Below are 230,686 nucleotides of genomic sequence, written 5' to 3' on the forward strand. Positions count from 1 at the left end.
ACCTCGCGGGCGGCCGTGGTCTTCCCGCTGCCGGAGTTGCCGCGAATGATCACCAGCGTTGGCGCGAGGCCGTTAGCGTGCGGACTGTTCATCTGGTGGTCCTTCAGGCGGAGGCGGGTTGGCGGGGCAAGGCGGGAGTGTGCGCGGTGGTGGTGTCGTAGCCGGCGGCTTGGAGGGTGAACAGTTCGGCGTACCGCCCGTCGGCGTCCATGAGCTGGTCGTGGGTGCCGGTTTCGACGAGGCGGCCGTGGTGCAGGACGTGGATGCGGTCGGCGTGGCGGACGTTGGCGAGCCGGTGGGTGATCAGGATGGTGATGCCAGTGCCCTGCCGGTCGCGGATGGCCTGGAAGAGGGCGTCCTCGGCGCGGGGGTCGAGGGCGGAGGACGGCTCGTCCATGATGAGCACGTCGGCGTCTCTCAGGAAACCGCGAGCCGCGGTAATGCGTTGCCACTGACCGCCGGAGAGGTCCTGGCCACCGGCGAAGGTCCGGTCGAGCAGCGTCTCGTACCCGTGCGGCAGATCGGTGATCATGTCGTGGGCGACGGCGCGGGCGGCGGCGGCCTCGATGTGGTCCTGCTCGGTCGTGGTGGTGATGTCGCCGATGGCAATGTTGGTGGCGGCGGTGAACGGCCACTTGTGGTACTCCTGCGTGACGACGCCGATCCGGGCCCGGAGGGCGTCGGTGCCCCAGTCCTCGCCGGGCCGCCCGTTGTAGGCGATGATGCCGCTGGTGGGGGTGCGGAGGGTGGCGATCATGGCGGCGAGGGTGGACTTGCCGGAGCCGTTCTCCCCGACGAACGCCACGGTCTGCCCGGCGGAGATGGTGAGGGTGACCTGGTCGACGGCCGGGGTGTCGCGGTCGGGGTAGCGCAGGCTCACCGCGTCGACGGTGACCTCGCGTAGCCGCTCCGGTGCCGACGCTCCGGTGGGCCCGCTGGTCGGCGGCGGCGGCAGGTAGTCGGCGGCGCGGGCCATGAAGCCGGTGTAGTCGCGGAAGTGCTGCCCCTCGGTGTAGACGCGGTCGACCTGGAACGTCACCACGGCAAGCGAGCGTTGCGCGGACTGGACGGCGATCACGCAGGTAGCGGCGGCGGCGAGCGGGATCTGACCGTCGACGAGCAGCAGGCCGAGCAGGACGTAGACCACGGCGGTGGCGATCCCGCCGATCATCGCGCCGACGGTGGTGGTCGTGGTGACCCGGCGGGCCAGGGCGAGTTGGATCCGGGTCTCGACGTTCATGACCCGGTCGTACTGGTCGAGCAGGAAGTCGCGCAGCCCGTAGGAGCGCAGTTCGGGGGCGGAGTCGCGCTCGGCCATCAGCCGGTGCAGCAGCCACAACCGGCGGCGGCGCACCGACCCGGCGGCGTACGTCTGGTAGCGCAGGTGCCCGGCCCGCAGCGCCGCCCACCCGTTCGGCACGGTCGCCACCAGCAGGGCGATCAGCAGCAGCGGGTGGACCACCACCACGGCGACCGCGACGGCGATGACGCCGGCCAGGCCGGCGAGCAGGTTCATCGAGGACTGGACCAGGGAGGTGGTGGAGTTGGCGCCGCGCGAGGCGCGTTCCATGTCGTCGGCGAAGGCGTCGGCGTCGAACGCCTCCAACCGTACGGCGGTGGTCACCTCGAACAGGCCCCGTTCGACCTCCCGGTCGACCTTCGGGGTGAGGCCGTTCTGCGCGTACCCCATGGCGGTGGCCATGCCGGCGCGCAGCGCGGTGGCCGCCGCGAGCGCGGCCAGGGCGGGCAGCGCCGCGACCACCTTGTCGGCGGTCGGCCCGCCGGCGAAGAGCTCCACCAGCACCCGCTGCGCCGCGAGGAGCCCGAACGCGGACATCACCCCCGCAACCACCGTCGTCGCCGCCACCACCGACGTGCGCGCCCGGTCGGCGCGCCAACTCACGACGAGCGCGGCCCAGACCAGGCGGGGCAGTTCGGAGAAGACGGCGAACAGGCCGGCTTGCGCTCGCGCCCGCACGCCGGTCTCCCACCACACCTCCCGCAGCTCCGGCAGCACCAAATCCCGCTGCGGTGGTGCGGCAGGGGCGGGCGTGCGGTCGGGGTGGTCGGTTTTCGGCATGGCGGTACCTCCCGAAGGTGAGCACGGTGGGCGGCGGTGGTGTCTCGATGCGAACGGCGGAAGCGGAGGTGTCCCGTTGGCGTTCCCGGCTGGCGCACCCGACGCTTCGCCCTTCCGGGAGGCGTCCCGGTCGGTGGGCCTACGGTCAGGTGACTCGGACGCCGTCTTCGAGGTAGTAGCTGCACCCGTCCGCACGGGCGTTCAGCGCCTCGGTGATCCGGCGGGTCAGCAACGGCGGTAGCCGCTGGGCGGCCTCTGGCGGGTCGGAGAAGGCCCAGCCCTTCAACTCGCCGGGCGGCACCACGATCCGTTCGTGCACGCGGGGTTCGAGGGTGCCGCCGTCGAAGACGACCATGACACCCTCGGCGCGCCCGGCGCGGGCCGGCACCCAGTCCACCACCAGCAACCGACCCGGTGCCAGGTCAAGGCCGAGTTCCTCCCGGCACTCCCGGATCGCAGCCTGGTACGGCGACTCGTCAGCCTCAACGCACCCGCCAGGAATCTCCCAGCTCGCCTTGTAGACCGGCTCGACCAGCAAAACCCGCTCATCAGCGTCGGTGATCAACAGTCCGGCGGCCATCCGCTTGCGGGGCATGCCAGCGGTGACGTCGCGGCGTTCGGAGGGCATGCAGGGACCGTAGGACGCCGGCCGGCCGACACGCCCGCAGCGCCGTGCGCCGACATTGTCGGCAGATGCCGACACAACTCCGACACCACATCCACCCCGTCCGCGCCACGGCCCCCGCCGTGGCAGCCAGCGCCGTGATCTGGACATTCATCACCCGCAGGCAACCGCAGAAGGGAGTTTCCAGGGTGCAAAAGTGTCACCGGGAGCAGCTACGGTGTCGGCTCATCGTGACTGCGGCACCGGGGGTGGCAGCGATGGTCGACCACGACGAGATTGCCGCCGCTCGCCGCGCGCTCGGCCGCCACCTCGCCCACCTGCGGAAGGACGCCGGCCACACCCAGCACGGGTTGGCCCGGCTCGTGCAGTACGGGCGCAGTTCGGTGGCGAACACCGAGACCGGACGCCAACATCCCGAGCGGTCCTTCTGGTCCCGCTGCGACGCGGTGTTGCGCACCGGTGGCGTGCTGACCGCCGAGTACGACCGCATCGCCGACCTGGACCACCAACACCGCCACCGCCCGGCGCCCGGACCCGCTGGCCCCGGCTCTGCCACCGACGCGGGAGCCGTGTGGTGGGAGCACGAGGAGCGCATCACCGCCCGCCGGTCCGCGCTGACCGTGACGTCCGATGACGACGCACGGCTGACGCACCTGGAGCACGAAGTACGGCAGGCGATCGGTGACAACGAACGGCTCCCGCCGGCCACGCTCGTGGCCCGGCTGCGTCCGCTGCGGGTCAGCGTCGACCAGCTGATGGCGGCCCGGCAGCACCCGCCGCAACGCGCCCGGCTCTACTCCGCCGCCACCCACCTGTCCGGGCTCCTCGCCGCCCTCGCCCTGGACCTGCGAGCCTTCCCGGTCGCGCACGCCTACGCCGCCGAAGCCTTCGACCTCGCCCACGCCGCTGAGCAACCCGACACGCAGGCCTGGGCCCGCGCCACCCAAAGCCTGGTCGCCTACTACACCGGCAAGCACCGCGACGCGCTCGCCTACGCCGAAGACGGCTTACGCCACGCTGGCGCCGGCCCGCACCTCATCCGCCTCACGATCAACGGGCAGGCCCGGGCGCTCGCCCACCTCGGCGACCGCCGGGGTGTCCGCCAGGCCGTGGACCGTACGTTCGCCCTGCTGCCCGAACAGCCGGCGGACGGGCAGGTCAGCACCAGCCTCACCCTCGGCCCGTACTGCCCGACCCGGGCCGCCGCCAACGCGGCGACGGCCTACCTGGTCCTCGGCGACACCACCGGCGTCGTCGACCAGCTCACCGCCGCTGTCGCGGCGTTCGACGCGGCGCAGCTGCGCGGTCCGCAGGCGCTCAGCCGCCTCGATCTGGCCACGGCCCACGCGCGGGCGGGCGACCTCGACCACGCCGCTGGGCTGGCGCTGGAAGCACTCAGCCTCACCGCCGAGTACCGCTTCGAATCGGTCTACCAACGCACTCGTCAATTCCTTGCCGCCGCCCACCCCTTCGGCCGTCACTCGCGACTACAGGATGTCGCGGACCTGTTCACCGAATTGACGCGTCCCGGCAGCCCGCCGCCACCGGGCCTACGATCGCCGACATGAGCAGCCGGGAATTGGCCAGCTTGCGGCAGCGGTGGACCGCCTACCGGGACTTGGCCGCATTCACCGAGCACTGGTACTGGCGTCCCGGCTGGCGCGCCGGCCGACACTTCTACACCTGGCACCTCACCTTCCAGGAACAGCCCGACCTCCACCGCCTCGTCACCGACCTTCAACACGAGCTCCAGTTCCCCGGACTGGACCTGGTGCCGATCGACGGCCTGCACCTGACCATGCAGGGCCTCGGCTTCACCGACGAGGTGCCCGACGGCGACATCGAAGCGATCGTCACCGAAGCCCGGCAACGGTGCGCTGGCCTGCCGCCGCTGGACCTGTCCCTCGGCCCAGTCGACCCCGACGCCGAAGGCATCGGCCTGCTCGTCCGACCCTGGAGCCCCGTCGAACGGGTCCGCGCCGCGATCCGGGCCGCGATCGCCGCCGTGTGGCCAACCGTCCCCGAACCAGCTGACGGGTTCCGGCCCCACGTCACGATCGCCTACAGCGGCGCGCCCGCACCCACCGCCCCCATCCGCGCCCGGCTGGCCGAGCTGCGGAACCTGCCGGCAGTGACAGCGACGATCAGCGAGGTGTCACTGATCGCCCTGCACCGGGAACACCGCACCTACCGATGGTCGACGCAGGCAACAGCGCCCCTGAGCGGACGAGGCCCCCGACATGCTGAAGCGCAGGCAGCTCGTGGCGATCAGTGATTTGGACATCTCAAGGGAGCTTTTGGCCTACCTCGAGTGCTATTCGGACGACGCCGTGTCGCTGTCCGAGCCCGTGAAGCTGCTGGCTGAGGAAGAGGGTTTCGCTTCCCGGCGAAACTTCTCGATGCATGTAACTGTCGGTGCTCTCCTGGTCCGCGGCGGCACCGAAGTGCTGCTCGTCGATCACCTGGCCTACGAGATCCCCCTGCAGCCGGGAGGACACCTTGAGCCGACCGACTCCACGTTGATCAGCGCGGCGGTGCGTGAGCTGGTAGAGGAAACCGGTGTTGATCCCAGCGGACTCGTCCCAGCATCGCAGATGCCGGTCTACGTCGAATACGGCAGAGTTCCGGCGCGGCCGGCGAAGGACGAGCCGGAACACTTCCATCTCGACTTCGGCTACTCGTTCTTGACGACGCAGGCGGACGTGGGGCGTATCCAAGAATCGGAGGTGGGAGGTGCGACGTGGTATCCCCTCTCCGTGGCTGAGCGGCTTGTCGGCCCTCGCATCGGTCGGGCGATGACCGCATTGACATGAAGCGGATGACGGCCCAGCGGCCGTCACGTTTACTCATCGCCGCTCATGCTGAGGCCGGCGGTTGCCCGACCGCGACAGGCAGACCGCCGGCAGAGTCGTACTCCGTCAACTTTGCCAATAGGCCAGGACAATCAGGTCTGGGAGCGCGGGGGGATGGCGGGTGCGGTCATGGTCAGGTATCGGTAGCCGATTTCGGTGAGCCTGTCGGCGTCGAGGCAGTGTCGCCCGTCGAGGACCAGCGGTGAGCGCATGGTGGGGGCGAACTTGGCCCAGTCGAGGTCGCGGTAGTGCGACCACTCGGTGGCGACCACGATGGCGTCGGCGTCGTCGAACACGTCTTCGACGCGATCGGCGAGGTGCTCGGCCAGGGTGGGCTGTTCGCGGCGGAAGCGATCAGCGGCGACGGGGTCGTGCAGGGTGATCCGGGCACCGCGCTCGAGGAGCAGATTCGCGATGTCGATAGCTGGTGAGTCACGCAGGTCGTCGGTGTCCGGCTTGAACGCGAGGCCGAGGATGCCGATCTTGCGGCCCTTGATGATGTGGAGTTCGTCGAGGAGCCGGTCGACGACCTTGGTGCGCTGACGGTGGTTGACGTCGCGGGCGGCGGTGACGATCGGCATGGCGAGGTGGTACTCGCTGGCGGTGGCGATGAGCGCTGCGGTGTCCTTGCCGAAGCAGGATCCGCCCCAGCCGATGCCGGGGTTCAGGAAGCGGGGGCCGATGCGGGCGTCCAGGCCGGTGCCGCGGGCGACTTCGCGGACGTCGGCGCCGACCTTGCCGGCGATCGCGGCGATCTCGTTGATATAGCTGATCTTGAGGGCGAGGAAGGCGTTGGCCGCGTACTTGATCAGCTCGGCCGAGGCCAGGTCGGTGGAGACCAGCGGCACGGCGCTCATGCCGGCGGGGCGGGGCAGCACGGTGGGCGGGGTGAAGGACTGGTTGAGAATGGGTCGGTAGAGCTGGTTGAGGAGATCCAGGCTCTTCTGGTTGTCGGAGCCGATGACGATGCGGTCCGGGTAGAGGGTGTCGGCGAGCGCGGTGCCCTCGCGGAGGAACTCGGGGTTCGAGGCGACGGCGAATCGACCGTCGGGGCGGTGGCCGTGGTGGCGTTCGTAGGCCTCGCGCAGGATCGCGTCGACCCAGTTGCCGGAGCCGATCGGGACGGTGCTCTTGTTGACCACGACGGTGAAGTCGCCACGCAGGTGTTGGGCGACGCTCTCGGCGGCGGATCGCAGGTACTGCAGGTCGGGGTTGCCGTTGTCGAGTTGCGGGGTCTGCACGGCGATGAACACGACGTCGGCGTCGGGTACGCCGACGGCGTATTCGGTGGTGAAGGTCAGGTGGGAGGACGCCTGCTCGAGGAGCGCTTCCAGATGTGGCTCGTAGATCGGGCAGTGGCCGCCGCGAAGGGTGTCGATCTTCTGCTTGTCGAGGTCGATGCAGGTGGTGTCGTGGCCCAGGAAGGCCAGGCTGACGCTGGTGGTGAGACCGACGTATCCGGTGCCGACAACACAGACCTTCATTGAGCGTTTCCTCTCGCCATGAACGATACCGACGCGTGGTGATCCGGATCCAAAAGTGTCGCTGACCAGCGATTCTTTGCTGCGGCGGTCGGCCGGCTTGAAGGCCGTGGCCCGCCTGCTGCCCGCCGGAATGATACCGACCGGAGGCGGGCGGCGGGTCGTGTCGGACTGGACATTCGAGTCAAGAAGCGGCGGCGGCTCCGCTGCTGTTCAGATGTCCGAGCAGGGTGTCCTTCTGCCCGAGATAGTCCCGGTTATCGGGGGTGACGAAACCGGAGAGTGGGACACGGTCGACGGTGATCCCGGCAGTACGGAGGGCGTCGATCTTGCGAGGATTGTTGGTGGCGAGTCGGGCTGAAGTGACGCCGAGCCAGGCCAGGACGCTCGCGGCGGGTCGGTAGTCGCGGGCATCGGTGGGTGCGCCAACGGCGGCATTTGCGGCAACGGTGTCGTAGCCCTGGTCCATGAAGGTGTAAGCGCGGATCTTGGTAGCAAGCCCGATGCCGCGGCCTTCGTGGCACAGCATGTAGAGCAGGATCCCGTAGTCGGATGCGCCGATCATGCGCAGGGATGTGGCCAGCTGAGGGCCGCAGTCACATTTCAGGGATCCGAGCAGGTCACCCGTGGCGCAGGCGCTGTGAATCCGTACCAGCGGACTCTGTTGGGCGGCGGGCTGAGGGCGGTGGACGGCGGCGAGGACCTCCTCACGGCCGATCTCGGGGCCGAAGGCATGCAGTTGGAATTGTCCGTACGCGGTGGGGAGGTCACAGCCGGCGAGCCGAACCGTAGTGGTCATCTCGTCTCCTTCGCAGCGGTGCTGTCGGGTGTGGGCTTGTGGGCGATGAGCAGGACGTGTTCGGACATGCCGAGGAGGGAGGGTTCTGCCTCGACCCGGCGGATCGCCCGCATAAGAAGGTCGCGACGGTGTGGGTCGCGGAGGCGGTCCGCGAGGTCGGGCAGCAGTTTGGCGGCGCCTTCGACCGCGAGCAGGGCATGCGGGCGCAGGCCCACGGCGGTGGCTTCTACGGCGAGGTCACTCGGGTTATGGAAGTAGCCGGTGGTGAACAGCCGTCGATCACCGGTCGGGTTGCGGTGTTGCCCGTCGCGAAGATGCCGGATCAGGATTGCCTCCACCGCCGGGTCGTCGTAGAGGTTCTTGGCGAGGTACTCCCAGGTGGTGTAGTAGCGGGACGTTGCTGCTGCGGCGACCACGCCGCCTGGGACGAGTACGCGACACGCCTCGTCCCAGGCGCGGGCGCGGTCAGCGGCGCTGGTGAGGTGATACAGCGGGCCGAGCAGGAGAACGGCGTCGCAGCTGGCGGAGCCGAGCGGCACTTGGCGCGCGTCCCCGCGCGAGATCGAGGCCAGCGGCGACTCGGCGCGGGCTGACGTGGTGGCGGCTTGCTCCAGGTGCAGCGGGACAGGGTCCACGAGGTGGACGCGGTAGCCGTCCGCGGCCAGCTGAAAGGCGTACGCGCCGGGTCCTCCGCCGACGTCGGCAATCGTTCCGGCTGGGGGAAGGTGGCGGGCCAGGATGTCGCGGGTGCGCAGGTACTCGATGTAGCGGCGCGGGTCGCTCAGGCGTCCCTGCTCGGCCCCGTGGGCGTAGAAGGCGAGGACCTCCGGAGTGATGCTGGGCGCTACGGTCACGTCGGGAGGGTGCAGATTCACGCTGCTGCCTCCGGTGCGCCATGCTCCAGGTCCGCGAGGAAGCCGTCCTGGAACTGTCGACGCAGGCGGGTCTGCTGTGCCGACATGACCGGACCGCGGAAGCGGTCGAGGATCGAGGCGACGCTGCCGCCGATCGCCGGGCTGCTGCCGATGGCGCTGAGCAGCTTGAACTGCATCACGAGGTAGACCGGCGGACATTCACGCGAGTTGCCGAGTTGCGCTGGGGACCAGAATCCGAGGTGGTAGTCCAAGCCTGCCAAGGTCAGGCACCGGTTCGCGAGATCCATGTTGGTTCGCAACAGGGCCATCTCGTGGGCGGTGATGTCCCGGAGTAACGCCCTCAGCATGACGAGGCCTTGCCGGCCGGGTTCGGATAGCCAGGTGAGGTTGTTCAGGTTCGCCGCAACCTGGCCGGGCGGCAGCAGTCCCGGCCGAGTCCACGGGGGCGACGCCGCCGGGCTGCCGGTGAAGCACTCCCGCAGCTGCGCGTACGCGCCGGTGGCCACCTCATGAAGTTGGACGAGAAGGCACGCGCAGGCGGTATCGAGGAGGAAGTCCCAGTCCGGAAGAGCGATCTTGAATCCGACTGGGCCACCAACAGCGGACAGATCTGCGTCGCCCGCCAGATGGCAGCCGGCAGGCAGCGGCTGCGTACGGTATGCGTCACGCATGACCTGGGCGGCCAGGTGCGCGATGGGGTCCACCAGCGCCCGTCGTCGGTTGAGGTCGTCTACCTCGCCCAGCGGCACGATCGAGGCGTCGCGGTAGGCGGCGGCGGGCCAGCAGTTGAGGTGCCAGTGCATCCGCTTGTCCCACCACTGCCCGTTGTCGCGGTCGACCGTGTACGGGTCGTGGTTCGTGCCGATCATGAGCTGCGCCCCGTCGAGGTCGAACCGGCGCCGAGTCGAGGAGGCGTCGACGTAGCCGACGAACTGCCTACAGAGCTTGAGCAGCGCCGTCAGCATGACCTCGGGGACATCGCTGACCGACGACGCGATGACTCTGTCGTCGCCGACTGTGGCAAGCAGCATCATGTCGTAGACGCTGTGCGGGAATGCCTTGTCGATGAACGCGAGCCGGTCCCCGGATCGTCCGGCGGGATATTCGCGCAGGATGTTGGCGCCGTAATGGTCGCGGTAGTGCGGGCTGAGGTTGCGCACGTCCGGTGGCGGCGCGGCGAATCTCGGCATGGGAAGGCTGGGAATGACCGGCAACGTCATCGCCGACGCCGGGTAGAGCGGACCGAACCGGTCCGCGACCGGGCGGCGAGTCGTGGCGGCGGTCATGCCGGCATACCGGTCGCGATGGCGTCGCCGGCGGCAACGCCCATCATGGCGGCCTGCACGATGCCTTGGGCGATCCCTGCGGCGTCTCCGACCACGTAGATCGGTAGGCCCCGTACCTTGCAGTCCTCGTCGACCGGGACCCGGTCCCACAAGAACTCGATCTCAGGCCCGATCACGAGAACATCGTCGACAAGGTCATCCATGGACAAGCCTGCGCCGGCGTGGTCCAGGATCGAGCCCATGACCCGGCGGAGGCTCTCGATAAGGCTGACGTGCTCGGCGCCGGTGAACAAGCTGTCAAGCCGGGCGGTAGTCAAGTCCTTGACGGACGGCTCGAACGTCACTGCCGCAGCCAACTCCGGCCAACTACGCGGCTCGGTCGTTTTGTTCATGAATGCGCGCAGACTCTGCGCCACCGGCCGGCCTCCGCTGAGCCGCCAGTAATCGGACAGGATCTCGTCCCGGACTTCGGTGCTGGTGCCGGGTCTGGCGAGCTGGCACAGCAGCCCGAAGTTGGCTGCCAGTGGACGTCCCCCGGGAAGGCGTTCAGTGGTTTCGTGCCCGTCGAGAGTGATCACCTCTCGCCCGAAGGAGCGCTGGTAGTTGGTGAACTTGATCCGACCACCGTTCGGGCCGCCGCAGAAACAGAACGTCTTCGTCTTACGGTCCACTCGCTCTAACTGGGTGATCTTCAGATCGGGGTGCTCGACGCCGATCGCGGCCAGCACCTCGGCCTTGGTCTCGAGACGCACGCCGAGCGACATGTCCGGCGCGATCGTCTGCACCCCGAACGCCGTCAGGAGGTTGTGAGTGCTGGTCACCCCGTGTCGGCCCGTGGCCAGCACCAGACGTGCCGTCTCGGCGGTGACGAGGCCACCGTGGGTCGCTACCGCCAGCGTCAGGCGGTCCCCCTCCAAGGCGGCGGTGACAAGTTCCGATTTCTCCCAGACGGTCAGAGCGTCGTTGCGGTAGCCGTGCAGCGCCGTGAGCATGTCCCGAACCTGCGTCTCCCCCAAGACCGCGACCGGGTACTCCCGGATGGCCAAGCCGTTCCCGGCGAACGCCTTGATGACTGGCGCGCCAAGTCTCGTGCCACTCAGAATGGGCGGCTCTGGCAGTGGAGCGGTCAGGAACTGGAACGCGCGCTCGCACAGTTCGTCCGCGCGGTCCTCACCGAAGTGATCGATCAGGCGGCGGCCGGACGGCAGCAAGCTCAACTTGACCCCGTCTCCGTAGTGCACACAGCCGCCAAAGCCACTGATCACGTTGCAGATCCCGGCGCACCCCGTGCAACGCAGCCCTCGGTCGACCGGGCACGGCCGATTCCGCATCCCCCGCCCGGCCTCCAACAGCAGCACCCGTAGGCCCTGGGCTTGGCGCACGACCTCGTGGGCACAAGCCAGACCACCCGGGCCGGCGCCGACGACGACGACATCGAAGAACATGGCAGACATTCCTTCCAACAGTCGCAGGCGATCGGAAGCGAACAGCCATCCCCGCCACCGGACGCGCTGCATATCTGCGGCTGGCCCAGCAAATCGGCAGCAGCCGCGGCCAGCGCGATGATCACCACGTAGGGCAGCGAAGGTGCCGTCCGGACAGCTATGCCCGGACGATCCGCCCGGACCTTTCGGGGAAGGCTCACTCACAGTCGCCGACGTCGGGTGTTGTCGGACAGGCATGTCATCGGACTATGACAATCCACCGACACCCGCTGCCGCGACCGCATCCCCGCTTGGCCTTTCGGTCCGACCGCGAACCCGGAGTGCTCGGCAGGGTTAGCTGCTCGTGCCCGTGCGACGATGAATCTATGAACCACAGCAGCGCCGGCTTGGTCATCTGGGACGTTGACGGGACGCTCATCCCCGCGGACTTGCGTTGGCTGACGCGCGCGATCGCTCGCGCGTACGGCATCGCGCAGTCCGAGGTTGTCTTCCCTGACAAGAAGGTGCATGGGTACACGGACGAGTCGATCGCCGTGGACACGGCGATCGCTTCGGGCGTGGACCCGTCAGCCGCGGAGGCGGGCATACCCGCCTTCCGTCAGGCCATCGCCGCGGTCATGCAGGAGGGTCGGCAGGAGTTGGCTGAGGTCCAGCCGCCGTATTCAGGTGCTGCGGCGAGCATCGCGGAGCTGCACGAACGTGGCTTCGTTCAGACCGTGCTGACCGGCAACCTGCGTTCGGCCGCCGAGGTGAAGCTGGACGTGGCGGGCTTGGATGAGCTTCTTGATCTTCGCATCGGCGGGTTCGGGTCGGACGCGCGGGATCGCTTTCAGCTTCCGGCGGTCGTAGCTCAGCGCTACTCCGCGATCTACGGTGAACCGCTGGATTCCGCTCGGGCGATCGTCATCGGGGATGCGCCCAACGATATCGCTTGCGCACGTCACGCCGATTTTCGCGTTGCTGTCGTCGCTCACCGGATTGGGCGCCAAGAGCTTGCATCCTACGAACCTGACCTGGTACTTGACAGTCTCGACCCGACGACCGTGGTAGCCGCCGTCAGTTCGCTGTTGGACTCGGGCGGGTCGCCGGCTGCCCGCTAGGCGGCCATCTGCTCCTCGAGTTCGAGGACAACCGGCTCGTCGCGCCATCGGGCCAACCGCTGCCGGGCTCGTTGAGCTCGAGCGATGCCTCGATGGTTTCCACCTGCTTTCAGCTGATCGTACGTGTTGCCAAGCAGGGTGCAGGACTGTTCGAGTTCGCCAGCCTCGGCGTAGGCGCTGGCGAGGTCTACGGCTGCCGCCAAGGCGACGTTGACGTTGGCATGGTCGTGTTCCAGCATCTGTACCGCACTTTCGAGCACGGTCACAGCCTGGTGGGGCTGGCCGAGAAGAAGATGGCATGTGCCCGCATAGACGAGGAGGCGGGCGCTGCTCCAGTCGCTGTAGAGGCCGACACAGTCACCGGGTGACAAGTCGTTGACCGCTTCTTCCGCCCGCTTCAGGGCCGCCGTGGCCTCGTGTGGAAGTCGCAGGGCAGCGTAGGCCTGGGCCTGCTCGGCAGCTACCCGGGCTCGTGCGGCGGGACTGAGATCGGTGGACGCGCGGGCGGCCTCATCGAGGAGCCGCAGGCCGATCATGACGTCGCCGTCTGCGTCGATCAGTGTGGCGGCCTCCGAGTGGAGGTTGCTCTCGAAGATGCGTGCTGTCGCGCTGATCCGGCGGCTGCCGAGCCTGTCGCCGAGCTGGCGAGCGTAGGCACAGTGAGCGAGCGCGAGGCCACGGTTGCCCTGTGCGCTCCACAGCCGGCTAGCGACGATCGAGGCTTCGGCGAGCATCGCTCCGATATCAGCGCGGATGGGCGCACGGCCGGCTTTGCGGTACAGCGTCGACAGGCAATCACGGTGGGCCTCGATTAGACCCAGTAGTGCGTCGGGTGACACGGCCTGGCGCTGCTGAGCCAGCATGCTGGTGAGCGTGGAGAAGCTGTTCCACTCGCCCATCAGGTAGTCGGTTCCGGGCGTGCGAGCGACCGTCTCCACAGCGGTGGAGGACGATGGATCCGCTGCGGCCTGAAACGTCTGAGTGGCTGCCATGCCGCTGGGCATGTGCCGGGTGCTGGCGAGCCGGATGCGGTCGTATTCCTGGGACAGTCTGCCGCCGGTCCCCAACAGTTCGTCGCTTCGGGTCCAGAAGTCGCGCCCCACGCGCTGCCGGCCGGTCTCGACGTTCGCGATCGTGCTCCGTCCATAGCTCACCCGAGGCGCATACGTCTCTTGCGTGTAACCAGCGGCTTTACGGCTGCGGGCCAGCATCTGACCAAGGGCGATCCATGCCTTGGCCACATCTTGTGGTGGCACGCTCGACATCAGCAGCTCCCGATGGATACGAACGCTCGCGCGGGGCGAGACACGGTGGCGTGGGAGCACTGTAGTGCAGGTCTGTGATGCGTCGGCTACTCAGCGGCTTCTTCCAACATTTTTCCGACAAAGCTCCGACATTGCCCGCGGGCGTTCGGAACTCACGTGACCTGCAATTCTCGTATGCTCCCTGCTCGTGACCCACGAGCCGGCCAACGATGATCATGAAGTTGAAGCCAAGTACCGCGTCAACGACCTGCAAAAGTTGATCACGGAGCTCGCCCGGCGACAGGTGGTGTTGACGGAGCCGTCGTTGCAGGACGACCAGGCGTACGCACCAGCCGACTGGTCGTACGGGATGTCGAAGGTCGGTGTGCCGTTCGCGCGTCTGCGCACGCAGAAGGGTCGCCATGTGTTCACCGTGAAGAAGCCGATCGATAACGAGATGGCATGCCTGGAGCACGAATGCGTGATTCTCGACCGTCACGCAATGCACGCTGCTCTAGTCGCGATGGGTTGGGTGCCAACCGTGCGGATCGTCAAGCAGCGTCGAACCGGCGATTGGGACGGCGCGACGGTATGCGTGGACGTCGTCGACGGGCTCGGCGCGTTCGTTGAGGTGGAGCGGGTGGTCAGCTCCCAGCACTCGGGTGAGCAGGTGCAGCACGGACTCGATTCGATGGTTCGCTCACTGGGTGTGCCGGTGCTGAGGGTCGTGGACACCTACGACACATTGATCTGGAATCTGACGAGCGCGGCTGTTAGAACGTCGGCGCCGGCCTGAGATGGTCGAGTCCGCGGCTGCTGTCGCCCCGGCTGTAAACCTGAGCCGCCGCGCTCGGCTGTCTTCAAGGGAACTGCAGAAGTGGCACGTCGTACAGGTCGGTTTGGCGGACGCGCCTCATTGATGGCTCGGTGATCTCCACGATGACCATTTCGGTGAGGAACTGGACGGTCGCGGCGAGCAGGTGGCTGGTGTGGGCGGTGGCGCTCTGCGCTTTCAAGCCGACGGTGAGATGGATGTGCGGCTGGATGGTGTCGGTGTCGGGGTCGTAGGCGAGGGTTCCGCCGCCGAGGGCCTCGATGTTGGTCAGATGAACTTTGGACCAGACGGGGGCGTCAGGGTTGTCGAGGCGTTCGCAGGTGCCGACGATGTCCGCGGTGGCGAGGCCGGCGATGAAGGTGGGGATGTAGCCCTGGCGGATGTCGTGGGCGCGGCAGGTGCGGTCGAGGGCGTCGTAGAAGTCTTCCCCATGCTCGAATACGGCGACGACGGTGCGGCCGGGGACGACTTCGCGGCTCCGCAATGTGGGCTCCTTTGAGTTTTGGCCGGCGGGCAGTGAGTGGTAGGTGCCGCCGGGACGATTGCGTCGATGTCGGCACTGTGCGCGCAGTGGTCGGTGAAGCCTGCCAGGCGAGGTTGATTCAGGTAGGCGGCGGCTGCCAGATGGGGTAGTAGCCCGGGACCGGCGTGGAGGTAGTCGAAGCGATAGCCGTTGCCGGCTCGGCCGATCCAGCTATGTGCCTGCACTTTAGGGTGCAGAGTCCGGTGGACGTCGGAGAGCCCGAGTGCGGTGAGGGCGTCGAGGAAGTCGTACTCGAAGGGTCGGAAGCCGGGGTAGCGGGGTTGGTGGTCGCGGCTGATGACGTTGTAGTCGCCGCCGACCACCAGATGTGCGCGGTCGGTGGCGGGTAGTCGGCCCAGGGTGTCGGTGACGGTGGCGAGGAAGGTCCGCTTCTTGGCGAGCTTGGCTGGTGCCCGGTCGCTGGAGGGGACGTAGAGGCCGAGGATCGTGACGGCAGGGTCGGTGCCGAGGATGACGGCGGGGGCCCGGCCGGGCAGGCTGATGCCCGCGGTGAGGTGCGGGGCTGGGCGGGTGGGGATGCGGCTGGCGATGGCGCAGCCGCGGTCGCCGTCAGTCGAGGGCTGGTGGGCGATGGACATCCCGGCTGCGTGCAGGCCGGTGAGCAGGTGCGAGGTGCCGGGTCCGTTGCTGGTTTCGGTCAGGATGATCACGTGGTCGTCGCGTTGCAGCAGCCAGGTCAGGAGCTTCTGCGCGCGGGCGAGCGCGGCGGCCTGCACGTTGATCGTCAGGATGGACAGCACGGTGAGCCTCGCTGGTCAGGGGCCGTCGGCGGGTAGCAGGGCGAGAATAGTGTCCACGACCTGTTCGGGGGTGAGGCCGTGGCAGGCGACGACGTGTTGGCGCCACTGCTGTCGGTGCAGGTGGGTGGCGGCGTCGCGGTAGAGGGCGAGTTCTTTCTCGGGTGAGCCGGCCAGTTCCAGCCTGGTCCGGTGTGGTCTAGCTGCCAGTCGGGTGCGGATGACCTCTGGGTGGTCTTCGAGGTAGATGACGGTGGCGGGCAGGACGTAGCGGTTGTAGGACCAGATCTCTCCGAGGTCGAGGCCGTCGATGCGTTGCAGCACCAGCGAGGAGGCGACGTACCGGTCGGTGACGACATGCAGTCCGTCGTCGAGCCGGGGGATGATCTCCGTTTCGATGTGCGCGGCGCGGTCGGCGGCCAGAGCGAGGGCTAGTGCTTTGCCGTGCAGGAAGGATTCCTGGCGGCGCAGGAGCTGGCCCAGGGGCGTGCGGGTGGGCTCGCCGGTCAGGTGGACCCCTGCCGGTCCGAGTTCGGCGAGGCGGTCGGCCAGAAGGCGGGCGACGGTGCTCTTGCCGACTCCGTTCGGGCCCTCGACGGCGATGAACAGACTGCTCACCCCTTGACCGGGTACAGCGGGAGTAGTCGACGGCCGGAGTGTGCAGCGATGGGGCACTGCTCGGTGTCGACGTCGCCGATGCGCCCACCGGCGGCGACGACCGCGGCGGGGCAGCCCTTGCCGCACTGTCCGGCCAGCGCGCAGGAGCCGCAGGTCGGGTTGGCGCCGAGCCGGTAGCGGCCGTGGAAGTCGTAGGCGTCAAGGCCGGTGACAACCTCGCCGCCGAGGATGTTGCCGGTGAGGAACTCGGTGTCGTGGTGTGCGGAGGCGGGCGTGCGGGCGGCGAAGACTAGGTAGGGGCAAACGGCGACCTGCCCGCCGACGAAGACGTAGATCAGTTTTCCCGCGTCGCATCCGCCCAGCGGCAGGTCGTCGTTGGGGAACCGAATGCGCACGAGGTCGACCTGGCCGGCGAAGCGGTCGGTCACGGCCGTGATGGCGTCCATCGCCGCCGTGGTGGCGGCGAGCTTACTGCGGCTCTTCACCCCTCGTCCGAAGGAGGACAGCGGGTTCATCAGCACGTACTCGGCGCCGACGTCGACGGCGAAGGCGCACAGGTCGGCGAACTCCTGCGGCACGGTCAGCGCGTTGGGCGTGGACAGCAGGCCCTTGAGGAGGCCGGCCTCGGCGAACTTGCGGGTGGCGGCGACGGTGGTGGTGAACGACGACCGGTCGCCGCGGAACTTGCCGTGGCTGTCGGGCCGGAACCCGTCAAAGGACACGTTGACGTGAACGTTGCCCAAGGCGGCCAAGGCGGCTATATCGGCGTCGCGGGCCAGCGTCGCGTTGGTGCAGATGCCCACCGGCAGTCCCTGATCGGCCACCGCCTGGCACATGGCGATCAGGTCGGGGTGGACGAAGGGCTCGCCCCCGGTGAGCGTGAGGCGTTCGACTCGGGCGTCGAGCAGCCGGGGCAACACTCGGGTGGTGAAGTCGCCCAGGGACAGGTCGGACCCGACCGCGGTCGAGGAGACGAAGCAGTGGGCGCAGTGCAGGTTGCACCGTTCGGTGATCTGCACCAACGCCTTGCGTCCATCCCCGCCGACGGAGGTGCGGAAGTAGCAGGACGAGGCGTGGGTGTCCACGATGAGGCGCTTCATAAGGATCTTCCCGCGGTAGTGAGATGAACTCCGGACGCGCCAAACGGGGCGGCGTCGAGCAGTTGCGCGGCAGCGTGCAGTTGGCGGTGCACGACCTGGGCGTGAGAGCCATCGGTGTGGGGCTGGTGGTGGCCTGCGGCGGCCGTGGTCAGAAACCACCAGGCTGCCCACACGCGGTGCCATCCCAGCGCCCACTGAGCCGCTGGCAAGCCGCCGCGGTCCGAGTGAGCGTCGGTGCTGCCGCCAGCCGCGACGTAGGCGCGGATCAGGCGGGTAAGTTGGGCGGGGTCTGCGGCGTTGCGGGTGCCGAACCAGGTGGCGAGGTCGAGCAGGCCGGGTCCGGTGAATGCTTTCGCCCAGTCGACGAGACGGCATCCCGTGCGGCTGACATGCAGCGAGCTGCGGTGGAACTCGCCGTGGCACAGCCCGAAGGGTTCTCGCTCGGCGCCGTCGGCGCGTCTGCCCGCCACGGCTGCCAGCCGCCGCAGCAGATCCTCGGCCGCGCCGGAGTCGACGAAGCGGCCCTGGCGGTGCAGCTCGTCGAGCGCGGCGAGCGCCTGCTCGGGCAGGCGCGCCAGGGTCCGCTGTTCGAACACGGGCAGCGCAGGCACCGCCGGGATGGCGTGGATTGCGCTGGCGACGGCTGCGGCCTCGGCGATAGTTGCTGGACGGAGGGGGTCGCCGAGGTCGTCCATCAGCATGCCCAGTGCGTGCGGCCGTAGCGTGTAACCGTGCAGGTGGGGCACGGCGGCGCCATGTTGATTGAGGTGCCGCAGCACAGCGGCTTCGCCGGTGAACGGCGACGTGGCGAGCTTGCAGATCACACTGCTGCCGTCGCCTAGGTGCAGCCGCTGCACTGTCGACAGCTCCCACTCCTGGATGACCTGCCAGCCGGCCTGTTCGTGGCCGGCGGCGGTGAGCAGGTCACGGCGCAGCTGGTCCGCGAATGCGGCACTAATGGCGATCATGGTTTGCTCGCCGCCTGAATGCCGGTGGCGGCTCTCTCGAGCAGCGCCAGCGCGGTGTCGAGGCGTGCCGACATCGCGGCCGGCACTCGGGGATGGGCTGCCTGTTGAAAGGCCCGGAAGTGCGGCAGCAACGTGAGCAGCGCCGGGCGCCTGCGGAGGAAGTCGGTGACGTCGCCGCTGGTATGCGCCCGTCGCAGCAGCGATGTCAGCGCGACGATCTTGTCGGCGGTCGAGGCGAGTAGTACCGGCAGGTCGTTGACGCGGATGGGCGGGTCCGGCATGTCGAGGGCCTGGTGCTCGGCGTGCAGGGCGGCGATGATCCGCGGTACCTGCGGGCCGTAGGCGGTGGCGAGGACCTGGTAGATGTCCGGCGTGCGGGGCGCGAAGTCGGGGATGTCGTGCAGCAGCGCTGCCGCTATCAGATCCGGGTCCGGGTGTAGTACATGTTCGCCGATGGTCACTGCGACCCGGACCGCGTGGGCCAGTGCGGGGCGGTCGTCGATGGTGTGTCCGGTGCACCATCGTTGGGCGTCGCGTAGGGCGCGGTCGACGGTGGCGGCTCGGGGAGGGGATAAGACGGTCATGGCCTGATACCTCCTGGTTGCCGTAGCATCGGCGCCATGTCCGGGCCGCTACCGCAGTGGTGTGAGCAGACGTGCGTGGTGTGTCCCGCCCAGCAGCTCGGGCCGGGCCAGTTCGACGTGGTCGACCGGCCCGGACCCGAGTTCGCCTACAACCCGGACATTGGATGGCGGGTCACCGTCGAGGGTGTCGCGGTGTGTGTGCACCCGTACCGGGTCGGACTGCCACCAGGCCACTACGCCTCGCGCGGCGAACCGATCCCCGCCCGGGCGTCACGACCGGCGCCGACGCCTGCCTCCCTGGTACTGCCTGCCGACTTGGTGGATCTGGAAGGCTGGCTCGTCGCCGTGCTGCGCGACGCCCCGGCGGAGCAGATCTTCGGTGCCGTCGCCCGCGCCGAACGCCTCGCTGCCGAGAGGTTCGACCCGAAGCAGGTGGTGGCGGCCATGCGGCGGGTGCTGTCGGTTGAGCTGGCTAACCGCTGACCCCGACCGGCGCGGTCGCCTGGTCTGGCGGGTCGAAGGCGAAGTCGTGGCTGCGTCCGTCGCGTCCCAGGCCTGCGGCCTGGTAGTGGGCGTTGAGCTGGTCCAGCCGGCGGGTCACCTCAGCGGAGTCCAGCCAGTACCGCAGCGGCTGCGGCCCCCAGCCGGCGGCGGCGTAGTACGCGTCGGTCAGGCAGCCGCGGGTGTAGGTGAACTCCTCCAACTCCGTGGCGTGCGGGAACGTGACCCCGAGGTCGCGCTGCATCCGGGACATGAGGGTGAACTGGGCCAGCACGGCGTGGATCATCTCGTCGACCGGCGCCGGCACCAGCAGCTCCGCGGCTTGCTCGTCGCCGCCGGAGAGCTCGAACACCGCGGCCTTGAGCGCCAGGACCCGCATCGCCTCGGTCAGCAACGGGCCCGCGTCCCGGTCGAGGGACCACTGGCTGATCGCTGGGTACCCGGTGAACGTCGCCCAGCAGCTGGAGTACTTCATTGACGAGCTGCGTAGCCGCTCGGACGACGGGTGCTGCGTGATCAGGTCCAGGATCTCGGCGGCTCGGCGACCGACCTCAGCGGGTTCGGGCATGGTTCGTGGGGCCATGGCACATTCCTCCTACGGGAGCGTTGGGCACAGGCAGGCGAACCCAGCCGGCGGCCGGATCGCCCGTCACCGCTGTCCGCGCCGTTGGCGCTCACGGTGATGCCCCCATTAACGGCTGGGTGCACGGATGTCGATAACCCATTGCTTTGACCTCTGACAAAGCTCCGACATTGACCGGCCCGGACCATTGAGCGGCCCCGACGGCCGCAAGCCGCGGTGCAGCGTGTCAGTACGCGATGCGCGCCGCCCGCCCCAGGCGTGGTAGCCGCCATCGGGAAAGAGCGGATTGTCGGCGGATTGTCAGACGTGGACGGCGAGCCTTACCGACATCGACGGTCTTCGCCTTTAGTCACTCTCGTCGCCGTGGACGCGTGTGCCGTATCCCGGCCCGTCGCAGACCGCAGCGCGGACGACCGCGCCAATTCGCCGGATTGTGGGAAGGACTGTTGTGCCTGTTGCTCGGAGGCTTGCGCTTCTGCTGCTGATCCCGTTGGCGGCGACTCTGGTCTTCGCCTCGTGGGGCGTGGCATCGACGAGCCGTCAGGCGCGCAGTGCCGACCGCCTGCAGTCGCTGGTGGCGGTGTCGGCCTCGGTGGGTGAGGTGCTGCACGAACTCGACTGGGAGCGGCAGGTCGCCGGCGGGCTGGTCGGTGATTCGGCGGGTGGCCTCAACGGTTATCTCGAGCAGGTCGCAGCATCCGACCGGGCGGTGGACGCCTACCGGCAGCGCCGCGGCGAGCTCGATGCCTCGGATTCGGTCAGTCGGCTGGTGGGGCCGTTCGACGAGCAGCTGCGGTTACTTCCGGTGTTTCGGGAGCAGGTCAAGGCGCGGTCGGCTTCGCTGACGGCGGTGCTGGTGCGGTATCGGGCGGTGATCGCGCAGGGGCTGGCGGTGCGGGAGACCGTAGGTCAGGTCGGCGGTGCGGACGGTGCGGTGGCCGACCAGTTGCGGGTGGCGGCGGCGTTGTCGCAGGCCGGGCAGTACGCGGGTCTCCAACAGGCAGCTGTAGCTGCCAACAACGGCGCCGTGGTGTCGCAGGCGGTACAGCGGGAGCTGGCCGCGACCCGTGCTGGGTATGACGAGGCGTTGCTGGCGGTGTCGCAGCGGTCGCCGGCGCGGTGGCGGTCGTGGCTGGACCAGGCGCTGTCCGGCCCGCAGGTCCTCGCGGCGCAGCGTCTCGACGACGAGGTCGCCCGCACTGAGGTGGGTCAGCGCTTGCGGGTGAACTCGTCCCGGTGGGCTGCGGCCAGCAATGAGCGGCGCGACCGGCTGCACGAGGTGCAGACCCGCGTCGACGCGGACATCGCCGCCGAGGTGGGGCAGCAACGCCGACAGCAATGGTTCACCACGGGTGTGCTGTCGACGGTCGCCGTGGCGCTGACCGTGGCCGCCGCGGCGCTGGCGTGGCGGCAAGGTCGGGCGTTGGCTCGGCGGCTGCGGCGGGTCCGTGACGCGGTCACCCGTGTCGCTGAGCGGGACCTGCCGGACCTGGTCCGCCGCGTCGACGCGGCGGATCCCGCCGACCCGACGTCGGTTCCGCCGCCGCCTGCCGCGCTGGCACCTGCAGCGGCGCGGGACGAGGTGGACGAGGTGGCCGCCGCGTTCGACACGCTGGCGTTGAACACGTACCGGATCTCGACGGATCTGGCGCGGCAGCGGCGGGTGGCCGCCGGTGCGGTGGAGGCGGTGGGGCGGCGGTGTCAGGGGATGACGCACCGGCTGCTACGCGAGTTGGACATGGCCGAGCGGGACGAGAAGGACGCCTCGACCCTGGCGACGTTCTTCGCGGTGGACAGTCTCGCCGCGCAGTTGCTGCACGCCACACAGAGCCTGTTGGTGCTGTCGGGACGGTCGTTGGGGGCGGTGCACCCGCAGCCGGCGGAGCTGGTGACGGTGGCGCAGGCGGCGCAAGGCCGGATCCAGGAGTATCGGCGGGTGCGGCTCGGGGTGATCGACGAGCGGGCTCTGGTGCCGCCACCGATGATCGACGACCTGGTGCACCTGTTGGCGTCGCTGCTGGACAACGCGACCCGCTACAGCCCAGGCGACGCGGTGGTCACCGGGCATCTTCTGGGCAACCGGGCGATCATCCAGGTCACCGACACCGGGCCCGGCATCAAGCCGGACCTGCTGGCTCGGCTCAACGCCGAACTGGCCGAGCCCGCGCCGATGATCGAGGTGGAGCACATCCGGCGCCAAGGCCTGGCCACCGTCGCGCTGCTGGCCGCGGAACACGGGCTGCGCGTGCGGCTGCTGCCGGGACAGCCGCACGGCACGGTCGCGGAAGTCGAGATCCCCGCCGACAAGCTCCTGATCAGCATTCCCGAGCCGGCCGCGCTGCCCACCGGCCCGATCGCCGGCCGGCGTGCTCCCGGCGGCACGCCCGCGTCCACCCTCACCCTGCCCACGGCGGCGCCGGCCCGCCGCGGCGGCTCGGCCGCGCTGCCCACCCGACGCCGGTCGTCCACCCCGAGCGCGACGGACGGCCCTACCCAGGCGCTGCCGGTGATTCCAGTGCCCCGCCAGGCGCCTGAGTCGGAGTCGACGCCGGCCTACGACGAGACAGCCCGACACCTGCCGCCACCGGCGTGGTTCGTCGAGGGAGCCACGGTGCACATGCCCTCCACCCCTGCGCGCGGGCTGCCCGGACAGGACACCACCACGGCCAACGGCCTGCCGAAGCGACAGCCCAAGGCCACATTCACACCCCCGCCCGCTGCCGACGCGCCGGTCCGCTCGATGGATGGCCTGGCCCGTACCGCGGGGGCCTACCAGCGCGGCCTCGACCGCCGCTTTCCCCAGTCGAAGGGCCAGTCATGAGCGATCTGAGTTACCTGCTGAACGCCAACCTCGTCGCCCGGGTGCCCGGGATCAGCCAGGCCGTGGCGGTGTCGGCCGACGGGCTGCTGCTGGCCTGGACCGACGGGCTCAACCGGGACGCCGCCGAGCGCCTCGCCGCAGTGGCGGCCGGAATGAACAGCCTGCTCAACGGCGCCGCCCGTGACCTGTCCGCGGGCGGGGTGCGGGGCAACCTGACCGAGCTGGCGCACGGGTTTCTGATTCTAGTGGCGGTGAGCACCGGCGCTTCGCTGCTGACCCTAGCCACCCGCGACGCCGACCTCGCGTTCGTCACCGAGGAACTCGGCCGTTTCGCCGAGCAGGTCGGCGACCAGCTCACCCCCGCCTTCGCCGGCACACTCACCACCGCGGCGGCCGGCCGGCGATGACCGCACCCGCCCTCACCGTCCGGCGACCCGCCGGTGGGCCGCCGAGCCTGAAGATCGTGCTCACCGGGCCGTTCGGCGTCGGGAAGACCACCCTCGTCGGCGCGGTCTCCGACATCGCACCGGTCACCACCGAGGCCCGCATGTCCGCCGGCAACGCCGACGACGACACGTCCCACACGCCGGCCAAGACGACCACCACGGTGGCGATGGACTTCGGCCGCCTCGACGTCGACGGCGTCACCGTCTACGTCTACGGCACCCCGGGCCAGCACCGCTTCTGGTTCATGTGGGACGCCATCGTCCGGGGCGCCGCCGGCTCCGTGGTCCTGGTCGACACCCGCCGCCTGCAGGACTCGTTCCGGCACCTCGACTACGTCGACCACGTCCGGCTGCCCTACGTCGTCGCGGTCAACCAGTTCCCCGGTGCCCGCTCCTACCCCGCATCGGCCATCCGTGAAGCCCTCGCCCTGGCCGCGGACGTGCCGATCGTCGACATCGACGCCCGCGACCGCGACAGCGTCCGCCGGCTGCTCATCGCCCTCATCGAGCACGTCATCACCCAGACCACGCCCCGCTCGGCGGTCGCGCAGCCCTGAGCACCCGCGAACCCACCCTCACCCCTGACGAAGGAGCATCTTCGATGTCTGATCCCCGGCCACACCCGCGACGTCGGCTCGCCGCCCTGACCGCAGCCGGTCTCCTACTGACCGGCACCGCGTGCAGCAGCACCGCCACCGACTCCAGCACCGTCCGGGTGGGGCTGCTGGTCTCCCTGTCGGGCACATACGTCACCGTCGGCGAGGACATGCAGCGCGGCTTCCGCCTCTACCTCGACACCCACGACGGCAAACTCGGCGGCCGGATGGTCGACCTGGTCGTGGCCGACGAGGGCGACGGCCCCGCCACCGCCGTCCCCGCCGCACAGAAGCTCCTCGAACGCGACCAGGTGGTCGCCCTGACCGGGCTGGTCGGCGGCGCGACGGTCGACAAGGTGCAGACCCTCACCACGCAGCGGAAGATCCCCCTGCTCGGTGCGAACGCGCGACCGGCGTTCGCGCCCGTCGGCGGCAAGCCCCGCGACCTGGCCTACACCTGGCACACCTCCTACAACTCCGACGAGCCGGGCATCGCCATCGCCGAGTACGTCAGGGCGCAGGTCGGCGACGGTCAGGTGTACGCGATCGGCCCGGACTACCAGGGCGGCTACGACGAACTGCGGGGCTTCACTGACACCTTCACCCGCCTCGGGGGGAAACTCGCCAACCCCGACGGGAAGACGCTGTTCACGCCGTTCCCGGCGACGGAGAACTTCCTGCCGTACCTGAACAAGGCCGCCGAGACCAAACCGAAGGCCGTCTACACCTTCTACGCCGGGGCCGCGGCGGTGGCGTTCGTCAAGCAGTACGCCCAGTCCGACCTTGCCGACGTCCCGCTCTACGCCGCCGGCTTCCTGACCGAAGGGTCCGTGCTCACCGCGCAGGGACCGGCGGCCACCGGCATCCGCAACGTCCTCAACTACAGCCCCACCCTCGCCAACCAGGCTAACCAGGACTTCGTCGCCGCCTGGTCCGCCGCCGGCCACCCGGGCCAGCCGACGACCTTCGCGATGGCCTCCTACGACGCCGCCGCCGTCCTCGACCGGGCGCTGGCCGCCGTCGACGGCGAGGTGAGCGGGGAGAAGCTCAACGCCGCTATCGGGCAGGTCGGGCGGGTCGTCTCCCCGCGTGGGGACTGGCAGTTCCACCCCACCGAGCACCGCCCGGTGCAGCGCTGGTACCTGCGCGAGGTCCGCAACGACGGCCCGGTGCTGTCCAACGTCCTGGTGCAGGACCTCACCACCCTGCCCGCCAGCTGATCAGACCAAGCACACGAGAAGGGGTGCGGTGCGCGTGGACGCCTACCTGATACCCGCGGTCGACGGCGTCGCCTACGGGCTGCTCCTGGCCATCGCCGCCGCGGGGTTAACCGTCGCGTTCGGCGCCGGGGGTGTGCTCAACCTCGCGCACGGCACCCTGATCGCCGCCGGAGGCTACGTCGCCGCCGCCACCAGCTCGGGGACCTGGCCAAGCCTCGCCGCCGCGGTCGCACTGGCGGCCGGTGTGGGAGCCGCCGGCGGCGGGGTGCTCGCCGCCGCAACTGCCGCACTGCAGGGTCGGGGGCACCTCGACCAGGCGCTGCTCACCTTCGGTGTCGCGCTCATCGGCGCCGACCTGCTCACCACCGCCTACGGCCCCGACACCCTGCGACCTCGCCTGCCTGAGGTGTTGGAGGCGACCGTCCGAGTCGCCGGGCACCGGTATCCGGCCGACCGGCTCGCCGTGCTCAGCGTCGCTGTCGCTGTCGTCGCGGGAGGCTACGTGGTGCTGCACCGCACCCGCGCCGGACGGCTGATCCGCGCCACGGTCGACGACCGGGCGATGGTTGCCGGCATCGGGGTGAACCCCCGCCTGGTGGACGCGGCAGTCCTGGTCGCCGCCGGGGCTCTCGCCGGCCTGGCCGGGGCGTTGACCACGCCGATCCTCGGCGTCGGCCCGCACACCGCCGACACCGCGCTGCTCCTGTCGCTGATCATCGTGGTCTGCGGTGGCCTCGGCTCCGTGCCCGGCGCGCTCGCCGCCGCCCTCGCAGTGGGCGTCGTGCAGACCGTCGGCGTGACGTCGTTCCCGGCGCTCGCCCCGTACCTGCTGATCGGCGCCATGGCCGTGGTGCTGCTGGCCCGCCGGACCAGCCTCCCCACCGGGGCGTCGGCGTGAGCGGTCCACGACACGACATGGCGGCGACGGTGGTGCGCGCGCTGGCACGACGCGCGCACCCGTGGTCGGCGCTTGGCCTGGCAGCGGCGGTGGTGGGCGCGGTGGCGGTGTCACCGGATCCGTACCTGCACGCCACCGCCGCGCGGATGCTGCCGCTGGCGGTGCTGGCGGTCAGCGTCGCGGTGGTCACCGGCCACGCGGGACTGCCCACCCTCGGCCAGGTCGCCCCGTACGCGGCTGGCGCCTATACCACCGCCCGGCTCGCCCTCGCCGGCACCGACCTCGCGCCGCTGCACCTGCTGGCGGCGGCCGGGGCGGGAGCCGTGACCGCCGGGGCGGTCGGCGCGGTGCTGGTCCGCTACCGCGCCACGGTGTTCCTCATGCTCAGCCTCGCCGTCGCGGAACTGACCGCGATCACCGCCGCCCAGTGGCGCACTGTCAGCGGCGGCACCGACGGGCTCGCTGGGATCCCCGCCCCCCGCCTGCTGCCCGGCCTGCCGCCGCTGCTGGCCGACCGCACGGTGCTGCTCTACGCCATGCTCGTGGCGATCGCCGCGACCGCCGCCGCCATCGCACTGCTCGGCGGCGACCAGCGGACGCTGCTGGCGGCCGTGCGCGGCAACGAGGCCCGCGCGAGCGCCAGCGGCCACCAGGTCACCGCCTACCTGTGGACGGCGCACACCGGCGCGGGCGCGCTCGCCGGGATCGGCGGGGCCCTGCTCATCCACACCCACCGGTGGATCACTCCGGCCGATGTTGGCTTCACCACCGCCGCCCTCGCGCTGCTCGCCGTGGTCATCGGCGGCGCCACGTCGCTGCCCGGCGCCGCCGCCGCCACGATCGCGGTCCTCACCGTGCGCGACGTCGTGGGTGCATGGCTGCCCGGCCACGCGCCCCTACTCCTCGGCACCCTGTTCGTCACCGCGGTGTACCTGCTGCCCGGCGGCCTGACCGCTCTTCCCGCGCGACTGGCCAGCCTGCCCCTTCCTCGTCACGGTCGGCGCCGTCCCGCTCTTCACATGCCCGACGGCCCGGCCCAGCCCGTCACCAGGAGCACCCCGTGAGGACAGTCCACCGCATCGACCCCGACGGCGTGCCGTCACAGCGCCAGCCGGGTGACATCGACCGCGCCCACGGCAACGGCCTCGTCGCGACCGGCCTGCGCCACGCCTACGGACAGCTGACCGTCCTCGACCTGGACACGTTCACCGTCGCCCCCGGCGACCGCCACGCCGTCATCGGCCCCAACGGCGCCGGCAAGTCCACCCTGCTGAACATCCTGGCCGGCACCACCCGCACGCAGGCCGGCACCATCACCTACAACGGACAAGTCGTCACCCGGCGTGGCCCGGCCTGGCGGGCCCGCGCCGGCATCGGCCGTACCTTCCAACACCCCCGCGTCTACCCGAACCTGACCCTGCTGGACTGCGTGCGCATGGGCGGCTGGCACCACCGCCACCAACCCGAACACACGCCTCTGGAAGCCCTCGACCTCGTCGGCCTGCTCGGGTACGCCGACTACCCGGCCGCCGCGCTGTCGCACGGGCACCGCCGCATGCTCGACCTCGCCGTCGCCCTAGCCGGGCAACCCCGCGTGCTGCTACTCGACGAGCCCGCCGCCGGCCTCACCGACACCGACACCACCCGCCTGCTCGACATCCTCGGGCGTCTACCCGGCTGGATGGCGGTCGTGCTCGTCGAGCACCACATGGACGTCGTCGCTGCCCTCGCCGACTGGACCACCGTCCTGCACCACGGCCGCCGCCACACCGACGGCCCCACCGACACCGTGCGCGCCGACCCTGCCGTCACCGCCCTCTACCTCGGCACCGGGGGTGACGATGCTGCGCATCGGTGACCTCGCCGCCGGCTACCGCCCCGCCACCCCCGTCCTGCAACACATCACCGTCGATCTGGCGGCCGTCGCCGTGCACACCGTGGCCGGGCCCAACGGCGCCGGGAAGACCACCCTGCTGCACACCCTCGCCGGGCACCTGCGACCCACCACCGGGTGGGTCCTGCTCGACGGCCGCGACGTGACCGGCTGGACGCCCGTCCGCGCCGCCCGCGCCGGGGTCGCCCTCGCCCCGCAGGGACGACGGCTGTGGCCGTCGCTGACCGTTGCCGAGCACCTCACAGTCGCCCGCCCGACCGCTCGCCGCCCGGACAGCCGGGCCTGGGCGGTGGACGAACTGCTAGAGATGTTCCCGGCCCTGGCGGCCCGGCTGCGTCACCGTGGCCACGAGCTCTCCGGCGGGGAGCAGCAGATGCTCACCATCGCCCGCGCCCTGCGCACCGCGCCCCGCCTGCTGCTGTGCGACGAACCCACCGAAGGACTCGCCCCCACCGTGGCCGCACACGTCACTCACGCGCTGCGGGACCTGCCCCGCCACGGCGTCACCGTCCTCGCCGCCGTGCCGCACGCCCGCGCCGCCGCCACCCTCAGCGACACCGTCCACGTCCTCGCCGGGGGGCGCCTCACCGGACCCGTCACCACCAGCGACGGACAGGCCGAGCAGGCGCTGCGCGACCACCTCGCCCTGGTCTCACCCGCCCTGCACAACGGTGGGCAGGCACACCGGTGACCCCCGCCAGCTCCGCAATGGCGGCCCTGGCGCTGCTCGCCGCCACCGCCATACCCGCCGCGACGACGCCAGCACCGATCCCCGCCCAGCCCAGAGCAGCGCACTGTCCCACCTCAGCGGACCCGCAGCCGAAGCTTGCAGCGACGCATCGAAGCACCAGCCACCAGGGCACCCGGGTGGCGTACCCGCAGCCGGTGCGCGCCCCGCTGCGGGCGCTGGCGGCACGTCTGCGGGCCAGCGCGTGCGACACCGCTGCGGGCCGGTATGACCTCGTGTACTACCGGCAGTGGAACAACCCCGCCCGCTCCGGGGCGGCGGTGCGGGAGGTGGTCCGCTGGCGCGGCGATGACCGCTCGGGCGGCCAACTCGCCACCCAGCACCCCACCGGCGTCGTTCCGGTCACCCACGACTGGTGGCAACCCGGCGACCTGTACCACGTTGGGCTGATCGACCCCTTCACCCACACCGACGTGCTGCGGGAGGACCTCGGCATCAGCGAGTCCTCACCAGTCGACCTCACCGAGGTGTTGGCGAGCCTGGCGTACCTGTCGACCTGGTACAGCCCGCGCCGTGATGGCCGCGCCGCTGCCCTCAATGTGCTGGCTGACCTGAGCCCGCTCACCTACTACCCGCGCGTGGCCGACCGTTCCGGCCGTCCCGGCATCGGCGTCGCCGCCACCAGCGGGGGCCGACGCGTCCTGCTCGTATTGCACCCAGACACCGGGGAAGTCCTCGCCTACGAGTCCGCGCGCCTGGGTCCCTTCGGCTGGCGCGTGCAGACCTACCTCCTTTACCTCGTTCACAGCCACGCCACCCGCCGCTGGTGGGAACCCACCGCCCGTCTCCGGCCTGCCACGCCGTCTCCACCGCTGTACCCGCGGCCGCAACAGCACTGGCTGCTGGCCACGCTCCCGCCCTGCCACACCACGACCCAAGGAGTCACTCCATGACGGCCACCGCACCCACGCAGCGCTACCAGTTCCGCAACAGCCCCTACCAGCTCCACCCCCTGCAGGAGATGCTCGACCCGGTCACCCTCGACGACCTGACCCGCCTGGGAGTCAACCCCGGGCACACCGCCCTCGACGTTGGCGCCGGCGCCGGCTCCATCGCCCAGCACCTGTGCGAACTGGTCGGCCGCTCCGGGAAGGTCGTCGCCGTCGACATCGACACCAGCATGCTCAACCCCACCGGGGTGCTCGACGTCTACCAGCGCGACCTGCGCACCCAGCCGCTGCCGGTCGAACCCGGCACCATCGACATCGCCACCGCCCGCTGCGTCCTGGAACACCTACCGAACCGGCACCTGCTGCTGCACCAAATGATCAACGCGCTGCGCCCCGGCGGGCACCTCGTCCTCGGAGAGATCGTCTACGCGCCCGTGTCCGCGCACGCCCCCGCCGACAGCGACAACGAACTCATCACCCGCGTCGTGCACACCATCCTCGACGTCCTCGCCGGCCGCGGGGTCGACCTGCACTGGGGAGACAAGGTTCCCTCCTTCCTGCTCGCCAACGGCTTCGAGCAGGTCCACACCCGCTGGGTCGCCGAGACCTGGGCCGGAGGCAGCGCCGGCTGCCGCCTGTACGCCGACAACGCCACCCAGCTACGCGACCGGCTCCTCGCCGAGGACCTGTCCCACGAGGAGCTGGACCGGTTCGCCGAGCTGATGGCCGACCCGGCGGTGCTGGTGCGCGGCTACCAGTTCGCCTCCACTACCGGCCGCAAGCCCCGCTGAACCTGACAGGTGGGCGGCCGAGGTCGACGGGGCCGAGGCCCGGCAGGATGATCGCTAGTCGTCATTCGGCAGGTACCAGCCGTGTTCGCGGCGCCTTGTCGTTGCGTCCGGGTTGTCGCGCTTGTAGGCCTCGTTGGCGCGGCGCGTCATCTCTTTGTCGTAGCGGTGCAGCTCGTTGTAGAGGTTCGACGCCTCGCCGACATTGTTGCTGGACACGTAGCGCTGTCGTAGCGCTTCGCGCTCGCCTTCGAGTTCCTCGTCGGACAGCGGGCGGAGGCTACCCATGCCGCGTGCGACGGAGTCGAAGATGCCCATGCGCAGATGCTGTCACGCCGGGGGATGGCGGGCAAGGAAACGGCATAGGCCCCTCAACCGGGCGATTTCGCGGTGCGTCGGTGTACTGCACGGTGCGTCTCGCACGCTATGCGGCCGTGTCGCTGCGCGGGATGAGGTCGGCGACGGCATCCGCACCACTGCGTTCGAGTTCGAGGATGACGGTGGTGTAGGTGTCGGAGGTCAGGCCGATGGTGGAGTGGCCGAGGGTTTCCTGGACCTCTTTCATGTCGGCGCCGCCGTGGCGCAGGTAGGTGGCGGCGCAGTGCCGGAGGTCGTGTAGCCGCACGGGTGGTAGGCCTGCGGTGGCGACGAGGTGGTCGAAGCGGTCGCTGATTGTCTGGGGGTGCCAGGCCTTGCCGTCGGGGCGGACGAAGAATCGGCCGCTGTCGGGCCATCCGGTGTCGTTGACCTGTTGCCAGCGGCGGCGCATGTCGAGGTAGGAGCGCAGGGCGGCGATCGTTTTCGGGCCGAGAGGAATGACCCGGTCACCGGCGTCGCTTTTCACCGGCCGGACGATGGGGGTGTAGCCGACGGTGGTGATCTGCTCTACGACGGTGAGGTAACCGGCGTCGAGGTCGACGTCGTGGTCGCGGAGACCGCAGGCCTCGCCGCGGCGTAGGCCTCGGTACAGGATGAGCAGGAACATCGCGTAGAGGACGATGTCGTGGCGTTGCGCGTGGTCGAGGAACTGTCCGGCCTGCTGCGGCATCCACACCATGACTGGGCTGGGACGCCTGCCGGTGGACTGCCAGTGCTCGACCGCCTTGGCGGTCCAGACCCGCGCCTTGGGTCGTTTCGCGGAGGGCAACTCGACGCCGAGGGCGGGGTTAGTGGGGATCAGCTTCGCTCGGACGACGGCGTCGTTGAGTGCCTTGCGCACCGTGGCGTACAGCCGGTGTGTGCTCGATGCGCCCATCGGCCGGACGCCCTTCACATTCGCCCGCATCTCGGGGTCGCTGCTCGCGCGGGCGGCGCGGATCTCGTCCTGCTTGACCGCGATGGCGGTGAACATGCCCTCAATGTGGGCCGTCCGTAGGCTCTGGATCGGGATTGCACCGAGGTGGGGGATCAGGTAGAGGCGAATATGGTCGGAGTAGCCGCGCACCGTCTTCTCCGCCAGTCCCCGCCGTCCGTCCAGCCACGCGTTTAGGTACTCGCCGGTGGTGGTCGGCACGGAGGCGGGCACGCCGGCGCGGACACGGGCGGCAACCGCGTCGCGGTCAGGCAGCGGGGTGCCGGGCTGGCAGGAGTGCAGCAGGTCCCCGATCTGCGCCGCGACGTGGGTGTCGCCGTCGGCGACATCGAGCAGCGCGCGGGCGTGCCGCAACTCGGCGGCGGCGGTGTCGCGGCTGTCGAAGCCAGAACGGCGTAACTGCCGGCGGGGCCGCCCGGGTCGGACAGGCAGTTCGATTTGGTAGCCCCACACCCCGTGGGTGGGGTGCCAGCCGCCGCCCGGCCGACGCAGTCTCGGGCACCGGCTGCCCAGCCTCTTGCCGGTGTCGGGGTCGGTGCAGGTGCAGCGTTTGGTGAGGGCCCCTTCGGGACCACGGGCACGGGTCACGGTTCCTTCTTCCTATCGACGCCAGTGTGCGGCGGGTCGATGCTGCTGATTTCGTCGTGGTGATCGACGCTTCGCGTCCCGCCCGGGGTCAAGTCGCCGGGTGTCGGCTGCAAGCCCAGAGCGGCGAGGATCCCGGCGACTGGCACCTTGTAGCGGGCGCCGACCCTCAGGACCGGCACCGGAAAGTCGCCCGTGCGTGCGAGGTCATAGGACAGGGCGCGTCCCAGGCCGAAGACACGTCCGGCGGTGGGCAGGTCGGTGATCGCGCCGAGCGCGCGGATGCGCTCTTCGGTCCATACCCCGCCACCGCTGGCGGGGGTTCTGGGATTGATGTCGTGGGTGGTCACGGTGATTGCTCCCGAGTCTCGAAAGGGGAATGGAGAGTGAGGCCAGGTCCGACAGGTGCGAGCCTCGTTCGTAGCGGACCATCACCCGTACTGCCTGAAGGCAGTACGGGTGATGGCGTCCTTGCTCAACGTTGGTAGGTTGCGCTCGTGAGTCACGTTCGGGCGGCGCTCTACCTCGACTTCGACAACGTGTTCAGCGGTCTCTACAAGTTGGACCCGGACGTGGCGGTTCACTTCGCCGAGGATCCTGGAGGATGGCTGCGCCAGCTGGCGACGACAGCCACGACGGATGGCGCGCGGCGCTGGCTGGTCCTGCGCTGCTACCTCAACCCCGCAGGCTGGGTGTACCGCCCAGACCCGGGTGGGGAGCAAACGCGGTTGTACTTCTCGAAGTTCCGGCCCTCGTTCGTCCGAGCCGGCTTCGACGTGATCGACTGCCCTCGCTACAGCAGCACAAAGAATGCGGCCGACATCAGGATCGTCGTCGACGCTGTGGACGCGCTGTCCGCCGACACCCGGTACGAAGAGTTCGTCATCGCCTCCGGCGACTCCGACATGACCCCTCTGCTGCAACGCCTACGCCGCTCCGACCGGCGAACCATGATCGTGTCACCGGGAGACGCGGCCGAGGCCTTCACCGCAATCGCCGACCAGGTTCTCGACAGCCAGCAACTGCTGGCACTGGTGCAGGGCGAGTCGGTCGACCTCGACGACGAAGCCGACAGCGAGGTGGACACCGGGTTCGACGATCCTGTCGTCGCTGTCGAGGGTGACGCCCCTGCCTCTGGTCAGAGCGAGGCGTATGAGGCCTTCCGGTCGATCGTGACCCAGGAGTACACCGCGGCGACCGAGCCGTTGAACATGGCTTCGCTGGCTTCCCGGCTGCGGACGCAGCTCGGTCCGTCGGTCAGCGACAGCAACTGGTTCGGCTTCGGCAGCTTCGCCCGAGCCGTGGCGAGCCTGACGTTGCCGAACCTACGGATGTCGCAGCACCTGCTCTGGGACACCAGCCGCCACCCGGCTCCGAAGGCCGGCACCGCGACGCCGCCACGCGTCGCCCTGCCGGATCCCGTCGAGCGCTTGGGCGACCAGCTCGATCTGCCGCGAATACCGCAACCCTGGTGGCCGGCGATCTACCGGACACTCGCCGAGTACGCCCAGTCCCAGCGGTTCAACTGGACCCAGTGCACCAGCTGGGCCCGTGACCATCTCCGCGAGCAGGGGTTGCCGGTCAGCCGCAATGCCGTCGGGTTCGTCGTGCGGGGTACGTCGTTCGGCGGTTGCCCGTTGCACCGCCAACCCCCGCCGACAGCCGACGAGATCGCAGCAGCGTTCGTCGGCAACGTTCTCAGCCGCGCCGACGCTGCCGAAATCACGTTCTCCAACGAGGAGATCGCGACGGTCCACACCTGGCTGGGGGCACCATCTGACAACAGCCCCGAGCAGGTAGGCAAGACGGAGAACCCTTCGTAGTTTGTTCCACCTGCGGCGACCGCTGGTCATGCGGACACCTCCCACCGAATCGGGCATAGCAGGAGCCGCAACGCTGCGGCAGCCTGTTGGGGGACGACGCCGTTGCCGAGGACCCGCAGCGCGCGCGTGCGCGGCAGCCCCAGGTCGGGGTCGGTGACATGGCCTGGGTCGAGGCCCATGAGCCACTCCACGAACCGGGGCGCGAGGACGGGCTTGCCATGCCGGCCGGTCTGCGTGGGTGCCGGTGCGGGCCGGCCGAGCAACAGCTCCCAGCGGGCAACTGCGTCGGCGTAGCCGCCCCACCGCTGCTCGTCGGGCTGCCCGAGCCCAGCAACGGTAGTGCGTAGGTCCGCGCCACCGTCGCCATGCCGCCCGGGACCGCACCCGTCGGACACGCGCGGGGTGGGCAGGAGCCGGGTCGGGACCCGCACCGCCGCGGAAGGGAGAGTCAGGTCGCCGTGTGAGCCGCGCTGCCCAGGGCAACCTTTCTCGCCGTCGGTGGCCCGCGGGGTGGGCAGCAGCACCTGGGACAGCGGGGGCCGGAACCCGGCCCCCGCGCGTCGTCCGGGCGTCCCGGTGTCACTCGCCCTAGGGGTGGGCAGCAGACGCGCGCCGTCGGCCCGCGTATGCCCGTGCTCAACGTCGCGTGCGCTGCGCCCCGCGGTGGAGGTGGATAGGAGGCCGTGGGTCGAGCCTGACGGTTCGATGAGGTCGGGCAGCCCGTACGGAAGGCCGGGTCCTTTGCCGTCACGGGCGCACGGCGTTGGCAGCGTCCGCACCTCCTCCCACTCGTCCGGTGGGTGCGGCCAGCAGGAACAGCCGGTCGCGGCGGTGGGCGGCGCCGATGTCGGACGCGCGTAGGCACGTCCAGTTCGTGTCGTACCCGATCGCGGCCAGGTCGGCGGCGACGACGTCGAATCCCCGCCGTAGGAGGGCGGCGACGTTCTCCACGAACACGAGCGGCGGTCGAAGGACGCGAACGGCGTCGGCGACGGCACTCCACAGGCTGGAGTGCTGTCCGGTGATGCCGGCGCGTTTGCCGGCGTTGGAGATGTCCTGACAGGGGAACCCGGCGGTGAGGACGTCGATGGGCTCGACGCGGGTCCAGTCGACGGTGCGGATGTCGCCGAGGTTGGGTGCGCCGGGCCAGTGGTGGGCGCAGACGGTGGCGGCGTGCCGGTCGGTTTCGGCGTACCAGGTGAGCTGGCCGCCGAGCACCAGCTCGACGGCCATGTCGAGGCCGCCGTAGCCGGTGCACAGCGATCCGATGCGCGGTGCGGGTCGGTGGTCAATCACGCACCTCCGCCGCGTCGAGCGTCGGAGTCTCACCGCGTGCGGCCAACAGCAGAAGGCAGCAGCTGTGCAGTCCCGCCGCGCGACTCGGGTGGCGGTGGGCAGGCGCACTCACGCGACCACCCCTCCCCCGAGGGTGTCCTTTGGGCTTCCCGCATCCGAGTCGGTCTGGCTCTTGATGAACACGAGGACGTCCTCGTGGGCGATCAGATGCATGGGGGTGCCGGCGGCCCGTGCCTTTCGGACTGCCTGGAGTTGGAAGAACGACGGCCGCGCGACGAGCCCGCCGTCGCGGACGGCGGCGAGTAGCGCCACGCACCGGTCGACGGGGGTGAGGCCGGCCCGGATGCCGGCGCCGATGACGGCCGACGGGAGGTCGACCAGTTCGCCGTGCTTGCGCCACGGTCGGGCGGTCACGACGACGACGCCACCGGGGCGTAGGAGGGTGTGGCAGCCGGCGAGGATCTGGGCGAACCCGTCGGCGAGTCCGGTGAGGTCGCGGTAGGCGAGGTTCCCGCGGTCGGTGCCGTCGTTGTAGGCGTTGTCGAACTTCGCCACGCCGTCGGCGCCGGGCCGGACCAGGCCGTGCACGGTCGGCCCGTACGGCGGGGAGGTCACCATGAGGGCGACCTGCCCGGTCAGGGCCGCCGGCACCAACGACAGGATGCTGGTGGCGTCGCCGCGGATCACCCCGGCCCGTCCGGTCGCACCCTGGGTGTGGGCGTGCTTGATGTTGGCGTCGGCGATGTCGGACCAGCGTGACTCGTACTCCACCCCGATCGCGTCGCGGCCGGCGTGGATCGCCTCTACCAGGGTGGTGCCGATCCCGCACATCGGGTCGAGCACCAGGTCCCCGGGTGTGGTGTAGGCGGCGACGGCGTGTGCGGCGATCGCCGGGAGCATCCGCGCCGGGTGCTGCACGGACTCACGGACGTACCGGCCTCGGCGCTGGACCGGTCCGGTGGCCTGGGCGGTCGCCCACACCGACAGCCGCTCCGCCGGAACGGCCAAGTGCCGTCCTCCGCTGACAGCGTCCGCGGCACGGGTCGCGGTGGTCGGCTCGTCGGGCTCGGCCATTGCGGCATCTCTGCGGTGCTTAGGCACGGCGACCACCGCCCTCACGCCCGCCCCGTCGAGGCGGGGCGTGGCGCTGGCTCTGGGCCTGGCTGAACACCATCAGGTCCGCGTGGACTCGTAGGTGCGCCACCTGCCACCGCTGGTTGATGGCGGTGGTGAGGGTGAGCAGTTCCTCGTCGGTGACGTGGTAGACGAACGCGTCCCCGTCGGTGTCGGCGGTGACGGCGACGAGGTGCTGCAGGTAGCCCAGTCCGACGCCGGCGGCGGCCTGGACCACGCCGGAGAAGTCCTCCGGGCCGGCGGTGGTGCCGGCCGGGACGGTGACGACGAGGATCAGGCAGCCGCCCGGTTGCAGCAACGCGGCGCAGCCGGTCAGCAGCCACGCCAGCCGCACCCGGTTGGCAGCGGCGCTGCCGTGCAGGGGCCAGCAGGCGACCACGAGACTGGTCGCTGCCTGCAGGGAGCCGCCGGGTGGCAGGTCGGCCACCGTGTCGGCCGGTGCGTGCAGTTCCGGGTCGGTGAGATCGTCACCGAACCAGGCGCCCATCTCGGGCAGGTCGTCCTCCTCGTCCAGTTCCGCGCCGCCGGTGATGCCGGCGGGCGGGACCGCAGTGGCCGGGCCGATGATCAGGCTGGACGCGTCGGTGAACCACGCCGGGTGGTGACGGCGCGCCCCGGCCGTGCAGGCCTGGATGAGAGCGTGGTCGGTGGTGAGGTCGACGACCGCCTCGCCGGGGCGGCTGTAGGCGCTGATGAGGCGGCCGGCCAGTCGGGTGCCGATGCTGCGTCCGGCGTCGCCCGGGGTGCGGGCGGTGCGCCAGACGGTGAGCGGTACCGGCGGGTCGCCGGCGACCAGGTCGGTCGGTGTCGGGTCGACCTCGGCGTCAGGGCCGGTGTCGACGGTGGGATCGGGATGCGGGTCGTGGTGCTGCGGCGTGTGCTCGCTCATGTGGTGTCGGCTCCGCGCCGCGCCGTGGTGCGCTGACACCCTCAAACCGGTGTTTGTGAGCTGTGGCGAACACCTGCCGATCTCACGGTGATCTCACGGATGTCTGACAGCGGTTCCTGCCCGCTTGGCTGTCCTGGCCGCCCGGGACGCTTTCGCGGACGCCGGCTCCACCGGGCGGGATCAGCGTCAGGAGATTGTCGGAGCCCACGATCAACCCAGCTCTGTCAGACACCCAGGGTTACGACCGCCTCGACCATGACAGCGACGTACGCCGATGACACGGGGGTGCTGGCCGGCATTGTCAGGCCGCTGTCCGGCTTACCGGACGGCAGCGGCGTCACCGAGGACACCGGCGCCGGGTCTGTCATTCGGACGGCGGCTCGTCAGAGCGTCGAGGCCCGCCGGACGGACGCTGTCAGCCGGCACGCCGACGCGGCGGCGCCCGGTGGACGCCGACAGTGGGCGGGGTGTCCAGCCGGGCGCGGTCTTACACCGTTGCGCCGTGAGGGGCTGTCAGGAGCTGTGAGACCGGCCGGGACGCGTCGTCAGGCCCGCGCGGCGGTGCCGCGTCCTCACCGGCCGGCCGCCGCTGCGGATCGTGTCCGCCGTCAGTGGTGGTGTCAGTGCGCAGGTCAACGTGGCTTTGTCAGAACGATGACGCACGTCGACGTCGATCGTCAGTGAGCGGTGGCCGCGGGGCGGCTGACGCCGTCGACCCGATCTCCATGCCTACGCAGCCTGCGCTGTCAGGGGTCCGTGAGACCGGGGTGGCGCAATGGCGGTCAGGCGCGCCGGCTGCACAGCTCCGGCCCGTCATCGACATTCGCCTCTGACATGGGAGCTCGTGACATGACCGCCTCCGCCACCGACTGGCCCGACTCGCCTCTGGACGCCGTGGACACCGCGTTCGCCGACCTGACATGCGACCCCGACCCGTTGTCACTGGACCTCGATCCGCTGGCCGGCCAGCTCGGCGATGACACCGGCCTGCCCGGCGGTGTCATCGCGCTGCCGGCGTTGCGGCAGTGGCTGCTGGAACATCCCCGCGCCTACACGGCGCGTGACGTTGTGTGGCGGGAGCTGGTCCGCCGCGCCCGCCTCGACGGGCCCGCCTGGGTCATCGCCGCGGTCGCCCTGGCGATGCCCGCGCTGCGCCGCTACGCCGGCCGGCTGCACACCGGCTGGGCCGGCGATGCCCACGACCTGGACGCCGAGATCCTCACCGGCTTCCTGACCGCCCTGCGTGACCGGGTCGACCTGGCCAAGCCGGCGCCGTACGCGGCGCTGTGCATGGCGGCCTGGCGAGCCGGCCACGAACTGCGGCAACGTGATGGCGCCGAGGCCATGCCAGTGGACAACCTCGAACACGTCACCGGCCCCCGCACCCCGAAGCGGCCCTACGGGCATCCAGACCTCCTCGTACGCCGGGCCGTCGAGTTGGGCATCGTCGACGCCTGCGACGAGCAGCCCTACATCGACGTGCGGCTGGGCCACCGGGCCATCGAACCCATCGCGGCCCGCCTCGGCGTGGAGGTCGACACACTGCGGCGACGTGTCGAGCGCATCGACATCCGCATCGCCGACGCGCTGGCCGCCGGGATGCTCACCGAGGTGACCTCACCGAGGGTGCGGGAAGACCTCGCCGCGGCGGCCGAGCGACGGCAGCACATCCGGGCCGCCCGCGGCCGCACCGCACGACCAGCGGCGGCGCAGGTGACGCTGGCAGCCGCCTGACCGCCGACCATCCCGCCGGCTGTCCCGACGCGGGCCCGACCATCTGGTCGGGCCCGCGACGGCGTGCGACGAACCCGCCACTTCTCACCGCTGCGACCGGCCCAACGCCGGTACGGGGAGACCCGCCGTGGCCGCTGCCAAGCGGGCCTAACGGATCTCCCACGGATCTGACAGCGGCGCCGACGGGGTGTTGATCCGGCAGCTGTGAGATTCCGCGCCGACGCCGACGGCGAGGTCCGCCACCAGCGGCATGATCGTCGGACAGGCCGCTGACCAGGGCTGTCAGAGGCCTGTGAGGTCGTGTCGGAGCGCCGTGGGATCGGCAGGTGTTCGCCACAGCTCACAAACGCCGGTTTGAGGGTGCGGAACTACTCCGACGCCACCACGGCGTCACGCAAGGGGTTGATTCCGCCCGCCGCCGGGCCGGGAGGCCGGGTCGGCACGGGACCGGGTGCCTCGGGTGCCGCGCCACGTTGATGCGCTGACACCTCATCGATCATCGCCAACCCGAACGGGAGGACGAGCTCCTCCCGAGGTTCACCCCGGTTCCCGGCCGACGTGTGTCTCCCGAGCCCGGCGGCGGCTATCCGCCCACCGTTTCGACGAATCGCCCCGGCGCGAGCCGGGGCGGGAGGTGCAGCCATCATGTTCCGCCCGCTGTTGGCACGTTCCCGTGCCCTGACCACCGCCCTCTCCCACGCACCGATGACGACCCGCGCGCTTCGCCTCGTCGCCCGGGTCGCCGCGCCCGCAGCGGCGGCGGCTGTGGTGACGCTGGCCGTGCCGGCCGTCGCTTACGCCGACCCCGGCGGCCCGGTCGTCCTGGCCGCCAACGACCTGCCCACCGTCATCGCCAACCTGCAGACCTGGGTGATGGGCATCCTGGCCGCCGTCGCCACCCTGTTCCTGGTCCTGGCCGGGGTGTACTGGGCCACCGCCGGCGGCGACCCGGCCCAGGTCGACAAGGCCAAGGGCGCACTAAAGAACGCCCTGATCGGCTACGGCCTGGCCGTACTCGCGCCCATCCTGCTGGAGGTCGTCCAGGGAATCGTCGGAGGCTGACGATGGCCTGGGCGCTCAACCAGATCCTCGACTGGTTCGCCGGCCTGCTGCTGGACTGCCTGAACGGGCTCATCACCGCGATCACCCACGCGCTGCTGATCACCCCGGACGTCACCGCCCTGCCGCAGGTGCAGGCCCTCACTGGACGGTCGATCTGGGTCGTCGACACCGTGTTCGTCCTGGCGTTCGTCGCCGCTGGCGTCCTCACCATGGTCGCTGGCGGCGACGAACGCGCCCGCTACACCGCCAAGGATCTCCTGCCGCGGTGCGTCGTCGGGTTCGTCACCGCCCACTTCTCCCAACTGATCGCCGGCAAGCTCATCGAGTTCGCCAACGCGTTCACCACCGCACTGACCGCGCAGGACTTCAACGGCGACGGGGCCCTCGACGCCGTCAAGACCCACCTGGTAGCCGCGCGTGACCAGACCGCCGGTCTGCTGTTCGTCGTCTGCCTGGCGATCATCGTCTTCCTGCTCGCCACCACGGCCTGCAGTGTGATCGTCCGCTTCGCGGTCGCGTTGGTGCTCACCGCGGTCGCACCGATCGCGCTGGCGTGTCACGCCCTGCCGCAGACCGACGGTGTGGCCCGCATGTGGTGGCGGTCGTACGTCGCCATGCTGGCCATCCCGGTGGTGCAGGCATTCGTGCTGTTCGCCGGCCAGTGGATGCTGCTGGACACCAGCACCATGCTGCCGCTGCTCGGCCTGCCGGTCGAACCGGGTGGCGTGCTCAACCTGTTCGTCGTGATGGTCCTGCTGTGGACCACGGTCAAGGTGCCGGGGCTAATGCGCCGCTACGCCACCAGCGGCACAGGCGGGCGTGGCGGCAACGCGTTCGGCGCGGTCGTGCGGGTCGTCGTGGTGCAGCAACTCACCCGCGGGCTGCGCATCCCCGGCCTTGGGGCGGTGCGACGATGAGCCGCGCCCGCCGGGACGAACAGGCCGTCACCGCCCGCATGCCCGCCGACGTGGACGCGCCGGACAAGGTGCTTTACGGGCTGACGTTCCGGCAACTGGCGATCTTGGCGGTGGCCGCCGTCGTCTTCTACGGCGGCTGGAAGGCCCTGCACACCGTGGTGCCCGCACCCGTTCTGCTCGGCGCGGCCGTCGTGCTCGGCGGCTTGGTGTTCGGCCTTGCTGTCGGCCGCCGCGACGGACTGCCCATGGACGTGTGGTTGGCCTCCGCGGTGCGCCACTCTCGGGCGCCTCGCGCGTTGTCCACCACTGACACCACCGCCAAGACACCCGACTGGGTGCAGGCCCCGGCGTCGAAGGTGATGCTGCCGGCGCCGCTGAAGTTGCCCGCCGACGCCATCGACGACCACGGCGAGATCAGCCTCGGAGCGGTGAAGGCGGCGATGGTCGCGGCGACCAGCGTCAACCTGGCGCTACGTACCGCCGACGAGCAGGCCGCCTTGGTCGACACGTTCGGCCGCTGGCTCAACAGCCTGTCCACGCCGACGCAGATCGTGGTGTCGGCGCAGCCGGTCGACCTGCACTCCGCCGCCCGCACCCTCGCCCAGGCGGCAGACGCGATGCCGCACCCGGCTCTCGCGGACGCGGCGGCCGACCACGCCCGTTTCCTCGACGACCTCGCCGAGCGGCGGGATCCGCTGCGCCGGCAGGTCCTCATCGTCACCCGCACCACCAGCGGTGAGCGTGGCGAACACGCCGCCCGGCGCCGCGCCGACCAGACGGTCCGGTCGCTGTCCGGGCTGGGCGTCACGACTCGCGCCTTGGACGGCCACGCCACAACCACGGCCTTGGCCGCCGCGGCCGACCCTTACCGGCCGCCTCGCCCCGGCGGACTGGCCGCCCCGCACACCATCATCACCGCGCCTCCGGCGAGGAGGCCGCGCACGAGGAGGACATCGTGATCTCCGCCAGGCGCCGACGCGCCCCGCACGACGACAATCCGGGTGCCAGCCTGCCGTCGGCAGGACTGGCGGCGACGGTGGCGCCAGCCTCGGTGGAGGTGACGCCGCGGTTCCTGCGGGTCGGCGACGGCTACGCCGCCACCCTGGTGGTGACCGGCTACCCGGCCGAGGTCGGGCCGGCGTGGCTGGAGCCGCTGCTGTCCTGGCCGGGCCGGCTGGACCTGGCCCTGCACATCGACCCGATCCCCGCGCCGGTGGCCGCATCGCGGCTGCGTAACCAGCGGGCCCGGTTCGAGTCGTCCCGGCGGGCGGACGAGCAGAGGGGCAAGCTGGCCGACCCGTACGTGGAGGCCGCCGCCGACGACGCGGCCGACCTCGCCGAACGCCTCGCCCGCGGGGCGGCGAAGCTGTTCCGCGTCGGCCTGTACCTGACCGTGCACGCCCGCACCGAGGCCGAACTCCTCGACGCGTGCGCGCAGGTGAAGGCCGCCGCTGCCTCCACCCTGATCGAGGTGCAGCCCGCGACGTGGCGGCACCTTCCCGGCTGGACCACAACCCTGCCCTTGGCCACCGACAGCCTGCAGATGCGCCGCACCATGGACACCCAGGCATTGGCCGCCGCGTTTCCTCTCGCGTCGGCGGACCTGCCCGCACCGCTGCCCGGCGACCCGGCCACCACCGGCGGGGTGCTGTACGGGGTCAACCCGGACTCCCAGGGCATCGTCTGGTGGGACCGGTGGACGCAGGAGAACCACAACAGCGTCGTCCTCGCCCGCTCCGGCGCCGGCAAGTCCTACTTCGTCAAACTCGACGTGCTCCGCAACCTGTACCAGGGAGTGCAGGTCGCCGTCGTCGACCCCGAGGACGAGTACCTCCGGTTGGCCGACGCGGTCGGCGGCACCATCGTGCGACTCGGCGCACCCGGCGTGAAGATCAACCCCCTGGATCTGCCGGCCGGGGACACCCGCCCGGACGTGCTCACCCGCCGCGGGCTGTTCCTGCACACCCTCATCTCGGTGCTGCTGGGGCAGCTGCCGCCGCCCGCCGAACGCGCCGCCCTCGACCGGGCGATCCTCGCCGTCTACCGGCAGGCGGGCATCACCGCCGACCCGGCCACCCACCACCGGCCCGCGCCACTGCTGAAGGATCTGGTCGCGACACTGCGGGCCGACGACAACCCGGCCGCCCACGAGTTGGCCGCCCGGCTGGCACCGTGGGTGGCCGGCTCGTTCTCCGACCTGTTCGACTCACCGACCACGACCCGCCCGGACGGGCATCTGGTCGTCTGGAGCCTGCGGCACCTGCCGGACGAACTGCGCACCGTCGGCACGCTGCTCGCACTCGACTCGATCTGGCGGTCAGTAGACGCACCCGGTCGGGCCCATCTGACCACCCGCCGCCTCGTCGTGGTGGACGAGGCGTGGCTGCTGATGCGCGACGGTGAAGGCGCCCGGTTCCTGTTCAAGATGTCCAAGGCCGGCCGGAAGCGCAACGCCGGCCTGTCTGTCATCACCCAGGACGTCGCCGACGTGCTCGGCACCGACCTCGGCCACGCCGTCGTGTCGAACGCGGCCACGCAGGTGCTGCTCAAGCAGGCCCCGCAGGCCATCGACCAAGTCGCCGACGCGTTCGGCCTGACCGCCGGCGAACGGCGGATGCTGCTGTCGGCCCGAGTCGGGCACGGCCTGCTCATCTCCGGCACGAACCGGACCGCGTTCGAGTCGATCTCCTCGCAGACCGAACACCTTCTCGCGACCACGAAGCCGTCCGACCTCGCCGACCTCGACCCCGACGACGCGGAGGAGGATCTGTGACACCCCTGCCTGCCCTATCGCCGACCCCGGCGTCCGGCCCTTCCGGGCCGGGCGCCGGGGTCATTCCCCCGCCGAGCGCGCCCACGCGCTGGGTTCTGCACGCCGCGCAGTGGGCGGTGGACCGGCCGTGGCTACTCGGCGTCGCCGCCGCCCTGCTCGTCGCCTACGTCGCCGGGCGCAACCTGCTCGACGGGTGGCGGCACCGCCGCCACACCGACGGCGCCCGCCTCGTCACCGTCGCCCCACCACCGGAAGTCGACCCGCACAGCGCCGCCGCGCTGTGGGCGAACCTGCACGGCACCCTCACCCCGTCCCGCCGACGCCGGCTGCTCTACGGCAGCCCGCACGTGGTGTGGCAGTACACCTGGACCGGCCGCCAGCTCCTCATCTCTATCTGGGTACCCGGCAGCGTGCCGGCCGGGGCGGTCGAGGCCGCCGTGCGGGCCGCCTGGCCCGGCGCCGCCTGCACCACCGACCCGGCGCCGCCGCCGATCCCACTCGACGTACCGGCCGCCGTCGGCGGGCACCTGCTGCCGACGGCCGCCGAGTGGCTACCGATCAACACCGACCACGACAACGACCCGCTGCGGGCGCTGATGTCCGCCGGGTCGCAGCTCAAGCCGGACGAGTACGCCTGCGTACAGGTCCTCGCCCGCCCCACTACCCCCCGCCGCGCCGCACGAGCCCGCCGCGCGGCGGGCAGGCTGCGCGACGGCAAGACCGCCGTACCGGCCATCAACCCCGCCGCGCCGCTGCTGTGGCTGATCGAGGCGTTCCTTCCCGGCCGCACCGTAACCACCCGCGGCAGCGGCCAGCCGGCCAGCCGCCGGGACCCCGGCGTGGAGCGGGACGTGCGCGCGATCCTCGACAAGACCGCCCACCCGCTGTGGACGATCGGCATCCGCTACTCGGTCGCCAAGAACACGCACCGCGCCGGCAGCGACCCCTACCCGAGGCTCCGGGGCATCGCGGACGCGGTCGCCTCGTCGTTCGCCGTGTACGCCGGCCGCAATCGCCTCGCGCACCGGGCTCGGATGGCGCAACCGGTAGCCGTGCTGGCCACACGACGGCTCGGAGCCGGGTTCCTGGCCTCCACCCCCGAACTGGCCGTCCTCGCCGCCCTGCCGCGGGATCTGGCCGTACCGGGCTTGGATCGGGCGCGGGCGAAGTCCATGCCCGCCCCGGTGGCGGTGCCGACCGGCGGCCGCGGGATGAAGGTCCTCGGTGACGCCGAAGTCGGTGGCCACGCGGTGGCCCTGTCCGTCGCCGATGCGAGGTATCACATGCATGTGGTCGGATCGACGGGCTCCGGGAAGACGACCCTGCTGGTCAACATGGCCGTCGAGGACATCACCGCCGGCCGGGGCACCGTGGTCATCGACCCACACGGCGACATGGTCCTCGACATCCTCGACCGGCTCCCCGCGAGCGTCGCGGGCCGGGTAGTGCTGTTCGACCCCGACCAGCCCAACCCGCCCACCCTCAACCCGCTGTCCGGCAACGACCCGGACCTCGTCGTCGACAACCTCGTGTCGATCTTCGGGAACATCTTCGCCAAGGCGTGGGGGCCGCGGATGGACGACGTCATGCGGGTGGCCTGCCTGACCCTGCTGCGGCACGCCAACGTCACCCTCCAGCACATCCCGCCCCTGCTCAACTCCGCGCAGTTCAGAAGCGCGATGACCGTCGGCCTGGACGACCCGGCCGGCCTGTCCGGGTTCTGGCAGTGGTACGACCAGCTCAACCCGGCCCTGCGCTCCCAGGTCATCGGCCCCGTCCTGGCCCGGCTGCGGGCGTTCCTGCTGCGGGACTTCGTCAAGCGCACCATGCGCTACCCCCGGTCCAGCTTCGACATGGGCAAGGTCCTCGACGGTGGGGCGCTGCTGGTGCGCATCCCGAAGGGCCAGCTGGGCGAGGACACCAGCAAGCTGCTCGGCTCCCTTGTCCTGGCGCAGGTGTGGCAGGCCGCGACGGCCCGCGCGGCCGTGCCGGCGGACAAGCGCCGCGACGCCACGTTGATCATCGACGAGTGTCAGAACTTTCTGACCCTCGCCAACTCCCTCGACTCGATGTTGGCGGAGGCGCGGAAGTACCGGCTGTCGATGGTCCTCGCGCACCAGGACCTGGCCCAGTTCCCGAAGGACCTCCTGGCAGCGGCGTCGGCGAACGCCCGTAACAAGCTGTACTTCTCCGTCGCCCCGGAGGACGCCCGTGTCCTCGCCCGGCACACGCTGCCCGAACTCGACGAGCATGACCTGACCCACCTCGACGCCTACACCGCCGTCGGGCGCCTCGTCGTCGTTGGGCGGCAGACACCGGCGTTCACCCTCAAGACCCGGCCGCCGAAGCCAGTCGTGGGCGAGGCGACGGCAATCCGGCAGGCCGCCGCGCAGGCGGTGCCGGCGCAGGACACCAGCGCGATCGACGACCTCGTCGACCGGTTCTCGGCCCGCCCCGACGACAACCGCCGCCCCTGGGCCAAGAGCGGCCCCAAGGCGAACACCTGAACGCCGCAGGGCGGCAAAAGCGAGATCGACAGACCGGTCGACCGGAGTCGCCCGCGTCCCGGTCACCCCTTCCGTGAGGGCTTCACCAGCCCTTCACCACCGATCACCACACCGCACTGACAGATCCGGCCGTCCGGGTCTGTCAGTGCCGCTCACCGGCCGTCACCAGCTCTCGGTGACCACCTCACCGAACTCAGACACCCTCCCTCGGAGGGAACTCCTCTTCCGCTTGGAGCATTCACCGTGCCCGCGAACAGCTCCGCTTCTCGCTCGTCATCCGCTTCTTCTTCGCCCTCGCGTTCCTCGTCTCGTCTGGCTCGTCTTGACCGGCTTCGTCGTCTGACCGTCCGCGACCATCAGCTGCTGCGGTGGCTCGCTGAGCATTACGTGCTGTCCACCGACCAGGTCGCGGCGGCCCTGTTCCCCTCGCTTCGCGCAGCCCGGCTGCGCCTCGCCCAGTTGCACCAGGTGGAGGCGGTCAGCCGGTTCGTCGACGTCACCACCGGCAGCGGCCAGTACCTCTACACCCTCGGACCGCTCGGCGCCGTGGTCCACCCCACCCAGTTCAACGACCCGAACCACGCCGGCGCCCGCGCCCCACGGACCAGCATCGACCGCACCGAACGCATCATCGGCAGCCGCCGCCTGGCCCACCTGCTCGGCACCAACCAGCTGTTCATCGACCTCATCGGTTACGCCCGCACCGATGAGCACGCTCGGCTGGCGCGCTGGTGGTCCGAGCAGCACACCACCGCCGCTTTCGCCGCCGCTTCCTACGCCGCCGGCAGCGGCACCGGTGTCCAGCCCGACGGGCACGGCGTCTGGCACGCCGGAGGGCGCACCGTCGGGTTCTTCCTCGAACACGACAACGGGACCGAACCCCTCGGCACCGTGCTGCGCAAGCTGCGCGGCTACGAGCAGCTCGCCGCCTACGGGCCGCGGTACCCGGTGCTGCTGCGCGTCCCCGGCCGCCGCCGCGAACAGCACCTCCTCGACGCCCTCGCCGGGGTGCCCACCGCCATGCCCGTCGCCACCGGCCTCCACGGCGAGCACCCCGCCGGGCCTGCCTGGACGCTGACCACCGACCCCGGGCCGCGCCGCTCGCTGCACGAACTGCCCTCCGACCACGGCCCGGACAACCCGGCCACCAACCCGCACCGCTTCCCCGACACCGACCCCAGCGGCCCCGACCCGGAGCCCTGACATCCACCCGCACCGCACCGGAGGGGGCCGTCCACCGTCGTGGGCGGCTGTGAGACCGACCGGATCTCACAGTCCCGCCATCCCTCACCCGCGGCATCGAGCGGTCGTCTGACAGTGCAGGTCAACCGCACTACTGACGATTATGACGGCGGCCGGCGCTGACAGATCCGACCGCTACCTTCATCGGCACCACCTTCACCCACATATCGCTCCACCCGGTCCGGTCCCACCTCGGGAACCACCGCCGCACCCCACGGTGCGCTCCGCCCACCCGCCTCTTCGGCCGGTCGGCGCCCGCGCCGCGCGGCGACCCCAGGTCGCACCGAACCACCCGCACCACCCCGCACCACCAGCAGCACCCTGCTGCACCCATCCCCTGTTCGTCCCGTGAGTCGACCCATGTACCCGGTGGGCCGGCCGCTTCCGCGCGCCCAACAGCGCGCCCCTACCGAAGGAGGAACCCCAGATGACCGCAACCAACGGTGCCGCGACCCCGCTGAGCCGCTACGGCACCCGCGTGCCGACGGTGACGCCCCGCCCGGGCCACAAGCCCGCCCCCGCGGCCACCACCGCCGCCACCACGGCGCCCACCAGCCCGGTGGTCACGCCGACCGCGACGATCAACACCATGATCGTCTGCCTGCCCGACGGACTGCCGTCGCAGGCCCTGACCGCCACCCAGCTCGACCGGCACTTCGGCGTGTCCGGCACCCTGCAGCCCCGTTTCTGGGCCATCCCGGACATGTGGCTGTGGCAGCGCGGCCAGCTGGTCGCGCCGCGCAAGGGACGTCCGGTGTACTGCGCCGGCGGACCGGTCAAGCTGCTCGACCTCGCCGCCATGCGCCACGCCGCCGGCGTCGGCGCCGGCATCCGCCACCAACTGTGGCAGCAGGTCGTGCACGGCACCCGGCCGGCCACCCCGTGGCCGACCCTGCTGGCCCGCCACCTGGCGGACCCCGCCCGCTACCCGCGCGAGCGGGCCGAGGCGGACTTCCACCAGCAGGCCCGCGTCAACGCGATGCGGATGCACAACGCGGCCAGCTACGGCGCCGCCCACCTCGCCGTGGGGGAGCTGGAGATGTTCCAGGCAGGCCCGATGGCCTACCAGCACTACAGCGCCACCACCGCCGTGTGCGGCGACGCCCTGCTCACCCCGGACGGGCACAAGCTCGCACCCGCGAGCGACGCCCTCACCCACCGGGTGACCTACCTCGAGCAGGCGATGCGGTACCTCGACACCGTCGAGACCGACCAGCGGCTGCTCGCCGTCGCCCTGTAAAGCACCACCGGATCCGGATCCGGTCGGGCACCGCCACCCATCCCCCTCTTCCCTGGGGATCGGCGGCGGCCCGACCGGCTCCCACCCCTTCCCAACCGCACCGCGCCAGCCCTGGCAGCAGACGGCGAGCTCTACCAGCCGCACCCATGAGCCCCGCCGGCCTGCGACGCACACCCCTAACCCGGCCAGCGCGGCGATACCGCCATGGCAGGTCACTGCCTGTCGGGGTACTCGCCGACACCGCCACCCGCACCTCAGCTCCACCTGGCACTCGCGCTCGATCCGGATTTCCGGGTCCGACGCCGTACGTCGCCGCGGCGGGTGTGAGCACACCGCCGCCCGCGCACGGCCCGGCGCCCCGGGCTGGGGCGCCCCGCAAGCCCGGCCGGCGAACGGCCGACCTTTCCCTCTTCCTTCATCAGGAGGTTTCTTCGCCATGTCCGACCGACTGTGGTTCCGCGTCGAGGACGTCCTTCCCCTCGCCGAACACGCCGCCGCCACCCGCGCGCACCTGAAGACCCGACAGCAGTACCGGGCCGGTGTCCCGGACCAGGCCGCCCTCATCTGGTCCCACTACACCGACGGTGACTGGTTGTCCTCCAACGGCGTCCCCCGCTGGTACGACGCCGACGGCACCGACCACCGGGTCCTCGCCGAAACCTGGACCCACACCGCCACCGGCGCCACCGGCAACCCGGCCCCCACCGACGACGGGCACGGATTCCTGCCCCTGCGCACCGACCACCGTGACGGCCGGCGGGACCTGCTCGACCTGCTCCGCCACGCCCGCCACCACGGGGTGCACTGGTTCGGGTTGCACCCGGACCCGGCCCGCGACGACACCAACGACCGCTACCGCATCTCCCGCCACCGCGGCGACATCACCCCGCCGCTGTCCACCTGGACCCCGGCGACCGTCACCTGCGACGTGGTCGGCGGCGGCACCTACCGCGCCATGGTCGCCACCGGCTACACCACCCTCACCCGCACCGGGCTGCTGTGCCGCTTCCCCCTGTTCGCGGTGCAGCGCATGGCCGCCCACCTCGACTCCCTCTACCCCGGCGACATGCCGGGCGAGCACCCCCGGCTGCGGTTCGACGGCGACGAGGTCGCCGTCGAGTGGGAGCACGACGACGGCCTGGACAGTCGCTGGGTCGAGGACGACCGGGTCACCCCGGACGCCAACCGCTGCTACGCCATCGGCGCCTACCAGTGGCCATGGACCCTCGCCGCCTCCGAAGCGACCTCCCGCGCCGCCGACCCGACGGACCGATCGCAGTGATCGTCGACGAGGTGTTCCACCAGGGCGGCCCCGGCAGCTACGAGCTGACCCGGGTGCACCACACCGACGGGTACGTCATCCGGGTCCGGGTCTACCGCGACAGCTACGCCAAGCAGAGCACGGCGGTCGCCGAGGTCCTCACCCCGCTGCTCACCTGGACGATCATCGCCAGCAACCCCGGTCACGGCTGGCACCGCACCACCCCGACCACCTCACCCGACGCGACGCCACTGATCCCGGTCGCCGACGAGGTGCTACAGCGGGCACGGCGGATCCTTCCCGTGCCGCCGCCGCTCACCACGCCCGGCCCGTAACCCGCCAAGGCCACGCCCTCCCGCGCCGCACTGCCCGCCCGGTCGCACCTCACGCACCAGCGGACCCAGCCCAGCGCCGGATCTTCCGAACCTCATCCGCCCGCCGCACCACGGCGGACTGATCAGCGCGTCCACGGCCCACCGCCGCTGACGCGCTTTCGCACTGGCACGACCTGGCCGATGCCCGGCCACCCGCGCACTCGCGCACACCCGGGCACGGCCGTGCCCGGGTTCCCACCCTCCGTAGAAGGGAACCCTGATGACATCCACCAGCAGGCCCCGCATCGCCGTCGTCGGCGGAAGCCTCACCGGCCCCGTCACCGCGCTGCTGTTGCTGCACGCCGGATTCGACGACGTCACCGTCTTTGAGGCCGCGCCGGCGTCCGCGCCCCTGGGCGGCGGCCTCATCGGTCTGGAACACCCCGCCCTCGACGTGCTCGACCGCCTTGACATCGGCCAGCACGAGTTCGTCGCCCACGACTCCGAGGCCATCGTCCAGATGACCATCCGCGACCGCCACCCCGCCGAGACGATCAGGCGTACCTACCCGGGCCGCAACACCACCTGGACCCTGCTGCACCACGCCCTGACCCGCCGGCTGCCCACCGGTGTACTGCACTCCGGCATGAAGGTCACCGCCCTGGCCGAGCAGGCCGGTCAGCCGGTGCTGCGGTTCCGCGACGGCCAGACCGCATCCGCCGACCTGGTCGTGTTCGCCGATGGCCGGTCCTCCACCGGTCGCCGCCTCCTCGACCCTGATCGGACCCTGCGGTACGCCGGCTACGTCGCCCACCGCGGCATCGCCGGCATCACCCCCCAGCCCGGGCTGCGGGACTTCCTGCGGCTGCAGCCCTGCCCCGGTGCGCAGTTCAACCTCGCCCCGGTACCCGGCGGCTGCGACTGGACCTTCTACCTCAACTGCACCAGCAGTGAGTACGCGCAGCGGTTCGGCGCTGACCCCACCCGCCGGGTCTTCGCCCTAGCCGGGCACGTCAGCCCCGCCGCCCGCACCCACGTCGACACCCACGCCGACCTGCTCCTCCCGGCAGACCACGCCGCTGTCGTCCACGCCACCACCACCCGCTTGGCGGTGCCAGTCCTCGACATCACCGCACCGGAGCGCATGGTCTGGCCCGTCGGCGGCGGTCACGCCGTCCTGCTCGGCGACGCCCTCGCCCCCGTCCGCCCGCACACCGCCCGCGGCGCCAACAACGGCATCGAACAGGCTGCCGGCCTCGCCGCCGCTCTCACCCAGCACCGCAAGTACCGAGCTGACCTCACCGCCGCCCTGCACGGCTGGCAACGCCGGCACCTGCCCGCCGCCGTCGCCGCCGTGCACCGCGGGCCCGCCATCGGCCGCCAGCTCGGCCTCGGCACCCACTAACCCGCCCAGTAACCCACCTCGAGCGAAAGGAGGTGGCCCCCTCGTGGCCACCAAGACCACCGCGATCCTCGTCGACGACCTCGACGGCTCCACCGACGACGTCGCCACCTACCAGTTCGCCTTCAACGGCGTCACCTACGAGATCGACCTGTCCGCCGGCAACTTCGACCGGATGGCCGCGGCGTTCGGCCCGTTCATCACGGCCGGGCGGCGCCTGCCGAAACAGCCCCGGGCACCACGGCGGCGGGGCGCCGCGACCGGCCGCACCCAGAGCCAGGAGATCCGCACCTGGTGGTGGACCGCGAACTGGCAGGAGCTGCACCTGCCCCGACCACGAACCGGGGGCGTCATCCCCGCCGCGGTGCGCGACGCCTACCACGCCGCGCACTGACCCCGATCCCCGATGCCGCCCAGCGAGCGATCGCCGGGCGGCACACCTGCGCGCGTCGCCGGAGTCCCGCACTCCGGGCAGACGACTTGATCAATGCCCGATCCGAAGCGTGCATCAGTGCACGCGCCTCACTCACCGACCCCTGCCGACGGCAGGAGAAAGGGGGCCACGGTCCCATGACCAGCACCCCAGCCAACACGACCACCGATACGGCCGTAACAGCGCCACTGGCGCCCAGCGTCGCGAAGGTTCTCGCCGCGCTGCACCGGCTCGGCGAGGCCACCGCTGCCGCCATCGCCACCGAAGCCGGCCTCGGCTACTCCACCACCACCCCGAAATTGCGCACCTTGGAGACCGGGGGACTGGCCGAGCCCACCCGAAGCGACACCGGACGCAGCCTGTGGCGGCTGACCGACACCGGCCGCTCTCACGCCGAACAGTGCGGCGGTAACGGCCAGCCCGCACCGGAGCCCGCCACCCGCGACACCGACACACCCGACACCGCCGCAGAACACGGGCCGCACGGCGACGACACGCAGGACAGCGAAGAGGCCGCCGGGCAGGACCACGACCAGCGGCCAGCCGCCGAGGTTCCCGCCGACGGGCAGCCGAAGGCCGCCCAGGAGGCAGGATCGCCGGCTCCTGATGATGTCGAGGCGGCACCCGACGAGGCCGCTGAAGCAGAGGACGCCGAAACCGACGACGGCGACGACAGCGCCCGCTCGACTGCCGAACCCGAGGCACCGGTCACGACCGACGACACCGACCCGGCCACCGGAACGTCGATCGCGGCGCACGAAGCGGACGCCGGACCGGCCACACCGGATATTCCCCCTGCTGGCGGGGCCATCGACAGCACCACGGGTGGACCCGCCACGGAAGTACCCGCCGCACCGCCGGCCACGGAGGCGGCGGGCGAGGCGGCGCAGGCCCGTACCCGGCGGGCGTCGGGCACCCTGCGCGGCGCGATCCTCGACATCCTCGAGGCCAACCCCGGCCAGCAGTACAGGGTCAGCGAGCTGTGCAAGCTGGTCGACCGGGCCAACGAGGGAACCGGCGCGAAGAAGGCCAGCGCGGGCGCGGTCCACAACGCCGCCGTGAAGCTCGTCGGGACCGGGCGGGCAGTGCTGGCCGTCGAGAAGCCCGCCACCTTCGCCCTCGCCGACACCACCGCCTGAACGACCCCGCCAGCCAATAGCCCGGAGGCGGGCGTCGAACTTCCCGGAACCACGCCCGCCCCCGGTGCTCCTTACTGCAGAAGGAGCTCTCGAAGTGTCTCCCATCCTGACCTCGATCGTCACCGCCGCCGGGGGAATCCTCGCCGGTCTCGCCCTTGCCACAGCTCTGCTGTGGCGCCAGCAGCAGGCGCTGACCCGCGCCCGCTACGCCGCCGACCACGACGACACCACCGGTCTGCCCAACCGGCGCGCCCTGCTCGCCGCCCTCACCCGCGCCACCCGCACCGATGCCCCGTTCGGGCTCGTCCTGCTCGACCTCGACGGCTTCAAAGCCGTCAACGACACCTTCGGCCACGAAGCCGGCAACGACGTCCTCACCGAGGTCGGCCGGCGGCTGTCCGCCCTACGAGGGCCGGTACGGCTCGCCGCGCGGTTGTCGGGCGACGAGTTCGCCCTGCTGGTCGACGGCGGCCCCGACGACGTCGCCGCCGTCGCCCGCGCCGCCTGGCGGGCGGTCGGCCGCCACCCCGTCGACCTCGGCGCGCACACCGTGGCCGTGCGCGCCAGCGTCGGGCACACCAGCGCCGCCCTCGGCGTCGGCCCGCGCACCCTGCTGCACCAGGCCGACACCGCCATGTACCAGGCCAAACAAACCGGAGCCGGGGTCCACGGCGCCACCGCCACCACCGGCCACACCGCACCGCCGCCGGGTCCCCGCCTGCGGGACCTGCGCCGCCGCTGACCGCTCACGGACACACCAAGAGGACCTCGCGCCCGCCGACGTGCGTGAGGTCCTCACCGTGTCCGCTTCCATCCGCCCAGCCCTGCTTTCCCCGTCCTCGGCGACGGTCGCCGAGACCCAGATTAGGAGCGCATCCGCCATGAGCAGCCCCCACACGTACTCCATCGGCGACCGGGTGACCATCGACCCGGCGGTGGCCCGCGCCAGCACCCGGGGCGTCACCTACCGCGTCACCCGGCTGCTGCCGGTCAACGTCGTCGTCGAACCCGTCGACGGCGGCCGACCGGTGAAGGTCAACCCCGCCTACCTGCGGCCCGCCTCCGCGGCGGACACCACCACCGGCCGTGAGCTGACCATGGTCCACGAGGCGCCGCTGCATCCGGGCACCCTCGTCACCGTCGCCGGCGCGGGCTGGAAGCAGCCTCCTGGCGAGCTGTACGTGGTGCTGCGCGACACCGGGACCGGCCGCGTCTCCCTCGTCCCGCTCGGCGGCAACAACGGCCGCTACTGGCGCGGCGTCTCCCGCCACCTGCTCACCACCGTCGACCCCACCCGCGTACGCCTCGACCCCGAGCAGACCACCTGAGCAGCGACCCCACGCTGCCATGTCGGGCGGGCAACGTCCTGCCCGCCCGACACGACTTGACCTTCACCAAGAGATGAGCGTCGATCAGCGCTGGTCGTCGTCCGTCGTCCGGACATCAGCATTCCCAAAGGGCCCCGACGCGAGTCGGGCGGCGACCGCGCATGCCCGCGATCCGCCGACCGAAGGGCCACCCGCCATGGCGCACCCCGCACACCCCGCACACCCCGAGGGCCGCAGCCGGCGTCCCAGCGACCGCACCGCAGTACCGGGCGACGTCACCGACAGGCTTCTGTGGGCGCTCGCGGTCGACGTCGCCGCCGCCCACCAACCCGGACCCGACGGCGCCTGCACGAACCTGCAGTGCCGCAGGCAGCAGGGCCCCTGCTGGGCTCTGCGCACCGCCCGCCGCGCCGAACAACACGCCCGCCGCGCCCCTGCCACCCTCGCCCCGGCACCTTCACCGCCGTCGCCGCGCCCGGTCGGGGTCGTACGGGGACGCGCCCCCGTGCCCGCCTCGCCACGCCGCTTCACCGGCTGGTTCACCCCTGCCCGCCCGCCGGCACCCCTGACGCGGCCCGCGCCCGTACCGGACGCGGTGCCGCCGGAATCCCGCGTCTACCGGCGTCCACCCGTGGCGGCGCTGGCCGCCTGAGCATGCACCTGGAGGCAACCAGTGAACTTCCTACCGAACGACACACTCGCCGGCTACGCCCGCACCGCCGTCGACCTGCGCACCCGCATGGTCGACTACCACCGCAGCCCGCTCGCGGCGCAGTACCTGCAGGCGTTCTTCGGCAGCCGCCTCACCGACCACCCCAGCCCCAGCCCAGCGGGCATGGCGAAGGTCCTCGACGCGGTCCGCGCCATCACCGCCAACCCGTGGCGATTCGGCGAGCCGTACGTCATCGCCCCCGCAATGACCGCGATCATCGCCGCCGCCGCGGCGGCCCTCGACCTGACCGGCGAGGTACTCCCCGCCGACATCGCCCCCGACGACGGCGGGGTGCTCTTCCTCCCCGAACCGATCTACCACCGCAGCCTCAACGGCGAGGTGTCCTCGATCGGTGCGATCACCTGGGCCCGCACCACCAACACCAGCAGCGGCCGGTCCTTCTGGGCCATCGCCGGCTGGGCCGACCACCGCGACCCGCACGACCCGGCGGCCGTCCGCCGCCGGGCGCAACTCGCTGACCGGCCCGACCTCGCCCGCCAGTTCGGCCCCTACGTGCTGACCGACTTCACCGAGATCCCCATCGGCCAGCCCGTCGACCCCCGCCCAGACCTGCCAGTCCTCGACGGGGACGACCGCGACTGGGAACCGGCACCCGACGGCCGGTTCTGCATCGACGAGACCACCACCCCGATGCGCGCCTGCGCCGCCGTCGCCTACGCCTTCTGGCGCATCCAGGCCCAACCCCTCGCGACCGTCGCCGCCGCCCCCCTGGACCGCGCGGCGCGCCGCCGCGCCGTACGGGCCAGCATCCGCCACGACACCCGCGTCGTCATGCTGCGCCGCACCAGCCCCCTCGCCGAACCGACCGACGGCGAGGCCAAGTGGCACTACCGGGTGCGGTTCGTCGTCCGCGGCCACTGGCGACGCCTCATCGACCGCGACGGCCACCCGTACCGCATCTGGATCAACGCCCACATCAAAGGCCCCGACGGGGCGCCCCTGCTGCACGGCGAGAAAGTCGCCGTCCTCGCCCGCTGATTCCCGCACCCGCCCGAAGGCCGCGCGACGCCTCTCCAGGCCCGCGCGGCCTTCGCCGTCCCCGCGCCTCACCCGCCCGCTGCCCGCCCTGCCTTGAAGGAGTGACCCGTCATGACCATCCGCGTGCTGTCCTGGATCGCCATCGCGGTCGCCGGCGTCCTGCTGCTGTGCTCCGGGCTGGCCACCACCCTGATCTTCAGCGGCGGCGCCGGTGCCTGCGGTATGCCCGCCAGCGTCACGGCCACCGCGTCGGCGGCGGCGCTCAGCCCCGCTCCGGACGGAATCGCTCCGATCGGTGACTGGAACGCCGAGCAGGTGGACAACGCCGCCACCATCACCGCCGTCGGCATGCGCCTCGGCGTCCCGCCCCGCGGCTGGGTCATCGCCGTGGCCACCGCGATGCAGGAATCCTCCCTGATCAACACCCCGGGTGGGGACCGCGACTCGGTCGGCCTTTTCCAACAGCGACCCTCCCAAGGGTGGGGCACACCCGAACAGTTGCACGATCCCCAGTACGCGGCGACGAAGTTCTACCAGAGGCTGCAGGCCGTTGACGGCTGGCAGGCGATGCCGCTCACCGAGGCCGCCCAGGCCGTGCAGGTCAGCGCCTTCCCCGACGCCTACGCGAAATGGGAAGGACCGGCCACCCAGCTGGTCACCGCGATCGCCGACACCGCCGGCCTACCCACCGACGGCCTGGCCGGGTGCGGGGCCACCGGCCCGTGGACGCAGCCGGTCCTCGCCCCTGTCGGGTCGGGGTTCCGTACCAGTGACCGGCCGGGCCACGACGGCGTCGACCTCAGCGCCCCGCGCGGCACCATCATCCGCGCGGCGTCCGCCGGGACCGTCCGCACCGTCCGCTGCAACGCCCTCCACGCCGATACCGGCGCTGAATGGGGCTGCGACCGCGACGGCGACCCCGTTCTCACGCGCGGCTGCGGCTGGTACGTCGACATCGACCACGCCGGCGGCCTGCTCACCCGCTACTGCCACATGGACCAGCCGCCGATGGTGACAGTTGGGCAGCCGGTCGCCGCTGGCCAGCCCATCGGCGTCGTCGGCTCCACCGGCCACAGCTCCGGCCCGCACCTGCACTACGAGGTGCACCACAACGGCGATGGCAGCCCGAACGGCGCGATCGACCCGGTGCCCTTCATGGCGGCTCAGAACGCCCCGCTCGGCACAAGGCCCTAGAGGCGATGCCGGCGGATCCATGGCACCCAAGCTCGGCTGCCGTCCCGCCCGGAACGACCGCCGCAACCCCATCCACACATCACTGAGGAGGAAAGGCACGTGAGCACACCCACGCTGATCGGCGTTGCCGCGTTCCGCGGCAGGTACACCGCCCGCTTGATCCAGTTCGGCGAGGATCCGGAGGTTCTGGTGCCGCTGCTGCGCCGGATCTGGACCGACACGTTCGGCCGTGACACCGACGCCATGGCCGCCGCGCTGCTGGCCCGCGACTGGTGGTCCCTTGCCATCAACCCCAAGCCCCGGCGCTGGGACCGGCAGCCGCCCGTGCCCGGGCTGGGCTACCCGGTCGTCACCGAGGACGACACGATCCGGCAGGGCTCGCTGCGGGAGAACGTCGGCGGGGCCCTCGAATGGCTGTACCTGCTGCACCTCGACCAGCGGCGGCTGGTGGTGTACGAGGCGACGGTCCACGGCCGCTGGCTGCGGCACAGCGCGCACCACCTCGACCCGGTCGAGGACCTGTTCGTCACCGCACCCGCCGACGACGACGGCGGCCCGGAGATGACGGTGTGCACCGTCTGCGGCGCGGTCGACGAGATCGACCACGTCGAGGTGCCGTCCATGGCCGGCTACGGCTACGACACCGCCACCAGCTGCACCCGCTGCGGCTCCTCGGTCGCCACCGACCCGATGTTCGGCGACCACCTCGTCCGCAAGCCCTGGCCGCCGCAGCAGCCCGCCACCGGTGACCCGACGGGCAGCGCCAGGTGAACACCGACCGCATGCCGTCGCCGGCCGCCGATGACGGCGGCCCTTCCACCGACCCCGACGACCGATCGGAGACCACCATGACCAGCTACGAGACCGGCCAGCGTATCGCCCTGGTCCACACCAGCGACCCGCACACCCTGCTGCGCCCCGGAGACACCGGCACCGTCCGCCGCCACGACCAGCGGCACAACATCGTCGAGGTCACCTGGGACAGCGGCTCGACGCTGTCGATGTGCCTCGACGCCGGCGACCGCATCGCACCGGTCACCACCACCCCGCCTCGCACTGGCGGCCTGGTCGGCGAGGCCACCGGATGGGCCGCCGCGCTGCAGCGGATGCGCGCCGCCGGCACCGAGGCCGGACGCACCGCCGCCGAGTGGTGGGCGCAGGACACCATTGGGGCCCGCGTCGGCGGCGACACCCGCCTGGCCGCGCGCCGGATCCTGGCCGGCGTCGAGGACGGCGATCCCGCCGTCCTCGACGCCCTGCCCCACTTTTCCTCGGCGGGAGAGTCGGTCGACATCGCCGGGTGGGAGCTGTTCGCCGACGCCACCGGCGACACCACGGGCTGGTTCGGGCTGCGCATCCAGCAGCGCGACGAGGCGATGACCGTCTACCGCGACGCCTACGACACCGCCGCCACCGACCGCGTCGCGGAGCTGTGTCACCTCGCGGCCAGCCCCACCGGCCGCGACGTGTCCCACCTGCACCCCGACCGGGTCCGTATCGGCGACCTCGGCGTGTTCTCCGGCGACTGGGCGCGCACCACGGGCCCCGACGGCGACGACCGGATCGAGGTCGGGTTCGTCGGCACCCTGATCGACCACTGGAACGGGTGGGCGGTGTTCTCCTGCACCCGCCCGGTGGCCGAGGCGATCATCGCCGACCAGCAGCGCCACCGCGACCAGCACCGCCAGAGCCTCCGGGACGAGGGCGTGCCGGAGGGCGACCTGAACCGGCGGGTCGACGCCGCGCTGGCCGGCCTGTCCTTCGACGGCGACGTCATCGTCGCCGACCAGCGTGCCCTGTCCGACGACCCGGACGCCATCGACCGCATCGCCCCGGACGGTGACGGCCGGTACGTGGTGATGGGCCGCAGCTGGTGCTGGGAGGCCGTCGACCCGTACGCCTGCGACCGGATCGTCGGCGACCTGCCCGACTCGAACCAGGCATAGGCCGGGCCCCCGACCAAGGTCGCGCCACGTCACCCGAAGCCGAGCCGTCTCCGGCAGCGGCACACACCACGACAGGTAGGACCAACAGGAAGGAAAACCACGTGACCATCCGTACCCAAGAGGAGATCGTCACCCGGGTCTGGGCTCTCCGGGCCAACCACGGGGACATCCTCGGCTTCCGGGAGGACGTGCTCGTAGAGGCACTCGACCTCGACCATGCCCGCCAGGTCATCACCCCCCGCCACCCGGTTGAGTGGACCCAGCGGGTCGACCACGAGACCTACGCCCGGGACTACCTCGAGTTCGCCATCGGGAAGATCCTCGACCACCGGGGCAACTCGGCGAGCCGGTCGGTGGACAAGCTCAGCGAACTCGCCTGGCTCCTCGGCCGCGACGACATCGTGGCGGCGATGGACCACGCCGGCTACCCGATGTACGGGGCGCCCAAGGTCAAGGCGTTCGCCGACGGGTTCGGCTGGCCGTTCCTCGACGGCGACGACGGGCTGGCCCTGGCCCGGATGGCTGACGGTCAGCAGTGCGACCCACAGGGCTGCGAACGGGGCTGCGCCGACTGACCACGACCTGGCCACCGGCCCAGCTCCCGACCCTCGACGTGCCCGCGTAGACAGCCGGCACGTCAGCGATCCCGCGCCCCGCACCAATTCGACTTGATCGATTGGGCTGTGGGGCGTTCCATCGTCGGCGCAGACACCGCCCGCGCGGCGTCGACACCGACCAGCACGCACCGGCGGCGACCCACGTGTCGCCGTAATTCTTCAGCACTACCGGGGTGTGGTCGCCCACCTGCCCGGCCCGACCAGGCCGGCACGGGGTTGGCCCCACCCGTCTCCGCTGTGCGGTACCCACCGCCCGCGCACCCGGAGACGGGTGCGCGGGCTCGACCTTGGAATCGAGGCATCACCATGACCACACCAACCCCACCGGCCCTCCAGGCCGGCGCACCGCAGAACAACCCGGCCGCGACCGACACGCCCACCGCTGAGGCCGCATCCGGCCGGTCCGGCTACCTGTACCGGAAGGTGGCCCTGCACCTGGCCGACCACCCCGACCAGATTCTCAAGGTCGGCGAGATCACCCGGGCCATCGGCGCACCGTCGTCCGGGGCGGTGTTCGAGGCGCTGAAGAAGATGGCCGCTGCCGGGCACGCCACCCACCACCGCGACCCGCACCACCGCTTCCAGATCACCCAGGCCGGCATAGACGCCGCCGGCACCCTCCCACCCGCAGCGCCCCGCACCCGCTCCAGCAGCAGCGGTGGTGGACGGCAGGGACGGCCCGCACCCGTACCGCGACCGAACGGCACGCTGTACCACCCGCGCCGGCTCGGAAAGGGCTGGGACGTCGAGGAACTACGGCGCCTACGCACCCAGCAGGTGCCCGTGCTGCTGTACGGGCCGCCCGGCACAGGGAAGACCGCCATGGTCGAGGCCGCGTTCCCCGACCTGCTCACCGTCGCCGGCACCGGTGACACCGTCGTCGACGACTTCCTCGGCTCCTACAACCCGATGCCCGGCGGCGGCTACGAGTTCGTCCACGGACCCCTCGTCACCGCGATGCGGGAGGGGCGGGTGCTGCTGGTCGACGACGCCACCCTCATCCCGCCCCGCGTCCTGGCCGTGCTGTACCCGGCCATGGACGGCCGCGGAGTGATCACCATCCCGGCGAACGGCAACGAGACCGTGCAGGCCGTCGACGGGTTCTACATCGTCGCCGGCCACAACCCGGGCGTGCACGGCGCGGTCCTCACCGAGGCCCTGGCCTCCCGGTTCACCGTTCACCTGCACGTCACCACCGACTGGGACCTCGCCCGCCAACTCGGCGTCCCCAAGCAGGTCGTGGCCGCGGCGATCGACCTCAACGCCGACCTCGCTGCCGGCAAGACGGTGTGGGCGCCGCAGCTGCGCGAGCTGCTCGGCTTCGTCAAGGTCCGCGACCACCTTGGCATGACCGCCGCCCTGGCCAACCTGGCCGGCATCGCCCCCGAGGACGCCCGCGACGACGTCACCGCCGCCCTGTCCCGACACACCGGCACACCCATCACCGCGCTCGCCCTCGGCAAGCGCTGAACCCCTCCACCTCAGATTTCTGGAAGGAGCCAATCCGTGCCACACCCCAGCACCCACCTACAGCAGGGCGCACCGCCGACGCCGGCCGGCGCCAGCGACTGGCATGACTGGTCCGCGGCGTGGACCAAGCACGTCCCGCTGCTGACCGGCCGTACCGACCTCACCGTCCTCGTCGCCCCCGGCGCCGCCGGGGACGCACCCGAGTGCTTCTACCCCGACCTCAACCGGATCGAGGTCGACGCCACCTACATCGCCGAGCGCCCCGACGTCACCGACCCGGCCAAGGCCCGGCACAAGCGCCTCGTGCCCACCGGCTACGGGCTGCTCGTACACGGCGCCGCGCACGCCGCGCACAGCCGCTGGACCACCCCGCCCGGCACCCCGCCGATCCTCGCCGCTGTCGCCGACATGCTGGAGGAATCCCGGGCCGAAGGACGCCAACGCACCCGCCGCCGGGGCGACCGCCGCTGGCTGCGCCACGTCGTGACAACCCTCCTCGACCCCGACGACGCGGCCGTCGACGACGCGTGGCACGCCGGGCAACTCGCCGCCCTGCTCCTTGCCCGCGTCGACGCCCGCATCGTCACCAGCAAAGACGTCCGCCCCGTACGCGCCGCCGTCACCGGCATCCTCGGACGCAAACGCCTGCGGCACCTGCGGGACATCTGGCGGGAGGCCCACGGCTGCGACGATACCGACGCCGACACCATGATCTGCCTGGCCCGGCGGTGGTGTCAGGTCCTCGGCATCGACCCCGACCAGCAGTACGACACGCCCGTACCGGACGCCGGCCTGTTCCCCGGCCGCCTCGCCGCGGCCCTCGTCGACTACCTCGCCGTCGCCGCTGGTGTCACCCCGGCCGAGTACGCCGCGGCGCTGCTGGCCCACCGGCACAGCCCACCAGCGGAGTGGGACCGCACCGACCCGACCGAGCAGGAACACCGCGCGGCCCGCGACCTCGCCAACCGGCTGCGGCAGGCCCGCACCCGTCACCCCGAACCCGGCCGGCGCCCCTCGGCGATCCCACCCGGCCGGCTGCGGACCCGGCAGGCCATCACCGCCGAAGCACAGACCGCCGCCGGGCAAATGCCGACCGCCGCCCCGTGGCAGCAACGCGCCCAACTGCCGCCCGAGAAACCCCGCCTGCACCTGGCGACCCTGGTCGACCTGTCCGGGTCGATGGCCCGCTACACCGAGGCGATGTCCTCCGCCGCGTGGATCTTCGCCAACGCGGCACGCCGCGCCGAGGCGACGACCACCACCATCGGGTTCGGCGACCGCACCACCGTCCTGGTGCCCCCACGCACCTACCCCAGGCAGGTGATGCACATGCGCACCGGGCTGGCCACCGCCACCTTCCCGGAAGCGGTCAAGGTCGCCGACCAACTCCTCGACCTGCGCCACGGCCGCACCCTGCGGATGCTCGCCGTCGTCTCCGACGGCTACCTCGACGACATCCCCGCCGGCCAACAACTCGTCACCACCCTGCACCGCGCCGGCTGCGCCGTCCTGTGGCTCCACCCCGCCGACCCACCCACCGACGGCGATCCCACCGACCCAGACCAGAGCTGGGGGCACACCTTCACCCACGCCACCACCCTGACCGTCACCGACCCGACCGAGGCCATCGCGGCGATCGCCGACGCCGCCGTCACCGCACTCGCCCAGGCCTGAATCCCGGCCGTGCGGCCCCCCGAACCGGTGGCCAACCAATCCCACTCCGCGCCGCGGCGCTGCGCCGGCTGCGGCCCGCGCAGCGCCGCACGCCGGGATCCACGACATACCAGGGCCTGGAATGCGGCCTGCCACAGGCGGTCCCAATCGCATCTCGCGGAGGGCCGATGCCGAACGGCCTCGCTGCTGCCCCGCGACTTGACCATCCCGCGCCATCGAAGCGTGCATGCATCGCGTCCTGACCGACCCCGGGTCCGGACGCGGTACGACGCTGCCCATCAAGGAGTTCCTCATGCGTTACGGCACCGACAACGAACACCCCTTCGACACCGACAACCGTGCCTGGCGGCGCCTGCGCGACGTCACCCGCGAACACTTCGACGCCATCACCTGGAACCGGGACCCGGACGGACGGCCGGTCCTGCTCACCCTGCGCGACATGCGCACCGGAGACACGGTCACCCTCGCCGTCCTCGACTCCCTGGAGATCCGCGACCCGCACGCCCTGCTCGCGGTCCACACCAACGGCGAACTCGGCGCCCACGGCCCCACCAGCGGCGCCGAAGCAGCCCACTCCCACGCCGCCACGCTCGCGCTCAACAGCACCACCCTCGCCGTGACCAGGCCCGTACCGCTACATGACCCCGCCGTCACGGATCTACCCGCCACCAGTTGGGTCGACCTACCACCCGACCTCGCCCACATCCTGTGCCCGGCCCTCGACGACGCCCGCACCGCCGTTCTCGTGCTGCTCGACCGCACCGAGGGCTGGCTCGCCGCCATCGGCCCGTTCCCCAACCACGCCGCCGCCGACACGTGGCAACCCGCCGACGGACCCGGCCGCACCGCCGACCGGCTCACCGTGCCCCTGCACCCGATCACCATCGAGCAGGACCAGCCATGACCAGCACCCGACCGCTGGCACACCCCGGCTCCTCACCCATCGTGGCCATCGACGTCGACGGCGTCCTCAACCCCGCCAACCCCGCCCACGCCGAGACCCTCGGCTACCGGCCACACCGCTACGACGGGCCCGGCCCGGACGGTCGGCGCGTCACAGGCACCGTCTGGCTGAACCCCGGCCACGGGCCGTGGCTGCGGGAACTGGCCGAGCGCGCCCAACCTGTGTGGTGCACCAGCTGGAACCAGCTGGCCGCCGCATGGATCGCGCCACGGCTCGGCCTACCGACCGCCTGGCCGCATGTCCCCGTCCACGCCGGCGGGGTCCGCTTCGGCCACCAGAGCAAACTCACCGACCTGTATGCCTGGGCCGCGCGACGGCCAATCGCCGTCCTCGACGACGAGCTCGGCGGCAAGGACCCCACCACCGCCGACCAGCGCACCGCCGACGGCGCACCCACCCTGCTCCACCCGGTCGACCCGTACGACGGGCTGCGCCGCGCCGACGTCGACACGGTGCTGACCTGGCTGCGCCAGCTCTGACCAGGCCTTACCGGTGCCGAGGCACTCCGTTCACCCGGATTCGCGGGGCCCGCATCCACGGATGCGGGCCCCGCGCCGCAACGACAAGGAGTTGACTATGGACAGCATGTTCGATCCCGCCGACGATCCGGGTAGCGACCGGTCACCCCGACTCAGCGTCGGCGACCCGGAACTGCGCAAGACCCGACGGCTCGCCCGCGAGTGCGCCACCTGCATCTTCAAGCCCGGCAACCCGATGCACCTCGACCCCGGCCGGCTCAAGCAGATGGTGACCGAGGCGCGCGGCGACGCGGGATACATCATCTGCCACTCGACGCTGCCCTACGCCGGCAGTCCGGTCCCGCCCGCGGTCTGCCGTGGCTTCGCCGATCGCTACCGCACCTGGCAACTCCAGGTCATGGAACGACTCTGGGGCTTCGTCGACATCGAGCCACCCGACCTGAACCCCGCCCCTACCCCCGAATGTCCAGGAGACACCCACCATGCGTGACATCAACGACTTCCTCCGACGCCAAGACCAGATCATCGACACCACCGGCTGGGCCGTCACCCACGTCCTGCCCACCGACGACGACCCCGACACCACCGCCCCACTCGCCTACACCGTCGGACTCACCGCCCACGACTACCCCGAACTGATCACCGCCGGACTGCCACCCGAGGTCGCCCACAGCCTCCTCAACGACCTCGCCCGCCGGGTCTACGACAAGGCCGAACGGTTCGCCCACGGCCAGCGCATCAGCGATCTCATCGCCGGCTACGACGCGATCATCATCGACGGGCCACCCACCGAAGAGCTGCTGCCCGCGATGGCTATCAACCGCTACGGCCGCGACCACATCCGCCTCCAGCAGCTCGTGTGGCCCGACCAAGAGGGCCGGTTCCCCTGGGACGACGGGTACAACTTCGACCCGCACGCACAGCCGCTGATCGCGCAGCTGTAACAGAGCAGGCCAACTGCGGTTCACCGGGATCCGGGCGCCCCTACCGGCGCTCGGATCCCGGCCACGACCGGGTGCGCTGGCCCACGTCGGCTCGTGCGGTGTCGCCACCGATGTCAACGCCGTCACTGGGATCAACACACCGTTAGTTAGGCAGTCACTTCAGGGGCGTTAGCCAAGGGTCTGCTCGGCTTTCCCGGCGGTTCGCCGGGCATGGAGTGAGAAGACGGCTCTATTTTTGTTGGTGGCAAGGTACGGCTGGGCAACACCTGATGCCTGTACCGGGCGGAACCGCGGGCCATCTCGACGGACCGCGCTGCGGGGGCCGAGGCACGGCACGCCGCGACAAGATCTACCGTTGCTTCTGACCACCGAGCTGGTAGAGAGCAAGGTCAACCTGACGCGCCGACCATTCGTAACCTTGGCCGGCTAATTCGGCGCGACATCGCTCCACCAACGCCAGGTAGCGACCATAACGACCGGGCCGGTTGTCGAGCACAAGGCCCAACTGCTGCAGGCCTGAATGCGCTCGACTGTCGTATACGGCGAGCCGCGTCGGTGCCGCTACAAAGCACACGACCGACGCCAGGGCATCTCCGTTGCTGAAGCCTGGCAGTGGTGTGAGAGCGGAGCGGGCGGCCACAGCTGCCTCCGCAACCGTTCGTGACTCGTCCTGTGCCGCGGTGACGGCCCGCTCGGTATGCTGCCGGATCTCCTGCTCAGGACGGCTCATCAGACGCGCCATCCAAGGGGTGTCCGCGCGTAATCGCTTCCAGGCGCTCAAAGCCCCCAGGTCGAGCTTGCCCAGACTCCCGGCATCAGCCACCCGGGCGATGACCTGCTCGACGACCTCGTCGTATGCCGTACTCACCTCGATGGCGTACAGCTCGGCGGCCATGACTAGCCGTTGAACCCGCTCTCTCGGTCCCACCCCGGAAGCGTGGCACAGCCACTGGGCCGGCAGAAAGATCATTTTCGCGCGCTTGTCAGGGCCTCTCCGGCTGGCTCAGCGGGCTTACGAGGCTCTAACCTCCTCGGTGACGCGGCTGGTTCCGTGTCCGTTCGCGGTTCGCGGCACGGGTGGCCAGTACCGGCGGACGGTGCGCTCGGACCGGCCGATTCTGGTGGCGATGTCGGCGGGGTGCAGGGACGGGTCCTGGCGGTACCAGTAGGCCACGGCCCCGGCGGTGTCGAGCGGCACCTCTGCGCTGCTTGTGCCTTCGTCTGGTTCGGTGTCATGTCCCTGGCCCCCGATGGGGTCCGGTTCAATTTCTTGGGCAGCGCCCGGAGTATCGACTCTGTCCTGCTCGTCGGAGTTCTCGACCGGCGTGACTGAAGAGCCGACGGGGCGGGACCTGTTGCTTCCAGACCGGTCAGTGTCGTGGTGCGAGAGGTCAGTGCCCCGCAACGGCGCCGTGTGCGGGGACGCCGAGGCGTCGCTACCGGTCCGAACGAGGTGAGCGTCCTCGTGGTTCCCTGCATTGTCCCGCGAGGGCTCAGGTGCAACTTCCTCGGTGTCGCGCGCATCGGTCGGCGAGTACCCGGTGGCGTCTGCATTCGAATGCTCGCCCTCGCCGCCGCGGATCGCAGCCTCCGGCCTGTCCGTCGGCGATACGTCGAAGCCCCGGGCCTGCTGCGCTGTATGGGGCGGCCCTGATGCGAGGGCAGGCGCCGTCAGGCTCGGGGGTTCGGCCGTCGGGAACGGCGTCTCCGTTGGCGTGGTGGCGGGTTGCTGGCCGTCGGCCCGGCTGGCGGAGGGGGTGCGGATCCGGCCCGCGATCTCGACCAGGCTGATGCTGGCCACGACGACCAGCCCATCAACAGAGATCGGTAGCAGGTAGGAGGCGGCGGCGTCGGTTTCGCCATACCGGGCGGCGACGCCGACCATGTGCCAGTAACTCACCCAGGCGGCGATGCCGGCGATGACAGCGGCGGCGATCAGCCGGGCGGCGGCCAGGCCGCGGCGGTCCGCGGGTACGCGGGAGATGAGTTCGACGGTCAGCAGCAGTGCCAGCGGCGGCCACGCGGCGATGACCTGGCTGATGAGGTTCGGCCGGGCGTGTAGGACGTTCGCCGCGATCGACGCGGCGACGCCGAGGGCGAGCACCGCCCGCACGGCCCACCGCAGGCGGGTCAGGTGCCGGAGGTCGGCCTCTGTTATCTCCGGGGTACGGGCGGAGGTGTGCCGGGGTAGCAGTGTGGCGGTCACGCGGCGGCTCCGTCACCGGGCCGGAGCGCCGGCCGCAGGTCGGGTCGGCGGGTGGGGCGCTGCACCTGGGCGACCAACTCGTCGGCCAGGGCAATGGTGTCATCGCTGGGTTCGGCGTCGATCTCGCCGAGGGCGCGGGTGAGAGAACGGCGCAGGCTGCGGATCGCGTCGAGGTGCCCGAGCGCGGCGCGGGCCCGCATCGCCTGCTGGTACAGCTCTTCGGCGTACGGGTTGTGGCCGATCGCGGCGTCGAGGACGGTGAGCTGCTCGGCGGGGTTGTCGGCGAGAGCGTCGGCGAGGGCGAGGTAGGCGTCGAGTGCCTGCTGCCGGGTGGCTTCGCGGTAGGGCTCGATCCATTCGTAGTCGGCGCCGTCGGCCAGGTGCCCGCGGTAGGTGTCGACCGCGCGGCGCAGCGCGGCGAGGCGCTCGGCCGGGTCGGTGGCCTGGTTAGCGTCGCGGATCGCGGCGCGCATGCGCCACAGGTCCACGTCGACGGCGTCGCGGTTGAGGACGTACCGCTGGTGGGGGTGGGTGAGGTAGGTGCCGCGTCCTGCAGTGCGGCGCATGATGGTGCGCAGGTCGGACACGTAGGTGTAGAGCCGGCCGGGTGCCTTGTTGGCGGGGGCGTCGGGGAGCAGGTCGTCGAGGATCGCCTCGGCGGAGGCGTCGCCGTCATGCACGGCCAGGTAGACGAGCACTTCGAGGGATTTCTTGCGCAGCGTCGGCCCGGGCGGCACGTCGACGATGGCGGCGGTGCCCAGGACGGTGACCTGCACCCTCCCGTGGCTGGTCACCTGGCTGTTCTCGGCCGCGCCGTCGGTGTCCGGTCCCTCCACGGCGGGCTGGGGCGCACCGTCCCGGGGAGTCTCCGTGCCGCGGGCATGGGCGCCGGTGGGCGGAGTTGTCGCCGCTGCCTGGGTGCCCGGGGTGGTCTGACTGTCGGCGCTGCCTGGTGTTGTTGTCGGGGCGGCGGGCACGGGCTCCGGGCCGGATGCCGGTAGGTGTTCACCCTCGCGGAAGGGGACGTCAGGTGGCGCTGGTTCGGTGTCGGGAGAAGGTTGCGCATCGGGTGCGGCGGTCGTGGCCCGGGCGGTGGTGACGGGTTCGGCCGGGGCGGGAGCCTGCGGCTGGCCGGTGTGGGACTCGGCGAGGGTAACGAGCAGGTCACTGGTCTCGGACGGGGTGAGGACGGCCAGTCGGCCGATGTCGGCCGGGTGTCCACCGTGGCGGGAGCCTTCCCCCTGGGCGCGGCTGGTGGTGCCGTCTGCGGCGACGACGACGGTGTCGCCGTCGGGCCAGGCGCCCAGCAGCACGCCGTGGATGTCCAGGCGCTGGCCCTGGGCGAGGAGCGCGGCGATGCGGGTGCGCTGGTGGCGGGTGTCGGCGTCGGCCAGCAGCAGGACTGGCGGTATCGGCTCCCCGGTCGGGTCCGCCGCGCGGGCCTCGGTGACGGTGTCGACCTCGTGGGCGTAGGCAATGCGGCTGCGGTGCAGGGTCTGCGCCTCGAGCAGGTCGAGTGCCTCGTCCAGGCCACCGGTGACGGTCAACCGCGGGGTGCGGGGCAGTGCGACGGCACCGGCGCCGAGCAGCGTCGCCGCGGTCGCTGATGGCATGACCAGCCAGGTGCGGTCCTCTGGTGCGTCGAGGCCTCCGGCGGCCAGGGCGGCGGCCATGAACCCGCGGGCGGCGGCCTCCGCGCCGGGACCGGTGAGCCCCAGGCCGGCGGGCGGCCAGACCGCGGCGAGCGGGTGCGCCAGCGACGGCACCACCGGGCGGAGCGCAGTGTTGTCTTCTGCGCTCGGGTTCGCGACAGGCGTCGGCTTCTCGTGGTCGTCCTCGTCGTTGAGACCGGCGTCGTCGAGGGTGCCGTTCTGGTCGTGCCGCCCGGCGATCTCCGGACGGTCGTCGTCGAGCAGGTCGGCGTCCTGGTCGGGGGTGTCAGGGCCGTCCGGTACGGAGGTGTTGTCGTCTGCTTCGGTGAAGAGCCCGAGGTCGTCGTCCGGACCTTCGTGGCCGGCCGGGTCGGTGGGGGCCGTGGTGGCGTGGCGCAGGCGGCGGCGGATCTGGTTCACCACGGGCGGCATGGGCGACACGTCGGGGTCGTCCAGTCGCAGGTCGGCCGACACGGGCCGGCGGGTGTAGCGGCGGCGGCGGTGGGCCCAGACGAGGGCGACGGCCGCGAGGATGGCGGCGACGAGCCCGGCGTCGAGCCAGCTGCCGGTGCCGAGTGAGACACCGGGGGACGCCTCCGTTCGCGGCCCGGGTGTCTGCTGCCCGTCGACCGCGGGGCGGGGCGTCGTCGAGGCTCCGGAGGCCGACGGCTGCTCAGCGGGCGCGGTGGAGACCGGCGGTGAAGGGACGTGGACCACGCCGTCGTCACCGTCGTGCGGTGCCGGGGTGGTGGAGCCTGGCGACGGGCTCGCGGACGGCGTGTCGGGTGGCGGCGGAGTGGTTTGGCTCGGTGGTGTCGGCGCGGGCGTTGCGGTGCCGTGTGTCGGCTGTTCGGGGCCTGTCGCCGGGGGGTCGGCGGGTGGTGGGGTCCGGGGTGTGCCGGCGGGTGGTGTGGCGTCGTCGGGCAGTTCCAGGGTCCAGCCGGGGTAGATCAGGTTTGGGTTGGTGAGGGTGCCGCCAGTGTCGCGGAAGTGGGTGCCCCGGTTGAGGGCGAAGATCTCCGGCCACCGGTTGGCGTCGCCGAGCCACTGCTGGGCGATCTTCGACAGGGTGTCCCCGCGCCGCACCTCGCAGGTGTAGGTCTGCCCGGATGACACGAGCGTCACGTGGCCAGCTACCAGCCGGGCCGGCGCCGGATCTCCCATGCCCGGCAGGGCGGACGCCGACGCGGCTGTCTGCCAGGGCTGCGTGTGGTGCCCATCCGTGCTCACCAGCCGCACGGTGCTGCTGGGCACGGTGGTTGCCGGGGCCGTCGCGGTGGCGCTGGTGTGGGCGGTTGTCGCCTGGGCTGGCTGGGTGAGGGTCGGTGCGGCCTGGGCGGCGGTGGCGAGGACGCCGCCGGTGATGGCGGCCACCAGGATGGCGGCGAGCCCGCGGGCCGGCGCGATGGCTCGGGGTTGCGGCAGGCGGATGCCCGTGACGGTTTCGGCGACCTCGGCGATCAGCGACCAGATGAACGCCGCCCACACCGCCCAGAGCAGGCACACGACGGCGTTGCCGAGCATGGCGTCGGTCAGCGGTGAGGTGAGGGCCGTGGCGATGTTCTGCCAGGTGGGGACCTCGTGGGGTAGTGGCCAGCCGACGTATCGGATGAGCGCGTACGGCACGCCGGCGGTGAGCAGCACCAGGATCCCGAGTCCGGCCAGCCGGCGGGCGGTGGCGGCGAGGAACGCGAACACTGGGGCTCCCGGTCGTTGGGGTGGCGGTCTTGGTCAGTTCGGTGCGGTGACGCCGGTCAGAGGGCTGGCGGTCGCGGTCGCGGACACCGGCAGGGCGCTGATCCCGACGAGGTGCAGCAGCTGCGTGGGCCGGGTGCCGTTGATGGTGACGGTGACGGCGGTGGGGGTGGCGGACGCGGTGACCTGCCCGTCGACACCGGCCTGTTGGGCGAAGCTCCGCGCGGCTGCGGCGGCCTGGGCGGGCTGGAGCTGGACTGCGCCGGTGGCCCGGTAGGTGGCGAGGTCGATTTCGCGGGCGCCGGCCCGGGCGGCGCCCTGCGCGACGTCGAGCAGCCGCACCTTGTCCGACATGCCCAGGCCCAGGTCGAGGACCAGGCCGGCGAGGACGAGGACGAGGACGACGCCGAAGATCGTCCACGGGGTGATCTGGCCTCGGTCGTCGTGGCGGGCCTGCCGCAGGCGGGTACGCAGCCGGTTCATGGCGCTGTTGTCCCGCGGTAGGTGTCGAGGGGCTGGTGTGAGGTGCCGCGGATGGTGATCGTGCCGGGCAGGCCGAGGCCGTAGAGGTCTTCGAGGCGGACGGTGCACGCCACGGTGGCGCTGACCTGCCCGCCGGGGACGAACGCGCCGGGGTCGACGGTGACGGTGGACGGCTGGCAGGTGTAGGGCCGCCCGGCCAGGGTGGCGGAGGCGCCGTCGGCGCCTGCGGCGCGGGCCTCGCCGGGGGTGCGGGCGAGGGACGCCTGGCGGGCCGCGGCGGCGGCGGCGGCGTTGACGTCGATGGCGGCCGAGGTCAGGCGCAGGCACGCCACCACCGCGAGGGCGGCCAGGACCATCAGCGGTACGTAGCTCAGCGCCATCTCGACGCTGACCGAACCCCGGTCTCCGCGCAGCCGAGGCGCCCGGCGGCGTGGATGTCGGCTGCGGCGCTGCTCGCGGGTCACGTCGAGTCTCCTTCCACTCCAGGCGGCGAGGGGGCCAGCGACAGGGTCGAGGGGCGGAAACGCTCGACCGGGGCGCTGGCCTGGGTGCTGACCTGCAGGCGCAGGAACGGCACGACGGCGGGCACCCGGCCGGCCACGGCCACCGTGGCGGTGTCGGCGGTGCGGGTGACCGACACGCGCGGGTCGACGACGACCTGCCCGGCGACCTGGTCGAGGACGGTTGCGGCGTCGGCGCGGCCGGCGGCGGCGGTGCCGCCGGACACCCTGGTGGTTTGCAGGGCGTGGTTCGCGGCGTGCTGGACGCCGAGTTGGGCCAGGGCCCACAGGGCGAACTGCACGCCGACGAGGACGAGTAGGAACAGCAGGGGCGCGTAGAGGACCACCTCGGTGGTGACCGACCCGCGGTCACCACCGAGCCGGCGTCGCCTGCCTCGTCGCGTGCGGTTCATGGCTAGAGGTTGATTCCGGTGATCTTGGTGATGATCTTGCCTTGGAAGATGGCGTAGACGGCTAGGACGAGGGTGACGAGCAGGGCGATCCACATGACCTTCTCGGTGGTCTCGCTGCCCCGGTCGCCGGAGTCGCGCAGCCGGCGGGCCCGGTCGGTGAGGGTGAGGTGTGCCAGGGTCAGCAGGGCCATCAGCTTGCTGGGGTGCACGGCGTTTCTCCTTCTGGTGTGTCGGGGTCAGAAGCTGTCGACGGCGGTGACAGCCGGGTAGAGGAGGAACAGCATGTAGGCGGCGGCCAGGAGCATGACCGGCATGGACATGCGTTCGGTGGCGGAGTTGGCCCTGGCCTCCAGGGCGGCGGCTTGGTGGGCGCGCAGGGTGGCGGCGCGGATGGTGAGGGAGTCGCGGATGCGGGCGCCTTCGGTGCCGGCGAGGCTCATCGTCGCGGCGAGTTCCTGCAGTTCGACGACGCCGGTGTCCTCGCCGAGTTGGCCGAGGGCCTGCCAGGGCGGCATGCGCAGCAGCCGGGCGGTGGCCACGGCACGGTTCAGGCGTCCGGCGGCCCAGCCGTGGGTGTCGGCGCAGGCGTCGTCGAGGGCTTGTTCGAGTCCGGCGCCGCCGGCGAGGGAGATGACGACGAGGTCGAGCACGGCGGACAGGGCGTAGCGCAGCTCGTCGCGGCGCCGCTGGGCCTCGGCGTGCACGGTGGTCTCGGCCAGCCACCAGCCGCCGGCCGCGCCGGCAAGCGACGCCCACAGCGGCATACCGGCGGCGAAGCTGACCCCGCCGGAGGCGAGGACGGCCATCGCGACCGGGGGCAGCAGCAGGCCGGCGAGGACCGCGAGGGCCTGGTCGGCCAGGTGGGTGGCGGTCGGCCGTTGCAGTACGGCGAGGTCGGCGCGCATCCGCTGCCGGGGCAGGCCGAGGGCACGCAGGGGCGCGGCGAGCAGCCGGGTCCTGGCCCCCACTGGTTCTTCCGGGGCAGTCGGGGTGCGGCGCAGGGCGTCGAGGGCTTGGGCGAGGCTGGGCCGGGCGGGATGAAGGCCGGTGCCGGCCAGAACCAGGCCGAGCCCGGCCACGACGCCGCACGCCACCACGAAAGCGGCCATCACGCCACCTGCCCGAGCTGGTCGGCCGAGAGCACCCGTGGTGGTTGCGGGACGCGGGAGGCGCGGGCCAGCCACCAGAACCCGCCGGCGAACACCGCTCCGACGACAAGGAGCACGAGCTGTCCGGTGACGCTGCGGTAGGGGGCGAGGAACCCGCGGTTGAGCAGGATCAGCCCGGCGACCATCGCCACCGACGTGCCGGTGATGACCCGGGCGGCCGTGCGGGTCGCGGCCCGTTTGGTGGCCACCCGCATCCGGATGCCGGCGAGCTCGCGGGCGGTGGCGGCGAGGCTGGTCAGGCACTGGGAAAGTTGCCCGCCGTGGTAGCCGGCGGCCTGCGTCAGGGCGCGCACGACGAGGTCGGCGGTGGGGTCGGCGAGGTCGGCGGCGAACGCGCGCAGCGCGTCGGGTAGCCGTGCTCCGCCGCGCACCGCCCCCGCGAGGGCCTGCACCTGGGGGCGGATGGGCTGGGGGGTGACAGGGGCGGTGGCGGTGATGGCCTGCTCCAGGCCGGCGGCCGAGGACAGGGTGTCGCGCAGCAGCTCGGCCCAGGTCGCGATCGCCTCGATCCGGGCGATCGCGCGGGTGTGTTCCCGGTCGGGGCCCAGGACGCGGGGCAGCGCCCACACCGCGGCGGCGGTCAGCAGCGCCGCGACCGGCCAACGGGTCACTGCTGCCGCACCGAGGCCCGCCGCGACGGCCGAGAGGAGCCGGGTACGGTCGGCCGCCGTCCACCGTTGCCGTGTCCGGGTGGTCGGGGTGCCAGGTGGGCGGCGGCGTAGCCCGTCGGCGACGAGGATCAGGCCGGCGGCGCAGCCCAGGCCGAGCAGGATCGGCAGCAGGTTCATGCTCACCACCGGTCCCGGACGAGGAGGTTCGGGTTGAGGCCGGCGGCGGTGAGCTCGTCGAGGGTGTCGGCGCGGATCGGTGCGGCGGGGATGGCGCGCCGGTCGGGGCCGGGGCGGTAGATCTCGTTGGAGGGGACCTGGGTGCCGTCGGTTTCCAGGACCTGGCGGATGGAGGACACCACGCGGGTGCCGTCGGTGGCGACGTCCAGGTGGACGACGAAGTCGACGGCCTGGCCGATGAGCACGTTCGCCGCGTCGAAGGTCAGCTTCTCCGGCGCCTGCATGACGTACATGGCCAGCCGGGTCAGCGCCTGCTTACTGGAGGAGGCATGCAGGGTGCACATGCTGCCGTCGTTGCCCTGCGACATGGCCAGGAGCATGGGTACGGCCTCCGCGCCGCGAGTCTCACCGACGATGACCCGGTCCGGGCGCATCCGCAGGCCCCAGCGCACCATCGTGGACATGTCGATGCCGCCGACGCCTTCGAGGTTCGGCTCCCGCTGCTGCAGGGCTGTGGTGTTCGGGTGAGCGTCGGTGTCCTCGTCGAGGCCGAGTTCGTAGGCGTCCTCGACGGTGACGATCCGCTCGTGCGGGCTGATCGCGCCGGCGGCGGCGCGCAGCATAGTGGTCTTGCCGACGCCGACGCCTCCGCAGATCACGATGTTCTTGCGCGCCCGCACCAGCGCCCGGATGAGCTCCCGCAACCCCACCGTGATCTCCCCGCGGTGCAGCAGGTCGTCCAGGGTCACCCGGTGCAGCGTGTTGCGGCGGATCGACAGCGAGGGCCGTTTCGCTACCGCCATCACGGCGAACAGGCGTTGCCCGCCGGGCAGCCGCAGCGACAGGCCGGGCGAACCGCGGTCGAAGCGGCGCTCCTCCTGCCCGCTGCGCGCCGCCGCGACCCGCACGAGGTCGATCAGGTCGTCGTCGGAGGCGGCGACCGGCGGCACTCGCTGCACCCGCCCGTCGGTGGTGCGGATCCACACGTTGTCGCAGCCGTTGGCGAAGATGTCCTCCACCCGCGGGTCGTCGATCAACCTCTGCAGGCCGCCCAGCCCGGTGAAGCTGTCCCGCAGAGCTCGCGCCAGGGCCGCCTCGGCCTGCGGAGTGAGCGGCACACGGCCGGCGGAGATGTCCTCGCGGGCGTGGGCGAGGAGCTCCTCGGCGATGTACCCGGCGATCACCGCGTGGCGCTCGCCGTCGGGAAGCTGCGCGCCGTGCGCGGCCAGGCGGTCACTGACCCGGGCCCGCAGCCGCGCCACCACCTCCGGCGGCGCCGCGGTCGTGCCGCCGTTCAGGGTCGGGGCGGTCACCGCACGACCTCCAGCGCCGCACCGGCGGGCTGCCCGCCAGCCGCGACGGACGCGGCGAGGGCGCGCAACGCTTGGGCGAGGCGGGTACGTGTCCACGCCCGCCCCGTCATCCGCCCGGCGAGGACGCCAGCGCCCCACCGGTCGGCGGGCAGCTGCGCCCACACCGGGACACCGAGGCGCCCACTGATCTCGGTGGGGGTGTAGGCGGATCTGCCGCAGACCGTCAGCCCGACACCACCCGGCCGCGCCGCGGCGCGCAGCGCCGGCAGCCGGGTGTCCAGGTGATCCAGGTACTCCGTCGACCCCGAGGTGACCAGCACGACCGCGTCAGCGGAGCCCAGCAGGCCCCACGCCGGGCTGTTGGCGTAGAGGCGACCCGCGTCGGCGACCACCGCCGGCGCCAACCGCGCGACCGCGTCGGCCTGGCCGGCGAGGACCGACACCGCCCCCGCAGCGGTCTCGGCCGCACCCGGCCCGACGAGCACGTGCAAACCCAACGGCACCTGCTGCACGTACGGCGCCGCCCCGCCGGCGTGCCCGCCGTGCCGGGCCGCCGCCGCCAGGGACGCCAGGCCCGGCTCCTGCGCCAGCCCGAACCGCGCCGCGACCACCCCGCCACCGGGATCGGCCTCCACCAGCAACGCCGGGCACTCCGGCCACAACGCCGCCATCCCCAACGCGGCCGTCGACGCGCCCGGCGCGCCGGACACCGACGCCACCACCACCAACATCTCCCGCACCTCCTCACGTCTCACTGGGACGGGCCGAGCTGCACCAGCGACACGTCCCCCGGGGCCGCCGCGACCGCTTCCGCCGCATCCGCGGCGAGCAGCACGGTCACCAACTGCGTGCCCACCTGATCGGCGCCCGCAGCCACGGACACGACCGTGGCCACCGCCCGGCGCACACCGCTGTTCTGCTGCGGCGCCTGCTGCCCGCCCCCCGCAGGCGGGGCGACCAGCACCACCACCCGCGACCCGGCGGTCAGGCTCGTCGGGGCCCGGCCCGGCTTGACCGGAACCGCGATCACCGCCTGCCCCGCCGCGGGCCACGCCGCCGGCCCGACCTGCGCCGACACCAGCAGGCTCCCTGCCGCCAGCGGCACCGCCGCCGAACGGCCGACGATCCCGCCGCGCCGCTCGGCCGGAACGAGGTCCAGGCCGGACGGGTTCGCCACCCGCACCACCCGCACATCGGCATCGGTGATGACCTGACCCGCCGACACGTCACGCGCGACGGCGAGGAACTGCTCGTCGGCGTGCCGGCGCAGATCCACTTGCCAAAACGTCACCACCGTCGCCAGGACCAACAGCAGCCCGGCGACCACACGCCGCCCGCTGCGCCGCCCCGCCCGCCGCCCACCAGTGGACACCGGCGGCAGATCCGCAGCGGCGGAGCTTCCCGCGCGGGGACGGTCCGTGGTGACGCTCACCGGGCACCTCCGACGATCGCCTGGGACTCCGCCACCCGCACGGACACCGTCGAAGTCGTCGTGAGCGGAGCGAGAGTGCCCCCACTACCGGCAGCAGACCAGGTGACAGACCACGTCACCGTCGCCCGCAGCCGGAACGCCGCCCCCGCCGCGACAGCGGACGAGGAGGTGTAGGTGTGCCCGCACGCCGAGGACGCCTGCGGGTCCGTGCCCGGCTTCCACGGCTTGCCCGGACCAGTGCATGTCAGGTCGCCGCTGCCGTCGCCGAAGGACCACACCACCCGAGTCGGCGTCGCGGTCGCGGTCACCGACACCCCAGGCACCGACGCGGTCGCCGACCGGGCACCCCACGTCGCCGGGTCCACCCACAACCACACCGGCACCTGCACCAGCACGAACGGCGCCGTGCCGGGATTCGTGCGGATCTGCGGCGAAGGCAGGCGCAGCCGAGAACGCGCGGACTGTGCCAACGCCGCCAGGTTCACCGTCGGCGCCTGGTCCAGCCACACCGGCACGTCCTGCGACCCCAGCCCGTTGGCCACGCAGGTCCGCGAATACCAACCGCCCTCAGGGCCCTTACCGGGCGGCGGCGGGAGGTCTACGTCGACCGGCGCCCAGTAGCAGCCGTCCTCGCCGCCGCCACCCGAGCCGTCATCGGAACCGCCGCCGCCCTGGTTGCCGCCATTCGAGCCGCCCGGTCCGCCCGGAGTGCCAACGCTGATGTCACACTCGGCCGCGTTCGGGGTCTGGCTGCAGTCCACGTTTCCCAGCCCGTCGTCGGCCCAAGCCGGGGAGAAGGCGCCGACGCCGACGCCGACGCCGACAATCAAGAGCGCGATCCCAGCGCGCAGAACACGCCTCAGCATGAGCCGACCGTTTGTACACCGAAGCTGGACACCTTCCAGCCGCCGTCGTCGCGGGTCACGGTCGCCCTCACGGCACGGTTCCCGCCCGGGACGTCATCGGCCAATGCTCCAGTCGCCGTCTTGTAGGTGAGGAATCGCTCCGTATTCAGACAGTCCTGCACCGAGATGCTCGACGGCATGGCAGCGGGCGAGGCTCCCGCGACCTGCGGATCCGACTGGTACTCGCCTTTGACGACCTCGCCGTCCCGGCGGAGCTTCGCCAAGCCGCCCTTCAGATTCGCCAACGCCTCGCCAGTGGTGTGCACAGCCAGCGAAGGCTCGTCCGGGTTGGCGGTCAGGCCAGCCTTCGCGTAGGCCTGCCACATGCCTCGGTAGGCGTCCAGCGCCGCTTCCTCGGCTCTGCCGCGGGCGTCCTGCGTCGGCGCGGGAACAGATGGCAGCGGAGTTCGGCTGTCTTCGACGGGCTCGGCACCCGTGCAGCCCGCAGCCGCAATAGCGACCAGTGCGGCGAGAACAGCCACAGCGGATAGCGGATTGCGGGGCCGGCATGGTCGGTGCCTGACCCGACGCCTCCGCCGATCACGGAAAGTCACTTCTCCTCCTCAGGTGCGCCCAGCCACAGCAGGCGCTGGCGTTCCTGCAGCGATGCGTGGAAGTTCCAGGGAGCGCGGTCTGAATCCACCTCTACACCCGGACCCCGCAGTTACCGCAACGTACTTACCGTGAGGTGATTACGGCTCCGTGAGCACCCTTCGGTAAGCACCAATGGGCTTAAAGCAGAGCAAACCGGCGGCTGATTGTCGGGTTAGCGACACTATGCCCGCAGGCATCGATGCATCTAGAATCCCTCTGAACAGTTCGAGGGAGTCCCGATATGAGTCGCAGTGCCGAGGCTCGTGGCCCTCGCGACCTAGCCCGCGAACTGGGCCGGCGAGCGAACGCGGTCGCCGCTCTCGTCACGCTGCGCGACCGCGGCGACTCCAGCCTGGACGAGCTTGCGAAGCTTGGCAGTTGCCGAGACGATGCTGGACTCGCGTGCGACCTGCGCTGGTTGGCGGCTGCCGGACTGGTGCGACGCGCCTCGGGAGCCGGAAGCTGGGACGTCACAGATGCCGCGTCGGTCTACCTGCTCTCACGGCCCGGTCAGGCCCTCGCCGATTCCCTCATGGCGTTGGCGCAGGCGTGCGACAAGCTGGGCGAACGCCACTCTTCAGGACGCACACCTGTCGATTAGCCAGCACCTCATCCTTCGGAGGTCGTGAATTTTACTATTCACGCTGCGCAGTGCTGCCCTTACACTCTTCTGGGTAGCCGACCTTGACGGGGAGGGAAGGCGGTGCATTCCTTTCAACGCGTCTACGACGCTGTCCGGCTGTGCGGACACCGGTGGTCACTGGAGATCCTGACCGCGCTGCAGCAGGGGCAGCCCATGCGCTTCACCGACCTGCTGCACACCATCAGCCCTGCACCCAGCTCGAAATCGCTGAACGAGGCTCTGCGGCGGCTGCAGGAGCACGGCCTCGTCGGGCACGTCGCAAGCACCGAGGGCGGCCGCTACGCCCTGACCGAAGCCGGTGAGGAACTACTGCCAGTGCTCATGTCATTCATGTCCGACCTGGGGCAATGGCTCGATACCTACGGCGACGAGACCAGCCAGCCCTCGGCCAACAACCGTACCCGCCCCTGAGTAGCGTCGAGGACGCGAGGGCTCGGTCGTGGCGAGTCACCTCGACGCGGCACTCTTGTTCGGCATCGCCGGGCTCACCGGTGCGCTGGTCGGCGCAGTGCTGCCATGCGCCACGCGGCTGCTGGCGGTACCTACCGGCCCATCTAGCATTACCATGGGAGCGGCAGAGGACGCGCTTTCGGGACGTTGGCAACGGTTTGCCACCTGTCGGTTCGTGGCTGTGCCCGGTTGGCTGCTCGGCAGCGTCAGCCTCGCGGTCGCTTCGATCGGTATCGGCCTGCGCCTACGATCCGCCGAGCTATCCGGCCTCGCGACCTTGGCAGTGTGGTTGGTCGTCCTCTACAGCGGGGCGCTGCTCGCGGCCGTCGACATCGCCGTGCGCCGTCTGCCCACTCTGGTCATCGCCGTCGCGGCGGCAGCGGTCTTCGCCATCCTCGCTGCCGAGGCGGCCATGACCGCTGACGGGCGGCGGCTCATCATCGCTGCCGCCGCCGGCGCGGCGCTCGGCGGCGGATACCTACTGCTCGCCCTCCTCGCCGGCAGCGGCATGGGACTCGGCGACGTACGCTTCGCCGCCCTACTCGGCACCGCCCTCGGCACGCTCGGCTGGGACGCAGTACTCCTTGGCGCAGTCCTGCCATACCTGCTCGCAGCGCCCACCGCGCTCATCGGCTTGGTTCGGCGAGGTAACAGCATCGCCTTCGGCCCCTACCTGATGGCTGGTGCCATCGCGGCGCTCCTGCTCGTTGCTTAGGAACAGCTCACGGCGGGTCGCGGCGTTGCCTGCGAATCTATTACGTGTGCAGGCTATTGATCCCTCACCGTTACACCGAGGCCGAGCGCGCGTACCTGTTCGGCCAGCTTGTCCGCTGCCGAGGCATCCACGACGAGCTGCAGGGTGCCCTGCAAGTACGAGATAGTGCCTTCATCCAGCATTGAGTAGAGAGTCCGGAAAACCTGGGCCATCCCTTCGCTCTTGTGCGGTTGCTGGAAGAGGTTACCGACTAGCGGGAAGGTGACGAACTTTTCAGCGGGCGTGTGGTCGGTGGATTCTCCCGTGCCGCTGGTACCTCCCGGTGCTTCGGAACCTGTCGAGCCAGCGCCGCTCGTGCCGCCGGGTTGCGGCTTCGGCGTGTCAGCGGTGGGCTCGTCGGCTCCAGGGTCCTCACAAGTGAGCGGGCGCGCGAGGCGCAGCCCGACCGAGGCGAGATTGACCTGGCTTGAGTCGGTGACCGCGACTGGCTGGGACGAGCCGTCCACGATCGCGAGTTCGTCCGACGCGACTGCGCTGTAGATCGCCTCTTGCAGGTCCGCCTCACCGGTGTACAGCAACGGGAGACGGGGGGTGTTCCAGAACGCGTCGCGGATCTCAGACAGGGGTCGTCCATAGTCCTGATCGCGCAGGTGATAGAGCAGCACCCGAGCGGTGAACTGTCCGGCGTCGAAGACTTTCTCCTTGTCGGCGAGCGCCTTCCATACCTGGGTGCCGTCCAGGGCGCTCTGGTTCTCGTCCTCGAAGGTGACCTGGTCGAGCGCGCGGTCCGCGTCTGGATTGGGTTGCGCCAGGTAGGCCACATGCTGGTATGCGCGTTTGACCGCTTTCTCCAGCTCGAGTTTCGCGGCCGTCAGTTCCTTGTTCCCCGTGGTGGTGAGATCGGCGTCGGCTTGCACCTCGGGCGCCGAGAGCGCCCGATGGCGGGCCAGGTACTCCACCGCGAGGGCCCTCGCCCGGGCTCGGCGTTGGGTGTTGGCGACGGCGAACACTGCGGAGGAGGCCCACTCGACAGGCAATCGTGCGGTGCCTTCTCCGAGGCCGACGGCGACCTTGAGGGCCTGGATGGTCTGCTGCTCGATCCCGTTGCGCAGGGAGAATTGGGCCGGATCGAGGATGAACAGCCGGGTGGTGCGGGCGTCGTCGAGCCCGGCGGTTGCTAGCACCTCGGTCGGAGTCCGAGCGAGGTCGGCGGTGATAAACCGTTTGACCTTGAATGGGCCTGTGTTGGCCAGTCGCTGCGCGAACTCGACGATGACGTGATCACGTTCGTCGTCGGTGACGGTTTTGCGCAGCGAGTTGACCAGCGTGCGGTAGGTCAGCTTGGTCGACAGGTAGTACCGCGCCGGCTTGTTGTTGCCCTGCCCGGCGATCGCTTCGACTGCGCTCATGCCCTTGTCCTGATTGACCAGGTCGGCGACGACGCCGTCGGCGTCAGTGAGCGTGAAGTCGGAGTCCGGGGCGGCGAGGGCTGCCTTGACCTCTGGGGCTGAGGCGCCGCGCCGTCCGCCTGGGCGGGAGCCGACGATGCTGGTGAGGAAGATGAAGGTCGCGCCCCGTTCCGCAGCTCGGGGGTTGGTGGCCGACCATGGGACGGGTTCGCGTTGCAGGTCGAGCCTGCGGGCGGCGCCGCCGTCGTCGTTCTGATTGACGATCTCGTTCTCGGCCAGCGCACGGAAGTTCGCGACTGTGCGTTGGTCACCGACGAGGCCGGAGCCGAGGATCGCCTCGCGTACGTTGTTGTTCGACAGCGGAAGGTCGCCGGGACCGATGAGCGGCGGAGCCCAGTCTCCCTTCTTGCCGCGCTGCTGCAGCGCATAGACCGACGCGGCGAAGATGCGGATGGTGGATCTGACCTTCTGGAAGCCGGTCACGGTGGCCCACTCGTGCTCGGCCAGATGCATCAGCATGGGGTGGAAGGGGTACGTGCGGCGTACCTCGCGGAGGAAGTCGCTACGCCACGTCCCAGGGATGTTGTCCCAGACGTTCTTGGTCCACGGTTTGTCGGTGTGGATGCCGTCGAACGCGTGGGCAGCCGCGACGACGATTTCCTCCGGCGGCGCCTGGTCGAACAAGCGTCGGCGGAGGATGTCCGCGAAGTCGGCGTTCGCGGTCACGGTCGCCGGCAGGCCGTTGCGCTCCAGCAGGTCGTGCAGGTCGGTGCGGCGTTCCCGGGCACCGTCGGTGCCCAGCGCAATGGTATCGGAGCCGATCATGACAACGAGCATGGCCACGTTCGGTACGTCATTGACCGCATCCAGCAGAGCGCGCAGGAACGCCATGTCTTGGGCGACAAGTTCGGGCTTGGCGGCGCCGTCGAGGCCGTTCCCGAAGTAGTCCATGATCTCATCGACAATGATGAGAACAGGTCGATTGAGCGCTCGCAGCGCCTCAGCGATCTTGCTCTTGTCGTTGAAGTAGGGGGCGTAGCGTTCGTAGAGCGTGTAGTCCTTGGAGAACAACCGCCACAAGAACCGCTCGTACAGGTTGTACGCCGGTCCGTCGATTTCCTTGACTGGGGCGCCGGGGGTCATGTTGTCGCACGGCAGGACGACCACGTGCGGGTTGTTCAGGTCGGGCGGCAGGCTACGGCCGAGGATGCCGGCGGCGCGGGTGAAAACCAGCTTGCCCAAGTCGGTCTGGGCCAGAGCTGTGGGGTGGCGCGCGAGCTGCCAGCAGCCGATGCAGGCGTGGGACTTACCGCCGCCCATGCCTTGGTCCAGACGTGTGAGCGCCCGGGCCTTGGTGTAGTCACTGCCGCCGCCGAGACGGACGGAGATCTCGGCGAGCAGGCCGACGAGCAGATCTGTGGGATAGGTGATCTCTGCGTAGTAGGTGGCGTCGGCGTAGGCCGGCCGCAACGTGCCTGTCGCGTAGACGGCGTTGAACAGCGACATCTGCACGTCGTCGATCTGCCCAGCGGCGTTGATGACCTCCGGTCGGATGCGGATCGCGTCCCACCACGGGGTCATCCTGGCGCCGCTCATCGTCGTCCCCTCACCTCGCGCGGATGCAGCCTCGCGGACGCCCCGATCGCCTCGGCGGCCTCCGTGAGTTCGGTCAGAATAGTGGTTGCTGAGCGTCCTGTGCCGCCTGCGTCGTGTTGGCGGACTTCGCCGCGCTGAAGACGCCCGACTGGTTGCGCAGGATCCGGGTCCATCCGATCGCGTCGGCGTCGCGCTCGGGCAGCCGGTCTGCCAGGAATTTCATCGCTGCCCATAGGTATGGGTCCTCGCTGTCACGGCCGGACGAGGACAGGACCTCACCGACGGCGCCGAGGCCATCGCGTTGCGCCCTGCCCATCGCCAACACGACATCGATGACTGGGGAATCGCTGGTGATGGTCGCCTTGAAACGCGCCGACGCGACGAACTGGCAACCGTCGCTCGCGCTGGGTACGAGGTCCTTGACGTCACTCATGTCCAGGTCTGCGGCTAGGACCTGCCAGCGCAGCTCAGACTTAGCGACCAGTTGACGGCCGAACAGCCGGACCCACCACAGCGCGAACCGGGTGCGCGGGTCGAAGGCCTGTAGCGGATGCCGGTCGACGTCCACCGCCATCGCGTCCTGAACAGCCCGACGGGCAAGGACCAGATATCGGTCGATCTCGACAGGCTCAGCGCGGCTGTCGAGGATGCGGGTGTAACGGCCGACGATTTCCATGGCTGGTCCCGCCGAGGCCATGAGCATGTCTGTCGGCGCGAGGCCCGCACGCTCCCAGTCGCGGACTCGACGGGCGATTTCCTCGCGGATTTGCATCTCGACGGCTGCGGCCCGACCGTCCTTGCGGTTCGGCATTGCTGGGCGGCAGGCCATCGTCAAGGTGGTGACGATGTTCGCCGACCCGGCAGCCGCACCGCCGGCTTCCGTCTTCGCGGGCCACGAAGCAGACATCACCAGGTCGGCGGCGGTGATGGCTTGTAACAGGCGATGCCAAACCTCCGGGTCCCCGTGCCCGAAGACGATAGTGACGACGCCGTCATGAGCGACGACCCTGCGGGCTTCGGAGAATGCTTGGGCGATCATCCGATCGTAGTGATCGGTGGTGCGGTGATCGTTCGCCGGACCGCCACCGCGCTTGACGATGACCTCCGAACCCTTCTCCTGGACCCCGTCCGGGTGGGCAGTGATCGCCACGGATGGATCGGCGACCTGCATGGCACGTTTCGCCCACACGTAGAACATGTCGCTGGAGTCGCTGTAGTCGATCATGTCGTCGTAAGGCGGGTCCGTCACGACAGCGTCCATGGAAGCGGTGCGAAAGCGCACCCCGGTAGCGTCACCGCGTTCGATGGTGGCCGGGACGCTACCGGCGCGAAGCAGGATGTTCCGCATCGCGGTAAGGGTCTGCGACGCCAGCGAGTGCCAGGAGCCGGGTCCGTCGGAGAGTCCACCCTCGAACCAGTCATAGGAGAACGAGACTGCAGACTGGTTGACGAACAAGTCACCGATCTGGCATCCGCCGGCCTTCTGCAGGCGGGCGCCCCTGGAGGACCGACGCAACTTCCGCATCATGGCGGCAGTGGCGAAACCGGCCAGCGCGCGCACATAGTCGGTGCTCAGGCCAGCGTCGAGACAGATTTGAGAACATTCGTTAATCGCCCGCGACAGCCTGACGAAGCCTAGGGCTTGGCGATCCTCGAACAGGTCGCCGTACACCTTGTCGCCGTAGTTGACGGATTGGATCGTCCGACTGTTGCCGTCGGGGATGCGTTCGTCGGGACGGGCTGGGAGTAGCCCGAACGGTGGTTCCTCGGCGAGCGCCTTGCGTGCCCGTTCGGTGGCGGCGAACTCGTCACCGGTCGGCTCGCGAAAGACCTTTGTGCCCTCGTCATCGAGGTCAGCGGCCACGAGCAGCATGTCGCGTCGCTCGCCGTCGAGGCTCAGCCGGGTGTGCGTGTCTTTGGTGTGAACGTGTCCACAGAAGGGGCAGACCGCGACGCGGCCGTCGGAGGCGTACTTGCTCTTGCCGGCCAGGACCCGAGTCGGTGTCCCTCTAGGCGGGCCGTCGTGAACGACGGCAGTCACCTTGCCGCTCTTGCCGTCCGCGTCGAGGTAGAAGCTTTGTCCCGGGTCGTCCTTCTTCGGCCGCGGCAAGCGCAGGTGAAGTTCTCCGACGAGCGGGAACCGGTTCCCGCACTCTTGGCACGGCAGCGAGGAGGCCCACAGGTAACCCCAGGGGAAGCGACCACCGTGCTGGGGATAGAACTCGGCCATCGCGGCGGTGAAGCGGGCTCCGACCTCGTTGAGGAAGGTTTCGGCGTCGTCGAGCAGGCGTACACCGCTCATAGTTGTGGCACCGAACGGCAGCGGCTGTTCCGTTGACCAGTCCCGGTACAGCAGGTCGGCCAGCAGCGAACCGCCGAGCGTGGCGAATGGCGAGTAATCGACGCCGAACGCATCCGCGCCGAGCCTGCCGGCTTCCAACGGGATCATGGCCCGGCCGGAGAACGGATCGAGAACCCGAGGGCGGCGTCCGTAGGTGTCGGCCAAGATTTTCTCGATCTCGTCCTGGGCCTTCCTGTAGCCGCTCATCGCGGTGCGGACCAGGTTTTGTAGCTTGCGCTGGTCCTGCTCGCTGTCCGGCCAGGGGAGCAGGCTGGTGAGAACGGCAGCCTTGGACTGGGCCACGGGTCGTTTGGCGAACCAGACCCACAGGCTGGATTCGGTGTTGCCGGAGCCCCATCCGTTGGCGCTGTTGTTGGAGACCTCGGCGCAGGGGAACCAGCGTTCAATCATTCGGGTCATCGGTGGTTCTCCTGCTGGGCTGTGGTGCGGTGCTTGCTCAGGGTGCTGCCGGGGACGCGGAAGACTGCATCATTGCGGATCTCGTCGGCGAAGGTTGTGACGGGGTCTCGGTAAGTGCCGAAGAGCGTGCCTCGGCTGTCGTGGCACTGGTCGACCACGTAGAGCCAGTAGTCGGTGCGGTGCTGGGTGGCGATCAGCACCTCGTTGCCCGTCATGCGGATGCCGTTGCTGGCTGCGGACCGCCACACGCCCTTGACCTCGACCAAGCGCTGATCGCGGCCGCGGATGGCGTGCAGGTCGTAGCCGCGGTTGTCCGCGTGCACGTCGGCGACACGCCATCCGTCTTCCTGTAGCAGGCGCAGGACATGGAGCATCGCCACAGTCTCCGAATCCGTCTCCTCGGCTGTCCGTGGCGCGGCCGTCGGGTGGACGCGGATACGCGCCACCAGTTTGGGTTCGCTCAGCCTGACCTGGCTGAGTGCTTCCAGCTCGCCTAGACGCTCCGTCGCGCGCTGCTCCAGCCGGTGGCGGGTCGCGACCCGCTCCTTCTTGTCGGCGATTCCCACGGTCAGGTCGACGGGAAGGTTTTGTAGGTCGTGGCGAGCCTGGGCGAACCACTCGCTGCGCACCCGCTGATGCTCGTCGCGGGTCTTCGCGGCCAGAGCGGCTGCGGCCTGCGCGGCGGTGTCGATCCGCGCGGGGTGGGGCGCGGTGCCGGCCAACGCGCTGGGGACGAGATTGGCGAGCGTCTCCCACCGCACCGGATACGCCTGACCGTTGTCGTCGACGCGGATCAGGGCAGCCCACGCGGTGTGGCGTTTGCCACCGGCCTCGGTCAGGGTGGCTTCGAAGGCGTGCAGTTCGTATCCGCTAAGACTGGTGGGGTCATCGGCAGCCCCACCCCGGTATATGTCGGCGGCGAGGGTCTCGTCGGCGAGGGCGATGAGATCGCCGAAGGCCGCGTCGCCTGGGCCCAGCGCAAGCACGTTCGACGTGTCGACACTGACGCTATGGTCACGCAGCGCCTCGCCGCTAGTCGCAACGAGCGCCTGCGGGCGCCCCCCCAAGCCTTGCGGCAGGGGGCTGTCGGAGGACAGCAGCAGGATGCCCTCGCCGGCGGCGGTGCGCTGCACTCGCAGCAGACGGGCCTGGTCGAGCCGGTTGAGGTATGACTCGACGATCGCCGGGTTGATCCGGTCCAGCAGATCCCGTTGTAGCAGTGTGAGTGCGGCCATCGCGTCGACCTGACTGGCGAGCGCGGCCTCTTGGGCTCGGGCGGCGCGCGCGGCCCGCTTGAGATCGGCGGTGTGTACCTTGCGCACAGCGGCGTCGGCGGCTGCCTTCTTGTCCTCATCATCGCCATAGAGATCCGTGAGCCACTGCTCGTACCGCATCCCCGTCATCTCCGCGACGGTCGACAGGCTGTCGAAGATCTGCCCGCCGAGCTCACTGGCGGCGGACACGAACCGCTCCAGCAGCGTATGCAGCACATCACCCTCACGGGTGTCTGTGGCGATGAGGTTGTATAGGAGAACGTCACGTAGTTGCCCGACCCGGTGGATACGGCCCATGCGCTGTTCCAGGCGCACCAGCGACCACGGCATGTCGTAGTTCACCAGCACGTGCGCGGCTTGCAGGTCGATGCCCTCGTTCCCGGCGTCGGTGGTGACGATGACCTGGAACTCCCGACGCATGAACGCGGCCCGCACGGCATCACGTTCGGCCGGTGCCTGCCGTCCTGAGTACATGCGGGCGGTGTAGCCAGCAGCGTTAAGTCGCTGCACGATCCACGCGGCGGAATCTGCGTATTCGGTGAACACAACCGCTTGCTCGCCGCTGCCCGCGATGATCCCATTTGCCGTAAGGCACAGGCGTGTCAGGTCACGCCATTTCGACGGCTCGTAGCTGCTGTCCGCCAGGATGGCATCTAGCTGCTGGAGCAGGTCCTTGATCGCCGCGCGCTCAGCCCGGCTGGCCTGTGACGTGGCATGGACGACCTTGGCCTCGTCCTTGGCCTCGTCGTCGGCCTCAAAGGTCCGCTCGACGTCCAGGACCGCCTCGGCCTCGGTCTTCGCGCCCATATGCGCAGAGCGGCGGCGTAGCGTCTCCCGGAGCGCGAACAATGTCGAGGCGGCTCGCTTGCCGTACACCATACGGGCCAGGGTTCGAGCCGTGGGAGGGAAGAACTGGTCGACCATGTCCAGCGCCTGCCGGTAGATCGAGTACTCCTTGGATCCCAGCGGTACCCGGAAGTTGCTTGCCGTGCGCCCCTTGAACAATCGGGTCACCCCGTCGTAGTCGACGAGGTCTTCTTTCATTCTTCGCAGGAAGTGCACTGGTCCGGGGCGTAATGGCTGTAAGCCCTCGTCGTTCTTGTCTCCGGGATCGGGATAGATGTCGGGGTCTACCAGGTGCAATAGGTGGCGGAACAGCCACTCGGACCCGCGGTGCGGAGTCGCGGTCATCAACAGCGCACGTGGGGCGTTCTTCGCCAGCATGCGCCCGACCTGGTGAAACGAGGTGGCCGTCGGAGTTAGGCGGTGGGCCTCGTCGAACACGACGATGTCCCAGCCTGCCTTGTCCGGGCGGATAGCATCCTGCACGGCGCCGTTCGTGGCCGCCAGTTCAAGCGACACGACCCACAGGTCGTGCCCCGTGTCGAGCGCATGCTCACGTACCGTGTCCGCCGTGATTCGGCGCAGGCCCCCGCCGAAGAACCGATCGAAGTCCTCCTGCCACTTGCTGGCCAGGTTTGCCGGCACGACGATCAACGCCCTGCGGATCAACCCGAGTCGCTGCATCTCTCGCAGATAAAGACCGGCCATGATCGTCTTGCCGGTCCCGGGCTCATCAGCCAGCAGGAACCGCAGGAACGGTTGCGGGAGCATCGCTCCGTACACGGCGTTCGCCTGATGAGCGTAGGGGCGCAGCGGGCTCGATGCGAGCAGCGTCGTCTTGGCGTTGGTAGCGGCTGCGGCCATCCATCGGGTCCACATACCGGCCAAGACGCGCGCCGAAGGGGCGCGGCCATCCTCGACCAGACGGGTGACCTCTACGGCTTGTTCGCCGGTGAGGGACACCTTATGGAGTGAGCCGGCGTCATCCGTGACATAGAGCGTCCAAGCTCCGCCCGCACCGCGTTGCGCGAGATCTACGGTCACCCACGAGGGCAGGTTGCGACCGGGTATGTGAATCCTCTGCCCGGGCTCGAATCCTGCCGCATCGACCACGAGTCCTCCTTTGACCACGGGATTCTCGCACGAAGGGGTCAGAGCCCTGGGGACGCGGAGAACGCGGCGACGGAGGTCTGACCCGTCCGGCTGTCAGCATCCCAGCCAGCTGGTGCAGAGCCCGGCCTGCCCAAGCCTTCAAGGTACTCGCGGTGTACATGCGCTCCAAGTCAGGAAGGCCAGGGCCCAGGTCAGGGCGTTGGTGTGAGACCTCGACGATCGTCAAGGGCTGCCCTATGCAAAGACGGCTGGCAAGCTATGCGCATGCCGGCACGCGACGTGATCCTCTGGGCACTCGACGAGGTTATGACCGACGGGGGTCAGCGGCGTGACTCGGCACGGGTCACGGACGTGTTCTACCGGCACAGCCGACCGAAACCCGGTGCACTTATGCTCGGCATCGGCGCCGCCGACGGCGACACTGGCGATGTCGACGCTGTGATGCTCGTCGGTATTGCCCGCCGCTCGCAGCAGGTCGCGACCGGCAAGGACCGCACTTCGATCATGCCAGTGTTCCGTCTTCCCAAGCCGGTGCCGGTCAGGCGCCTGCAGGCAGCGCTACCCCAAGACGTGGAGCGACGCCTCAACCTCCCGGGCCGGATGCCTCATCCTCTTGAGCCAAAACGGCTGCCTCCGCAGGCCGGCACCGCCGTAGTCGCCGCGTTGCAACAGCTCTCGCCCGACGTCGGGCAGTGGATCGCGGCGCTACGTGAGGCGGACGAGCCGTTGACCGGGCCACACGCCGCTCGGCTGCGTGAGGAGCGTGACGCCGTTTCACTAGCAATCGACATTTCCGGCGTCACGGCACCCGACGACCTGCTCTACACCCCGGGCGACGGGCTCAGGCCCGAGGAGGCGTTCGGCGCCGCCATCAATCCGCTGTATCTCGCAGACAACCCATTGGCGGTAGCGGACAACGAGGACGACTTGCTCGCCGAGGACCTGCGCCGCTTCGACCCTCAAGGTCAACTACGGCTGCGAAGCTCTAGCATCGCCCGCTTCAGCGACAACCAGTTCACGCTGACCATCATGAACGTCAACCGCAAGCCCCTAGAGAAGGCTCTGGGCGTCGACCTCGTCTACTTCGACGAACTCGAACGCATCTTCACTCTTGTGCAGTACAAACGCATGACCCTGCGCCCCGCCAGCCGAAACAGTGACACTGAGAGGTGGGCGTACACGGGCCAGGCGGAACTTGCGGAACAATTGCAGCGGATGGACATCGGCTTGAACGAGCCGGTCAACTCGCAGGACTGGCGCATGGTGCCCAGCCCGTTCTGGTTCAAGTTTGTCCGCGACCAGGACTTCACCCCCGGCGACCCATTCGTACTCAAGGGCATGTACGTACCGGCCGACTACCTTCAGCGAGCGATCGCCGACGGAAGCCTGCGCACCGGACCTCGCACCGGATTCGAGGTCACCTACGGCAACACCCGATACCTTCCCCGGGAGGTCTTCGTCGCCCTCGTGCGCCGCGGATTCGCGGGCACCACCAAGGCGGGAAGCGAAGCCGTCTTGGAGGTTGCCGCTCAGCAAGCCCAGACGCGAGAGGTCGTCCTTGCAAGCAAGACGCGGCGCAGCGAATACGACCATCCGAACCGTGCCGACCGTGGCATGGAGGCGATCTTCTGATCGGGCAGGGTAGCCGACACCCACACAGCGTCTGTCCGGCCGGCGTCTTATTCGCATGGAGAGGCGAGGCCTGACGCCTGCTGTTCATCAAGAAAAAACGGATCACTCAACGGAAGCCGCCGTGCGCATTGGTTGTGTTCCAGAGGCACTCGTCTCTACGCTGCCACAGTTCTCTGTGGACTCAGAGCCGGAGGGTGGTTCGATGTCGCTCACCGACAGCATCGGTGCCGACGTGCAGGCGATGGCGGCAGGCGTGGACCGGGCGCAGCAGGAGGCCGGCGCTGTCGACCATGCGATCGAGCAGATCACCGCTCGGGCGGTGGCTTCCGGCTTCGCCGGCATCGCTGCGGGATTGGCTCGCGCGCGGGAAGTGCTCGGGCAGGCTCGGTCTCGGCTGGCGCAGGCCGATGGGGTCCTGGGTGAGGCGTCGCGGTCGCTGAGCGCCGTGCCGCAGCAGCCGTCGCCGCAGGAGACGATCGCCGCGCTCACACCGGTCGTGGCCGCGCTAACCGCCGTTGACGGTCATGTCACTGCGGCCGGATCCGCGGTCGATGACACGCGACGGCAGGTCACGACGGCGTTGCAGGGCGGGCAGCCCGGTCCCACGCTATCGCGGCTGCAGCAGGTGCTGCAGGTCCTGGCGGCCGTCCGGACCCGCGGGACCGAGGCCCGACAGCACGTCGAGGCGGCGCTGGCGCAGGCTCGGCAGGTCGGTGAGCTGGGAAACTGACCATGGGCGGTGGCAGCGACATCAGCCGACCGCCCGCCACACGCGACACGTCTTCGAGTGCAACGGAAGCACCGGCTCAGCCCGAGTTGGTGCCCGAAGGGCTGATCGATGCGGCTCGGGACCTGCCTCGGCGGCAAGCGAAAGACCCTACTTCAGGTGTGGCGTTGATCGGTGGTGAACGGATACCCATGAGGTCGGGCCGTGACCCGGCCGCCGCCGCCGACCTCAAGCCGGCCTACAAACTCATCGCCACCACGACTGACCATCTGGAGGCCAAGCTTGCCGCCCGGATGCGCCGCGACCACATCACCCAGGCGGCTGTCGTGACCAACAATGCGCCCTGCGACTACACCCCCTACGGCTGCGAGAAGATCCTCTCCCAGCTCCTGCCCGCTGGCGCGCAGCTGGCCGTATACGTACGCGACGATGAGGGGCAGGTACGTCACTGGCGTACCTACACAGGCAACGGAAAGGCGATCGCATGAAGGTGACCTGGACCTACGACCGGGGCGACCAGCGCGACAACCACGAGGTCGAACTAACCGACCCCGACGCCCTGGAAGCCCTCCTTCGCAAGATCCAACAGGCCGGTGAGTCCGTCGTGCTGACCATCTTCAGCGACACCACCGACGACCTTGGCGACCTACCACCCGGCATCCAGATCGGGCTCGGTCACCCCAACCACGCCTTCGCGGTATACATCGCTGACGACGGCGGCTACCTCAGCGACCCCACAGCGGAAACCCCGCCCGCGGGACTCCACTTCGACTTCGGCGGAGTGCCCACCGAGTACCCGGCCGAGCACCTACAACTTCGGCCCGAAACGGCGATGAAACTGGCAGTCACCTTCCTCAAGACCGGCGGCAAACCGCCGCACCTGTCGGCTGTCACCGAGTAATCGCATGGCGAGGGGCAGGTGGCGCGCTCTGGTGCCACCGCCCGTGATGCCGAAGGTCTCCGTGCCCCGCAGCGTACGACCTGGCCGGCTCCCGCGCAGCGGTGCGACCCAAACCCATAGGGTCACCCCAGCCGGCGGGCGGCCCACGGCCGCGAGGCCCAGTCCGGATCCACCTGTTTGTCGTGGAGCGAGAATGCTCAGGTGGCCCCTCACAACGAGCGAGTACGCGCTGCGGTAGACCGCGTGAACCGTCTTCACGCCCTGATGGAAGCCGACCTCAACGAAGTCCGGGGTGGCTTCGACTGGTGGTACGGGTACTTCGACCAACCGAGGATCATCTTCGCCAGCGACTACCTACTTCAGGTCACCGGACAGATCCGCAACATGCTCAACATGGCGGCCTGGCATCAGATTGCCTTCAACGAAGCCTGGTACGCCGAGACGAACTGGCTACGCCAACACGCAAGCAAGGGCGTCGACCCCTTCACGATGCGCGGCGACCCCGAAGAGAAGAGGGCTGCCCGCATCGACGCCGCCCTCGCCGGCTTCTTCCAAGCATGCGGCAGCAGCCTTGACTTCCTCGCTGCCTCCACCATCGGTGTTCTCGGCATCGTTGCAGACCTCGTGACCGCAAGCTGGACGACGGTCACCACCGCCAAGACTGGACCTGACAAGGTCCGTCGAAATCTCCTCGCCGCGGAGGGCTCGCCCGCCAGGACGCTGCAGGACGGTGCCATCAGCAACATCCTCACGGCGTTCGACCGGCAGCCCAGCGGCTGGCTGACCTGGGCACTGGACATGCGCAACGTCATGATCCACAGGGCCCACCGCTTCGAACTACGCCGCTTCTATCGGCGTACCCAGCGCGACGAGCTTCAATACGTCCTGCACCTGCCCAGAAACCCGCAACTTACCGACGCCGAGGCGTTCGTCCTCGGAGAGCAGCCCCAGGATCTCCTGCTATGGGAGCACGCCGGCACCACCATGAGCGGCGTCCTTGACAACCTGACCGGCGCCGCAACGCACACCGCTGACCTTCTTCACGACGCTTGGCAGCATCGCCGTAGCGATCCGGCGCTCATCACCCAGCCAGACGCCCAGTGGAAGAAGGTATACCCCGAACGCCGCGACCTGTCCTTGTTCGGAGGCTTCGGCAACGCGGTTCCACCTGTCGGCAACGAGCAGGTCCACGTCCCGCCTGCGACCGCTCGTCGACTGCGCGCCGCCAAGCTGCTCGATAGCGGCAGGCCCTACTGGGTTCGAGCCCTCATATTTCCCCCACGGTGAGTAGGTTCACTCCTTGGCGCGCCGAGGGCAGGCGCAGGGGTTCGATTCCCTGGCGATACAGCGCACGCCCAGCACGCCTACAGGGCGCAGAGGCGGGCCGCGACTACATCGACCTCGCGGGTTGCCGGAGCGAGATCGACGTCGTCGGTCTGCAGGTGCAGGTTGATCACGTCGAAGCCGTCTCCGGACAGGGCGGCGCGGATGCCCTGCGCGACTCCGAGGCATGCCGTGACGACGCCGACGAAGGCGGCGCCGACGGCGGTTCCGGCGAGTTGGACGGATCCGCATGGATCGCGTCGCTGAAGGTCGGCGAGGGCGGCCGTGGCAGCACGTCGTTGCTGGGGGACGTCACCCTTCCAACCCGGAACCTGGTCGCTGCGGATCTGAGCGGGGAATCGGCGCAGGAGCACGGCGTTGAAGTCAGCCGATCCGACGCCGAGTCCGGCGTCGATGGCGAGCTTCCCGCCGACTCCGGAGATGAGCCTGCGAGGGTCGAGGCTGTCGACGCCGAGCAACGCGACATGGTGGTCGTCGACAAGGACTCGGCTGGTGGGGCGCTGAGTCCGGTACTCGGCGATCTGATTGCCGTCGGCCTCGGCTCCTGGTTCGTCGCGGTGGGTAGGTAGAGCGCTGCCGTCGTGCGGGGACCTCCCGACGGCTGTCGAACGACAGCCGCTGTCCCGGACGAAAGCACCTTGAAGAGCTCTCGTCTCGACCTCGGCGTCCTGTCGGTGGCCGGGCATACCATGGCCTTCCTAGCGGTCTCCCGCCAGCTCTCAAATTGCTGGAGGAAGGTTGTCGATCATGGATGCGGGTCCTGACCTGATCCCGCTGGCCGAGGGCGTGGCCACCTTCGGCGGTGGAAACGCGTATTCCTGGTACCGCAGTCAGGCGCATCGAGGCGGGACTGTGTCCATGGGCGGCCAGCGAGTACCGGTAGTGAAGGTCTCCAGTCGATGGATGATCTCCAAGGCAGAGGTCGCGCAGGCCGTAGAAGCCGAACGGCGCGCGAGATCAGAGATCGTCCAATGGACCGCCGACTACGCGGCTGGCGTCCTGCGCGAAGGGCTGGTCCAGCTGACGGGCGGGCGCAGCTACACCGTCCGTGGACGGTTTCACCTGCTGACGGTTCCGCAGCCCATGGCGCCGGCGGACAGTTGGTGGATCTGCAACAGTTGCCGGCAGCCGGCGACGACTCGGCACGATCCCGACAGGGAATGCCACCGCTGCCGGGACTGGAGCCCATGCGCCGACGACTGCACGCTGGTGAGCGTCTCCTGCCCGTCCTGCAGGACGTCTCTGACGCTTCGGTCTGCATGACGGCCGCGGGCAGTGCGGGTGGCTGCGGGTGTCAACGCCGGCTGAACTTGACCCTCTGCCCTGGAACCCGCCCGGAACCCAGCCTGTGGAGGCCAAGTTGGCACGGATCCTGGCACTGAGCGAGGCAAGCCCGTCAAGGCGGCTCCGCCGCTCAGGCTGAACGGCTACTCAGGGTTGGAGACGTGTCCCAGCGGAGGTCGTTAGGCCATGTCCGTAGCAACTGCCCGTAAATGACGAATTCGATCAGTCATTGGCGATGGCTGCTCCGCCGCTTTGCCGCCGGCTATGAGGTTGAGTGTTGGGCGGTCGGTGACAGCACCAAGTAGTTGCCGGATCCGCTCCACCGGCCAGCGCAGTTCCTGCGCCAGCGCGGAGATGGTTAGCCCATGCTCGGCGGCCAGTTCGAAGGCTCTTCTTAGGAGTGTCGGCTGTTCACCGGGGAAGCCGTCGATAGGTTCCAGGGCTGGTTTGGACTGGTTGAGGCGTTGGTAGGCGCGTGCCGCAGTAGTGTCCGTGTAGAGGCCTACTTCTCGGCAGCGGTAGATGAGGCTCTGGATCGACGTACCCCATGTGCGCTGGAGCTCAGCGAACGCAGCAAAGTTCACCCTTGCGGGCAGGAGGGGGCTGATGCTATCGCGCGGAGTGAGGAATTCCGCGGCGAAGGCGTCGGCGTCCCGTTCATGCCTGGAGTCACCGGGAAGGGCGTCGGCGTGGAGTACGAGGTGGGCGAGTTCGTGTGCGGCGGTGAAGCGCTGGCGGTATACATCCTGGGATCGATCGCGGCTGATAACGATGAACGGCCGCGGTAGCCGGGAGGTCGAGAAGGCGTCCACGGTACGGAAGTCGCCGTCGGCTGGTGCATGGACGACGACGATGCCGTGGACCTCAAGGGTGCGCACGAGGTGTGGAATGGGCGCGGTGCCGAGATTCCAGTGCTGGCGAAGAGCTCGGGCGGCTTGGACTGGCTCGGTGGGAAGGCTTGCGCCGGGATGGATCTCGCCGCCGGCGAAGCCGGGAAGGTCTACGTGGGGCAGGAAGACTCGCCGTTCGAGGGCGTAGATGAGTTCCCAGACCTGCTCGGTGAAGGAGACGGCCTTGGCGCGCTGGTATGAGCGTGTTTCACGGAGATGGCGGAAGTGCGCTGCGGAGGAGTCGAGGCGGGCGTAGGGACGCCCGACCTGGAAGAAGCCGACGGGGTAGCCGAGGTGTTCGGCGAGGGCGATCAGAATTTCGGGTCGTGGCCGCGCCCCTGATTCGTACTGGCCGATGGCCGCGGCGCTGACCCCGACCCGGTCGGAGAGTTCCTTCTTGGTTAGCCCGGCGAGCTGGCGAGCTTGTGTCAGGCGTGCCGAGTCGAACTGCCTGGCGACAGCGCTGGCTGACCCCGAGGGCGACTCCACGGGGAGGCCGCCGGCAGAGAACAGGTCATCGGGCTCGTCAGTTCTGGGCATCGTTTCGCTGTTGGTGGTCGCCGTGTTCGGCTACGGGGCTGACGGTGGCCTGCTCGGCGGCGGTACGGGCGCGCAGCGTCGGGCTGGCCAGCTCGGCCTGGTCGAATCGCGGCGACGCGGTCGAGGCCGACGGCTGGGTCACCAGGCGAAGTCCGGGGATCGGGTCTGCGGACGGGACGAGCAGGGGTTGTGCGGATACCCAGCTCGCTGTGCCGGTCTGGCTCACGCTGATCTGGCCCCATCCGATGTTGAGCAGCCCGTGCCGCTCGTGCGCGGCGTAGTAGATGATCACGATACCGTCTGGTTCCAGCCCTCGCAGAACGTCGGTGGTATGGGCGTCCGACTCGGACTCCATCCCTTCGAAAGCCGGCTGCTCATGATCGGGTTTGGGGCCGAAGAGCCGCGCCAGCTCCAGCGTCGTCTTGTTGATCTTCTTCAGGGCGCGAGGGCTGTCGTAGGCGGTCGCGAGGTCCTTCGCGTATTCCACTGGCAGCACGGCGACGTTGTTGATGACGACGATGCGGTAGCTCTTGCCGAGCGGGCGCACCGTCTGGGCGCCGGGGACCTCACCGAGGTGGTTGACCAGTTCCTCGTATCGCGCCGGCCAGCCTCCGCCGAAGGCGTGGCGCGACGTCAGGCGGACCGCGTGGTGGCCGTCCATCTGCCGTCCGACGGCGGCCTGGATGGCCGACGGGATGGCCTCCGTCAGCGTGGCTGCCACGTCGCGGCCGAACAGGGACGCCGCCCATGCTGCCGGCCGGATCTTCTTCGACACGATTGTCCCCTCCTGCTTTACCTGCGTGCAGAAGGCTAGCATCTGTGCTTTAGTTTTGAGCGCGATGACGCCACTTTGGTGACGCTGAGTGTGTTCCCGCAGATCACGCCGCCTTCTGTGTGACGTGATCTGTTGTGCGCCGCGACCGCGGCGGACGTCGATCAGGCCGCACACGGTGTCCAGTTGCTGCGCTGCGGGTCGCCCAGGATGAGCGGCCGGGGAGGAAGGTGACGCATGACGGCGGATCTGACCAGGTTCGGCCGGGACACAGTCGTGACCACGGTGACGCAGGCCGCCAGTATCTGGACGTCGCCGGGACCGCCCGGCGAGCGCTGGCGGCAGGTGGCTGACCTGCACGGGCGGGTCGCCTTGGCGCACCTGGCGCACGGTGAACCTCTGCTGCCCCTGGTGGCCTTCACCGACCTGTTGACCGGCCCGCTGTCCGGGCTTCTGCCGGCCCCACTGAGGGAAGCGTGCGACGAGGTCTTGTTGGTGGAGGACGGACAGCTGAGTGCTGCTGCCGCTGACCTGCTGATGGAGAACCTCGCGCCGTCGATGACGGCCTCCGATGTCGTCGGCTGGTCGGTGCCGCGCCTGAGCGCGGAGAAGGTTCAGGGCTGGCTCTACGGACAGATGCTGGCGACGGGCACGGAGGAGGGATACCGGCGGGCGCGACGGACCGTCATCGAACACGCGGCGGGGGAGATGTCGGAGGTGATCGACGCGATCAAGGCCGCAGGGCTGCCCCGCGAGGGCCTGGTCGAGGAGATCCCCGCGTGGGCGTGGGTGGCGCACGAGGGGGAGCACTACTGGTTCGGGTGCCCCGTGTGCCGGTACCCGATGCGGTACCAACTCGGTCGGCTTGCCTGTGCCTACCCGCCGCACGCGAAGGCTCTCGGCGGTTCGATCACCGTGAAGGCGGCGAAGGGCCGTAAACCGGTGGCCGGCGCGTGGAACGTCGAGCGTGCCGCGCAGTTGGGCGGACCACAGGTCACCACTGCGGTTCCGGTCAAGGGCCAGGTGTGCCTCGTCCGGCCGGCTTGGCGGTACTCGGCCATCCCCGGTTGTGAGGAGGTCCGCCTGCACCGCGAACTCGAGATGATGCCGGGCGTCACCGCGAGACTGTGGCCGCACGTCGACCGGTACGACCTGGAAGTGAGGGCACCAGGACGACGGCGGCCCTGGCGGGTCGATGTCAAGGACTACACCGACCCCGCGCGGCTGGCCAACGAGCTGCTGCGTCGGGGCAGCATCGGCGAATCCGACCTGTTGATTGTCGTACCCGACTACCGGGCGGGCCATGTGGCGGTCCTCAACGAACGGCTGCGCCTTGCCACCGGATCACGGCGCCGGTTCGCCACGACGTCTCACCGATTCCTCGCCGAGGTGAAGAGGGCTGCAGCCGGATGAGCAACCGTGCGCGTTTCCACAGAACCGCCAACCGGTTCCTCATCGGACCGTCGCTGCGTCTGGCGCTTGGACTGGCCGAACAGCTCTTCCCCACCGAGACCTGGGAAGGCGCGCCCGCGGTCGACCCCCGCGACGCGCGGTTCCTCCTCTCCGGCCAGCTCGGGGTGTGGAGCCTCTGGCGCGACGGCCTCACCGCCACGCAACGACATGCGATCGACCGTCTCATCCATTTGCGCCCTCGCCGCCTGGCCACAGAAGGGGGCCTGCGCGTCAGCCTCGACGAGCACCTGCGCAACAACCGGTCGCCCCGCTACCTTGAGGCCGGAGACTTCCTGCAGGTGATCGACGGTGTGCCGGTCGATGATTTGATCACAGCCGCGCTGCAGGAGCTGGAGGATGCCTCATCCCCGCTGCGCGTCCCCCCAGAGGCGCTGGCCGACAGGCGCTACAGCTCGTCGGTCTTCCTCGCCGGCCCCAGCCGCGACGAGTTCCGGCGCAACACCTACCTCATCCCGCGGGCGCCGATGCCCTACCCGCCTGTCCCGGTTCTGGACGCCACCGCGCCAGCCGAGGTGGTGGCCGACCTCGCGGACATGCACGCCACCGCCGAACTGATCGACAAGAAGCGGGGTGACGATGCCTTCCGCCTGGCGGAGGTCCTGGACAGATTCTCGCGGAAGCTGCGGACGCCACAGGGCCAACCCGTCGACCGGCTGAAGCTCGCGGCAGGGCCCCTCCAGCTCATGATCGCTCCCACTGGTTCCGGCAAGAGCGTCTGGATGCGCGTCGCCGCCACCCACCTCGCCAGCCACAGAGGAGGCCGCCGCACCGTTGTCCTGCTCACCCCTGATGTCGAGAGCACGCTGGATCTTGTCGCGGCCATCCGCAGTGACCTCGCGGCGCTGAGCCTCGACATCCCCGTCGTCGCACTCATGTCCCACCGACGGCTCATCGAGGTGGCCGTCCAGCGCACCAACGACGCACCGGAGGATCCGGCCGGTGCCAGGTGGACCTGGCAGGAGCTCGGCTACTCCTGCATGCTGAGCGACGAAGAAGGCGCCGCATGGCAGCCAGGCCAGGAGCCCTGCACGGATCTGCACGAGCCCGGCGTCGAAGGCCGCCACCGATGCCCTCTGATCGGAGCCTGCGAGAAGTGGGCGCCATGGCGGCAAGCCGCCGGCCCAGCCAAAATCATTGTCACCAACCACGCCTACTTCCAGCAGGGCTCGGTGCCGTTTCCCGTCATCACGAACGGCACACTCCACGGACGGATGAGCGCGCAGGAGCTGCTGCTGCGGCGCGCCGACATCGTCCTTGTCGACGAGGTCGACGCCTTCCAGGGACATGCGGTCACTCAGTCCGGCCGCACCCTCGTCCTGGCCCGTCGTGACACGCAGAAGCTGCTCCTGGAGAAGCTCGACGACCAGCGCAAGGAACAGGTCGAATCCGACAACGTGCCGGGCGAACTCGAACTCGCCTTCCAGCGGGCCATCCACCGGGTCGAGTTCCTCTCCGAGCGCTACCTGGCCGCCGTCGTCAACGGGTTCATCGACCCGCAGGACCCACTCGGCCCCAAACAGGCCAGGCTGCACCTGCCACGCCGATGGGACAACCTCCTCGCCTGCCGCCTCTTCGGCCTCAACGAACTCGAAGACCGCCCCAGCGACGACCAACTCGACAGGTTCAAATCCCTGTTCACCCAGAACGAACCCGACCCTGACGCACTACCCGCCGGCTGGGCGGACCTACGCAAGGAACTGCGCCTCGTCGTCGCCGACGAACCGGAATCCGATCTGATCCACAAAAGAAGCCAAGGCATAGTCAGCGCGATCCAAACGATCACCGCGCCCACCACCGACGAGGGCGAACCGGACGCCGACGTCGACCTGGACGAAACGGACTGCGGCCGTCAGACCGGGAAGGACGACGATCCGGCAGACCCCACCGCTTCGGCGTGGCAGATCCAGACCGCCCACCTTCTCCTACGTAGGGCGTTCCTCGGCGAACTCCAGCAAGGGCTCGCCGAACTGGAAGCCCTACTGCCGCTGATGCGCGACAGCGGCATGCGGCTCGCCGACGACGTCGAGGCCGCGCTGGACCGCGCTCCCTCCTGGCAGGCAACACCCGAAGGACCGATCGGCCGAACGGTCTTCGGATTCGCCGTCACCGGCGACCCGGAGAGCCGCTCCGACCGGCAGTTCACCGCAGAGATCCTCTCCGGCGACCCGCACGCCTACACCGCAGACCTCGGAATCACTACGGCTCCCGCGCTCACGGGCGCGCCCAGAGTCATCGTCGGACTCTCCGCGACCGCCTACCTACCCGGTTCCCCCACCAACCACGTCCATGCCGACGTCGCCTGCTACTACCCCGACAACGCCGGCATTGGCACTGGCACTGGCACTGGCAGGCTGACCGTCAGCAACGCGTCCGTCAACGACCACACGACCAACCGCGGGATCGTCATCTCCGGAGCAGCCCGCAACCGCAAGGCCCAACTACTCGAAGGCATCGGATCCGGCCTCTGGGACCAGATCCTCGAACAGAGACTGCGGGACCTGCACGACCACCGGGACGCCGAACGCCGAGCCCGTGCCCGGGTCCTGCTCGTCACGAACTCCTACGACCAGATGCTCGCCCTCTGCCGCGGCCTGATCGCCGGGGGAGCCCACCGCACCCGCATCGCCGTCGCCGTCCCCGCCGGTGACCGCCGCGGCCTGCAAATCCCCGACGACGTACTCGCCATCCCCGCCAGCCGGCTGCGGACCTTCCCGGGCACGGGCAGGGACGTGCTGATCTCACCTTTCGCACGGGTTGCCCGCGGGCTCAACATCGTCGTCGGCCACCGGTCCGCGCTCGACTCCATCTGGGTATGCGTCCGGCCCATCAAGCTCATCGACGAACCATCCGCACTGGTTGCCCACACCGGTGCCCACGCCCGCCGCAACCGGCACCCCGGCGAGGACCCGCGCAAGGAACTCGACGAACGCCACCGCATCGCCGCTAAACATCTGGAGCTCATCAACAGGTCCAACCCCGCCTTCGGGCGCCTGCCCCCCGACGTGCGAACCGCGATCTTCGCCGACGTCCTGGCCGACCTGATCCAACTCGCCGGGCGCGCAAGGCGTGGCGGCACCAACACAACTCTTCACCTGGTCGACAACGCCTTCCACCGAGGAGGCGCCGCACCGGGCAGCGACTTCGCCTCCCTCATCCGCAACCTCCACCAGCGATGGCGCGACGACAACCAACTGGACCAGGTCCGCTCCATCTACGGCACCACCATCGACGCGTTCTTCACGTTTGCCGGCATCAACGACAGGAACCCCTGATGCGCACCCTGGCCTTTCCCTACACCGAAGCGATGGCGGAGAAGATCCACGGCTACACCCTCGGCAGCGAGGTCAACGACACCTGGCAGGACCTGAACCGCCGATACACCCGCCACCCGAAGAACCTGCCGTACAGGGATCTGAGCCTCGGCTTGCGCTACGTGTCCAGCGACTACGCCACCATCTGCAAGGATCCCGACGGCCCCGGCACGCTGCTCCTGATGCGCAAGAAGATCGACACCGCCATCATCAGCCGGCTCTTCGCCGCCTTCGAACGAGACCTCGTGGCCAGGCACGGCGCACCATTCGAAGACCTCCTCGGCCCACTGCTACGCCGTACCAAGCCACGCACGATTCACATCGCCAAGTACCTCCAGGCGGGCACGGTGACACACGCCGACATCCCGAACTGGGTCTTCGACGTCGCCACCTGGCGCACTATCGAGCTCCTCCGAGGTGCGCTCAAGCTGCCCGACGGTACGGACCTGCTTCTCCGTCCCGACATCGACGGCAACCTCGTCGCCTTCAACCGCCCGCTTCCCGAGACGCACTCCAGGGCCGAACAAGGCATCCATTACATCAGTCTCGAACCCATCACCGTCCCCGGCTACCCCGGTATCCTGCTCAACCTCGACGCCCACATCAGCGCCACCACCGGCTTCCCCGGCAACGCCAAGAGCCTCTGGATCGCCACCGACGACACCGGCATGCTGCTCACCGCCAGACACCGCTACGACCGGCCCACCAACCGAAACGTGATCACCGGGCTCCTTCCCCAACTCGTCGACTCCTTCAGCATCCGCGGTGTGCCCGCCGACTTCACCGCAGATGACCTCCTCGCGACCCACCCCCGCATCCGCGCCCGGCACGCCACCAGACCCGACAGGCACCCCATCGGCTCCGGACCGGGCCGCCGATTCCTCGACTGCGTGCTCGAGCACGCCACCGCCAGGCTCAACACGGAGTCGCTCGTCCTGGAAACCACACCCATACGCAACATCGACGCCCCCGGCGACCCCGACCGGCACGCGAAACTCGCCTCGGCCGTCAACGCGGCAGCACGGCCGATCCACATCAGCGTCGTCTACCAGGACGACCTACAGCGCCACCGGTCCGCCCAGGCGCTCACCGAAGTACTCAACCTCCCCGAGAACAGCCTCACAACCGCAGGGAGCACCTTCCTCGACGGCGCGCTCACCATCACCTTCGACAGCGCCAAGACCGACATGCTGGTCGCTCCCGGACCCACGCACCTCCGGAACACCCTCGCCGAGCAGATCATCTCCACCAGGACCCCGGACGCCCTGCACCTCGTACTCGCCGAGAGCAACAAAGAACTCGCCGCAGCCAAGCCCGCCGAAGACCCCAAGCCACAGCTTCGCCGCGCCCTGGCCGCCCACGGCACCGTCAGCCAGTTCATCGATCCAGCGTCAACGCCCAAGCCTGACGCCGTCGACCACCCCGCCAATGCCGCCGTACGAGACCTCCTCCGGGCAGCGGGACTCACCGCCACCACACCCACCCGGGTGTTCTCGCGCCCCCTGCAGCCGCAGCCATGCGTCGTCGTCGGTCTCTACACCCGCGAACAGAACCAACCCGCCACCCGCATGATCAGCCTCTCCGCCCTCATTAGCGACGGAACCGACACACCCTGGCACATGCTCGGCTACCACCCCGACGCCCACGGCTGGAACGACCTCCCCACCGCCATCGCCGCACATCACGCCACCGACCTGAGCCAGTTCAACGACCCGAACCCCACCACCCGCACAGCACTGGCGCGGGCCTACACAGAACGGGCCCTGCACCAGCTCCGCACCCGCTACGACGACATCCCGATGATCATCTACATCGACGGCTCCAACCGGTACCCACTGTGGTCCGGCACCACCAACAAAAACCTGGGTAACGGACAGCTCGATGCGCTGCCCCACCTCGGAATGATCAACCCAGCCGACATCTCACTGGTCAGGGTCAACACGGCATCAGACGGCAAGCTGCCACAACCTGTCAGGGCAACCGGAAAGCGGGTAAACGTCGACGACGGTGCAGTCCCAGCCACCGAACGGCTCTACCACCTTCCCGGCGCGCACCAGGACACCTACTACCTCATCAACCGCTCGCGTAGCGACAAAGCGTTCCAATCCAGCGTCAGAGCTGGCCACCGTCAGACACGATTCGACCTCGCGGAAGTAAGAGAACTACGCACACCCTGGCACGCGATGACCTGCACCGAATTTCTTCTCCTCGAACACGGCGCCTTCGAACGCCAACACCTCGCGGCGCTCAGCGCGCGGCTGTGTGGGCATTCGCTGGCCTGGGACGGGCGGACAGCCCGACCCGCGCCCGTACACCTCGCTCGACAGATCCTGGAGGACCATCCCGGGCGCAAGACGGCTGCACGCTGAGGTGTGAACGGCCGAGGGGGCCCGCACACGGCCGGTCATTACACGCATACTGGACCGAGACTCTGGCACACGCGGCACAGCGCGACCGCCGATCGGGAGGACGGGGAGGCTTACCACCCACCCCGCGCATCGCAATGCCCGATTCTCAAACCACAACGCCCCGTTGAGCACCGGTTCCGGTTACCGCGCTGCCAGCTTGGTGGACACGGTGTCCGTCCTCCCACAATAGCCACGTGTGAACCTATCGATATGGTCGTTCTGTTGAACCAGATCGTGAGCTCGAACATCACGGCCCACCCCGGCGGTTGCCCGCCATGGTGTGTCAAGGTCCACGCCGAGGAGGAGTTGGGTAGTCCGGGCGACCGGGCCCGGGGGCACTCCCGGATGGTGATGCAGACCCATAAGGGTGAGATCGGCGGGATGGCGGTGGAGATCTTCTCACTGGAGCACCTTGACCAGCCCGAGGAGAACACCCCAGCGGAGTTGGTCGTGTCCGCTCCGGATCCGCTCAGTCTGGCCGACGCCGGCTACCTCGCCACCTCCATTAGGAAGGCGGTCATGGAAGCCCGCCGAACGCACCGGCCGTACTGGCTGAGGCGGGCGTGTCCGTCCTGGTGTGTCGCGACGCACCAGGACGGCGACTACCTCGAGGATCGCATCCACTGGCCAGATGAATCGCCGCCTGTGCTGTTGTCGCTGCACAGCTCGGTGAGTACTGCCGGCGAGTCGTGCAGCGATGGGACGTACCGGCCGCCGGGGCTGGAGGTCGACTTGGAGCAGCACGCCGACGCGGTCGAGCCGGTGGTGAAGTTCGTGATCGAGGGCGCGACGGCGGCGTTGCGGCTCACGCTGGACGAGGCTGAGCAGGTGCGGACGGCGGTCGGACGAGTTGTGGCCATGGCGCGCGATACGGACAACCAGCTGGTCGAGGCCGGATTGGCCGGTCCAGCGCCGAGGCCATACCGGCCGAGCCTCGACCAGACCGTGGCCGATCTGGTGGTCCACGACGAGGGCCTGACGGCCGAGCAGAAGATCAGCGTGTTCCGCGGCGTGGTCGCCGAGCGACTTACCCAGCAGGGTCTGAGCGTCGCTGAGCAGGCTGTGCGGTTGAACTGCACCGAGGAGCAGGTGCTGGACGCGATGGTGGACTTCGCGATGTGGTCGCACGCCGGCTACCTGCTTCCACCCGCCAAGCCGGCCGAGCCGCAGTGCCCGGTGTGGTGCGGTGGGGAGTGCCTTACCGAAGACGGCGTCCGCCTGCACGACCGGCACGTGGCCGCCGTGTACGGCCAGCACCACGAATGTGCCAACGACATCAAGGTGGCGACGGTCGACCTTCAGGCGTTCAACTCCCCCGACGGGTACGACGAGCCGCCATCAGTGACGCTGGCCATCGACAACCCGGAACAGCGCCCCACCGACATGACCAAGCTCGACGGGATGAACCACAACGCGGTCCGGAACCTGGCCGCATCGCTGCTGTCGGGCTTCTGGGACCGCACGACGATCCGGCTCACCCCTCAGAAAGCGGCGAACCTCGGCGCGTCACTGATCGCCGCATCCCGCGCTGCCCACAACAACACCGCAGTCAAAGCCTGACCACAGCGAGGCGCGGGAGTGCTGAAGGCGTTCGCCGACCCGGCCCGGCTGCGACTGCTCAGCCTGATCCAGTCGGCCCCGCAGGGAGAGGCGTCGGTCAGTGACCTCACCGCACCCCTCGGACTCTCCCAGCCGACCGTTAGCCACCACCTGCGGATCCTCACCGAGGCCGGCCTGCTCGAGCGTGACAAGCGCGGGGTCTGGGCCTACTACCGGCTCGTGCCGTCCGCCATCGCCGCGATCGCCGACCTGCTGACCCCGCCTCGCAAGCGAGCGATGAAGAAGACCCGCTGACCGACGCCACGGAAGACCGCCGCCAACGCCTCCTGACCCGGCGGCGGTCGGGCCGCAGGCGCGAAGGTTCTAACCTGCTTTCATGGGGGACGAGGAAGCGCAGCCGGAATTCAGGCAGTGGTACGACCGTGCGCTCGACGTCGGCCCGGCCGGAAATCAGGCCTTCTTCGGTCGGGACGTGCTGGCTGGCCTGGTACAGGGAATCCGGGACTTCCGAGAGCACCGGCAGCAGCGGTGGGACCAACACCATGGGCCTGGGGCGACGTTGCTGGGCTGCGCGATGTGGATGGACGACCCGGAACTGCTCGACGAACTCGCCAGGCTGCAGGCTGCCTGCGTGGTGGTCAGCAAGCAGGCCCGGGACAAGAAGGTGCAGCCGCCGGATCTGCCCTACAAGCTTCGCCGCCTGGCCGACCTCAACACCCGCGCGCCCGGTCTCCCGGTGTGCTATTTCCCCCCGCTGGAGCAACTGACCTCACTGGTCGACGGTGAGCCCCCGATGATCGGACCCGGGTGGTCGCTGCCGCCCGGCGACGAGATGATCCCGACCGTGCGGACGATCGGCTTCCGCAAGGGCGTGGGCGCCAACGGGTCCATGCCACCGATCCTCCACGCCAAGCTGGCGCTACTCGGCCGCCTCTGGGAACACGACGAAGACGACTTCGGGCCGGCCGACGTCACCGCCTTCACCCCGAAGCGACTCTGGATCGGGTCAGCGAACTTCACGGCGTCGTCACGACGCAGCCTCGAGTTCGGCTTCTGGACGGAGGACCCCGTACTGCTGCGCGGTGCCGAGGAATTCCTACTGGACCTGATCGGCAGCTCAGAGGGCATCGACCCGGACGCCGACCTGCACCTGCCGGAACGGGCGCTACCGGACTTCGACGACTCCGCCATGGCGGAGGCGGCGGCCGAACTACGGTTCGCCGACCTCGAAGACGACTAACATCGCCGCACTCGGCCGCCCGCTCCCGCTGTCATCGAAGCGCGGATCACCGCGCCAAGGTCTGTGGGTGGCGCCAGCGGTCCCGCCTCGGTCCGAGTGAAGCGGGAGATGAAGGCGGTCATTGGGGAGCGTGCGTGCTACCTAAATGTCGACATCGCCAGAACCCTCGGCGCTCAGATCCGAGGGATATCGCGGCCCGCATGGTGCTCCGATGGTGCTCGGATGTTCGGCACCGGTCGAGCACGGGCGGGTCGAAATCAGCACGGTGAGCCCGGCAGCGGCGAGCCCATCACCCTGCCCGTCGCCTGCAGCGCGTGGACCAGCCGAAACAAAAAGCCCTCCGCGCGGACGAAGGGCTTGCAAAACAGTACGAGCTATGAGACTTTGTATTCGGTGGGGAAGGTGCGTTACCCTTCCTCCTACGGATCAGAAGGTTAGGGGTTCGAGTCCCTTCGGGCGCACAGCGGTTGAACAGGGAAAATGCCCCTCCAGTCTTCGACGAGAGTCGACTGGAGGGGCATTTTTCGTGCCACTTGGGTGGCACGCTGGACCCTCGATGTCGGCTCACCGTGACTTGGAGTTCGACTTGTAGTGAAGCGGCCACATATTCGATGAAGTGGTGCCGCCTGCTTTCGACGCCCTACCCCTTGCTCGTCCTTGCCACCGACTTTGACCACCTGGGATCGCCAAGCAGGGCGACGGTCCGGGATGGTCAGCGGGCCGGGCGTGCCCGAGTTGGGCCAAGCGGCTGAGCTGCTTCGGAAACCGTACGGGCTGCCTCACGCGCTTCGCCGTCGCCACCATTACCAACTGGAACCGGTAGTTGTTGCGTTCAGACACGCTGACGCCAGCAGTCCCCGAGGCCAGGAAAGCGTCGATCTCCTTCCGAGTCCGAGCGACCCAGAGATGGATCTCCGATCCGGAGAGGGCATCGATGAGGGTGCAGTTGCGGACCGGACTCGACATTATGAGGAGCGTGGACTCTTCCCTCGGCACCCTGCCGAAAATCGGTGCGCCAGCGATGCGGGCCTTGAACAACGCTGGTTACACGGCTCTGCGTGAGCTTGCCGGGGTACCTCGTACCGAGCTGGCCAAGCTACACGGCATGGGCCCGAAAGCGCTCGAGATCATCCAGAGCGCGCTTGAGGAGCACAACCTGAGTCTGGGCTAGGCCTCCACCGTTACTTGGCTTCCGCGTCGGTCGCTGCTTGGGCATGCAGACGGGCCACCGCGTTGATCATTGCTGGTTTGTGAGGACAGCCGAACATCCTGCGGTCGCCGCGTGCCACCGTTGTCAGTCGAGGACCGTCGCCGAGCGCCCTTCGTCGACCGTGTACGCGCCTGCGGAGATCGCGCCGAGGCTCGTGGGGTGGAGGGTCAGCGAGATGACGCCGCCGGGCAGTACGCGCGAGCTCTCTTCGACGGTTGCGAACGTCGCGGGCGTCGATCCGTCCGGGAACAGGCGCTTTCCCGTGCCAACGACGACCGGGTGTTGGAGTAGCCGGTAGACATCGACGAGTCCTGCCTGGTGCAGCGTCTGCACGAGTTTCCAGCTTCCGTGAACCTGGAGTTCCTTGCCGGGAAGTTCCTTGAGGCGGCGTACCTCGTCGACCGGGTCACCGCGGAGGACCGTCGTCGGGTTCCAATCGGCTTCGTCGTCGGTCAGCGTGGAGCTGACGACGTACTTTGGCAGCGTATTGAGCTTGGTGGCGATCAGGTTGCTGGATTCGGTGACCTTCGGCCAGTACCCGCCGAGCACGCCGAAGCTGGTGCGGCCGAAGAGGAACGCGTCGGCCTCACGGAACCAACTCTCGACGACCTCGTTGGTGTGCGTCGAGGCGTGCGGAACGAGCCACCCGCCGCGGTCGAAGCCGCCGGAGCGGTCCTCGTTGGGGTTGCCGGGTCCCTGCATGACGCCGTCGAGACTGACAAAGATGTTGACGCTGAGCAGCACGGTTTTCCTTCACGTTCTGGTCGCGGACGGCCGGCCAGGGCTGGCTGGCAGACGGACGCTAGCTGCCGGGCCCAGGGTGGGTCTTGTACAGGAACGACAACGCGGCACAGTGGTCCGCCTGCAGCTCGCGTGCGGTGCACCCGACGTAGCGACGCAGCGCGTGCGCGAGGTGGGCTTGGTCGAAGTACCCCAACGTCTCGACGACTGCGCGCCAGTCACGGCCGTCGCGCAGCATGGTGGCTGCGGCGTTCGCGCGGTCGATCTGCCGTACGGCGGTTTGCGATAGTCCGATGATCGCTCGGTAGCGACGCTGCCGGGTTCGCTCGGTCGGGCCGGCTTCGGGATGCTCGGCGATGTGCTCCTCGTCCCCGAGATGCGATCGCACCAGCAGACCCGCGTCCTGCAATCGCCGGACGAAGTGCTCGACGTTCTCGAACGTCGGCGCCTCCCAGCTGTCGCCGCCGATGACGATCCGGCCCGATTCCGTCACTGGGAGCGGCACGTACCCATCGACGATCGAGGCTGCGGGATGCGGCCGAAGAACCGCGCCGAATGCGAATCGGACCCCGAGGAACTCGGTGCCCGGCGGGACGGGTGCCGTAGTCGCCCTCGTTTCCGGCCCGCGCAGGCTGGCGAGTAGGCGTCCCTGCGCCCGCGAGAGGATCAGCTGCCAGCAGGTGCGTGCCGCGGACGTCATCGTCTCCTCCGCGTCGGAGCGGGTGCGCCACACGCGGTCGACGAGGCTCACGCCCATCTCGGTGTCGCGATGCTCGAACCGCAGGGCCACGGCCTCCTCCAGCTACTTTTCGCCGGGCTGGGCTTCGGCGAGGCGCTCGATGCTGCGCCAGAACTCTCCGTGCTCCGGCGTGCGGGCGAGGAGCACCGTCCGGACGGAGGCGGCATGGGCGATTCGAGCTGAGGCCGTCGCCGTCCGGCCGCGGTCGGTGGCCTCCACCGTGGAGGTGGTCGGCGTCGCGGTTCGGATGATCAGTCCGCGCTCCTCCATCCGGGCCAGTTGCCGTGACAGCCGGCTACGCGACCACCCGAGTTGGTCGGCCAGATCCTGCTGGCGCGGCGGTGCCGCCGCCTCGACCGTGCGGGTTAGCACAGCGAAGTCGGCCGTCGACAGCCCGGTCGAGGCGGTGATCGCCTGCCCGACGCGGGCCCACACCTCGTCCGTCGCGCGCTTCCACAGGTCCCATCGGCGCATTTCGTCGAGGGTCAGCAGATCAGCCATGAGGGCGAGCCTAGTCCGTGTTTACATGGAATCACGAGTCCGATAGCGTGTTTACATGGCAACACGATCGAACGTCCTCATCACCGGCGGAAGTCAGGGCATCGGGCTGGCACTGGCCCAGCGCTACGCACGCGACGGCGCGCGGGTGATGGTGACCGGCCGGCATGCGGCCACTCTCGATCGCGCCGCCCGCGCCCACCTCGGACTGGAGACCTTCGTCAGCGACATCTCCGACCCGGCCTCGCGGATCGAGCTGGCCGAACACGTTGTCAGGGTCATGCCCGACGTCGACGTTTTGATCAACAACGCCGGCATCCAGCGTCGCGTGCCTCTGGCTGCCGACACCGCGCCGTGGACGGAGCGGGCCCGCGAGGTGGAGATCCTCCTCGGCGCCCCGGTCCACCTCAACGACCTGCTGATTCCGGTCCTGCTGGCCCACGGCCGACCCGCCACGATCGCCAACGTCACATCGGGTGGCGCATTCGTCCCGCAGCCCTTCGCGCCGCTCTACAGCGCGGCCAAGGCCGCCCTGCACAGCTACACCTGGTGACCGGGTCATCGGCTTCCTGCCGATGACGGGGACCGGAGCGGCCGCGGAGTACGTGATCGCGGCCCCGCCACGACGTACATCTCGTTGGTGGGCAACACCTACGGAATGCTGATCACCGGTGAGCAGACCAACGGGCGGTACTGCCTGATCGACATGCGCGTCCCCGACGGCGGTGGGCCGCCGCCGCACCGCCACGACTTCGAGGAGATGTTCACGATCCTCGAGGGCGAGATCGAGTTCACCTTCCGCGGCGAGCGGCACCTCGTCCGGGCCGGCTCCACCGTCAACATCCCGGCGAACGCGCCGCACAACTTCCGCAACGTCTCGGGCGCACCGGCGCGGATGCTCTGCATGTGCACCCCCGCCGGGCAGGACGAGTACTTCACCCGCATCGGCGACGTCGTCGCGAGCAGCGACGCGCCGCCGCCCCAGCTGTCGCCGGACGAGCAGGCGGAACGCCGCCGCGCGGCGGACCTGGCCTCGACCTACCGCAGCGAGTTCCTGTAGCCGCACGCCGGGCCACCCGGTCGGATCCCTGCGGGGCGGGGCGGCGATCGAGTAGGCGACCAGCCCACCGAGGGCGAGTGCCGCAGCCCTCAGCGCGGCGGCCCGCTCTCGGGCGGCTGGCCCTGCCACGTCGCGGTCGCTCCTCGGCGCCCGCCTAGGCGCGGACGCCGGCCAGGAACGGCAGGACCACGGCGAGGGTCTGCTGGGGGAACTGGACGTGCGGGTAGTGACCCGCGCCGTCGATCATCTCCAGGCGGCCGAGGCCGGTCGGCAGGCCGGCGACGATCGCCTCGCCCTCGGCCTGCGGTGCGGCCCAGTCGGGGTCGAGGGTGCCCTGCACGATCAGCGTCGGGCGGGTGACGTTCGCCAGCTGCTCACCGGCGTCGGCGGGAGATGTCGTGCCCATGTTCTGCAGGACCTTCATGCGGCCCGGCTCGTTCAGCATCGCGGTGATCTGCTGCAGGCGGGCGTCCCAGTCCGAGGACTTCGGGCCCGGGTAGGCGAGGTCGAGGTACCTGGCCCACTGCTTGGTGCTGCCGAGCAGGGTGGTGGCCATCAGGGCGGTCATGCCGCGGCGGTGGGCGGCCACGCGCAGGTCACCGAGCTTCACCTGCTGCTTGCGGGTGAAGGGCGCGAGCTCGACCAGCGCGGTGACCAGTTCCGGCGCCTTCGCCGCGGCGATGGTGACCGCACCGCCGGAGATGGAGTGGCCGACGAGCACGGCCGGCCCGCCGAGGTGCCGCACCAGGGCGATCAGGTCTCCGGCGATCGCGGTACGGGTGTAGGACGCCCACCCGACGCTGGACTCACCGTGCCCGCGCAGGTCCGTCGCGGCGACCCGGTAACCGGCCTGCACCAGGGCGGGGGTGAGGAACCGGTACGCCTCGCGGCTGTCACCCATGCCGTGGGCGAGCACCACCAGCGGCCCGGTGGCGCCGGTCACCTCGTAGGCGATCGTCCCGCCGTCGACGCTCAGGAACTCAGTCACGACGTCCTCCAGGAAGCTTGTTAGCGCCTTGGCTTAGGTGCTTAGCTGAAAAGCTATCATACTTAGCTTTGGTGTCAACCTCGGAGGCACCTGACGCCGACGGCAACCGGGTCTCCGTCCGCCGCGACCTCGGCGAGCCGGGCCGACGCCCGCCGGGTCCACATCCCGAGCATCGCCTCGGCCATCACGCCGGGTCTGTGGCACTGTGCAGGTGGATCATCAAGCAATCGCGGGGGCCCGGCCCTCGCCGTACCGAGAGAAGGCCATGCTCCTCAGGACCGCCGAGACACACCCGCCGTCGCCCGTCGTCGAACTGAGTGACGTGACGTTCCGGCGGGATGGCAGGCAGATCCTGCACGGCATCGACCTCACGGTGCGCGAAGGTGAGCACTGGGCCCTGCTCGGCCCGAACGGCGCGGGCAAGAGCACACTGCTGGGATTCTGCGGCGCGCTCACCCACCCGACCTCGGGAACCGTGCGGATCCTCGGTCAGCAACTCGGCCGCGTCGACCTGCAACAACTGCGCAGGGCGATCGGTCACGTGAACCCCCGCCATCCGCTGCGGTCACCCCTGACCATCCGTGAGGTGGTGCTGACCGGCATCGTCGGATCGGTCGACCTACCGCCGCGCTGGCAACCGACCCGGGACGACCGTGCCCGGGCGGATTCCCTGCTGGGCATGTTCGGGCTGGTCGACAGGGCCGACGAACGCTGGCCCACCCTCTCGCAGGGCGAGCGGGGTCGTGCCCTGATCGTCCGGGCGCTCATCAGCCGGCCGCGACTGCTGCTGCTGGACGAACCCTCGACCGGTCTCGACGTCGCCGCCCGGGAGCAGTTGCTCGAGACCATCGACCTGCTCCGCCAGACCCACCCCCGTCTCGCCTCGATCATGGTCACCCACCACCTCGAGGAACTTCCGGCGACGACCACCCACGCGATGCTGATCAGCGGCGGCAGCGTGGTCGCCGCCGGTCCGGCCGGCGGGACGGTCACGACCGCCCAGGTGTCGGCGGCCTTCGCGCACCCCATCGAGGTACGCCACGAGGACGGGCGCTGGGCGGCCCGCGCCGGGTCCGTCCGACGGTTGGCCGCCGCCACCGGCTGAACCCATTTCCGGTACGCCTTCGGGGTGAACGGTCGATCAGATATGGCGCAGGTTTGATCGCCGTCCGGATTCCGCCAGCCCGCGCGCGGGGACGATCCCGGAGTTGCTGCTGACGGTGGACAGCCACACCGGCACCGGCCTGCTCGGCAATGTGGCGTACATCAGTCGGCTCCTGACCTCGGGCGGCGCGGCCCCGACGGGCGCCTGCACGGACGGTGCCACGACGTCCGTGCCGTACGGCGCGGTCTACGTCTTCTGGGCGGCGAAGCGGTGACAGACCGCTGCCCGGCACCCCGGTACGGGGGGTGCCGGGCAGCGGCGGTGCTCAGAGGGCGAAGCGGTCGAACTTCTCCCAGGTGCTGATCGACGTCCGGTTGGCGATGAGCGGCTTGGTGCCCTTGCTCTCCGCCACCACGTATCTGCCGTTGGCCGCGGCGCGCAGGCTGATCGTGCCGTCCGCGTTGTTGATGATGGTGAACTTCTCCCAGGTGCTGACCTTGGTCCGGTTGGCGATCAGCGGCTTCGCGCCCTTGCTCTCCGCCGTCACGTACCGACCGTTGGACCGTGAGCGGAGCGCGACGTAGCCGCCGCCCGCACTGATCACGTCGAACTGCTCCCACCGGGCAACGGTGGTGCGGTTGGGGATCAGCGGCCTGGCGCCACCGCTCTCGGCCACCACGTACCGCCGGTTGGCCCGTGAGCGGAGGGCGACGGGGGGCACGGCCACCGGAGCGCCGGTGAGCCGGGTGAGAGACGCATAGCTGCCGTTGAAGACGTTCTGGCTGTAGTTGCCGGGCTTGCTCGGGTTGCCGGCGGCGTACTGCCAGATCGTCTCCGAGGTCCAACCCGCCGGCAGCGGCGGGCGAGCGCTGGTGTAGCCGGCGATGTCCAACGGGTTGGCGCCGAACGACGCGTTCTTACCCGTGCAGGGGTTCCAGTAGTTGGTGTTCGTGTAGATCATCACGGGCCGGCCGATGCGTGCCTTGACCTGGTCGGTGAAGGACCTGATCCAGTTCGACATCTCGGTCGGGGTCAGCCCGTAACAGGTGGGCGCGCCGCTCCAGTAGGGCCACTCGATGTCGACCATCGGCACGAGGGTCTGGCCGTCCTTCGTGAACGTGGCGCTGTCGACGAAGAAGTTGGCTTCGGCGATCGGGTCGCGCTTGTCCGGACGGGCGAAATGGTAGGCGCCGACGAGCAGACCCGCGTCCTTGGCCGCCGCGTAGTCCTCGGCGAAGTACGGATTGAGGTACGTCCGGCCTTCCGTCGCCTTGACGTAGGCGAACTTGACGCCGCTGGCCGCGACCGTCGGCCAGTTGATCGGGCCGAGGTTGTGGTCGTGGCTGGAGACGTCGATGCCCCGGACCGAGTAACCCGCCGGCATCGCGGCGCTTGTGGCCATCGCGCCGCTGCGCGCGCCCGGAGCGACGCCGGCGTTCGCTCGGCCACCACCGTCGACGGACGGGTCCGCGGCCTGCGCCGGCTGCGTCACACCGAGCGCCGCACCGGCCGCGAGGCCGGCGGACATCAGCACACAGAGCAATCTTCTAGGCATGGTGAGGTGGAATTCTCCTTGATCGCGAGGTCGAGGTGACCGTCGGCGCGGTGGGCGGAACCCGCAACGCCTCGTGCGCCGCGCCAACGGGGCACGGCTGGCTGACTCCATCGAGTGGGTTCGCAGAGTATTCCTTGTTGACGGAGGGTCGCGCTGCCCCGGTGGACCGAAATCACATCATCGGCAGGACGTGTCGAGCCGTACGGTCGAAATCAACTCCGCGTAAAGTTCCGATTCATATCATGGAGAATTTCTTCCGATTCTTATTGGTTCAACAACGCTGACTCTGTTGTTTCGACCACCCTGCAAGGGGTATCCACGCCTTCGCTGAATGCCTGACTGGATGGTGAGTTGGGGGTATTGATGAAGGCAGTTGTCTACCATGGCACGGGCGACATCAGAGTAGATGATGTTCCCGAGCCAAAAATTGAACAGCCGACCGACGCTGTCGTGCGGGTGACGACGGCGGCGATCTGCGGCACCGACCTGCACTTCATCCGCGGCACGATGTCCGAAATGGAGCCCGGTCGTATTCTCGGCCATGAGGGCGTCGGCGTGGTCGAGGAGGTGGGCTCGCAGGTCAGCAACTTCAAGCCGGGCGATCGCGTACTCATCTCCGCGGTTCTCGGTTGTGGCTCCTGCTCCTACTGCCGGCGCGGCTACTTCGCGCAGTGCGACGACATCAACCCCTACGGCCCGCGATCCGGTACGGCATCGGCGCCGACTGCGCGGTGGACGCCGTCGGGGTGGACGCGGAGAGCGCCAAGTCGGGGCCCGCCTCCGGGGGTGCGCACGACGCCGCACAGCAGAACCGCGACGAGCAGCGGGACATCTCCCCCGACGCCAACCAGGACGTGACCGACGGCCGGTGGACGCGCGTGGCCGGACGATGACGTCCTGGCCGTCGCTGCGTACCGACCTGGTCAACGCCGGCGCGACGTGGGTCGACCAGGAGGTCGTCGTCGACGACAACCTGGTGACCAGCCGGAAGCCCGACGACATTCCCGCCTTCAACCCGAAGGTGATCGACCTGTTCGCCGCGCGAGCACGATAAGGGGAGAGCATGCTGATCATCACCGCGAGGTTCCGGGTACGGCCCGAGGACGCGGAGCAGTGGCCGGAGACGGTAGCCGCCCTCACCCGCGCGACCCGCGCCGAGGCCGGGTGTCTGTGGTTCGACTGGTCGCGCAGCGTCGACGACCCGAACGAGTACATCCTCATCGAGTCCTACCGGGATGAGGCGGCGATGCAGGCACATTTGCAGTCGGACCACTTTCGGCAGGCTCAGCGGGATCTGCCACCACGCCTGGCCGAGACGGTGCAGACCGTCCGGGCCACCATCGCGCAGGACGGCTGGACCCCGTTCCCGGACCTCGCCGTGCCGGCGGGAAACAGCTAGCGAACCGGGGCGGGAGCCGGATCGCTCCCGCCCCGCGTCGGCACCTGCGGCAACAATGGAGGACTCTTGACGAAGAACACGGCTGACGGGGAGCACAAACCCGGCGAGATTCGCACCGTACTGACCGTTGTCGCCGTCGGGATCGTGCTGGCCGTGACCTTCGTGGCCTCGTACACCCTGGCGTTGGACCGCCCGCCGCCGGACCGCATTCCCGCGGCGCTCGTGGGTGGCGAGACGAGCGACGGGGCGATCGCGCAGCAACTGAAGTCGAGCATGCGTGACGCGCTCGAATATCGCAGCTACCCGACCGCCGAAGCGGCCGAGCATGCCATCGAGCGGCAACAGGTCTACGCGGCCCTGATCGCTGAGCCGGGCAACTCCCGGCTGCTGGTCGCCAGCGCCGCCGGCAACTCCCTCGCGCAGATGCTGCGCAACGCCGCTCTGAAGCTGGACGAGCAGGGCGGGCGGAGACTGGTCGTCACCGACGTCCGGCCATTGCCCGACACCGACCGCTCAGGTCTGGCCGCCTTCTACGCGATGATCGCCGCGACCCTCCTCGGCTTTCTCACCGCCCTGCAACTGCGGATCAATGTCGGCCGACTACCCCTGCGGACCTGGCTCTCCATCCTCGCCGGTCTCACCGTCGTCGGCGGTCTCGCGCTGGCCGTCGCCGTGGGCCCGATCCTCGGGGCGTTGCCCGTACCCCTGCCCGCCCTCTGGGGCACGCTGGCGGCCCAGATCGCCGTCACCAGCCTCTTCGGCACGCTGATGGTGATCCTCATCGGGCGATGGGCTGTCGTCCCGACGTGGTTGATCTTCATCGCGATCGGTAACGCGGCATCGGGTGGTGCCGTGGCGACCGCCCTCCTCCCGCAGCCGTACCGGACCATCAGCGACATCCACCCCAACGGCTGCGTCATCGCGCTGCTGCAGACCACGTCGTACTTCCCCGAGGCGGTGGGCCTACGACCCGTGCTCGTCGAGGCGGCGTGGCTCGTCGGCCTGCTCGGGCTCGTCCTGCTCAGCGCGAGATTGGTGCGCAACGGCCCACGGTGGAAGTGACAGAGCCGGCTGCACCCGCCCGCACCCTCGGCGGTCGTTGCGTGGACCAGCGGAGTGGACGTCAGCCCTGAGGCTGAAGCTCGACCTTCAACCAGCCCTTACGGCGGTGGTCGAAGGCCTCGTACGCCTCGATGACGTCGGTGATGGGCTCGTCCTGCGTGACGATCTTCGTGGGTCGAGCCGACCGGCCAGGATGTGATCGAAGATCACCTGCACGTAGCGACGGTGGTTGCAGATGCCCATTCGGATGGTGAGGTTCTTGTTGATCGCCGTGCCAATGGGGTATGAGGTGATCGTCGGAGGGTAGACACCCACGATCGCGATGGTGCCCACCTTCGCGGCGCACTCCAACACCTGGGCGGGGTTGTCGCCGGCAGCCCAGTGGTCGCCGCTTCGGATGGCGTCTGGCGTGGCCGTCTTCCGAACCTGGGCCATGGCAGCCGCATCGTCCTTCCCGGGGACGCCCGGCCCCTGCTGCGGGTGCTGGGCGTCGATACCGACCCCTCGTCGAACCCACTGAACGTGCCGCGCACAAAGTGCAGGTCCGTTCCGCAGATGGCCGACCCGGTCAACCGCACGATCGCGTCTGTCGGAGCCTGCAGACTCGGCTCCGGAACATCCTCAAGGCGGATGTCTCCCACAGCATGGAATACCACGGCCTTCATGCATCAACCTCTCTAGGTGCGCCCGCTGACCCGGACGAATTACGCATTGTTTCGAGATCAACCCACTCCTCCTTGCGGTTAGCAACCTTTTCGGTAGATATGTGCCAGGACGTTGAGAGCGGGTACGGGGGTGCGGCCCGGGGCGATCGGACCGGGGTACGTATCGCCGCACGCGACGACAGGGCGGGCCCGGTGGTGTGCCGGGCCCGCCCCGTCGTGGTGGTGTCAGCGTTGCAGGGTGAGGAGGCCGGGTCGGTAGGGCAGGAGGCCGTAGTCTCCGCCGGAGTTGGGGGATCGGCCTTGGTAGAGCAGTTGGAGGTTGCAGGGGTCGACGGTGAAGGTTTGGTCGGCGTTGGTGCGGATGAGTTCGCCGTGGCTGATGTCGTTGGTCCAGGTGGCGCCGCTGTTGGCTTTGCCGGCGAAGGGGTTGTTTTCGGTGGCGGCTTGGGGGGTCCAGGTGCCGCCGAGGCTGGTGGCGGTGAAGGAGCGGAAGTAGCGGCCTTGGGAGCCGATGGCTTCGACGAGCATGAGGTAGCGGGTTTGGCCTTGGAGTTTGTAGACCTGGACGGCTTCGAAGAGGTTGTTGGTGGTGTCGCTCATGATGGTGGTGTAGGTGGAGCCGAAGTTGCCGGGGAAGTTGCCGATGGGCATGCTGGCGCGGTAGATCTTGCCGTTGTCGCCGGCGAAGAAGAGGTACATGGTGGTGCTGTCGGCGATGAGGGTCTGGTCGATGGGGCCGGTGCCGGAGCCGGTGATGCTGCCGGTGAAGAGGGTTTGGGCGGCGGACCAGCCGTTGGGGTTGGTGGGGTCGGTGGAGGTGCGGTAGGAGAAGGCGGTGCCGCCCCACTGGTAGGCCAGGACCCAGATGTTGCGGGGGGCGAAGTAGAACAGGGTGGGTGCGACGGTGGCGGAGTTCATGGTGTTCTGGCTGGCGGAGGCCATCTCGGACCAGTTCGTGAACAGCCCGAAGTTCATCGATCCCCATCGGGTGCCGGTGTCGTGGGTGGTGGCGTAGACGAGTTGTCGGCCGTTGTAGGGCGCGACGGTGAAGTCCTTGAGTGACACCCAGCCGGACTTCGGGTTGGCCAGCACACCGGTCGAGGACCAGCGGTACGTCGACGGCAGGTCACACGTCGTGGGCGGCGGTGTGGTCGGTGGCGGGGTCGTCGGTGGCGGGGTGGTCGGCGTCGTGCCACCGTTACAGGTCACCCCGTTCAGCGCGAAACTCGTCGGCGCCGGGTTGCTGCTCGTCCACGACCCGTTGAACCCGAACGACACCGTGCCGTTGGTGGGGACGGAATTGTTGTAACTCACGTTCCTCGCGGTCACTGCCGAACCGCTCTGCGTCAGCGACGTGTTCCACGCCTGGGTGACCGTCTGCCCCGCGCCGTACGACCATGTCAACGTCCAACTGGTCAGCGGATCGCCCAGGTTGGTGATCGTCACGTTGGCGCCGAACCCACCCTGCCACTGTGACGACACGGCGTAGTCCACCGAACAGCCTGCGGCTGCGGCACCGGCGGGCATCGCCACGACGGCCGTCGCCGACGCCAGCAACGCGACGCCGGCCGACACCAGGCCGACATTTCTCGCTCTGAATATGGTCATCGAGCACCCTCCTGACGGGACGGCGGCCTCCACATTCGTGGCAATCATTGTTAGGTGAGCGTTAACAGCCGCGTCAGGTATGTTACGGGAGCGCTCCCACGCCATCAAGGTTGTCTATATGTTGCGACCGTGGGCCAGCCCCTCGCTGAACCGGCCGCGCATCCCGACGGGATGCGCGGCCGGCTCCGGTCGTCAGCGGTTGGTCATGCGGTTGGGCGGCGCGGGTCCGGCCACGGCGTGCTCGGGGGCACGATCGGCCGGCGCGGAGGCCGCTCGGCGCTGCCCGGGGCGACCGCCGCCGTGGCAGCCTAGGTGGCGACGGCCTCGGTGTAGCCGTCCCGGCTGGCCGTCACCGTCACGGTGAGCCGCTTCCAGAGCAGCGTCTGAGGAATCTTGAACGTCGCGCTGGTCGCGCCGGTGACCGGGACGCCGTCGGCCGACCACTGGTACCGGTAGGTCGTCGTTGCGGGCGTCCACTCGCCCGGCTGGGCGGTGACGGTCCCTCCGACCACCGCGGCGCCGGTGATCGTCGGCGGATTGATCATGCGGATCGCCAGGGGTGGGTTGATCGTGAAGGCGTTCGCCAGGACGACCGGCTCGCCGGCGCCGTACGGATACACCGTCAGGCTGGCCTTGCCGGCCGGCGCGGACCCGAGGTTCACGTCCACCGTCATCGACGTGCCGTCCGCCGAGACCGTCTTCACCGTCGCGGTCAGCGGCTCCCCCGAGGCGGGAGTCACCTGGACCCGGTCCTTCGGGTGCAACCCGGTGCCGCTGATGGTGACCGTCCGGACGGCGCCCGGAGGTACGACCGCCGGCGCCACCGAGGTGACCGTCGCGGAGCCGACCTCGACCAGGAAGATGTACTGCGTACCCGAGGAGCGGGTGCCGCTGGCCGTCACGCTGCGAACGGTCAGGTAGTGCCGGCCAGCCTCCTGCGGTGTCCAGGCCAACGTCGCGGTGCCGTCGGCCTTCGCGGCGAGCGTGGTGTACGACCCGAAGTTGATCGAATACTCGTAGGCGGTCGTGCCCGGCAGCCGGGGCGTGAAGCTGAAGGTGCCCGGGGCCAGCCGGCCGCTGCCGGTGGTGGGGAAGTCGGTCGAGGTGACCCGGGGCCCGTCCAGTACGGACCAGGACGTGCCGCCCTCGTCGGTCTGCACGCCGTTGGCGTTACGGGCGACGACGGTGACGTAGGTGTAGCCACCCTTGGTCGGCGTGTAGGTGAAGGTGGCGCTGCCGTCGGCGGCCGGCTTGACGACCTGCTTGGTGGCCTCGTCGCGGTTGAGCGTCGCCACGTACTCGGTGACGTTCGCCATCTGGGTGCGGGCCGTGAAGGTGGCCGCCGTGCCCACGTCGGTGCCGCCGGTGCGGGTCACCGTCGGTGCCGCCCCGTTGACCGAGATGGAGGTCCAGCGCGGCTCGGACAGGGTGCCGTCGGCGCTGCGGCTCTGGATTCGCAGGCCGATGACGCTGGTCTGCTTGGCGATCCAGGTGAGATCGGCGGTGCCGTCCGCCCGGGCCGGGATCGTGATCTTCTCGATCGGCGGTGGGAACAGCCCGGAGTGTTCGGCCCAGTAGACGTAGGCCCGCACCTGCGGCGACCGGGGCGCGAGGTGGAAGCTGAGCGACGAGCCGATCGTGACGTTCCGGTCGACGTCGCCGGTGAGCCTCGGGCCGTTGTCGACGGTGAACTCGTACGCGCGGTCGGCGTGCGCCGTGCCGTCACGGGTGACGCTGTGGACGTAGAGGGTCTGCCGGCCGGCGCGGGTCGGAGCGATCATCGTCGTCGCCGTTCCGTCGGCCGCCGCCGGCACCGTCCCCGACGGGCCGCCCCCGTCGATCCGCCACGCGAACGACGCCGTGTCGGCGACGTTGGAGCGCAGCTCGAACGCGCCGGCCACCCCGATGTTGTAGTCCAGGTTCGGCGTTCCCTCCGGGTACGCGGAGGAGAAGATCGACGGGCGGGTCTCCCGGACGTAGAACACGTAGTGGGTCTGCTCGGAGTAGTTGCCGGCCCGGTCGATCGCATAGACCGCTACGGAGTGGTAGCCCGCCGCCCGTGGCGTCCACTCGACCGTCGCCGGACCGCCGAGCCGGTCGGCGTCCGCCGTGGCCGGAGGAATCTGCTCGCTCCGTTCGCTCTCGTAGAACTCGTAGCGGTAGCGGACGGTGCCGGCGCTGGCCGAGGTGAAGGTGAACGTGCCGGGGACGCCGATCGCGCCGTTGGCACTGCCCCAGTCGCCGGACGGGTACACGGCGGAGGCGACGGTCGGTGCCGGGCCGCCGGTGCGGTCGACCGTGTAGTAGCACGTCCCGCTCCACGGCGTCGCCGTCGCGCCGTCGAGGACGCGGACCCGCCAGGCGTACGTGACGCCGTCGAGCTGCCGCGAGTCGTCCTCGAGCTGGATGTAGACCTCGTCGTTGCGCTCGCCCACGCCGGTGAGCCACTGCTGCGGTTGCTCGGGGGTGGTGATGTCCCAGACCTGGAAGTCGGCCTGCAACTCGGCACCCTCGTCTGCGCCGGTGAGGGTGCCCTTCAGCACGACGGCGCGGGCGTCGTTGAGTCTGTCCGGGCTCAGGTACGGCCCCGGTGCGGTGGTGGTGCAGGGCTGGTCGGCGGTCTTGAGGTCGGTCGGCGCCGACAGCGCTGCGGCGGCCGGAGTGGCCGCGAGGCCCACCGCCGCCGTCAGGCCGAGCGCCGATGCCGCGATCACCGCCGTTATCCGGCGACGAGCACGCGAAGGTGTACGCACGTTGGTCTCCCCATGATGAAACGGGTGTCAGGGGCCACCCGCGACAAGAGGATCCCACGCAGGTGCGACTCAGATGGACCCGTCGCGCGGGCGGCGGGCGGTCAACCAGAGATCGTCGGGAGCACGGCCGTTCGGCGCGGGTCCGGCCACGGCGTACCGGGGGGCACGATGGGCCGGCGGGGTGGCCGCTCGCCGCTGGCGACCACGACGGCAGCCGAGGTGGCGGCGGTCGTGGTGTAGCGGTCTCGGGCGGCGCGCACCTCGACGGTGAGCCGCTGCCCGAGCAGCGCCAGCGGGATCCGGTACGTCGGGTTGATCGCGCCCCTGATCTCCACACCGTTCGCGAACCACTGGTACGAGTGGTACTCCGCGGCGGGCACCCACTCGCCCGAGTCCGCGGTGACGGTGGATCCCACCGTCACCGCGCCACTGATCGTGGGCGGCTTGACCGATTGCAGCTGCGGGGGCGGGCCGATCGTGAACGCGTTGGCCAGGACCACCGGCTGGAGCAGCCCGTACGGGTGCAGGGTGAGGCTGGCCGGACCGACCGGCGTCAGGCTGAGGTCCACCTGGGCGGTCAGCGTTGTCCGGTCCGCCGAGACCGTCATCACCCAGGCGGTGATCGGCAGACTGCCGACGGGGGTCACCTGGATCTTGTCCTGCGGATGCAGCCAGGTGCCGCGGACGGTGATCGTCCGGAGGTCACCCGCCGGCACCGTGGCCGGAGCAGCCGAGGTGACCGTGGTGGCCTCGATGCTGATCGCGAAGCGGTAGGACATGATCGCCGAGGGGAATCCCACGGCTTTGAGGCGGCGGACGTTCAGGCGGTAGGCGCCGTCCGCCGGTGGCGTCCAGGTCAGCGTCGCGGTGCCGTCGGGCCCGGCGGGCATCCTGACGTACGGCTGGCTGTTCATCGAATACTCGTAGCCGACCGTGTCGGGCAGGTAGGAGCTGAAGGTGAACGTGCCGGTGGCGAGACGGCCGCCGCCGGTCGTCGGGAAGTCGGTCGAGGTGACCTGCGGCTCGTCCGTCGTCGTCCAGACCTCGCTCCCCCTCTCGGTCTGCACTCCGGCGGCGTTACGAGCGACGACGATGACGTAGTTGTGGCCGATCTCCATCGTGGTGAAGCTGAAGGTGACCTTGCCGTTGGTGGCCGGCCTGAGGATCTGCCGGGTGCTCTCGTCGCCGTTCAGCGTCGCCACGTACTCGACGATGTCCGCCATCGTGCTGCGGGCGGTGAAGGTGGACGAGGTGCCGGCCGCGGTGCTGCCGCTGCGGGTCACCTCCGGCCTCGCCCCGTCGATCGACAGGTTCAGCCATCGTGGCGTGGACAGGGTGCCGTCCGCGCTCCGGCTCTGGATCCGCAGGCCGTCGATGCCGGTCTCGGTGGCGGTCCAGACGAGGTCGGCGGTGCCGTCGGGGCGAGCCGGAACGGTGGTCTTCACGACGGGTCGTTCCTCGATGCTGGAGTACTCCGGCCAGTACAGGTACGCCTCGACCTGCGGTGCGCGCGGTGCGAGGTGCAGGGTGAGCGAGGAGCCGATCGTCACCTCGCCACGCGTGTCGCCGGTGAGAACGGGGGCGTTGTCGACGGTGAACCGGTAGGCGCGGGGCGCGTGTGCCGTGCCGTCGCGGGTGACGCTGTGGGCGTACAGGGTCTGCGGGCCACCACGGGTTGGGGCGATCATGGCCGTCGCCTTACCGCTGGCGTTCGCGGGCACGGTGCCCGAGGGCCCGTCCCCGTCGATCCGCCACGCGAAGTACGCGGTGTCGGCGACCGTGGCGGTCAACTCGAACGCGCCGGGCACGCCCACGTTGTAGTCCGGGTTCGGCGACAGCCCCGGATACGCGGCCGAGAAGACCGAGGGGCGGGTCTCCTTGACGTAGAACACGTGAGCTGTCTGCTCAGACCTGTTTCCGGCCCGGTCGATGGCGTAGACGATGAGTGCGTGGTGCCAGCTCGACTGTGGCGTGAATCCAACGGTCGCCGGCCCACCCAGCCCCGCGGCCGCCACGCTGGACTCGGTGTACTCGCCGGGCAGCTCCGCCGAGTAGAACTGGTAGAGGTAGCTGACGGTGTCGGCGGAGGCCGAGGTCAGGGTGAACGTACCGGGGACACCGATCGCGCCGGTGGCGCTGCTCAGGTTCGAGGCGGGGTATTCGGCGGAGGTGACCGACGGTGCCGGGCCTCCGCTGCGGTCGACCGTGAAATGGCAGGTGTCGCTCCAGGGTGAGGCTTCCGCGCCGTCGAGGACACGCACCCGCCAGGCGTACGTGACGCCGTCGAGCTGCCGCGAGTCGTCGTCGAGTTGAACATAGGGCGTGTTGTTCTCCTCGCCCATCTCGACGAGCCACTGCTGCGGACGCCCCGGGTCGGCGACGTCCCACACCTGGAAGTCCGCCTGCGATCCGCTCTGGGTCGTACGGCTGTAGGTGCCCTGTAGTGCGACGGCTCCGGCCATGTTGAGGCGTTCCGGGCTCAGGTACGGCCCGGGGGCGGCGGCCGCACACGGCTGGCCGGCGGTCCTGAGGTCGGTCGGGGCGACCGCTGCCGCGGAGGCCGTGGCGGCCGTGAGCCCCACGGCCGAGCCGCAGGCGAGCGCCACGGCGACGCCCAGCGCGACGACGCGACGGTGAGTGCGCGAAGCGGTACGCAACCTCTGCCTCCCCTATGGAAGATCGCCGGAATCGGCCGACAGAGGATCGCACGTCGTCTCGACGGGCGGTGACCCGATCCTGCCTCGACACCCACCCGCGCGGTCGGGTGACCCGAGGGTCCGGTGCGCAGGCCGCCAGCCTCCGCACCGGGTCTCGTCAGAGCCAGATGACGATCCCGGTCAGGTCGGTGAGGACCGCCGCCACGCCCGCCCGGATGGCGGCCCCGCACCGCTCGGTCGTGAACGAGGCCGCGTCGTACGTCGAGGACATCCCGAGCCCTTCGCCACGAAACGACGCGCCGTCCCAGTCGACCGCCGTGACGTTGTGGGTGGGTTCGGCCAGCTCGGCACCCACCACCAGGAACTGCTCGTCCAGGTGGTTCGGGGTGACCAGCGCGAGCGGGTCGATGAGGTCGTTGCCCGCGCTGACGATGAGATCCGGGCCCATCTCCATCGCCTTGGCGATGCTGGGTACGGCGTCGTGCGCGTTGCCGACGACGATCGTCCTGAGGTGGACGTGTTCGTCACCGGCCCAGTCGTTGACGGCCGCCACGAGCGCCTTGGTCGGGGCGTCGTCACCGGCGGTGAGCAGTACGACCCGGTAGTCCTCGGACGGATGGACGCCGAGCCACGAGCCGGGCTGCGGCGTGATGGTCGCCTCCGGGGCGGGCCTGGCGGAGGGGTCGACGAATCCTGGGCCGAGAGTGCCGACGGCGCTGGGCGCGGGATGCGGTTGTGACCAGTCGTCGCCGGAGTTGCAGGCGGCGACGAGCGCGGCGGTCGCGGCCAGCAGGGCGACGGCCCGGAGCGGGGGACGCAAGGTGATCGTCCTTTCGAACGGCGAACGGGGTGTGCTGCTCGCATTCCTATCCCAGTTCCGGTCACCGGCAATGCGCGGGCGGTCGCTCCGGCAATTTGTTCTCCGGCGGTTCGTCGACGGGCGGGCTGGTGTTCACCCTCGGCGTGCAGCGTGCACTGGCCAACCGAGGGGGCCGGATGTTCGCGCACGTACGCCGTACCGTTGTCGTCATCATTGTCGGGATCGCTGCGGCGGTAATCCCGTTTCTGGGTGTCGGCCCGGCGTACGCGCACGGTTTCTCATCGACCGTGTACGCGAAAATCGCCGCCGGAGACGAGGGTCACATACGCACGGCACTGGAGCTTGAATACGACCTTCTGATCGTCTCCGCCGCCGATGCCGGTGACGACGACCCGCTCTTCCGGACGGGAACGGCGGCTTTCGAGGCGGGCGACCCCGCCGCGCAGGCCGCCGCGTTGAAGGGCCACGCGTCGACTGTCCTGCGGTATGTCTCCGACCGCTTCTCGGTGACCTCCCGGGGTGGCACCTGCCAGTCGACGCAGGTGGGCGACGCGACGGTCGGCGAGCGCGAGGGCGTGCCGTACGCGAACCTGCTGCTCGACTGGACCTGCCCCGAGCGCGTCGACGAGCACGAGGTGCGCAGTGGTCTCTTCCCGGACGACGAGGCCTACGTCAAGGGCACCAAGACGATCGTGACCTACGAGATCGACGGCCGATCGGGCAGCGCGGCGCTCGACGCGGCGAATCCCTCGTTCTCGACCGGCCAGGCGTGGTACGAGCGGTTCGGCGAGTTCTTCCTGCTGGGTGCCGAGCATCTGTTGTCTGGTATCGACCACATTCTGTTCCTGCTGGCGCTCATCGCGGGGTCGCGGCGGCTCCGGGAGATCGTGCTCGCGGCGACCAGCTTCACCCTGGCGCACTCGGTGACGTTCATGCTCGCCGCGCTCGGGCTGGTCGAGGTGCCGGCGGTGGTCGTGGAGCCGGTCATCGCACTGTCGATCGCCGTGGTCGCGGGGTGGCACCTGTGGGGCATCTGGCGGCGCGGTGACCACGCGACCGACCTGGAGACGGCCGGGCACGGTCACTTCAGCCTGGACCGCTCGGGCTGGATCCGTCTCGGAGTGGTGTTCTGCTTCGGCCTCGTGCACGGCCTGGGTTTCGCGGGCGCGCTGGGCATTGACGAGGCGTGGTCGTGGACCCTGCTCTGGTCGCTGCTGGTGTTCAACGTCGGCATCGAGGTCGTCCAGTTGACGATTATCGCCATCGTCTTCCCGCTCCTGATCGTGCTGCGTCGTCGCGCGCCAAAAGCCGGCCTGTGGGCGACCGGTGCTGTTTCTGGCGTCGTGTCCATCATGGGCCTGATCTGGTTTGTTCAGCGCCTCGCCGGATCCTGAGTACGGCTAACTACTTCGCGAAGTGCAGCCGCTCGCAAGATCGCGTTCATGACGGGTTCATCGGCCGGCGACAGCTTGGATTTGCTTCCCCAGCGTCGGGAGAAGGCACAATCCATTTCTCTATTTGAAAAGAGAACAATGTCGATGACATTGAGCACCTCGACACGGGCCTCCCGGCTCGTGCGGCGGCGCGTTCTCGCCGGGGTCGTAGCCGGATTCCTGGGAATGGGCGCGGCCCTCGGTAGCGGTCTGACGACCGCCGCCAGTGCTGCCGACCCGACCACGGTGTCCGGCATCGTCCTCGGCGTCGGCGCCAACGAGACCCAGCGCATCGTGAGCTGGTACTCCTCGGCCGACACCGCGCAGAAGATCCAGCTCGCCCCGACCGCCGAGATCGTCAACGGCGAGTTCCCGGCCGGCGCCGTCAGCTTCGACGCCGTTGGCGCGGCGAACACCTCCACCACCGGCTTCAACCGGCACGCCACGATCAGCAACCTGCGCGAGAACACGGCGTACTCCTACCGGGTCGGTGCCGACGGCAACTGGTCCCCGACCTACGCCTTCAAGACGCAGGACTTCGAGGGCGACTACGACTTCCTGTTCTTCGGTGACCCGCAGATCGGCTCCTCCGGTGACCGGCTGAAGGACCAGGCCGGCTGGGAGGAGACCCTGAAGGTCGCCACCGGGGCCAACCCGAACGCCGAGCTGCTGGTGTCCGCCGGTGACCACGTCGAGAGCGCCAACGACGAGGGTCAGTGGACGTCATTCCTGGCTCCCGAGCAGCTGAGCCAGTACCCGCTCGTGGCCACCATCGGTAACCACGACGTCGGCGGCAAGTCCTACGAGCAGCACCACTTCACCCCGAACACCGACCGCTCGGCCCAGTACTACAGCGGGGACCAGGCGACCCGGTCCGGTGGTGACTACTGGTTCATCCACAAGGATGTGCTGTTCATCGACCTGAACAGCAACAGCTACGTCAACCCGGCGGATGGTTCCGCCGGCGGCGACGCGGCGCACGTCGCGTACGTCACCGACGTCATCAACAAGCACGGCTCCGAGGCCAAGTGGAAGGTGCTGGTCTACCACCACTCCATCTACTCGCCGGCCAGCCACGCGACCGACAGCGACAACAAGCAGCGGCGGGAGGACTTCACCACGGCGTTCTCCAACCTCGGCGTCGACATGGTGCTGCAGGGTCACGACCACAGCTACTCCCGCAGCTACTCCATCAAGAACGGCCAGAAGGAGAACCCGGCCGAGCAGCCGGGTGCGCCCGAGGTGTACCCCGGCCCGGGTGGCGTCATCTACGTGACGGCGAACTCGGCCTCCGGCTCGAAGTACTACGACATCAAGAAGCCGGACGACACCGGCACCGGCATCCGTGGCAACGGTCCGGACCCGCTGGACCCGGGCAAGTACTGGTACAACTCGTCGCAGAACCAGGAGCACGTCCGCAGCTACGTCAAGGTGCAGGTGCGCGGCGACAAGCTGGTCCTGGCCAACGTCCGCAGCGGCACCTGCGCGGCGCCGAACGCGGCCGTCGAGAAGGGCCTCTCCTGCGTGAACACGCCGGACGGCCAGCCGGTCGGCTCGATCACCGACAAGGTGACGGTGCACCCGTACCACGGCGACGGCCAGTCCATCCAGGTCAACGTGCCGAACCCGGCTCCGGGCGAGTTCGGCTGGACGATCGACGGCTACAACGGCCTGGTCGACCTTGGTACCGCGCAGGAGCGCAACGGCACCTACTTCCAGGCGAACGGCAAGATCAACCCGATCCTCGTGTCGGACAGCCGCCGCTCGCTCGCCCCGTGGTCGATCTCGGCCAGCGTCGGCGACTTCTCCGACGCCGACAAGACGTTCTCCGGCTCCTACCTGGGCTGGACCCCGTACGTGCTCGACGGCGGCGCGGGCGCCGAGGCCGGTGCTCCGGTCCTGTCGTCCTTCGACGACCAGGGCAAGGGCCTCTCGGTCTCCAGTGGCCTCGGTGCGGCTGTGCAGGGTCACCCCCGGGGCGGCGCCAAGCTCGGTGCCGACCTGGACCTGAAGATCCCGGACAGCATCGCGAAGGGCAGCTACCGCACCACCCTCACGATCACTGCGCTGAGCAGCTGACCTGAGGGGTTCCACCGGGCGGGGTAGGCACCTTCGGGGGCCTACCCCGCCACCGGTTCGCCAACTCCCAAGATCACCTCAAGGATCCGACATGCAACCGTCCGTGACCCGCTGGAAGACACTCCTTCGTACGACCGCGCTGTCCCTGCTCGCCGTCGTCGCGGCCGCCGGTGTCGGCGCCGGCCCCGCCGTGGCGGCGGACGGCAACGTCGCCTGGACGGTCCGGACGGCCTCCAACAGCTACGGCGAGGCCCGGTCCAGTTTCAGCTACAACGTCAATCCCGGTGGTGTCGTCGAGGACGCCATGGTCGTGGCCAACCGCGGCCCGGCGCCACTGAACCTGGCCGTCTACGCCGCCGACGGCTTCACCACCGATGCCGGCCAGCTCGACCTGCTCACCAAGGACAAGAAGTCGGTGGCGATCGGCGCCTGGGTGAAGGCGAGCGCCGGCAGCGTCGTGATCCAGCCCGGCAAGACCGCGCAGGTCCCCTTCAGGATCAGCCTTCCCGACAACGCCACGCCCGGGGACTACGTCGGCGGCATCCTCACCGCGCTGACGCAGGCCGACCAGGCCGAGGGCATCAACGTGGACCGCCGCCTCGGTATCCGGATCACGTTGCGGGTCGGCGGCGAGCTGAAGCCGAACCTCGCCATAGAGGACCTGCACGTGACGTACGACGGGTCGTCGAACCCGTTCGGCAAGGGCGACGCCACCGTCACCTACAAGATCCACAACGTCGGCAACGCCGCCCTGTCCGGCAAGCAGACGGTGTCGGTCTCGGGTCCGTTCGGTGTGCTGCGGGTCCGGGCCGGCGACATCGCGGCACCTCCGGAGCTGCTCCCGGGTGAGAGCTGGGACGTGACGGTGCCGGTACACGGCGTGGCTCCCGCCGTCTCACTGGCCGCGACCGCCACCCTCACTCCCCTGCTCACCGACGTGTCGGGGTCCACCACCTCGCTCAAGCCGGTGCAGGCCACGGCCCACGGCTGGGCGCTGCCCTGGACGTTCCTGCTGGTGCTCGTCGTGCTGATCGCCGTGGTCGTCGGGGCGTACCTGTACCGCCGCCGCAGCCGGGCGCAGCGCAAGGCACGCGAGGACGCCCGGGTGCGAGACGCCGTGGCGCAGGCCCTCGGCGGACGGGAGCCGCGGACGTCCTGACCGGCCACCGCAGCGCCCACCGCGACCGCCCGGCGGGCCAGGGCGACCGCGGCGGCCGGTCGCCCTTGTGGGTGAACGGCACTCAGCGCCCGGCCGGGCCGGCCCCCGAGCCGGCATGCTGCGACGGTGACGCCGGCCCGGGAAGGAAGCTCACATGGTTGACGCGGACGTGCCAGAGCGGATGCAGGCTGCCGCCTTCGACGAGTACGGCGGGCCGGAGGTGATCACCCTTCGGAAGCTGCCGGTGCCGGAGATCGCCGCCGACGAGGTTCTGATCAGGGTCCTGAGCGCCGGCGTCGGGGTGTGGGACGTGTACGAGCGCGAGGGCGTACTGGTGCCGGAGGGCTCGGCCCTCCCGATCGTGCCCGGCTCCGACGGTGCGGGAACCGTCATCGCGGCCGGCAACAAGGTGACCGACCTGGCGGTGGGCGACCTGGTCTACGTCTCCGCCACCGCCCGGCCGAAGGGCGGCTTCTACGCCGAGTACGCGGCCGTCAAGGCCGAGTACGCCGCGAAGGTGCCCGACGGGATCCCCGCCGAACACGCGGGCGCGATGCCCACCGACGCCCTGACCGCACTGGCCGGGCTGGACACCCTCAGCCTGTCGGGCGGCGACTGGCTGCTGATCTTCGGTGCCAGCGGCGGGCAGGGTCACCTGGCCGTGCAGCTGGCCAAGCGGCAGGGCCTGAAGGTGATCGCGGTGGCCTCCGGGGCGGACGGCGTGGCGCTGGTGACCCGGCTCGGCGCCGACGTCTCCCTCGACGGCCACGGCGACCCCGCCGAGGTGCTGGCGACGATCCGGGACGCGGCCCCGGGCGGGGTGAACGGCATCCTGGCGATGGCCGGCGGCAAGACGCTGGACCGGCTCACCGAGACGCTGTCCGAGGGCGCGGTCGTCGCCTACGCCCACGGTGTGCAGCCGGAGCCGCGCGAACGGTCCGGTGTGACGGTCCGCGCGTACGACGGCGTTGCCAACGCTGGGCAGTTGCGGCGGCTCAACGAACTCATCAAGGCCGGGCCGTTCGTGGTGCACGTCGCGGAGAAGTTCCCGTTGGGCAAGGTGCGGGAGGCGCACCAGCGTCTGGGCACCTCCTACCTCGGCAAGCTGCTGCTGACCGTCCGCTGAGACCTCAGCCGGTGCGCTGTTGCGGCACGCGTACCGATGCCATGCCGGCCGCCGTCGCGGCCTGGATGCCCAGGTCGGTGTCCTCGAAGACCAGGCACGAGCCCGGGGGTACGCCGAGGTGCTCCGCCGCGAGCAGGAACGCCTCCGGGTCGGGCTTGGCCCGCGTGTAGTCCTCGGCGCAGACCAGCACCTCGAACCGGTCCAGCAGACCGAGCGTGTCGAGGGAGGCGGTGACCGACGCCCGGGTGCTGCCGGACACGACGGCGAACGGAACCCGCCGGTGCGCGTCGTGGATGTGCGCCAGCACCTCGGGCACGGCGGCGAGCTGCGGCAACAGCTCCTGGTAGATGCGTTCGCGGCTCTCCACGACGGTCGCGACCGGCATGGCCAGGCCGTGCCGCTCGTTCAGGGCGACGATGATGTCGGCGGTCGGCCGGCCACCCCAGGCGTAGAACAGGTCCTCCGGGAACTCGCAGCCCCACTCGTCGAGCGCACGTTGCCACGCCAGGTAGTGCAGAGGCATCGAGTCGACGATGGTGCCGTCGCAGTCGAACAGGTACGCCGCGAACTCACCGGGTGGCAGAGGCAGACTCACCGGGGAAGGGTACAGCGGATCTCGTTCAGTCGCCGGTGACGGAAGCCAGCCGCGGATCCAGTCCTCGAAGGTGCACCCGTTGCCGACGGCCTCCCCGTCGATCGCGGGGCTCATGAACAGCAGCATGTACTTCACGTTTCGGCTCCTCTCGGTGCGGCGGGTCGCCACACAGCATGACGACGATCGGCGGTCCGGGATATCGACGCGGCGTCCGGAACTTCCCCGGGGCGTCAGGGGCGCACCGGCCGCGCCGGTGCGACCCGGGGGTCACGCCGGTCGTTGCGCCGCTCGTACCAGGTGACCGCGATCAGGAAGAGGGTCAGCAGGGCCAGCTCGGCCAGCGCGGGCAGGGACCGCGCGATCGGCAGCAGGACCAGCGGCAACAGCGCGGCGACGACCTGCCCCGGACGCCCGGTACGCAGGGTCAGCCGGCGGAAGACCAGCCGCGCGAGCAGGTAGAGGGTGGCGCCGCCGTAGAGGGCGGTGGCCGCGGGCCAGCTCAACCGCGCCGAGTGCGGCGGCTCCTCGAAGAGTTGGCCGAGCACCTGCTCGATGCCGAGCGCGATGAAGATGGCACCGATGATCAGCGGCGCGTGCGCGAGCCCGTACGCGTCGCCGGCGACGCTGGACCGCCGCTCGTCCGGCACCCGCAGCACGGACTGCCGGGCGGCGGGCGCCAACCGGTCGAAGTAGAGCCACCACAGGCAGATCGTGGTGACCAGACCGAGCAGCGCCGCGACCAGCCCGGCACCGTTCGGCGCCGTCGTCCTCGGCCCCGCACCGGCGGCGATCAGCGCCTCACCCAGCGCGATGATGAGCACCAGGCCGAACCGTTCGGTGAAATGGTCCAGGCTGCGCAGCGGCCACGGGCGGTAGGCGGAGGCGACGCGGGAACCGCCGATGTCCACCAGAAACGCGACCGTCCAGAGCACGGTCTGGGCGACACCGCCGAGCAACGCGCCCACGATGAGCGGGAGCCAGGCCGCCGCCACCGGCACGGCGAAGAACCGCAGGGTCGAGCGCAGCGGCGCGTCCTCGGTGCTCGCCCAGAGCAGCACGACGAGTTGCACCGCCCTGGTCACCAGGTAGGCCAGAGCCAGTGTGAGGGGCGCGTCGAAGAGGCCCGGACCCTGCCGCCACGCGTCCGGCAGCACCAGCGCGGCCACGAATATCGCGGCCATGGCCAGCAGGGTGGCCGCGCGGGCCGGGCCGACGTCCGCGCGGACCAGGTTGCCCAACCAGAGGTACGGGCCCCAGGAGTAGATCAACAACAGGAGGAGGATGAGCCCCTGGGCCAGAGTGAGCGCCGTCGGCGGTTGCGCCATGAACGTGATGACCTGGGTGAGCGCGAAGACGAAGACCAGGTCGAAGAAGATCTCGAACATCGTCGTCCGGTGCTGGTCACCGACCGGCACCGGACGAACATCGAAAATCCCCCTCATCCTCGCATTCTGCGCCAGGCGTGGCAGCCGTCGGCGGAGATCGCCGACGGTGCGCTCAGGCCGAGGCGTCGATCCGGCGCCGGCTCCGCTCGGCTCGCCGTCGCACCTGCTGGTACGCGCCGGTCAGCCCCATCGCCCGGCGTACCTCGATGAGGGTCTCGCGTACCTCCAGGCGGGTCCGCTCGGTGCCCTCGACGATCAGCCGGTCGACCAGCCCCCGGTCCGCTTCGATCTCGGCCCGGCGCTCCCGGATCGGCGCCAGGAACGTCTCCAGCGCCACGACCAACCGCTCCTTGACCTCCACGTCGCCGACCCGCCCGGCCCGGTAACGGCGGACCAGGTCGGCCACCTCGGCACGGTCCGGATTGAACACCTCGTGGTACGCGAAGACCGGGTTGCCCTCCACCGTTCCCGGCACGTCCGCCCGTACCCGGTTCGGGTCGGTGTACATGCCCAGCACCTTCCGACGCACCGTCGCCGGATCGTCGGAGAGGGCGATCGTGTTGCCCCTGCTCTTGCTCATCTTGGCGGCGCCGTCGGTGCCCACCAGGCTCGGCGTGTCCGCCGGAATCAGCTCCGGCACCGGGAAGACTTCGCCGTACAGGTGGTTGAACCGGCGGGCGATCTCCCGGGTCACCTCGACGTGCGCGGCGTTGTCCCGGCCGACCGGGACCACCTCGCCCCGGACGCACAGGATGTCCGCGGCCTGGAGCACCGGGTAACCCAACAGCCCGTACGGCATCTCCTCCTTGCCGGCGTCCCGGGCCATGTCCTTGAGCGACGGAACCCGTTCCAGCCGGGGCACCGTCACCAGGTTCTGCAGGAGCGTGTTGAGGTCGCCGACCTCCGGGATGGCCGACTGGAGGTAGAACGTGGCGCGCGCCGGGTCGACGCCGGCGGCAAGGATGTCGGTCACCATCTCGCGGGCGTTGCCCGAGACCTGGTCGATGTCCTCGCGGCGGTTCCTGGTGGTCAGCATGTGCAGGTCGGCGATGATGAAGAAGCTCTCGTAACACTGGTGCAACCGCACCCGGTTGGCGATGCTGCCGACGTAGTGGCCAAGGTGCAGGCGGCCGGTGGGCCGGTCGCCGGTGAGCATGCGTGCGACGGACATGACGGTGTGCCTCTCGTACTCGGAAGGTGGGTCACGCGTGGGCGCGCGCCGAGCGGAGCCGACAGGCCCTCTCGGTCAGCGGGGTCGACTCAGCGAGTCGCCCGCCATCGCGCGCCGGCGCGGAACCGCAGACCACCGGCACGGAGGACATCGAGGAGTTGCTCACGGCCATCGCCGGAGCTGGACGGGAACCGGGGCACCACGCCGAGCGGGAGGCCGTCGAGCATGTCGACCGCCTCCGACGCGCAGCTGCCCGTTCGGACCACGACCTCAGATTACCCGCGGCGTCGCTCCGGGCGGTGGCAGGTGACGGTCGCTGTAGTACCTGCCGACACGTTCCCGGTACTCCGGGTCGACGGCCTCCCGGTCGAAGGGTGGAGCGTCCTTGATCTCCTGCCGGGTGCAGTCGACGTGCACGACGCGTTCCTGATGATCGACCCGGAACACGGTGCCGGCCGGGAGCAGCACCTTGCGTCCGAGGATCCACGGCCCGGTGTCCACCACCAGGTGGCCGGCATCGGTCTCGTCGCTGGCCTCGTCGATCGTGCCGATGCGCCCGTCGGTCGCCTCCACGTGGTAGCCGACCAGGTCGAGCGGGGTGCCGGGACCGGGGGCGTCGGGGCCGTCGTGCCCACCGTCGGGGCGGTCCGGTGGCGTCGACGTGGGTGTGGTCTGGTCGTACCCGCCGGCCAGCGCGGACGGATCGCGCCAGGCCCAGGGATTGAAGATCGAGGGTTGCACGGGGCACCTCCGGGGGACGGCTTCGGCTGTCCTCCTACGCACTGCCCCGCCCGCCGACGTCGGAAACGGGCTGACCCTCCCGTGCCCCGGGCGGCGCACGACCGGATGGGCCTCGCCGAGATCACCGTGGTCGGCGACCGGCTCGTGGTCATCGACGTTCGGCCCGGGGAGCAGCCGCGCTGGCATACTCGGCAGCCATGGTGCTGTCGCGAGGGTGGTCTGTCTTCCTGGTCGGGGTCGGGATCTGGACCTGGGTGATCTGGCCGAGGTTCGCGGTAGCCATCTGGCAGGACCCACGGTCGTGGGCGGCCGGCACGGTGGGGGACGGCGCGCCCAGCAGTTTTCTGTGGGTGCACGCGCTGCTCATCGCGGCTTCGCTGGCGATCGGCACGACCGTGGGCGTCCTCGGCGTCCGTGCCTGGTTGGCCGCCCGTCGACACCGCGCATCCTGACCTGCGTCGACGTCGTTATGGCGAGAGTGTGACGCGGGACGCTACCCGTCGATTTGACGATCAAACCCGCGGACGCGTAACTTTCTCTCTGCCAGCGCGGAACGGGGCAAACGGGACGAAAGTCCTGAGGCGCCGGAACGGACTGGCAACCGGGTCAGGCAGGGGTTCGCTCCTGCGGGACACGGTCCGGGCGGGGCTCGCCGGATCGGCCGCGAGGCGGATTTGGTGCAGCGGAACCGACCGGGTAAGGTTTACGACCGGCAGGGCACCGGGCAAGTCTGCGGGAGACCGCAGCGGCCGGCCTGCCGAATCCGACGACCTGACGCAGCGGTTCGCTGCTGCGTGAGTGCGCCGGGACCAAGCCGCACGAAGCATGACAGACCGGGACACACGGTTTGACACGGCGAAGACGGTAAGGTAACGTAGTAAAAGTGCCCGGCGCGAGAGCGGCGGGGACGCAGAGCGGAAAAGCCCCGAAACGGGTTCCACGGAATGTGGGGCTTCTGATCGGTGTGTGGTTGTTCTTTGAGAACTCAACAGGGTGCTTGTAAAGCCAGTGCCAATTATGATTTATACCCCGGACTGGTCAGGCTTCGGTTTGGCTGGTTGGGATTCCTTTGGCAACATTTGTTTGTTGTCAGGATGCTGTTCAACTAATTTTTTGTTGGAGAGTTTGATCCTGGCTCAGGACGAACGCTGGCGGCGTGCTTAACACATGCAAGTCGAGCGGAAAGGCCCTTCGGGGTACTCGAGCGGCGAACGGGTGAGTAACACGTGAGCAACCTGCCCCAAGCTTTGGGATAACCCCGGGAAACCGGGGCTAATACCGAATAGGACTTCTGGCCGCATGGCTGGTGGTGGAAAGTTTTTCGGCTTGGGATGGGCTCGCGGCCTATCAGCTTGTTGGTGGGGTGATGGCCTACCAAGGCGACGACGGGTAGCCGGCCTGAGAGGGCGACCGGCCACACTGGGACTGAGACACGGCCCAGACTCCTACGGGAGGCAGCAGTGGGGAATATTGCACAATGGGCGGAAGCCTGATGCAGCGACGCCGCGTGAGGGATGACGGCCTTCGGGTTGTAAACCTCTTTCAGCAGGGACGAAGCGAGAGTGACGGTACCTGCAGAAGAAGCGCCGGCCAACTACGTGCCAGCAGCCGCGGTAAGACGTAGGGCGCGAGCGTTGTCCGGATTTATTGGGCGTAAAGAGCTCGTAGGCGGCTTGTCGCGTCGACCGTGAAAACTTGGGGCTCAACCCCAAGCCTGCGGTCGATACGGGCAGGCTAGAGTTCGGTAGGGGAGACTGGAATTCCTGGTGTAGCGGTGAAATGCGCAGATATCAGGAGGAACACCGGTGGCGAAGGCGGGTCTCTGGGCCGATACTGACGCTGAGGAGCGAAAGCGTGGGGAGCGAACAGGATTAGATACCCTGGTAGTCCACGCTGTAAACGTTGGGCGCTAGGTGTGGGGGGCCTCTCCGGTTCCCTGTGCCGCAGCTAACGCATTAAGCGCCCCGCCTGGGGAGTACGGCCGCAAGGCTAAAACTCAAAGGAATTGACGGGGGCCCGCACAAGCGGCGGAGCATGCGGATTAATTCGATGCAACGCGAAGAACCTTACCTGGGTTTGACATGGCCGCAAAACCTCCAGAGATGGGGGGTCCTTCGGGGGCGGTCACAGGTGGTGCATGGCTGTCGTCAGCTCGTGTCGTGAGATGTTGGGTTAAGTCCCGCAACGAGCGCAACCCTCGTTCGATGTTGCCAGCGCGTTATGGCGGGGACTCATCGAAGACTGCCGGGGTCAACTCGGAGGAAGGTGGGGATGACGTCAAGTCATCATGCCCCTTATGTCCAGGGCTTCACGCATGCTACAATGGCCGGTACAATGGGCTGCGATACCGTGAGGTGGAGCGAATCCCAAAAAGCCGGTCTCAGTTCGGATCGGGGTCTGCAACTCGACCCCGTGAAGTCGGAGTCGCTAGTAATCGCAGATCAGCAACGCTGCGGTGAATACGTTCCCGGGCCTTGTACACACCGCCCGTCACGTCACGAAAGTCGGCAACACCCGAAGCCGGTGGCCCAACCCTTGTGGAGGGAGCCGTCGAAGGTGGGGCTGGCGATTGGGACGAAGTCGTAACAAGGTAGCCGTACCGGAAGGTGCGGCTGGATCACCTCCTTTCTAAGGAGCACCTTCCGATGAAAGTCGGTAAGGAGCCCGCGCTGCCCGAGTGTGGTGGTGGGGTGCTCGAATGGCGGAGACACTGGCAAGTTTTGCCTCGGCAACGGTCGGCGGCGCTTAGTACAGCCATCTTCGGGTGGTGGGAACGGATGCTGTTGGTGCGGCTGGGGGGGAATGTAGAGCACCCTGTTGGGTCCTGAAAGAACAACCGTTGGTTGTTTCTTTCGGAGACTGGTCTGAGCCCCTGGTGGGGCTCAGAAGTCTGCCAGGCATGGCCTGGCCTCACATACCGCCGACTGTTGGGTTGGGTTTGGTGTGGGGCGGATCGGGTTGTGGGTTGGTCGTTTGTTGAGAATTGCACAGTGGACGCGAGCATCTTTGTGGTCAAGTTGTCAAGGGCGAACGGTGAATGCCTTGGCACCAGGAGCCGATGAAGGACGTGGGAGGCCGCGATAGGCCTGGGGGAGCTGTCAACCAAGCTGTGATCCCAGGGTGTCCGAATGGGGAAACCTGGCACCAGTCATGTGGTGTCACCCACACCTGAACACATAGGGTGTGTGGAGGGAACGCGGGGAAGTGAAACATCTCAGTACCCGTAGGAAGAGAAAACAATTTAGTGATTCCGTGAGTAGTGGCGAGCGAAAGCGGATTGAGGCTAAACCGGCTGCGTGTGATACCTGTCAGGGGTTGCGTGGTTGGGGTTGTGGGACCCTGCTGAACAAGCTGACACTTGTTCGAGAAGTTACAAAGTTGGTGGCTAGTCGAACAGTCTGGAATGGCTGACCGTAGACGGTGAAAGTCCGGTAGGTGAAAGTTGCTGACCTTCTGTGGGTGTTCCCGAGTAGCGGCGGACCCCTGAAATCTGCCGTGAATCTGCCAGGACCACCTGGTAAGCCTAAATACTTCCTGGTGACCGATAGCGGACGAGTACCGTGAGGGAATGGTGAAAAGTACCCCGGGAGGGGAGTGAAATAGTACCTGAAACCGTTCGCCTACAATCCGTCGGAGCCTTGCGGGGTGACGGCGTGCCTTTTGAAGAATGAGCCTGCGAGTTAGTGGCATGTGGCGAGGTTAACCCGTGTGGGGGAGCCGTAGCGAAAGCGAGTCTGAATAGGGCGATTCAGTCGCGTGTCCTAGACCCGAAGCGGAGTGATCTAGCCATGGGCAGGCTGAAGCGCGGGTAAGACCGCGTGGAGGGCCGAACCCACCAACGTTGAAAAGTTGGGGGATGACCTGTGGTTAGGGGTGAAAGGCCAATCAAACTCCGTGATAGCTGGTTCTCCCCGAAATGCATTTAGGTGCAGCGTCGCGTGTTTCTTGCCGGAGGTAGAGCACTGGATGGTCTAGGGGGCCCACAAGCTTACCGAAATCAGCCAAACTCCGAATGCCGGTAAGTGAGAGCGCGGCAGTGAGACTGCGGGGGATAAGCTTCGTAGTCGAGAGGGAAACAGCCCAGATCACCAGCTAAGGCCCCTAAGCGTGTGCTAAGTGGAAAAGGATGTGGGGTCGCATAGACAACCAGGAGGTTGGCTTAGAAGCAGCCACCCTTTAAAGAGTGCGTAATAGCTCACTGGTCAAGTGGTTCCGCGCCGACAATGTAGCGGGGCTCAAGCACACCGCCGAAGCTGTGGCATTCACATTTTAACCTCGCTTGGACGTGATTCCTTGTGCAGGTGTGTGGATGGGTAGGGGAGCGTCGTGCCGCGAGTGAAGCAGCGGGGTGACCCAGTTGTGGACGCGGCACGAGTGAGAATGCAGGCATGAGTAGCGAAAGAAGGGTGAGAAACCCTTCCGCCGGATGACCAAGGGTTCCAGGGCCAGGCTAATCCGCCCTGGGTGAGTCGGGACCTAAGGCGAGGCCGAGAGGCGTAGTCGATGGACAACGGGTTGATATTCCCGTACCCGCGAAAGAGCGTCCCTGATGAACCTCGTTGTGCTAACCACCCGAGCTGGCTGATGTCTTCGGACGGATGTTGGGGAGCGTGGGAACCTGATGGGTAGTAGTCAAGCGATGGGGTGACGCAGGAAGGTAGCTGAGCCCGGCCGGTGGTTGTGCCGGGGTAAGCGTGTAGGCCGTGTTGTAGGCAAATCCGCAACACATGAGGCTGAGACGTGATGCCGAGCCGATTCAGGTGAAGTCAGTGATCCTATGCTGCCGAGAAAAGCCTCTAGCGAGTTCTTAGCGGCCCGTACCCCAAACCGACACAGGTGGTCAGGTAGAGAATACCGAGGCGATCGGGCGAACTGTGGTTAAGGAACTCGGCAAATTGCCCCCGTAACTTAGGGAGAAGGGGGGCCGGAGACGTGAAGCCCCGCGCGGGTGGAGCGTTGTATGGCCGCAGAGAGCAGGGGGAAGCGACTGTTTACTAAAAACACAGGTCCATGCGAAGAAGTAATTCGATGTATATGGACTGACGCCTGCCCGGTGCTGGAACGTTAAGGGGACCTGTTAGCTCTTCGGGGCGAAGCGGAGAACTTAAGCGCCAGTAAACGGCGGTGGTAACTATAACCATCCTAAGGTAGCGAAATTCCTTGTCGGGTAAGTTCCGACCTGCACGAATGGCGTAACGACTTCCCCACTGTCTCAACCACAGGCCCGGCGAAATTGCAGTACGAGTAAAGATGCTCGTTACGCGCGGCAGGACGGAAAGACCCCGGGACCTTTACTATAGCTTGACATTGGTACTCGAATTAGCTTGTGTAGGATAGGTGGGAGCCGGTGAAACCTATACGCCAGTATGGGTGGAGGCAATCTTGAAATACCACTCTGGTTGATTTGGGTATCTAACTTCGGACCGTTATCCGGTTCAGGGACAGTGTCTGGTGGGTAGTTTAACTGGGGCGGTTGCCTCCTAAAAGGTAACGGAGGCGCCCAAAGGTTCCCTCAGCCTGGTTGGCAATCAGGTGTTGAGTGCAAGTACACAAGGGAGCTTGACTGTGAGACTGACAGGTCGAGCAGGGACGAAAGTCGGGACTAGTGATCCGGCACTTGCGAGTGGAAGCGGTGTCGCTCAACGGATAAAAGGTACCCCGGGGATAACAGGCTGATCTTCCCCAAGAGTCCATATCGACGGGATGGTTTGGCACCTCGATGTCGGCTCGTCGCATCCTGGGGCTGTAGCAGGTCCCAAGGGTTGGGCTGTTCGCCCATTAAAGCGGTACGCGAGCTGGGTTTAGAACGTCGTGAGACAGTTCGGTCCCTATCCGCCGTGCGCGTAGGATACTTGAGAAGGGCTGTCCCTAGTACGAGAGGACCGGGACGGACGAACCTCTGGTGTGCCAGTTGTCCCGCCAGGGGCACGGCTGGTTAGCTACGTTCGGAAGGGATAACCGCTGAAAGCATCTAAGCGGGAAGCCTGCTTCAAGATGAGGTATCCCACCCACTTTGTGGGGTAAGGCCCCCAGCTAGACGACTGGGTTGATAGGCCGGAAATGTAAGCCCGGTAACGGGTTCAGTTGACCGGTACTAATAGGCCGAGGACTTGACTACTAAGCTGCTACGCGTCCACTGTGCAACTCTCGATAAACGAACAACAGACCACAGTGTGGTGTTGTTTGACATGTCGATAGAGTTACGGCGGTCATGGCGGAGGGGAAACGCCCGGTAACATTCCGAACCCGGAAGCTAAGCCCTCCAGCGCCGATGGTACTGCACTCGTGAGGGTGTGGGAGAGTAGGACGCCGCCGGACAATCATTCCAGAAAAGGTCACCCCTCAGGGGGTGGCCTTTTCTGCGTTTCCGAGGCATGTGCGCAATCCTGGTTGTGGTGACCGACTCGGTTTCGGTGATATCGGGGTGTCCCGGGGCGGGGCTACCCCGTTTTTCGCTGGAAGCGAGTCGGTCAACGAGATTCGGGCGGGTGGGTCAGTCGCGGGTCTGCATTCCGGCGCGGAGGTTGCGCATCAGGCCGCCGGCGTCGCTGACCGAGTTTGCGGCCCGTGAGCCGGTTCGAAGCGGGCAATCACCCCGGCATGATCGTGCTGGATCCAGGAAACAGTTCTCTCCTCGTGCGGGCGAGGCCACTACAACCACGATCCAGCACGATCATGCCGGGCAGGTCGGTACGTGCGTGCGCCGCCGCGGTATCGGCGGCGAGGTCATGGGCCCGCTCGAACAGATGTGGCATCCGCCGCGCACCGGCTCCGCGCCGAGGTCCGCGTGCAGGACGAGCGTGTGATCCCGCTGCCTCCGCAGGGCGGGAGGCGCCAGGCGCAGGGCGGCAGCCCCGGTCAGTCGACCTTCCTAGCGAGAGGCTGCTCAGGACGGGCGAGAGGCTGCTCAGGACGGGCGAGAGGCTGCTCAGGACGGGCGAGAGGCTGCTCAGGACGGGCTACAGGTCGCACAGGACGGGCGAGAGGTCGCTCAGGACGGCTTCGGGCCGCAGACGTAGCGGGGCTCGGCGTCGTAGCGCCAGCTGAACTTCTCCCGCTTCACCACCACGCCGCCCTTCCTGATGACCCGGAAGGCGTCCTGGGTGAAGCCGTTGATGCCGTTGCTTGGAATGCACGAGGGGCCGGGTTCGAGGTGGATGAGCTTCGGCGTGGTGATGTTGCGACGCGGGCCGTACTCCGTCTTGACGCTGTCGTAGATCTTCGTGCTCCAGATCGACACGGTCACCGAGCTGGACGTGTACGAGGTGTCGATGAGCAGGCCGTACTCGGTGTTGTTGCGAAACTTGAAGTCCAGGTCCGGCCAGAAGATGGTCGACTCGATGACCGCCGGGTACCGGTCGAACCAGTACGAGTGCGGTTTGTGCTCGACGTCCTCCATGCCCGCGTAGTAGGAGGCGTTGAACAGCGTGGTGGTGAACTGCGAGGAGCCGCCACCGACGCCCGGCACCAGCTTGCCGTCCAGGATGACCGGGGCGTCCCGGTATCCCTGCGCGTAGCCACGCTCGCCGGTGTGGCCGTTCAGCGAGAACGTCTTGCCCGGCAGGACGACGGTGCCGTCCACGTCCCTGGCGATGGTGGCGATGTTCTGGCTGCGCGACGATGCCATGCCCCCGGTGAACCGGGTGGTGAACGTGGACACCCGCTCCTTGATGCCCAGGCTGGCCAGCTTCTCCGCGGTCAGCTCCGGTGGCGTGGGCTTCAGCTCGCCGGTGACCTCGCGGCCCTCCGACTTGGGCAGTACCGCGAGCAGGTCCCGGCCCAGCGTGGCCGTGTCGAGCTGCTGGCCAGGCTTGCCGTCGGTGACCTTGGGTCGGCCGCCGGAGATGGAGACCGTGGCGTCCTTCGGCGGCACCTCGATCGCGTTGAGGTCGTCGCCGAGGGCCGCGCGCAGCCGCTTGACGTCGACCGTCGGGGTCAGCGTGCCGGCCTTGTCGGCGGTGAACCGCAGGCTCTTCGCGATGGCGGCGGGCGGTACCTTCACCGAGCCCTTGTCGGTGCGCAGCGTGACCGGCGCGGCCACCGCCGGCTTCGCCAGCTCGTTGACGAGCCTGTCCAGCTCCTCCGGGGTGGTCGCCGGGTGGCTCTCCACCAGCGGCACGGTGATCGGGTCGCCGGCCAGCCAGCCGGCGCGGACCACGTCGGCGGAGCGCTGCGGGTCGAGGGCCATCCCCGGCTTGGGCTGGACGACCTTCGGCGTGGTGCCCTGGTACGTGATCGCCGGCATGGTCATCCCGCGAGCCTCGGTGCCGAGCGCCTTGCTCAACGTGGCATCGAGCCGCTCGACGTCGACGGTGACCACCGGGTCGACGGTGCGGGAGCCGACCAGTCGGCTGACCGGGTGCGCGGCGGCCTCGGCCGCCGCCGCGACGGTGGCGGGTACGTCGATGGCCAGCCCCACGTCGGCCGGTTTGATCTCGGTGGTGCGCTGCCCGACGGTGACCCGCAGCGGCGCGGCGAGGGTCGCGGCACGCCGGTCCAGTTCTGCGCGCAGTGCGCGATCCGCGTCGGTGCGGCTCCGGCCGCCCAGCTCGGCACCGAGCACGGTGGTGCCCCGGGGGACGTCTCCGGCGTACGCCCAGGCACCGGCGCCCGCGACGGCGGCGAACACGCCACCGGTGACGCCGGCGGCGAGCAGCATCCGCATGCGGCGTCCATGACGAGGGTCGTCCGTGGGCTCGGCGACGGCGGGTGTCGTCACGGTCTCCGGCCCGTCGTCCGGCCAGGTGACCGCGGTGACCTGCACGGTGGGCCGGTCGTCGGCGGGTGGAGTCTTTTCGCCGTACAGCGTCACTGCAACCTCGATCGCCAGGGTGCCGCGGGAGGTCCCCCTCCCGGAGGACACCTACGGTAACGAATGCCCGGCCGTCCCCGCGGGCTGCGCCCACCTGCGGGGCTGCGGCGTGTCCGAGCCGGGTGGGGGTGGTGCCGGCGGCACACCGGTGACCTGGCACGGTGACGGGGTGGGTGTTGCGGAGCGGATGCTGGCGTACGGCGGTGGACGGTTGGACCGGGCGGGTGCGCTGCGCACCGATCCGACCCGGCTGAACGCGTTGCTCGACGAGCCGGGCACCGTCGTGTTGCCGCTGTGGCGGGACCGGTGTCTCGTCGACGGGGACGGTCCGGTGCGGCTGACCGCGGAACGGGCGGCGCTCGTCCGGTCCGCCGCCGGCGAGACCGTCTTCCTGGGTTTCGACGGCGACGTCGCCGTGTTCGCCGTGGACCTCTCCGCGCTGGACGAGCGGCCCGCCGTCGAGATGGCGGGTGCGGCGAAGTCCGTCGACGTGCGGGCGCTGGTCGGTCGGCTCGACGCGGACGGCGCGGCCGTCCAGGCGTACGCGCGGGGGTTGCTGCACTGGCACCGGCAGCAGCGGTTCTGCGGCGTGTGCGGTGCCCCGGCCGTCACCGGCGGCGGCGGACACGTCCGGACGTGCACCGGTGCGGAGTGTGGGCGGTTGCTGTTCCCCCGCATCGAACCGGCGATCATCGTGCTGGTCGAGGCACCCGGCCCGCCGGGGCGCTGCCTGCTGGCCCGGCACGTCGGTGCGGCGGAGGACGCGTTCTCGACGTTGGCCGGGTTCGTCGAGGTCGGCGAGAGCCTGGAGGACGCGGTCCGCCGCGAGATGGCCGAGGAGGCCGGGATCACCGTCACCGACGTGACCTACCAGGGGTCGCAGGCGTGGCCGTTCCCCGCCGGCCTGATGGTGGGCTTCCGGGCCACCGCGACGTCCGACGAGGTACGCGTCGACGGCGAGGAACTGCTGGAGGCGCGCTGGTTCACCCGTGCGGACCTGCGGGACCGGCTGGCCTCCGGTCGTACGCTCGGCCGGGTCGACGCGATCGACCACCGCCTGCTGCACGACTGGCTGTCGGGGAACTAGACCGATCGGCGGGCGGGCAGGGCCATCAGCAGGGTCGTCACGATGGCCGTGCCGAGGGCGGCGAGCAGGAGACCGGAAGCGGTACGCGGTCGCACGATCACCGCGACGCTGACCAGGGCGGCCGTGCCCACCCACAGTGGTGCCGCCGGCCACCGCACGCCGGCCGCGAGGCGGTCGTTGAGCAGCACGAACGTGACCGCGTAGAGCGCGCCGACCGCGGCGAAGATCGGCGCGTACCGGCCGAGGTGGGTGTACTCGGGTCCGCCGACGAGGCGGAAGGCCAACCCACCGGCGAGCGTCGACGCGAGCACCAGCACCAGACCGCATCCGCCGGTCACCGCGAGCGCCACGGTGCGGCTGCGGCGGTCGCCGCGTGCCAGCCGTGGGAGGGCGAGGACGGCGGCGACCTGCGGCGCCCAGAGGGCGCCCTTGCTCAGGACCGTGCCCACCGCGTACGCCCCGGCGCCCGTCGGAGGGAGCAGTTGCCGGGCCAGGAGCAGGTCGGCGTAGGAGACGACGAGCATCGCCAGGGTCGCACCGCAACCGGCGGTGACCTGCGCGACGGTCAGTCGTGGTGTGGTGGCCGGTCGGCCGGGTGTGCGGGCGAGTCGGGCCAGTACGACGGGGGTGAGCGCGGAGGTCAGCGCGCCGGCCACGAGCGCGCCGGTCAGTCCCGCGCCGAGCAGCAGTGCGGCGATCACCCCGCCGTAGCGGCCGGCGGCGAGCAGTGCCATCGCGGCGGCGAGTCGCAGGAATCGTTGACCGCCCTGCAGCTCGCCGAGTGAGCGGGAGGACAGTACGACCGCGGCGGTGGTGACCGCCAGTAGCGCGGGCACCTCGACCGGCAGGTCCAGGGCGGCGACCAGCAGCGGCGTCGCCCCGATCATCGCCGCGGCGCACACGGCGGCGGTCACCGCGGTGAGCCGTCGGGTGTCGGACGACCCGTGCCGGGCGTGGTGCACGGCGACGGCCAGTTGCAGACCGAGGCCGGGCACGGCGGCGATGGCCACCAGGCCGAGGGCCGTGGCGAGCGCGCTGAGGCCGGCCGGGTCGAGCCGTCGGGCGGCGAGCACCGGCACCAGGTAGGCCAGGCCGTTGACGAGGACGCCGGCCAGGGTGACGGCGGCTCCCGCCGCGCCCAGGCCGGTCGGCCGTGTGCCGGTCGGCTCCGTCCCCGCGTGCGGGGCGGGTCGCTCGGTGCTCACGTGATCTCGGAGAGGGCGGGGACGGCCGGCTCGTCCGCTTCCGGAGTCGTGGGCGGTGCCGGTGCCGTCGGGGTCGGTCTGGTTCGGCGTACGGGTCGTCGCCGGGCGGCAGTGGAGAGCCAGAGGGCGCCGAGGGCGACGACGATCGCGAGCTGCGAGGCGGCGTCGGTGTACCGGTGCGCCGATTCGAGGTACAGCCAGCCGGCGAGCACCACGAGCGCACCCGGGAGCCACGTCTCGACGGCCCGGCTGATCGTCCGGGCCCGCCGTGGGTCCGCCGTCCAGGGCAGGCGGCGTGGTCCGGGTACGGCCAGCATGAACCCCGCCGCGACGAGCAGGCCGCCGATGAGTCCACTCGACAGCACCAGCGCGGCGGCGCCCACGGCCAGCAGCGGCAGGGAACGGGTGAGGCGGCGTCGGCCGCGCGGTACCGGCGTGCTCCCCGTCGGCTTTCGCTGCGGCAGCACCGCGAGGAGGACCACCACCAGCAGCAGGATGCCGCCGAGCAGCAGTCCCGCGCGGTACGTCGTGTCCGGGGTGAAGCTCAGCAGCACCTCGCCGGAGGCACCGGCGGGGAGGATCCAGCCCTGCTGCCAGCCGTCCACCACCAGCGCCGCGAGTGTCCGCCCGCCGATGGTCGCCTGCCAGCCGGTGTTGGTGTTCTCACGGACGGCGAGCACCCGGTCGACGGGGTGCGCGGACACCCGTACCCGTCGCTCGGTGGCCGCCCACGACTCGACCTGGATGGTGCTGGCGGCCGCCGCCGGCGCGGGCGTGGGCGTCTGCGGCACGAGGGCGACCAGGGTGGGCGAGGCCAGCGTGCTGGCGGTGGTGACGACGCGGTGCTCGCCGCGGCCCAGATCGAGGCGTTGGGGTGTCTCCTTGCCGCACGGGGTGACCGGCATCTCGCGCAGTTCGAGCAGGTCGCGCAGGGTGCCGCGGAGCGTGGTGGTGATCCGGGCCGTGCCGGCCCGCAGCGTCGGACCCGACCCGCAGGCCAGCTTGAGGGGCGTGTCGAGGCGGGGTTCGACGGCGGACGCCCCGGGCAGGACGGTGACCTCGCCGACCGCGATGGGCAACGACTCCGGTAGCCGCAGCTTGTACGGGTCGAGGCTGCTGGCGGACGGCTTGTCGAGGAACTGGATGGTGATCTCGTCGGTGCGCATCGGCGGATCCAGGCGGAGCAGCCCGTCGTCGCCGAGCAGGCTGCTCCGGAACCCGTCGTCGCCGACCACCCGGACGCTGCCGAGCCGGGTGGCGGCCACCTCGTCGTCGACGGCGAAGCGGAGCCCGGTGATGGTCTGCGGCTTGAGCCACTTGAGGCGCAGGATCGGTGCCTCGTCGTTGACCGCCGGCGACCAGCTGGTCGCCGGGTTCCCGTCGAGCACCGCCCCGGCCCGGCCGGTCGGGTCGGGCACCGACGTCGACGAGGCGGTGATCTGCGGCGCGAGGCGCAGCGGCTGTGCCTCGGCCACCAGCTTGTCGATGGTCGCGTCCAGGTCGGGGCCGGGCGTCGGCCGTGCCCACACCTTGGCGTCGTACGCGCCGACGCTCGGCAGGGTCAGGGTCCGGTCGATCGTGGACGCGTCCTCGGAGCCGCGGACGGCGTCGGTGGAGCAGCGGGGTCGTCCGTCGACGGTGAAGCAGGCCGGCGTGCTGGGGGCCGCCGACATGACCACGCTCGCCGGACGGTCGGTGGCCGGTGCGGCGGGGAGGACGAGGGTGCGGCTGGTGGAGATGCCGGGGATCTTGATCTCGGCGATGCCGACCGACCCGTTGCCGAGCGGGCGGAGGTCGTACGCGCCGTCGACCGAGACCTGGACCTCGCGGGTGGCGTGGACGCCGGGCAGTTCGAAGACCATGTGGTCGGTGAACTGCTCGACGGTGCGGCTGTCGTACCCGGCGGTGACGGTCACCCTCGTGGGCAGCGCGTCGGCCTTCAGGTCGAACCACACCTCCACGCGGGTGACCCGGGTCGGGTTCGCGAGGCCCACCTCGATCCACTGCCGGTCGCTCGGCGCGAACGGTGCGGACTGCCAGGAGGTCGCCGGGTTGCCGTCCATCGCCGCGTACGGCTGGTGTTCCGGTCGGGCACCGCCGGGCGAGTCGACCTGCGAGCGCGCCGTCGACGCGCGGATCCCACTGATGCCCTCGAAACGGGCGACGGTGGATCGCTCCGGCCCCCACTCGGGCAGGTAGTCGTGTGCCGGGGCGGAATCGTCGAAGGTGTCGTCGGCCGTGAGGGTCTGGGAGGAGTTGTCACGCAGCCGGCCGAACGACACGTCCCGCCGGCGCAGCCCGTCGGTCATGGCGACCGATCCGGCGTCACCGGACGGCGCGTCGCCCGCCAGGACGGTGGGCGCCGCGCTCAGCTGCTCCGCCGCGGCGAGGTCGAGGAGGGACTCGGGGCCGCCCACGACGGTGGTCACGTCACTCCGGTCGTAGGCGACCACCGGCTCGACGGCCCGGTCGACCCGGTAGACCTCCAGCGCGCGTACGGGCACGTCGAGGCCCTGGTCGCGGAACTCGTCCGGGTTCGCGGGTCCACCGCGTACCGGGCCGAAGGAGGTGACGCGGGTCAGCCCGGGTGAGCGGTCCAGGGCCTGACGGACCACCGCCGGACGGGCCGTGTCGGAGCGGCCGTGGTCGAGGTCGGCGCGGAACAGGACGTGGCTGATGCCGGATCGGGCGAGCAGGTCGGCCAGGCCGGCCGAGCCGGAGCCGGTGGCGAGCGTCGACTCGATGGCGTCCAGCAGCCGGATCGTGGTGGGTGGGGTGAAGGGGATGGCGTTGCGGACGGCCCACCGGCTGGTGAGCAGCGGCTGGGTGATCTCGTCGGTGGTGTTGCCCCAGTCGTACGCCGGGAAGCGGGCACCGGGAACGACGAGGACGCGTCCGCGGCCCGTGTTCGCGTCGAGCCAGTCGGTGGCGTCCTGCCAGTAGCCGGGGACCTTCTTGACGCTGCCGGGTGTGGCGAGGCCGCCGGCGAGCGCGGGCGCGGCGACCGCCGTGACGGCGACCATCGCCACGCCGGCCGTGAGCCAGGCGCGTGCGACGGTCCGCTGTCGGTGCCGTGCGGGCGCGGTGCGTGCCGCGCGGACGGCCAGGCCGATCAGGTGTGCCATGCCGAGCGCCAGCGGCAGGCGGAGCAGGACGTCGAACTTGTGCACGTTGCGCAGGGGTGCGCCGATGCCGTCGAGGAACCGCTGCTGCGGCGCGGCGAGGATGTTCGGCAGGTCGCTGACGTGGCCGAGACCGACGAGGGCGACGCCGAGCACCACGCCGGTGATGAGGAACCGGCGGTGCGGCATGCCGCGGCGGGACAGCCCGAGGACACCGAGGGCGGCGACCGTCAGGGTGGCGGCGACCAGTAGCGGCTCGTTGCCGAGCCGCGCGCCGGCCGGGATCGTCGGTCCGAACGGGGAGGCCAGGTAGGCGACCCAGTAGGACGCGCCGCGCAGTGTGGTCACCGCGTCGGTGACGCTCGTGGTGTTCCGGGCGGTCTCGATGTAGTCCAGGAACGGTGGGCTGTACCGCCCGAGGACCAGCAGCGGCACCAGCCACCACGCCGTGGCCAGGGCGACCGCGCCGCACCAGGCCGCGATAGCGGTGACCCGGCGGCGTACGGGCGTGAGGGTGGCGAGCCAGAGCAGGGCGAGTGGCACCACCGCGGCGACGGCGGTGGCGTTGACCCCGCCGGCGCAGGCCACGGCGACCGCCGACCCGGCGACGGCGCGCCGCAGCGGGGTGGTGCCGCGGGCCAGACCCACCAGCGGGATGAGCACCCACGGCGCGACGGCGCTCGGCCACGCCTCCACCGAGGACCAGCCGAGCTGGGTGAGGATCCGGGGTGACAGCGCGAAGGCGACAGCCGCGATCATGCGTCCGGCGGGTGTGCCGATGCCGAGCCGACCCGCCAGCCGTACCGCCCCCAGGTACGCGACGCAGAAGAGCAGCGCCCACCACAGCCGCTGGACCACCCACGGCGCGAGACCCAGCTCCGACCCGAGCAGGAAGAACGGGCCCATCGGCCAGAGATATCCGTACGCCTGGTTCTGCAGCTGGCCGAACGTGCCGGTGGGATCCCACAGGTGCAGTGAGCGGAGCAGCCACCCGGCGGGGTTGACGTTCAGGTCGACCTTGGTGTCGGGGACGACCTGCCCCGGGGCCTGCTGGAAGGCGAGGGCGGTGAGCGCGATGCAGATGGTCAGGTGCCGGAACCGCCGGGCCGTACGCCGGCTTCGACTGGACGTCGCAGCGACGCCACCGGTCACCTCTGCACGCATTTCGGCTCCTGTCTCCGCCGGCCGGACGCGCACTCGCAGCCGACGAGTGTCGCGCGACGTTATCCGGACCGGGCACGGACGGGCGACCTGGGGCGCTGCGGTGGCGTTATCGGGAGAACGGCCGTCCCCACGGCGTGTAAGCGTGTGGCAGGCTGCCGACCATGTCAATGCCAGAAGCTGAGGCCGGGACGCGTCCGGGGGGCGTCGCCGTCGACGGCGACGGGCCGGGGCCGTTCGGCCGATGGCTCCGGGCCGACCGGGTTCGCGCGGTCGCGGTCGCCCTCATCGTCGTGTCCGTGGCCTGGCGCGCCGGCCTCGCCAGCCGTGGCTGGTTCTCCCAGGACGAGTTCGTCATCGCCGCGCAGGTCCTCGACACCAGGTTGGACGCGGACTACCTGCTGCGGACGTTCAACAACCACCTGATGCCGGGCGGCCTGCTGGTGGCGTGGGCGATGGTGCGGGTGGCCGGTTTCGCCAGCTGGCCGTGGGTGCTGCTGCTGGCGGCCGGTCAGGCGGCGGTCGGCTTCGCCGTGTACCGGCTGCTGCGCGACCTGCTCCGGCCGGGTTGGGGGCTGCTCATCCCGCTGTGCCTGTTCGTGTTCAGCCCGCTGACGCTCGAGGTGTCGTCGCTGTGGCTGGTCGGGCTGCTCGTGCTGCCGATGCAGCTGGCCCTGGTCATGGCGGTGACGGCCCAGGTCCGGTATGTGCGGACCCGCCGCCTGCGGCACCTCGTCGCGGTCACCTTCTGGGTGGTGTTCGGCCTGCTCTTCGACACCAAGTCGCTGCTGATCGTGCCGCTGCTGTTCCTGCTGACCGCGTTCCTGTTCACCTCGGGGCGCGCGTGGCGCAGCCTGGTGACGACCGTCCGGCGGTACTGGCCGGCGTGGCTGGTGCTCGGGGTGCTGTCCGGGGCGTACCTGGCGTTCTATCTGACCCGGCCCGCCCGCGAGCTGGACGAACCCACCTCGGTCGGTCAGGTCCTCACCTTCCTCGGTGACCTGATCGGCGACACGCTGGTGCCGGGCCTGCTCGGCGGGCCGTGGCGGTGGATCTACGCCGGTGACGGTCCTCCGCTCGTGGACCCGTACGAGATCGCCAAGTGGCTGTCGTGGGCGGTGCTGGTGACGCTCGTGGTGGTCACCGTGCGGCGACGGCCGTCGGCCGGCCGGGCCTGGCTGCTGCTCGCCTGCTACCTCGGGCTGGTCGCGGCGCTCTTCGCGGTGACGCGGCTCGGCGGTCCGCTCGGTCCGCTGGTCGGCATCGTCCCCCGGTACATCGCCGACGCGGTGCTGGTCGCCGCGATCTGTGTCGGCGCGGCCCTGCTGGGGACGAAGGACGCCGACGAGGACGACGTGTCGGCGTGGCCGGTGCCGACGGTCCTACGGGAGCCGGGCGCTTTCGCGGTCGGCCTGGTCTCGATGATCGTCCTGCTGGCCACCATCGGGGTGGGCACGCTGTGGAGCACCGCCCGCTTCGGGGACAACTGGAGTACGAAGTTCGGGCGGGACTACCTCGCGACGACGCAGGCCGAGCTGGCCGCCGCCCGGCCGGGCACCGTCTTCTTCGACACGACCGTGCCGGACCGGGTGGTCGCCGGGTACTTCTGGCCGGACAACCTCCAGTCGCACTTCTTCCGGCCGGCGGAGCGCAGGCCCACGTTCGTGGAGGTGGCCGAGAAGCCGTCGACGTTCGACGAGTCCGGCCGGATCCGTGCGGTCGTCGTCGAGGGGCGCAAGATCGTGCCCGGTCCGGTGGCCGACTGCGGGCACCTGATCGAGGGCGGGCGGACCACCCGGATCCCGTTGGACGGCTACCTGGAGGAGTGGCCGTACGTGGTGCAGTTCGGCTACCTCAGCTCGGGCGACTCGACGGCGCAGTTCCGGCTCGGGGGCGCCAGCCGGGAGATCACGCTGCGGCGCGGGTTGAACGAGGTGTTCTTTCTGCTGGAGGGTGCCGGGGCCGCCGTCGAGGTCACCGTCGCGACGCCGGGGGTCGGGGTGTGCACCCAACTGATCACCGTCGGCCGGGCGGTGCCGGCGTCGTGAATGGTTGAGCGGGTCGCCGGCGTCGAGGCTCCACCGGCCCGGCGGGTGCGGGACACGCTGCCGCTGTACGCCGTGGCGGCGGCCGTCACGGTGCTGGTGCTCGCACCGCTGGCGGTACCGGGGTACGCGCTGCTGTACGACATGGTGTTCGTTCCGCGCCAGCCGTTGAGCTGGGATCTCGTCGCTCCGGCGCAGAGCCTGCCCCGCGCGGTGCCGATGGACGCGCTGGTCTCCCTGGTCACCCAACTGGTGCCGGGCTGGCTGGTGCAGAGGCTGGTGCTCGGCGGGGCGGTCCTGCTGGCCGCCGTCGGCGCCGGCCGGTTGGTGCCGACGGATCGCCGCGCGGTCCGGTTGTTCGCCGCCGTGGCGTACGCGTGGACGCCGTACCTCGCCGAGCGGCTGCTGATCGGGCAGTGGGGGCTGCTGCTCGCGTACGCCGCGTTGCCCTGGTTGGTGCGGGCGGCGCTGGACCTGCGGGCGGGGCGCGACGGCGCGCTCGCCCGGGTGGTGCTCACCGCCGCTCCCGCCGCGATCACCCCGACCGGCGGCTTGATCGCGCTGGGCGTGGTGGTCGTGGTGGTGCCGGACCGGGCGCGCCCGCGCCGGTCGGCGCTCGCGGTGGCCGGTGTCGCGCTGCTCAACGCCCCCTGGGTGACGGCGGCCCTGGTCACCGGCGCGGGCGGTTCCTCCGATCCGGCCGGGGTGGCGGCGTTCGCGGCCCGTTCCGAGAACTGGGCCGGCCCGCTGGCGGCGCTCGCCGGCACCGGCGGCATCTGGAGTGCGCAGGCCACGCCGGCCAGCCGGGCGACGCCGCTGGTGCCGCTGGCGACCCTGGTGCTGCTGGTCCTCGCCGGTGTCGGCGTCGGCCTGCTGCGGCGTCGACTGCCGGCGGGTACGGCGCTGCGGCTGGGTGTGCTCGCCGGGGCCGCCTACCTCTTCGCCGCCGTCGGGGTGCTGCCCGGCGGGGACGCCGTGCTGCGTTGGGCGGTGGTGCACCTGCCGGGGGCCGGGCTGCTCCGCGACGGTCAGAAGTTCCTGGCCCCGTACGCCCTGCTGCTGGTGGTCTGCGCGGCGTTGGGTGCCGAGCGGCTGGTGGCCCGGATCGACCGGGAGGTGGCGGGGGTGGTGCTCGCCGGGCTGCTGCTCCTGCCGGTGGCCGTCATGCCGGACCTGGCGTTCGGCGGCGCCGGTCGCGTTCGTCCGGTGAGCTATCCGGCGGACTGGCGGTTAGTGGCCGAGCGGGTCGACGAGGAGCCGGGGGAGGTGCTCGCGCTGCCGCTGAACGCCTACCGCGCGTACCCGTGGAACCCTGGTCGGGTCGTCCTGGATCCGGCGCCGCGCTACCTGCCGGGGACGGTCCTGACCGACGACACGCTGCGGGTCGGCGACGTCGCGGTGGCCGGGGAAAACCCGCGGGTGCGCGAGGTGCGCCGGGCGTTGGCCGAGGGGCGGCCGGTCTGGACCACCGGGGTGCGGTGGGTCGTGGTGCAGCACCGGGTCTCCACCGACCTGGACCCCGCGGCGCTCGGCGGCCTGGAGCGCGTCTACCAGGGACCGTTCCTCACTCTGTATCGCAATCCCGCGATCGTGCCGGGACCGGCCGCTTCGGGACCGGCCCGGACGGCCGTCGTGGCGGCGCTCGGTGTCGCCCTTCTGGTGGTCATGGCTGCCGTCTTTTCGGCGCTACACCGGAGACCTACCGCGTGGTAACGTCCGCTCGCACGTCTCGCCATTGGAGGATTGGCATGCGTAGAGCTTTGACCCTGGTCGTGTCCGGCCTGGTGGCGGCGTTGCTGGGGATCCTGGCCCTCGGCGGGCTCTCGGCCGCCGCGACCGCCACCGACGACGAGGCCGCCACCGAGGCCAAGAACGTCTCGGAAGCGGCCAAGCGGAACGGACAGCAGGACCCGTACGCCCCCGAGGTTTACGGCGACAGGTAGGACGGTTCGCCCCGCCGCTGCACTGGGCGGGGCGACTCCGCAACCTCCAGCAGCGCCGCGAAGCGTCCACCCGCGGCCTGCCAGGTGAAACTCGCCGCATGCTCCCGGGCCTGAGCGCCCATCTCCCGCCGGGTCTCGTCCTCGTGCAGAAGCGTGCGCACCTTCAGCAGGTAGTCGTCGATGTCGTCGGCCAGCAGGCCGGTACGCCCGTCGACGACGGCCTCGGCCACGCCGCCGGCCTCCCGGAACGCCACGGTGGGCGTACCCGCCGCGCCCGCCTCCACGATCGTCAGGCCCCAGCCCTCCTTCAGAGACGGGGTCAGCGCGACCCAGGCCGAGGCGAGCAGGGCGGCCTTCTCCTCCTCCGTCACGAAGCCCCGGAACTCCACCCGCTCGGTGATGTCCAGGTCCGCGGCGACCTCCCGCAGGTGCGGCTCCCACCAGCCCTGACCGGCGACGACGAGTCGTAGCTGGGGCAGCTCGTCGGCGAGCGCCGCGACGGCCCGCAGCGCCACCTCGACCCGCTTGTGCGGCACCAGCCGGTTCAACGTCACGAGCAGCGGGAACGGCGCCCGCTCGGCGTCGGTGCGGGGCAGGTCCGGGGTGCCGTTGTGCACGACGGCGACCTGCTCGGGCGGCACCCCGAGCGTGGCCAGCTCCTGACGGGTGGCTTCGGAGACGGTGACGTAACGGCACCGCTGGTAGACACGTACGGCCAGGGACGACTCGATCCACCAGCCGAACCGGGCGGCCCACTGTGGAAGGACCACCGGCCACTGCTCGCGGTGCACGTGGTGGATCAGCTTGACGACCGGCCGCCGTGCCCACAGCGGGGCGAGGAACGGCAACCCGTTGCAGACGTCGACCAGGATGTCGGGCCGGCCGCCCCGCCGCGCCGCGAGCGGACCGACACCCAGCGCGCCGGCCAGGTAGCAGAGCGCTGCCCACAGGTACACGGTGTGTCGGCCGCCGCGTCGTACCAGCCGGACGCCCGCCTCGTTGACCTCGTCGGCGGGGGCCTGGCTGTGGGCGGCGCAGAAGAGGGTAGCGCGGAAACCGCGCGACACCAGTTCAGCGGCGATCCGTTCGACGTACACCTCGGAGCCGCCACCCTCGGGGTTACGGGTGTCTCGCCAGTTGAGGAACAGCACGTGTCCGGGCATGCCGAAGCGACGCTCCACGCGAACCCTACTCTCAAGTAATTTAGCGACGCGCGTCACACTAGGGGTTGGTGTCCCTGCCGGCAATGCCCCGTTGGGCCAGCGCTGATGACTCGGCGCTACGTGCCCGCCGTCGGCACCGGAGTGCTCGCCGCGACGGTCGGCGAGGTGGACGCCGGCTCGACGGTCGGTCCGGCGGGCGTCACCTCAAGGGTCGGCGCGGTGACCCGCCCGCGTCCGATCCGCCGCTGTGTACCGAGCAGTTGCAGGGGATGCTCGACGCCGTAGTAGCTGACCGCGGCGTACACCAGGCCGAAGGCCATGGTGAGAGCGAACGTGTTGAGCAGGCCGCCGGTGAACAGCGGCCGGTCGTCGAGCAGGTAGATCAGTTCGATGACCAGCGGATGCCACAGGAAGAGGCCGTACGAGACGGCGCCGAGCCAGCGGGCGGAGGTGCTGCCGAAGGCCACCTTGACCCGACTCGGCCCACCGAAGGCCACCGGGATCAGGATCAGCACCGCGATCGCGACGTACAGGGCCAGCTTGACGGAGAACTCGGCGGCCGTCGGACCGGCGAGGTCGCGGGGGCCGGCCACGGGCGTGGTCGCGATCGCCATCAGGCCGACCGCCGCGGCCCAGCAGGCGACCGGCGCCGAGGCGAGGTCGTCCAGCACGCGGAAGGCGGCGGGCGCGGTCCCGGTGCGCAGGGCGACGTGCGCCGCGGCCAGGGCCATGCCGGCGCTGAACCAGCCGCCGTACGACGGGAGCCACATGGTGTGCAGGGCGGTGTCGAGCAGGCCGAACCCCATCAGGGTGAGCCACCCCGCGGTCAGCAACACCCCCGCGCCGACGATCACCACCGTCCGGACGGGACGCCAGGACCGACCCACGGCGAGCACGGCGACCAGCGGCAGGATCAGGTAGAACGCGACCTCGGTGGCGAGACTCCAGGTCTGGCTGAGCCCGTAGCGCAGCTCGCCGGGCTGGTAGATCTGGGTGAAGGTGAGGTGGCGGATCCAGTCGCCGGCGGACGCCGGCCGATTCTGCGGAAGGACGACGAGGCAGACCACCACCGCCAGCCAGTAGGCGGGCAGGATCCGCAGGGCGCGTCGCCACAGGTACCGCCCGGTGCGCGGCCGGGTCCGGCCGGTCGCGGCGCTGAGCGCCCACGGTCGGAACAGCAGAAACCCGGAGAGTACGAAGAAGATGGCGACGCCGACGTCGAGCCGCGCCAGCCAGCCACCCCACGTGGTGTTTATGCTGACGGCGGTCTGGAACCCGACGTGGTGGCCGACGACCGCCACGGCGCCGATCGCTCGCAGCGCATCGAGGGCGGGGAGTCGGCCGGCTGCCGAAGGCTCCGAAACTGTTGGCGCGGCGGCTGCGGACATCTGGACATCCAGGGGGTCGCTTTGAAGGTAACCGGGGAGTAACCTCCCGCCATGTTAAGGATCGGGTGCCCCGGACAACAGGTCGTAGGGCGGCAGGTTACAGGAGGATGAGTGAAGCTACGCGTGGGCGCCGCGCTCTTCGGGCTTGGCGTCTTGTTGCTGGTCTTCGCGGCCGGGCTGCCGTTCTATGTGGCCCCTGCCGTGACCAAGCTGCCCTACGATCTTGAGCCGACGACGTCCGTCGCCGAGGCGAAGAACGCCAGGTTCCTGAAGATCACCGCCAGTGGCAGCTCGGTGAGCATCGAGGTCCCGCAGGGCGACCTGGTGTCGAACGTCGAGGTCATTCCGCAGCCGGACGACACGAAGGAACGGCTCCCGAAGGAGCTCAAGGGCGACGCGGTCATCTGGGACGTCTACCAGACGGTCAAGCGTGTCGACAACGAGGAGGTGGTCAGCCAGTACAGCACCGAGCTCGCGCTGTACCGGATCTCCGGCGCGGCCGCCTCTTGGAAGGACCAGTGGCTCAACGAGACCGGCGCGGAGCAGACCCCGGTCGGCAACGTGAAGTACTCGGGCCAGATCTACAAGTTCCCGTTCGGCACCGCCAAGCGGGACTACCAGGTTTTCGACCGTGACCTGAAGCGTGCTCTCCCGGCGAAGTTCACCGGCACCGAGACCATCAAGGGTGTCGAGACGTACCGCTTCGAGCAGCGGATCGAGAACGAGGTGCTGGCCACGCCGGAGAGCAGCATCCAGACGCTGGTCGGCAAGTTCGCTCCGGGCGCCACCAGCGCGCAGGTCGTCTACAGCAACACCCGGACGCTCTGGGTGGACCCGGTGACCGGCTCCTACGTCAACGTCCGGGAGCAGCAGCACAAGGAGTTGCGCCCCAACACCGGCACCCCGACGGTGCTGCTGGACGCGGACTTCAACTACACCGACGCCACGGTGAGTCGCAGCGTCGACACCGTCAAGGACAACCGCTTCAAGATCGGCCTGATCAGTTTCTGGGGCCCGATCGCCGCCGGCGTGCTCGGTCTGCTCGCTGTCATCGCGGGCGTGTGGCTGGTGACGCGGCCCAGTGGTGGTTCCGCTTCCGCCCGGCACCGCGCCGAGCCGGCCCCGGTCGCGCCGGTCGCCGACCCGACTCCGACCCGGGTGGACCAGGAGCCGGTGCGCGACACGGACACCGTCGAGCAGCCCACGCCCCAGCCGGTGGGCGGTCCGCTGAGCGACGAGATTCCGCCGGCGTCGACGAATTGGAAGTCCGAGGACCCGACGGTGCCGACCCAGCGTCCGGCCCCCGGCGAGGTGGATCAGCGCTGACGCGCGCACGACCGAAGGGGTGGACCGCATCGCGGTCCACCCCTTCGTGCTGCGCCAACCTGCGAACTTTACATTTGTTATCTGATTGTAATTGGTCAATGTCTCGTCACTCTGCGTCGCTCGACCGGTGGTTTTGCCGGTTTTGCTGCCACTTTGGACGCTTCGCTGCGGGGCCGGTTCGACGCATCGTGATGCCGGGATGCCACTCGGTGGCACCGGTGTTACCGCCCGGTAATTGGGGGGTTGTGAGCTGCGCCGCAACGGGTGCACCATCAAGCTCGATCGTTACCCGCCGGTAACAGTTGCCCGGCCCCCGGGCGGGGCCGCCAGTTCGGGACCGGCCCGCGCGCATCCACTGAGGAGGAACCCGTGCAGGAGCGGTTGAACAATCAGGGGCGTACCCGGTGGCGGCGGTTCGCCGCCATGATGGTGCCCGCGACGGCGGCCGCCGGCGCCATCCTGTTCGGCATGTCGAGCGGCGCGATCGCGTCCGACATCACGGTCTCCGGACAGACGTTCAAGATCGGTGCCGACCGCCTGGAGGGCGACGGCTTCAAGCAGTACGGCGGCATCGTCCGCGAGAAGGGCAAGGCCGGCAAGGCCGGCCAGGTCCACCCGGTCGCCCTCTCCGAGATCAGCAGCGCCGAGCTGTACAACCTCTGCCAGTCCGTCCGCGCGGACCTGCCCGGCCTGCCGGTGGTGCTCACCATCAACGCCGGTGAGGGCAAGGAGCCCGCCCGGGCCAAGGACCTGCTGATCGCGATGGACTCGCTGGACGGCAACGCCACCTTCACCAACATCAAGATCGGCCGGGACGCGAGGGACCTGAACCCGACGGCGCAGGCCGGCTCGTTCGGCCAGAACTCCGAACATGTCAGCATCACCAACCTGCAGCAGGTGTCCCGCTACACCACGGCGGCCACCTTCAACCTGGTCGGGCTGCGCCTGAAGGTCAACGTGGGCGACGACGCCAAGGGCAAGGAGTGCTTCTGAGGTGAGTCGCGGCCCGCGGTGGTCGACCACCGCGGGCCTGCCCCGGTCCCCGTCCCCGCTCCGCCAGGAGGAGTACGTGACAACCGCGAACCCGTCCCACGCCCGGCCCGGCCGTCCGGCTCAGGCATGGCGGAGCTTCCGCCGCTGGCAGCGGAGCCGGCCGTTCGCCGGTGGTCTGCTCACCGCCCTGGCCGGGGTGGAGATGTTCGCCTCCACCCGGATGACGCTCAACGGCCTGAGCTTCCACAGCGGAGCCAGCGGTCTGCTCTCCCTGCTGATCCCGGTCATCCTGGTGACCTGCGGCCTGCTGCTCTGGTTCACCCCGGCGCAGCGGCTGTTCTACTCGGTCGTCGCGGCGGTCACCGCGGTCTACTCACTGATCGGCCTCAACCTCGGCGGCTTCTTCGTCGGCCTGTTGCTCGGCATCGTCGGCAGCGCGCTCGCCTTCGCCTGGACGCCGACCAGCCCGGCCCCGTCGGCTGCGGCCGAAGCAGAGACCGCCGAGCAGTCCGTCCCCGGGCAGTCCGTCCCCGGGCAGTCCGTCCCCGGGCAGTCCGTCCCCGGGCAGTCCGTCCCCGGGCAGTCCGTCCCCGAGCAGGCCGGTCCCGAGCAGGCCGGTCCCGAGCAGGCCGGTCCCGAGCAGGCCGGTCCCGAGCAGGCCGGTCCCGCTTCCGAGCGGGCGGTGCCGGCCGACGCGAGCGCGCCGCCCGAGTGGCCGGGGCGTGCGGCTGATCCGCGGTCGTTCGGCATCACCCTGGTGGTGCTCGGCCTCGCCGCCGCTGGTCTGGCCGTCCAACCCGGAGCGGTGCAGGCCGCGCCGAGCCGCCCATCCGCCACCGCCTGCGCCACCCCGTCCCGGACCGTCACCCCGTCGCCCAGCCGCAGCGCGGCCACGCCGACACCGACGCCGAGCCCGACGCGCGGTGGCAACGTCATCACCGACATCCTGGACGGGATCGGTGATCTGCTCACCGGGGGGCGCCGTACGCCCAGCGCGACGCCGTCGGCGAGCCCGACCGCCCAGCCGAGTGGCACGCCGACGACCCGACCCGAGTCGGTCACCTGCCCGTCGTTGCCCCCGGGCAGGCCGGGCAAGCCGGGCGGGCCGGGGAAGTCCGACAAGCCGGGCACGGTCGAGCCGGGCAAACCGCTGCCGCGCATCGCCGCCGACCCGGCCCTGCCGACGGTCGCGCAGACACCGTCCAAGCTCACCGGATCCTCGGTGAAGATGACCGGGCTGCGGTTCGAGGGGATCACCGAACTGCACACGGTGAAGGGCGACCTCGAGGTGCTGAAGTTCAGCATGCGGGAGGCGGTGACCGAGGACTTCCTCCTGCGCGCCGACGGCCCGCAGGGGCGCAGCCAGCGATACGCGACCGACCGGCTGACCGTCAGCGGCGACGTGGCCTTCTACGCCACCCGGTTCGTCGGCCGGCTGTTCGGCATCAAGATCACTCTGACTCCGGACCTGCCGTTGCCCAACGGCATCCCGGTCACCTCACCCATCCCGATCACGTTCACCGACCCGGTCATCGATCTGGCGTTCGTCACCAGCAACACGCTGACCGCCCGGCCGGCGCTGGCGCTGAGCCTCGCCTGAGCGAACGGCTCCGGCTGCCCACGGCTGGTCGTACCGCCGGCAACCGGAGCCGTCGACGGCTCAGAGCCGGGCCAGCGCCCGGCGCAGCGGGTCGAGGCCCAACGCTCCCAGGTCCAACGCCTGCCGGTGGAACTCCCGCAGGTCGAAGTCCGCGCCCTTGCGGGCCTTCGCGTCCTCGCGGGCCTGGAGCCAGATCCGCTCACCGACCTTGTACGACGGCGCCTGCCCCGGCCAGCCCAGGTAGCGGTTCAGCTCGAAGCGCAGGTTCTCGTCCGGCACCCGGCAGTGCGCCCGCATGAACTCCCAGCCCAGCTCGGGCGTCCACCGCTCGCCGGGGTGGAAGCCGAACGGATTGTCCTTCGGGATCTCCAGCTCCAGGTGCATGCCGATGTCGACGATCACCCGCGCGGCACGCATGGCCTGGCCGTCGAGCATGCCCAGCTTGTCGCCCGGATCCTCCAGGTAGCCCAGCTCGTCCATCAGCCGCTCCGAGTAGAGCGCCCAGCCCTCGCCGTGCCCGGAAACCCAGCACAGCAGACGCTGCCAGCGGTTGAGCAGGTCGGCCCGGACGGCGGTCTGCGCCACCTGAAGGTGGTGACCGGGCACGCCCTCGTGGTAGACGGTGGTCACCTCCCGCCAGGTGGAGAAGTCGGTGATGCCCTGCGGCACCGCCCACCACATCCGGCCCGGGCGGGAGAAGTCCTCGCTCGGCCCCGTGTAGTAGATGGCGCCGTCGCTGGTCGGCGCGAGGCAGCACTCGATGCGGCGTACCTCTTCGGGGATGTCGAAGTGGGTGCCGTGCAGCTCGGCGATCGCCTTGTCGGCGAGGGCCTGCATCCAGTCGCGGAACGCCTCCTTGCCCTGGATGGTCCGCGCCGGGTCCGCGTCCAGCTTGGCCACCGCCTCGTCGACCGTGGCACCGGAGCCGGCGATCCGCCCGGCGACGACCCGCATCTCCGCCTCCAGGCGGGCCAGCTCGGCGAAGCCCCAGGCGTACGTCTCGTCCAGGTCGACCTTCGCGCCGAGGAAGTACTGCGAGGCCAGCTCGTAGCGTTCCCGTCCGGCGGCCTGCTTGTCCCGGCCGTTCGGGGCCAGCTCGGTACGCAGGAACTGGCCGAACTCGGCGGTCGCCGCGGTGGCCGCCGCCGCTCCCCGACGCAGGTCGGCGCCGAGGGTGCCCTCCGCGCCCAGCCGTTCGACCAGCCCGTGGAAGAAGTTGTCCCCGGTCGGGTCGGTCCAGATGTCGCACTGCTTGGCCACCTCGACCAGCTGCACCTTCGAGCTGACCTGGCCGGCGGCGAGCGCCTCGCGCAGGGTGGTCTTGTAGCCCTCCAGCGCGCCCGCCAGCCCGTTCAGGCGGGCGGCGATGTTGGCCTGTGCGTCGGCCGTGGCGGTCGGCATCAGGTCGAACACCATGCGGATCTCGTGCAGCCCGCTGGTGATGACGCTGACCTCGCTGGTGGCTTCACCGGCGTCGTAGCGGGCCAGGTCGAGGCCGAGTCGTTCCTGCATGGCCTCCTTGGCGATCCGTTCCGCCTCGGTGTCCGGCTCGGTCACCTCAAGCTCGGCGAGGGTCCGACGGGTCAGGTCAGCGCGTGCCCGGTAACCCTCGGGTGAGAGGTCGTCGAGCTGGTCGTCGTGGCCGGCGATGCCGACATAGGTCGCGCCGGTGGGGCTCAACGGCGCCCACTCGGCCACGTAGCGGTTGGCGAGTTCATCAATTCGTCCCACGGTGCGACACTACGTGACCACCCCGCCCCGGTGTCGATGACGTTTGTCGTGTTCAGGCGGCAGGTGCAACGGGTGAAAGTCACGCGACTTTGTCGTACGCCTGAGGCAGAGTGTCAGGGGTGACCACCGATACCGCTCCTGACAAGGCGCCGCTGAGTGCCTGGCTGCCGGGGTTCCTCGCCCTCGCCGCCATCTGGGGATCCAGCTTTCTGTTCATCAAGATCGGGGTGGCCGAGCTGCACCCGGTTCAGCTCACCCTCTACCGGGTCGTCGCCGGCGCGCTGACCCTGCTGGTCGTCCTCGCGGTGCTACGCGACCGGCTGCCCCGCGAGCCCCGGGTGTGGGCGCACCTGACCGTCGTGGCCGCGTTCGGCGTGGCCGTGCCGTTCACCCTCTTCGGTTACGGCGAGCAGCGGGTCGAGTCGATGCTGGCCGGCATCTGGAACGCGACGACTCCGCTGATCGTGCTGCCGCTGGCGGTGCTGGTCTTCCGCACCGAGCGGTTGACCGCGCGCCGGGCCGTCGGCCTCGGGCTGGGCTTCCTCGGGGTGCTCGTGGTCCTCGGGGTCTGGGAGGGCCTCGGCGGAGCACACTTCGTCGGGCAGTTGATGTGCTTCGGCGCGGCTGCCTGCTACGGCGTCGCGATTCCGTACCAGAAGCGGTTCGTCGCCGGCAGTGCGCACTCCGGCCTGTCGCTCTCCACCGCGCAGCTGCTGCTCGCCGCCGCGCAGTTGGCCATCGTCACCCCGTTCATCGCGGGCGCGCCGCCGCTGCCCACCGAGCTGTCGCCGAAGGTGGTCGCCAGCGTCCTGACCCTCGGGGCGCTCGGCACCGGTCTCGCCTTCGTCATCAACATGCGCAACATCCGGGTGGCCGGTGCGAGCACCGCCTCCACCGTCACGTACCTGATCCCGATCTTCGCGGTGCTGATCGGGGCCCTGGTGCTCGACGAGCGGCTCAATTGGCACCAGCCGGTCGGCGCGCTCATCGTGCTGCTGGGCGTCGCGGTCGCGCAGGGCGTGTTCGCCCGCCGGAGACCCCGCCCGGTGCCCGGCGTCGGCCTGCCCGCCGCGCTGCCGTCAGGCTCCGCCGCGCTGGACGTCAGGCCCCGGCGTGCGTCCACTCCACCAACTGCTCCGCCGACCAGGTGTTGACCACCCGATCGGCGGGGACGCCGCAGAGAGCGGCCCGCTCGCAGCCGAACCGCTGCCAGTCGAGCTGACCGGGCGCGTGCGCGTCGGTGTTGATCGCGAACCGGCAGCCGGCCTCCAGAGCACGCCGGATCAGCCGCTTCGGCGGATCCTGCCGCTCCGGCCGGGAGTTGATCTCGACGGCGGTGTCGTGCTCCACGCAGGCGGCGAAGACCGCGTCCGCGTCGAAGTCGCTCTCCGCGCGGGTCCGGGCACGGTGCCCCCGGTCGCCGGGACCGGTCACCCCCGCCGGCCGGGACGACACCATCCGACCCGTGGGGTGCCCGAGGATGTCCAGGTGCGGGTTGGCCACCGCCCTCAGCATCCGCCGGGTCATCCGCGCCCGGTCGTCCTTCAGACCGCTGTGCACCGAGCCGACCACCACGTCCAGCCGGGCCAGCAACTCCTCGTCCTGGTCGAGAGAGCCGTCGGCGAGAATGTCCACCTCGATCCCGGTGAGGATCCGGAAACCCTCCGGCAGCGCCTCGTTGACCTGCGCCACGTGGTCGAGCTGGCGGCGCAGGCGGGCCGCGGTCAACCCCCGCGCCACCGTCAACCGCGGCGAATGGTCGGTCAACACCATGTACTCGTGGCCCAACTCCACCGCGGCCAGCGCCATCTCCTCGATGGGTGAACCGCCGTCGGACCAGTCCGAATGCGTGTGACAGTCACCGCGCAGGGCGGCACGCAGCGCCGTGGCCTCGGCGTCCAGGTCGCTGCCCTCGGTCGCCACCAACCGGCGCAGGTAGACCGGTTCCTCACCGGCCAGCGACTCCGCCACGCACCGGGCCGTCACATCGCCGACGCCAGTCAGTTTGGTGAGCGTGCCGTTGCCGGCCCGCTCGGCCACCTCGGCCGCCGGCAGGCCCGCCAAGGCGGTCGCCGCCGAGCGGAACGCCCGCACCCGGTACGTGGCCTCGTTGGCCCGTTCCAGCAGGAACGCGATCCGGCGCAGGTCGGCGATGGGATCCCGGGCCTTCATCCCACCGAACCTAGTCGCTGCGGGACCGGTCAGGGAGCCTTCGGGCAGCCGTGTTTGCGCTGCCACGCCGTGACCTCGGCGGCCGGTTCCCGATTGCCGCCGCGCCGCCACGAATCCAGGTAGCGCGCCGGCCAGAGCACTCCGCGCCGGATCCACCAGCCGTCCTTACCGGTGCACGGCGGCGAGATGCCGAAGTGCACGTGGCAGACGTTGTTCGCGTTGCCGGTGCGGCCCACCTTGCCGAGCTGCTGCCCGGCGCGGACCCGCACCCCGACGTCGACGCCGGTGGACACGACACTCAGGTGCGAGCCGTAGTAGCGCACCCCGTCGTCACCGAGCAGGGACACCGAGAGGCCGCCGTTCTCCGGGCCCTGCGGCCCCCGCTTGGAGTACCGGTCGACCCGACTCACCTCCAGCACCGTCCCGTCGGTCACCGCGACGAACGGCTCACCGCAGTTGGCGAAGAGATCCGTGGCCGGATACGCCGCGTGCGTCGGGTGGTAGTCGACGTTGCCGGCGCGTACCGGAAAGACATGCCGCAGCCCGGCGCGGGGTGCGCTCGCCGACGGCGTGGCGGACGACGGTGCCGGGCGCGCCGGGCCGCCGCCCGTCGGCGTGGCCGCCGGCGCCGCCGGCTGCTCGCCGGTCGACCAGATCGCCGGCGGCGTCGGCGCGGCGCCCGCCGGCGGCGCCCCGGGCCGGGTGGTCGCGCAACCGGCGGCGAGCACCGGGGCGAGCAACAGCAGGAGGGGGTACGCCGGACGCGCGCGGCGACCGATCGTCGGCGAGGGCATCGGGTCATCCTGGCAGAGCCGGTACCGTGGGAACGAACGGCGCGCGTAACGGAGGGCAGCGACGGTGACCATCGCCCGACCCGACCCCGTCCCGGATCCCGGTGCCGCACGGCCGGCGCCGCGTACCCCGTCGGGGCTCTTTCCGGCCGGGCCGCCGACCCAGCCCACCTACCGCGAACCGCACCCGGTCACCGGCGGTGGTGTCGCCGCGGGCGGTGGCGCGGCGGCCGTCTGGCTGCTGCTGTTCGGCCTGCTCGGCACCGACGTGGCCAGCTACGCGTGGTGGACGGTGATCGCCGGCCTGCTGGCCTGGATCACCGCCCTGGTGCTGGTCCGCCACGGCGACCGCGGGGTCGCCACCGGCGTGGCCATCGTCACCGCCGGTGGTTGGAGCATCGCCGCCGCCGTGGTGGCGGTGCGCTGGGCCACCAGTGGTGACTGGCCGCTGTGGTGACCGTGCCGCGGCGACCCCGCGAGAGCCGCCGTTGACTGCGCGGTGTGCCCGGTTGGCTGCGTAGCGAACGCCGTCTTGACGTGGCCGCCGAGACTCGGCACGCTCGGCACTATGGCCTGGACCACCCCGCGGCAGGACCCGGATCGCAGCCGCCGCCGCCTGCAGTTGCTCGCCGAGCTGGCGGGAGCCCGGGCGGTACGCCAGCGCAGCCGGCCGCAGCGACAGCGCACCGAGCGTCTGCGCCAGCTCATCGCCACCCGCCGTCGGGTAGCCGGCTGACCCGAGTTTGTCAGGAATGACCGGCCGGTCGGGGCGTTGACCGGTCGCCTGCCGACCCGACCGGCTAACGTGCACGCGTAACGAGTCGGCGCTGTGCCGAGGGGCTATTGGGGGGACCGTGTCGTACTTCGCTGCGGCCGTGGTGCGCGACGACAGTGGCTGGACCGCCGCAGAGGTCAGCCTGCGTGGCGCCACCGACATCGACGAGGTTGCCGACCGGCTGCGGGACGTCGACCAGGAAGCCGACGTCTCGTTGCTCTTCGTCGAGGCCGACGACGCGTACCTGGTGATCCTGCGCCTCGACGAGGGCGAGGACCTGCGGGTGTTCGGGTCGGACTCCGCGTACGCCGAGGAGTCCCGGCTGGGTTCGCTGCTGGTCGGTGACCTGAAGACCTCGGTCACCGGGCTCGACGGCGACGAGGAGCCCCGCCCGGCGGCCGGCGGCGACGACGAGAGCGAACAGCCCGTCGTCGACCCGGAGGCCGACCCGGTGGGCGACGCCGACCTGCTGGCCAACCTGGGCATCTCCGCGCAGAAGCTGCTGACCCTGTGCACGCACGAGGGGATGCTCCCGGCGGACGTCACCGCCGAGATCTGCGAGGTGCTCGGCTGCGTCGACGAGGTCGAGGAGCTGCGTGAGGTCTGAGCCGGCCGACGCGACCGACCCGTCGCTGGAGACGCTCCGGCCGGGGCAGCCGACACCCGGCGCGGTGGGTCGCGCCGGACCGGGCGCCCACGAAGGGCTCACCGACCCGGGTGAGCTCGGGCGACGGCAGCGGCACGAGCTGTGGATGCGCCGGGCCCTGGAGGTCGCCGTCAGCGACCCGGCCGCGTCGATCGGCGGCGATGCGATCGACGACATCCCGGTGGGTGCGGTGCTCTACGGGCCGGACGGCACCGAGCTGGCCATCGGGCGCAACGAGCGGGAACTGACCGGCGACCCGACCGCCCACGCCGAGGTGCTGGCCCTGCGTCGAGGTGCCGAACGCGCCGGCCGGTGGCGGCTGGACGGCTGCACCCTCGTGGTCACCCTGGAACCGTGCACCATGTGTGCGGGCGCCCTGGTGCTGGCCCGGGTCTCCACGGTCGTGTTCGGCGCGTGGGAACCCAAGACCGGCGCGGCCGGCTCCCTGTGGGACGTGCTGCGTGACCGTCGGCTCAACCACCGCCCCGAGGTCTACGGCGGCGTGCTGGAGGCCGAGACCGCCGCCGTCCTGCGCGCCTTCTTCCGCTGAACCCCCGGCCGCCGGTCAAACCGGCGGCAGGGTGACCGTGACGACCAGGCCGCCAGGCCGCCGGCCGGCCGGGGCTGCGCGACTCCGGTCATCGGCGGCTTCGCCGGTCTCTACCCGGCGGTGCGTGCCGCCCCGCCTCTCCCCGACGGAGGCGCTGACCGCCGTCTGATGGGGCGGGCCTGATGCGAAAGAGCGTGATGACTGTGCGGCATATTTATGCCACACAGTCATCACGCTCTTTGCGGTGCCGCCGCTGTTGCGGCGGGTCAGGCGATGATCGTGTCGAGGGCGATCTCGACCATCTGGCTGAAGGTCTGCTCCCGCTCCTCCGACGTGGTCTTCTCGCCGGTCTTGATGTGGTCGCTGACCGTCAGCACCGTCAACGCCCGAGCCTTGAAACGGGCCGCGATCGTGTAGAGCGCCGCCGACTCCATCTCCACCGCCAGCACGCCGTAGTCGGCGAGCGTGTCGTAGAGGTCCGGCCGGTCCGTGTAGAAGGCGTCCGCCGCCAGGATCGGTCCGACGTGCATGGCGATGCCGCGCCGCTCGGCCACCTCCACCGACGTACGCAGCAGCCCGAAGTCGGCCACCGGCGCGTAGTCGATCAGCCCGTCGAAGCGCATCCGGTTCATGTTCGAGTCGGTGGACGACCCGATGGCGGCCACCACGTCCCGCAGTTGCAGGTCGGTGCTCAGGGCACCGCACGAGCCGACCCGGATCAGCGTCTTCACGCCGTACTCGTTGATCAGCTCGTGGGCGTAGATGGAGGCGGACGGCATGCCCATGCCGGAGCCCTGGACGGAAACCTCGACGCCGTTCCAGCGGCCGGTGAAGCCCAGCATGCCTCGAACCGTCGAGTAGCAGGTGGCGCCCTCGAGGTAGGTCTCTGCGATCCACTTGGCCCGCAGCGGGTCGCCCGGCATCAGGACCCGCTCGGCGATCTCGCCCGGCTTCGCGCCGATGTGCGTACTCATGGCAAAGATCCTGCCAGGCCGGCTCGGGCGATACCGGTTCGGTGTCCGAACCAGCCGTGCTGTAGCCTCGTCGGCGGTGGCGTGTCCGAGTGGCCTAAGGAGCACGCCTCGAAAGCGTGTGAGGGTTTACGCCCTCCGCGGGTTCAAATCCCGCCGCCACCGCCAGTGAGATGCGAGAACGCCCGGTCGGTCCGTGAGGACCGGCCGGGCGTTCCGTGTCAGAGCTGCTGCTCACCGCCGTCGACGAACAGCTCGCCGCCGGTCATGAAGCTGCTCTGCTCGGAGGCCAGGAAGAGCAGTGCCCGTTCCGGGATCCGTTGCTCGGCACGCCCGGTCGCGGCGGCGCGGGTCAGCAGGGGCCGACGCCCTCGTCGAAGAGGCGGCGGGCCCAGTCGGCGTACCCCGCGATGGTTTTTCGGACCGTGCGCCCGTCGTGCAGGAACAGGTACGCACGGTCGCCGCTGCGGGCGAGCAGCCCGTCGAGCCGGAACGTCCCCTGTGGAGCGCGCAGGCGGGTAACCGACGGATAGCGGGCCCAGACCTGGTCGACGGGTGAGCCGGCGGCGATGCCCTCGGGTGTCCGCGTCGGGTCGCCGACCCAGAGCAGCACCAGTTTGTCCTCGGCGAAGACCGGGCTGACCGTGTCGTGGCCGGCGAGCATTGGCCCGCAGGTGTCCAGGCCGGTACGCAGGACGCCCCGGCGGGTCAGTTCGTCCTCGGTGTCACCGAACTCGATGTTGTTCAGACCGTTCAGGTCGATGATCTCCACGCTGCCGGCGGGCCGACCGTCCGGGGCCGGCCCGGTGGGCGGTACGCCGCTGCCCGCGATCGAGGCAGCCGTCATGAGCGTGGCAATGAACGCAAATTGTCGCAATTTCATGGAATCCCCCAGTCCCCAACGGGACGGGAGCGTTCAGGTTGCTGCCCAGCGCCGGATTACTGGTTTTCCCACTGTTCGACCAGCTCATCCCAGTAGTCGGCGCTGAGTCGACGGCGTCCGTGCGCCAACCAACCGGCGGTGTTCCGCTCCAGATGTAGCCCCAGTTCGGCGAACGGGTCGATCCAGGTGCCCCGCTCCGCACCGAGCCGGGTCAGCGCCGAGTTGATCGGCCACTGCTCGCGCGGCCCGTCGAAGACGTCGTCGAACCGCGGACCCCAGGACAGCCCGCCACCGAGCCACACCACCGCCGACTGGTGGCCGGCGCCACCGCCGAACTCCGCCTCCAGGTACGCCACCGGCCCGGACCGCGACCAGCCGGCCAGCACCTCGACCAGCGGCGGCGACAACACCAGCCCGAACGGCTGCTCGGCGCTGCGGTCGTCCACCGCATAGTCCGGCAGCGACCCGGTCAGCTCCACCACCAGTTGCGGGGTGACCGGCAGCAACGCGAAGTCCTGGCGCAGCCCGCCGAGGACCGCGTGATCCAGCTCGACGGTCTGCTCGCGGAGCAACTCCACGTCCGCGACCACCGCGCTGAGCTGGTAACCCATCGAACCCTCCGCCGTCCACAGCCTGTGGATAGAACATGTGTACGACCGGTTCCGGGTCCGCCGGTCCCTGGCACGCTACCGGCCGGCTTTCCCCGGTTGGGCCTCAGCTGGCGGGTGTCGGGGCGTCGGCCCGCAGCAGCCCCTCGGCGCGGAGGTGGTCCCACAGGCCGACCGGGACCGGGCGGGCGTGCAGGTCGACGTTGCGGGCGACCTCGTCCGGGGTACGTACGCCCACAGTCACGTTGACCACCGCGGGATGCCCGAACGGAAAGGCGACCGCCGCCGCCGGAAGGGTCGTGCCGTGCTGCTCGCAGACCTCGGCGATCCGCACCGCCCTCGCCACCACGTCCGGAGGGGCGTCGGCGTAGTTGTACTTGGCGTCCGGGCCGGGCCGCTCACGGGCCAGCAACCCGGAGTTGAAGACACCCACGGCGATGACGCTCTTGCCCTGCTCGACCGCCGCCGGCAGGACGTCGTCCAGCGCGTCCTGCTCCAGCAGCGTGTAGCGGCCCGCCAGCATGACGACGTTCGCCGCCGTCTCCCGCAGGAAGCGCGCGAGCATCGCCGACTGGTTCATCCCCGCGCCGATGGCCCCGATGACGCCCTGGTCACGTAGCTCTGCCAGGGCCGGCATCGCCTCGTCGGCGGCCTGCGGCCAGTGGTCATCCGGATCGTGGACGAACACGACGTCCAGCCGGTCCAGGCCGGTGCGCTCCAGGCTCGCCTCGATCGAACGCAGCACGCCATCTCGGCTGTAGTCGCGCTCCGGACGTACCTCGTCGGAGACGTCGAAGACGTCCACGCCCTGCCCGACCGGTCGCGGGTTGGGCACCAGCAGGCGGCCGACCTTCGACGAGACCACGAACTCGTCCCGGGGGCGACCCCGCAGGGCGCGGCCCAGTCGCCGCTCGGACATCCCCAGGCCGTAGAACGGCGCGGTGTCGAAGTATCGGATGCCGAGATCCCACGCCGCGTCGACGGCCGTCAGCGCATCGTCGTCGTCCACCGCCTGGTAGAGGTTGCCGATCGCCGCACCGCCGAAGCCCAGCTCCGTGACCTTGACCGGCGTTCCCGCAATTCGTCGCCGTCGCATCCGGCCACGCTAGGTCGTGGCAGCCGAATGATCAATGAATGATCGTGGCCGTTCAGGCCCGCCGGGCGAGCTGGGTGACGAACGCGCGCCAGGCCGCCGGCGCGAAGGCGAGCGCCGGACCGGCCGGGTCCTTGGAATCCCGTACGCCGACCACACCGGGCAGGTTGTCGGCGACCTCGACACACGCGCCACCGTTGCCGCTGCTGCGGCTGCTCTTACGCCACCGTGCGCCGTTCAGCTCCATGACTCCGCCACTTCCGTGATGAGATCGACCGACTGCCAGTGGGACAGCGCCTCCCCGCGCACGTTCTCCCATGCCGCCATTATGGTCGCGATGTCGTCCGGGTCGCTAACGACTTGTCCCTGGAGTTGGTTGTCCAGGTAGCCGGCGACCCGGTGGTCGTGACTGTTGGCGATCACGAACGGCCCGTTGAGACCGGCGTACGCGCCGACCGCGCTGGGCACGACGTGCACCCGGATGTGCGGCTCGGCGCACGCGGCGACGACCGCCAGCAGTTGCTCGCGCATGGTCGACCGGCCGCCGACCGGCCGGCGCAGGATCGCCTCGTCGATGACCGCCGTGAACTGCGGAGGGTCGTCACGCTTGAGCACGCCCTGCCGGCCGAGTCGGACGGTGATATGCCGCTCGATCTCACCCCGGGGGATCAGGCCCGCACCGCCGAGCACCGCGCGGGCGTACGCCTCGGTCTGGAGCAGCCCCGGCAGAACCGTCGATTCGAACCAGCGCAGCGACACCGCCTCGCGCTCGATCTCCTGCCACGGACGAAACCAAATGGGGTCACGACGTCTCGAAGTGTCCGGCCAAATGTCAGACACGTCCTTGTGCAGGGCTTCCGCCGCCGCCAGGCGGTGCCGAGGATGCGGGATGCGCCCCTCGGTCAACCAGCGGCCCACGGTCTTCGGGTCGACGCCGACAGTCTCGGCGAGGGATTCGGTGGTGTGCCCGGTGTCGCTGAGTGCCACCCGTAGCGCGTCGTTCACGGCCCCTCCATCGGATGTCTCGAATATCTGGAGACCATATCGCTACGCGGTGTACCTGTCCGACTACGCGCCGGAGGGTGGTTCCACAGAAGACGGCGTGACCGGTGGAGGCGCGCGAGCCCGGCGGTCGGCGTCAGTCAGAGGGTCGCCCCGACGGGGAGGCGGGGCGACCCTCTTCCACCGCGAAGGAGGCCCGCACATGCCCCGCCGTCGACACCGGGACCACCTACCGAGCCGCCCCACCTGGCGCTGCGCGGCGTGCGGCATCGCCTGGCCCTGCTCGGCCGCGAAGCTGCGGCTGCTCGGGGAGTACCGGCACGATCGGCTGGCGTTGACCGTCTACCTGGCGACCGTCCAGGTTGAGGCCAGCGAACAGCTCATCGACGTCGACCCGGCCCGGCTGACCGAGCGCTTCCTCTCCTGGGCCCGCGCCCGCGCCTGACTACCCTGGGCCTCGCTCCTGGGGCTCGCGGTTGACCTCGCGTGCTGTCATCGGGCACCCGCCGGGCGCCGGTGAGCCGGTCCCGGGCCGCGCCGAGGCCGTACCACACCGCGTCGTAGGCCCGCGGCCCGCTCGGTGATCTCGACGACCCGACCCTACTTCGAGACCACCGACGCGACCGCGAGCAGAACCGGCGACGGACAGGCTGCTGGACGGTCAAGCTCGACCTTGCGGATGCTCTTCGGCCGGGCGTGCCCGGCGTGAACCGCCTGGTGGTCGAATCCGTTCCTGTTGATGAGTCGTCGGCCGAACGACACGTCGGGACAAGGGGAGTCATGTCCACTCAGCAAGAGCAGGCCATCAACCTGCGCAATGTCATGGATTGGCTCGGTCACCGGTCATTGAAATTTGACCCTGGTCCCCAACGCAGGTGAGGCCGCAGCGTATCTCCAGGATGTCGAGGATATGGGTCTTCCGGATACTTTGTCAGGCGGTGCGGAAGAGTTCTTCCGCGACGTGCTCGGACACACCGTCGCCGCCGTCAACAACGGCGAGGTGTGAGAGAAATGCCCTCTGATGGGTCGGAAATTGAGCTTAGTTTCAGAGAGCGTGCTCTGCAGAAAAATATCGAATCCTTCGAGAGATTCATCAAGGCCAAACGCGGGCTTCCGAAGCGACGCGTTAGCGTAGAAGAGTCCGCTATTTACGTATGGTTCAATTCAATCCGCAGCGGTGGGGCTGTGGATCATGGAGGGTTGTTGTCTGCCTTTGCAAAAAGATGGAATTTCACAACAGCCGTTGATGATGGCAAGCTGATTTTGGGCAATTCGTCGGAGTTGATGCTCAATTATTTCGCTGGCAGGGCGGCGTGGCCGAGTATGGCGACATTCCCCGAAACGCCAGCCCCCACTGGACCGATTCCCAACTTCAGCCCAGCGGAGTACGCCCGCGAGGCCGCAGCCGGACGGCCATACCTCCGTGATCTTATCGACAAACGGGTCGCAGCCGCAGCGGTGAGCGCTCAGTGGGACAGAGTCACGGCCCACATCATCCCGCATAGCCCCACCTCCACGAGCACAGCCCGGAACACCGCAGCCGCAACCCCGACCCCCCCGCCAACCGGGGCGTTCCGAAGGTAGAGGTATGCCCGTTTCGAGGGCTGTTCGCCAACGGTTTCCGACGAACTTGGTTAGTAGTTTTCAGTGGCGGGGAAGCGGTCGCTGAAGGTAATGGCGAAGGCGTTCAACGCTGGTTTCCCGCGCATCCACGATCGGCTGGCGTTGACCGTCTACCTGGCGACCGTCCAGGTTGAGGCCAGCGAACAGCTCATCGACGTCGACCCGGCCCGGCTGACCGAGCGCTTCCTCTCCTGGGCCCGCGCCCGCGCCTGACCACGCCCTGGCCCCCGCGTTCGCGGCTTGCTGCGCGTCAGGGTCGCCAGATCACGACCTCGATGTCGCGTCGCCGCTCGGCGAAGCGGCCGTCGGGGGCTGCCGTCGTCAACAGACTGCGCAGGTCCGCCTCGAAGGCGGGGAGCCGGTCGGCGAACAGGTGTGGCGCCGAACTGGACAGCGAGAACACCGCCGAGGTGATCTCGTCCACCGAGCGTTCCACGACCATGCCCTGCTCGACCGTGACCCGGGTGGGGCCGGTGAAGCCCGCCTCGCGCATGACCTCCCCCTCGCCTCCCGGCGTGCCGGAGTGCAGCAACCCCTGCCCGGCCCGCCGGACCGGTCCCAGGTAGCTCGCGACCAGTTCGTTGATCTGCGGCCACGGCGGTCGGGGATACGGCAGCGGGTCATCCGCGGTCACGCCCTGGTGGGTGGTGGCGCTGACGTGGACCCAGGCCCCGTCGGGCGCGAGCATGTCGCGGACCCGCCGGGCCACCAGCGGCCGATCCATCCAGTGGAACGACTGGGCGAACGTGGCCACCCGGAACGTACCCAGGTCGGCCGGCAGTTCCTCGGCCCGCAGGTGCCGCCACTCGACGTTGGTGACCCCGGCCTCGCCGGCCCGGCGTCGCGCCTCACCGAGCATGCCCTGGTCGGGGTCGACGCCCACGGCCGACTCGAACAGGGGCGCGAGCAGCAGCGTCAACGAGCCAGGGCCGCAGCCGACGTCGAGGAGCCGGCCGGGGCCGTCCAGATCGAGCGCGATACCGATGGCCTCGGCGAGATCGGGTGGATAGGGCAGTCGACCCCTGCTGTAGTGGCCGGCGCTGCCCGCGTACAACGTCTCGTCCCACTCCCACGCCGCATCAGCCATGACGTCGATGAGAACACAAGATCAACCCCTGGCCGACCGGTATTCCGTCAGACGACTCAGGGCCGGTCCCTGTCGGGGCCGGCCCTGTCGTTCGTGCTGCTCAAGCGAGCGGAGGATACGAGATTCGAACTCGTGAGGGTGTAAACCCAACACGCTTTCCAAGCGTGCGCCCTAGGCCTCTAGGCGAATCCTCCGCGAGCCAGGATACAGGCCCCTGTCGGCCGGGCCACCCCACCACCCCCTGAAGATCGACGGGCGGTCGGGTAGGCTGGGCGTCACCTCCCGTGCGGCGGTATCTCGTGAACCTCCCCAGGGCCGGAAGGCAGCAAGGATAAGCGAGCTCTGCCGGGTGCACGGGAGGCCTTTTTGTCTGTGGACCGGTTGATCCACTCGTCATCCATGATGTCGGGGTGTCCCGGGCCTGCGGACACCCCGATTTCCAGGAAGCCGAGTTGATCAACGCGCGGCGGCCAGTCTGCCCGGGGTGGTGGGTGGTCACCCGCGCCCGACCGGCGCAGAATGGCTCGGTCGAGAGGAGGCGGGACGAGTGACGCTGGCGCTCTACCGCAAGTACCGGCCGCGTACCTTCGCCGAGGTCATCGGGCAGGAGCACGTCACCGAGCCGTTGTCGCAGGCGCTGCGCAGCGGTCGGCTCAACCACGCCTACCTCTTCTCCGGCCCCCGTGGCTGCGGCAAGACCACCAGCGCCCGGATCATGGCCCGCTCGCTCAACTGTGAGCAGGGCCCCACCCCGGAGCCGTGCGGCAAGTGTGAGTCGTGCCGCTCGCTGGCCACCGACGGCACCGGCTCCATCGACGTGATCGAGATCGACGCGGCCAGCCACGGCGGTGTCGACGACGCCCGCGAGCTGCGCGAGCGTGCGTTCTTCGCGCCGGCCAACAGCCGCTTCAAGATCTACATCATCGACGAGGCGCACATGGTCTCGACCCAGGGCTTCAACGCCCTGCTCAAACTGGTCGAGGAGCCCCCGGAGTACGTCAAGTTCATCTTCGCCACCACCGAGCCGGAGAAGGTCCTCGGCACGATCCGGTCGCGGACCCACCACTACCCGTTCCGGCTGTTCCCGCCGAAGGTGGTCCGCCCGTACCTGGAGCAGCTCACCCAGGCCGAGGGCGTCGCCGTCGAGCCGGCGGTCTTTCCACTGGTGGTCCGTGCCGGTGGCGGCAGCATGCGGGACAGCCTCTCCGTGCTCGACCAGCTCATCGCCGGCGCCGGTCCGGAGGGGGTCAGCTACGCGCGGGCCGTCGCGCTGCTCGGGGTCACCGACTCGGCGCTGATCGACGAGATGTGCGACGCGCTGGCCGCCGGGGACGGCGCCGCCGCGTACGCCACCGTCGACCGGGTCGCCGAGGCCGGGCACGACATGCGCCGGTTCGCCTCCGATCTGCTGGAGCGGCTGCGCGACCTGATCGTGATCCAGCAGGTGCCGGACGCCGCCGCGAAGGGCCTCATCGACGGCCCCGCCGACCAGATCGAGCGGATGGCCGCGCAGGCCGCGCAACTCGGCCCCGGCACGCTCTCCCGCTGCGCCGACATCGTGCACGACGGCCTGGTGGAGATGCGCGGCACCACCGCCCCCCGGCTGCTGCTGGAGTTGATCTGCGCCCGGATGCTGCTCCCCGGCGCGCACGACTCCGCCGGCGGCCTGCTCCAGCGCCTGGAGCGGATGGAACGCCGACTCACCCTGGGCGGCGGCGAAACCCCCACCAACCCAGGTGTACGCCCACAGCCCGCCGCCCCCGTCCTGGCTGCCGCAGCCAACCCGACCCCGGTCAACGCCCCGACCTCTGCCCCGCCGTGGGAGGTCGACCCGGCATCGTCCCCGACCCGCAGCGCCGCAGCCCAGAGTGCTCCGATCTCGGGTGCTCAGCCGTCGGGCGCTTCCGCCTCGACCGCCGACTCGCCGATCCCGGCGTCGCCCGGCGCTGTGTCGGCTGGTGGCTCGCCCGCCCCGCGCCGCGTGGTGCCACCGTCAGCGGTGCTCCCCGACCCGGCGACACCCGTACCGCCCCGACCGGGTGCGCTGGCTGCCGCGCTGGACGCCGTCGCGGTCCGCCGGGTCTGGCCCGACGTGGTCGGCAAGGTCAACCGGACCAACAAGCGCATCGCCGCCCTGATGCGTGACGCGGTCGTCCGTGAACTCGACGGCGACATGCTGGTGCTGACGGTCAAGTCGACCGTGCTGGCCAAGATGATGGCCGACCACGCGGCGGTGCTCACCGACGCGCTGTACGAGGAGTTGGGCGGGCGCTGGCAGATCCGTTGCGAGGTGGCCGGCGAACGAGGTGGCACGCCGCTGTCCGCCCCACCCGCGACGGCTGCCGCGCCGCCTGCTCCGGCGGCTGCCCGACCCGCCCCGGCGAACGCATCGCCCAGCGCAACGACCCCGGCCACCGCTCCGACGACCCCGGCCACGGCTGCTGGCTCGACGACCCCGGCCACGGCTGCTGGCGCGTCGAACACGCAGCCCGCTGGCTCGGTGGCCGACGACGAGGACGACTGGCCTGAGGCTGCCCGCCCCGGCGGCTACGCTCCCGCGGTCCAGGCGACGGACGGGGAGGACTGGCCGGAAGCTGCCCGACCTGGTGGCGCCGCCGTGGCTGACCGCGTCCCCGCCTCGGCATCCGGCGTGAACGGCGCCGACGCGGCCCGTGGCGCGTCGGACGGCGGTGGCCACGGCACGGCGAACGGTGTCGGCCTGGGAGCGAACGGTGACCGCTCGGGTGGCTCCGGCTCGGCGACCGGTAAGCCGGACGTGCGGGCGGGCAACCCGACACCGGCGGCCCGGCAGCCGGCGGCAGCCGGTGGCGCACCGGTGAGCAGCGCCATCGCCGCCGCCCGCGCGGCGGCGGCGGGGCGCGGTGCGCGTACCGCAGCGGCAGCCCGGCCTGTCGCGGACGCCGAATGGGCGGGCGAGCCGCCCTACGACCCGGACTTCGACGGCCCGCTGCGCGGCGGTCGGCCGGGTGGCGCCGCCCCGGCGGCGGCCCCGGCCCTGGAGGGGTTCGACCCGGGCGACGAGCCGTTGGACGACGTCATCGACGAGAAGACCGCGCGGGAGTCCAGCGAGGAACAGGCGGTACGGCTGCTCCGGGAAACCTTCGGTGCCGAAAAGATCAACGAGGTCGATGCCCGCTGACACCCCGAGCCCGTGATCCGGGGGGTCCTCAGTCGAAGACGACGACCCTGCGGCCCACCACGTCACCGCGGCCCAACGCTTGGAGATTCTCGTTGATCTCGTCGAGCCGCACCGCGGTGACGGTGTGCTCGATCCGCCCTGCGGCGGCCAGCGCGAGAACCTCGGTCAGATCGTTGTAGTTGCCCCAGAACGATCCGAGGAATTGCAGCTCGCCGCCGACGATGAAGTTCAGGGGGACCTCGACCTGGGTGCCCATCAGGCCGACTGCGACGACCGCCCCCTCGGACCCCAGGATCGCGAAGTCGAGCGCGATCGACTCCTTGGCGCCCGTGCAGTCCAGGACCGCGTCGACCGCCCGGCGGCCGGTGAGTCTCTCGAGCTCGTCCTGCACCTGGCCGGCACTCTTGCCCCGAGTGTTGACGGTGTGATCGGCGCCGTTGCGCCTGGCGACCTCGAGCTTGTCGTCGGTACGGGAGAATCCGACCACGGTCGCGCCGGCGCCGAGCAGCTTCGCGTATTGCACGGCGTAGCTGCCCAGGCCGCCGATGCCGGCCACCACCACCGTACGTCCCGGGCCGAGCTTGCCGGCCGCGCTCAGCTTCTTCACCCCGCGGTACGGGGTCAGCCCGGCATCGGTCAGCGGCGCAAAGTTCTCGGGCTGCTGGCTGTCGCCGGCCGGCACCCGGATGAGCTGGCGATGCGGCACCGCGACGTACTCCGCGAATCCGCCGGGCGGCCCGAAACCTGGCCATCCGCCGGTGCCGGTGCACATCTGCTCGTTGCCCTCATGACACTGCCGGCAGGTCCCGTCGCCCCAGCCGGGGTTCACCACGACCAGATCGCCCTCGGAGAGGCCCGCCGAGGCGGGCACCTCGGCACCCCGACCGGCCACGTGACCCGCGATCTCGTGCCCCGGCGTGATGGGGAACTCGATCGGCGCGGCGGCCTGGAAATATCCCTCGACGAGCTGGAAGTCGCTGCGACACATGCCGGTCGCCGCCACTTTGATCAGGACCTCGTCCCGCCCGAGCTCGGGAACCGGAATCTCCTCCAGCCGCCATGGTTCGTTGTAGCCGTACATCCGAGCCGCCCGCATCTTCATGACAACCTCCTGATCTCAGCGATGCTGTCGCTGTCGTAACGCCGGATAGCGGACAGGCGGACCCTAAAAATGCCCGCTTACGCACGGTACGTCAGCACTCGTCCGTGCGATCGGCGATCTGCCTATCCGGTCGTTACGACCGACGCTGAGTGGCCCGACGCGTGCCCGGCGTGGGCGGACGCGCCGGGCGGGGCAGGGTCGGTCACAGCGGTTAGGCTGGGCGGCGGCCGAGCAGACGAGTGCGAGAAGGAGCCATCCGTGCGCCCAGGTGGACAGCCGAACATGCAGCAGATGCTGAAGCAGGCGCAGAAGATGCAGCAGCAGATCGCCGCCGCCCAGGCCGAGCTGGCCGAGGCCGAGCTGACCGGCACCGCCGGTGGTGGGCTGGTCACCGCGACGGTCTCCGGCGCCGGCGAGCTCAAGGCCATCAAGATCGACCCGAAGGCCGTCGACCCGGACGACGTGGAGACGCTGGAGGACCTGGTCGTCGCGGCCGTGCACAACGCCGCCGAGGCGGCCCGGGAGCTGACCGAGCGCAAGATGGGCCCGGTCGCCGGCGGCATGGGCGGCCTCGGCCTGCCCGGTTTCTGAGCCGGCAGATGTACGAAGGTGCCATCCAGGACCTGATCGACGAGCTGGGTCGGCTGCCGGGCGTGGGCCCGAAGAGCGCCCAGCGGATCGCGTTCCACGTCCTGTCGGCGGATCCGGCCGACGTCACCCGGCTGGCCGGCGCGCTGCGCAAGGTCAAGGAGCTGGTGCGGTTCTGCACGACCTGCTACAACGTGGCCGAGTCCGAGCAGTGCCGGATCTGCCGCGACCCGCGCCGCACCGACGAGGTGCTGTGCGTGGTGGAGGAACCAAAGGACGTGGTGGCCATCGAGCGGACCGGTGAGTTCCGCGGTCGCTACCACGTGCTCGGCGGCGCGATCAATCCGCTGGAGGGGATCGGGCCGGACAACCTGCGCATCCGGGAGTTGATGACCCGGCTGAGCGGCGGGGCGGTACGGGAGCTGATCCTGGCCACCGACCCGAACACCGAGGGTGAGGCGACCGCCACATACCTGGCGCTGTTGGTGAAGCCGATGGGCATCTCGGTGACCCGGCTGGCCAGCGGGCTGCCGGTCGGCGGCGACCTGGAGTACGCCGACGAAATCACCCTCGGCAGGGCCTTCGAGGGCCGTCGGGCGGTTTGAGTCGCACCCCCGGGGGTGGTGCCGTCACCGACGGTGCCACCCCTTCGTGGTGCCCGGCGCCGAGTGGATCGATGTGTCGCTCCATGTGTTCGCCGGACCGTCGACTGTCAGACCCCCGGGCAAGGTGTCGGCTTGGTAGCGATTGCCTGACGCCCGTTTCGCTTCTCGTGTGACATGCCATAGCCTCCCGCTCACGGACCGAGCCGCAGCTCGGCGTGGTCATGCGCATGACAGAGGTGAGAGATGCAGGCGAGAAGGCTCAAATCGGCTGTGGCCATCGCGGCCGTTGCCGCTCTGGCGGTCGGCGCGGCCGGCTGCGCGGAAAGTGAGCGCGACGGCGGCAGTGGCGAGGCCAAGACTGGCGGCACCTTCATCTTCGCGGGTGCCGGTGACCCGAAGAACTTCGATCCGATCTTCAACGATGACGGTGAGTCGTTCCGGCCGGTCCGGCAGATGTTCGACACCCTGGTGAGCCACAAGCCGGGCACCGCCGAGCTGGAGGGCGGCCTGGCCGAGAGCTGGGAGCACGACCCCGAGGGCAAGGTCTGGACGTTCAAGCTCCGTCAGGGCGTGAAGTTCCACGACGGCACCCCCTTCAACGCCGCCGCGGTCTGCTACAACTTCGACCGCTGGTACAACATGAAGGGCGCCGCCGCCCAGTCCCAGATGATCTACTACATGGACACCTTCGGCGGGTTCGCGAAGAACGAGGCCGAGGGTGCCGGCGAGTCGATCTACGACAAGTGCGAGGCCAAGGACGACGGAACCGCCGTCCTCTCGCTCAAGAAGTACAAGGGTGCCTTCCCGGGCGCCTTCGCGCTGACCTCGCTCTCGATCGCGAGCCCCGAGGCGCTCAAGAAGTACGACGCCGACACCGTCACGCAGAACGGTGACTCGTTCTCGTACAGCGCGTTCGCCAACGAGCACCCGGTCGGCACCGGCCCGTTCACCTTCGGTGGCTGGGACAAGGCCAAGAACGAGATCACCCTCAACCGGAACCCGGACTACTTTGGTGACAAGGCCAAGGTGGACAAGGTGATCATCAAGGTCATCAAGGACGAGAGCACCCGCAAGCAGGAGCTCCGTGCCGGCACCGTGCAGGGCATCGACTTCCCGGCGCCGGCCGACCGCAAGGCGCTCGAGGGTGAGGGCTTCCAGGTCATCAACCGCCCGGCCTTCAACATCCTCTACCTGGGCCTCAACCAGAAGAACCCGAAGCTGAAGGACCTGCGGGTGCGGCAGGCGATCGCCTACGCGCTCAACCGTCAGCAGCTGGTGCAGACCAAGGGCCCGGGTGGCGCGAAGGTCGCCGACGAGTTCATGCCGGACACCGTGCTTGGCTACGCCCCGGACGTGCAGAAGTACGAGTACAACCCGGACAAGGCCAAGCAGCTCCTCAAGGAGGCCGGCGCCGAGGGTCTGACGCTCAACTTCTACTACCCGCCGGACGTCTCCCGGCCGTACATGCCGAACCCGCAGGAGATCTTCACCGTCCTCGCCAACGACCTCCAGGCCGTGGGCATCAAGGTCAACGGTGTGCCTCGTCCGTGGAACGGTGGCTTCAAGGACGACGTGCAGCAGTTCGGCAAGCAGGACCTGCACATCCTCGGCTGGACCGGTGACTACAACGACCCGGGCAACTTCGTCGGCACGTTCTTCGGCCGGGGCAAGGTCGAGTTCGGCGACCAGTCGATGAACGAGATGTTCGACGCCATCGCCAAGGCCGACGGCACCGTCGACGACGCCGCCAAGAAGGCCGCCTGGGAGCAGGTCAACCGGGACATCGCCGCCAAGTGGCTGCCGGCCGTGCCGGTCTGGCACGCGCCGCCGGCGATCGTCGTCACCAAGGACGTCGAGGGCCTGAAGGCCAGCCCGCTGACTGACGAGCGGTTCAACACCGTCAGCGTCAAGAAGTGACGTCAATCGGCTGACGCCGTAGGCGGAATCGGCCCGGGTTGGGGGTTTCTCCCCTGCCCGGGCCGATTCCGCGACCATCGAGAGTCTGGTGTGAGAGATGTTGCGAGTCATAGTCCGCCGCCTGCTGCAGTTGGTGGTGACCCTCATAGCCCTGTCGGCGCTGATCTTTATCTGGCTGCGGAATCTGCCCGGCGGTCCCGTCGAGGCGCTCCTCGGCGAGCGGGCCACGCCGGAGCGCCGCGCCCTGCTGACCAAGGCGCTCGGCTACGACCAGCCGATCCTGGTGCAGTACGGCAAGTTCATGCAGCGAGTCCTCACCGGCGACTTCGGCAACTCGATCCGGACCGGTGACCCGGTCACCGAGGTCATCAGCCGTGCCTTTCCGGCCACCATCGAGCTGGCCATCGCCGCGATGATCATCGCCGTCGGGCTCGGGGTGCCGTTGGGGTATCTCGCCGCGCGCTGGCGAGGGCGTTGGCCGGACAACCTCACCATCGCAGGCACCCTGCTCGGCATCTCGATTCCGATCTTCTTCCTGGGCTACCTGCTCAAGGACGTCTTCACGCAGAACATCCACTGGTTCCCGCCGTCCGGACGGCTCACCACCGGACTGGACAACACGAACGTCACCGGGTTCTTCGTCCTCGATGGCCTGCTGACCCGGGAGTTCGACGCCAGCGCCGACGCGTTGTGGCACCTGATCCTGCCGGCGATCACGCTGGCCACGATCCCGCTGGCCGTGATCGTGCGGATCACCCGGGCCAGCGTGCTCGACGTGCTCAACGAGGACTACGTGCGGACCGCCGAGGCCAAGGGCCTGCGGCATCGCACCATCCGGGGCCGGCACATCCTGCGCAACGCGCTGCTGCCGGTCGTCACCACCATCGGTCTGCAGACCGGCGCGCTCCTCTCCGGCGCGGTGCTCACCGAGAAGGTCTACAACTGGGGCGGCCTCGGCACGCTGATCACGGACTCGATCAGCGGCGGCCGGGACTACCCGGTGCTCCAGGCGATCATCCTGCTCGCCGCGCTGGTCTTCGTGGTGGTCAACCTGCTGGTCGACCTCTCCTACGCCTTCATCGACCCGAGGGTGCGTGTGCGATGAGTGATCCGATCATCCAGGCCGGAGCGCCGGCACCCCGTAGTGGGGACGACAAACCACGCCCCGGCATGAGCGAGCGCAGCATCGGCGTGCTCGGCGACCGCAAGAAGGCACGGCTGGACGAACTGGCCCGGGCGAGTGCGTCCGACCGGGGCGGGGTCAGCCTAGTCCGGGACGCCGTGCGTCGGTTGCGGCGCAACCCGGTCGCCATCGTCGGGGCCAGCATCGTCGGCCTGTTCATCCTGGTGGCGATCTTCGCCCCGCTGATCGCGCCACACGACCCGGTACAGCGCTTCGACGAGCTGACGAAGAACCTCACCGTGGACTCGATCCCGGGTGCCAGCGGCGACTTCCCGTTCGGTTCCGACCCGCTCGGTCGGGACTTCCTGTCTCGCATGATCTACGGCGCCCGGCAGACGCTCTTCGTCGGCGTGCTCGCCACCCTCATCGGCCTGGTGCTCGGTGTGCTGATCGGCGCGATAGCCGGTGCCTTCGGCGGCTGGATCGACGTGGTTCTGATGCGACTCACCGACGTGATGCTGGCCCTGCCGAGCCTGCTGCTCGCGATCACGCTCGTCGCGATGGCGAGCCGGTCGAGTCAGTGGACGGTGATCTTCGCGGTGGCGATCGTGAGCGTGCCGATCTTCGCCCGACTGCTGCGCGGCTCCATGCTGGCCCAGCGGGAGAGCGACCACGTGCTCGCCGCCCGCGCGCTCGGCGTCAAGGAGCGCAACATCGTGCTGCGGCACATGCTGCCCAATTCGCTGACCGCGGTGATCGTGCAGGCCACCCTGACCTTCGCGGTGTCCATCCTGGACGCCGCGGCGCTCTCCTTCCTGGGCCTCGGCGACCCGGACATCAACCGGGCCGAGTGGGGTCTGATGCTGGGCGTGGACGGTCAGCGGTACTTCGAGGTCCGACCGGAACTGGCGTACTACCCGGCGCTCGCGATCATCGTGGTCGCGCTCGGCTTCACCCTGCTCGGTGAGGCGATGCGTGAGGCCATCGACCCGAAGAACCGGCGGTGATCGCGGTGCGCGCAACCAGCACGGCCGGCCTCTGCCGGCGAGAGGAAGTGACCCGATGAGCCTGCTCGACGTCCGTGACCTGAGCGTGGTGTTCCAGCGGCGAGGCGAGCGGCCCTTCACCGCCGTCGACAAGGTCAGCTTCACCGTGGAGCCGGGGCAGACCGTCGGCCTGGTCGGCGAGTCCGGCTGCGGCAAGAGCGTGACCAGCCTGGCCATCATGGGCCTGCTGCCCAAGCGGGGCAACAAGGTCACCGGGGAGGTGCTCTTCGAGGGCACCGACCTGCTGAAGCTGCGACCGGACGACATGCGTGACCGGCGGGGCCGGGAGATCAGCATGATCTTCCAGGACCCGCTGTCGTCGTTGAACCCGGTCGTCCCGATCGGTGTGCAGGTGGCCGAGGTGCTGGAACGCCACCAGGGCCGGGACCGCAAGCAGGCGTTGCGGGAGTCGCGGGACCTGCTCGACGCGGTCGGCATCCCCGACCCGCAGCGGCGACTCAGCGAATACCCGCACCAGATCTCCGGCGGCATGCGCCAGCGCGCGCTGATCGCCATCGCGCTGGCCTGCAAGCCGCGGCTGCTGATCGCCGACGAGCCGACGACCGCGCTCGACGTGACCATCCAGGCGCAGATCCTCACCCTGCTCAAGCAGTTGGTCGACGAGACCGGCACCGCGCTCGTCATGATCACGCACGATCTGGGCGTGGTGGCCGGGCTCTGCGACACCGTCAACGTGCTCTATGGCGGCAAGGTGGTCGAGCGGGCGCGACGGCACGAGCTGTTCGCGCACGCCCGGCACCCGTACACCCACGGGCTGCTCAACTCGGTGCCCCGGCTGGACTCGCCGCGCGGCGAGCGGCTGCACGCGATCCGCGGGTCGGTCTCCGACAACATCCCGTGGGCCGAGGGGTGCGCGTTCGCGCCGCGCTGCGACAACGTCGTGGACGCGTGCCTGGAAGGGCCCCCGCCGCTCGAACCCACTGCCACCGGTGGCGACCTTCGCTGCAACAACCCCGTCTCCGAGGAGGTGGCGGCCCGATGACCGACCAGACCGGTCCCCTGATCGAGCTGCGTGACGTCAAGGTCCACTTTCCGATCAAGAGTGGCCTGCTCTTCGACCGGACCGTCGGCTATGTCTACGCCGTGGACGGCGTGTCGCTGAGCATCCGCAAGGGTGAGACGTACGGCCTGGTGGGCGAGTCGGGCTGCGGCAAGTCGACGCTGGGTCGTGGCCTGCTGCGGCTCGTCGAACCCACCGACGGCGAGATCATCTTCGACGGCACCGACGTCCGCGCTCTCAAGGGCGAGGCGATGCGGCACGCCCGCCGCCGCATGCAGATGATCTTCCAGGACCCGCTGTCCAGCCTCGACCCCCGGCAGTCGGTGGAGTCGCTGCTGGTGGAGGGGCTCAAGGCGCACGGGTTGGCCGGCGACAAGGCCGAGACGAACCGTCGGCTGCGCGAGACGCTGGAGGCGGTCGGCCTTCCCGCGTCGGCTCTCAGCAAGTACCCGCACGAGTTCTCCGGCGGCCAGCGCCAGCGCATCGGCATCGCCCGGGCGCTGGTCCTCAACCCGGACCTGATCGTCGCCGACGAGCCGGTCTCCGCGCTGGACGTGTCGATCCAGGCCCAGGTGCTCAACCTGCTGGAGGACCTGCAGAACGAGCGCGGCCTGACCTACCTGATCATCGCGCACGACCTGGCGGTGGTGCGGCACATCGCCGACACGGTGGGCGTGATGTATCTGGGTGGGCTGGTGGAGGAGGCGTCCAGCGACGACCTCTACCGCGAGCCGATGCACCCGTACACGCGCGCGCTCATGTCCGCGGTGCCGGTGCCGGACCCGGTGGTGGAGGACCGCCGGGAGCGGATCCTGCTCGCCGGTGACCTGCCGTCGCCGACCAACCCGCCGTCGGGCTGCCGGTTCCACACCCGGTGCCCGTGGGCGCAGCCGACCCGGTGCGCCGACGAGCGGCCGGAACTGCGCGACGTGGTCGGCGGGCACCGGGTGGCCTGCCACTTCGCCGAGGACATCGCCGCCGGCCGGATCCGGCCGCACGAGGTCGAGGTGGAGCTGGTCCGCCCGGTGGAGGGCACCGGCCCACTCGACCCGCCGGGCGAGCTGATCCCGACCCCGTGACACCTGAGGGGCCGTCCGTCACCGGGCGGCCCCTCAGGTCGTACGGCGGGCGGCTCAGCCCTCGGGGCGGTGCAGCAGTGCCACGGCCACGCCGTGCACCGCGTCCAGCCCTGCCGGGTCGGCCAGCGCGACCGTCCCGCCGGTCACCGCGTACCACTCATCCGCGTCCTTGTACTGCACCCGCAGGGTGACCTTGCCGTCCGCGTACTCGGTGCGCAGCGTCAACTCGCCGGTGACGACGCCGACCTCGTCGGTCATCACCCCACCCGGACCGGGCACGATGTCGGCGCTGCGGCTCTGCGGGGCACTGGCGCCGGTCGAGTCGGCGACCATGCCGGCCCCCGGCACCGCGGCCGGCGTGTCGCCGGTGCCGTCGGCGGTCATCCCGGCTGTGGACGGCGCGTTGTCCGCGTCTGTCGCCGCTTCCTCGCTCATCAACAGCCCTCCAGCATGTCGGTCAGGGCGGCCTTCTCGGCAGTGGTCACCGTCAGCCGCCAGTGGTGCTTGACCGTCACCCAGCTCTTGGCGTATTGACACCAGTACGACCGGTTTGCCGGCTTCCACTGGGACGGGTCCTGGTCACCCTTTGCCCGGTTGGAGGACGCGGAAACCGCGATGAGCTGCGGACGTGTCGTGTCGTTGGCGAAGTCGCCGCGCTTCGCGTCGTCCCACTCGTCGGCGCCCGAACGCCACGCGTTGGCCAACGGCACCATGTGGTCGATGTCCACGTCGGAGGGATCGGTCGCGCTGCGGCCGTCGTACACGCTCTCCCAGCGACCCCCGACCACGTTGCAGCCGGAGAGCTTCACGTCCTTGCCGTCGCGTTGCAGGATGCTGTCCCGCACGTCGCAGTTCTTGCCGGTGTCCCGCCAGTGCGGGAAGCGTTCCCGGCTGTAGCCCTTCATCGAGCCGGCGCTGGCGACGGTCAGCTGGCCCAACTGCTCGACGGCGTTGCCGCCGCCACCCGGTGGCGGCGTCGACTCGGGCTCCTCGGGCGGGACGCAACCGGCCACGCCGAGCGCCAGCGCCGCGACGAGCGCGGCCACCGACGCACGCTGTCCTGATCTGGTACGCACAGACGACACCTCTCCAGCTTGCGGGCTCCCGGCGATTGCGCACAGTACCCGGGCATGGTTTCGGCGTTTCGTGGCGTCTCCCACATCCTGCAAGGCAGATTGGTGGGATGACCGCACCCGTACCGGCACCCGCGCTGCGGATGGGCACCGCCGCAGGCCGAGGAACGCTGCTCGCCGCGGTGCTCGCCTCCGGCATGGTCTTCCTGGACAGCACGGTCGTCAACGTGGCACTGCCGAAACTCGGCCAGGACCTCGGGGCGAACGTGGCCGATCTCCAGTGGACCGTCAACGGGTACCTGCTGATGCTGGCCGCGTTCGTCCTGCTCGGCGGATCCCTCGGGGACCGCTTCGGCCGGCGGCGGATCTTCCTGATCGGGGTGCTCTGGTTCACCGTCGCCTCGGTGCTGTGCGGCCTGTCCCAGGACACCGGCATGCTGATCGCGGCCCGGATCCTCCAGGGCGCGGGCGGCGCGCTGCTCACCCCCGGCTCGCTGTCGGTGCTCCAGGCCAGCTTCCACCCGGACGACCGGGGCCGGGCGATCGGCGCGTGGGCGGGGCTGTCCGGGGTGTCCACGGCGTTGGGGCCGTTCATCGGCGGCTGGCTGATCGACGCGCTGTCCTGGCGGTGGATCTTCTTCCTCAACCTGCCGATCGCCGTACTGGTCCTGCTGGCCGCGCTGCGCTGGGTGCCGGAGAGCCGCGACGAGAACGTCTCCCGTACGCACGGGCCGGGCCGCACCCGGCGTCGGTTCGACGTGGCCGGGGCACTGCTCGGGGCGCTCGCGCTCGCCGGCGTCACGTACGCGCTGATCGACGCGCCCGTCCGCGGGTTCGCGTCGGCGCCGGTGTTGGTCGCGGCGCTCGTCGGCGTGCTGGCGGCGGTGGCCTTCGTGCTGGTGGAACGGCGGCGCGGTGACACGGCGATGCTGCCCACCGGGCTGTTCGGCAGCCGCCTCTTCTCGGTGCTGAACATCTTCACCGTGGTGGTCTACGCGGCGCTCAGCGGGTTCACCTTCTTCTTCGCCGTCTACCTGCAGAACGTCGTCCAGTGGTCGGCCCTGCGTACCGGCATCGCGCTGCTGCCGATGACCCTGCTGCTGTTGGTCGGATCGGCGCGGGCCGGCGCGCTGGCGGCGCGGATCGGCCCCCGGCTGCCGCTGACCGTCGGGCCGATCATCGCCGCCGCCGGTCTGCTGCTGCTGCGCGGCGTGCGGCCCGGTGCGTCGTACTGGACCGACGTGCTGCCCGGGGTGTTGCTGTTCGGCGTCGGGCTGACCCTGGTGGTGGCACCGCTGACCGCGTCGGTGCTGGCCGCCGTCCAGGACCGGTTCTCCGGAGTGGCCAGCGGCTTCAACAACGCCGCGTCCCGGGCCGGCGGTCTGCTCGCGGTGGCCGCACTGCCGCTGCTCGTCGGCCTCTCCGGCGGCGGATACGAGCAGAAGACGGAGCTGGCGAACGCCTACCGCGGCTCGTTGGCCTGGTGCGCGGGGCTGCTGCTGGCCGGCGCGGTGCTGGCCCTCGTGCTGGTCCACCGGCCACCCCGCGCGGCCCCACCGTCGCAGCCCTGCCACTCGATGCCCGCCGCCACACCCCCGAGGTAGGAAACCCACCTCGGGGGTGTGGCGAGCGCGTCAGCTGCGAGCGCGGTTGACGGCGCTGGTGACCGCCTTGATCGAGGCGGTGACGATGTTGGCGTCGGTGCCGACACCCCAGACCGTCCGACCGTCCACCTCGCACTCCACGTACGCGGCGGCCTGCGCGTCCCCGCCGGAGGACAGCGCGTGCTCGTGGTAGTCGAGCACCCGTACGCCCACCCCGACCGACTGGAGCGCGTTGACGTACGCGTCGATCGGGCCGTTGCCGACCGCGGTGAGCGACCGCTGCTCGGTGCCCACACCGACCTCGGCCTCGATCTCGACCTTGCCGTCGGTGGTGCGGATCGTGTAGCCGGCCAGCCGGACCGCCGGGTCGCGCTGGTGGTCGAGCAGATAGTGGGTCGCGAAGATCTCCCACATGGCGGCCGGGTCGACCTCGCCGCCGTTGTGGTCGGTGACCTGCTGCACCACACCGGAGAACTCGATCTGGAGCCGGCGCGGCAGGTCCAGTTGGTGCTCGCTCTTCATGATGTACGCGATGCCGCCCTTGCCGGACTGCGAGTTGACCCGGATGACGGCCTCGTAGGTGCGGCCCAGGTCCTTCGGGTCGATCGGCAGGTACGGCACCGCCCAGGTGTGCTCGTCGACCGGTACGCCGGCGGCCTTCGCGTCGGCGGCGAGGGCGTCGAAGCCCTTGTTGATGGCGTCCTGGTGTGAGCCGGAGAAGGCCGTGTAGACCAGGTCGCCCGCGTACGGGTGGCGCTCGTGCACCGGCAGCTGGTTGCAGTACTCGACGGCCCGGCGGACCTCGTCGATGTTCGAGAAGTCGATCATCGGGTCGATGCCCTGGGAGAAGATGTTGAGCCCCAGCGTCACCAGGTCGACGTTGCCGGTGCGCTCACCGTTGCCGAACAGGCAGCCCTCGATGCGGTCCGCGCCGGCGAGCAGGCCCAGCTCGGCGGCGGCCACCCCGGTGCCCCGGTCGTTGTGCGGGTGCAGGCTCAGCACCACGCTGTCGCGGCGCGGCAGGTGCCGGTGCATCCACTCGATCGAGTCGGCGTACACGTTCGGCGTGGCCATCTCGACCGTGGCCGGCAGGTTGATGATCAGCGGCCGGTCGGGCGTCGGGTCGATCACGTCGATCACCCGGGAGCAGACCTCCAGCGCGTACTCCAGCTCGGTGCCCGTGTAGGACTCCGGCGAGTACTCGTAGTAGATGTCGGTGTCCGGGGTGTGGATCTCGGCGTACTTCTGGCAGAGCCGGGCGCCGGTGGTGGCGATGTCGGCGATGCCGTCCTTGTCCAGGCCGAAGACCACCCGTCGCTGGAGGGTGGAGGTCGAGTTGTAGAAGTGCACGATCGCCCGCTTCGCCCCGCGCAGCGACTCGAACGTCCGGTCGATCAGGTGCTCCCGGCACTGGGTGAGCACCTGGATGGTGACGTCGTCCGGGATCATGTCCTCTTCGATGAGCTGCCGGACGAAGTCGAAGTCGGTCTGGCTGGCCGACGGGAAGCCGACCTCGATCTCCTTGTAGCCCATCTGCACCAGCAGCTGGAACATCCGCCGCTTGCGCTCGGGCGACATCGGGTCGATCAGCGCCTGGTTGCCGTCGCGGAGATCCACGGCGCACCAGCGTGGCGCGGCGTCGACGTGCCGGGTGGGCCAGGTGCGGTCCGGCAGGTCGACCCGGAACTGCTCCCGGTAGGGCTGGTAGCGGTGGTACGGCATCCGGCTCGGGCGCTGCCGGGCGATCGGATCGGTGTCAGCGTCGGTGACAGGTTGAGCCATCTCAGATTGCTCCCTGGAACAGGTGGCGTCAGCAGATCGGAAGGTGTCGGCGAGTTGCCGGGCGACGGTGCGCGGCGGTGCCGAGAGGAAACTCAGATGTGCTGGACGGCGCGATGCAACTCCGCGACGAGGTGCCGGCCGGTCAGGCCTCGTCGCGGCGGCTAAGGAGACGAAGCGCCTGCCACATGACCAGGTCACCCTACGTGATGGAACGGAGGGTGGAAAGGTAGGTCCGGACTATGGGACCGGCGTCATGGTCTGCTCCGGGGCCGAGGCACCCAGCCTCGGAGTCCGTTCGGTCCAGGACACGGCGGGCACGATCGCCGCTCCGACCAGCACGAAGATCGCTGCCGTCGGTAACCAACCCCACCCGCCGGTGGTCACCGAGCGCGGTCAGCCCGGCCGGAGCGATCAGGTACTGCACCTGCCTGCCGAACTCGAACGCCCCCACGTACGCGCCGCGCTGGGCGGCCGGCGGCAGGGTGGCGATGAGCCCCCAGGTGCCCGCCGAGTCGATCAGCTCGGCGAGGATCAGCAGTGTCGCGGCGGCCACCAGCACCGCGACGGTGAGCATGCCCCGGGTGAGCCCGGAGATCGGCAGGACCAGGCAGAACAGGGCGATCAGCAGGCCACCACGACGGGAGGCCCGGGCCGCGCCCGCGGCGGTGTCGGCGCCCCGGCTGACGCGTACCTGGAGCAGCACGATCAGGATCGTGTTGAGCAGCACCAGAGCGGCGATCACCGTCTTCGGGGCGTCGGTGTGGGTGAGGATCCAGAGCGGCATCACCGTCAGGTAGAGCACCCCGTGCGCGGTGAGCAACCCGGAGAGCAGGGACACCACCATGAACGGGCGGTCGCGCAGCACGGCGAGCCGGCTCATCGGCTCCTCCGGCCGGGCGACCTGCGGCAGCCGGGGCAGTCGCCGTACGAACAGGGCCGTCACCAGGATCATCGCCGCGATGAACCACACCATCGCGCGGTACGCCTCGATCGTGTCCACGGCCAGCACCAGGCCGCTGATCACCGCGCCGAGCCCGAAGCCGACGTTCAACGACGACCGCTGGTACGCCATCGCCGTGACCCGTTCGGCCGGTGGGAGCGCGTTGATCGAGTAGACCTGCCGCGCCACGCCCGTCGACGCGTACACCGCCGCCAGCGCCACCACCACGGCCAGGAAGCCCGCGAAGCCGCCAACGAACGGGTACGACGCGAAGAGCGCCGCGTCCAGCACGAGCCCGACGACCCAGACCCGCTGTGCCCCGTACCGGTCGGTCAGCGCGGCCAGCGGCACCGTGCCCAGCAGCGACACTCCCGCCGAGATGGACAGGCCCAGCCCGACCTGAGCGGCGCTGAGCCCCAACGCCCGGGTGAAGAAGACGGCGCTGCCGGCGTGGAACAGGCCACTGCCGACGGCGTAGACCATGGCCTGCACGGCCAACGCGCGGGTCAGGCCGGCCGGCGGTACGACGTTTGCCACAGCGGTACGGATGGTGTCTCTGGTCCCCATGGGCGTGAGTGAAGCGTGCCCCCACGGCCTCGGTCGACTCTTTTAGGCTGGACGGAATCCTGCTCCCGGGGGTGTGTGTGTCCGAGTTGCGCTTCAGCCTGGCCGACGTGGCGGGCGTGCGGCTCGCCGTGTCGCCGGTCAATGAGACGGTCATGAGCATGTGGGCGCTGGCCAGCCCGGTCTACCACGCGGTGCACCTGCCCTGGATCGACCGAGCCCGGGTGACGTTGCGCCGCCCCGAGGTGGCTGCCCGGGTCCGACCGCTGGTGGAGCTGGCCCGGCCACGTTGCTGGCTGCCCGACTTCCTCACCCCGGCGGCCCGACCGAACGTGGAGATCGCCGAGCAGCTCGACCAGATCGCGGCGACGCCGCCGGACGTGGTGGTCCAGGATCTGCTGGCGACCACCCCGCGCCGGCCGCTGAGTCCGTTCGGACAGGCGTTGCTCGCCGACCCCCGTGGGCTGCTGCCGCAGCTCGTCGACGCGGTGCGGCTCTGGTACGACGAGGCGATCGCCCCGGACTGGCCCCGGATGCGGGCGCTTCTCGACGCCGACGTGGCGTACCGCGCCGCCCAGCTCGCCGAGAACGGCGCCGGCCGGTTCTTCGAGCAGCTCCACCCGAGCCTGCGCTGGCACGGTGACCGGGTGATCAGCGACGACCCGTTCGGGCGGGACTTCGACCTCCGAGGTCGTGGGCTGGCGCTGAACCCGACGGTGTTCACCGAACGGCGGGTGCTGTGGAACCTGCTGGAGGATTCGTTGCCGGCCGGCGCGTACCCGGTCCGGGCCGTCGGAACGCTCTGGGAGGGAACGGCGCCGCCACCCGGAGACCCCCTGGCGCGGGTGGTCGGCCCCGGCCGGGCCGCCCTGCTGCACCTGCTCGACGCGGCGACGACCACCACCGACCTGGCCCGACTCACCGGGATGTCCGCCGGAGGGGTGTCCCAGCACCTCGGCGCGCTGCACGCCGCCGGCCTGGTCTCCCGGTCCCGCCAGGGTCGGCACGTCCTCTATCGCAACACCGAGGCCGCCGCGGTCCTTCTGCGCGCCAGCCGCGGCGGTTAGCTTTGCCGACCGATCAGCCGAGCAGCAGGTCGGCCAGGGGGCGGCGGCGACGCAGGCCGGTCTCCTCGGCAACCAGGTCGGCCGGGAGGCTGAGCGGGTCGCCCAGTTGCCCGACGGCCACCACCGCGTACGGCCGCACGTCGGCGGGAAGGTGCAGGTCGGCGGCGAGTCCGGCGCGGTCCACGGTGAGGACCTGGCGGACGTGCAGCCCGAGCGCGGTGGCCTGCACGGTGAGGTGGGCGACCGCCTGGCCCAGGTCGTAGACGACCCCGTCGGCCGGTGCCGCGTCGGTGTCGACGTGCGCGGCGAGCAGCAGCGCGGCAGCCCGGTGCGCCCAGCGCTGCTCACGCTCGGGCAGGTTGACCAGGATCCGCTTCCAGGTCTCGTCGTCGCGGTGGCCGAGGGTGAAACGCCAGGGTTGCCGGTTGCCCAGCGACGGTGCCCAGCGGGCCGCCTCCAGCAGCGAGGCCGCATCGGCCGCGCTCAGCTCGGCGGAGGGGTGGAACGCTAGTGGGCTCCAGCGGTAGGCGAGCAGCGGGGTCAGGTGGGCCATACGAGAATCGTCCTGTATGGGCGATTTTCCCTTCGGGTGGGGGTCGGCAGAATGTGGTCAAGAGCACCCGTAACGGGACGACGATCAGGACGTGCCCGCGCTCGGGCTGCCCGACGGATCGGCGGTCGGCGTCGGCGGAGCCGCGGTGCCGAGCGGGTCGCCGTCGATCACCGGGCCGGCCAACTGCACGGTGGCCGGAGGCGGCCCGGGCGGCGCGGCCAGCCGCAGCGTCCCGGCCTCCGTCCGCACACCGGTCGGTGTGCCGTCCCGGTCGTAGCAGTAGATGCCGACATCCAGCGGGGCGTTCAGCGAGGCCGACGTGGAGTCCACCGAGTAGCAGGTGCCGGTCAGGTCCTCCGGCGTGGCGGCCGGGGCGACCGCGAGCGGGGCCCGCCGGTCGGTGAGCACGTCCAGCCAGTCGGTCAGCGGGTGCTGGACCCGAGGGTCCAGCCGGCGGGCAATGGGCTCGTCGCGCTCCCCGACGCGTACGCAGCTCGCCGGCTCGGACCGAACGGCCGACGGCAGGGCGCACTGGAACAGCCCGTCGGCGGTGGCGGCCAACGAGACGTCGACGGTGCCACCCAGCGCGCCACCGGGCACGTCCACCCGCCAGGTGCCGTCGTTCGCGCTGGTGAACACGACGGTGCGGTCCGGTTGGCCGGTCCGGCTGTAGACGTACTGCGCCACCAGGCGGCGATCCTGGGCCGCCGCCGCGAGCGCGGCCAACTCGTCCCGGGCCGCGTCCACCTGCGCCGGCGGGCCGTCGGTGGGCGGCGGGCCGGGAGGCTGCTCACCGGTACAGGCGACCAGGGCTGCCGGCAGGACGAACACGAGCGGCCCGAGCAGGCGGCCGGCCGAGCGGATGAGGACGGGCACCGGCTCATTCTGGTGGGTGGCGGAGGCTGGTGGGGACCGGCGTGTACCCGGCCCGCTCCGGCGTGTCGGGAACGCCGCCCCCGGCGTACCGCCGCCCTGGTCAGCCGGGGCCGGCCGTGCCGGGCGGGCCGGATGGTGGGATCACCTGACCCGGCGTCGTTACCCGCCGGATACCCTGGAGGGGTCTGACACGCGCCGCCGGCCCCGGTTCCGGCGGCGTCGGCACGCTCAGGGTCGCTGGGAGGGAGTGCACCGTCGTGGCACTCGTGGTGCAGAAGTACGGCGGGTCCTCCGTCGCCAACGCCGAGCGGATCAAGCGGGTGGCCGAGCGCATCGTCGCCGCCCGCAAGGCCGGCGACGACGTGGTGGTGGTGGTCTCCGCGATGGGAGACACCACCGACGAGCTGCTCGACCTGGCCAACCAGGTCAGCCCGCTGCCGCCGGGCCGCGAACTGGACATGCTGCTCACCGCCGGGGAGCGGATCTCCATGGCCCTGCTGGCCATGGCCATCCACAACCTGGGGTACGAAGCCCGCTCGTTCACCGGTTCGCAGGCCGGCGTGATCACCACCTCGGTGCACGGCCGGGCGCGCATCATCGACGTCACCCCGGGGCGGCTCAAGGGCGCGCTCGACGAGGGCTCGGTGGTCATCGTGGCCGGATTCCAGGGCGTCTCGCAGGACACCAAGGACGTCACCACGCTGGGCCGCGGCGGATCGGACACCACCGCCGTGGCGCTCGCCGCCGCGTTGCACGCCGACGTCTGCGAGATCTACACCGACGTGGACGGCATCTTCACCGCCGACCCGCGGATCGTGCCCAACGCGCGGCACATCCGGCACATCACCTACGAGGAGATGCTGGAGCTGGCCGCGTGCGGCGCGAAGGTGCTGCACCTGCGTAGCGTGGAATACGCCCGGCGGGCGGGGTTGCCGATCCACGTCCGTTCGTCATACTCGACCAACACCGGCACGATGGTCACCGGATCGATGGAGGACCTTTCCGTGGAGCAGGCACTGATCACCGGAGTCGCGCACGACCGCAGCGAAGCCAAGATCACAATCGTCGGGGTGCCCGACGAGCCGGGTGCCGCCGCGCGGATCTTCGACACCGTCGCCGGCGCCGAGATCAACATCGACATGATCGTGCAAAACGTCTCCACCGAGGGCACCGGCCGCACGGACATCTCGTTCACGCTGCCCAAGGCCGACGGCCCGACCGCGATGGCCGCGCTCAGCAAGATCCAGGAACCGGTCAAGTTCAAGGGCCTGCTGTACGACGACCACGTCGGCAAGGTCTCGCTGATCGGTGCCGGTATGCGCTCGCACCCGGGGGTGGCCGCCGGGTTCTTCGCCGCCCTCGGTGCAGCCGGGGTCAACATCGAGATGATCTCCACATCCGAGATCCGGGTCTCCGTGGTCTGCCGGGACACCGACCTCGACGCCGCCGTACGCGCCATCCACGACGCGTTCGAGCTGGGCGGGGACACCGAAGCCGTGGTCTACGCGGGGACGGGTAGGTAGCGCCGATGGCGGCGCTGCCCACCCTCGCCGTGGTCGGAGCGACCGGTGCCGTCGGCACCGTGATGTGTGAGCTGCTCACCGGGCGCCGCAACGTCTGGGGTGAGATCCGTCTGCTCGCCTCCGAACGCTCGGTCGGGCGGCGGGTCCGCTGCCGAGGTGAGGAACTCGTCGTCCAGGCGCTGACCCCGGAAGCGTTCGACGGGGTCGACGTGGCGATGTTCGACGTGCCCGACGAGGTCTCCGCCGAGTGGGCACCGGTCGCGGTCGCCCGTGGCGCGATCGTCGTGGACAACTCCGGTGCCTTCCGGATGGACCGGGACGTCCCGTTGGTGGTTCCCGAGATCAACCCCGAGCAGGTTCGCAACCGGCCCCGGGGCATCATCGCGAACGCCAACTGCACCACCCTCGCGATGATCATCGCGGTGGCGCCGCTGCACCGCGAGTACGGCCTACGGGAGCTGGTGATCGCCTCGTACCAGGCCGTCTCCGGTGCCGGTCAGGCCGGCGTCGACATCCTGCACGACCAGCTCACCAAGGTCGCCGGAGACCGACTGCTCGGCTCACGCACCGGCGACGTACGCCAGGCCGTCGGCGACGACCTGGGGCCGTTCCCGGCACCGCTCGCGCTCAACGTGGTGCCCTGGGCCGGCTCACCCGCCGACAGCGGCTGGTCGTCGGAAGAGATGAAGATCCGCAACGAGTCCCGCAAGATCCTCGGCCTGCCCGACCTCAAGGTGTCCGCCACCTGCGTACGGGTGCCCGTGGTCACCGGCCACTCGGTGGCCGTGCACGCCAACTTCGCCACCGAGGTCGACGCCGAGGGTGCCCGCGAGGCACTACGCAACGCCCCCGGGGTGATCGTGGTCGACGATCCGGCCGCCGGCGAGTTCCCGATGCCGATCGACGCCGTCGGCACCGACCCGTCCTGGGTGGGCCGGATCCGCCGCGCCCTGGACGACCCCCGCGCCCTGGACCTCTTCATCACCGGCGACAACCTCCGCAAGGGCGCAGCCCTGAACACAGCCCAGATAGCCGAACTACTAGCCAAAGAGCTAAAAACCCCGTAACCCCCCGCGCCCACCCTGCCCCGCGCCCACCCTGCCCCGCGCCCTCCCTGCCCCGCGCCCTCCCTGCCCCGCGCCCTGCCCGCCGCCCCGCCTGCGCCGATCTTGCAGATTCTGCGGTCCGAAGCGGGATGAACAGGACAAACCGACAACCCAAAGTGCAAGATCGCGTTGGGGTCGCGTCGATCATGGAGTTGTGGTGGGCGGCTCATCCTTCGGTGCCCGTTTTGTGAGGCACCACAACTCCATGATCGACGGGGGTGGGGTGGGGTGGAGCTGGGTGGGTGGCGGGGTGGGTGCGGTTAGGGCCTGTGTCGAAGTCGGCTGCGGGTGCCCGAGGGTGAGAAGTTTCGGCGTGGCGGTGGTCGATAAGTAGCGAGGTCTCCGGTAGATGGTTCATCGACGAAGAAGACCATCAGCACGGAGACCTCGTGGCCACTGTAGCGGTGACGAGGCGGCATGACCTGACCGACACCCAGTGGGCGGCGCTGGAGCCGTTGCTGCCCGTGGGACGTCGACCGGGTCGGCCGTCGACATGGACGAAGCGGCAGCTCATTGATGGGATCAGGTGGCGGACCCGGGTCGGTGCGCCGTGGCGGGACATACCGGAGTGCTACGGGTCCTGGTCGGCGGCATACGCGGTGTTCCGCCGTTGCCAGCGAGACGGGACCTGGGCGAAGATCCTGACCGCGTTGCAGGCGGTGGCCGACGCGGCCGGGCGGGTGACGTGGGACGTGTCGGTGGACTCGACGGTCGCTCGGGCGCATCAGCACGCCGCTGGGGCGCGTAAAAGGGGGATCTGCAGGTCGAACCGCCCGGCGGCGTGACGGTTGAGCCGGCCGATCATGCGCTCGGGCGGTCGCGGGGCGGACTGACCACGAAGGTGCACCTGGCATGTGAGCAGGGGCAGAAGCCGTTGTCGATCGTGCTGACCGCCGGGCAGCGCGGGGACAGTCCCCAGTTCATCGCAGTCCTCGACGGCATCCGGGTGCCTCGCCAGGGCGGCGGTCGGCCACGGACACGCCCCGATCGGGTCCTGGCCGACAAGGCGTACACATCAAAGGCCAACCGCGTCTACCTGCGCCGGCGCGGGATCGCCGCGACGATCCCGTCGAAGGCCGACCAGGACGCCAACCGGCGTAAGAAGGGGTCCAAGGGTGGGCGGCCACCGGCCTTCGACCCCGAGCGGTACAAACAGCGCCACGCCGTGGAGTGCGGCATCAACCGGCTCAAACACAACCGCGCTGTGACCACCCGGTTCGACAAACTCGCCGTGCGCTACGAAGCCACCGTGCACATCGCCGCGATCAACGAGTGGCTATGACCGACTTCGACACAGACCCTAGGCGGCGGAGAGGTGTACGCCGTCTCGGCCTTGGCGTTTCACCGCGTAGAGGGCCTGGTCGGCTCTGCGGAGGGTGCGTTCGGGGGACTCGCCGGGGTGCGGGAGTGCCACGCCCACGCTGATCGTGCGGCCCGTGCGCCGGGCCGCCTCGGTCAGCCGCTCGGCGATCCGTACCGCCTCCTCCGGGCGGCTCACCTCGATCACCGCGACGAACTCGTCGCCGCCGATCCGGTACAGCTCGTCGCCGTGCCGCAGCGCCCCCTCCAGGGCCCGGGCCAGCCCGACCAGCACCTGGTCGCCGGCCTGGTGGCCGTACGTGTCGTTGACGGTCTTGAAGCCGTCCACGTCGATCGCCAGCAGCGCCGTACGCCCCGGGGTGGCCGCCGCGATCCGCTGCCCGAAAGGGCCGGTGTGCCGCAATCCGGTCAGCGGGTCGGAGCTGGCCTGTTCCCGTAGGCGCGCGAGGGTGCGCAACCGGTCCAGGTTCGTCCAGGCCTGCCCGGCGAGCAGTTCCATGAGGCTGACCGTGGTCGGGTCCGGGCGCAGGGACCGCTCGTCGGCGACCAGCAGGACCCCTCCGGCATCGGGCGGGCCGACCGGGACGGCGACCAATGTGCGTACCCCGGCCCGGGTCAGCGGCTCGTAGTCCTCCGTCGGCGGGTGGCCCACCTCGCCCAGGGTGTAGCCGGCGCCGTACCGGTGTGCACGCTCGATCATCCGGGCGAGCGCCGCCGGCTCCGCCCCGGCCAGTTCCGCCCGGATCCGGGTCTCCAGCTCACCCGGGGTCGGCGGCGGTGGCCCGAGCCGGACCTCCCCGGCGTCGGCGATCAGCAGCACCGCCGTGGACAGGGTGGAGACCTCCCGGGCGGCGCAGGTCGCCACGCCCAGCACGTCGCCCTCGGTCGGCGCGGAGGAGAGCGCGGCGGTGTGCCGGAGCAGCTTCTCGCTGCGGCTCTCCGCCGGTGGGCCGCCGAGGGCGGTGATCCGGGCGCCGAGCCGGGTGGCCAGCCGCTGCGCGGTCTCCCGCCACGGCGTCAGGTCGACGGGGTGGGTCCATTGCAGGTCGAGTACGCCGATGGTCCGGCCGGCCGGATCGGTGACCGGTACGCACAACTCGGCGGTGACGTCGGGGCGTACCGGGAGGTAGTCCGGATCGGTGGTGACGTCCGGGACGACGGCCGTGGCGCCGCTGGCGTACACCCGACCGACGATTCCGGTTTGCGCCGGCACGGTGGCGAACACCTGCCAGGCGCCGGCCGCCGCGATGCAGCGCAGCCGATCGTGCACCTCGAGCAGCACAGAGATCGTTGCGGAGGTGTGGCGGGACAGCGCGGTGACCGTCCACCGGCAGGCCTCCGGCGTGGTCGACGCCATCGGCAGGCGGACGGTGACGTCGCGGATGACTTGCTGATGATCCACTCGCACGTCGTTCCAGGTAGGGGGGGTCGGCGCGATCAAGGGTACTCACGCCGTGGCGGGACCGGCCGAGCTTCGTACACATGTGCTATCCACAGGCTGTGGACGCAGCCTGTGGGGACAGACGGCGGGCGATAGCGTGGAGCCCCCGGCGCCGAGGAGGCGAGCCCGTGCTCATCGCCCAGCTCAGTGATCCGCATCTGACCACCGGCCTGCTCGCCGCCGACCCGGCCGCCGGGCTGCATCGCGCGCTCGGCCGGGTGCTGGCCCTGCGACCGCGACCCGACTGCGTGGTGATCACCGGTGACCTGGTCGACCATGGCCGCCCCGACGAGTACGCAGCCCTGCGGGAGCTGATCGGCCCGTTCCCCCTCCCGGTCTACCTGGTCGCCGGCAACCACGACGACCGGGAGTCGCTGCTCGACGCGTTCGGCGGCACGCCCTGGCTCGGCGGCGGATTCTCCGCCTACTACCACGTCGATCATGAGGCGGCGACCATCGTGGTGCTCGACTCGCTGACCCCCGGCAGCGGAGGCGGCCAGCTCGGCGAGGAGCAGCTCGCCTGGCTCGACGGCGTCCTCTCCGGTCGGCCCGAGGTGCCCGCCGTGGTCTGCCTGCACCACCCGCCGGTCGCGGTCGGCATTCCGGCGGCCGACGCCATCCGGCTCGCCGACGGCGACGCGCTGGCCGAGGTGATCGGCCGGCACCGGCACGTCGTGCGGGTCGCCGCCGGGCATCTGCACCGCCCGGTCACCACGGGGTACGCCGGCACGGTGCTCACCGTCGCCCCCAGCACTCTGAAGCAGAGCACCCTCACCATGGCCGTCGACGAGCAGATCGGCTGGGTCGCCGAACCCACCGCCTTCCTGCTGCACCGGGTCGAATCCGGCGGATGCGTGACGCACACCGTGCAGGTCAGCCACTCCGCCGCCCAGACCTGCGGCTTCTGAAAGCACCCGTCGTGCTCGTCTGGTACGTCGCGTACGGCTCGAACATGCACGCCGCCCGGTTGGCGTGGTACATCGGCGGCGGGTGTCCGCCCGGCGGGCTGCGGACGTACCCCGGTTGTCGGGATCGCCGCCCGCCGAGCCGGTCGGTGCCGGTGTCGCTGCCGGGTGGGATCTACTTCGCCGGCGCGTCCCGTGCCTGGACCGGCGGGATGGCGTTCTACGACCCGCAACTGCCGGGTGTCGCCGCGGCCCGCGCCTACCTGGTCACCGTCGAACAGTTCACCGACATCGCGGCCCAGGAGATGTACCGCCCCGCCGGCCACACCACCGACCTCATCCCGGCGACCGGCGCGGCGATCGACGCGGCCGTCGCCAACGGGCGGGCCACGCTGGGCCCCGGCCGCTACGAGACGCTGGTCTGCCCGGGCAGCCTCGACGGTGTCCCGCTGCTCACCTTCACGGCCCCCGAGCCGGCGTCCGCCGTGCGGTGCCGTCCACCGGCGTCGATCTACCTCAGCATGATCGCCCGAGGGCTGCGCGAGTCGCACGGCTGGCCGGCCGAGCGGATCGCCGACTACCTGGCATGCCGGCCCGGGGTCGCGGACGGCTGGCCGCCCGATGCCGTCGCAGCCCTGGTCATCGAGGCGCTCACGGTCGACTGATCGCCTGCGGTTCGTCCAGTCTGGATTGTCACCGCCCCCGCCGCCCCCGCCGCGCCCGCGGCCGCGGATGAGCGTGCGTTCGACGGCCGCGTCTGGTGCGATCGAGCGCCGACGTGGCGCGTTGGGCCGCCGGTCATCTCCACGTCACCAGCCGGGGGAACGTATTCGCAGCTCTGCCGCGCTGCTCGGCTCGACGGGTGAGCGTCCGGATGAGAGGCTGGCCGGGCGGGCGGCGATCCAACCGCCGCCAAGCATGATCGATCCTTCCGACGGCGTCGACGGGCGGCCGGTCGACCCACAGGCCGACCACCGCACGCGCCGATTCTCACGAGGAGTTTCATGTCCAGTTCCGGGATGCGTCGGGCCGCTGTCGGCCTGACCGCACTCGCGGTGGCCGCGCTCGGCGCGGTCGCCACCACCCCCGAGCAGGCCGACGCGCGGCCGAAGCCGGTCGACGTCACCCTGCTGGCACTCAACGACTTCCACGGCAACCTCGAACCACCCACCGGTTCCAGCGGCACCATCGCCGGGCAGCCCGCGGGTGGCGTCGAATACCTTGCGACGCACCTGGCCGAGCTGCGCGCCGCAGCCAAGAAGAAGAACACCATCACGGTCGCCGCCGGTGACCTGATCGGCGCGTCCCCGCTGCTCTCCGCCGCGTTCCACGACGAGCCGACCATCGAGGCGCTCAGCATGGCGGGGCTGGACTACGCCAGCGTCGGCAACCACGAGTTCGATGAGGGCGCCGCCGAGCTGCTGCGGATCCAGAACGGTGGTTGCCACCCGGTCGACGGCTGCGCCGACGGCACCCCCTACCGGGGCGCCGGCTTCACGTACCTGTCCGCGAACGCCTTCAAGACCGCGACCGGCCGGCCGCTGATGGCGCCGTACGCGATCCACAAGGTGCAGGGCGTCAAGGTCGGCTTCATCGGGATGACCCTGGAGGGCACCCCGCAGATCGTCAGCCAGCAGGGCGTCGCGGGCCTCACCTTCGCCGACGAGGCGGAGACCGCCAACCGGTATGCCCGTGAGCTGCGCCGCAAGGGCGTGCAGACGATCGTTGTGCTGCTGCACGAGGGCGGTGCCCAGGCGGCGACCGGCGGCATCAACGACTGCGTCGGCATGACCGGGCCCATCGTGGACATCGCCAACCGGATGGACCCCTCGATCGACGTGGTGGTCAGCGGTCACACGCACCAGGCGTACAACTGCAACATCAACGGCAAGCTGGTCACCAGCGCCAGCTCGTTCGGCCGCCTCGTCACCGACATCGACCTCAAAATCGACCGTCGGAGCGGGGACGTGCTCTCCGCCGCCGCGAACAACGTCGTGGTCACCCGCGACGTCGCCAAGGACCCGAAGCAGACCGCGTTGATCGACCGGTACAAGACGGTGCTCGGCCCGGTCGCCGGCCGCGAGGTCGGTGTCACCAGCACCGCCATCACCAAGACGCGGGAGAACCTGCTCACCACCTGCTCGGATCAGGTGCCGGCCTCATGTGGTGAGTCGCCACTGGGCAACCTGATCGCCGACGCGCAGCTCGCCGCCACGGACGACGAGCAGAACGCCGTCGCCGCCTTCATGAACCCGGGCGGGGTTCGGGCCGACCTCGACGCCGGCACGGTCACCTACGAGGAGGCGTTCACGGTGCAGCCGTTCGCCAACAACCTGGTGACGCTGGACCTGACCGGCGCGCAGCTCTACTGCGTCCTGGAACAGCAGTTCGTGACCGGCCGGGTGCTGTACCCGTCCTCGAACGTGGGGTACGTGGTCGACCTCAACGGCACCACCGCCCCCACAGCGGACCCGTGCGCCGGCACCCGCGTGGTCCGGGGCAGCCTCACCATCGGTGGCACCGCCGTCGACACCGCCGCCACCTACCGGGTGACGGTGAACAACTTCCTGGCCGGCGGCGGCGACGGCTTCAGCGCCCTCACCGCCGGCACGAACCTGGTCACCGGGCAGATCGACCTGGACGCCTTCGTGGCGTACCTGACCGCCCAGTCGCCGGTCGCCGCGCCGACGCTGGATCGGATCCGCACCACCGCCGAGGTCCCCGCCGCCTGACGGAAGGACCTCGCGACGATCGGGCCCCGGAGCACCCCGCTCCGGGGCCCGCCTCGTTCCCCTGCCCCTGCCCCTGCCCCTGCCCCTGCCCCGTCCGCCTGCTCGCTCGGCCCGTGCGCCCGCTCGGCCCGTGCGCCCGCTCGGCCCGTGCGCCCGCTCGGCCCGTGCGCCCGCTCGGCCCGTGCGCCCGCTCGGCCCGTGCGCCCGCTCGGCCCGTGCGCCCGCTCGGCCCGTGCGCCCGCTCGGCCCGTCCGCTTGCTCGCCCGTGCACCCGCGCCGCTCCGTCGGCCGCATGATCGCGCTTGAACATGGAAGTAGTGGCCTCCCGGCGGGCGGATGCCACTCGACCCAGGATCGAGCGCGATCTTGCGGCGTTGTGGAGATCAGCGAGCAAGATCCATGCAACATCAGGGATGTTGCTGCCTCCCGCGCGTCGGAGACAGCAACATCAGGGAAGTTGTGCGGACCTTGGCGCCGGGTGCCGGGTGCCGGGTGCCGGGCGCGGGGCGCGGGGCGCCGGGCGCGGGGCGCCGGGTGCCGGGCGCGGGGCACCGGGTGCCGGGTGCCGGGCGCGGGGCGCGGGGCGCCGGGCGTGGGGCGTGGGGCGCGGCGTGGGGCGGCGTGGGGCGCGGCGTGGGGCGGGGCGGGGTGCGGTGCGCGGGGCGGGGTGCGGGGGCGGGTGCGGGGTGTGCGGGGTGTGGGGCGTGGGGTGCGGCGCAGCAGAGCGTGCCGGGTTCCGCGTGCGGCGCGCGCCAGGGCGTGCGGCTGCGGCGTGGGGTGCGGGCCGGGGTGCGGCGTGGGCGGGGTGCGGGGTCAGGCCGGGGCGGGGGTCCGCTCGGGGGAGGCCGGGGTCGTCGTCTCCCGGCCGTCCTGGGCGGGGGTGAGCAGCCTGCGCAGGGAGAGCGCGACCAGCGAGGCGACCAGGCAGCCACTGACCACGGTCGCCACCCAGACCCGGCCGTCGGCAGCGCCGATGAGCGGGCCGGCGGTGACCGGGCCGATGACACCGCTGATTCCGAAGATCATTGAACTCATCGCGTTGTACCTGCCGCGCAGCTCGTCGGTGGCCAGCGCGTTGGTCAGCGCCGGCATCACCGGGGACAGCATCGTCTCGCCGAAGCCGAAGATCGCCGAGCAGGCCACCACACAGAGCGCGGCCAGTAGGGCGCCCTCGGTGCTGACGAGGCCGGCGGCGCCGAGGACCAGCCAGGCGGCCGCGAACACCGCCCCGACCACGGCCAGCGCGGCGGTGCGGCTGCGGCCCTCGATCCGCCGGATCACCAGGAGTTGGGCGAGCACGATCGTCACGGTGTTCGCCGCGAGCGCCCAGGCAACCACCCGAGGGCTCACCTCGGCGACCCGCACGGCGTACGCGGCGAAGCCCACCTCGATCTGCGCGTACCCGCAGGTGGTGAGGACCAGACCGAAGATCACCAGCCGGCGGAACGGGCGATCCCGGAGCACGGTCAGGTAGCCGCCGGCCGACGGCTGGTCCGCGGCCCGGCGGTCGCCGAGCCGGTGCCCGACGCCCGGCAGGGTGAGCAGGATCAGTGCCGGCATGAGATAGCTCACCGCGTCCAGCAGGTAGATCGCCTGGAAGGTGCCCGGTCGGGCCGTGTCGACGATCGCGCCGGAGGTCATGCCGCCGATGCCGATACCGAGGTTGAGCAGCGCGAAGTTGAGCCCGAAGACGCGTTGCCGCTCACCGTCGTCGGTCAGCGAGGCGAGGATGGTGTTCTGACCGGACCAGATCGCCGAACTGCCCACCGCGATCACCGTCATCACCGCGAACGCGGAGGCGCTGGAGTCGACCAGGGCCAGCGAGCCGGTGCCCGCCGCCTCGATCACCAGGCACGGCAGCACCACCCGGCGTGCCCCGAAACGGTCGATCAGCGTCCCGCCCAGCGGCGACAGGGCCAGCGTGACCGCGCCGTACCAGCCGATCACCAGGCCGGCTCGGGTGTCGGTGAGCCCGCGCACGTCGGTCAGGTAGATGAACAGGAACGGCAGGGTGAGGCCACGCCCGACCGCCGACAGCAGGGTGCCGACGAGGAGCCGGCGAGCTTCCGGACGGCGGGGTAGGGCGCGACGCAACATGTCCGCATTCTGTTCGTCGGGTGTGACACCGCGCGAACCGTTTACCGAGGCGGCGGCTGTCGGGGTGCTCTGCCATGCTGGCCCGGTGAGCGTGACCTGGCGACACCTGCCCGCATCCGCCCGCGAGATCGCCGGTGCCGCCACCGACGCGGTCGAGGCCGCGAAAACCCGGGACACCGAGGCGTACGACATGGCTGCGGGCCGGCTCACCACCGCCGAGCGTTCGGGCCTGGTGCTCGGTGCCGTGGTGCGGCTGCTGCTGGAGGAGACGCATCCGGACGGGCTGGACGGTGATGACGTACGCCAGGTGCTCCAGCGGTGCGTCCGCGCGGCGGCCCCCTGGCGACCGGACGTCGACCCGCACGTCGTGCTGGTCCTGCTGGCCGGGGCGCTCGGCGTGTACGACCCGGGTGAGGACGACTCCCCGCCCGACGCGGCGGCGCTCGCCCGACACGGTCCGCTGCTCGTGGCCGACCTGCTGGCGGTGACGGGCCGGCCGGTCGACGGCTACCTGAGCGCGGCGTTCGCCGAGATCGAGCGCACCGAACGGCACGACTGACAGGCACCGAACCGCACCGAACGGCCGAGGGTGCAGAACGATCGGCGCTGATCACATCGGTCGGTGTCGCGCTACTCTCTGGTCCGCATGATCGACTTGTACGGGGGTACGTGATGGACAGACGTGTGTGGGCGGGGCTGGCGGTCGTACCGCTGCTCGGTGGTGTTGGCCTGGCGGCCCCGGCGCCGCCCGCGGCGGCGGCCCCGGCGCCGGTCGCCCAGGCGGCGGCCAGTCCGGCGAACGAGCTGTACGTGAGCGGCAAGGACTGCGCGCCGGGTGCCGACGGCAGCGAAGAGGCGCCGTACTGCACGATCTCGGCCGCGGCCGCGGTGGTGCAGCCCGGCCAGACGGTGTTGGTGCAGCCCGGGGACTATCCGGAGACGGTCACCTTTACCCGGTCCGGCACGGAGACCGCGCCCATCACGTTCCGTGCCGTCGCCACCTGGTCTGGTCGGATCACCGTCGGCAACATCGGTGACACCGTTGTGGGCACCGTCTTCAGGTTCACCGGTGTGCACGACGTCGTGGTCGAGGGCTTCATCGTGGAGGACACCGACACGGTGACGCCCGTCGTGGTCGACGCCTCGACGAGAGTCACCATCAACGACATCGCCGCGCACGCCTATCGCGCTCCGGCGGCCGTGCACGTCACCGGTAACTCCACCGACGTCACCATCAGCCGGGCGTTCCTGACTCACGTGGCGGCCCCCGCCATCCGGATCGATCCGGGTGTCCGCGGGACCGTGGTCGTCAACAACCAGCTTCACCTGGGTGGTCTGCTGGCCACCGACGCTCCGGGCACGATCGTCACCAACAACACGGTGCTCACCAACTGCGTGCGGGCAATCGACGTGGTCGGCAACTCGGCCGGGTTGTCAATTCAGAACAACATCCTACGGACGAGCCCGGTTCACGTCGCCTGCAAGACGCCGCAGGACGCGATCGCCATCGCGGTCGCCGCGCCGGCAACGGGAGCCGTCTCCAACTACAACCTGATCGACCCGATCAGTGGTGGTCCCGTCTACCAGTGGGCGGGCACGGCCTACTCCGACCTGGCGTCGTTCCGGGCCGCGACCGGGCAGGGCGGCAAGGACATCGCCGCCGACCCGCTGATCGTCGGGAGCACGAGCGGAGGACCCAAGACCTTCTTCCCGGCCGATCCGACCTCGCCCGCCGTGGACTCGGCGAACGCCCTCGCGCCGGGCGTCACGCGCACGGACATGCTCGGCAACCCGCACAGTGACAACCCTGCCGTGGCGAACACCGGCACCGGCAACGGATTCCACGACCGGGGCGCGGTCGAGGCTCAGGGCACCCCGGGGAACGGGCAGTACGACATCCGGCAGAAGCCCGGTGACGACTCGTTCGCCGTGACGGCGACGGTGACACCGCAGTTCGCCTGGCCGGTGGACGGCGAAGGCGGCACCATCTCCTACCGGTTTGACGGAAGGCGCTACCTGATTGTCACGTCGGCCCGCTCGGTCGCCTCATCCTTCAAGGGGGCCGGCACGGGCTGTGTCTCCGTCGCGATCAGCTACACCGGGTTCCGGTGGTCCGAGACGACGAATGGAAGCGTCTGCACCAGGGTCGGTACGCGGTACACGCCGTCCGCCCCGACGCGGTTGCTGGACACCCGGGCGGCGATCGGCACCGCCACCACCACCCCGGTGCCCGCCAACGGCGAGGTGACCGTGCCGATTCCGGCGGTCAACGGCGTACCGGCGGCCGACATCATCGCCGTGGTGCTGAACGTCACCGTCACCGCGCCCACCATGCCCGGCTTCATCAGCGTCCGCGCCCCGAACGGGCAGCTCGGCTCCTCGAGTGTCAACTTCGTCGCCAACGAGACGGTTCCGAACCTGGTCATGACGCAGGTGACCGGTGGGGTCGTCCGGCTGGTCAACCGCAGCGGCGGCACCGTCCACCTGCTCGCCGACCTGCAAGGCGTGTACAGCCGCAAGGGTTCCGGGTTCAAGACGTTCGACCCGACCCGGGTGCTGGACACCCGTACCGGCACCGGCCTTCCCCTGGCCGCGAACGGTGAGCGGCGGCTGGACCTCTCCGGAAAGCTGCCCGCGGACGCCACCGCCGCGATCCTCAACGTCACCGTCACCGCGCCGACGACGGCCGGTGTGCTCAGCGTCTACCCGGACGGGTCGCCGGCGCCGCTGGCCTCGAACCTGAACTTCGTGGCCCGGCAGACCATCCCCAACCTGGTCGTGGTGCCGGTGGTGGCGGGGAAGGTGATGATCCGCAACGTCAGTTCGGGGACCACCCACGTGGTTGCCGACCTGGCCGGCTACTTCGGCTCGGCCGCGTCGGGTGCGGACCAGACCTACGTGCCGTCGGAGCGCCGGGTCGCGGACTCCCGCGATGACTCCGGATGGCTCAGGACGGTGAGTCCAGGCCCGTTCGCCGCATTCGCCGTCGGTGGTGCCCCGATCCTCAGCGACGTCTGGTGCGGAACGGGATGTCCACTGGTAACCGCCGGGGTGTTGAACCTGACCGTGACCGCGCCGGCGGCGGCGGGTGTGCTGACCGCGTACCCGCGCGGGGCGGCGAGGCCAACCGCGTCGAACGTGAACTTCGTGGCCGGGGAGACCGCCTCCAACCTGGTGGTGTCGAAGACCGGCGGCAATTATGTGGATGTCGTCAACAACAGCTCCGGTGCGGCTCACCTCATCGCCGACCCGGCCGGATACTTCATCGCTTCGGCCTACTGAGGCGCGGTGCTGCACAGCGGCCGGGCATCGGATCGATCCGATGCCCGGCCACTGCGCCGATCGACCCGGATGTCCAGCCGATCGGCCAGCCCGGCGACCTGGCCGGGGACGTCCACATTGGTATCGGTCACGGTATTCTCCGCGAACTTGAATGATCGACTTTGGCACGGGGGCCACGATGGAAATCCGACGTTGGGCGCAGCTTGCGCTCGTACCACTGATTGGCGGCGCGGCCCTGGTGGGCCCCGCGGTGCCCGCCGCGGCGGCGCCCGCACCCGTCTCCGCGGCGGTAGCCGCCGGCGAACTGAACGTCAGCCAACACTGGTGCCTGGGCAGCGGCGACGGCAGTGAACAGCGGCCGTTCTGCACCATCTCCGAGGCGGCGGCGGTGGCCGGCCCGGGCCAGACGGTGCTGATCCACCCGGGGGAGTACCAGGAGAACGTCCGGTTCACCCGTTCGGGCACCGAGTCGGCGCCGATCACCTTCCGCGCGGTGAACGTCAACTGGCAGATGGCGCGGGTGGGCAGGTACAACACCGCGGCGGTCACCGGGACGATCCTCGACCTCAGTGGCGTGCACGACGTGACGGTGGAGGGCCTGGTCGTGTTCGGGGCCCACAACGCCGACGTCGTCACGGTGCGGGATTCTCAGCGGGTCCGCCTCGACAAGCTCACCGTCGAGACCGGTGCCTACGGCCCCAGCGGAGTGCGGATCAGCGGTGTCTCGAACCGGGTGACGCTGAGCCGTAGCTTCGTCTACAACACGCAGGGCGCTTCGGTGACCATCGAGCCGGGGGTCACCGACACGACGGTCACCGCCAGTCAGTTCGACGGCTTCGGCCTGGCCGCAGCGGATACGCGCGGCCTCACCATCACCGGAAACACCTTCCAGGTCGACTGCAGCCGTGGCATCGACCTGGCCGGCAGCTCACCGGGCGCCTCGATCCGCAACAACATCGTCGTCACGACCCGCCGGCGTCACGTGTGCGACACCCCGGCGAACGCGGTCGGTATCCGGTTGTCCGCCGGGTCGGTGGCGGGCAGCAGCACCGACCACAACCTGTTCGACCCGACCAGCGGTGGAGTTCCCTACAGCTGGGCGGGCACCGATCACCCGACCCTCACCTCGTTCGTCGCGGCGACCGGGCAGGGCGTCCACGACCTCTCGGCCGACCCGAAGCTCGTCCGGGTGAACGGTTGGGACCGGACCTACCTGGAGACCGCGCCTGGTTCGCCCGCCCGGGACTCGGCTGACGCGAACGCCCCCGGTGTCCTGGACACCGACATGCTCGACGCCTCCTTCGCCGACGATCCGGCCGCCGCGAACACCGGCACCGGCAGCGGGTACCGCGACCGGGGTGCGGTGGAGGCTCAGGGACCGGTCACCCAGGACCCGCTGCGGGTCGAGCGCAAGGTCGGTGGCGGCCCGTTCGACGTGGTCGCGCGGTCGGGTCTGCACTCCGCCTGGCCGGTCGAGCGGGAGCGGGCCCGGTACGCCTACTACCTCACCGGTAAGCGGTTCTGGCGGGTGACCGACGCCGCGACCGCCGAGTACACGCTGCGGCGCGCCGGCGACGCCTGCGTCCAGGTGCAGGTCTCGCAGACCGATTTCCGACTGCCCAAGGAGTACGAGGGACCGGTCTGCACCCAGGTCGGTGCGCGTTACGTACCGGTGGCGCCGACGCGGGTTCTGGACACCCGAGCCCGGATCGGAGTGCCCGACATCCGGCCGGTCGCCGCCTTCGGACGGGTCGAGTTGCCGGTAGGCACCATCGCCGGAGTGGCGCAGGAGGACATCAGTGCGGTCGTCCTCAACCTGACGGTGACCCAACCCAGCGCCTCAGGTTTCATCAGGGTCGACTCGACCGGCGCCTTCAGCAGCTCGTCCAACCTCAACTTCGTGAGTGGGGAGACGGTGCCGAACCAGGTGACCGTACCCGTCGTCGGCGGCTCGCTGGTGTTCACCAACTACAGCTCGGGCACCGTTCACCTGATCGCCGACCTGCAGGGCTTCTACGCCGCGAACGGGTCCGGCTTCGCGTCGGCACCCCCGGCACGGGTCCTCGACACCCGGGAGGGAACCGGCGCGCCGTTCCCGGCGATGGGCATCCGTACCCTCGACCTCTCCGACCGGCTGCCCGTCGGCGCGACGGCCGCCGTGCTGTCGGTGACGGTCACCGCTCCGACCACCAGCGGCGTGCTCACCGTCTACCCGTACGGCTCGACGGCACCCACCGCGTCCAGCCTCAACTTCGTCGCCGGGCAGACCATCCCCAACCTGGTCACCGTGCCAGTGGTGAACGGCCGGGTCAGCATCCTCAACAACAGCTCCGGCACCACCCACGTCATCGCGGACCTGGCCGGCTGGTTCAGCCCGAACGCCACCCAGACCTTCGTTCCGATCACGTCGACGCGGATCGTGGACTCCCGGGACAGCACCGGGCTGCCCGGCCGTACGCCGGCTCCCCTCACCGCCGGGGAGACGGTCCGGTTCGAGCCGTTGCGGCCTGGCGTCACCTGCGCGCCGGCCTGCCCCGCCCCGACCGCACTGGTAGGCAACGTGACCGTCACCGCGCCGACCAGGCCGGGCGTGCTCACCGTTCACCCCGGCGGCGGGCCGCGGCCCACCGCCTCGAACGTCAACTTCGTCGCCGGTGAGACGGCGTCGAACGCCGCCGTGGTCGCGGTCGGCTCGGGCGTCGACCTCTTCCACAACAGCGGGGGTACGTCCCACGTCATCGTCGACGAGGCGGGCTACTTCATCGCCGCCGCGTCCTGACCCGCGTAGCGCTGAAGAACCGGCGCCCTCCGCGTACAGCGTGGGGCGCCGGTTCTTTCTGCCTGAGGTGCCGGGGCAGCCGGCACGGCCCGCGTGAATATAGGCTGCGGCGAGATTTGTTCGACTTCCACGGGGGACAGTTGATGAGAAGACACAGGTCGGTGCAGCTTGCGGTCGTACCGCTGCTGGCGGGTGTGGGCCTGGTCGGGCCCGCCGGGCCGGCGGTGGCGGCATCCGCGCCAGCCGGGGCCAGGGCCGCCACACCTGGCACCGAGGTGTACGTCAGCCAGCGTGACTGCAAGCCCGCTGGCGACGGCAGCGAGGCCGCGCCCTACTGCACGATCGGTGCCGCGTTGGCTGTGGCCCAGCCGGGTCAGACGGTGCTCGTGCAGCCGGGGAACTACGCGGAGAAGGTGACAGTCACACGGTCCGGCACGGAGTCCGCGCCGATCACCGTGCGTGCGGTCAACACCTCGCGGGGCCTCGTCCGTCTCGGTCACTACACGCTCAGCGGTACGCCGCTGACGATCTCCGGCGTGCATGACGTCGTGGTCGAGGGCTTCACGCTCACCGGCCCGAGCAATGCGGTGCCGGTTCTGATCAGCGGGGCCCAGCGGGTCACCGTGGACGGCATCGCCACCGGCGGGGGCACCCTGCCCGCCGTCCGTGTCACGGGTTCGTCCAGTGCTGTCACGGTCAGTCGGGGCTGGTTCCCCGGCTCGGGCACCGCTGCCACCGGCGTGGCTGTCGAGGCGGGTGTCACCGGCGCGGTGGTCACCGCCAACACGTTCTTCAAGACCCTGGTCGCCGTGACCGACGCGCCGGGAGCCCGGATCACCGGCAACACGGTGGTGACCGACTGCGCGACCGGGATCGTGCTGGCCGGTGCCTCGACCGGCGCGAGCATCCGGAACAACATCCTGCGTACCGGTGCCGGTCCCGTCCCGGCACCGGAAACCTGTGCCAACCCGACGACGGTGCCAGCGATCTCGGTCGCCGCCGCCGCCACCGGCGGCACGGAGGCCGACTACAACCTGGTCGACCCGGCCAGTGGTGGGGCTGTCTACCGCTGGGGCGCGACCGATCACGCCGACCTGGCGTCGTTCCGGGCGGCGACCGGCCAGGGTGATCACGACATCCTGGCCCCGGTCCTGCTGGGCGAGCAGTTGGGCACCGAGCGTGGCTGGTTCCCGCCGACCGCCGCCTCGCCGGCGATCGACTCCGCCGACGCGACGGCACCCGGGGTCGCTCGTACCGACCTGCTGGACAACGCACACGCCGACGCGCCCACCGTGCCCAACACCGGCACGGGTAACGGCTACCACGACCGGGGCGCGGTGGAGCTCCAGGGTGGCCGGACGGTGAGCGGGTACGGGGTCCAGAGCAAGCCCGGCGGTTCCTCGCTGGACTACACCGCTCCTCTCACGGTCAGCCACGCGTGGCCCACCGATGGCCCGGTGGGCAAGGTTGCCCAGCGGTTCACCAACGATCGGTTCTACCGGGTGGGTCCGATCGTGCCGGCCGATAGCCAGCTCCAGCGTGCCGGCACCGCCTGTGTGAGCAACGACGTCCGGTTCGACAACTTCCGGGTGCTCCCGCCGAGCGTGCTCGAGCCGCTGGGTGGTGACTGCACGGTCCTCGGCGCGATGTTCACCCCGGTGGCGCCGACCCGCCTGCTGGACACCCGCGCCGCCGTCGGGATCAGCACCACCGTTCCCGTCGCGGCCAACTCCGAGATCGTTCTGCCGATCATGTCGATCAACGGTGTGGCGGCCGCGAACATCACGGCTGTGGTGCTCAATGTCACGGCCACCCAGCCGACCACCGCGGGATACCTCACCGTCTACCCCGACGGCAAGACCGCACCCCAAGCGTCGAGCGTCAACTTCGTCGCCGGTGAGACCGTGCCGAACCTGGCCACCGTGCCGATGTCCAACGGCAACCTGCGCATCCGTAACAACGCCGGCGGGACGGTGCACGTCGTCGTCGACCTGCAGGGCTTCTACTCCGGCTTCGGTGACGGCTTCAAGCCGCTCGCGCCGACCCGCGTGCTGGACACCCGGGCCAACGGGGGCGCGCCGGTCCCCGCGAACACCTACCGGGTGCTCGATCTCTCCGGGCGGGTGCCGTCGGGTGCCAAGGCCGTCGTGCTGAACGTGACGGCCACCCAGCCGACGGCGAACGGGGTTCTCACCGTGTACCCGGCCGGTTCGTCGGTGCCGACGGCATCCAACCTGAACTTCGTCACCGGCCAGACCATCCCCAACCTGGTGACGGTGCCGGTGGTGAACGGCCGGCTCGTCATCCAGAACGTCAGTTCCGGCACCACCCACGTGCTCGCGGACCTGGCCGGTTGGTACGGCACCGGTGCCGTCGACGGCTTCGTCCCGTACGGCCCCCAGCGGATCTTCGACACCCGGCCGGGAGGCGCGTTGGCACCGTTCTCGTCGGTCGACCGGTTGGTGCCCTTCCTGGACCCGAACGGCAACGACAACACGCCGAAGCCGACGGCGTTGGTGGCCAACCTGACGGTCACCGGGCCGACCGCGCCGGGTGTCCTCACCGCACAGCCCAAGGGTGAGGCGCCCTCGGCCGCCTCGAACGTCAACTTCGTGGCCGGGGAGACGGCGTCGAACGCCGCAGTGGTGCGAGTGGGTGCCAACGGTTCCGTGACGGTGACCAACAACAGCAGCGGCGCGACGGATGTGATCGTCGACCAGGCGGGCCACTTCATCGCCACCACCCCCTGACCGAACCGATCCGACCCGGAGCCGGCGCCACCTGGTGGTGCCGGCTCCGGTCGTTCCGGCGACGGTGACCGATCGACTGACGTGACCGGCCGGGCAGCGACGGTAGTCTCCGGCCTGATCATGATCGACAGAAGACGGGGATGGTTCATGGGCAGTCGCTGGTTTGCCGGGTTCTTAGTCGTACCCCTTGTCCTGGGTGCCGGTGGCCTGGCCGGGCCGGCAGCGCCGGCCAACGCGGCGGTGCCCGCGCGGGCCGCGGTGCCCGTGACCGCCCAGCCGGCCGCCCAGGCCGTCCTGCCGACGGAGCTGTCGGTGGACCAGCAGCGTTGCTCGGCCACGGGTGGCACCGGCAGCAGCGACGACCCGTTCTGCACGATCTCCGCGGCGGCGGCCGTTGTCCAACCGGGACAGACCGTGCTCGTCGAGCCGGGGCACTACGAGGAGGTGCTGACGATCAGGCGTTCCGGTACGCCCGAGGCACCGATCACCTTCCGTGCCTCGGCGGTCCGGGGAGACGTGCGGATCGGCAAAGTCCGGTCCATGGAGGGGCCGACCACCGGCAGCGTCATCATCTTCGCCGGGGTGCACGACGTGGCCCTGCGAGACTTCGTGGTGGAAGGCGTGAGTGGGGCGCCCGCCGTGACGGTGGACGGCTCGACCCGGGTCACCATCGATGGCAACGGCATCCGGGGTGCGACGGCGTCCGGGGGAGTGCGGATCACCGGTGCATCCCGTGACGTCACGGTCAGCCGCCAGTGGTTCCTGATCGGCGGCGGGCCGGTGGTGGCCGTCGGGGCCGGCACCGTCAACGCGGTCGTCGTCGGTAACCAGGGCTACAGCCGCGTCGGGATGGTCGTCACCGACGCCCCGGACACCGTGGTCACCGGCAACACCATCATCACCACGTGTGGGAGGGGAATCGACGTGGCCGGCGACTCGCCGGGCGCGAGCATCCGGAACAACATCGTCGCGACGGCGGGCAGCGTCCGGCAGGTCTGCGCTGATCCGGCGGCTGCCGCCGCGATCACCGTGGCCGCCGGGTCGACCGCTCGCAGCGTCGTCGACCACAACCTGATCGATCCGGTCAGCGGCGGTCCGTTCTACGTCTGGGGCGGCACCGCACACACCACGCGGGACAGCTTCGTCGCGTCCACCGGTCAGGGTGTCAACGACCTGGCGACGAACCCGGGGATCGACATCGTCGACATCAACTACTGGCGGAGCTGGATCACACTGCGGCCGGGATCTCCCGCCATCGACTCGGCGGACGGCTCCGCCCCGGGTGCCCTGCCGAGTGACATCCTGGGTAACCCGTACAGCGACGACCCGAGCGCCGCCAACACCGGCACGGGCAGTGGTTACCGGGATCGGGGTGCCTGGGAGCGCCAGGGGACGCTGGACGCCGGTGCGATCGACATCCGGCGGGCGGCCGGCGGTGGTCCCCTCGACACGGTGGCGACCATCACCCCGACCCACAGTTGGCCGGTCGAGCGTGAAGAGGGCCGCTACGCGTTCCAGTTCGGCGACCAGACCGTCGCGCGCATCAGCGACGTGCCGCGAGCCAGCTACACGTACCGCCGGGCGGGGGTGTCCTGCGTCTCCTACTACGTCAGCCCGAACGGATTCCGCCGTGTCAACGGCGGCGTGGGGACCACCGATCGGGCCTGCACGGTGACCGGCTCGTACTACACGGCGGTCGCGCCGACGCGGCTGCTGGACACCCGTACCGCTCTCGGCATTCCGACCACGGTGCCGGTTGCCGCCGGCGGCCGGGTGACGCTCGACCTGCCCCAGGTGGCGGGCGTACCGGTCGCCGACATCAGCTCGATCGTCCTGAACGTCACCGTCACCAGCCCCACCACTGCCGGTTTCCTGAAGGTCTACTCCAACGCCACAGGCGCCATCACGTCGAGCGTCAACTTCGTGGCCAACGAGACCGTGCCGAATCTGGTCACCGTGCCGGTGCGCGACGGCCGGATCTACCTGGAGAACGCCAGCGGGGGGACGGTCCACCTGGTCGCCGATCTCCAGGGCTACTACAGCGCCCACGGCTCGGGCTTCGCCCCGATGACACCGACGCGGGTGCTGGACACCCGCTCGGCAGCTCCGGTCGCCCCGAACGGCGACCTGCACGTCGACCTCTCCGACGTCCTCCCGGCCGACGTGACCGCCGCGATCCTCAACGTCACGGTCACCCAGCCGACGACCGCCGGGGTGCTCACCGTCTACCCGGACGGTACGCCGGTGCCGATGGCGTCCAACCTGAACTTCGTGGCCGGGCAGACGATCCCCAACCTGGTCACCGTGCCGGTTCTCGGCGGTAAGGTGGCGATCCGCAACGTCAGCTCCGGCACCACCCACGTCGTCGCCGACCTGGCCGGCTACTTCGGGTCCGCGGCCTCCGGGGCGACCCAGAGCTACGTGCCGTACGGGCCGTCCCGGATCGCCGACAGCCGCACCGGCGACGGCCTGATCGACCGCACCGCCGGCCCGCTCGAGAAGCAGGCGGTGGCGAGCGTCGAGGCGTGGTACTACAAGGCGTTCGACGGCGCTGACTGCGGTTCGGACTGCCCCGCCCCCACCGCCGTCGTGGCCAACCTGACCGTCACCGCTCCGACCACCGCCGGCGTACTCACGGCCTTTCCCCACCGGACGACGCCCCCCACCGCCTCGAACGTCAACTTCGTCGCCGGCGAGACGGCCTCCAACCTCGCGGTCATCAAGACCCGGGACGCGGTGATCTCCCTGTACAACAACAGTTCCGGCAGCAGCCACGTGCTCGTCGACCAGGCGGGCTACTTCATCGCGGCCGCCTGAGTTCACGCCGCCCCTCGCCCGCACCGGGCGAGGGGCGGCGTCCTCGAGCCAACTGATCACGGTCGTTCCGGCGGCAATTGCGGTACGCGGGCCGGCGCGGGCCGGGATAGGCTGCCGCCGCACTCATCTGTCGATACGTCACGGGGGCGTAGATGAAGAGACGTGGACGGTCACTGCTCGCACTCATACCGCTGGCGGCGGGCGCGGTCCTGTCGGGGCCGGCGGCCTCCGCCGCGGCCGGGCCCGCGCCGGTCGTCGCGCAGGCGGCCACACCGGCCAACGAGGTGTACGTCAGTGAGAAGCACTGCGACTGGCTGACCGGCGGCGACGGGAGCATGGCGAACCCGTACTGCATGATCTCCTCGGCGGCCGAGGTGGCGCAGCCGGGGCAGACCGTGCTGGTGCAGCCCGGCAACTACGAGGAGGGGGTGTTCTTCACCCGCTCCGGCACCGAGGGCGCGCCGATCACCTACCGCGCGGTCAACGGCCCCGACGGTGAGGTTCATGTCGGCGCCTACGAGAACACGTACATCAGGGACACGGTCTTCCACCTGTACAAGGTGCACGACATCGTCCTCGAGGGCTTCTCCGTGCACGCCTGGGGCAGCGAAGAGACGATCGTGGTGAACGGTTCCAGTCGGATCACACTGGACGGTCTCGCGGTCCGCAACTACGAGGACGCGCCGGGGCTGATCCGCCTCACCGGTGGGTCGAGTGACGTCACGGTCAGCCGCAACTTCCTCGCCTCGTACACCAGGGTCGCCGGTGTGGCCGTGGACGCGGGGGTCAGCGGGACGGTGGTGAGCGGCAATGCGTTCCGGGACAGCCGGATGGTCGTCGCGGACGCACCGGGCACGGTGGTCACCGGCAACACCATCGTCAACCGCTGCGACGCGGGCATCCTGGTGACCGGAGCCGCGCCGGGGGTCTCGCTGCGCAACAACATCATCCAGACCGCGGACGGTGTCGCCAGCAGCCCCAGCCGGTGTGCCACCCCGTCGCGTGCGACGGCGATCTCGGTCTCGGCCGATTCGACGCAGGGTACGACCGTCGACCACAACCTCATCGATCCGACCAGCGGTGGCGCACCGTACGACTGGGCCGGCACCGCCCACCCGACCCTGGCGAGCTTCCAGGCCGCGAGTGGCCAGGGTGGCCACGACCTCGTCGGGCCGGCGGGGATCACCGGCCCGCAGGGCTCGGTGTTCGGCTGGTACCCGCTCACCCCCGGGTCGCCGGCGATCGACTCCGCCGACGCGACCGCGCCCGGTGCCCTCCCGACGGACCTGCTGCGCAACCCGCACGCGGATCCGCCGGACGTGAGCAACACCGGCACCGGTCCGGGCTACCACGACCGGGGCGCGACCGAGTACGTCGGCACGGGCGCGCTCGGTGGCAAGTCGTTCCGCCGCAGCGCGGGTGGCGACCCGTTGGACGCGGTCGCGACCCTCACGCCCAAGCTGCCGTACCCGACCGACGGCCCGGGCGGCACGGTGGCGTTCAAGTTCGGTGACGAGCGCTTCTGGCGGGTCGGCCACAGCCCGTCCATGACCTACACGTTCCGCCGCGCCGGCCATGTCTCGGTCACCGGCTGGATCAACTACCTGGGCTTCCGCAAGGCGGACCGGGCCGTCGTGACCGCCGCCGGTGACATCAACGTCGGTCAGATGGGCACGATCGTCGGGGCCACCTACCACCCGGTCGCTCCCGCCCGGCTGCTGGACACCCGTAGCGCCGTCGGAGTGCCCACGAGGACGGCGGTGCCCGCAGGCACCGAGGTCGTCCTGCCGATCGCCGGCATCGGCGTTACGCCGGCGGCGGACATCACCGCCGTGGTGCTCAACGTGACGGCCACCCAGCCGTCGATGGCGGGCTTCCTCACCGTGTACCCGGACGGGACGGCGCTGCCCAGCGCCTCGAGCGTCAACTTCGTCGCCGGCGAGACGGTACCGAACCTGGTCACCGTGCCGATGAGCAACGGCAAGGTCCGGATCCGCAACGGCAGCGGCGGTACGGTGCACGTGATCGCCGATCTCCAGGGCTGGTACGGCGCTGCCGGCAGCGGCCTGAAGACGCTCGCACCGACCCGGGTGCTGGACACCCGCGGCGCGGGCGCCACGGCGTTCCCCGCGAACACGACCCGCCAGGTGGACCTCTCCGCGGCCCTGCCGTCCGACGCCACGGCGGTCATCCTCAACGTCACGGCGACCGGCGCGACGGCTCACGGCGTGCTCAAGCTGTTCCCGGCTGGCGCGGCGGTGCCGGTGGCGTCCAACCTGAACTTCGTCGCCGGGCAGACGATCCCGAATCTGGTCATCGTCCCGGTGACCGGCGGCCGGGTCAGCATCCACAACGAGAGTTCCGGCAGCACCCACGTCGTCGCGGACCTGGCCGGCTACTTCGGTTCCGCCTCGTCCGGTGCCGCCGACAGCTACGTGCCGATGTCTCCGGCCCGGATAGTGGACACCCGGCAGGGCTCCGGCCTGCTGGACCGGTGGGAACGCGCCCCGCTTCAGCCTCGGGAGGATGTCCGTTTCCTGCCCTGGTTCCGGGACGCCGACTGTGTTGACGGCTGCCCGGCTGCGACCGCCGCGGTCGTCAACCTGACCGCCACCGAGCCCACCACGCCAGGTGTGCTCACCGCGTACCCGGCCACCGGGACGGCACCGCCCACCGCGTCCAACGTCAACTTCGTGGCCGGCGAGACCGCCTCCAACCTGGCGGTGGTGCGAACGGGTACGGCCGGCCAGGTCAGGCTGTTCAACAACAGCGGCGGGACCACCCACGCTGTCGTCGACCAGTCGGGCTACTTCATCGCACCCGCCGTCTGACGATGACCAGAGCGGCCGCCGGCGGCGGCCGTACGGCCACGAGTGGACGTGGCCCGACCGCCGATGCTCCGCCGATCTCGTCGACGGGGCGGTGACCGCCGGCCGGGTGGCACAGGCCGGTCAGGATGTGCAGCACCTCGGTCGGACGTCCAGGACTCTGAACACCTCCACCCACTCGGCCCGTGACCGGGATCGCAGGGGGTCCTCACGCCGATTGCTGCCGTGCAAGGTCCCAGGGTGGGCAGGCAGCCCCGAAAACGAATCAAGGCCCCTCGGTGGAGGGGCCTTGACCTGCTCTTACCTCTGGTCGGGGTGGCCGGATTCGAACCGACGACCTCTTCGTCCCGAACGAAGCGCGCTACCAAGCTGCGCCACACCCCGAGGCGTGCCGACAAATAGTAGCCCACCCGCCCCGATGGTCAAACTCGGTACCCCGCCCGGACGGATCTCGCCACCGGGGACGGCGCGGGGTGCGGCGGCGCCGGCGGGGTGCCACCGGCGGTGGCGGGGGTGCGGGTCAGCGGGGGATGAGGGTGAGGATGCTGGCCTCCGGGGGGCAGGCGAAGCGGACCGGCGCGGTCGGGTGGGTGCCCAGGCCGGCGGAGACGTGCAGCCAGGAGTCCGATCCCGGCCACCGGTGCAGGCCACGCGCCATCGAGCGGGGCAGCCCGCAGTTGGTCACCAGCGCCCCGTAGCCCGGTACGCAGACCTGCCCGCCGTGGGTGTGCCCGGCCAGCAGCAGTCCGAAGCCGTCCGCCGCCATCTGGTCGAGCACCCGCGGTTCGGGGGAGTGCGTCAGCGCGATGGACAGGTCGGCCGACGACGAGACCGCGCCCGACACGGCCGGGTAGTCGTCCCGGTCGATGTGCGGGTCGTCCACGCCGACCACGTCGATCTGCCGTCCGCCGGCCTTCAGGGTGGTCCGCGCGTTGTTGAGGTCCATCCAGCCGGCGCCGGTGAACACCTGGCGCAGCTCCTCGTAGGGCAGGTCGACGCCCTCGGTGTACTCCCGGTCGGGCAGGAAGTAGGTGAACGGGTTCTTCAACACCGGCCCGGTGTAGTCGTTGGAGCCGAACACGAACGCGCCCGGATAGTCCAGCAGGGGTTGCAGCGCCCGCAGCACGCCCGGCACCGCGCCGGGGTGCGCCATGTTGTCGCCGGTGACGACCACCAGATCCGGGTCGAGAGCGGCCAGCGACGCCACCCAGCGCTGCTTGCGCGCCTGGTCGGGCATCATGTGCAGGTCCGACAGGTGCAGTACGCGCAGCGGCTCCGCGTCGGTCGGCAGCATCGGCACGTCGTACCGCCGCAGGGTGAACATGTTGCGCTCGACGAGCGACGCGTACGCGAGGGTGGCCGCGCCGACCGTGGCGGTTCCGGCGGCAAGCCGGAATAGTGTGCGCTTTCGCATGGCGTTCAGGGTAGTTTGACCGACCATGAGCACGCTGAAGGACCGCCTCACCGCCGACATGCGTTCCGCGCTCAAGGCGCGCGACGAGCTGACCACCTCCACGCTGCGGATGGCCCTGGCCGCCGTCGGCACCGCCGAGGTCGCCGGCAAGGCCAAGCGTGAGCTCACCGACGACGAGGTGCTCGCGGTGCTGACCAAGGAGTCCAAGAAGCGCCGCGAAGCGGCGACCGCGTTCGCCGACGCCGGTCGCTCCGAGCAGGCCGCGAAGGAGACCGCCGAGGGTGAGGTGTTGGACCGCTACCTGCCCAGGCAGCTCTCGGACGCCGAGCTGACCGAGCTGGTGGCGGGGGCGCTCGCCGAGGGCGGCTTCACCGGCAAGGCCCAGATGGGTCCGGCGATGAAGGCGGCCCAGGCCGCGGTGGCCGGCCAGGCCGAGGGTGGCCGGGTGGCTGCCGAGGTACGCCGACAGCTCGGTCTCTGACCCGTCGGCTCTGCGGCGCGCGGCACCTGCCCCCGGCAGCGGGCGCGGCCCTGCGGCGCGGATCGGTAACTCTGTTCGCGGCCGTCCGGCAGCGGCAGGTCCGGCCAGACGAAACGGGCGGGCACCCGACGTGGGTGCCCGCCCGTTCGTGCGTACTGCTGGTCGATCAGCCGCCGGGGCGGCCAGGTGGGTTGCCGGGTTGGCTGGGCTTGTTGCCGGCCGGCGGGGTGCCACCGCCGCTGCTGACCTGGATGGTGACGACGCCGCCCTTGATGGTGCGCCCGTCGGGGCTGGTGCCGGCGGCGGTGCCCGCCGGGCAGGACGACGCCACCTTCGTGTCGGAGACGACCGCCTCGAAGCCCGCGCCCTTGATCCGGGACTTCGCGGTGTCCACCGGCTGGCACTTCACGTCGGGGATGCTGCGTTGGTCACCTTCGGAGATCTTCTGGCCCGGAGGCTCGAAGTTGATGCGCGGCTTGCCCTTCATGGCGTCCCGCAGCGTCTCGTACACCGGCGGGTTGATGCCGTCCTTCTCGGCGTGCTTCATCTTGACGTTGGTCTGCGCCCAGTCCGGGTCGGCCATGATGCCGGCCACCGCGTACTGCTTGGTCATCGCGACGATGGAGGCGGTCTTTCCCGAGTCGGTGGTGCCGGTCTTGCCGGCCACCGGCGCGTCGACGATGCCCTTGACCACGCTGGCGGTGCGGCTGTTGCCGCACTTGCTGGTCGAGGAGTTGTCGCCGAGCGGGCAGCGGGCGGCGTCCACGGCGGCCCGGGCCACGTCGGTGCTGAACCGCTTCTCGCAGCGCGGGTTGGCGACGTCGAGTTTCTTGCCCTCGGGGTCGCGGATCTCCTGCACCGGGATCGGATCGCAGTACTTGCCGTCTGCCGCGAAGGTCGCGTACGCGTTGGCCAGGTCCAGTGGCGTGGTGGCGGAGACGCCCAGGGTAAAGGCACCCCACTGGTGCGCTGCCTCCTTGGTCCCGCCGAACTTGGCGTCGCTGCTGGACCGTAACTGGATGCCGGCCCGCTTGGCGGCGTCGACCACGTTCTCCGCACCGACCTGCTGCTGTAGCGGCACGAAGTAGGTGTTGATCGACTGGGCGAACGCGGTCCACATGTTCTGCGGGCCGGCGGCCTTGAGGTTGGCGTTCGTCGGGCAGTAGAAGTGCGTGCCCTTACAGGCGGCCGGACTGCTGCTGTCGATGATGTACTCCGACTTGAACTGCTGTGGCGCGTTGATGGTGTAGCTGAGCGGTATGCCCTTCTCCAACGCGGCGACGATGGTGAAGAGCTTGAACGTCGAGCCGGCCTGGTACCCGGCGACGCCGTCACCACCGGTGATCAACGGGTTGACGGTCGCCGGGTAGTTGCCCCGGATGCCCTGCTTGCTCTTCGCCGGATCGCTGGACAGTTTGTTCTTCGGGTGCCGCGGGTCGTCGAGCTTGAACTGCCGGTTCACCGCGAGCGCCCGTACCCGGCCGGTGCCGGGCTCGACCACCGCGACCATGGCGGCTTCCTTGCTGTTCTCGCTCTTGGCCTTGCGGACCGCCTTGTCCGCGCTCCGCTGCGCCTGCACGTCGATCGACGTCACGACGGTGTAACCGCCGCTCTTGAGCCGCCGCTCCCGGTCGTACGTGGTCGAGCCGAACGTCTCCTGCTGCATCCACCAGCGGTAGAAGTAGTCACAGAAGAAGCCCCAGCTGTTGACGTTGGCGGCGATGCAGCCGTTCGGGGTGCGCTTGTCCTTCACCGTCAGCTTCGTCGCCTTGGCGGCGTCGGCCTCCTGCTGGGTGATGGCCTTGATGTCGACCATGTTCTGGATGACGTAGTCGCGCCGGTCCAGGGCGAGCGGGTAGCCGGCCTTGGTGGTCGGGTCGTTGGTGGTCGGCGCCTTCACCATGCCGGCCAGCAGCGCCGCTTCCTCGATCTTGAGCTTGCTCGGCGGCTTGCCGAAGTAGACCTGGCTGGCGGCGTAGATGCCGTACGCGCCGTTGCCGAACGAGGCGAGGTTGAGGTAGCGGGTGAGGATCTCGTCCTTGGAGAACTCCTTGTCGACCTGGAGGGCCAGCCGCATCTCGCGGAGCTTGCGGGCGCTGGTGTCCTCGGTCGCCGCGACCACGTCGGCCGGGTGAGTGGCCGAGTAGGCGATGGCCAGCCGGACGTACTGCATGGTCAGCGTCGACGCGCCCTGCCGGCCGGAGCCTTCGCTCTGGTTGTTCACGAACGCGCGGGCGACACCGTTGATGTCGACGCCGTTGTGCTTGTAGAACTCATGGTCCTCGGCCGCGATGATGGCCTTCTGCATGTACGGGGAGATGTCGGCGAGCTTCACGTCCCGCCGGTTCTCGTCGTACATCGTCGCGAGCGGTGTCTTGCCGTCCGAGGCCAGCAGGTAGCTGATCTGTGGCGCGCGGGCCACCGTCAACTCCGTCGGCAGGGCGCCGAAGGTCTCGGCGCCGGCCTTCGCGGCCAAGCCGGACATCGCCACTGCGGGGAAGGCCGCCGCTGCGACCACCACGCCGGCCAGTAGGCCACACACAAGCAGCGATGCGGCGTTGGTCAGCACATTGTGGTCACGTTTCCGCATCCAGGTCACCTCGACAGGGTACGCGAGTAGGGAACGAGGGGCGCTGGGGCGTTCTTTCCCCATTTCCTGCGCGCGCTGCCCTCGTTGTGCTAAACGCATGACCCCCGGTGCGTGGTTGCGTGTGACCTGCCGCGAGTCTCCTCCGATCGGAAGAGGCCGCGCAGCGTTTTCGCCGACCTCGGCGGGGTAACCGGCGGTCGAGCGCCCGGGAAGCCGGGACTGTCCGGAATGATGGATTTCGTCGACAACGTTGCGTAATCAGTCGACTACAGAGCATGATGGGGGCGGCGACAGCGCCACATGTCGTCCGCGCCGCCTTGGGGAAGGCGGGCCGGGCGATCGGGGGGAATTGCCGGCTGACGTGCATCGAGGTCGGTAGGTACTGCAAGGGGGGACGTGTACACATGGGCATGATCACTGACTGGCCGTCGCTGGCGGCGTGTCAGAACGGGGACCCGGACGCGTTGTTCGTACAGGGCGCCGAACAGAACGTGGCGAAGCGGATCTGCCGGAGCTGCCCAGTTCGGTACGAGTGCCTGGCCGACGCACTGGACAACCGGATCGAGTTCGGTGTGTGGGGTGGCATGACCGAACGCGAACGCCGGGCGTTGCTGCGTCGTCACCCTCAGGTGACGAGCTGGCGCAAGATGTTCGAGGCCGCGATGAAGAAGAACAGCAAGGACAAGTCCGGTAAGGACAAGATCCTGGTCAGCGCGGCCACCTGACGCCGATCACGGCCGGCTGATCGCCGTGCCGATCGTCCGCAGCCCGTCGACGTCGTGCACGTCGGCGGGCTGCGCCGTCACCGACACCGCCGGCACGGCCGGGAACGCCTCGGTGAACCGCGCGGCCACCTCCTGCTCGCGTACCGCCTGGCGGGCCAACGCGGCGTGCGCCCGCAGCACGTCGGCGGTGGCCTCATGCCCACCCAGCTCGGTCAGCCGCTCCGCGGCGGCCCGGCTCTGCGCGGCGTCCAGCTCCGGCACCGCCGGCCGGTGCACCCGGTTGAGCACCAGACCGGCCAGCGGCATCTTCTCCTCCCGCAGCCGGCCGGCGAAGTAGGCGGCCTCCCGGACCGCGTCCGGCTCCGGGGCCGCGACCAGCACGAATGCCGTCTCCCGTGCCTGCAGGATGCGGTACGTCTGCTCGGCTCGCTGCCGGAATCCGCCGAACATCGAATCCAGTGCGGCCACGAACCCGGACAGGTCGGTGAGCAGTTGCGCGCCGAGCACCTTCTGCACCACCTTCGAGAACATCCCGAACGAGGCCGTGACCAGGGTGAACATGCTCCGGCCGCCGCTGCGGGCCGGAGCCAGCAGCAGGCGCAGCATCCGGCCGTCGAGGAAGCGGGACAGCCGGGCCGGCGCGTCCAGGAAATCCAGTGCCGAGCGCGACGGCGGAGTGTCCACGACGATCAGGTCCCACTCGCCGCGGGCGTGCAACTGGCCCAGCTTCTCCATCGCCATGTATTCCTGCGTGCCCGCGAAGGTGGAACTCATCGCCTGGTAGAACGGGTTCGCGAAGATCTCCGCGGCCTTCGCCGGATCGGTGTGCTGAAGCACCACGTCGTCGAAGGTGCGCTTCATGTCGAGCATCATGGCGTGCAGTTCGCCGCCGCTGGTCTCGACGTCGATCCCCTTGACCTGGCGGGGGGTGTTGTCCAGCTCGGTCAGGCCCAACGACTGGGCGAGCCGGCGGGCCGGGTCGATGGTGAGCACCACCGTGCGCCGGCCGTGCTGCTCGGCGGCCCGCAGCGCCAGCGCCGCGGCCGTGGTCGTCTTTCCCACCCCGCCGGCACCGCAGCACACGATGATCCGCACGCCGGGGTCGGCGAGGATCTGGTCGACGTCCAGCCGCGGCGCCGCGTCTTCGGAAGGCACCAATCGAGCGTATCGGGCCGCGTGGGTCCGTGCGCCCGTGCCGAGCTCAGGTGTGAGTCAATCCGCCCTGACGAGGGCCTGGGCCAGTGTCGTGAGACCCGCCCGGTCCACCCCGTCCGGCAGCAACGGCAGCTCCACCATCGGCAGCCCCAACTCCACCAGGTCGGCCCGGAGCGAATCCTCCAGCTCGCGGCGGATGAGTTGGTCACGGGCCTCGTCGTGCAGGCCGGCCACGATGTCCCGGTCGGCCGGCAGACCCGCGGCGACCAGCCCGCGCTTCAGCTCCGCCGCGGTGACGGCCCGACCGGCGGGCAGTGGCGGGCGGGTGCCGTTGACGATCACCTTGCCGACGCCGAAGCCGAGCGAGGTCAGGTCGGCGATCGCGTCCACCGTCTCCTGCACCGGCATCTCCTCCAGCAGCGTGACCACGTGCACCGCGGTCATCGGGGACCGCAGCAGCGCGGCGACCCCTTCGCTCTGGGTCTTGATCGGGCCGACCTTGGCCAGGCGGGCCGTCTCGGCGGTGACGTTGAGGAACCGGCCGATCCGCCCGGTCGGCGGGGCGTCCAGCACCACCGCGTCGTACGCGCGCCGTTGACCCGAGGTGCGGGTGGTGGCCTCCTTCACCTTGCCGGTGAGCAGCACGTCGCGCAGGCCGGGGGCGATGGTGGTGGCGAAGTCGATGGCACCGAGCTTGCGCAGCGCCCGGCCCGCCGCACCCAGCTTGTAGAACATGTCGAGGTACTCGAGCAGGGCCTCTTCGGCGTCCACCGCGAGCGCGCGCACCTCACCACCGTCCGGCGCGTCCGTGAGGTGCCGCTCCTCGTAGGGCAGCGGGTCGATGCCGAAGAGTTGGGCGATGCCCTGCCGGCCCTCGACCTCCACGAGCAGGGTGCGCCGGCCGCCGGCGGCCAGCGCCAGGGCCAGCGCCGCCGCCACGCTGGTCTTGCCGGTGCCGCCCTTGCCGGTCACCACGTGGAGACGCGCCGACCATCCGGTACCGGCCGGGTCGGTCGGCCGCTCAGCTGCACACACCCGTCGAGCCTATCCAGGCCCGCGGGTCACGCGACCTCGCAGACCCACCAACCCGTCTTCTGCACCACCGTGAAGCGCAGGTCCTGGTCGGCCACCTTCTCGTCGGCGGTGGTCATGGTGACCCGGGTGGAGACGGTGGCCCGGTCCCCGGTCTGGTTGTCCACCTTCGGGGTGGTCCACCGGAAACGGGGGTTCTGGTACTCGGAGGCGTACTTCTGCACCTCGGCGACCTTCGCGGAGATCTTCTTGTCGTCGCGGGACGCGGCGCAGACGTGGCTGGCCGCCTTGCTGGCGTCGCGATCCTTGTAGATCGCGGTGAGGAACTCGTCGACGGCCACAGCCGGCTCCTTGGCGCCCTCGCCGTTCTCGGCGTTGCGCAGGGTCAGGAATGCCACCGCGCCGCCGCCCACGCAGAGCACCATGATCACGACCAGCGCGATCGCCGCGATCAGCAGGCCGCGCTTCTTCTTCGGCGGCTCGACGGCAGCCTGGTAGGGCGGGTAGGCAGGTGGTGGCGGCGGGATCGACCCCGGGGCCTCGGTGCCCGGTTCCGACGGGGCCGCCGCGCCGCCGGAGGTGTCCGGCTGGGGGACACCGGCCGGCGCACCGGGCTGGGTGGGGACGGTCGGCTGCGCCGGGAGCGCCCGCCGGGCGGGCTGCGCGGGAAGGGCGAGCTGGCCGTGCCGCTCGGCGGCGGGCGGCTGCGCGGGCTGAGCGGGGGTGGACCGAGCGCCGGGCTGCCCGGAGGTGGCTGCCGGGACGCCGGGCTGCCCGGAGGTGGCTGCCGGGGGGCCGGGCTGGCCGGAGGTGGCTGCCGGAGCGCCGGGCTGGCCGGCGGTGTCCGGGTCGGCCGACGGGAGAGCGCGCGGGCCGGCCTGGTCGCCGCTGGGCGGTTGGGTCATCTCGTTCCCCCGGGGGTGCGGCGCCCGGCCGCCACCGGTGGCGCCGAGCGTGATCGAGCGGGCGGCCGGGCGCAGCGCGACCGTCCGACCGGAAGGGTAGCGGTCAACCAGGGGGTCGGTGTCGCCCCTACTGCGCCGTCCGGCCCATCGGCTCGACCGACCGGACGGCGAAAACAGTCGTAGTCGGGATTCCTACCTCCAATGTGTCACATATGTGACTCTACGTGACTGATCGTGCGCGCCCTGTTGGCGGGACTGCCGCTGCGGACCTACCTTCGTCCCGGCGCGGGGGGCCGGAATGGACGAATCGTCCGGACGGTAAGCGAGATCCGACTGGTACGACCGGAGGCAATGCATGCGCGACGCGGACAACATCCCTCGCACCCAGTTCCCG

At 70.2% G+C, this 230,686-nt stretch carries 196 protein-coding genes, 3 tRNA genes, 3 rRNA genes, 1 other RNA gene and 5 pseudogenes (2 of these 208 running past the window's edge); 118 read left to right on the forward strand and 90 right to left on the reverse strand.

Annotated features, from left to right (window positions below):
* The 3 genes from O7620_RS25990 to O7620_RS26000 form a co-directional block, all read right to left on the reverse strand.
* On the reverse strand, positions 1-92 hold the 5' end (the start) of the coding sequence (locus O7620_RS25990; protein WP_278125677.1) for an AAA family ATPase. Its footprint begins 526 nt before the window's first position; only the first 92 of its 618 coding nucleotides appear in the window; its start codon is at positions 90-92; the stop codon falls past the left edge of the window.
* 11 nt (positions 93-103) lie between these two features.
* Entirely contained in the window at positions 104-2,080 is a 1,977-nt protein-coding gene (locus tag O7620_RS25995; protein WP_278125678.1) for an ABC transporter ATP-binding protein, read from the reverse strand.
* Between the two features lie 145 nt (positions 2,081-2,225).
* Complete coding sequence (locus tag O7620_RS26000) at positions 2,226-2,708, reverse strand: NUDIX hydrolase (RefSeq protein WP_278125679.1); 483 nt, start codon at positions 2,706-2,708, stop codon at positions 2,226-2,228.
* Positions 2,709-2,962: 254 nt separating this feature from the next.
* Between O7620_RS26000 and O7620_RS32130 the strand changes: the two are divergent.
* From O7620_RS32130 to O7620_RS26015, 3 genes and pseudogenes are all read left to right on the forward strand, one after another.
* A pseudogene (locus tag O7620_RS32130) lies at positions 2,963-3,640 on the forward strand (helix-turn-helix transcriptional regulator); the annotation flags it as partial.
* Between the two features lie 629 nt (positions 3,641-4,269).
* Entirely contained in the window at positions 4,270-4,980 is a 711-nt protein-coding gene (locus O7620_RS26010; RefSeq protein WP_278125683.1) for a 2'-5' RNA ligase family protein, read from the forward strand.
* Positions 4,946-5,518: an NUDIX domain-containing protein gene (locus O7620_RS26015; protein WP_278125684.1), complete on the forward strand. Its 573-nt coding sequence runs from the start codon at positions 4,946-4,948 to the stop codon at positions 5,516-5,518. The genes O7620_RS26010 and O7620_RS26015 overlap by 35 nt, the downstream gene beginning before the upstream one ends.
* 131 nt (positions 5,519-5,649) lie before the next feature.
* Here the strand turns inward: O7620_RS26015 and O7620_RS26020 are convergent, their stop codons facing one another.
* The 5 genes from O7620_RS26020 to O7620_RS26040 all read right to left on the reverse strand — a co-directional run bounded on the left by O7620_RS26020 (position 5,650) and on the right by O7620_RS26040 (position 11,443).
* Positions 5,650-7,041: a UDP-glucose/GDP-mannose dehydrogenase family protein gene (locus O7620_RS26020; RefSeq protein ID WP_278125685.1), complete on the reverse strand. Its 1,392-nt coding sequence runs from the start codon at positions 7,039-7,041 to the stop codon at positions 5,650-5,652.
* Positions 7,042-7,222: 181 nt separating this feature from the next.
* Positions 7,223-7,837 (reverse strand): GTP cyclohydrolase II, encoded by a 615-nt coding sequence (locus O7620_RS26025; protein ID WP_278125687.1) that lies wholly within the window; start codon positions 7,835-7,837, stop codon positions 7,223-7,225.
* Complete coding sequence (locus O7620_RS26030; RefSeq protein WP_278125689.1) at positions 7,834-8,691, reverse strand: class I SAM-dependent methyltransferase; 858 nt, start codon at positions 8,689-8,691, stop codon at positions 7,834-7,836. Before O7620_RS26030 ends, O7620_RS26025 begins: the two co-directional genes overlap by 4 nt.
* A gap of 17 nt (positions 8,692-8,708) precedes the next feature.
* Complete coding sequence (locus tag O7620_RS26035) at positions 8,709-9,998, reverse strand: hypothetical protein (protein WP_278125692.1); 1,290 nt, start codon at positions 9,996-9,998, stop codon at positions 8,709-8,711.
* On the reverse strand, positions 9,995-11,443 hold the full coding sequence (locus O7620_RS26040) for an FAD-dependent oxidoreductase (RefSeq protein ID WP_278125693.1): 1,449 nt from the start codon (positions 11,441-11,443) through the stop codon (positions 9,995-9,997). The genes O7620_RS26035 and O7620_RS26040 overlap by 4 nt, the downstream gene beginning before the upstream one ends.
* 365 nt (positions 11,444-11,808) lie before the next feature.
* On the opposite strand from O7620_RS26040, the gene O7620_RS26045 reads away from it, so the two are divergent.
* A complete protein-coding gene (locus O7620_RS26045; RefSeq protein ID WP_278125694.1) occupies positions 11,809-12,543 on the forward strand; it encodes a haloacid dehalogenase-like hydrolase in 735 nt (244 codons plus the stop codon).
* Here O7620_RS26045 and O7620_RS26050 read toward each other — a convergent pair.
* Entirely contained in the window at positions 12,540-13,808 is a 1,269-nt protein-coding gene (locus O7620_RS26050) for a helix-turn-helix transcriptional regulator (protein WP_278125695.1), read from the reverse strand. The genes O7620_RS26045 and O7620_RS26050 overlap by 4 nt on opposite strands.
* A 187-nt stretch (positions 13,809-13,995) precedes the next feature.
* Between O7620_RS26050 and O7620_RS26055 the strand changes: the two genes are divergently transcribed.
* Positions 13,996-14,583 carry a CYTH domain-containing protein gene (locus O7620_RS26055; RefSeq protein ID WP_278125696.1) on the forward strand — a complete coding sequence of 196 codons (588 nt, stop codon included), beginning with the start codon at positions 13,996-13,998 and terminating at the stop codon, positions 14,581-14,583.
* Positions 14,584-14,647: 64 nt separating this feature from the next.
* Here O7620_RS26055 and O7620_RS26060 read toward each other — a convergent pair whose 3' ends face one another.
* The 5 genes from O7620_RS26060 to O7620_RS26080 form a co-directional block, all read right to left on the reverse strand.
* Positions 14,648-15,106, reverse strand: coding sequence for a DUF296 domain-containing protein (locus O7620_RS26060; protein WP_278125697.1), 459 nt, complete (start codon positions 15,104-15,106; stop codon positions 14,648-14,650).
* A gap of 815 nt (positions 15,107-15,921) precedes the next feature.
* Positions 15,922-16,521, reverse strand: a complete 600-nt coding sequence (gene tmk / locus O7620_RS26065) for a dTMP kinase (protein ID WP_278125699.1) — start codon at positions 16,519-16,521, stop codon at positions 15,922-15,924.
* Positions 16,518-17,621 carry a radical SAM protein gene (locus O7620_RS26070; RefSeq protein WP_278125701.1) on the reverse strand — a complete coding sequence of 368 codons (1,104 nt, stop codon included), beginning with the start codon at positions 17,619-17,621 and terminating at the stop codon, positions 16,518-16,520. The genes tmk and O7620_RS26070 overlap by 4 nt, the downstream gene beginning before the upstream one ends.
* Entirely contained in the window at positions 17,618-18,589 is a 972-nt protein-coding gene (locus O7620_RS26075; protein WP_278125702.1) for a phosphotransferase, read from the reverse strand. Before O7620_RS26075 ends, O7620_RS26070 begins: the two co-directional genes overlap by 4 nt.
* Positions 18,586-19,173 carry an HD domain-containing protein gene (locus O7620_RS26080; protein WP_278125703.1) on the reverse strand — a complete coding sequence of 196 codons (588 nt, stop codon included), beginning with the start codon at positions 19,171-19,173 and terminating at the stop codon, positions 18,586-18,588. Before O7620_RS26080 ends, O7620_RS26075 begins: the two co-directional genes overlap by 4 nt.
* Positions 19,174-19,209: 36 nt before the next feature.
* Here O7620_RS26080 and O7620_RS26085 point away from each other — a divergent pair, with 36 nt between their 5' ends.
* Positions 19,210-19,656: a hypothetical protein gene (locus O7620_RS26085; protein ID WP_278125705.1), complete on the forward strand. Its 447-nt coding sequence runs from the start codon at positions 19,210-19,212 to the stop codon at positions 19,654-19,656.
* Here the strand turns inward: O7620_RS26085 and O7620_RS26090 are convergent.
* Positions 19,646-20,257, reverse strand: coding sequence for a hypothetical protein (locus O7620_RS26090; RefSeq protein ID WP_278125706.1), 612 nt, complete (start codon positions 20,255-20,257; stop codon positions 19,646-19,648). The two genes, O7620_RS26085 and O7620_RS26090, sit on opposite strands and share 11 nt — an antisense overlap.
* 523 nt (positions 20,258-20,780) lie before the next feature.
* Here O7620_RS26090 and O7620_RS26095 point away from each other — a divergent pair.
* The 10 genes from O7620_RS26095 to O7620_RS26140 are packed head-to-tail and all read left to right on the forward strand — an operon-like array spanning position 20,781 to position 30,561.
* Complete coding sequence (locus O7620_RS26095; protein WP_278125707.1) at positions 20,781-23,078, forward strand: nitrate- and nitrite sensing domain-containing protein; 2,298 nt, start codon at positions 20,781-20,783, stop codon at positions 23,076-23,078.
* Positions 23,075-23,485, forward strand: coding sequence for a roadblock/LC7 domain-containing protein (locus O7620_RS26100; protein WP_278125708.1), 411 nt, complete (start codon positions 23,075-23,077; stop codon positions 23,483-23,485). Before O7620_RS26095 ends, O7620_RS26100 begins: the two co-directional genes overlap by 4 nt.
* Complete coding sequence (locus tag O7620_RS26105; protein ID WP_278125709.1) at positions 23,482-24,081, forward strand: ATP/GTP-binding protein; 600 nt, start codon at positions 23,482-23,484, stop codon at positions 24,079-24,081. Before O7620_RS26100 ends, O7620_RS26105 begins: the two co-directional genes overlap by 4 nt.
* Positions 24,082-24,125: 44 nt before the next feature.
* Entirely contained in the window at positions 24,126-25,340 is a 1,215-nt protein-coding gene (locus O7620_RS26110; RefSeq protein WP_278125711.1) for an ABC transporter substrate-binding protein, read from the forward strand.
* A gap of 34 nt (positions 25,341-25,374) precedes the next feature.
* Positions 25,375-26,238, forward strand: a complete 864-nt coding sequence (locus O7620_RS26115; RefSeq protein WP_278125712.1) for a branched-chain amino acid ABC transporter permease — start codon at positions 25,375-25,377, stop codon at positions 26,236-26,238.
* Positions 26,235-27,302: a branched-chain amino acid ABC transporter permease gene (locus O7620_RS26120; RefSeq protein ID WP_278125714.1), complete on the forward strand. Its 1,068-nt coding sequence runs from the start codon at positions 26,235-26,237 to the stop codon at positions 27,300-27,302. Before O7620_RS26115 ends, O7620_RS26120 begins: the two co-directional genes overlap by 4 nt.
* Complete coding sequence (locus O7620_RS26125) at positions 27,299-28,096, forward strand: ATP-binding cassette domain-containing protein (protein ID WP_278125715.1); 798 nt, start codon at positions 27,299-27,301, stop codon at positions 28,094-28,096. Before O7620_RS26120 ends, O7620_RS26125 begins: the two co-directional genes overlap by 4 nt.
* Positions 28,080-28,823 (forward strand): ATP-binding cassette domain-containing protein, encoded by a 744-nt coding sequence (locus O7620_RS26130; RefSeq protein ID WP_278127149.1) that lies wholly within the window; start codon positions 28,080-28,082, stop codon positions 28,821-28,823. The genes O7620_RS26125 and O7620_RS26130 overlap by 17 nt, the downstream gene beginning before the upstream one ends.
* Positions 28,820-29,773 (forward strand): hypothetical protein, encoded by a 954-nt coding sequence (locus O7620_RS26135; protein ID WP_278125716.1) that lies wholly within the window; start codon positions 28,820-28,822, stop codon positions 29,771-29,773. Before O7620_RS26130 ends, O7620_RS26135 begins: the two co-directional genes overlap by 4 nt.
* On the forward strand, positions 29,770-30,561 hold the full coding sequence (locus O7620_RS26140) for a methyltransferase domain-containing protein (protein ID WP_278125717.1): 792 nt from the start codon (positions 29,770-29,772) through the stop codon (positions 30,559-30,561). The genes O7620_RS26135 and O7620_RS26140 overlap by 4 nt, the downstream gene beginning before the upstream one ends.
* A 54-nt stretch (positions 30,562-30,615) precedes the next feature.
* Here the strand turns inward: O7620_RS26140 and O7620_RS26145 are convergent, their stop codons facing one another.
* The 3 genes from O7620_RS26145 to O7620_RS26155 all read right to left on the reverse strand — a co-directional run bounded on the left by O7620_RS26145 (position 30,616) and on the right by O7620_RS26155 (position 32,805).
* Entirely contained in the window at positions 30,616-30,876 is a 261-nt protein-coding gene (locus O7620_RS26145) for a hypothetical protein (RefSeq protein ID WP_278125718.1), read from the reverse strand.
* Positions 30,877-30,982: 106 nt separating this feature from the next.
* Complete coding sequence (locus tag O7620_RS26150) at positions 30,983-32,458, reverse strand: tyrosine-type recombinase/integrase (protein WP_278125720.1); 1,476 nt, start codon at positions 32,456-32,458, stop codon at positions 30,983-30,985.
* Positions 32,455-32,805: a hypothetical protein gene (locus O7620_RS26155; protein ID WP_278125721.1), complete on the reverse strand. Its 351-nt coding sequence runs from the start codon at positions 32,803-32,805 to the stop codon at positions 32,455-32,457. Before O7620_RS26155 ends, O7620_RS26150 begins: the two co-directional genes overlap by 4 nt.
* 147 nt (positions 32,806-32,952) lie before the next feature.
* Between O7620_RS26155 and O7620_RS26160 the strand changes: the two genes are divergently transcribed.
* A complete protein-coding gene (locus O7620_RS26160; protein WP_278125722.1) occupies positions 32,953-34,278 on the forward strand; it encodes an NYN domain-containing protein in 1,326 nt (441 codons plus the stop codon).
* Between the two features lie 26 nt (positions 34,279-34,304).
* On the opposite strand, the gene O7620_RS26165 is transcribed toward O7620_RS26160, so the two are convergent.
* The 5 genes from O7620_RS26165 to O7620_RS26185 all read right to left on the reverse strand — a co-directional run bounded on the left by O7620_RS26165 (position 34,305) and on the right by O7620_RS26185 (position 37,965).
* Positions 34,305-34,709 (reverse strand): hypothetical protein, encoded by a 405-nt coding sequence (locus O7620_RS26165; RefSeq protein WP_278125723.1) that lies wholly within the window; start codon positions 34,707-34,709, stop codon positions 34,305-34,307.
* A gap of 316 nt (positions 34,710-35,025) precedes the next feature.
* Entirely contained in the window at positions 35,026-35,574 is a 549-nt protein-coding gene (gene dcm / locus O7620_RS26170; protein ID WP_278125724.1) for a DNA (cytosine-5-)-methyltransferase, read from the reverse strand.
* Between the two features lie 108 nt (positions 35,575-35,682).
* Positions 35,683-36,648, reverse strand: a complete 966-nt coding sequence (locus O7620_RS26175; protein WP_278125725.1) for a DNA methyltransferase — start codon at positions 36,646-36,648, stop codon at positions 35,683-35,685.
* 19 nt (positions 36,649-36,667) lie between these two features.
* Entirely contained in the window at positions 36,668-37,597 is a 930-nt protein-coding gene (locus O7620_RS26180) for a hypothetical protein (protein ID WP_278125727.1), read from the reverse strand.
* A 224-nt stretch (positions 37,598-37,821) separates the two neighbouring features.
* Complete coding sequence (locus tag O7620_RS26185) at positions 37,822-37,965, reverse strand: hypothetical protein (RefSeq protein WP_278125728.1); 144 nt, start codon at positions 37,963-37,965, stop codon at positions 37,822-37,824.
* 481 nt (positions 37,966-38,446) lie between these two features.
* Between O7620_RS26185 and O7620_RS26190 the strand changes: the two genes are divergently transcribed.
* The 27 genes from O7620_RS26190 to O7620_RS26320 all read left to right on the forward strand — a co-directional run bounded on the left by O7620_RS26190 (position 38,447) and on the right by O7620_RS26320 (position 65,948).
* Complete coding sequence (locus O7620_RS26190) at positions 38,447-39,331, forward strand: hypothetical protein (RefSeq protein ID WP_278125730.1); 885 nt, start codon at positions 38,447-38,449, stop codon at positions 39,329-39,331.
* Between the two features lie 645 nt (positions 39,332-39,976).
* Positions 39,977-40,393 carry a pilin gene (locus O7620_RS26195; protein WP_091434102.1) on the forward strand — a complete coding sequence of 139 codons (417 nt, stop codon included), beginning with the start codon at positions 39,977-39,979 and terminating at the stop codon, positions 40,391-40,393.
* A 2-nt stretch (positions 40,394-40,395) separates the two neighbouring features.
* Positions 40,396-41,310, forward strand: coding sequence for a conjugal transfer protein TrbL family protein (locus O7620_RS26200; protein ID WP_278125732.1), 915 nt, complete (start codon positions 40,396-40,398; stop codon positions 41,308-41,310).
* On the forward strand, positions 41,307-42,269 hold the full coding sequence (locus tag O7620_RS26205; RefSeq protein ID WP_278125734.1) for a PrgI family protein: 963 nt from the start codon (positions 41,307-41,309) through the stop codon (positions 42,267-42,269). The genes O7620_RS26200 and O7620_RS26205 overlap by 4 nt, the downstream gene beginning before the upstream one ends.
* Before the next feature lie 50 nt (positions 42,270-42,319).
* Positions 42,320-44,083, forward strand: a complete 1,764-nt coding sequence (locus tag O7620_RS26210; RefSeq protein ID WP_278127151.1) for an ATP-binding protein — start codon at positions 42,320-42,322, stop codon at positions 44,081-44,083.
* A gap of 5 nt (positions 44,084-44,088) precedes the next feature.
* Positions 44,089-46,590, forward strand: coding sequence for a DUF87 domain-containing protein (locus O7620_RS26215; protein WP_278127152.1), 2,502 nt, complete (start codon positions 44,089-44,091; stop codon positions 46,588-46,590).
* Positions 46,591-46,902: 312 nt separating this feature from the next.
* Positions 46,903-47,793, forward strand: a complete 891-nt coding sequence (locus tag O7620_RS26220; RefSeq protein ID WP_278127154.1) for a replication-relaxation family protein — start codon at positions 46,903-46,905, stop codon at positions 47,791-47,793.
* 466 nt (positions 47,794-48,259) lie between these two features.
* Positions 48,260-49,072 (forward strand): hypothetical protein, encoded by an 813-nt coding sequence (locus O7620_RS26225; protein WP_278125736.1) that lies wholly within the window; start codon positions 48,260-48,262, stop codon positions 49,070-49,072.
* A 436-nt stretch (positions 49,073-49,508) separates the two neighbouring features.
* Positions 49,509-50,354, forward strand: coding sequence for a hypothetical protein (locus O7620_RS26230; RefSeq protein WP_278125738.1), 846 nt, complete (start codon positions 49,509-49,511; stop codon positions 50,352-50,354).
* The gene (locus tag O7620_RS26235) at positions 50,351-50,668 is read left to right on the forward strand and encodes a hypothetical protein (RefSeq protein ID WP_278125739.1); all 318 of its coding nucleotides are present in this window, start codon (positions 50,351-50,353) and stop codon (positions 50,666-50,668) included. Before O7620_RS26230 ends, O7620_RS26235 begins: the two co-directional genes overlap by 4 nt.
* Positions 50,669-50,927: 259 nt before the next feature.
* The gene (locus O7620_RS26240; protein WP_278125741.1) at positions 50,928-52,052 is read left to right on the forward strand and encodes an FAD-dependent monooxygenase; all 1,125 of its coding nucleotides are present in this window, start codon (positions 50,928-50,930) and stop codon (positions 52,050-52,052) included.
* Positions 52,053-52,095: 43 nt separating this feature from the next.
* Positions 52,096-52,443, forward strand: a complete 348-nt coding sequence (locus O7620_RS26245) for an Lsr2 family protein (protein ID WP_278125743.1) — start codon at positions 52,096-52,098, stop codon at positions 52,441-52,443.
* Positions 52,444-52,619: 176 nt separating this feature from the next.
* A complete protein-coding gene (locus O7620_RS26250; protein ID WP_278125745.1) occupies positions 52,620-53,621 on the forward strand; it encodes a MarR family transcriptional regulator in 1,002 nt (333 codons plus the stop codon).
* A gap of 94 nt (positions 53,622-53,715) precedes the next feature.
* Positions 53,716-54,363, forward strand: coding sequence for a GGDEF domain-containing protein (locus O7620_RS26255; protein WP_278125746.1), 648 nt, complete (start codon positions 53,716-53,718; stop codon positions 54,361-54,363).
* Between the two features lie 139 nt (positions 54,364-54,502).
* Complete coding sequence (locus O7620_RS26260; protein WP_278125748.1) at positions 54,503-54,949, forward strand: hypothetical protein; 447 nt, start codon at positions 54,503-54,505, stop codon at positions 54,947-54,949.
* A gap of 196 nt (positions 54,950-55,145) precedes the next feature.
* Positions 55,146-55,601 carry a hypothetical protein gene (locus O7620_RS26265; RefSeq protein WP_278125749.1) on the forward strand — a complete coding sequence of 152 codons (456 nt, stop codon included), beginning with the start codon at positions 55,146-55,148 and terminating at the stop codon, positions 55,599-55,601.
* A 21-nt stretch (positions 55,602-55,622) separates the two neighbouring features.
* A complete protein-coding gene (locus tag O7620_RS26270) occupies positions 55,623-56,660 on the forward strand; it encodes a hypothetical protein (RefSeq protein WP_278125751.1) in 1,038 nt (345 codons plus the stop codon).
* A 111-nt stretch (positions 56,661-56,771) separates the two neighbouring features.
* Entirely contained in the window at positions 56,772-57,854 is a 1,083-nt protein-coding gene (locus O7620_RS26275) for a M23 family metallopeptidase (protein ID WP_278125752.1), read from the forward strand.
* A gap of 99 nt (positions 57,855-57,953) precedes the next feature.
* Positions 57,954-58,625: a hypothetical protein gene (locus tag O7620_RS26280; protein ID WP_278125753.1), complete on the forward strand. Its 672-nt coding sequence runs from the start codon at positions 57,954-57,956 to the stop codon at positions 58,623-58,625.
* Between the two features lie 77 nt (positions 58,626-58,702).
* A complete protein-coding gene (locus tag O7620_RS26285; protein WP_278125754.1) occupies positions 58,703-59,800 on the forward strand; it encodes a DUF4314 domain-containing protein in 1,098 nt (365 codons plus the stop codon).
* 101 nt (positions 59,801-59,901) lie between these two features.
* Positions 59,902-60,375, forward strand: a complete 474-nt coding sequence (locus O7620_RS26290) for a hypothetical protein (protein ID WP_278125756.1) — start codon at positions 59,902-59,904, stop codon at positions 60,373-60,375.
* A 348-nt stretch (positions 60,376-60,723) separates the two neighbouring features.
* Positions 60,724-61,887, forward strand: coding sequence for an AAA family ATPase (locus O7620_RS26295; protein ID WP_278125758.1), 1,164 nt, complete (start codon positions 60,724-60,726; stop codon positions 61,885-61,887).
* Between the two features lie 36 nt (positions 61,888-61,923).
* On the forward strand, positions 61,924-63,561 hold the full coding sequence (locus O7620_RS26300; protein WP_278125759.1) for a VWA domain-containing protein: 1,638 nt from the start codon (positions 61,924-61,926) through the stop codon (positions 63,559-63,561).
* Positions 63,562-63,787: 226 nt separating this feature from the next.
* The gene (locus tag O7620_RS26305) at positions 63,788-64,465 is read left to right on the forward strand and encodes a hypothetical protein (RefSeq protein ID WP_278125761.1); all 678 of its coding nucleotides are present in this window, start codon (positions 63,788-63,790) and stop codon (positions 64,463-64,465) included.
* Complete coding sequence (locus tag O7620_RS26310; protein ID WP_278125762.1) at positions 64,462-65,004, forward strand: hypothetical protein; 543 nt, start codon at positions 64,462-64,464, stop codon at positions 65,002-65,004. Before O7620_RS26305 ends, O7620_RS26310 begins: the two co-directional genes overlap by 4 nt.
* A gap of 97 nt (positions 65,005-65,101) precedes the next feature.
* Positions 65,102-65,494 (forward strand): hypothetical protein, encoded by a 393-nt coding sequence (locus O7620_RS26315; protein ID WP_278125764.1) that lies wholly within the window; start codon positions 65,102-65,104, stop codon positions 65,492-65,494.
* Entirely contained in the window at positions 65,487-65,948 is a 462-nt protein-coding gene (locus O7620_RS26320) for a DUF4262 domain-containing protein (protein WP_278125765.1), read from the forward strand. The genes O7620_RS26315 and O7620_RS26320 overlap by 8 nt, the downstream gene beginning before the upstream one ends.
* A gap of 349 nt (positions 65,949-66,297) precedes the next feature.
* Here O7620_RS26320 and O7620_RS26325 read toward each other — a convergent pair whose 3' ends face one another.
* From O7620_RS26325 to O7620_RS26390, 14 genes are all read right to left on the reverse strand, one after another.
* Entirely contained in the window at positions 66,298-66,843 is a 546-nt protein-coding gene (locus O7620_RS26325) for a hypothetical protein (protein ID WP_278125767.1), read from the reverse strand.
* A 117-nt stretch (positions 66,844-66,960) separates the two neighbouring features.
* Positions 66,961-68,061: a DUF2637 domain-containing protein gene (locus tag O7620_RS26330; protein ID WP_278125769.1), complete on the reverse strand. Its 1,101-nt coding sequence runs from the start codon at positions 68,059-68,061 to the stop codon at positions 66,961-66,963.
* An 89-nt stretch (positions 68,062-68,150) separates the two neighbouring features.
* Positions 68,151-71,504: a BTAD domain-containing putative transcriptional regulator gene (locus tag O7620_RS26335; RefSeq protein ID WP_278125770.1), complete on the reverse strand. Its 3,354-nt coding sequence runs from the start codon at positions 71,502-71,504 to the stop codon at positions 68,151-68,153.
* 33 nt (positions 71,505-71,537) lie between these two features.
* A complete protein-coding gene (locus tag O7620_RS26340) occupies positions 71,538-71,984 on the reverse strand; it encodes a pilus assembly protein TadG-related protein (protein WP_278125771.1) in 447 nt (148 codons plus the stop codon).
* Positions 71,981-72,448, reverse strand: coding sequence for a TadE/TadG family type IV pilus assembly protein (locus tag O7620_RS26345; RefSeq protein WP_278125772.1), 468 nt, complete (start codon positions 72,446-72,448; stop codon positions 71,981-71,983). Before O7620_RS26345 ends, O7620_RS26340 begins: the two co-directional genes overlap by 4 nt.
* Positions 72,445-72,897 carry a TadE/TadG family type IV pilus assembly protein gene (locus tag O7620_RS26350; RefSeq protein WP_210822150.1) on the reverse strand — a complete coding sequence of 151 codons (453 nt, stop codon included), beginning with the start codon at positions 72,895-72,897 and terminating at the stop codon, positions 72,445-72,447. Before O7620_RS26350 ends, O7620_RS26345 begins: the two co-directional genes overlap by 4 nt.
* Positions 72,898-72,899: 2 nt before the next feature.
* On the reverse strand, positions 72,900-73,106 hold the full coding sequence (locus tag O7620_RS26355) for a hypothetical protein (RefSeq protein ID WP_013289174.1): 207 nt from the start codon (positions 73,104-73,106) through the stop codon (positions 72,900-72,902).
* A 27-nt stretch (positions 73,107-73,133) separates the two neighbouring features.
* Positions 73,134-74,006: a type II secretion system F family protein gene (locus O7620_RS26360; RefSeq protein ID WP_278125774.1), complete on the reverse strand. Its 873-nt coding sequence runs from the start codon at positions 74,004-74,006 to the stop codon at positions 73,134-73,136.
* A complete protein-coding gene (locus tag O7620_RS26365) occupies positions 74,006-74,854 on the reverse strand; it encodes a type II secretion system F family protein (protein ID WP_278125776.1) in 849 nt (282 codons plus the stop codon). The genes O7620_RS26360 and O7620_RS26365 overlap by 1 nt, the downstream gene beginning before the upstream one ends.
* 2 nt (positions 74,855-74,856) lie before the next feature.
* Positions 74,857-76,167: an ATPase, T2SS/T4P/T4SS family gene (locus tag O7620_RS26370; protein ID WP_278125777.1), complete on the reverse strand. Its 1,311-nt coding sequence runs from the start codon at positions 76,165-76,167 to the stop codon at positions 74,857-74,859.
* Positions 76,164-76,898 carry a hypothetical protein gene (locus O7620_RS26375; RefSeq protein WP_278127156.1) on the reverse strand — a complete coding sequence of 245 codons (735 nt, stop codon included), beginning with the start codon at positions 76,896-76,898 and terminating at the stop codon, positions 76,164-76,166. Before O7620_RS26375 ends, O7620_RS26370 begins: the two co-directional genes overlap by 4 nt.
* Before the next feature lie 20 nt (positions 76,899-76,918).
* Positions 76,919-77,494, reverse strand: coding sequence for an SAF domain-containing protein (locus O7620_RS26380; protein ID WP_347403804.1), 576 nt, complete (start codon positions 77,492-77,494; stop codon positions 76,919-76,921).
* Between the two features lie 101 nt (positions 77,495-77,595).
* Positions 77,596-78,465 carry a hypothetical protein gene (locus O7620_RS26385; RefSeq protein ID WP_278125780.1) on the reverse strand — a complete coding sequence of 290 codons (870 nt, stop codon included), beginning with the start codon at positions 78,463-78,465 and terminating at the stop codon, positions 77,596-77,598.
* Positions 78,459-78,986, reverse strand: a complete 528-nt coding sequence (locus tag O7620_RS26390; protein WP_278125782.1) for a hypothetical protein — start codon at positions 78,984-78,986, stop codon at positions 78,459-78,461. Before O7620_RS26390 ends, O7620_RS26385 begins: the two co-directional genes overlap by 7 nt.
* An 815-nt stretch (positions 78,987-79,801) precedes the next feature.
* Here O7620_RS26390 and O7620_RS26395 point away from each other — a divergent pair.
* Positions 79,802-80,152: a helix-turn-helix domain-containing protein gene (locus tag O7620_RS26395; protein WP_278125783.1), complete on the forward strand. Its 351-nt coding sequence runs from the start codon at positions 79,802-79,804 to the stop codon at positions 80,150-80,152.
* A 28-nt stretch (positions 80,153-80,180) separates the two neighbouring features.
* Positions 80,181-80,906, forward strand: coding sequence for a hypothetical protein (locus O7620_RS26400; RefSeq protein ID WP_278125785.1), 726 nt, complete (start codon positions 80,181-80,183; stop codon positions 80,904-80,906).
* Between the two features lie 53 nt (positions 80,907-80,959).
* On the opposite strand, the gene O7620_RS26405 is transcribed toward O7620_RS26400, so the two are convergent.
* The 3 genes from O7620_RS26405 to O7620_RS26415 form a co-directional block, all read right to left on the reverse strand.
* Positions 80,960-83,911, reverse strand: coding sequence for a DUF499 domain-containing protein (locus O7620_RS26405; RefSeq protein WP_278125787.1), 2,952 nt, complete (start codon positions 83,909-83,911; stop codon positions 80,960-80,962).
* A gap of 73 nt (positions 83,912-83,984) precedes the next feature.
* Positions 83,985-86,672: a DUF1156 domain-containing protein gene (locus tag O7620_RS26410; RefSeq protein ID WP_278125788.1), complete on the reverse strand. Its 2,688-nt coding sequence runs from the start codon at positions 86,670-86,672 to the stop codon at positions 83,985-83,987.
* Positions 86,669-89,902, reverse strand: a complete 3,234-nt coding sequence (locus tag O7620_RS26415; protein ID WP_278125789.1) for a helicase-related protein — start codon at positions 89,900-89,902, stop codon at positions 86,669-86,671. Before O7620_RS26415 ends, O7620_RS26410 begins: the two co-directional genes overlap by 4 nt.
* Positions 89,903-90,166: 264 nt before the next feature.
* Here O7620_RS26415 and O7620_RS26420 point away from each other — a divergent pair, with 264 nt between their 5' ends.
* The 7 genes from O7620_RS26420 (at position 90,167) to O7620_RS26450 (ending at position 95,769) form a co-directional block, all read left to right on the forward strand.
* On the forward strand, positions 90,167-91,534 hold the full coding sequence (locus O7620_RS26420) for a hypothetical protein (RefSeq protein WP_278125790.1): 1,368 nt from the start codon (positions 90,167-90,169) through the stop codon (positions 91,532-91,534).
* 202 nt (positions 91,535-91,736) lie between these two features.
* Positions 91,737-92,264, forward strand: coding sequence for a DUF6244 family protein (locus tag O7620_RS26425; RefSeq protein ID WP_278125791.1), 528 nt, complete (start codon positions 91,737-91,739; stop codon positions 92,262-92,264).
* A gap of 188 nt (positions 92,265-92,452) precedes the next feature.
* Complete coding sequence (locus O7620_RS26430) at positions 92,453-92,749, forward strand: DddA-like double-stranded DNA deaminase toxin (RefSeq protein WP_278125792.1); 297 nt, start codon at positions 92,453-92,455, stop codon at positions 92,747-92,749.
* Positions 92,746-93,162 (forward strand): Imm1 family immunity protein, encoded by a 417-nt coding sequence (locus O7620_RS26435; protein ID WP_278125793.1) that lies wholly within the window; start codon positions 92,746-92,748, stop codon positions 93,160-93,162. The genes O7620_RS26430 and O7620_RS26435 overlap by 4 nt, the downstream gene beginning before the upstream one ends.
* A 243-nt stretch (positions 93,163-93,405) precedes the next feature.
* A complete protein-coding gene (locus tag O7620_RS26440; protein WP_278125794.1) occupies positions 93,406-94,449 on the forward strand; it encodes a hypothetical protein in 1,044 nt (347 codons plus the stop codon).
* Complete coding sequence (locus O7620_RS26445; protein WP_278125795.1) at positions 94,446-95,075, forward strand: hypothetical protein; 630 nt, start codon at positions 94,446-94,448, stop codon at positions 95,073-95,075. Before O7620_RS26440 ends, O7620_RS26445 begins: the two co-directional genes overlap by 4 nt.
* Before the next feature lie 178 nt (positions 95,076-95,253).
* Complete coding sequence (locus O7620_RS26450; RefSeq protein WP_278125796.1) at positions 95,254-95,769, forward strand: hypothetical protein; 516 nt, start codon at positions 95,254-95,256, stop codon at positions 95,767-95,769.
* Positions 95,770-95,969: 200 nt separating this feature from the next.
* On the opposite strand, the gene O7620_RS26455 is transcribed toward O7620_RS26450, so the two are convergent.
* Positions 95,970-97,220: an XRE family transcriptional regulator gene (locus O7620_RS26455; RefSeq protein WP_278125798.1), complete on the reverse strand. Its 1,251-nt coding sequence runs from the start codon at positions 97,218-97,220 to the stop codon at positions 95,970-95,972.
* Entirely contained in the window at positions 97,207-97,995 is a 789-nt protein-coding gene (locus tag O7620_RS26460; RefSeq protein ID WP_278125800.1) for a hypothetical protein, read from the reverse strand. The genes O7620_RS26455 and O7620_RS26460 overlap by 14 nt, the downstream gene beginning before the upstream one ends.
* 234 nt (positions 97,996-98,229) lie before the next feature.
* On the opposite strand from O7620_RS26460, the gene O7620_RS26465 reads away from it, so the two are divergent.
* The 7 genes and pseudogenes from O7620_RS26465 (at position 98,230) to O7620_RS26495 (ending at position 109,155) form a co-directional block, all read left to right on the forward strand.
* Positions 98,230-99,405, forward strand: a complete 1,176-nt coding sequence (locus tag O7620_RS26465) for a hypothetical protein (RefSeq protein WP_278125802.1) — start codon at positions 98,230-98,232, stop codon at positions 99,403-99,405.
* A complete protein-coding gene (locus O7620_RS26470) occupies positions 99,402-102,737 on the forward strand; it encodes a hypothetical protein (protein ID WP_278125804.1) in 3,336 nt (1,111 codons plus the stop codon). The genes O7620_RS26465 and O7620_RS26470 overlap by 4 nt, the downstream gene beginning before the upstream one ends.
* Entirely contained in the window at positions 102,737-105,145 is a 2,409-nt protein-coding gene (locus O7620_RS26475; RefSeq protein WP_278125807.1) for an RNaseH domain-containing protein, read from the forward strand. The genes O7620_RS26470 and O7620_RS26475 overlap by 1 nt, the downstream gene beginning before the upstream one ends.
* Positions 105,146-105,406: 261 nt before the next feature.
* On the forward strand, positions 105,407-106,744 hold the full coding sequence (locus O7620_RS26480; RefSeq protein ID WP_278125808.1) for a hypothetical protein: 1,338 nt from the start codon (positions 105,407-105,409) through the stop codon (positions 106,742-106,744).
* Positions 106,745-106,747: 3 nt separating this feature from the next.
* Positions 106,748-107,038: pseudogene (locus tag O7620_RS26485) on the forward strand (metalloregulator ArsR/SmtB family transcription factor); the annotation flags it as partial.
* 82 nt (positions 107,039-107,120) lie between these two features.
* A complete protein-coding gene (locus O7620_RS26490) occupies positions 107,121-107,984 on the forward strand; it encodes a hypothetical protein (protein ID WP_278125810.1) in 864 nt (287 codons plus the stop codon).
* Positions 107,985-108,951: 967 nt separating this feature from the next.
* Positions 108,952-109,155 (forward strand): helix-hairpin-helix domain-containing protein, encoded by a 204-nt coding sequence (locus O7620_RS26495; protein ID WP_278127157.1) that lies wholly within the window; start codon positions 108,952-108,954, stop codon positions 109,153-109,155.
* 123 nt (positions 109,156-109,278) lie between these two features.
* Here O7620_RS26495 and O7620_RS26500 read toward each other — a convergent pair whose 3' ends face one another.
* Genes O7620_RS26500 through O7620_RS26510 form a run of 3 tightly spaced genes read right to left on the reverse strand, consistent with a single transcriptional unit; the run spans position 109,279 to position 111,175 of the window.
* Positions 109,279-109,938 carry a dihydrofolate reductase family protein gene (locus O7620_RS26500; protein ID WP_278125812.1) on the reverse strand — a complete coding sequence of 220 codons (660 nt, stop codon included), beginning with the start codon at positions 109,936-109,938 and terminating at the stop codon, positions 109,279-109,281.
* A gap of 58 nt (positions 109,939-109,996) precedes the next feature.
* On the reverse strand, positions 109,997-110,725 hold the full coding sequence (locus O7620_RS26505; RefSeq protein WP_278125814.1) for an AraC family transcriptional regulator: 729 nt from the start codon (positions 110,723-110,725) through the stop codon (positions 109,997-109,999).
* A gap of 12 nt (positions 110,726-110,737) precedes the next feature.
* Positions 110,738-111,175, reverse strand: a complete 438-nt coding sequence (locus O7620_RS26510; protein ID WP_278125816.1) for a MarR family transcriptional regulator — start codon at positions 111,173-111,175, stop codon at positions 110,738-110,740.
* 55 nt (positions 111,176-111,230) lie between these two features.
* Between O7620_RS26510 and O7620_RS26515 the strand changes: the two genes are divergently transcribed.
* Together O7620_RS26515 and O7620_RS26520 are read left to right on the forward strand one after the other, a co-directional pair.
* A complete protein-coding gene (locus tag O7620_RS26515; RefSeq protein WP_278125818.1) occupies positions 111,231-111,725 on the forward strand; it encodes an SDR family NAD(P)-dependent oxidoreductase in 495 nt (164 codons plus the stop codon).
* An 87-nt stretch (positions 111,726-111,812) separates the two neighbouring features.
* The gene (locus O7620_RS26520) at positions 111,813-112,232 is read left to right on the forward strand and encodes a cupin domain-containing protein (protein WP_278125820.1); all 420 of its coding nucleotides are present in this window, start codon (positions 111,813-111,815) and stop codon (positions 112,230-112,232) included.
* Between the two features lie 154 nt (positions 112,233-112,386).
* On the opposite strand, the gene O7620_RS26525 is transcribed toward O7620_RS26520, so the two are convergent.
* Entirely contained in the window at positions 112,387-113,220 is an 834-nt protein-coding gene (locus O7620_RS26525) for an alpha/beta hydrolase (protein ID WP_278125822.1), read from the reverse strand.
* Between the two features lie 265 nt (positions 113,221-113,485).
* Here O7620_RS26525 and O7620_RS26530 point away from each other — a divergent pair, with 265 nt between their 5' ends.
* Both O7620_RS26530 and O7620_RS26535 read left to right on the forward strand, forming a co-directional pair.
* On the forward strand, positions 113,486-114,325 hold the full coding sequence (locus O7620_RS26530; RefSeq protein ID WP_278125823.1) for an ATP-binding cassette domain-containing protein: 840 nt from the start codon (positions 113,486-113,488) through the stop codon (positions 114,323-114,325).
* A gap of 40 nt (positions 114,326-114,365) precedes the next feature.
* Positions 114,366-114,599: a DUF3455 domain-containing protein gene (locus tag O7620_RS26535; RefSeq protein ID WP_278127158.1), complete on the forward strand. Its 234-nt coding sequence runs from the start codon at positions 114,366-114,368 to the stop codon at positions 114,597-114,599.
* A gap of 51 nt (positions 114,600-114,650) precedes the next feature.
* On the opposite strand, the gene O7620_RS26540 is transcribed toward O7620_RS26535, so the two are convergent.
* The gene (locus tag O7620_RS26540; RefSeq protein WP_278125824.1) at positions 114,651-115,880 is read right to left on the reverse strand and encodes a GH25 family lysozyme; all 1,230 of its coding nucleotides are present in this window, start codon (positions 115,878-115,880) and stop codon (positions 114,651-114,653) included.
* A 363-nt stretch (positions 115,881-116,243) separates the two neighbouring features.
* On the opposite strand from O7620_RS26540, the gene O7620_RS26545 reads away from it, so the two are divergent.
* The 4 genes and pseudogenes from O7620_RS26545 (at position 116,244) to O7620_RS26560 (ending at position 118,341) form a co-directional block, all read left to right on the forward strand.
* A complete protein-coding gene (locus O7620_RS26545; protein ID WP_278125826.1) occupies positions 116,244-116,738 on the forward strand; it encodes an alcohol dehydrogenase catalytic domain-containing protein in 495 nt (164 codons plus the stop codon).
* A 10-nt stretch (positions 116,739-116,748) separates the two neighbouring features.
* Positions 116,749-116,934, forward strand: a pseudogene (locus tag O7620_RS26550) (DJ-1/PfpI family protein); the annotation flags it as partial.
* Positions 116,935-116,943: 9 nt separating this feature from the next.
* A complete protein-coding gene (locus tag O7620_RS26555) occupies positions 116,944-117,279 on the forward strand; it encodes a putative quinol monooxygenase (protein ID WP_151492897.1) in 336 nt (111 codons plus the stop codon).
* Positions 117,280-117,345: 66 nt separating this feature from the next.
* Positions 117,346-118,341 (forward strand): ABC transporter permease, encoded by a 996-nt coding sequence (locus tag O7620_RS26560; protein ID WP_151492896.1) that lies wholly within the window; start codon positions 117,346-117,348, stop codon positions 118,339-118,341.
* 890 nt (positions 118,342-119,231) lie between these two features.
* Here the strand turns inward: O7620_RS26560 and O7620_RS26565 are convergent.
* The 4 genes from O7620_RS26565 to O7620_RS26580 all read right to left on the reverse strand — a co-directional run bounded on the left by O7620_RS26565 (position 119,232) and on the right by O7620_RS26580 (position 126,844).
* Positions 119,232-120,614, reverse strand: a complete 1,383-nt coding sequence (locus tag O7620_RS26565) for a non-reducing end alpha-L-arabinofuranosidase family hydrolase (RefSeq protein ID WP_278125830.1) — start codon at positions 120,612-120,614, stop codon at positions 119,232-119,234.
* 308 nt (positions 120,615-120,922) lie between these two features.
* Positions 120,923-123,328 carry a hypothetical protein gene (locus O7620_RS26570; protein ID WP_278125831.1) on the reverse strand — a complete coding sequence of 802 codons (2,406 nt, stop codon included), beginning with the start codon at positions 123,326-123,328 and terminating at the stop codon, positions 120,923-120,925.
* Between the two features lie 140 nt (positions 123,329-123,468).
* The gene (locus O7620_RS26575; protein ID WP_278125833.1) at positions 123,469-126,024 is read right to left on the reverse strand and encodes a hypothetical protein; all 2,556 of its coding nucleotides are present in this window, start codon (positions 126,022-126,024) and stop codon (positions 123,469-123,471) included.
* A gap of 157 nt (positions 126,025-126,181) precedes the next feature.
* Positions 126,182-126,844, reverse strand: coding sequence for a hypothetical protein (locus O7620_RS26580; RefSeq protein WP_278125835.1), 663 nt, complete (start codon positions 126,842-126,844; stop codon positions 126,182-126,184).
* A 128-nt stretch (positions 126,845-126,972) separates the two neighbouring features.
* On the opposite strand from O7620_RS26580, the gene O7620_RS26585 reads away from it, so the two are divergent.
* The 4 genes from O7620_RS26585 to O7620_RS26600 all read left to right on the forward strand — a co-directional run bounded on the left by O7620_RS26585 (position 126,973) and on the right by O7620_RS26600 (position 132,641).
* Positions 126,973-128,238, forward strand: a complete 1,266-nt coding sequence (locus O7620_RS26585; protein ID WP_278125836.1) for a HupE/UreJ family protein — start codon at positions 126,973-126,975, stop codon at positions 128,236-128,238.
* A 144-nt stretch (positions 128,239-128,382) separates the two neighbouring features.
* Positions 128,383-130,356 (forward strand): metallophosphoesterase family protein, encoded by a 1,974-nt coding sequence (locus O7620_RS26590; RefSeq protein WP_278125837.1) that lies wholly within the window; start codon positions 128,383-128,385, stop codon positions 130,354-130,356.
* A 91-nt stretch (positions 130,357-130,447) separates the two neighbouring features.
* Positions 130,448-131,515: a DUF916 domain-containing protein gene (locus O7620_RS26595; RefSeq protein ID WP_278125838.1), complete on the forward strand. Its 1,068-nt coding sequence runs from the start codon at positions 130,448-130,450 to the stop codon at positions 131,513-131,515.
* A gap of 154 nt (positions 131,516-131,669) precedes the next feature.
* Positions 131,670-132,641, forward strand: coding sequence for an NADP-dependent oxidoreductase (locus tag O7620_RS26600; protein ID WP_278125839.1), 972 nt, complete (start codon positions 131,670-131,672; stop codon positions 132,639-132,641).
* A gap of 4 nt (positions 132,642-132,645) precedes the next feature.
* Here O7620_RS26600 and O7620_RS26605 read toward each other — a convergent pair whose 3' ends face one another.
* The 5 genes from O7620_RS26605 to O7620_RS26625 all read right to left on the reverse strand — a co-directional run bounded on the left by O7620_RS26605 (position 132,646) and on the right by O7620_RS26625 (position 136,533).
* On the reverse strand, positions 132,646-133,236 hold the full coding sequence (locus O7620_RS26605) for an HAD family phosphatase (protein WP_151491498.1): 591 nt from the start codon (positions 133,234-133,236) through the stop codon (positions 132,646-132,648).
* A 230-nt stretch (positions 133,237-133,466) separates the two neighbouring features.
* Positions 133,467-134,678, reverse strand: coding sequence for a low temperature requirement protein A (locus tag O7620_RS26610; RefSeq protein WP_278125842.1), 1,212 nt, complete (start codon positions 134,676-134,678; stop codon positions 133,467-133,469).
* A 55-nt stretch (positions 134,679-134,733) separates the two neighbouring features.
* Positions 134,734-135,792: a tryptophan--tRNA ligase gene (gene trpS / locus O7620_RS26615; protein ID WP_278125843.1), complete on the reverse strand. Its 1,059-nt coding sequence runs from the start codon at positions 135,790-135,792 to the stop codon at positions 134,734-134,736.
* A gap of 89 nt (positions 135,793-135,881) precedes the next feature.
* Entirely contained in the window at positions 135,882-136,058 is a 177-nt protein-coding gene (locus tag O7620_RS26620; RefSeq protein WP_278125844.1) for a hypothetical protein, read from the reverse strand.
* Between the two features lie 4 nt (positions 136,059-136,062).
* On the reverse strand, positions 136,063-136,533 hold the full coding sequence (locus tag O7620_RS26625; protein WP_278125846.1) for a PRC-barrel domain-containing protein: 471 nt from the start codon (positions 136,531-136,533) through the stop codon (positions 136,063-136,065).
* Positions 136,534-136,730: 197 nt separating this feature from the next.
* On the opposite strand from O7620_RS26625, the gene O7620_RS26630 reads away from it, so the two are divergent.
* From O7620_RS26630 to rrf, 4 genes are all read left to right on the forward strand, one after another.
* Positions 136,731-136,985, forward strand: a complete 255-nt coding sequence (locus tag O7620_RS26630; RefSeq protein WP_278125848.1) for a hypothetical protein — start codon at positions 136,731-136,733, stop codon at positions 136,983-136,985.
* 661 nt (positions 136,986-137,646) lie between these two features.
* Positions 137,647-139,161 (forward strand): 16S ribosomal RNA (locus O7620_RS26635).
* A 382-nt stretch (positions 139,162-139,543) separates the two neighbouring features.
* A 23S ribosomal RNA gene (locus tag O7620_RS26640) occupies positions 139,544-142,651 on the forward strand.
* 83 nt (positions 142,652-142,734) lie between these two features.
* Positions 142,735-142,851, forward strand: a 5S ribosomal RNA gene (rrf, locus tag O7620_RS26645).
* The 16S, 23S and 5S rRNA genes sit together here, the layout of an rRNA operon.
* A gap of 272 nt (positions 142,852-143,123) precedes the next feature.
* Here rrf and O7620_RS26650 read toward each other — a convergent pair.
* Both O7620_RS26650 and O7620_RS26655 read right to left on the reverse strand, forming a co-directional pair.
* Positions 143,124-143,288, reverse strand: coding sequence for a hypothetical protein (locus O7620_RS26650; protein ID WP_278125850.1), 165 nt, complete (start codon positions 143,286-143,288; stop codon positions 143,124-143,126).
* 236 nt (positions 143,289-143,524) lie between these two features.
* The gene (locus O7620_RS26655) at positions 143,525-145,345 is read right to left on the reverse strand and encodes a VanW family protein (protein WP_278125851.1); all 1,821 of its coding nucleotides are present in this window, start codon (positions 145,343-145,345) and stop codon (positions 143,525-143,527) included.
* A 187-nt stretch (positions 145,346-145,532) separates the two neighbouring features.
* On the opposite strand from O7620_RS26655, the gene nudC reads away from it, so the two are divergent.
* Entirely contained in the window at positions 145,533-146,432 is a 900-nt protein-coding gene (gene nudC, locus O7620_RS26660) for an NAD(+) diphosphatase (RefSeq protein WP_278127159.1), read from the forward strand.
* Here nudC and O7620_RS26665 read toward each other — a convergent pair.
* Positions 146,429-147,574, reverse strand: a complete 1,146-nt coding sequence (locus O7620_RS26665) for a polysaccharide biosynthesis protein (protein WP_347403805.1) — start codon at positions 147,572-147,574, stop codon at positions 146,429-146,431. The two genes, nudC and O7620_RS26665, sit on opposite strands and share 4 nt — an antisense overlap.
* Positions 147,575-147,633: 59 nt before the next feature.
* The gene (locus tag O7620_RS26670; RefSeq protein ID WP_278125853.1) at positions 147,634-151,923 is read right to left on the reverse strand and encodes an alpha-(1->3)-arabinofuranosyltransferase; all 4,290 of its coding nucleotides are present in this window, start codon (positions 151,921-151,923) and stop codon (positions 147,634-147,636) included.
* 161 nt (positions 151,924-152,084) lie between these two features.
* On the opposite strand from O7620_RS26670, the gene O7620_RS26675 reads away from it, so the two are divergent.
* From O7620_RS26675 to O7620_RS26685, 3 genes are read left to right on the forward strand one after another with little or no spacing between them, the layout of a single operon-like run.
* Complete coding sequence (locus O7620_RS26675; RefSeq protein ID WP_278125855.1) at positions 152,085-153,968, forward strand: hypothetical protein; 1,884 nt, start codon at positions 152,085-152,087, stop codon at positions 153,966-153,968.
* Positions 153,969-155,678, forward strand: coding sequence for a hypothetical protein (locus O7620_RS26680; RefSeq protein ID WP_278125856.1), 1,710 nt, complete (start codon positions 153,969-153,971; stop codon positions 155,676-155,678). It abuts the gene before it with no gap.
* A gap of 35 nt (positions 155,679-155,713) precedes the next feature.
* Entirely contained in the window at positions 155,714-155,908 is a 195-nt protein-coding gene (locus tag O7620_RS26685; RefSeq protein WP_278125857.1) for a hypothetical protein, read from the forward strand.
* Here O7620_RS26685 and O7620_RS26690 read toward each other — a convergent pair.
* Complete coding sequence (locus tag O7620_RS26690) at positions 155,893-157,071, reverse strand: glycosyltransferase family 4 protein (protein WP_278127160.1); 1,179 nt, start codon at positions 157,069-157,071, stop codon at positions 155,893-155,895. The two genes, O7620_RS26685 and O7620_RS26690, sit on opposite strands and share 16 nt — an antisense overlap.
* A gap of 116 nt (positions 157,072-157,187) precedes the next feature.
* A complete protein-coding gene (locus O7620_RS26695) occupies positions 157,188-158,459 on the reverse strand; it encodes an acyltransferase (protein WP_278125858.1) in 1,272 nt (423 codons plus the stop codon).
* Between the two features lie 111 nt (positions 158,460-158,570).
* On the opposite strand from O7620_RS26695, the gene O7620_RS26700 reads away from it, so the two are divergent.
* The 3 genes from O7620_RS26700 (at position 158,571) to O7620_RS26710 (ending at position 162,378) form a co-directional block, all read left to right on the forward strand.
* Entirely contained in the window at positions 158,571-159,785 is a 1,215-nt protein-coding gene (locus O7620_RS26700; protein WP_278125859.1) for a porin PorA family protein, read from the forward strand.
* Between the two features lie 369 nt (positions 159,786-160,154).
* Positions 160,155-160,778 carry a DUF6230 family protein gene (locus tag O7620_RS26705; RefSeq protein WP_151491011.1) on the forward strand — a complete coding sequence of 208 codons (624 nt, stop codon included), beginning with the start codon at positions 160,155-160,157 and terminating at the stop codon, positions 160,776-160,778.
* A gap of 76 nt (positions 160,779-160,854) precedes the next feature.
* A complete protein-coding gene (locus tag O7620_RS26710; RefSeq protein WP_278125861.1) occupies positions 160,855-162,378 on the forward strand; it encodes a DUF6114 domain-containing protein in 1,524 nt (507 codons plus the stop codon).
* A gap of 60 nt (positions 162,379-162,438) precedes the next feature.
* On the opposite strand, the gene O7620_RS26715 is transcribed toward O7620_RS26710, so the two are convergent.
* A complete protein-coding gene (locus tag O7620_RS26715) occupies positions 162,439-164,109 on the reverse strand; it encodes a DUF885 domain-containing protein (RefSeq protein WP_151491013.1) in 1,671 nt (556 codons plus the stop codon).
* Positions 164,110-164,228: 119 nt separating this feature from the next.
* Here O7620_RS26715 and O7620_RS26720 point away from each other — a divergent pair, with 119 nt between their 5' ends.
* Positions 164,229-165,263: a DMT family transporter gene (locus tag O7620_RS26720; RefSeq protein WP_278125862.1), complete on the forward strand. Its 1,035-nt coding sequence runs from the start codon at positions 164,229-164,231 to the stop codon at positions 165,261-165,263.
* On the opposite strand, the gene O7620_RS26725 is transcribed toward O7620_RS26720, so the two are convergent.
* Together O7620_RS26725 and O7620_RS26730 are read right to left on the reverse strand one after the other, a co-directional pair.
* Positions 165,211-166,281: a PHP domain-containing protein gene (locus O7620_RS26725; RefSeq protein ID WP_278125863.1), complete on the reverse strand. Its 1,071-nt coding sequence runs from the start codon at positions 166,279-166,281 to the stop codon at positions 165,211-165,213. The two genes, O7620_RS26720 and O7620_RS26725, sit on opposite strands and share 53 nt — an antisense overlap.
* 29 nt (positions 166,282-166,310) lie before the next feature.
* Entirely contained in the window at positions 166,311-167,075 is a 765-nt protein-coding gene (locus O7620_RS26730; protein WP_278125865.1) for a M23 family metallopeptidase, read from the reverse strand.
* Between the two features lie 64 nt (positions 167,076-167,139).
* Here O7620_RS26730 and O7620_RS26735 point away from each other — a divergent pair, with 64 nt between their 5' ends.
* The 4 genes from O7620_RS26735 (at position 167,140) to O7620_RS26750 (ending at position 169,043) form a co-directional block, all read left to right on the forward strand.
* The gene (locus O7620_RS26735; RefSeq protein ID WP_278125866.1) at positions 167,140-167,529 is read left to right on the forward strand and encodes a hypothetical protein; all 390 of its coding nucleotides are present in this window, start codon (positions 167,140-167,142) and stop codon (positions 167,527-167,529) included.
* Between the two features lie 111 nt (positions 167,530-167,640).
* Complete coding sequence (locus O7620_RS26740) at positions 167,641-167,808, forward strand: hypothetical protein (RefSeq protein ID WP_167454701.1); 168 nt, start codon at positions 167,641-167,643, stop codon at positions 167,806-167,808.
* A 118-nt stretch (positions 167,809-167,926) separates the two neighbouring features.
* A complete protein-coding gene (locus O7620_RS26745) occupies positions 167,927-168,454 on the forward strand; it encodes a tRNA adenosine deaminase-associated protein (RefSeq protein ID WP_151491017.1) in 528 nt (175 codons plus the stop codon).
* 145 nt (positions 168,455-168,599) lie between these two features.
* The gene (locus tag O7620_RS26750; protein WP_278127161.1) at positions 168,600-169,043 is read left to right on the forward strand and encodes a nucleoside deaminase; all 444 of its coding nucleotides are present in this window, start codon (positions 168,600-168,602) and stop codon (positions 169,041-169,043) included.
* Between the two features lie 266 nt (positions 169,044-169,309).
* On the opposite strand, the gene deoD is transcribed toward O7620_RS26750, so the two are convergent.
* Entirely contained in the window at positions 169,310-170,017 is a 708-nt protein-coding gene (gene deoD, locus O7620_RS26755; protein WP_151491018.1) for a purine-nucleoside phosphorylase, read from the reverse strand.
* A gap of 75 nt (positions 170,018-170,092) precedes the next feature.
* Here deoD and O7620_RS26760 point away from each other — a divergent pair.
* A tRNA-Ser gene (locus tag O7620_RS26760) sits at positions 170,093-170,182 on the forward strand.
* 184 nt (positions 170,183-170,366) lie between these two features.
* Here the strand turns inward: O7620_RS26760 and O7620_RS26765 are convergent.
* From O7620_RS26765 to O7620_RS26785, 5 genes are all read right to left on the reverse strand, one after another.
* Positions 170,367-170,861: a hypothetical protein gene (locus O7620_RS26765; RefSeq protein ID WP_192580352.1), complete on the reverse strand. Its 495-nt coding sequence runs from the start codon at positions 170,859-170,861 to the stop codon at positions 170,367-170,369.
* Between the two features lie 92 nt (positions 170,862-170,953).
* A complete protein-coding gene (locus O7620_RS26770; protein WP_151491020.1) occupies positions 170,954-171,508 on the reverse strand; it encodes a hypothetical protein in 555 nt (184 codons plus the stop codon).
* A 103-nt stretch (positions 171,509-171,611) separates the two neighbouring features.
* A complete protein-coding gene (locus tag O7620_RS26775) occupies positions 171,612-172,601 on the reverse strand; it encodes an aldo/keto reductase (RefSeq protein ID WP_278125868.1) in 990 nt (329 codons plus the stop codon).
* Between the two features lie 52 nt (positions 172,602-172,653).
* Positions 172,654-172,845: a DUF397 domain-containing protein gene (locus O7620_RS26780; protein ID WP_151491022.1), complete on the reverse strand. Its 192-nt coding sequence runs from the start codon at positions 172,843-172,845 to the stop codon at positions 172,654-172,656.
* Entirely contained in the window at positions 172,836-173,603 is a 768-nt protein-coding gene (locus tag O7620_RS26785) for a helix-turn-helix transcriptional regulator (protein WP_278125870.1), read from the reverse strand. Before O7620_RS26785 ends, O7620_RS26780 begins: the two co-directional genes overlap by 10 nt.
* 199 nt (positions 173,604-173,802) lie before the next feature.
* Here O7620_RS26785 and O7620_RS26790 point away from each other — a divergent pair, with 199 nt between their 5' ends.
* Entirely contained in the window at positions 173,803-174,045 is a 243-nt protein-coding gene (locus O7620_RS26790) for a flavin reductase (RefSeq protein WP_151491024.1), read from the forward strand.
* Positions 174,046-174,200: 155 nt separating this feature from the next.
* On the opposite strand, the gene O7620_RS26795 is transcribed toward O7620_RS26790, so the two are convergent.
* The gene (locus O7620_RS26795) at positions 174,201-174,440 is read right to left on the reverse strand and encodes a hypothetical protein (RefSeq protein WP_278125872.1); all 240 of its coding nucleotides are present in this window, start codon (positions 174,438-174,440) and stop codon (positions 174,201-174,203) included.
* Between the two features lie 13 nt (positions 174,441-174,453).
* Here O7620_RS26795 and O7620_RS26800 point away from each other — a divergent pair, with 13 nt between their 5' ends.
* On the forward strand, positions 174,454-174,606 hold the full coding sequence (locus tag O7620_RS26800) for a hypothetical protein (protein ID WP_278125874.1): 153 nt from the start codon (positions 174,454-174,456) through the stop codon (positions 174,604-174,606).
* Between the two features lie 668 nt (positions 174,607-175,274).
* On the forward strand, positions 175,275-175,436 hold the full coding sequence (locus O7620_RS26805) for a hypothetical protein (RefSeq protein WP_278125875.1): 162 nt from the start codon (positions 175,275-175,277) through the stop codon (positions 175,434-175,436).
* A gap of 37 nt (positions 175,437-175,473) precedes the next feature.
* Here O7620_RS26805 and O7620_RS26810 read toward each other — a convergent pair whose 3' ends face one another.
* The gene (locus tag O7620_RS26810; protein WP_278125876.1) at positions 175,474-176,310 is read right to left on the reverse strand and encodes a class I SAM-dependent methyltransferase; all 837 of its coding nucleotides are present in this window, start codon (positions 176,308-176,310) and stop codon (positions 175,474-175,476) included.
* 109 nt (positions 176,311-176,419) lie between these two features.
* Positions 176,420-176,504 (reverse strand) — tRNA-Ser (locus O7620_RS26815).
* 82 nt (positions 176,505-176,586) lie between these two features.
* Here O7620_RS26815 and ffs point away from each other — a divergent pair.
* Both ffs and O7620_RS26825 read left to right on the forward strand, forming a co-directional pair.
* Positions 176,587-176,676: signal recognition particle sRNA small type (gene ffs, locus O7620_RS26820), an RNA gene on the forward strand.
* Positions 176,677-176,857: 181 nt separating this feature from the next.
* Positions 176,858-179,470, forward strand: coding sequence for a DNA polymerase III subunit gamma and tau (locus O7620_RS26825; RefSeq protein WP_278125877.1), 2,613 nt, complete (start codon positions 176,858-176,860; stop codon positions 179,468-179,470).
* 28 nt (positions 179,471-179,498) lie between these two features.
* Here the strand turns inward: O7620_RS26825 and O7620_RS26830 are convergent, their stop codons facing one another.
* Positions 179,499-180,572: an NAD(P)-dependent alcohol dehydrogenase gene (locus tag O7620_RS26830; RefSeq protein WP_151491061.1), complete on the reverse strand. Its 1,074-nt coding sequence runs from the start codon at positions 180,570-180,572 to the stop codon at positions 179,499-179,501.
* A gap of 282 nt (positions 180,573-180,854) precedes the next feature.
* On the opposite strand from O7620_RS26830, the gene O7620_RS26835 reads away from it, so the two are divergent.
* From O7620_RS26835 to O7620_RS26865, 7 genes are all read left to right on the forward strand, one after another.
* Positions 180,855-181,163, forward strand: coding sequence for a YbaB/EbfC family nucleoid-associated protein (locus tag O7620_RS26835; protein ID WP_238433593.1), 309 nt, complete (start codon positions 180,855-180,857; stop codon positions 181,161-181,163).
* An 8-nt stretch (positions 181,164-181,171) separates the two neighbouring features.
* A complete protein-coding gene (gene recR, locus O7620_RS26840; RefSeq protein WP_151491058.1) occupies positions 181,172-181,765 on the forward strand; it encodes a recombination mediator RecR in 594 nt (197 codons plus the stop codon).
* Positions 181,766-182,008: 243 nt separating this feature from the next.
* On the forward strand, positions 182,009-183,682 hold the full coding sequence (locus O7620_RS26845) for an ABC transporter substrate-binding protein (protein WP_278125878.1): 1,674 nt from the start codon (positions 182,009-182,011) through the stop codon (positions 183,680-183,682).
* Positions 183,683-183,779: 97 nt separating this feature from the next.
* Positions 183,780-184,787, forward strand: coding sequence for an ABC transporter permease (locus O7620_RS26850; RefSeq protein ID WP_151491056.1), 1,008 nt, complete (start codon positions 183,780-183,782; stop codon positions 184,785-184,787).
* A gap of 65 nt (positions 184,788-184,852) precedes the next feature.
* A complete protein-coding gene (locus O7620_RS26855) occupies positions 184,853-185,812 on the forward strand; it encodes an ABC transporter permease (protein WP_225854614.1) in 960 nt (319 codons plus the stop codon).
* A gap of 55 nt (positions 185,813-185,867) precedes the next feature.
* Positions 185,868-186,854, forward strand: a complete 987-nt coding sequence (locus tag O7620_RS26860) for an ABC transporter ATP-binding protein (protein WP_278125880.1) — start codon at positions 185,868-185,870, stop codon at positions 186,852-186,854.
* The gene (locus O7620_RS26865) at positions 186,851-187,951 is read left to right on the forward strand and encodes an oligopeptide/dipeptide ABC transporter ATP-binding protein (protein ID WP_151491054.1); all 1,101 of its coding nucleotides are present in this window, start codon (positions 186,851-186,853) and stop codon (positions 187,949-187,951) included. The genes O7620_RS26860 and O7620_RS26865 overlap by 4 nt, the downstream gene beginning before the upstream one ends.
* Positions 187,952-188,005: 54 nt before the next feature.
* On the opposite strand, the gene O7620_RS26870 is transcribed toward O7620_RS26865, so the two are convergent.
* Both O7620_RS26870 and O7620_RS26875 read right to left on the reverse strand, forming a co-directional pair.
* Entirely contained in the window at positions 188,006-188,386 is a 381-nt protein-coding gene (locus O7620_RS26870; protein ID WP_151491053.1) for a hypothetical protein, read from the reverse strand.
* Entirely contained in the window at positions 188,386-189,027 is a 642-nt protein-coding gene (locus tag O7620_RS26875) for an HNH endonuclease family protein (protein ID WP_151491052.1), read from the reverse strand. The genes O7620_RS26870 and O7620_RS26875 overlap by 1 nt, the downstream gene beginning before the upstream one ends.
* Positions 189,028-189,134: 107 nt before the next feature.
* On the opposite strand from O7620_RS26875, the gene O7620_RS26880 reads away from it, so the two are divergent.
* Positions 189,135-190,628: an MFS transporter gene (locus tag O7620_RS26880; protein ID WP_278125882.1), complete on the forward strand. Its 1,494-nt coding sequence runs from the start codon at positions 189,135-189,137 to the stop codon at positions 190,626-190,628.
* Positions 190,629-190,658: 30 nt separating this feature from the next.
* Here O7620_RS26880 and leuA read toward each other — a convergent pair whose 3' ends face one another.
* Complete coding sequence (gene leuA, locus O7620_RS26885) at positions 190,659-192,410, reverse strand: 2-isopropylmalate synthase (protein WP_278125884.1); 1,752 nt, start codon at positions 192,408-192,410, stop codon at positions 190,659-190,661.
* A gap of 199 nt (positions 192,411-192,609) precedes the next feature.
* Positions 192,610-193,917 carry an MFS transporter gene (locus O7620_RS26890; RefSeq protein ID WP_278125886.1) on the reverse strand — a complete coding sequence of 436 codons (1,308 nt, stop codon included), beginning with the start codon at positions 193,915-193,917 and terminating at the stop codon, positions 192,610-192,612.
* 77 nt (positions 193,918-193,994) lie between these two features.
* Between O7620_RS26890 and O7620_RS26895 the strand changes: the two genes are divergently transcribed.
* Positions 193,995-194,981, forward strand: a complete 987-nt coding sequence (locus O7620_RS26895) for an ArsR family transcriptional regulator (protein WP_278125887.1) — start codon at positions 193,995-193,997, stop codon at positions 194,979-194,981.
* Between the two features lie 13 nt (positions 194,982-194,994).
* Here O7620_RS26895 and O7620_RS26900 read toward each other — a convergent pair whose 3' ends face one another.
* On the reverse strand, positions 194,995-195,534 hold the full coding sequence (locus O7620_RS26900; RefSeq protein WP_278125888.1) for a nitroreductase family protein: 540 nt from the start codon (positions 195,532-195,534) through the stop codon (positions 194,995-194,997).
* Between the two features lie 84 nt (positions 195,535-195,618).
* Complete coding sequence (locus tag O7620_RS26905; protein ID WP_278125890.1) at positions 195,619-196,410, reverse strand: hypothetical protein; 792 nt, start codon at positions 196,408-196,410, stop codon at positions 195,619-195,621.
* Positions 196,411-196,667: 257 nt separating this feature from the next.
* Between O7620_RS26905 and O7620_RS26910 the strand changes: the two genes are divergently transcribed.
* From O7620_RS26910 to O7620_RS26920, 3 genes and pseudogenes are all read left to right on the forward strand, one after another.
* Positions 196,668-197,933, forward strand: coding sequence for an aspartate kinase (locus O7620_RS26910; RefSeq protein WP_151491046.1), 1,266 nt, complete (start codon positions 196,668-196,670; stop codon positions 197,931-197,933).
* Between the two features lie 5 nt (positions 197,934-197,938).
* The gene (locus tag O7620_RS26915; RefSeq protein ID WP_278125892.1) at positions 197,939-199,000 is read left to right on the forward strand and encodes an aspartate-semialdehyde dehydrogenase; all 1,062 of its coding nucleotides are present in this window, start codon (positions 197,939-197,941) and stop codon (positions 198,998-199,000) included.
* A gap of 428 nt (positions 199,001-199,428) precedes the next feature.
* A pseudogene (locus O7620_RS26920) lies at positions 199,429-200,321 on the forward strand (IS5 family transposase).
* 18 nt (positions 200,322-200,339) lie between these two features.
* On the opposite strand, the gene O7620_RS26925 reads toward O7620_RS26920, so the two are convergent.
* Entirely contained in the window at positions 200,340-201,761 is a 1,422-nt protein-coding gene (locus O7620_RS26925) for a sensor domain-containing diguanylate cyclase (RefSeq protein ID WP_278125893.1), read from the reverse strand.
* 167 nt (positions 201,762-201,928) lie between these two features.
* Here O7620_RS26925 and O7620_RS26930 point away from each other — a divergent pair, with 167 nt between their 5' ends.
* From O7620_RS26930 to O7620_RS26940, 3 genes are all read left to right on the forward strand, one after another.
* Entirely contained in the window at positions 201,929-202,708 is a 780-nt protein-coding gene (locus O7620_RS26930) for a phosphodiesterase (protein WP_278125894.1), read from the forward strand.
* A gap of 11 nt (positions 202,709-202,719) precedes the next feature.
* Complete coding sequence (locus O7620_RS26935; RefSeq protein WP_225854849.1) at positions 202,720-203,370, forward strand: histone deacetylase; 651 nt, start codon at positions 202,720-202,722, stop codon at positions 203,368-203,370.
* A gap of 339 nt (positions 203,371-203,709) precedes the next feature.
* On the forward strand, positions 203,710-205,437 hold the full coding sequence (locus tag O7620_RS26940; RefSeq protein ID WP_278125895.1) for a bifunctional metallophosphatase/5'-nucleotidase: 1,728 nt from the start codon (positions 203,710-203,712) through the stop codon (positions 205,435-205,437).
* 813 nt (positions 205,438-206,250) lie between these two features.
* Here O7620_RS26940 and O7620_RS26945 read toward each other — a convergent pair.
* Positions 206,251-207,534, reverse strand: a complete 1,284-nt coding sequence (locus O7620_RS26945; RefSeq protein ID WP_278125896.1) for an MFS transporter — start codon at positions 207,532-207,534, stop codon at positions 206,251-206,253.
* 85 nt (positions 207,535-207,619) lie between these two features.
* Between O7620_RS26945 and O7620_RS26950 the strand changes: the two genes are divergently transcribed.
* Both O7620_RS26950 and O7620_RS26955 read left to right on the forward strand, forming a co-directional pair.
* Positions 207,620-208,093: a hypothetical protein gene (locus O7620_RS26950; RefSeq protein WP_278125898.1), complete on the forward strand. Its 474-nt coding sequence runs from the start codon at positions 207,620-207,622 to the stop codon at positions 208,091-208,093.
* Positions 208,094-208,206: 113 nt separating this feature from the next.
* Positions 208,207-210,816 carry a hypothetical protein gene (locus O7620_RS26955; protein ID WP_278125900.1) on the forward strand — a complete coding sequence of 870 codons (2,610 nt, stop codon included), beginning with the start codon at positions 208,207-208,209 and terminating at the stop codon, positions 210,814-210,816.
* Here O7620_RS26955 and O7620_RS26960 read toward each other — a convergent pair.
* Positions 210,810-210,947, reverse strand: coding sequence for a hypothetical protein (locus O7620_RS26960; RefSeq protein WP_278125902.1), 138 nt, complete (start codon positions 210,945-210,947; stop codon positions 210,810-210,812). The two genes, O7620_RS26955 and O7620_RS26960, sit on opposite strands and share 7 nt — an antisense overlap.
* Before the next feature lie 47 nt (positions 210,948-210,994).
* Here O7620_RS26960 and O7620_RS26965 point away from each other — a divergent pair, with 47 nt between their 5' ends.
* The 4 genes from O7620_RS26965 to O7620_RS26980 all read left to right on the forward strand — a co-directional run bounded on the left by O7620_RS26965 (position 210,995) and on the right by O7620_RS26980 (position 221,993).
* A complete protein-coding gene (locus O7620_RS26965; RefSeq protein ID WP_278125904.1) occupies positions 210,995-213,595 on the forward strand; it encodes a right-handed parallel beta-helix repeat-containing protein in 2,601 nt (866 codons plus the stop codon).
* A gap of 143 nt (positions 213,596-213,738) precedes the next feature.
* Positions 213,739-216,345: a NosD domain-containing protein gene (locus O7620_RS26970; RefSeq protein WP_278125906.1), complete on the forward strand. Its 2,607-nt coding sequence runs from the start codon at positions 213,739-213,741 to the stop codon at positions 216,343-216,345.
* 147 nt (positions 216,346-216,492) lie between these two features.
* The gene (locus O7620_RS26975) at positions 216,493-219,162 is read left to right on the forward strand and encodes a right-handed parallel beta-helix repeat-containing protein (protein ID WP_278125907.1); all 2,670 of its coding nucleotides are present in this window, start codon (positions 216,493-216,495) and stop codon (positions 219,160-219,162) included.
* Positions 219,163-219,314: 152 nt separating this feature from the next.
* Positions 219,315-221,993 carry a right-handed parallel beta-helix repeat-containing protein gene (locus tag O7620_RS26980; RefSeq protein WP_278125908.1) on the forward strand — a complete coding sequence of 893 codons (2,679 nt, stop codon included), beginning with the start codon at positions 219,315-219,317 and terminating at the stop codon, positions 221,991-221,993.
* Between the two features lie 304 nt (positions 221,994-222,297).
* On the opposite strand, the gene O7620_RS26985 is transcribed toward O7620_RS26980, so the two are convergent.
* Together O7620_RS26985 and O7620_RS26990 are read right to left on the reverse strand one after the other, a co-directional pair.
* Positions 222,298-222,374: transfer RNA gene (locus O7620_RS26985), tRNA-Pro, on the reverse strand.
* A 136-nt stretch (positions 222,375-222,510) separates the two neighbouring features.
* A complete protein-coding gene (locus O7620_RS26990; RefSeq protein WP_278125909.1) occupies positions 222,511-223,404 on the reverse strand; it encodes a metallophosphoesterase in 894 nt (297 codons plus the stop codon).
* 25 nt (positions 223,405-223,429) lie between these two features.
* On the opposite strand from O7620_RS26990, the gene O7620_RS26995 reads away from it, so the two are divergent.
* Entirely contained in the window at positions 223,430-223,885 is a 456-nt protein-coding gene (locus tag O7620_RS26995) for a GatB/YqeY domain-containing protein (RefSeq protein WP_151488026.1), read from the forward strand.
* A gap of 166 nt (positions 223,886-224,051) precedes the next feature.
* On the opposite strand, the gene O7620_RS27000 is transcribed toward O7620_RS26995, so the two are convergent.
* Positions 224,052-226,475 carry a transglycosylase domain-containing protein gene (locus O7620_RS27000; RefSeq protein ID WP_278125911.1) on the reverse strand — a complete coding sequence of 808 codons (2,424 nt, stop codon included), beginning with the start codon at positions 226,473-226,475 and terminating at the stop codon, positions 224,052-224,054.
* Positions 226,476-226,879: 404 nt separating this feature from the next.
* Here O7620_RS27000 and O7620_RS27005 point away from each other — a divergent pair, with 404 nt between their 5' ends.
* Complete coding sequence (locus O7620_RS27005) at positions 226,880-227,200, forward strand: WhiB family transcriptional regulator (protein ID WP_151488028.1); 321 nt, start codon at positions 226,880-226,882, stop codon at positions 227,198-227,200.
* A 6-nt stretch (positions 227,201-227,206) separates the two neighbouring features.
* On the opposite strand, the gene O7620_RS27010 is transcribed toward O7620_RS27005, so the two are convergent.
* The 3 genes and pseudogenes from O7620_RS27010 to O7620_RS27020 form a co-directional block, all read right to left on the reverse strand.
* A complete protein-coding gene (locus O7620_RS27010; protein ID WP_192580115.1) occupies positions 227,207-228,358 on the reverse strand; it encodes an ArsA-related P-loop ATPase in 1,152 nt (383 codons plus the stop codon).
* Between the two features lie 54 nt (positions 228,359-228,412).
* A complete protein-coding gene (locus O7620_RS27015) occupies positions 228,413-229,390 on the reverse strand; it encodes an ArsA-related P-loop ATPase (protein ID WP_278125912.1) in 978 nt (325 codons plus the stop codon).
* 26 nt (positions 229,391-229,416) lie between these two features.
* Positions 229,417-229,863, reverse strand: a pseudogene (locus O7620_RS27020) (hypothetical protein); the annotation flags it as partial.
* A gap of 784 nt (positions 229,864-230,647) precedes the next feature.
* Here O7620_RS27020 and O7620_RS27025 point away from each other — a divergent pair.
* On the forward strand, positions 230,648-230,686 hold the beginning of the coding sequence (locus O7620_RS27025) for a hypothetical protein (protein WP_278125913.1). 447 nt of this gene lie beyond the right edge of the window; 39 of the gene's 486 nt are visible here — the first part of the coding sequence; its start codon is at positions 230,648-230,650; its stop codon lies beyond the right edge, outside the window.

The organism is Micromonospora sp. WMMD710, from assembly GCF_029626045.1.
Lineage (GTDB): Bacteria > Actinomycetota > Actinomycetes > Mycobacteriales > Micromonosporaceae > Micromonospora.

Excerpts from the sequence above, each read along its gene's own strand:
- O7620_RS26810 (WP_278125876.1), bottom strand. The coding sequence starts at position 176,310 with ATGGCTGATGCGGCGTGGGAGTGGGACGAGACGTTGTACGCGGGCAGC.
- O7620_RS26020 (WP_278125685.1), bottom strand. The coding sequence starts at position 7,041 with ATGAAGGTCTGTGTTGTCGGCACCGGATACGTCGGTCTCACCACCAGC.
- O7620_RS26740 (WP_167454701.1), top strand. The coding sequence starts at position 167,641 with ATGGCCTGGACCACCCCGCGGCAGGACCCGGATCGCAGCCGCCGCCGC.
- O7620_RS26995 (WP_151488026.1), top strand. The coding sequence starts at position 223,430 with ATGAGCACGCTGAAGGACCGCCTCACCGCCGACATGCGTTCCGCGCTC.
- O7620_RS26190 (WP_278125730.1), top strand. The coding sequence starts at position 38,447 with ATGACCGCCTCCGCCACCGACTGGCCCGACTCGCCTCTGGACGCCGTG.
- O7620_RS26610 (WP_278125842.1), bottom strand. The coding sequence starts at position 134,678 with ATGAGGGGGATTTTCGATGTTCGTCCGGTGCCGGTCGGTGACCAGCAC.
- O7620_RS26790 (WP_151491024.1), top strand. The coding sequence starts at position 173,803 with ATGCCCCGCCGTCGACACCGGGACCACCTACCGAGCCGCCCCACCTGG.
- O7620_RS26600 (WP_278125839.1), top strand. The coding sequence starts at position 131,670 with ATGGTTGACGCGGACGTGCCAGAGCGGATGCAGGCTGCCGCCTTCGAC.
- O7620_RS26200 (WP_278125732.1), top strand. The coding sequence starts at position 40,396 with ATGGCCTGGGCGCTCAACCAGATCCTCGACTGGTTCGCCGGCCTGCTG.
- O7620_RS25995 (WP_278125678.1), bottom strand. The coding sequence starts at position 2,080 with ATGCCGAAAACCGACCACCCCGACCGCACGCCCGCCCCTGCCGCACCA.
- O7620_RS26830 (WP_151491061.1), bottom strand. The coding sequence starts at position 180,572 with ATGAAGATGCGGGCGGCTCGGATGTACGGCTACAACGAACCATGGCGG.
- O7620_RS26385 (WP_278125780.1), bottom strand. The coding sequence starts at position 78,465 with ATGCTGAGGCGTGTTCTGCGCGCTGGGATCGCGCTCTTGATTGTCGGC.
- O7620_RS26650 (WP_278125850.1), bottom strand. The coding sequence starts at position 143,288 with ATGCCACATCTGTTCGAGCGGGCCCATGACCTCGCCGCCGATACCGCG.
- O7620_RS26980 (WP_278125908.1), top strand. The coding sequence starts at position 219,315 with ATGAAGAGACGTGGACGGTCACTGCTCGCACTCATACCGCTGGCGGCG.
- O7620_RS26545 (WP_278125826.1), top strand. The coding sequence starts at position 116,244 with ATGAAGGCAGTTGTCTACCATGGCACGGGCGACATCAGAGTAGATGAT.
- O7620_RS26685 (WP_278125857.1), top strand. The coding sequence starts at position 155,714 with ATGCGTAGAGCTTTGACCCTGGTCGTGTCCGGCCTGGTGGCGGCGTTG.
- O7620_RS26860 (WP_278125880.1), top strand. The coding sequence starts at position 185,868 with ATGAGCCTGCTCGACGTCCGTGACCTGAGCGTGGTGTTCCAGCGGCGA.
- O7620_RS26780 (WP_151491022.1), bottom strand. The coding sequence starts at position 172,845 with ATGGAGCTGAACGGCGCACGGTGGCGTAAGAGCAGCCGCAGCAGCGGC.
- O7620_RS26130 (WP_278127149.1), top strand. The coding sequence starts at position 28,080 with ATGCTGCGCATCGGTGACCTCGCCGCCGGCTACCGCCCCGCCACCCCC.
- O7620_RS26430 (WP_278125792.1), top strand. The coding sequence starts at position 92,453 with ATGAGGTCGGGCCGTGACCCGGCCGCCGCCGCCGACCTCAAGCCGGCC.
- O7620_RS26285 (WP_278125754.1), top strand. The coding sequence starts at position 58,703 with ATGACCAGCTACGAGACCGGCCAGCGTATCGCCCTGGTCCACACCAGC.
- O7620_RS26195 (WP_091434102.1), top strand. The coding sequence starts at position 39,977 with ATGTTCCGCCCGCTGTTGGCACGTTCCCGTGCCCTGACCACCGCCCTC.
- O7620_RS26990 (WP_278125909.1), bottom strand. The coding sequence starts at position 223,404 with ATGCGAAAGCGCACACTATTCCGGCTTGCCGCCGGAACCGCCACGGTC.
- O7620_RS26865 (WP_151491054.1), top strand. The coding sequence starts at position 186,851 with ATGACCGACCAGACCGGTCCCCTGATCGAGCTGCGTGACGTCAAGGTC.
- O7620_RS26495 (WP_278127157.1), top strand. The coding sequence starts at position 108,952 with ATGAGGAGCGTGGACTCTTCCCTCGGCACCCTGCCGAAAATCGGTGCG.
- O7620_RS26955 (WP_278125900.1), top strand. The coding sequence starts at position 208,207 with ATGGACAGACGTGTGTGGGCGGGGCTGGCGGTCGTACCGCTGCTCGGT.
- O7620_RS26590 (WP_278125837.1), top strand. The coding sequence starts at position 128,383 with ATGACATTGAGCACCTCGACACGGGCCTCCCGGCTCGTGCGGCGGCGC.
- deoD (WP_151491018.1), bottom strand. The coding sequence starts at position 170,017 with ATGAGTACGCACATCGGCGCGAAGCCGGGCGAGATCGCCGAGCGGGTC.
- O7620_RS26375 (WP_278127156.1), bottom strand. The coding sequence starts at position 76,898 with ATGTTGGTGGTGGTGGCGTCGGTGTCCGGCGCGCCGGGCGCGTCGACG.
- O7620_RS26420 (WP_278125790.1), top strand. The coding sequence starts at position 90,167 with ATGCCGGCACGCGACGTGATCCTCTGGGCACTCGACGAGGTTATGACC.
- O7620_RS26185 (WP_278125728.1), bottom strand. The coding sequence starts at position 37,965 with ATGACAGACCCGGCGCCGGTGTCCTCGGTGACGCCGCTGCCGTCCGGT.
- O7620_RS26555 (WP_151492897.1), top strand. The coding sequence starts at position 116,944 with ATGCTGATCATCACCGCGAGGTTCCGGGTACGGCCCGAGGACGCGGAG.
- leuA (WP_278125884.1), bottom strand. The coding sequence starts at position 192,410 with ATGGCTCAACCTGTCACCGACGCTGACACCGATCCGATCGCCCGGCAG.
- O7620_RS26405 (WP_278125787.1), bottom strand. The coding sequence starts at position 83,911 with ATGAGCGGCGCCAGGATGACCCCGTGGTGGGACGCGATCCGCATCCGA.
- O7620_RS26510 (WP_278125816.1), bottom strand. The coding sequence starts at position 111,175 with ATGGCTGATCTGCTGACCCTCGACGAAATGCGCCGATGGGACCTGTGG.
- O7620_RS26015 (WP_278125684.1), top strand. The coding sequence starts at position 4,946 with ATGCTGAAGCGCAGGCAGCTCGTGGCGATCAGTGATTTGGACATCTCA.
- O7620_RS26490 (WP_278125810.1), top strand. The coding sequence starts at position 107,121 with ATGGGGGACGAGGAAGCGCAGCCGGAATTCAGGCAGTGGTACGACCGT.
- O7620_RS26080 (WP_278125703.1), bottom strand. The coding sequence starts at position 19,173 with ATGACCGTCTTATCCCCTCCCCGAGCCGCCACCGTCGACCGCGCCCTA.
- O7620_RS26770 (WP_151491020.1), bottom strand. The coding sequence starts at position 171,508 with ATGGGTTACCAGCTCAGCGCGGTGGTCGCGGACGTGGAGTTGCTCCGC.
- O7620_RS26000 (WP_278125679.1), bottom strand. The coding sequence starts at position 2,708 with ATGCCCTCCGAACGCCGCGACGTCACCGCTGGCATGCCCCGCAAGCGG.
- O7620_RS26455 (WP_278125798.1), bottom strand. The coding sequence starts at position 97,220 with ATGCCCAGAACTGACGAGCCCGATGACCTGTTCTCTGCCGGCGGCCTC.
- O7620_RS26260 (WP_278125748.1), top strand. The coding sequence starts at position 54,503 with ATGAGCAGCCCCCACACGTACTCCATCGGCGACCGGGTGACCATCGAC.
- O7620_RS26450 (WP_278125796.1), top strand. The coding sequence starts at position 95,254 with ATGGATGCGGGTCCTGACCTGATCCCGCTGGCCGAGGGCGTGGCCACC.
- O7620_RS26025 (WP_278125687.1), bottom strand. The coding sequence starts at position 7,837 with ATGACCACTACGGTTCGGCTCGCCGGCTGTGACCTCCCCACCGCGTAC.
- O7620_RS26070 (WP_278125701.1), bottom strand. The coding sequence starts at position 17,621 with ATGAAGCGCCTCATCGTGGACACCCACGCCTCGTCCTGCTACTTCCGC.
- O7620_RS26975 (WP_278125907.1), top strand. The coding sequence starts at position 216,493 with ATGGGCAGTCGCTGGTTTGCCGGGTTCTTAGTCGTACCCCTTGTCCTG.
- O7620_RS26630 (WP_278125848.1), top strand. The coding sequence starts at position 136,731 with ATGGTGCTGTCGCGAGGGTGGTCTGTCTTCCTGGTCGGGGTCGGGATC.
- O7620_RS26105 (WP_278125709.1), top strand. The coding sequence starts at position 23,482 with ATGACCGCACCCGCCCTCACCGTCCGGCGACCCGCCGGTGGGCCGCCG.
- O7620_RS26090 (WP_278125706.1), bottom strand. The coding sequence starts at position 20,257 with ATGGCCCCACGAACCATGCCCGAACCCGCTGAGGTCGGTCGCCGAGCC.
- O7620_RS26680 (WP_278125856.1), top strand. The coding sequence starts at position 153,969 with ATGGTTGAGCGGGTCGCCGGCGTCGAGGCTCCACCGGCCCGGCGGGTG.
- O7620_RS26425 (WP_278125791.1), top strand. The coding sequence starts at position 91,737 with ATGTCGCTCACCGACAGCATCGGTGCCGACGTGCAGGCGATGGCGGCA.
- O7620_RS26180 (WP_278125727.1), bottom strand. The coding sequence starts at position 37,597 with ATGAGCGAGCACACGCCGCAGCACCACGACCCGCATCCCGATCCCACC.
- O7620_RS26855 (WP_225854614.1), top strand. The coding sequence starts at position 184,853 with ATGAGCGAGCGCAGCATCGGCGTGCTCGGCGACCGCAAGAAGGCACGG.
- O7620_RS26010 (WP_278125683.1), top strand. The coding sequence starts at position 4,270 with ATGAGCAGCCGGGAATTGGCCAGCTTGCGGCAGCGGTGGACCGCCTAC.
- O7620_RS26970 (WP_278125906.1), top strand. The coding sequence starts at position 213,739 with ATGAGAAGACACAGGTCGGTGCAGCTTGCGGTCGTACCGCTGCTGGCG.
- O7620_RS26325 (WP_278125767.1), bottom strand. The coding sequence starts at position 66,843 with ATGGCCGCCGAGCTGTACGCCATCGAGGTGAGTACGGCATACGACGAG.
- O7620_RS26900 (WP_278125888.1), bottom strand. The coding sequence starts at position 195,534 with ATGGCCCACCTGACCCCGCTGCTCGCCTACCGCTGGAGCCCACTAGCG.
- O7620_RS26075 (WP_278125702.1), bottom strand. The coding sequence starts at position 18,589 with ATGATCGCCATTAGTGCCGCATTCGCGGACCAGCTGCGCCGTGACCTG.
- O7620_RS26725 (WP_278125863.1), bottom strand. The coding sequence starts at position 166,281 with ATGAAGGCCCGGGATCCCATCGCCGACCTGCGCCGGATCGCGTTCCTG.
- O7620_RS26835 (WP_238433593.1), top strand. The coding sequence starts at position 180,855 with ATGCAGCAGATGCTGAAGCAGGCGCAGAAGATGCAGCAGCAGATCGCC.
- O7620_RS26945 (WP_278125896.1), bottom strand. The coding sequence starts at position 207,534 with ATGTTGCGTCGCGCCCTACCCCGCCGTCCGGAAGCTCGCCGGCTCCTC.
- O7620_RS26675 (WP_278125855.1), top strand. The coding sequence starts at position 152,085 with ATGTCAATGCCAGAAGCTGAGGCCGGGACGCGTCCGGGGGGCGTCGCC.
- O7620_RS26320 (WP_278125765.1), top strand. The coding sequence starts at position 65,487 with ATGCGTGACATCAACGACTTCCTCCGACGCCAAGACCAGATCATCGAC.
- nudC (WP_278127159.1), top strand. The coding sequence starts at position 145,533 with ATGCTGGCGTACGGCGGTGGACGGTTGGACCGGGCGGGTGCGCTGCGC.
- O7620_RS26890 (WP_278125886.1), bottom strand. The coding sequence starts at position 193,917 with ATGGGGACCAGAGACACCATCCGTACCGCTGTGGCAAACGTCGTACCG.
- O7620_RS26805 (WP_278125875.1), top strand. The coding sequence starts at position 175,275 with ATGGCGAAGGCGTTCAACGCTGGTTTCCCGCGCATCCACGATCGGCTG.
- O7620_RS26690 (WP_278127160.1), bottom strand. The coding sequence starts at position 157,071 with ATGCCCGGACACGTGCTGTTCCTCAACTGGCGAGACACCCGTAACCCC.
- O7620_RS26310 (WP_278125762.1), top strand. The coding sequence starts at position 64,462 with ATGACCAGCACCCGACCGCTGGCACACCCCGGCTCCTCACCCATCGTG.
- O7620_RS26730 (WP_278125865.1), bottom strand. The coding sequence starts at position 167,075 with ATGCCCTCGCCGACGATCGGTCGCCGCGCGCGTCCGGCGTACCCCCTC.
- O7620_RS26350 (WP_210822150.1), bottom strand. The coding sequence starts at position 72,897 with ATGAACCGCACGCGACGAGGCAGGCGACGCCGGCTCGGTGGTGACCGC.
- O7620_RS26515 (WP_278125818.1), top strand. The coding sequence starts at position 111,231 with ATGGCAACACGATCGAACGTCCTCATCACCGGCGGAAGTCAGGGCATC.
- O7620_RS26050 (WP_278125695.1), bottom strand. The coding sequence starts at position 13,808 with ATGTCGAGCGTGCCACCACAAGATGTGGCCAAGGCATGGATCGCCCTT.
- O7620_RS26845 (WP_278125878.1), top strand. The coding sequence starts at position 182,009 with ATGCAGGCGAGAAGGCTCAAATCGGCTGTGGCCATCGCGGCCGTTGCC.
- O7620_RS26775 (WP_278125868.1), bottom strand. The coding sequence starts at position 172,601 with ATGCGACGGCGACGAATTGCGGGAACGCCGGTCAAGGTCACGGAGCTG.
- O7620_RS26205 (WP_278125734.1), top strand. The coding sequence starts at position 41,307 with ATGAGCCGCGCCCGCCGGGACGAACAGGCCGTCACCGCCCGCATGCCC.
- O7620_RS26595 (WP_278125838.1), top strand. The coding sequence starts at position 130,448 with ATGCAACCGTCCGTGACCCGCTGGAAGACACTCCTTCGTACGACCGCG.
- O7620_RS26315 (WP_278125764.1), top strand. The coding sequence starts at position 65,102 with ATGGACAGCATGTTCGATCCCGCCGACGATCCGGGTAGCGACCGGTCA.
- O7620_RS26530 (WP_278125823.1), top strand. The coding sequence starts at position 113,486 with ATGCTCCTCAGGACCGCCGAGACACACCCGCCGTCGCCCGTCGTCGAA.
- O7620_RS26850 (WP_151491056.1), top strand. The coding sequence starts at position 183,780 with ATGTTGCGAGTCATAGTCCGCCGCCTGCTGCAGTTGGTGGTGACCCTC.
- O7620_RS26305 (WP_278125761.1), top strand. The coding sequence starts at position 63,788 with ATGCATCGCGTCCTGACCGACCCCGGGTCCGGACGCGGTACGACGCTG.
- O7620_RS26870 (WP_151491053.1), bottom strand. The coding sequence starts at position 188,386 with ATGAGCGAGGAAGCGGCGACAGACGCGGACAACGCGCCGTCCACAGCC.
- O7620_RS26670 (WP_278125853.1), bottom strand. The coding sequence starts at position 151,923 with ATGCGTGCAGAGGTGACCGGTGGCGTCGCTGCGACGTCCAGTCGAAGC.
- O7620_RS26265 (WP_278125749.1), top strand. The coding sequence starts at position 55,146 with ATGGCGCACCCCGCACACCCCGCACACCCCGAGGGCCGCAGCCGGCGT.
- O7620_RS26140 (WP_278125717.1), top strand. The coding sequence starts at position 29,770 with ATGACGGCCACCGCACCCACGCAGCGCTACCAGTTCCGCAACAGCCCC.
- O7620_RS26240 (WP_278125741.1), top strand. The coding sequence starts at position 50,928 with ATGACATCCACCAGCAGGCCCCGCATCGCCGTCGTCGGCGGAAGCCTC.
- O7620_RS26110 (WP_278125711.1), top strand. The coding sequence starts at position 24,126 with ATGTCTGATCCCCGGCCACACCCGCGACGTCGGCTCGCCGCCCTGACC.
- O7620_RS26915 (WP_278125892.1), top strand. The coding sequence starts at position 197,939 with ATGGCGGCGCTGCCCACCCTCGCCGTGGTCGGAGCGACCGGTGCCGTC.
- O7620_RS26145 (WP_278125718.1), bottom strand. The coding sequence starts at position 30,876 with ATGGGCATCTTCGACTCCGTCGCACGCGGCATGGGTAGCCTCCGCCCG.
- O7620_RS26085 (WP_278125705.1), top strand. The coding sequence starts at position 19,210 with ATGTCCGGGCCGCTACCGCAGTGGTGTGAGCAGACGTGCGTGGTGTGT.
- O7620_RS26230 (WP_278125738.1), top strand. The coding sequence starts at position 49,509 with ATGTCCGACCGACTGTGGTTCCGCGTCGAGGACGTCCTTCCCCTCGCC.
- O7620_RS26465 (WP_278125802.1), top strand. The coding sequence starts at position 98,230 with ATGACGGCGGATCTGACCAGGTTCGGCCGGGACACAGTCGTGACCACG.
- O7620_RS26410 (WP_278125788.1), bottom strand. The coding sequence starts at position 86,672 with ATGACCCGAATGATTGAACGCTGGTTCCCCTGCGCCGAGGTCTCCAAC.
- recR (WP_151491058.1), top strand. The coding sequence starts at position 181,172 with ATGTACGAAGGTGCCATCCAGGACCTGATCGACGAGCTGGGTCGGCTG.
- O7620_RS26295 (WP_278125758.1), top strand. The coding sequence starts at position 60,724 with ATGACCACACCAACCCCACCGGCCCTCCAGGCCGGCGCACCGCAGAAC.
- O7620_RS26275 (WP_278125752.1), top strand. The coding sequence starts at position 56,772 with ATGACCATCCGCGTGCTGTCCTGGATCGCCATCGCGGTCGCCGGCGTC.
- O7620_RS26940 (WP_278125895.1), top strand. The coding sequence starts at position 203,710 with ATGTCCAGTTCCGGGATGCGTCGGGCCGCTGTCGGCCTGACCGCACTC.
- O7620_RS26360 (WP_278125774.1), bottom strand. The coding sequence starts at position 74,006 with ATGGCCGCTTTCGTGGTGGCGTGCGGCGTCGTGGCCGGGCTCGGCCTG.
- O7620_RS26880 (WP_278125882.1), top strand. The coding sequence starts at position 189,135 with ATGACCGCACCCGTACCGGCACCCGCGCTGCGGATGGGCACCGCCGCA.
- O7620_RS26175 (WP_278125725.1), bottom strand. The coding sequence starts at position 36,648 with ATGGCCGAGCCCGACGAGCCGACCACCGCGACCCGTGCCGCGGACGCT.
- O7620_RS26340 (WP_278125771.1), bottom strand. The coding sequence starts at position 71,984 with ATGAACCGGCTGCGTACCCGCCTGCGGCAGGCCCGCCACGACGACCGA.
- O7620_RS26475 (WP_278125807.1), top strand. The coding sequence starts at position 102,737 with ATGCGCACCCTGGCCTTTCCCTACACCGAAGCGATGGCGGAGAAGATC.
- O7620_RS26750 (WP_278127161.1), top strand. The coding sequence starts at position 168,600 with ATGCGCCGGGCCCTGGAGGTCGCCGTCAGCGACCCGGCCGCGTCGATC.
- O7620_RS26435 (WP_278125793.1), top strand. The coding sequence starts at position 92,746 with ATGAAGGTGACCTGGACCTACGACCGGGGCGACCAGCGCGACAACCAC.
- O7620_RS26365 (WP_278125776.1), bottom strand. The coding sequence starts at position 74,854 with ATGAACCTGCTGCCGATCCTGCTCGGCCTGGGCTGCGCCGCCGGCCTG.
- O7620_RS26100 (WP_278125708.1), top strand. The coding sequence starts at position 23,075 with ATGAGCGATCTGAGTTACCTGCTGAACGCCAACCTCGTCGCCCGGGTG.
- O7620_RS26250 (WP_278125745.1), top strand. The coding sequence starts at position 52,620 with ATGACCAGCACCCCAGCCAACACGACCACCGATACGGCCGTAACAGCG.
- trpS (WP_278125843.1), bottom strand. The coding sequence starts at position 135,792 with ATGTCCGTCGCACGCATGCTCACCGGCGACCGGCCCACCGGCCGCCTG.
- O7620_RS26765 (WP_192580352.1), bottom strand. The coding sequence starts at position 170,861 with ATGACGGCTGCCTCGATCGCGGGCAGCGGCGTACCGCCCACCGGGCCG.
- O7620_RS26035 (WP_278125692.1), bottom strand. The coding sequence starts at position 9,998 with ATGACCGCCGCCACGACTCGCCGCCCGGTCGCGGACCGGTTCGGTCCG.
- O7620_RS26540 (WP_278125824.1), bottom strand. The coding sequence starts at position 115,880 with ATGCCTAGAAGATTGCTCTGTGTGCTGATGTCCGCCGGCCTCGCGGCC.
- O7620_RS26040 (WP_278125693.1), bottom strand. The coding sequence starts at position 11,443 with ATGTTCTTCGATGTCGTCGTCGTCGGCGCCGGCCCGGGTGGTCTGGCT.
- O7620_RS26225 (WP_278125736.1), top strand. The coding sequence starts at position 48,260 with ATGACCGCAACCAACGGTGCCGCGACCCCGCTGAGCCGCTACGGCACC.
- O7620_RS26565 (WP_278125830.1), bottom strand. The coding sequence starts at position 120,614 with ATGACCATATTCAGAGCGAGAAATGTCGGCCTGGTGTCGGCCGGCGTC.
- O7620_RS27000 (WP_278125911.1), bottom strand. The coding sequence starts at position 226,475 with ATGCGGAAACGTGACCACAATGTGCTGACCAACGCCGCATCGCTGCTT.
- O7620_RS26695 (WP_278125858.1), bottom strand. The coding sequence starts at position 158,459 with ATGTCCGCAGCCGCCGCGCCAACAGTTTCGGAGCCTTCGGCAGCCGGC.
- O7620_RS27005 (WP_151488028.1), top strand. The coding sequence starts at position 226,880 with ATGGGCATGATCACTGACTGGCCGTCGCTGGCGGCGTGTCAGAACGGG.
- O7620_RS26045 (WP_278125694.1), top strand. The coding sequence starts at position 11,809 with ATGAACCACAGCAGCGCCGGCTTGGTCATCTGGGACGTTGACGGGACG.
- O7620_RS26965 (WP_278125904.1), top strand. The coding sequence starts at position 210,995 with ATGGAAATCCGACGTTGGGCGCAGCTTGCGCTCGTACCACTGATTGGC.
- O7620_RS26470 (WP_278125804.1), top strand. The coding sequence starts at position 99,402 with ATGAGCAACCGTGCGCGTTTCCACAGAACCGCCAACCGGTTCCTCATC.